The organism is Streptomyces sp. NPDC032126, assembly GCF_055580085.1.
Genome location: NZ_JBVIMA010000005.1, coordinates 449,726 through 647,615, shown reverse-complemented (window position 1 = coordinate 647,615; position 197,890 = coordinate 449,726). Strand labels below are relative to the sequence as shown.

165 protein-coding genes and 3 pseudogenes (1 of these 168 only partly in view) are annotated in these 197,890 nt (G+C 72.4%); 97 read left to right on the top strand and 71 right to left on the bottom strand.

The features are described 5' to 3' along the window. Nucleotides 1-182 precede the first annotated feature (182 nt). The 4 genes from ACZ5NW_RS22340 to ACZ5NW_RS22325 form a co-directional block, all read right to left on the bottom strand. The gene (locus tag ACZ5NW_RS22340) at nucleotides 183-872 is read right to left on the bottom strand and encodes an HAD family hydrolase (RefSeq protein ID WP_468745623.1); all 690 of its coding nucleotides are present in this window, start codon (nucleotides 870-872) and stop codon (nucleotides 183-185) included. 47 nt (nucleotides 873-919) lie between these two features. Then, on the bottom strand, nucleotides 920-1,591 hold the full coding sequence (locus ACZ5NW_RS22335) for a phosphatase PAP2 family protein (protein WP_468745622.1): 672 nt from the start codon (nucleotides 1,589-1,591) through the stop codon (nucleotides 920-922). Nucleotides 1,592-1,823: 232 nt separating this feature from the next. Beyond that, nucleotides 1,824-2,759, bottom strand: a complete 936-nt coding sequence (locus ACZ5NW_RS22330; RefSeq protein ID WP_468745621.1) for a M56 family metallopeptidase — start codon at nucleotides 2,757-2,759, stop codon at nucleotides 1,824-1,826. Between the two features lie 88 nt (nucleotides 2,760-2,847). Next, nucleotides 2,848-3,399: a DUF5134 domain-containing protein gene (locus ACZ5NW_RS22325; RefSeq protein ID WP_468745620.1), complete on the bottom strand. Its 552-nt coding sequence runs from the start codon at nucleotides 3,397-3,399 to the stop codon at nucleotides 2,848-2,850. Nucleotides 3,400-3,625: 226 nt separating this feature from the next. On the opposite strand from ACZ5NW_RS22325, the gene ACZ5NW_RS22320 reads away from it, so the two are divergent. Continuing rightward, complete coding sequence (locus ACZ5NW_RS22320; RefSeq protein WP_468745619.1) at nucleotides 3,626-6,184, top strand: cellulosome protein; 2,559 nt, start codon at nucleotides 3,626-3,628, stop codon at nucleotides 6,182-6,184. On the opposite strand, the gene ACZ5NW_RS22315 is transcribed toward ACZ5NW_RS22320, so the two are convergent. The 3 genes from ACZ5NW_RS22315 to ACZ5NW_RS22305 all read right to left on the bottom strand — a co-directional run bounded on the left by ACZ5NW_RS22315 (nucleotide 6,154) and on the right by ACZ5NW_RS22305 (nucleotide 8,581). Next, nucleotides 6,154-7,206, bottom strand: a complete 1,053-nt coding sequence (locus ACZ5NW_RS22315; RefSeq protein WP_468745618.1) for an aldo/keto reductase — start codon at nucleotides 7,204-7,206, stop codon at nucleotides 6,154-6,156. The two genes, ACZ5NW_RS22320 and ACZ5NW_RS22315, sit on opposite strands and share 31 nt — an antisense overlap. 94 nt (nucleotides 7,207-7,300) lie before the next feature. Further along, nucleotides 7,301-8,065, bottom strand: a complete 765-nt coding sequence (locus ACZ5NW_RS22310; RefSeq protein WP_468745617.1) for a VOC family protein — start codon at nucleotides 8,063-8,065, stop codon at nucleotides 7,301-7,303. A 123-nt stretch (nucleotides 8,066-8,188) separates the two neighbouring features. Continuing rightward, nucleotides 8,189-8,581 (bottom strand): VOC family protein, encoded by a 393-nt coding sequence (locus ACZ5NW_RS22305; protein ID WP_468745616.1) that lies wholly within the window; start codon nucleotides 8,579-8,581, stop codon nucleotides 8,189-8,191. Between the two features lie 71 nt (nucleotides 8,582-8,652). Here ACZ5NW_RS22305 and ACZ5NW_RS22300 point away from each other — a divergent pair, with 71 nt between their 5' ends. Continuing rightward, nucleotides 8,653-9,204 carry a GNAT family N-acetyltransferase gene (locus ACZ5NW_RS22300; protein WP_468745615.1) on the top strand — a complete coding sequence of 184 codons (552 nt, stop codon included), beginning with the start codon at nucleotides 8,653-8,655 and terminating at the stop codon, nucleotides 9,202-9,204. A gap of 39 nt (nucleotides 9,205-9,243) precedes the next feature. Here ACZ5NW_RS22300 and ACZ5NW_RS22295 read toward each other — a convergent pair whose 3' ends face one another. Next, on the bottom strand, nucleotides 9,244-9,927 hold the full coding sequence (locus tag ACZ5NW_RS22295) for a glycerophosphodiester phosphodiesterase (protein WP_468745614.1): 684 nt from the start codon (nucleotides 9,925-9,927) through the stop codon (nucleotides 9,244-9,246). Between the two features lie 254 nt (nucleotides 9,928-10,181). Here ACZ5NW_RS22295 and ACZ5NW_RS22290 point away from each other — a divergent pair, with 254 nt between their 5' ends. The 4 genes from ACZ5NW_RS22290 to ACZ5NW_RS22275 all read left to right on the top strand — a co-directional run bounded on the left by ACZ5NW_RS22290 (nucleotide 10,182) and on the right by ACZ5NW_RS22275 (nucleotide 14,118). Then, nucleotides 10,182-11,579, top strand: a complete 1,398-nt coding sequence (locus ACZ5NW_RS22290; protein ID WP_468745613.1) for a DUF6421 family protein — start codon at nucleotides 10,182-10,184, stop codon at nucleotides 11,577-11,579. Nucleotides 11,580-11,620: 41 nt separating this feature from the next. After that, the gene (locus tag ACZ5NW_RS22285; RefSeq protein WP_468745650.1) at nucleotides 11,621-12,367 is read left to right on the top strand and encodes an SDR family NAD(P)-dependent oxidoreductase; all 747 of its coding nucleotides are present in this window, start codon (nucleotides 11,621-11,623) and stop codon (nucleotides 12,365-12,367) included. Beyond that, entirely contained in the window at nucleotides 12,364-13,434 is a 1,071-nt protein-coding gene (locus tag ACZ5NW_RS22280; RefSeq protein ID WP_468745612.1) for a threonine aldolase family protein, read from the top strand. Before ACZ5NW_RS22285 ends, ACZ5NW_RS22280 begins: the two co-directional genes overlap by 4 nt. Nucleotides 13,435-13,524: 90 nt before the next feature. After that, a complete protein-coding gene (locus ACZ5NW_RS22275; protein WP_468745611.1) occupies nucleotides 13,525-14,118 on the top strand; it encodes a transglutaminase-like domain-containing protein in 594 nt (197 codons plus the stop codon). Here ACZ5NW_RS22275 and ACZ5NW_RS22270 read toward each other — a convergent pair. Next, on the bottom strand, nucleotides 14,102-14,995 hold the full coding sequence (locus ACZ5NW_RS22270; RefSeq protein ID WP_468745610.1) for a LysR family transcriptional regulator: 894 nt from the start codon (nucleotides 14,993-14,995) through the stop codon (nucleotides 14,102-14,104). The genes ACZ5NW_RS22275 and ACZ5NW_RS22270 overlap by 17 nt on opposite strands. Nucleotides 14,996-15,214: 219 nt before the next feature. Between ACZ5NW_RS22270 and ACZ5NW_RS22265 the strand changes: the two genes are divergently transcribed. Then, a complete protein-coding gene (locus ACZ5NW_RS22265) occupies nucleotides 15,215-16,105 on the top strand; it encodes an SDR family oxidoreductase (protein WP_468745609.1) in 891 nt (296 codons plus the stop codon). A gap of 61 nt (nucleotides 16,106-16,166) precedes the next feature. Here ACZ5NW_RS22265 and ACZ5NW_RS22260 read toward each other — a convergent pair whose 3' ends face one another. Further along, nucleotides 16,167-16,898: a lysophospholipid acyltransferase family protein gene (locus tag ACZ5NW_RS22260; protein ID WP_468745608.1), complete on the bottom strand. Its 732-nt coding sequence runs from the start codon at nucleotides 16,896-16,898 to the stop codon at nucleotides 16,167-16,169. Nucleotides 16,899-17,088: 190 nt separating this feature from the next. Continuing rightward, nucleotides 17,089-17,505 (bottom strand): DUF4395 domain-containing protein, encoded by a 417-nt coding sequence (locus ACZ5NW_RS22255; RefSeq protein WP_468745607.1) that lies wholly within the window; start codon nucleotides 17,503-17,505, stop codon nucleotides 17,089-17,091. Between the two features lie 76 nt (nucleotides 17,506-17,581). Here ACZ5NW_RS22255 and ACZ5NW_RS22250 point away from each other — a divergent pair, with 76 nt between their 5' ends. The 4 genes from ACZ5NW_RS22250 to ACZ5NW_RS22235 all read left to right on the top strand — a co-directional run bounded on the left by ACZ5NW_RS22250 (nucleotide 17,582) and on the right by ACZ5NW_RS22235 (nucleotide 20,743). Next, entirely contained in the window at nucleotides 17,582-17,995 is a 414-nt protein-coding gene (locus ACZ5NW_RS22250) for a TlpA family protein disulfide reductase (protein ID WP_468745606.1), read from the top strand. Between the two features lie 210 nt (nucleotides 17,996-18,205). After that, the gene (locus ACZ5NW_RS22245) at nucleotides 18,206-18,715 is read left to right on the top strand and encodes a flavin reductase family protein (protein WP_468745605.1); all 510 of its coding nucleotides are present in this window, start codon (nucleotides 18,206-18,208) and stop codon (nucleotides 18,713-18,715) included. Between the two features lie 219 nt (nucleotides 18,716-18,934). Beyond that, nucleotides 18,935-19,723, top strand: a complete 789-nt coding sequence (locus ACZ5NW_RS22240) for an electron transfer flavoprotein subunit beta/FixA family protein (RefSeq protein ID WP_468745604.1) — start codon at nucleotides 18,935-18,937, stop codon at nucleotides 19,721-19,723. A gap of 57 nt (nucleotides 19,724-19,780) precedes the next feature. Beyond that, entirely contained in the window at nucleotides 19,781-20,743 is a 963-nt protein-coding gene (locus tag ACZ5NW_RS22235) for an electron transfer flavoprotein subunit alpha/FixB family protein (protein ID WP_468745603.1), read from the top strand. Nucleotides 20,744-20,780: 37 nt separating this feature from the next. Here ACZ5NW_RS22235 and ACZ5NW_RS22230 read toward each other — a convergent pair whose 3' ends face one another. Beyond that, nucleotides 20,781-21,722, bottom strand: a complete 942-nt coding sequence (locus ACZ5NW_RS22230) for an endonuclease/exonuclease/phosphatase family protein (protein WP_468745602.1) — start codon at nucleotides 21,720-21,722, stop codon at nucleotides 20,781-20,783. 181 nt (nucleotides 21,723-21,903) lie between these two features. On the opposite strand from ACZ5NW_RS22230, the gene ACZ5NW_RS22225 reads away from it, so the two are divergent. After that, nucleotides 21,904-23,208 (top strand): DUF6986 family protein, encoded by a 1,305-nt coding sequence (locus tag ACZ5NW_RS22225; RefSeq protein ID WP_468745601.1) that lies wholly within the window; start codon nucleotides 21,904-21,906, stop codon nucleotides 23,206-23,208. A 103-nt stretch (nucleotides 23,209-23,311) separates the two neighbouring features. After that, nucleotides 23,312-23,740, top strand: a pseudogene (locus ACZ5NW_RS22220) (protein kinase domain-containing protein); the annotation flags it as partial. A 134-nt stretch (nucleotides 23,741-23,874) separates the two neighbouring features. Here the strand turns inward: ACZ5NW_RS22220 and ACZ5NW_RS22215 are convergent. Both ACZ5NW_RS22215 and ACZ5NW_RS22210 read right to left on the bottom strand, forming a co-directional pair. Beyond that, nucleotides 23,875-24,624: a S1 domain-containing protein gene (locus ACZ5NW_RS22215; RefSeq protein WP_468745600.1), complete on the bottom strand. Its 750-nt coding sequence runs from the start codon at nucleotides 24,622-24,624 to the stop codon at nucleotides 23,875-23,877. A gap of 7 nt (nucleotides 24,625-24,631) precedes the next feature. After that, nucleotides 24,632-25,693 carry a LacI family DNA-binding transcriptional regulator gene (locus tag ACZ5NW_RS22210; RefSeq protein ID WP_468745599.1) on the bottom strand — a complete coding sequence of 354 codons (1,062 nt, stop codon included), beginning with the start codon at nucleotides 25,691-25,693 and terminating at the stop codon, nucleotides 24,632-24,634. Between the two features lie 246 nt (nucleotides 25,694-25,939). Between ACZ5NW_RS22210 and ACZ5NW_RS22205 the strand changes: the two genes are divergently transcribed. The 3 genes from ACZ5NW_RS22205 to ACZ5NW_RS22195 all read left to right on the top strand — a co-directional run bounded on the left by ACZ5NW_RS22205 (nucleotide 25,940) and on the right by ACZ5NW_RS22195 (nucleotide 28,401). Beyond that, entirely contained in the window at nucleotides 25,940-26,890 is a 951-nt protein-coding gene (locus tag ACZ5NW_RS22205) for an ROK family protein (protein WP_468745598.1), read from the top strand. 123 nt (nucleotides 26,891-27,013) lie between these two features. Further along, the gene (locus ACZ5NW_RS22200; RefSeq protein ID WP_468745597.1) at nucleotides 27,014-27,211 is read left to right on the top strand and encodes a hypothetical protein; all 198 of its coding nucleotides are present in this window, start codon (nucleotides 27,014-27,016) and stop codon (nucleotides 27,209-27,211) included. Between the two features lie 146 nt (nucleotides 27,212-27,357). Next, entirely contained in the window at nucleotides 27,358-28,401 is a 1,044-nt protein-coding gene (locus tag ACZ5NW_RS22195) for an NUDIX hydrolase (protein ID WP_468745596.1), read from the top strand. An 80-nt stretch (nucleotides 28,402-28,481) separates the two neighbouring features. On the opposite strand, the gene ACZ5NW_RS22190 is transcribed toward ACZ5NW_RS22195, so the two are convergent. After that, nucleotides 28,482-29,837 carry a M20/M25/M40 family metallo-hydrolase gene (locus ACZ5NW_RS22190; RefSeq protein WP_468745595.1) on the bottom strand — a complete coding sequence of 452 codons (1,356 nt, stop codon included), beginning with the start codon at nucleotides 29,835-29,837 and terminating at the stop codon, nucleotides 28,482-28,484. A gap of 194 nt (nucleotides 29,838-30,031) precedes the next feature. Here ACZ5NW_RS22190 and ACZ5NW_RS22185 point away from each other — a divergent pair, with 194 nt between their 5' ends. Then, entirely contained in the window at nucleotides 30,032-31,273 is a 1,242-nt protein-coding gene (locus ACZ5NW_RS22185; protein ID WP_468745594.1) for a geranylgeranyl reductase family protein, read from the top strand. A 149-nt stretch (nucleotides 31,274-31,422) separates the two neighbouring features. Here the strand turns inward: ACZ5NW_RS22185 and ACZ5NW_RS22180 are convergent, their stop codons facing one another. Beyond that, nucleotides 31,423-31,872 (bottom strand): nitroreductase family deazaflavin-dependent oxidoreductase, encoded by a 450-nt coding sequence (locus ACZ5NW_RS22180; protein ID WP_468745593.1) that lies wholly within the window; start codon nucleotides 31,870-31,872, stop codon nucleotides 31,423-31,425. A 169-nt stretch (nucleotides 31,873-32,041) separates the two neighbouring features. On the opposite strand from ACZ5NW_RS22180, the gene ACZ5NW_RS22175 reads away from it, so the two are divergent. Then, nucleotides 32,042-32,752 (top strand): TetR/AcrR family transcriptional regulator, encoded by a 711-nt coding sequence (locus ACZ5NW_RS22175; RefSeq protein ID WP_468745592.1) that lies wholly within the window; start codon nucleotides 32,042-32,044, stop codon nucleotides 32,750-32,752. Nucleotides 32,753-32,766: 14 nt separating this feature from the next. Here the strand turns inward: ACZ5NW_RS22175 and ACZ5NW_RS22170 are convergent, their stop codons facing one another. Then, nucleotides 32,767-33,462 carry an SDR family NAD(P)-dependent oxidoreductase gene (locus tag ACZ5NW_RS22170; protein ID WP_468745591.1) on the bottom strand — a complete coding sequence of 232 codons (696 nt, stop codon included), beginning with the start codon at nucleotides 33,460-33,462 and terminating at the stop codon, nucleotides 32,767-32,769. Between the two features lie 124 nt (nucleotides 33,463-33,586). Here ACZ5NW_RS22170 and ACZ5NW_RS22165 point away from each other — a divergent pair, with 124 nt between their 5' ends. From ACZ5NW_RS22165 to ACZ5NW_RS22155, 3 genes are all read left to right on the top strand, one after another. After that, entirely contained in the window at nucleotides 33,587-34,462 is an 876-nt protein-coding gene (locus tag ACZ5NW_RS22165; protein ID WP_468745590.1) for a helix-turn-helix transcriptional regulator, read from the top strand. A gap of 89 nt (nucleotides 34,463-34,551) precedes the next feature. Then, nucleotides 34,552-35,847, top strand: coding sequence for a sensor histidine kinase (locus tag ACZ5NW_RS22160; RefSeq protein WP_468745589.1), 1,296 nt, complete (start codon nucleotides 34,552-34,554; stop codon nucleotides 35,845-35,847). Further along, nucleotides 35,844-36,509, top strand: coding sequence for a response regulator (locus ACZ5NW_RS22155; RefSeq protein ID WP_468745588.1), 666 nt, complete (start codon nucleotides 35,844-35,846; stop codon nucleotides 36,507-36,509). Before ACZ5NW_RS22160 ends, ACZ5NW_RS22155 begins: the two co-directional genes overlap by 4 nt. Nucleotides 36,510-36,629: 120 nt before the next feature. Here the strand turns inward: ACZ5NW_RS22155 and ACZ5NW_RS22150 are convergent, their stop codons facing one another. Beyond that, a complete protein-coding gene (locus ACZ5NW_RS22150; protein WP_468745587.1) occupies nucleotides 36,630-38,123 on the bottom strand; it encodes an MFS transporter in 1,494 nt (497 codons plus the stop codon). Nucleotides 38,124-38,210: 87 nt separating this feature from the next. On the opposite strand from ACZ5NW_RS22150, the gene ACZ5NW_RS22145 reads away from it, so the two are divergent. Then, a complete protein-coding gene (locus ACZ5NW_RS22145) occupies nucleotides 38,211-38,621 on the top strand; it encodes a MarR family winged helix-turn-helix transcriptional regulator (RefSeq protein ID WP_468745586.1) in 411 nt (136 codons plus the stop codon). A 12-nt stretch (nucleotides 38,622-38,633) separates the two neighbouring features. On the opposite strand, the gene ACZ5NW_RS22140 is transcribed toward ACZ5NW_RS22145, so the two are convergent. Together ACZ5NW_RS22140 and ACZ5NW_RS22135 are read right to left on the bottom strand one after the other, a co-directional pair. Beyond that, on the bottom strand, nucleotides 38,634-39,371 hold the full coding sequence (locus ACZ5NW_RS22140) for a maleylpyruvate isomerase family mycothiol-dependent enzyme (protein ID WP_468745585.1): 738 nt from the start codon (nucleotides 39,369-39,371) through the stop codon (nucleotides 38,634-38,636). 169 nt (nucleotides 39,372-39,540) lie between these two features. Further along, entirely contained in the window at nucleotides 39,541-40,980 is a 1,440-nt protein-coding gene (locus ACZ5NW_RS22135) for an MFS transporter (RefSeq protein WP_468745584.1), read from the bottom strand. Between the two features lie 133 nt (nucleotides 40,981-41,113). Between ACZ5NW_RS22135 and htpG the strand changes: the two genes are divergently transcribed. Together htpG and ACZ5NW_RS22125 are read left to right on the top strand one after the other, a co-directional pair. Beyond that, entirely contained in the window at nucleotides 41,114-43,024 is a 1,911-nt protein-coding gene (gene htpG, locus ACZ5NW_RS22130) for a molecular chaperone HtpG (protein WP_468745583.1), read from the top strand. Between the two features lie 167 nt (nucleotides 43,025-43,191). Then, nucleotides 43,192-44,223 carry an MSCRAMM family protein gene (locus ACZ5NW_RS22125; RefSeq protein ID WP_468745582.1) on the top strand — a complete coding sequence of 344 codons (1,032 nt, stop codon included), beginning with the start codon at nucleotides 43,192-43,194 and terminating at the stop codon, nucleotides 44,221-44,223. On the opposite strand, the gene ACZ5NW_RS22120 is transcribed toward ACZ5NW_RS22125, so the two are convergent. Genes ACZ5NW_RS22120 through ACZ5NW_RS22105 form a run of 4 tightly spaced genes read right to left on the bottom strand, consistent with a single transcriptional unit; the run spans nucleotide 44,191 to nucleotide 52,957 of the window. After that, nucleotides 44,191-48,492, bottom strand: coding sequence for an SAV_2336 N-terminal domain-related protein (locus ACZ5NW_RS22120; protein WP_468745581.1), 4,302 nt, complete (start codon nucleotides 48,490-48,492; stop codon nucleotides 44,191-44,193). The genes ACZ5NW_RS22125 and ACZ5NW_RS22120 overlap by 33 nt on opposite strands. Before the next feature lie 3 nt (nucleotides 48,493-48,495). Then, a complete protein-coding gene (locus tag ACZ5NW_RS22115; protein WP_468745580.1) occupies nucleotides 48,496-49,482 on the bottom strand; it encodes an AAA family ATPase in 987 nt (328 codons plus the stop codon). After that, complete coding sequence (locus ACZ5NW_RS22110) at nucleotides 49,482-51,800, bottom strand: VMAP-C domain-containing protein (protein ID WP_468745579.1); 2,319 nt, start codon at nucleotides 51,798-51,800, stop codon at nucleotides 49,482-49,484. Before ACZ5NW_RS22110 ends, ACZ5NW_RS22115 begins: the two co-directional genes overlap by 1 nt. Further along, a complete protein-coding gene (locus ACZ5NW_RS22105) occupies nucleotides 51,788-52,957 on the bottom strand; it encodes a lipase family protein (RefSeq protein WP_468745578.1) in 1,170 nt (389 codons plus the stop codon). The genes ACZ5NW_RS22110 and ACZ5NW_RS22105 overlap by 13 nt, the downstream gene beginning before the upstream one ends. Before the next feature lie 165 nt (nucleotides 52,958-53,122). On the opposite strand from ACZ5NW_RS22105, the gene ACZ5NW_RS22100 reads away from it, so the two are divergent. Continuing rightward, the gene (locus ACZ5NW_RS22100; RefSeq protein ID WP_468745577.1) at nucleotides 53,123-53,932 is read left to right on the top strand and encodes an alpha/beta fold hydrolase; all 810 of its coding nucleotides are present in this window, start codon (nucleotides 53,123-53,125) and stop codon (nucleotides 53,930-53,932) included. A 21-nt stretch (nucleotides 53,933-53,953) separates the two neighbouring features. Here ACZ5NW_RS22100 and ACZ5NW_RS22095 read toward each other — a convergent pair whose 3' ends face one another. Continuing rightward, nucleotides 53,954-54,733: a DeoR/GlpR family DNA-binding transcription regulator gene (locus ACZ5NW_RS22095; RefSeq protein ID WP_468745576.1), complete on the bottom strand. Its 780-nt coding sequence runs from the start codon at nucleotides 54,731-54,733 to the stop codon at nucleotides 53,954-53,956. A 140-nt stretch (nucleotides 54,734-54,873) separates the two neighbouring features. On the opposite strand from ACZ5NW_RS22095, the gene ACZ5NW_RS22090 reads away from it, so the two are divergent. Beyond that, nucleotides 54,874-55,755 (top strand): SIS domain-containing protein, encoded by an 882-nt coding sequence (locus ACZ5NW_RS22090; protein ID WP_468745575.1) that lies wholly within the window; start codon nucleotides 54,874-54,876, stop codon nucleotides 55,753-55,755. 72 nt (nucleotides 55,756-55,827) lie between these two features. After that, a complete protein-coding gene (locus tag ACZ5NW_RS22085) occupies nucleotides 55,828-56,667 on the top strand; it encodes a class II fructose-bisphosphate aldolase (protein WP_468745574.1) in 840 nt (279 codons plus the stop codon). Here the strand turns inward: ACZ5NW_RS22085 and ACZ5NW_RS22080 are convergent. After that, nucleotides 56,654-57,790, bottom strand: a complete 1,137-nt coding sequence (locus ACZ5NW_RS22080) for a methyltransferase (RefSeq protein ID WP_468745649.1) — start codon at nucleotides 57,788-57,790, stop codon at nucleotides 56,654-56,656. The two genes, ACZ5NW_RS22085 and ACZ5NW_RS22080, sit on opposite strands and share 14 nt — an antisense overlap. A 75-nt stretch (nucleotides 57,791-57,865) precedes the next feature. On the opposite strand from ACZ5NW_RS22080, the gene ACZ5NW_RS22075 reads away from it, so the two are divergent. Together ACZ5NW_RS22075 and ACZ5NW_RS22070 are read left to right on the top strand one after the other, a co-directional pair. After that, entirely contained in the window at nucleotides 57,866-58,561 is a 696-nt protein-coding gene (locus ACZ5NW_RS22075; protein ID WP_468745573.1) for an alpha-ketoglutarate-dependent dioxygenase AlkB family protein, read from the top strand. Further along, nucleotides 58,558-59,802, top strand: coding sequence for an ROK family protein (locus tag ACZ5NW_RS22070; protein WP_468745572.1), 1,245 nt, complete (start codon nucleotides 58,558-58,560; stop codon nucleotides 59,800-59,802). Before ACZ5NW_RS22075 ends, ACZ5NW_RS22070 begins: the two co-directional genes overlap by 4 nt. Before the next feature lie 7 nt (nucleotides 59,803-59,809). Here ACZ5NW_RS22070 and ACZ5NW_RS22065 read toward each other — a convergent pair whose 3' ends face one another. The 6 genes from ACZ5NW_RS22065 to ACZ5NW_RS22040 form a co-directional block, all read right to left on the bottom strand. After that, nucleotides 59,810-60,577: an SDR family NAD(P)-dependent oxidoreductase gene (locus ACZ5NW_RS22065; RefSeq protein ID WP_468745571.1), complete on the bottom strand. Its 768-nt coding sequence runs from the start codon at nucleotides 60,575-60,577 to the stop codon at nucleotides 59,810-59,812. Between the two features lie 103 nt (nucleotides 60,578-60,680). Beyond that, complete coding sequence (locus ACZ5NW_RS22060; RefSeq protein ID WP_468745570.1) at nucleotides 60,681-61,265, bottom strand: TetR/AcrR family transcriptional regulator; 585 nt, start codon at nucleotides 61,263-61,265, stop codon at nucleotides 60,681-60,683. A 32-nt stretch (nucleotides 61,266-61,297) separates the two neighbouring features. After that, a complete protein-coding gene (locus ACZ5NW_RS22055) occupies nucleotides 61,298-61,486 on the bottom strand; it encodes a DUF1272 domain-containing protein (RefSeq protein ID WP_468745569.1) in 189 nt (62 codons plus the stop codon). A 102-nt stretch (nucleotides 61,487-61,588) separates the two neighbouring features. Further along, nucleotides 61,589-62,497, bottom strand: coding sequence for a phosphotriesterase family protein (locus ACZ5NW_RS22050; RefSeq protein WP_468745568.1), 909 nt, complete (start codon nucleotides 62,495-62,497; stop codon nucleotides 61,589-61,591). After that, nucleotides 62,494-63,078: a DUF4865 family protein gene (locus ACZ5NW_RS22045; RefSeq protein ID WP_468745567.1), complete on the bottom strand. Its 585-nt coding sequence runs from the start codon at nucleotides 63,076-63,078 to the stop codon at nucleotides 62,494-62,496. The genes ACZ5NW_RS22050 and ACZ5NW_RS22045 overlap by 4 nt, the downstream gene beginning before the upstream one ends. Nucleotides 63,079-63,093: 15 nt before the next feature. Then, nucleotides 63,094-63,663: a TetR/AcrR family transcriptional regulator gene (locus ACZ5NW_RS22040; RefSeq protein WP_468745566.1), complete on the bottom strand. Its 570-nt coding sequence runs from the start codon at nucleotides 63,661-63,663 to the stop codon at nucleotides 63,094-63,096. Between the two features lie 178 nt (nucleotides 63,664-63,841). Here ACZ5NW_RS22040 and ACZ5NW_RS22035 point away from each other — a divergent pair, with 178 nt between their 5' ends. From ACZ5NW_RS22035 to ACZ5NW_RS22025, 3 genes are read left to right on the top strand one after another with little or no spacing between them, the layout of a single operon-like run. Further along, nucleotides 63,842-64,132: an SHOCT domain-containing protein gene (locus tag ACZ5NW_RS22035; RefSeq protein WP_468745565.1), complete on the top strand. Its 291-nt coding sequence runs from the start codon at nucleotides 63,842-63,844 to the stop codon at nucleotides 64,130-64,132. Then, complete coding sequence (locus ACZ5NW_RS22030; RefSeq protein ID WP_468745564.1) at nucleotides 64,129-64,887, top strand: ABC transporter ATP-binding protein; 759 nt, start codon at nucleotides 64,129-64,131, stop codon at nucleotides 64,885-64,887. The genes ACZ5NW_RS22035 and ACZ5NW_RS22030 overlap by 4 nt, the downstream gene beginning before the upstream one ends. Continuing rightward, nucleotides 64,884-67,454 carry an ABC transporter permease gene (locus ACZ5NW_RS22025; protein ID WP_468745563.1) on the top strand — a complete coding sequence of 857 codons (2,571 nt, stop codon included), beginning with the start codon at nucleotides 64,884-64,886 and terminating at the stop codon, nucleotides 67,452-67,454. The genes ACZ5NW_RS22030 and ACZ5NW_RS22025 overlap by 4 nt, the downstream gene beginning before the upstream one ends. 138 nt (nucleotides 67,455-67,592) lie before the next feature. Here ACZ5NW_RS22025 and ACZ5NW_RS22020 read toward each other — a convergent pair whose 3' ends face one another. Both ACZ5NW_RS22020 and ACZ5NW_RS22015 read right to left on the bottom strand, forming a co-directional pair. Next, the gene (locus ACZ5NW_RS22020) at nucleotides 67,593-68,189 is read right to left on the bottom strand and encodes an ATP-binding protein (RefSeq protein WP_468745562.1); all 597 of its coding nucleotides are present in this window, start codon (nucleotides 68,187-68,189) and stop codon (nucleotides 67,593-67,595) included. Between the two features lie 252 nt (nucleotides 68,190-68,441). Then, a complete protein-coding gene (locus tag ACZ5NW_RS22015) occupies nucleotides 68,442-68,765 on the bottom strand; it encodes a hypothetical protein (protein WP_468745561.1) in 324 nt (107 codons plus the stop codon). Between the two features lie 337 nt (nucleotides 68,766-69,102). Between ACZ5NW_RS22015 and cds1 the strand changes: the two genes are divergently transcribed. Further along, the gene (cds1, locus tag ACZ5NW_RS22010) at nucleotides 69,103-70,227 is read left to right on the top strand and encodes an L-cysteine desulfhydrase Cds1 (protein WP_468745560.1); all 1,125 of its coding nucleotides are present in this window, start codon (nucleotides 69,103-69,105) and stop codon (nucleotides 70,225-70,227) included. 52 nt (nucleotides 70,228-70,279) lie between these two features. Here cds1 and ACZ5NW_RS22005 read toward each other — a convergent pair whose 3' ends face one another. Together ACZ5NW_RS22005 and ACZ5NW_RS22000 are read right to left on the bottom strand one after the other, a co-directional pair. Continuing rightward, the gene (locus ACZ5NW_RS22005; RefSeq protein WP_468745559.1) at nucleotides 70,280-70,750 is read right to left on the bottom strand and encodes an SRPBCC family protein; all 471 of its coding nucleotides are present in this window, start codon (nucleotides 70,748-70,750) and stop codon (nucleotides 70,280-70,282) included. Nucleotides 70,751-70,802: 52 nt separating this feature from the next. Beyond that, nucleotides 70,803-71,633, bottom strand: a complete 831-nt coding sequence (locus tag ACZ5NW_RS22000) for a DeoR/GlpR family DNA-binding transcription regulator (protein ID WP_468745558.1) — start codon at nucleotides 71,631-71,633, stop codon at nucleotides 70,803-70,805. 436 nt (nucleotides 71,634-72,069) lie between these two features. Between ACZ5NW_RS22000 and ACZ5NW_RS21995 the strand changes: the two genes are divergently transcribed. Continuing rightward, complete coding sequence (locus tag ACZ5NW_RS21995; RefSeq protein ID WP_468745648.1) at nucleotides 72,070-74,352, top strand: hypothetical protein; 2,283 nt, start codon at nucleotides 72,070-72,072, stop codon at nucleotides 74,350-74,352. A 31-nt stretch (nucleotides 74,353-74,383) separates the two neighbouring features. Here ACZ5NW_RS21995 and ACZ5NW_RS21990 read toward each other — a convergent pair whose 3' ends face one another. From ACZ5NW_RS21990 to ACZ5NW_RS21975, 4 genes are all read right to left on the bottom strand, one after another. Next, nucleotides 74,384-76,822, bottom strand: a complete 2,439-nt coding sequence (locus ACZ5NW_RS21990; RefSeq protein ID WP_468745557.1) for a right-handed parallel beta-helix repeat-containing protein — start codon at nucleotides 76,820-76,822, stop codon at nucleotides 74,384-74,386. 156 nt (nucleotides 76,823-76,978) lie between these two features. Beyond that, a complete protein-coding gene (locus ACZ5NW_RS21985; protein WP_468745556.1) occupies nucleotides 76,979-77,584 on the bottom strand; it encodes an Rv1733c family protein in 606 nt (201 codons plus the stop codon). A gap of 125 nt (nucleotides 77,585-77,709) precedes the next feature. Beyond that, the gene (locus ACZ5NW_RS21980) at nucleotides 77,710-78,534 is read right to left on the bottom strand and encodes an MOSC domain-containing protein (RefSeq protein WP_468745555.1); all 825 of its coding nucleotides are present in this window, start codon (nucleotides 78,532-78,534) and stop codon (nucleotides 77,710-77,712) included. Nucleotides 78,535-78,578: 44 nt separating this feature from the next. After that, a complete protein-coding gene (locus ACZ5NW_RS21975) occupies nucleotides 78,579-79,016 on the bottom strand; it encodes a DUF6643 family protein (protein ID WP_468745554.1) in 438 nt (145 codons plus the stop codon). Between the two features lie 266 nt (nucleotides 79,017-79,282). On the opposite strand from ACZ5NW_RS21975, the gene ACZ5NW_RS21970 reads away from it, so the two are divergent. Continuing rightward, nucleotides 79,283-80,620 carry a TerD family protein gene (locus ACZ5NW_RS21970; protein ID WP_468745647.1) on the top strand — a complete coding sequence of 446 codons (1,338 nt, stop codon included), beginning with the start codon at nucleotides 79,283-79,285 and terminating at the stop codon, nucleotides 80,618-80,620. Between the two features lie 2 nt (nucleotides 80,621-80,622). Here the strand turns inward: ACZ5NW_RS21970 and ACZ5NW_RS21965 are convergent, their stop codons facing one another. Next, nucleotides 80,623-81,819, bottom strand: coding sequence for a glycosyltransferase (locus ACZ5NW_RS21965; protein ID WP_468745553.1), 1,197 nt, complete (start codon nucleotides 81,817-81,819; stop codon nucleotides 80,623-80,625). A gap of 39 nt (nucleotides 81,820-81,858) precedes the next feature. On the opposite strand from ACZ5NW_RS21965, the gene ACZ5NW_RS21960 reads away from it, so the two are divergent. Both ACZ5NW_RS21960 and ACZ5NW_RS21955 read left to right on the top strand, forming a co-directional pair. Further along, nucleotides 81,859-82,644, top strand: a complete 786-nt coding sequence (locus ACZ5NW_RS21960; RefSeq protein ID WP_468745552.1) for a glutamate racemase — start codon at nucleotides 81,859-81,861, stop codon at nucleotides 82,642-82,644. A 103-nt stretch (nucleotides 82,645-82,747) separates the two neighbouring features. Then, nucleotides 82,748-83,299, top strand: a complete 552-nt coding sequence (locus ACZ5NW_RS21955) for a hypothetical protein (RefSeq protein ID WP_468745551.1) — start codon at nucleotides 82,748-82,750, stop codon at nucleotides 83,297-83,299. A gap of 498 nt (nucleotides 83,300-83,797) precedes the next feature. Here the strand turns inward: ACZ5NW_RS21955 and ACZ5NW_RS21950 are convergent, their stop codons facing one another. Further along, the gene (locus tag ACZ5NW_RS21950; protein ID WP_468745550.1) at nucleotides 83,798-84,814 is read right to left on the bottom strand and encodes an O-antigen ligase family protein; all 1,017 of its coding nucleotides are present in this window, start codon (nucleotides 84,812-84,814) and stop codon (nucleotides 83,798-83,800) included. A gap of 295 nt (nucleotides 84,815-85,109) precedes the next feature. Here ACZ5NW_RS21950 and lnt point away from each other — a divergent pair, with 295 nt between their 5' ends. From lnt to ACZ5NW_RS21930, 4 genes are all read left to right on the top strand, one after another. Then, nucleotides 85,110-86,723, top strand: a complete 1,614-nt coding sequence (gene lnt / locus ACZ5NW_RS21945) for an apolipoprotein N-acyltransferase (protein WP_468745549.1) — start codon at nucleotides 85,110-85,112, stop codon at nucleotides 86,721-86,723. A 67-nt stretch (nucleotides 86,724-86,790) separates the two neighbouring features. Then, nucleotides 86,791-87,270 carry an NUDIX hydrolase gene (locus ACZ5NW_RS21940; protein ID WP_468745548.1) on the top strand — a complete coding sequence of 160 codons (480 nt, stop codon included), beginning with the start codon at nucleotides 86,791-86,793 and terminating at the stop codon, nucleotides 87,268-87,270. A 54-nt stretch (nucleotides 87,271-87,324) separates the two neighbouring features. Then, a complete protein-coding gene (locus ACZ5NW_RS21935; RefSeq protein ID WP_468745547.1) occupies nucleotides 87,325-88,125 on the top strand; it encodes a 3-hydroxybutyrate dehydrogenase in 801 nt (266 codons plus the stop codon). 75 nt (nucleotides 88,126-88,200) lie between these two features. Then, on the top strand, nucleotides 88,201-90,147 hold the full coding sequence (locus tag ACZ5NW_RS21930) for a helix-turn-helix domain-containing protein (protein ID WP_468745546.1): 1,947 nt from the start codon (nucleotides 88,201-88,203) through the stop codon (nucleotides 90,145-90,147). Nucleotides 90,148-90,188: 41 nt separating this feature from the next. Here ACZ5NW_RS21930 and ACZ5NW_RS21925 read toward each other — a convergent pair whose 3' ends face one another. Together ACZ5NW_RS21925 and ACZ5NW_RS21920 are read right to left on the bottom strand one after the other, a co-directional pair. After that, complete coding sequence (locus ACZ5NW_RS21925; RefSeq protein WP_468745545.1) at nucleotides 90,189-91,577, bottom strand: MFS transporter; 1,389 nt, start codon at nucleotides 91,575-91,577, stop codon at nucleotides 90,189-90,191. Nucleotides 91,578-91,720: 143 nt separating this feature from the next. Continuing rightward, on the bottom strand, nucleotides 91,721-92,461 hold the full coding sequence (locus tag ACZ5NW_RS21920; RefSeq protein ID WP_468745544.1) for a class I SAM-dependent methyltransferase: 741 nt from the start codon (nucleotides 92,459-92,461) through the stop codon (nucleotides 91,721-91,723). Nucleotides 92,462-92,746: 285 nt separating this feature from the next. On the opposite strand from ACZ5NW_RS21920, the gene ACZ5NW_RS21915 reads away from it, so the two are divergent. The 20 genes from ACZ5NW_RS21915 to ACZ5NW_RS21820 all read left to right on the top strand — a co-directional run bounded on the left by ACZ5NW_RS21915 (nucleotide 92,747) and on the right by ACZ5NW_RS21820 (nucleotide 117,187). Continuing rightward, nucleotides 92,747-94,171, top strand: a complete 1,425-nt coding sequence (locus ACZ5NW_RS21915) for a non-reducing end alpha-L-arabinofuranosidase family hydrolase (RefSeq protein ID WP_468745543.1) — start codon at nucleotides 92,747-92,749, stop codon at nucleotides 94,169-94,171. Between the two features lie 105 nt (nucleotides 94,172-94,276). Further along, nucleotides 94,277-95,485, top strand: coding sequence for a low temperature requirement protein A (locus ACZ5NW_RS21910; RefSeq protein ID WP_468745542.1), 1,209 nt, complete (start codon nucleotides 94,277-94,279; stop codon nucleotides 95,483-95,485). Nucleotides 95,486-95,843: 358 nt separating this feature from the next. Further along, nucleotides 95,844-96,914, top strand: coding sequence for a type III polyketide synthase (locus tag ACZ5NW_RS21905; protein ID WP_468745541.1), 1,071 nt, complete (start codon nucleotides 95,844-95,846; stop codon nucleotides 96,912-96,914). Nucleotides 96,915-96,944: 30 nt separating this feature from the next. After that, nucleotides 96,945-97,514: a cupin domain-containing protein gene (locus tag ACZ5NW_RS21900; RefSeq protein ID WP_468745540.1), complete on the top strand. Its 570-nt coding sequence runs from the start codon at nucleotides 96,945-96,947 to the stop codon at nucleotides 97,512-97,514. A gap of 5 nt (nucleotides 97,515-97,519) precedes the next feature. Next, entirely contained in the window at nucleotides 97,520-98,677 is a 1,158-nt protein-coding gene (locus ACZ5NW_RS21895; protein ID WP_468745539.1) for a DegT/DnrJ/EryC1/StrS family aminotransferase, read from the top strand. Continuing rightward, nucleotides 98,674-99,669 carry a class I SAM-dependent methyltransferase gene (locus tag ACZ5NW_RS21890; RefSeq protein ID WP_468745538.1) on the top strand — a complete coding sequence of 332 codons (996 nt, stop codon included), beginning with the start codon at nucleotides 98,674-98,676 and terminating at the stop codon, nucleotides 99,667-99,669. Before ACZ5NW_RS21895 ends, ACZ5NW_RS21890 begins: the two co-directional genes overlap by 4 nt. An 81-nt stretch (nucleotides 99,670-99,750) precedes the next feature. Continuing rightward, complete coding sequence (locus ACZ5NW_RS21885) at nucleotides 99,751-101,337, top strand: class I adenylate-forming enzyme family protein (RefSeq protein WP_468745537.1); 1,587 nt, start codon at nucleotides 99,751-99,753, stop codon at nucleotides 101,335-101,337. A gap of 60 nt (nucleotides 101,338-101,397) precedes the next feature. Next, on the top strand, nucleotides 101,398-102,471 hold the full coding sequence (locus tag ACZ5NW_RS21880) for a methyltransferase (protein ID WP_468745536.1): 1,074 nt from the start codon (nucleotides 101,398-101,400) through the stop codon (nucleotides 102,469-102,471). A gap of 96 nt (nucleotides 102,472-102,567) precedes the next feature. Beyond that, nucleotides 102,568-103,773 (top strand): methionine adenosyltransferase, encoded by a 1,206-nt coding sequence (metK, locus tag ACZ5NW_RS21875; protein WP_468745535.1) that lies wholly within the window; start codon nucleotides 102,568-102,570, stop codon nucleotides 103,771-103,773. A gap of 34 nt (nucleotides 103,774-103,807) precedes the next feature. Next, nucleotides 103,808-104,728 (top strand): aromatic prenyltransferase, encoded by a 921-nt coding sequence (locus tag ACZ5NW_RS21870; RefSeq protein WP_468745534.1) that lies wholly within the window; start codon nucleotides 103,808-103,810, stop codon nucleotides 104,726-104,728. Between the two features lie 195 nt (nucleotides 104,729-104,923). After that, nucleotides 104,924-106,159 carry a cytochrome P450 gene (locus ACZ5NW_RS21865; RefSeq protein WP_468745533.1) on the top strand — a complete coding sequence of 412 codons (1,236 nt, stop codon included), beginning with the start codon at nucleotides 104,924-104,926 and terminating at the stop codon, nucleotides 106,157-106,159. A gap of 21 nt (nucleotides 106,160-106,180) precedes the next feature. Then, nucleotides 106,181-107,188, top strand: coding sequence for a mevalonate kinase (gene mvk / locus ACZ5NW_RS21860; RefSeq protein ID WP_468745532.1), 1,008 nt, complete (start codon nucleotides 106,181-106,183; stop codon nucleotides 107,186-107,188). Next, on the top strand, nucleotides 107,178-108,272 hold the full coding sequence (mvaD, locus tag ACZ5NW_RS21855) for a diphosphomevalonate decarboxylase (protein ID WP_468745531.1): 1,095 nt from the start codon (nucleotides 107,178-107,180) through the stop codon (nucleotides 108,270-108,272). Before mvk ends, mvaD begins: the two co-directional genes overlap by 11 nt. Then, complete coding sequence (locus ACZ5NW_RS21850; RefSeq protein ID WP_468745530.1) at nucleotides 108,269-109,396, top strand: phosphomevalonate kinase; 1,128 nt, start codon at nucleotides 108,269-108,271, stop codon at nucleotides 109,394-109,396. The genes mvaD and ACZ5NW_RS21850 overlap by 4 nt, the downstream gene beginning before the upstream one ends. Then, complete coding sequence (gene fni / locus ACZ5NW_RS21845) at nucleotides 109,393-110,484, top strand: type 2 isopentenyl-diphosphate Delta-isomerase (protein WP_468745529.1); 1,092 nt, start codon at nucleotides 109,393-109,395, stop codon at nucleotides 110,482-110,484. Before ACZ5NW_RS21850 ends, fni begins: the two co-directional genes overlap by 4 nt. Further along, a complete protein-coding gene (locus ACZ5NW_RS21840) occupies nucleotides 110,481-111,539 on the top strand; it encodes a hydroxymethylglutaryl-CoA reductase (RefSeq protein ID WP_468745528.1) in 1,059 nt (352 codons plus the stop codon). Before fni ends, ACZ5NW_RS21840 begins: the two co-directional genes overlap by 4 nt. Nucleotides 111,540-111,544: 5 nt before the next feature. Further along, nucleotides 111,545-112,720: a hydroxymethylglutaryl-CoA synthase gene (locus tag ACZ5NW_RS21835; protein WP_468745527.1), complete on the top strand. Its 1,176-nt coding sequence runs from the start codon at nucleotides 111,545-111,547 to the stop codon at nucleotides 112,718-112,720. Nucleotides 112,721-112,752: 32 nt separating this feature from the next. Next, nucleotides 112,753-113,727 carry a 3-oxoacyl-ACP synthase III family protein gene (locus ACZ5NW_RS21830; protein WP_468745526.1) on the top strand — a complete coding sequence of 325 codons (975 nt, stop codon included), beginning with the start codon at nucleotides 112,753-112,755 and terminating at the stop codon, nucleotides 113,725-113,727. A gap of 51 nt (nucleotides 113,728-113,778) precedes the next feature. Continuing rightward, nucleotides 113,779-115,755 (top strand): FAD/NAD(P)-binding protein, encoded by a 1,977-nt coding sequence (locus ACZ5NW_RS21825; RefSeq protein ID WP_468745525.1) that lies wholly within the window; start codon nucleotides 113,779-113,781, stop codon nucleotides 115,753-115,755. Continuing rightward, entirely contained in the window at nucleotides 115,745-117,187 is a 1,443-nt protein-coding gene (locus ACZ5NW_RS21820) for a nitrosuccinate lyase (protein WP_468745524.1), read from the top strand. Before ACZ5NW_RS21825 ends, ACZ5NW_RS21820 begins: the two co-directional genes overlap by 11 nt. Here ACZ5NW_RS21820 and ACZ5NW_RS21815 read toward each other — a convergent pair. Then, a complete protein-coding gene (locus ACZ5NW_RS21815; protein WP_468745523.1) occupies nucleotides 117,161-117,388 on the bottom strand; it encodes a hypothetical protein in 228 nt (75 codons plus the stop codon). The two genes, ACZ5NW_RS21820 and ACZ5NW_RS21815, sit on opposite strands and share 27 nt — an antisense overlap. After that, entirely contained in the window at nucleotides 117,385-117,972 is a 588-nt protein-coding gene (locus ACZ5NW_RS21810) for a hypothetical protein (RefSeq protein ID WP_468745522.1), read from the bottom strand. The genes ACZ5NW_RS21815 and ACZ5NW_RS21810 overlap by 4 nt, the downstream gene beginning before the upstream one ends. A gap of 250 nt (nucleotides 117,973-118,222) precedes the next feature. On the opposite strand from ACZ5NW_RS21810, the gene ACZ5NW_RS21805 reads away from it, so the two are divergent. Next, the gene (locus tag ACZ5NW_RS21805) at nucleotides 118,223-119,290 is read left to right on the top strand and encodes a polyprenyl synthetase family protein (RefSeq protein ID WP_468745521.1); all 1,068 of its coding nucleotides are present in this window, start codon (nucleotides 118,223-118,225) and stop codon (nucleotides 119,288-119,290) included. Nucleotides 119,291-119,366: 76 nt separating this feature from the next. Here ACZ5NW_RS21805 and ACZ5NW_RS21800 read toward each other — a convergent pair whose 3' ends face one another. Continuing rightward, nucleotides 119,367-119,567, bottom strand: coding sequence for a DUF6059 family protein (locus ACZ5NW_RS21800; RefSeq protein WP_468745520.1), 201 nt, complete (start codon nucleotides 119,565-119,567; stop codon nucleotides 119,367-119,369). Between the two features lie 199 nt (nucleotides 119,568-119,766). Between ACZ5NW_RS21800 and ACZ5NW_RS21795 the strand changes: the two genes are divergently transcribed. Both ACZ5NW_RS21795 and ACZ5NW_RS21790 read left to right on the top strand, forming a co-directional pair. Then, entirely contained in the window at nucleotides 119,767-120,537 is a 771-nt protein-coding gene (locus tag ACZ5NW_RS21795; protein WP_468745646.1) for an isoprenyl transferase, read from the top strand. Between the two features lie 134 nt (nucleotides 120,538-120,671). Then, a complete protein-coding gene (locus ACZ5NW_RS21790; RefSeq protein WP_468745519.1) occupies nucleotides 120,672-121,748 on the top strand; it encodes an SAM-dependent methyltransferase in 1,077 nt (358 codons plus the stop codon). 55 nt (nucleotides 121,749-121,803) lie between these two features. Here ACZ5NW_RS21790 and ACZ5NW_RS21785 read toward each other — a convergent pair whose 3' ends face one another. From ACZ5NW_RS21785 to ACZ5NW_RS21765, 5 genes are all read right to left on the bottom strand, one after another. Beyond that, nucleotides 121,804-122,625, bottom strand: coding sequence for an AfsR/SARP family transcriptional regulator (locus ACZ5NW_RS21785; RefSeq protein ID WP_468745518.1), 822 nt, complete (start codon nucleotides 122,623-122,625; stop codon nucleotides 121,804-121,806). Between the two features lie 454 nt (nucleotides 122,626-123,079). Next, complete coding sequence (locus ACZ5NW_RS21780; RefSeq protein ID WP_468745517.1) at nucleotides 123,080-125,083, bottom strand: BTAD domain-containing putative transcriptional regulator; 2,004 nt, start codon at nucleotides 125,081-125,083, stop codon at nucleotides 123,080-123,082. Nucleotides 125,084-125,642: 559 nt separating this feature from the next. Continuing rightward, the gene (locus ACZ5NW_RS21775; protein ID WP_468745516.1) at nucleotides 125,643-126,506 is read right to left on the bottom strand and encodes a LuxR family transcriptional regulator; all 864 of its coding nucleotides are present in this window, start codon (nucleotides 126,504-126,506) and stop codon (nucleotides 125,643-125,645) included. A gap of 643 nt (nucleotides 126,507-127,149) precedes the next feature. Beyond that, nucleotides 127,150-127,365, bottom strand: coding sequence for a tautomerase family protein (locus ACZ5NW_RS21770; protein WP_468745515.1), 216 nt, complete (start codon nucleotides 127,363-127,365; stop codon nucleotides 127,150-127,152). After that, a complete protein-coding gene (locus ACZ5NW_RS21765; protein WP_468745514.1) occupies nucleotides 127,362-131,312 on the bottom strand; it encodes an amino acid adenylation domain-containing protein in 3,951 nt (1,316 codons plus the stop codon). Before ACZ5NW_RS21765 ends, ACZ5NW_RS21770 begins: the two co-directional genes overlap by 4 nt. 191 nt (nucleotides 131,313-131,503) lie before the next feature. Between ACZ5NW_RS21765 and ACZ5NW_RS21760 the strand changes: the two genes are divergently transcribed. From ACZ5NW_RS21760 to ACZ5NW_RS21740, 5 genes are read left to right on the top strand one after another with little or no spacing between them, the layout of a single operon-like run. Further along, on the top strand, nucleotides 131,504-132,502 hold the full coding sequence (locus tag ACZ5NW_RS21760; protein ID WP_468745513.1) for a PLP-dependent cysteine synthase family protein: 999 nt from the start codon (nucleotides 131,504-131,506) through the stop codon (nucleotides 132,500-132,502). Continuing rightward, the gene (locus ACZ5NW_RS21755) at nucleotides 132,492-133,793 is read left to right on the top strand and encodes an ATP-grasp domain-containing protein (RefSeq protein WP_468745512.1); all 1,302 of its coding nucleotides are present in this window, start codon (nucleotides 132,492-132,494) and stop codon (nucleotides 133,791-133,793) included. The genes ACZ5NW_RS21760 and ACZ5NW_RS21755 overlap by 11 nt, the downstream gene beginning before the upstream one ends. Beyond that, nucleotides 133,790-135,088, top strand: coding sequence for an ATP-grasp domain-containing protein (locus tag ACZ5NW_RS21750; RefSeq protein WP_468745511.1), 1,299 nt, complete (start codon nucleotides 133,790-133,792; stop codon nucleotides 135,086-135,088). The genes ACZ5NW_RS21755 and ACZ5NW_RS21750 overlap by 4 nt, the downstream gene beginning before the upstream one ends. Further along, nucleotides 135,085-136,350, top strand: a complete 1,266-nt coding sequence (locus ACZ5NW_RS21745; RefSeq protein ID WP_468745510.1) for an MFS transporter — start codon at nucleotides 135,085-135,087, stop codon at nucleotides 136,348-136,350. Before ACZ5NW_RS21750 ends, ACZ5NW_RS21745 begins: the two co-directional genes overlap by 4 nt. 5 nt (nucleotides 136,351-136,355) lie before the next feature. Beyond that, on the top strand, nucleotides 136,356-137,027 hold the full coding sequence (locus ACZ5NW_RS21740) for a TRM11 family SAM-dependent methyltransferase (protein WP_468745509.1): 672 nt from the start codon (nucleotides 136,356-136,358) through the stop codon (nucleotides 137,025-137,027). Nucleotides 137,028-137,084: 57 nt separating this feature from the next. On the opposite strand, the gene sigJ is transcribed toward ACZ5NW_RS21740, so the two are convergent. Further along, the gene (sigJ, locus tag ACZ5NW_RS21735) at nucleotides 137,085-138,023 is read right to left on the bottom strand and encodes an RNA polymerase sigma factor SigJ (RefSeq protein WP_468745508.1); all 939 of its coding nucleotides are present in this window, start codon (nucleotides 138,021-138,023) and stop codon (nucleotides 137,085-137,087) included. A gap of 156 nt (nucleotides 138,024-138,179) precedes the next feature. On the opposite strand from sigJ, the gene wrbA reads away from it, so the two are divergent. Beyond that, on the top strand, nucleotides 138,180-138,791 hold the full coding sequence (gene wrbA, locus ACZ5NW_RS21730; protein ID WP_468745507.1) for an NAD(P)H:quinone oxidoreductase: 612 nt from the start codon (nucleotides 138,180-138,182) through the stop codon (nucleotides 138,789-138,791). 138 nt (nucleotides 138,792-138,929) lie between these two features. On the opposite strand, the gene absR1 is transcribed toward wrbA, so the two are convergent. Continuing rightward, nucleotides 138,930-140,015: a beta-glucuronidase AbsR1 gene (gene absR1 / locus ACZ5NW_RS21725; protein ID WP_468745506.1), complete on the bottom strand. Its 1,086-nt coding sequence runs from the start codon at nucleotides 140,013-140,015 to the stop codon at nucleotides 138,930-138,932. Nucleotides 140,016-140,092: 77 nt separating this feature from the next. Between absR1 and ACZ5NW_RS21720 the strand changes: the two genes are divergently transcribed. Beyond that, entirely contained in the window at nucleotides 140,093-141,964 is a 1,872-nt protein-coding gene (locus ACZ5NW_RS21720; protein ID WP_468745505.1) for a LuxR family transcriptional regulator AbsR2, read from the top strand. 12 nt (nucleotides 141,965-141,976) lie between these two features. Here ACZ5NW_RS21720 and ACZ5NW_RS21715 read toward each other — a convergent pair whose 3' ends face one another. Continuing rightward, nucleotides 141,977-144,580, bottom strand: a complete 2,604-nt coding sequence (locus tag ACZ5NW_RS21715; RefSeq protein WP_468745504.1) for a CHAT domain-containing protein — start codon at nucleotides 144,578-144,580, stop codon at nucleotides 141,977-141,979. A 199-nt stretch (nucleotides 144,581-144,779) separates the two neighbouring features. Between ACZ5NW_RS21715 and ACZ5NW_RS21710 the strand changes: the two genes are divergently transcribed. Genes ACZ5NW_RS21710 through ACZ5NW_RS21700 form a run of 3 tightly spaced genes read left to right on the top strand, consistent with a single transcriptional unit; the run spans nucleotide 144,780 to nucleotide 147,402 of the window. Beyond that, entirely contained in the window at nucleotides 144,780-146,204 is a 1,425-nt protein-coding gene (locus ACZ5NW_RS21710) for a S8/S53 family peptidase (protein ID WP_468745503.1), read from the top strand. Beyond that, the gene (locus tag ACZ5NW_RS21705; RefSeq protein ID WP_468745502.1) at nucleotides 146,201-146,839 is read left to right on the top strand and encodes an RNA polymerase sigma factor; all 639 of its coding nucleotides are present in this window, start codon (nucleotides 146,201-146,203) and stop codon (nucleotides 146,837-146,839) included. The genes ACZ5NW_RS21710 and ACZ5NW_RS21705 overlap by 4 nt, the downstream gene beginning before the upstream one ends. Next, complete coding sequence (locus tag ACZ5NW_RS21700) at nucleotides 146,836-147,402, top strand: hypothetical protein (protein ID WP_468745501.1); 567 nt, start codon at nucleotides 146,836-146,838, stop codon at nucleotides 147,400-147,402. Before ACZ5NW_RS21705 ends, ACZ5NW_RS21700 begins: the two co-directional genes overlap by 4 nt. A 12-nt stretch (nucleotides 147,403-147,414) precedes the next feature. Here the strand turns inward: ACZ5NW_RS21700 and ACZ5NW_RS21695 are convergent, their stop codons facing one another. Both ACZ5NW_RS21695 and ACZ5NW_RS21690 read right to left on the bottom strand, forming a co-directional pair. Next, nucleotides 147,415-148,200 carry an N-formylglutamate amidohydrolase gene (locus ACZ5NW_RS21695; protein WP_468745500.1) on the bottom strand — a complete coding sequence of 262 codons (786 nt, stop codon included), beginning with the start codon at nucleotides 148,198-148,200 and terminating at the stop codon, nucleotides 147,415-147,417. 482 nt (nucleotides 148,201-148,682) lie between these two features. After that, nucleotides 148,683-150,905, bottom strand: coding sequence for an NADP-dependent isocitrate dehydrogenase (locus tag ACZ5NW_RS21690; protein WP_468745499.1), 2,223 nt, complete (start codon nucleotides 150,903-150,905; stop codon nucleotides 148,683-148,685). A gap of 202 nt (nucleotides 150,906-151,107) precedes the next feature. Between ACZ5NW_RS21690 and ACZ5NW_RS21685 the strand changes: the two genes are divergently transcribed. Then, on the top strand, nucleotides 151,108-152,685 hold the full coding sequence (locus ACZ5NW_RS21685) for a M1 family metallopeptidase (protein ID WP_468745498.1): 1,578 nt from the start codon (nucleotides 151,108-151,110) through the stop codon (nucleotides 152,683-152,685). Nucleotides 152,686-152,688: 3 nt separating this feature from the next. On the opposite strand, the gene ACZ5NW_RS21680 is transcribed toward ACZ5NW_RS21685, so the two are convergent. From ACZ5NW_RS21680 to ACZ5NW_RS21670, 3 genes are all read right to left on the bottom strand, one after another. Next, complete coding sequence (locus tag ACZ5NW_RS21680; protein ID WP_468745497.1) at nucleotides 152,689-153,789, bottom strand: mechanosensitive ion channel family protein; 1,101 nt, start codon at nucleotides 153,787-153,789, stop codon at nucleotides 152,689-152,691. Nucleotides 153,790-153,966: 177 nt separating this feature from the next. Continuing rightward, on the bottom strand, nucleotides 153,967-155,493 hold the full coding sequence (locus ACZ5NW_RS21675; protein ID WP_468745496.1) for an amino acid permease: 1,527 nt from the start codon (nucleotides 155,491-155,493) through the stop codon (nucleotides 153,967-153,969). A gap of 47 nt (nucleotides 155,494-155,540) precedes the next feature. Beyond that, nucleotides 155,541-156,527 carry a hypothetical protein gene (locus ACZ5NW_RS21670; RefSeq protein WP_468745495.1) on the bottom strand — a complete coding sequence of 329 codons (987 nt, stop codon included), beginning with the start codon at nucleotides 156,525-156,527 and terminating at the stop codon, nucleotides 155,541-155,543. A gap of 290 nt (nucleotides 156,528-156,817) precedes the next feature. Between ACZ5NW_RS21670 and ACZ5NW_RS21665 the strand changes: the two genes are divergently transcribed. The 3 genes and pseudogenes from ACZ5NW_RS21665 to ACZ5NW_RS21655 all read left to right on the top strand — a co-directional run. Continuing rightward, on the top strand, nucleotides 156,818-158,263 hold the full coding sequence (locus tag ACZ5NW_RS21665; RefSeq protein ID WP_468745494.1) for an FGGY family carbohydrate kinase: 1,446 nt from the start codon (nucleotides 156,818-156,820) through the stop codon (nucleotides 158,261-158,263). 142 nt (nucleotides 158,264-158,405) lie between these two features. Beyond that, entirely contained in the window at nucleotides 158,406-159,779 is a 1,374-nt protein-coding gene (locus ACZ5NW_RS21660; protein ID WP_468745493.1) for an FAD-dependent oxidoreductase, read from the top strand. Continuing rightward, nucleotides 159,776-160,720, top strand: a pseudogene (locus ACZ5NW_RS21655) (NAD(P)/FAD-dependent oxidoreductase); the annotation flags it as partial. The gene ACZ5NW_RS21660 and the pseudogene ACZ5NW_RS21655, both read left to right, overlap by 4 nt. Nucleotides 160,721-160,801: 81 nt before the next feature. Here ACZ5NW_RS21655 and ACZ5NW_RS21650 read toward each other — a convergent pair. Next, complete coding sequence (locus ACZ5NW_RS21650) at nucleotides 160,802-161,557, bottom strand: crotonase/enoyl-CoA hydratase family protein (RefSeq protein WP_468745492.1); 756 nt, start codon at nucleotides 161,555-161,557, stop codon at nucleotides 160,802-160,804. Nucleotides 161,558-161,657: 100 nt separating this feature from the next. Further along, a complete protein-coding gene (locus tag ACZ5NW_RS21645) occupies nucleotides 161,658-162,620 on the bottom strand; it encodes a lysylphosphatidylglycerol synthase transmembrane domain-containing protein (protein WP_468745491.1) in 963 nt (320 codons plus the stop codon). A gap of 120 nt (nucleotides 162,621-162,740) precedes the next feature. Here ACZ5NW_RS21645 and ACZ5NW_RS21640 point away from each other — a divergent pair, with 120 nt between their 5' ends. The 7 genes from ACZ5NW_RS21640 to ACZ5NW_RS21610 all read left to right on the top strand — a co-directional run bounded on the left by ACZ5NW_RS21640 (nucleotide 162,741) and on the right by ACZ5NW_RS21610 (nucleotide 175,364). Continuing rightward, nucleotides 162,741-164,648 carry an ABC transporter ATP-binding protein gene (locus tag ACZ5NW_RS21640; RefSeq protein WP_468745490.1) on the top strand — a complete coding sequence of 636 codons (1,908 nt, stop codon included), beginning with the start codon at nucleotides 162,741-162,743 and terminating at the stop codon, nucleotides 164,646-164,648. 275 nt (nucleotides 164,649-164,923) lie between these two features. Then, nucleotides 164,924-166,510, top strand: a complete 1,587-nt coding sequence (locus ACZ5NW_RS21635; RefSeq protein WP_468745489.1) for an arabinofuranosidase catalytic domain-containing protein — start codon at nucleotides 164,924-164,926, stop codon at nucleotides 166,508-166,510. Between the two features lie 96 nt (nucleotides 166,511-166,606). Further along, nucleotides 166,607-167,734, top strand: a complete 1,128-nt coding sequence (locus ACZ5NW_RS21630; RefSeq protein ID WP_468745488.1) for a ricin-type beta-trefoil lectin domain protein — start codon at nucleotides 166,607-166,609, stop codon at nucleotides 167,732-167,734. A gap of 174 nt (nucleotides 167,735-167,908) precedes the next feature. Next, nucleotides 167,909-169,510: a glycoside hydrolase family 27 protein gene (locus ACZ5NW_RS21625; RefSeq protein ID WP_468745645.1), complete on the top strand. Its 1,602-nt coding sequence runs from the start codon at nucleotides 167,909-167,911 to the stop codon at nucleotides 169,508-169,510. Between the two features lie 41 nt (nucleotides 169,511-169,551). After that, entirely contained in the window at nucleotides 169,552-171,960 is a 2,409-nt protein-coding gene (locus ACZ5NW_RS21620; protein WP_468745487.1) for a ricin-type beta-trefoil lectin domain protein, read from the top strand. 56 nt (nucleotides 171,961-172,016) lie between these two features. Beyond that, nucleotides 172,017-173,999, top strand: coding sequence for an alpha-L-fucosidase (locus tag ACZ5NW_RS21615; RefSeq protein WP_468745486.1), 1,983 nt, complete (start codon nucleotides 172,017-172,019; stop codon nucleotides 173,997-173,999). An 18-nt stretch (nucleotides 174,000-174,017) separates the two neighbouring features. Then, entirely contained in the window at nucleotides 174,018-175,364 is a 1,347-nt protein-coding gene (locus ACZ5NW_RS21610; protein ID WP_468745485.1) for a ricin-type beta-trefoil lectin domain protein, read from the top strand. 65 nt (nucleotides 175,365-175,429) lie between these two features. Here the strand turns inward: ACZ5NW_RS21610 and ACZ5NW_RS21605 are convergent. Continuing rightward, nucleotides 175,430-175,809, bottom strand: a pseudogene (locus ACZ5NW_RS21605) (non-reducing end alpha-L-arabinofuranosidase family hydrolase); the annotation flags it as partial. A 397-nt stretch (nucleotides 175,810-176,206) separates the two neighbouring features. Here ACZ5NW_RS21605 and ACZ5NW_RS21600 point away from each other — a divergent pair. Further along, nucleotides 176,207-177,622: a DEAD/DEAH box helicase gene (locus tag ACZ5NW_RS21600; protein WP_468745484.1), complete on the top strand. Its 1,416-nt coding sequence runs from the start codon at nucleotides 176,207-176,209 to the stop codon at nucleotides 177,620-177,622. Between the two features lie 126 nt (nucleotides 177,623-177,748). Beyond that, nucleotides 177,749-177,991 carry a DUF5302 domain-containing protein gene (locus ACZ5NW_RS21595; protein WP_468745483.1) on the top strand — a complete coding sequence of 81 codons (243 nt, stop codon included), beginning with the start codon at nucleotides 177,749-177,751 and terminating at the stop codon, nucleotides 177,989-177,991. Nucleotides 177,992-178,520: 529 nt separating this feature from the next. Here the strand turns inward: ACZ5NW_RS21595 and ACZ5NW_RS21590 are convergent. Beyond that, complete coding sequence (locus tag ACZ5NW_RS21590) at nucleotides 178,521-180,206, bottom strand: ribonuclease J (protein WP_468745482.1); 1,686 nt, start codon at nucleotides 180,204-180,206, stop codon at nucleotides 178,521-178,523. Between the two features lie 459 nt (nucleotides 180,207-180,665). Between ACZ5NW_RS21590 and ACZ5NW_RS21585 the strand changes: the two genes are divergently transcribed. Further along, nucleotides 180,666-180,869 (top strand): cold-shock protein, encoded by a 204-nt coding sequence (locus tag ACZ5NW_RS21585; protein WP_014670069.1) that lies wholly within the window; start codon nucleotides 180,666-180,668, stop codon nucleotides 180,867-180,869. A 403-nt stretch (nucleotides 180,870-181,272) separates the two neighbouring features. Here the strand turns inward: ACZ5NW_RS21585 and ACZ5NW_RS21580 are convergent, their stop codons facing one another. Further along, entirely contained in the window at nucleotides 181,273-182,394 is a 1,122-nt protein-coding gene (locus ACZ5NW_RS21580) for a hypothetical protein (RefSeq protein WP_468745481.1), read from the bottom strand. A 457-nt stretch (nucleotides 182,395-182,851) separates the two neighbouring features. Here ACZ5NW_RS21580 and panD point away from each other — a divergent pair, with 457 nt between their 5' ends. Continuing rightward, entirely contained in the window at nucleotides 182,852-183,271 is a 420-nt protein-coding gene (gene panD, locus ACZ5NW_RS21575) for an aspartate 1-decarboxylase (RefSeq protein ID WP_468745480.1), read from the top strand. 22 nt (nucleotides 183,272-183,293) lie between these two features. Further along, nucleotides 183,294-183,641: a GNAT family N-acetyltransferase gene (locus ACZ5NW_RS21570; protein ID WP_468745479.1), complete on the top strand. Its 348-nt coding sequence runs from the start codon at nucleotides 183,294-183,296 to the stop codon at nucleotides 183,639-183,641. A 363-nt stretch (nucleotides 183,642-184,004) separates the two neighbouring features. Here the strand turns inward: ACZ5NW_RS21570 and gndA are convergent, their stop codons facing one another. After that, nucleotides 184,005-185,444: an NADP-dependent phosphogluconate dehydrogenase gene (gene gndA, locus ACZ5NW_RS21565; RefSeq protein WP_468745478.1), complete on the bottom strand. Its 1,440-nt coding sequence runs from the start codon at nucleotides 185,442-185,444 to the stop codon at nucleotides 184,005-184,007. A gap of 291 nt (nucleotides 185,445-185,735) precedes the next feature. Here gndA and ACZ5NW_RS21560 point away from each other — a divergent pair, with 291 nt between their 5' ends. Continuing rightward, entirely contained in the window at nucleotides 185,736-186,929 is a 1,194-nt protein-coding gene (locus ACZ5NW_RS21560; protein ID WP_468745477.1) for a transglycosylase family protein, read from the top strand. On the opposite strand, the gene ACZ5NW_RS21555 is transcribed toward ACZ5NW_RS21560, so the two are convergent. Next, complete coding sequence (locus tag ACZ5NW_RS21555; protein WP_468745476.1) at nucleotides 186,919-188,061, bottom strand: DMT family transporter; 1,143 nt, start codon at nucleotides 188,059-188,061, stop codon at nucleotides 186,919-186,921. The genes ACZ5NW_RS21560 and ACZ5NW_RS21555 overlap by 11 nt on opposite strands. A 210-nt stretch (nucleotides 188,062-188,271) precedes the next feature. On the opposite strand from ACZ5NW_RS21555, the gene ACZ5NW_RS21550 reads away from it, so the two are divergent. From ACZ5NW_RS21550 to ACZ5NW_RS21530, 5 genes are all read left to right on the top strand, one after another. Then, nucleotides 188,272-189,009 carry a (2Fe-2S)-binding protein gene (locus ACZ5NW_RS21550; RefSeq protein WP_468745475.1) on the top strand — a complete coding sequence of 246 codons (738 nt, stop codon included), beginning with the start codon at nucleotides 188,272-188,274 and terminating at the stop codon, nucleotides 189,007-189,009. A 38-nt stretch (nucleotides 189,010-189,047) separates the two neighbouring features. After that, nucleotides 189,048-190,211, top strand: a complete 1,164-nt coding sequence (gene glgA / locus ACZ5NW_RS21545) for a glycogen synthase (RefSeq protein ID WP_468745474.1) — start codon at nucleotides 189,048-189,050, stop codon at nucleotides 190,209-190,211. A 76-nt stretch (nucleotides 190,212-190,287) separates the two neighbouring features. Next, nucleotides 190,288-191,508 (top strand): glucose-1-phosphate adenylyltransferase, encoded by a 1,221-nt coding sequence (gene glgC, locus ACZ5NW_RS21540; protein ID WP_468745473.1) that lies wholly within the window; start codon nucleotides 190,288-190,290, stop codon nucleotides 191,506-191,508. Between the two features lie 148 nt (nucleotides 191,509-191,656). Further along, a complete protein-coding gene (locus tag ACZ5NW_RS21535) occupies nucleotides 191,657-193,006 on the top strand; it encodes a wax ester/triacylglycerol synthase family O-acyltransferase (protein ID WP_468745472.1) in 1,350 nt (449 codons plus the stop codon). Nucleotides 193,007-193,109: 103 nt separating this feature from the next. After that, complete coding sequence (locus ACZ5NW_RS21530; protein WP_468745471.1) at nucleotides 193,110-194,615, top strand: SDR family NAD(P)-dependent oxidoreductase; 1,506 nt, start codon at nucleotides 193,110-193,112, stop codon at nucleotides 194,613-194,615. A gap of 25 nt (nucleotides 194,616-194,640) precedes the next feature. Here the strand turns inward: ACZ5NW_RS21530 and ACZ5NW_RS21525 are convergent, their stop codons facing one another. Then, on the bottom strand, nucleotides 194,641-194,814 hold the full coding sequence (locus ACZ5NW_RS21525; RefSeq protein WP_468745470.1) for a hypothetical protein: 174 nt from the start codon (nucleotides 194,812-194,814) through the stop codon (nucleotides 194,641-194,643). 217 nt (nucleotides 194,815-195,031) lie between these two features. Further along, entirely contained in the window at nucleotides 195,032-195,481 is a 450-nt protein-coding gene (locus ACZ5NW_RS21520; protein ID WP_468745469.1) for a hypothetical protein, read from the bottom strand. A 298-nt stretch (nucleotides 195,482-195,779) separates the two neighbouring features. On the opposite strand from ACZ5NW_RS21520, the gene ACZ5NW_RS21515 reads away from it, so the two are divergent. Next, on the top strand, nucleotides 195,780-195,953 hold the full coding sequence (locus ACZ5NW_RS21515) for a hypothetical protein (protein WP_101924606.1): 174 nt from the start codon (nucleotides 195,780-195,782) through the stop codon (nucleotides 195,951-195,953). A 77-nt stretch (nucleotides 195,954-196,030) separates the two neighbouring features. Here the strand turns inward: ACZ5NW_RS21515 and ACZ5NW_RS21510 are convergent, their stop codons facing one another. Beyond that, nucleotides 196,031-197,374, bottom strand: coding sequence for an amidase (locus ACZ5NW_RS21510; protein ID WP_468745468.1), 1,344 nt, complete (start codon nucleotides 197,372-197,374; stop codon nucleotides 196,031-196,033). A 127-nt stretch (nucleotides 197,375-197,501) separates the two neighbouring features. Continuing rightward, a protein-coding gene (locus ACZ5NW_RS21505) for a lipase maturation factor family protein (protein ID WP_468745644.1) crosses the window boundary here: on the bottom strand, nucleotides 197,502-197,890 show its final stretch. 1,033 nt of this gene lie beyond the right edge of the window; only the last 389 of its 1,422 coding nucleotides appear in the window; its start codon lies off the right edge, out of view; its stop codon occupies nucleotides 197,502-197,504.

Genomic DNA, 197,890 nt, shown 5'->3' with positions numbered 1-197,890 from the left:
TCTCCGTGAAATGGCGGAACGGCCGGGATCTCCGCAGGTCAACGAGCACCCAACGAAAAACCTCAGACGACACGGGGGATCGTCCGAGGCGGACTTTTTTTGCGACCGAGAGGTTCGCTCGGGCTACTTTTCTCGGGGCATCCCGTCTTCTCAGGGCCGTGCCGCAGACGCGGATCCGGCTGTCACTCCACGAGATCCAGCACCGGAAGCAGGGCATCCGGTCGGTCCGCAGCCGGCAGATGGTCCACGAAATGCACCGCGCAGCCCAGCGCCGCCGCACCCCCGTCCGCGCGCCGGTCGTCACCGACCATCAGCGTCCGCCCGGGCTCCGCGCCGAGCCTCTCGCAGGCGATCGCGAACAGCTTCGGGTCCGGCTTCTGCACGCCGTGCTCGTACGACAGCACGTAGGCGTCGACATAGTCGTCGAGGCCGTGCGCGCGGAACACCGGGCGCAGATCCCAGCCGATGTTGCTCACCACGCCGACCTTGCACCCCCGCCCGCGCAGGGCGCGCAGTACGTCGGCCGCGTCCGGGTACGGGGTCCAGGCGGCCGGGGTCCGATGGCGGTCGTAGAGCGCGTCGTACAGGGCGGGGTCGGGCAGCGGAACCTGCCGGGCGAGCCCGGTGTAGGCGGCCCGGTGCAGCTCGGCGCTCGCGTCCCGCGTCCGCCACACCTCGCCCAGTTCCACCGGCACCCGCACCGGCCACGCCCCGCCCGGCAGCGCCCCCGCCGCCTCCAGCTCCCGGGCCAGGGCCACCACCTCGCCCTCCGGAAGCGCGACGCCGGCGTCGTCCAGGACCGCGCGCAACCAGGACTCGGTGGACTCGATACGGAAGAGGGTGCCGGAGAAGTCGAACAGAACCGTCGTCATCCTCCCGATCGTAGGAGCCGATGATCGGGAGCAGGGGCGAAGTCCGGTCACGGGTGCCAGCGCTGGTGGGCCGCGATCGCCAGGGCCACCAGCGTCGCGCCCAGCAGCCAGCCGCCCAGGACGTCGGAGGGCCAGTGGACGCCGAGCCAGACGCGGGTCAGGCCGACGCCCGCCACCGAGAGCGCCACCAGCGTCAGCGCCGCGCGCCGGACGGCCCGGCCCGCGCCGTAATGGTGCAGGAGCCACAGCAGAAGGCCGCAGACCACCGTCGCCGTCATCGCGTGTCCGGAGGGGAAGGCCGCGTAGTGGGCGGAGTCGACCGGGTCGGGCCAGACCGGGCGGGGGCGCCCCACCGCTTCCTTGACGCCCTGCTGGACCAGAGTGCCGACGGCCACGAAGAACACCAGCCAGGAGGCCGTCCACCACGCGGCGCGCCGCGCCACCAGCCACACCACCACCGCGAGGCAGAGCAGCCGCATCGTCGACGGATCCCAGACCCAGTCCGTGAGGATGCGGAACGCGTGGGTGAGACCCCGGTCGTCCACGGCCCACCGGTGCGTGGTGCGGGCGACGTCGCCGTCGGCTGAGGTCAGCGGATGCCAGCGGACCGCGACCAGCACGAGCAGCAGCGCGGAGCACCCACCGAGCAGCCCGGCCAGGCGCACGGCGGTGCGGTGCCGCCGCGGCCGGGGCGGAGAGCCGACGGACGAGCTGTGCATACCGCGATCCTCGCCGACGAGGGGGGCGGGAGGCCAATAGGGAGCCGAGGGGGAGGGACGGGAGGCCAGCAGGGAGCCGAGGGGGGAGGGGTGGGAGGCCAGCAGGGCGCCGCGGGGGAGGAGCGGGCGGCCCCAGGTGTCCCGCCGGCGCCGAGCGGAAGGGGCGGGCGGGCCCGAGGTGTCCCGCCGGGCGGCCGCGGAGACACCGGCTACCTCCCCGGCGAGGCCGGCCCTAGCCCAGGGCCCGTAGCGCCGGTACGAGCGTCACCAGCAGCGGGATCGCCGGTACCAGGGTCGCCGCCGCCGTCAGGCGCAGCCGGCGGGCCGCCGTGAGCCGGGTCGGCGGGGCCAGCAGGCGGCGCACCCGCTCGGGAACATAAGCCTGGACGGCGGGGGAGGGGCCGAACACACCCCGGTCCTCGTTGAGTTCGACCAGGGCGAGGGCGGTGGTCAGCCGGCCGAAGCGGCGCGACGCCATGTCGTCGGCGGCGAGTTCGATCAGCCGGTGCATCTCGTCCCGGAACGCCGCGAACACCGGCACCTGCGGAAATCCGCCCGCCAGCGCGCCCGAGCAGTGCAGCAGCCAGTCGTGCCGCGCCCGTGCGTGCCCCTGCTCATGAGCGAGCACGGCATCCAGCTGACGCCCCTTCAGACGCCGCAACGCCCCCGTGGTGACCACCAGTTGGGGCTCGGAACCGGGCAGCCACCAGGCGTCCGGGCGTTCGCCCTCCAGCACGACGAGCCGGTCGCCACGCGGCTCCTCGCCGGGCAACAGCGGGGCCCGCACCAGGAGTTCGGCGTGCCACCGTCGACGCCGCCCCCGCGCGCTCAGCACCTCCCGTACGAGCATCGCGCCGCTCCACAGTCCGGCGCAGGCGAGCGCCACCGCCAACGAGGCCGCCCAAGGGCCGGACGGGCCAAGGGAGTACGCCTCCACGACGGCGGGCGGCGCCGGGGCGAACAGATGCCCGCGCACCGCCTCCCAGGCCGCGGCCGCGCTCAGTGTCATCGACAGCGCGCAGCACAGCAGCACCGCCGCCACCACGCACTGCCACACCCACAGGGCGACCACCGGCTCACGGTCCTGCCAGTCGGCCCGGGCGAGCAGCCGCGGTGCCAGGACGGCGGTCAGCGTGCCGAGCAGCAGGAGGACCGCGGGGACCGTCATGGTCAGCAGACTAGGAGCGGGCCGCTGCTCCGCGGTACGTATCGGTACGGCAAAGTGACGCAGACCACGCAGGGGGGCGCGGGCGTGGTCAGAGTGTCAGCAGCATCGCCAGCATTCCGATCGCCATGGACAGCCGGCAGGCCCGCGCCAGTTCCGGCCGGTCACCCCAGCGCGGCCGTACGTCCCCGCCCCCGCTCACCGCCGCGACCGGCACCAGGCGGACGCCGGAGACGAGCACGTACGCGGCGAAGTAGAGGAGCAGCGCGCCCGTGAGCGGCGGCAGCCCCGCGGCGCTTCCGCCGTGCGCGTGGTGGGGCGTCGTGGCCATGACGGCCGCCATGTAGACCATCGCCGCCGCGCCCATGACATGGTGCAGGTGGTGGGCGCCGCCGCGGGCCGCCCACAGGGCGTGCAGCCCGGCCGCCCCGAACACCGCCGCGTACGCCGACCAGGCCCAGCCCGGCGGCGTGAACACGGCCGCCGGCACGGCCATCACCGCCATCCCGAACCCCATCAGCGCCTCGCCGCCCGCGGCCCTGCGCTGCTCCTCCACGCCGCTGCGCATCCGCAGCAGGCAGTACGCCCCGGTCAGCGCGCACAACGCCACCAACAGCCAGCCGGGCGAAGCCGGTCCGTGCACAGGTGCCTCCCCGCCGCTCGGTCCCGTCCCTGAAGGCGATGCCCCGAGCACGCGGCGCGCACGCGAGCGCAAGGGGGTACACGGGGAGCGTTCCCCGGAGCGCGCGGACCGGGGCTGCGGAAAGGGGACGCGACCGTTGACGCCGGTCGGTGCTCCTCTCTACGTTCGAGCAGGTCGATTCGGTGAACCGACCACCGTTCGATCATTCGAACATGGAGGGTGCGTTGTGACCGTCGAGACGCTCACCGTCGACCTGGCCGCCGGGACGGGCCCCTTCCACGGCGGCGCGAGCGGCACGCTCTACGGCCTCTACGGCGACGGAGTCCCCGGCCGCAACCTCGTCGAGGGCATGGCCCTGCGCACGGTCGCCACCAAGGCCCAGGACGGCGTCCAGCACCCCGGCGCCGACGCCCTGGAGATCCTGCCCTCCTTCGTCGCCGCCGGCGGCCGGGACGTCTACGTCTATCTGACCGACATCTACCGCGGCTTCCCCTACGAATGGCCCGGCGCCACCGGCCCGGAACGCCTCGCCGACTTCGAGCGGCGCGTCCGCCGCCACGTCGAACAGGCCCGCACCCTGGGCGAGTTGCGCTCACACCTCGTGTACGTGCCCTTCAACGAACCCGAGGGCAACATGTTCGGCACGGGGGAGTGGAGCCACGACCGCACCTGCTGGCGCAGCGAGCCCGGCCCCTACTTCGCGGCCTGGCGCCACTTCCACCGTCTGATCAAGGACCTCGACCCGGGCGCCCGCGTCGCCGGACCCAACACCAGCATCCTCTACCCCGAGGTCCGGGCCTTCCTGGAGTACGCCCGGGCCCACGACGTGCTCCCCGACGTCGTCACCTGGCACGAGCTGTCCTCACCGGCCGAGGTCTGCACCAACGTGGCCGCGTACCGCGCGATGGAGCGGGAGTTGGGCATCGGCCCGCTGCCCGTCGACATCAATGAGTACGCGCACAACTATCACCTCTCCGTCCCCGGGCAGATGGTCCAGTGGATCGCCGCGATCGAGGACTCCAAGGTCGACGCCGACATGGCCTACTGGAACATCGCCGGGAACCTCAACGACTCGGCGGTGGGCGCCCATCGGGGCAACGGCCAGTGGTGGCTGTTCCACGTCTACGGCCGCCTCACCGGACACACCGTCCGGGTCACCGCCCCGCACCCGGGCGCGCAGTACACCCTCCAGGGCGTCGCCGCGCTCGACCGGGACAAGCGGCAGGCCCGGGTGCTGTTCGGCGGATCCGGGGGCACCGCACGGGTGGCCGTGGAGCACATCGACCCGGACCTGTTCGGGGCGTCCGTCCACGTCCGCCTCGAGGAGATCGCCTGGACGGGCCAAGTCGGCGCGAGCGCCCAGCCGTTGCGCCTGCGCGACACCGAACTGCCCGTCGTGGACGGCACGGTGACCCTCGACCTCGACGACCTCGACGAGATGTCCGCCTACCACCTGATCCTCTCGCCCGGCGGCCGCGGCGCCGCACTCCTGCCGCCGTCCGTCGGCCGGCGGCGCGGTTACGAGGCGGAGGACGCCGCCTACATCGGCGGCGGCTACGTCAAGCACGGCCCCGAGGGATCCCCGTCCGACGTGGGCCGGTTCGCCACCTCCGGCGGTCATCACGTGGGCGGCCTGCGCACCGGCTCCGACGGCACGCTCGTCTTCACCGTCGACGTCCCACGGGACGGCATGTACGACGTCCGCGTCCACGCCAACTCCCACAACCGGGCCGAGCTGGTGCGGGAGTCGGGCCCCACCAACGTCTTCCTGCGCGTCGACGGGGAGCGCCCCGAGGAGCTGCTGCTGCCCCTCGGCCACCAGTGGGCCGTGTGGGGTCACACCGACACGCGCGTGGCGCTGATCGCCGGCCGGCACACGCTCACGCTGTCGGCCCGCGACCCCGACCTCGGCGTCACCCGGGGCGACGCGGTGATCGACCGGCTGGAACTGGTCGAGCACCTCGGCGGTGAGGACGTGTACGAGGCCGTGTACGCCTGCCTCGCCGGGGCGGCCCGGGTCGAGCACCCGCACGTCGTGCTGGAGCGCGGCGCCGCCGTCACCTTCTGGGTGCACGCCGAGGACGACGGCGAGGCGAGCGTCACCCTCGACCGGGTCGGACCCGGCGAGGGCCGGCTGACCGTCAACGGCGAGGACCTGGGCGGGCTGCCGACGGGCCCCGCACCCCTGTTCCTCGTCGGCGGTGTCAACAAGATCACCGTCACGGCCGGCCCGGAACGGCTCGTCGTGGACCGGCTGCGGGTGGGTCCCGGGCGGGGCCTGCTGCCGACGACGGCGTACCCGGCCGAGGACGGCGTCCTGACCGGCACGGCCCGTGTCACCGGCGCCCACCCCTACGCCACCGGCGGCAAGGCCGTGGACGGCGTCGGCGACGGCCCGGCGAACGCGCTCACCCTCACCGTGACCGCCGAACACCCCGGCCGCCACGCCCTGACCTTGCGCTACTCCAACGGCGAGCAGGCACCCGCCACCCACTACAACCCCGACCCGGTCTGCCGCCACGCCGACCTCGCGGTCAACGGGGCAGCCGCCCAGCGCGTGCTGTTCCCCACCACCTACCACTTCAACAACTTCGCCGAGCTCACCACCGTGGTCACCCTGCGCCGGGGCGCCAACACCCTCACCGTCACCTCCGGCGAACTCCCCGACTTCGACGGCGTCACCCGCAACCCGTACGGCCAGCGTTCCGCGTACGCGCCGGTGCTCGACCGGGTGAGGGTGACACCGCTCGGCGGTCAGAGCACGTCCGTGGCCGTACGCCGGTAGGTGGAGCGCCGGTCGTCGACGGCCGTCCAGCGATCGCCGTAGATGGTGCGGACGACGTCGGGGTCGCGGACGAAGTCGTGCGGGAAGCCCAGCGGCACCGCGCTCACCTCGTCCAGGCGGGCCACCGCGTCGGCGCCGAGCCGGACGTCGACGCAGCCGAGGTTGTCCTTCAGCTGGCCGACCCGGGTGGCACCGATGATCGGGACGACGGTGCCGGGCCGCTGGAGCAGCCAGGCCAGCGCCACCTGGGCGGGGCTCCAGCCGCCCACCTCGGCGATCTCCAGGACGGCCGAGACGACGGCGTCCTCCCGGGGGTCGGCGGCTGTGTCCTGGGCGCTCAGCCGGCCCGACTCGCCCCGGCGGTACTTGCCGGTCAGCTTTCCGCCGGCGAGCGGCGCCCAGGCCAGCACGGCGAGGTCGAACGCCCGCGCCTGCGGCAGCAGTTCCCGCTCCGGAGTGCGCTCCAGCAGGCTGTAGCTCAGCTGCGAGCCCGCGAACGCCGTCCAACCCCTCAGCTCTGCCAGGGTGTTGGCCTGCGCGATCTCCCACGCGGGCCAGTCGGAGACGCCGACGTACAGCACCTTGCCGGAGCGCACGACGTCGTCGAGGCCCCGCATGACCTCCTCGACCGGTGTGAAGTTGTCGCGGGCGTGCACCCACAGGACGTCCAGCCGGTCGGTGCCCAGCCGCTCCAGGCTCGCCTCCACCGAACGGACCAGATTCCGGCGGTGGTTGCCCGCGGAGTTGACGTCGCCCTTGCGGGTCGCGCACGTGAACTTGCTGGCCAGGACGAACTCGTCGCGCCGCCCGTCGAGCAGTTCGCCGAGGATCCGCTCCGAGGCGCCGCCGGTGTAGATGTCCGCGGTGTCCACGAAGTTGCCGCCGGCGTCCGCGTAGGCGTCCAGGATCCGGCCGCCGGCCTCCTTGTCGATGCCCCAGTCGCCGTCCACGCCGAACGTCATGGCGCCGAGGCTCAGCTCGCTGACGCGCAGACCGGTCTTGCCGAACAGTGTGTACCGCACGATCGTTCCCCTTCAGGCAGGTCGTGGGTACGACGCTAGGAGCTGGAGCGCACTTCAGCGCAAGCGTGGCGTGGTCACCGTGCGGTGCGCGCGGTCAGCCCTCGTCGCCGGCCCGGTACACGCCGAACATCGCGCCCTGCGGATCCCGCAGCACCGCGATGCGCGGTCCGTCCGGCACGTCCATGGGCTCCATCAGGACGGTACCGCCCTCGCCGGTCGCGGTGGCCGCGCTGTCGTCGACGTCCGCGACCGCGAAGTACGGCAGCCAGTGCGGCGGCACCTCGGGCGGGAACTTGTCGTCCATCGCGACCATGCCGCCGAAGTCCAGCCCGCCGACGCCCCATTGCAGATAGTTCTCCGAGGTGCTGACCGTCCAGCCGAACACGGTGGTGTAGAAGTTCTCCGACCGGTCGGGATCGCGGGTCAGCAGCTCGACCCAGCCCAGCGAGCCGGGCGCGTTGAACAGCCCGGCGCCGGGAAAGGTCCGGGACTGCCACAGCTGGAAGGCCGCGCCGCCCGTGTCGAGGGCCACCGCGAAGCGGCCCAGGTCGAACACGTCCATCGGACCCACGAGCACCTTGCCGCCCAGCTCGGTGATCAGCCGGCCGGTGACATCGGCGTCCGAGACCGCGAAGGAGACGTTCCAGGCGACCGGCTGTGACTCCTGGTACAGCGGGGTGAGGGCGGCGACGGGGGATTCGCCGAGGTGGGCGACCGAATAGCCGCCGGCCTCCTGCCGGGGGTCGGTCTCGGCCCGCCAGCCGAAGAGCCGCCCGTAGAACCCCTTGGCCGCGGCCAGGTCGCTGGTGCCGAGCTCCACCCAGCAGGGCCCACCGGGCACGGGCTTGTCGAGCTTCATGGCGTTCCTTCCGGGACGGTCCTCGTGCGGGATCCCCCACCGGCGCACCAGAGCCCCCTACGCACCACAGCCTCTACCAGCACGCTAAGCCCGGACATGCGCCCCGGCCATCCGGCGGTCGGCTCAGATGCCCGGCCGGTAGCGGATCGGATGGTCCGCGGGCACCTCCACCAGCACGATGGGCGTGGCGTCCGGATCCTCGATCCACATCTCCACCAGCCCCCACGGCTCCCGCACCGGCGGCCGTACGATCCCGACGCCGTTCGCCCGCAGCTCGGCCTCGGCGGCGGCCGCGTCCGGCACCTGGAGCCACAGCCGTACGGCGGGATCCGGCGGCGCCTCGGCCCGCCCCGACAGCTCCAGGAAGCCCCCGCCGAGGAAATAGACGGTGCCGCGATCCGGTCCGGTCCCGAACTCGCGGTACACGGCGAGGCCCAGCCGCTCCCCGTAGAAGACGCGGGAGCGCTCGGGATCGGTCGGCCGCAACAGAATCCGACTGCTCAGCACATGCACCATGCGTCCGACCCTAGGGCCGGGGTTACCCTCGTCGGTGCCCGCGCCGCGCCCGAGATTCGGAGATCCATCGCATGGACACCGCCGCCACCGCCGCCACCTCCGCGCCGACCTTCCGTGATGCCACCGAGGCCGATGTGGACGTCCTGGTCGCGTTGATCGAGTCGGCGTACCGGGGTGACGCCAGCCGGGTCGGGTGGACGACCGAGGCGGACATCCTCGAAGGGCAGCGCACCGACCCCGAGGGTGTGCGGGAGGTCATCGCGTCGCCCGACAGTCGGCTGCTGACGGTCGAGCGCGACGGCCGGATCGTCGCCTGCTGCCAGCTGGAACACCGCGGCGAGTACGCCTACTTCGGCATGTTCGCGGTCAGCCCGGCGCTCCAGGGCGCGGGCCTCGGCAAGCTGGTCATCGCGGAGGCGGAGCGGCGGGCCCGCGAGACCTGGGGCGTGACCGCGATGCACATGACGGTGATCTCCGTCCGCGAGGACCTGATCGCCTGGTACGAGCGGCGCGGCTACCGCCGTACGGGACAGATGAGCCCCTTCCCCTACGGCGACGAGCGCTTCGGCATCCCGCAGCGCGCCGATCTTCAGTTCGAGCTGCTGGTCAAGCCGCTGGTGTGACCTTCCCGCGGGCGTCCGCGCCGGTGGTCCCGGCGACGCTCACGCGGTGAAGCGGCCGGTGCGCTTGATCTCGGGGTAGTCCGTGGTCGCGCCGTCCAGGCCCAGCGCGCGCACCAGCCGCAGCTGGTCCTGGGTGTTGACCACCCAGCCGATGATCCTCAGGTCGCTCTTCCGCGCCTGTTCGACGATCTCCAGGGTGAGCCGCCGGATGTTGAGACAGACGGTCGCCGCCCCGGCGGCCACGGCCCGCTCGACGACGTCGACGCCGTAGCGGCTGCCGATCAGCGCCGTGCGCACCCCCGGCACCAGGCGGGCGATCTCGGTGATCGCCTCGTCGTGGAAGGACGACACCTCCACCCGCCCCACCAGGCCGCGCGCGTGCATCACCTCGGCCAGCGCCCGCGCCGCCTGGAGGTCCTTGATCTCGGCCTGGAGCGGCGTCTCCACCGCGTCCAGGACCTCCTCGAAGACGGGGACCCGCTCCCCGTGCCCGGCGTCCAGGGCGCGCAGCTCGGCGAGGGTCTGCTCGGCGATCGGGCCGGTGCCGTCGGTCGTGCGGTCCACGTCGGCGTCGTGCATGACGACGAGGGCGCCGTCCTTGCTCAGGTGGAGATCGAGTTCGATGACGTCGAGCCCGGCCTGTGCGGCGGCGACGAAGGAACGGAGCGTGTTCTCGGGCTCCACGCCCATGATCCCGCGGTGACCGATGGTGAGAAAGTTCAAAGTCGCCTCGCTTCTGCGCCGACGGCGGTCGGAGCCGCAGCCTAGTGCTCTTCGCCGGTCATGTACCCGTCTGTAGGCCGGAGTTTGCGCACTGGTCACCATCGCGGGGAAGTGTCCGCCCAGGCCCGCGTGGGCAGAAAAAACTGCGGTGACCATGGGGTTGCGCAGGATAATCTCCCGAGACCCCCCTTGCTGAGGGAAACCGCATATGCATACGGTGTCCTGACGCGAGCTTCTCCCGTGGAGGATGGGACATGACGGAAATTCTTGTGCAGGTGGGTACGGAGGAGACGGTTCCTCCGTCGGGCCGGGTGGTGGATCACCCCGCCTGGAGCCGGCTCAAGGATGCCGTGGAGCGGATCCGGCCGTGGCAGTCCAAGGACGGTTCGATCGACCTCGCCGCCGACGGCGCCCCGCTGCGCGCCGACGCCGAGGCCGCCGTACGCCAGGTCGTCGAGGCCGTCGAGGAGCTCTCCCCGCTGCTCCCGCACGACGTCGCCTACCACGAGGCCCTGGCCAAGGACCTGCGCCGCTGGGCCGACGGCGGCTTCGAGGTGCCCGACTTCCTCGACGCGCTGCTGGCCTTCCAGCCCGCCGCGGACCGCCGCGACGGCCTGCAGCACCTGGTCGTCTTCCCGATGTACACGCAGAACGGCAACCCGGACCGCAACCTCGAAGCGGTCGTGCTGCGCATGGTGTGGCCCGACTGGCTCGCCGAGCTGGAGCGCACCCGCTACGACAACCCGCTGTTCTGTGGCATCACCTTCGAGGACTTCACGGCCGGGTACGACACCAACTCCGCCGTTCTCTTCCCGGAGACCATCGCCGTGCGCGAGGCGCCGGAACGATTCTCCTGGGGTGGCATCTTCTGCGACCGCGAGGCCGCCCGCTTCCGCCGCGTCACCGACGCCGCCGTCGGCATCCTCGGCATGGAGCTGCCCGAGGACATCGCCGCCATGGTCCACGACCAGAAGCGCTGCGAGGAGGCCTTCGTGCTGTGGGACATGGTCCACGACCGCACCCACAGCCACGGCGACCTGCCCTTCGACCCGTTCATGATCAAGCAGCGCCAGCCGTTCTGGATGTACGGCCTGGAGGAGCTGCGCTGCGACCTCACCGCCTTCAAGGAGGCCGTGAAGCTGGAGGCCGACGGCGTTCCGCAGGCCCGTGACGTGCAGTACGCCGTCCTGTTCGACCGGATGTTCCGCTTCCCGGTCACCGGCGACCGCGACCGCAACTACGACGGCCTCGGCGGCCAGCTGCTCTTCGCCTACCTGCACAAGCACGACGTCGTGCGCTGGACCGACAACAAGCTGTTCATCGACTGGCAGCGCGCCCCGCAGGTCACCAACCAGCTGTGCGCCGAGATCGAGAAGCTCTACCGCGACGGCATCGACCGGCCCAAGCTCGTCCACTGGTTCGCCGGCTACGAGCTGGTCTCCTCCTACCTCGCCCCGCACCCGGGCTCCAAGTGGGCCAAGGGCCCGGACGCCCTGGACGTGACCCAGCCCCCGCGCAAGCTCGTCGATGACGTGCTTCCGGACGAGTTTCCGCTGAGCATGTTCTATGAGGCGCTGTCCAAGAAGCTGAAGAGCGTGATTGCCTCGACGCGGGGTATCACCGGGGACAGCCCCGAGCAGGTCGCCGCGTGAGCGACCCGCGTACCGAGAACACTGCTCAGGAGGCGAAGAACATGGGGAACGGGGCTCTCAGCGGTGCGGTGATCGCGGTCGCCGGAGCCGGCGGACCCGCCGGACGGGCGGCGCTGCTCCGGCTGGCCGAGGCCGGAGCGACGGTCGTCGCCGCCGACAACGACCCGGAACGGCTCGCCGAGGCCGTGGACGCGGCGCGCTACGCCTCCGGCGGCGCGACCGTCACCGGCGAGACGGTGGACCTGCTCGACCTGGAGTCGACCCGGGACTGGGCCGCCCGCACCGAGAAGGAGTTCGGGCGGGTCGACGGCCTGGTCCACCTCGTGGGCGGCTGGCGCGGCAGCGAGACCTTCACCAAGACCAGCCTCGACGACTGGGACTTCCTGGAGCTGCTGCTCATCCGCACCGTGCAGCACACCTCGCTCGCCTTCCACGAGGCGATCCAGCGCAGCGACCGCGGCCGCTACGTCCTGATCAGCGCCGCCGGCGCGAGCCAGCCGACCGCCGGCAACGCCGCGTACGCCGCGGGCAAGGCGGCCGCCGAGGCGTGGACGCTCGCCATGGCCGACTACTTCCGCAAGGCCGGGGGCGAGCAGGGCCCCACGTCGGCGGCTGCGATCCTGGTGGTGAAGGCGTTGGTGCACGACGCGATGCGCGCCGAGCGCCCCAACGCGAAGTTCGCGGGCTTCACGGACGTCAACGACCTGGCCGAGGCCATCGTCGGCGTCTGGGACAAGCCCGCCGCGGAAGTGAACGGACAGCGCCTGTGGCTCACCGAGAAGCCGTGAACCCTCCCAGGACCGACGCGCGTCGGCATCACGACCCGGAGATCCGTGGCTTCGCCAGCGACAACTACGCCGGGGGGCATCCGGAGGTGATGGCCGCCCTGGCGCTGGCCAACGGCGGCCATCAGGTGGCGTACGGCGAGGACGAGTACACCGAGAACCTCCAGCGGATCATCCGCAGCCACTTCGGTCCCACGGCCGAGGCGTTCCCGGTCTTCAACGGCACCGGCGCCAACGTCGTCGCGCTCCAGGCGGTCACCGACCGCTGGGGCGCGGTGATCTGCGCCGAGAGCGCCCACATCAACGTGGACGAGGGCGGCGCCCCCGAGCGCATGGGCGGCCTGAAGCTGCTCACCGTGCCCACGCCGGACGGCAAGCTCACTCCGGAGCTGATCGACCGGCAGGCCTGGGGCTGGGAGGACGAGCACCGCGCGATGCCGCAGGTCGTGTCGATCACCCAGAGCACCGAGCTGGGCACCCTCTACACGCCCGACGAGATCCGCGCGATCTGTGAGCACGCCCACGCGCACGGCATGAAGGTGCACCTGGACGGCTCCCGGATAGCCAACGCGGCCGCCTCCCTGGACGTCCCCATGCGGACGTTCACCAACGCGGTCGGCGTCGACATCCTCTCCCTGGGCGGCACCAAGAACGGCGCCCTGTTCGGGGAGGCCGTCGTCGTGCTCAACCAGGACGCCGTGCGCCGGATGAAGCATCTGCGCAAGCTGTCCATGCAGCTGGCCTCCAAGATGCGTTTCGTCTCGGTGCAGTTGGAGGCGCTGCTCGCCAAGGACCTCTGGCTGCGCAACGCCCGCCACGCCAACGAAATGGCCCAGCGCCTCGCCGAGGGCGTCCGCGCGGTGCACGGCGTGGAGATCCTCTACCCGGTGCAGGCCAACGGCGTCTTCGCCCGGCTGCCGAACGACGTGAGCGAGCGGCTTCAGAAGCGCTTCCGCTTCTACTTCTGGGACGAGGCGGCCGGGGTCGTGCGCTGGATGTGCGCGTACGACACGACCGAGGACGACGTGGACGCGTTCGTGGCGGCGCTCAAGGAAGAGATGGCGCGCTAGCCGGACCACCCGGTCGAAGATCTGCATAGGTATGCGGCCACCTGAAAAGTCATTGACGATCGGGTGGTCGCATTCCTATGCTCCGCGGGCATGGAGCTGATCCAGAACACCCCTGACCTGTCCGCTTACTTGGCCGCCGACGAGGCCATCGACCATCACCATCCGGTGGTGCGGCAGACGGCCGCACAGCTGGCGCGCGACGCCGAGGACTCGTATGCCTATGCTCGGCTGGCGTTCGAGTTCGTGCGCGACACCATTCCCCACGCACAGGACTCGGGGGATCCGCGCGTCACCTGGCGCGCCTCCGACGTGCTGGAGCAGCGGACCGGCATCTGTCATGCCAAGGCCCACGCGCTGACCGCGCTGCTGCGGGCCGAGGACATCCCCACCGCGCTGTGCTACCAGCAGTTCGACGTCGTCCACGGACTCGTCGCCGTGCGCTTCCACGGCGCCTGGCACCGCCAGGACCCGCGCGGCAACAAACCCGGTGTCGACGCCCGATTCTCCCTGGACGGCGAGCGGTTGGCCTTCCGGCCCGACCCCGCCGCGGGGGAGCTGGACTACCCGGACCTCTACGCCGCACCGCACCCGGACGTGCTGAGCGCCCTCCGGGCCGCCCCCGACCGGGACCACCTCGCCAGGGCGCTGCCGACGCGGCTGCGCGCCGTCACTCCGGCCCGGTGAGCAGTGCCTGGGCCGACTTGCGGAAGTCGGCCACCAGCCGCCGGCGGTCGTCGGCCCGGGTCGCCAGGACGACATGGCTCGGCTCCACGCCCACCACCGGCACCGTCGTCAGGTCGGGGCGCAGGCTGCGGGTACGGGGGAACGGGACGAGGGCCACCGCCCTGCCGTCGGCGACGAGCTCCAACTTGTCCTCGATGGCGTCCACCAGCGGCCCGTCGGGCGCCCGGCGGCCGTCGGGGCGCGGGTCGACGCGCCAGTAGGCGTTCCACGCGTCGTCCCTGACCCGGGGCATCGGCTCCTCGGCGATGTCGTCGAGCGTGACGTGCTCCCGGCCCGCCAGCCGGTGCCCGAGCGGTACGACCAGCACCCGCGGCTCGGGGTACAGGACCGTGACCCGCAGTCCGTCGGTGGGCAGTGGCAGCCGGGTCACGGCCGCGTCGACGCGGTGCGCGAGCAGCGCCTCCCTCGCCTCGTTCCACTCCAGGTGCACCGCGTGCACCTCGGCATCGGGGTGACGGGCGCGCAGGTCCCGCACCGCCGGGGTCACGATGATGTTCAGCGAGTAGCCGACGGTGATCGCATGGGGCTGCGCCGCGGCCCGGGTGTGCGCGGCGGCCTCTGCGGCCGAGCGCAGCAGCGCCTTCGCGCGCGGCAGGAAGACCTCCCCGGCCGCGGTCAGCCGGCTGCCCTGCGGGGTGCGGTCCAGCAGCCTGGCGCCCAGCTGCCGCTCCAGTCGGCGGATCTGCCGGCTCAGCGACGGCTGGGCGATGCGCAGCGCCTCCGCCGCGCGGCCGAAGTGCCCCTGCTCGGCCACGGCCGTGAAGTAGCGCACGAGACGCAGATCGAGGTCCGCCTCCGGCGGTGGTGTGGACGGCATGCCCCAACCGTAGCCGCCTCGGCCGACAGGCCCGTGTGAGCTGCGGTGATGCCTGGAACGCATTGCCCTGTACGAAACAGGTCTTGGACCGGGGCGCGGCCCCGGTCGCAGGGTGGAGCCATGAGTCGCGGGCCCGGTGCCGAAGCCGTCGGGCCGCGTTCTTCCCCCGATTCCCCCGATTCCCCTGATTCCGCTGATTCCAGCTGAGGAGTGCACCCTGTGCGTGTCTTCGTCACCGGCGCGACCGGCTTCATCGGCTCCGCCGTCGTCCGCGACCTGCTCGACGCCGGGCACGAGGTCGTCGGCCTCGCCCGCTCCGACCGGGGCGAGACGGCCCTGAAGGAGGCCGGCGCCGAGGTGCGGCGCGGGTCCCTGGACGACCTCGACGTCCTGCGCCGGGCGGCCGACGCCGCCGACGGCGTGATCCACCTGGCGTTCATCCACGACTTCGCGGACTACCCGGCCGCGGCGCGGGCCGATCAGCGCGCCATCGAGGCGATGGGCGAGGCCCTGGAGGGGTCCGGTCGGCCCTTCCTCGTCACGTCCGGCACGCTCGTCGTCCCCCCGGGCCGGATCGCCACGGAGGACACCCCGCTCGATCCGGGCGACCACGTGGTGCCGAGGAGGTCGGAACAGACGGGCCTCGCCTTCGCCGAGCGGGGCGTGCGCGCGTCGGTCGTCCGGCTCGCGCCGTCCGTGCACGGCGAGGGCGACCACGGCTTCGTGCCCCGGCTGATCGAGATCGCCCGCGAGAAGGGCGTCTCCGGCCACCCCGCCGAGGGGGACGGCCGCTGGCCCGCCGTGCACCGCCTGGACGCGGCCCGGTTGTACCGGCTGGCCCTGGAGTCGGCGCCCGCGGGCAGCCGGCTGCACGGGGTCGACGAGGAGGGCATTCCCGTACGGGACATCGCCGAGGCCATCGGGCGGCATCTGGGAGTGCCGGTCGTCTCGGTGCCCGCCGACCGGATGGACGACCACTTCGGCTGGCTCGGGCCCTTCTTCGCCCGCAACGCCCCGGCCTCCAGCACCCTGACCCGCGAACGGCTCGGCTGGCACCCCACCCACCCCGGCCTCCTGGCAGACCTGGCCGAGGGCCATTACTTCGCCTGAGCCGCGGGTGCCGTGACCCGGCTGTCGTGCGGTCGGCGCCTCAGCCGCCGCGGTCGGTGTCTCAGCCGCCGACCTCCGCCGCGCGGACCTGCTCCGGGGTGGGTGCCGTGCCGCCCAGGTGGGCCGGCATCCACCAGGTGTCGTCCGGTCCCTTGGGGCGTACCGGGTAGGCGCGCTGAGCGGCCTCCAGAAGCTCCTGGACGCGCTCGCGCAGCTGCCGGGTGATGGCGCCGGCGTACTTGTCCCGGGACGCCTCGATCGCCTCGCCCACCCGGATGGTGATCGGGGTGTGGCTGCGCTTGAAGTTGCGCGGGTGACCCTTGGTCCACAGCCGCTGCGTGCCCCACACCGCCATCGGGATCAGCGGGACACCGGCCTCCTGGGCCAGCCGCGCGGCACCCGACTTGAAGCTCTTCAGACAGAAGGACTGCGAGATCGTGGCCTCCGGGAAGACCCCGACGATCTCACCGGACCGCAGCGAGTCCAGGGCGTGCGCGTAGGCGGCCTCGCCCTGGTCGCGGTCCACGGGGATGTGCTTCATCCCGCGCATCAGCGGCCCGGAGATCCGGTGACGGAAGACGGACTCCTTGGCCATGAACCGCACCAGACGCTTCTGCGGGAGGGCCGCCAGACCGTCGAAGATGAAGTCGAGGTAGCTGATGTGATTGCTCACCAGGACCGCTCCGCCCGAGCGCGGGATGTTCTCCGACCCCTTGCAGTCGATCTTCAGGTCCCAGACCTTGAACATCGTCTTCGCGAGACCGACGACGGGACGGTAGACAAGCTCTGCCATGAGCGGGGCGGACCCTTCTTTCTCACTGCCTGGGAAAGGATCTCCCGGCGGGAAAGTTACGCAGCCGTAGGTTTACGGCATCTCGCAGATCGTGCCCGAAGAACGGCCGGACAGCCAGTCCTGGTGCCCTCCCACGGCGAGATCCTCGTCACGTGGGCTCCATGATCCACCTCGTGCTTTTAAGCGGCCTTTACTCCGCACGAACCGTCAGCCGCCGTACGAGCAGGTACATCTCGCACCCCAGGCAGTAGCCGAACGCGGCGTTGAGGAAGGCCGCCGCCAGCGCGGCCGCGGTCGCCGTGAGCCCCAGCCAGTCGGCGCCCAGCGTGAATCCGGCCAGCCCCACGGCCGCGAAGACCAGCCCGACCGCCTGCGCGAACCGCGGCGGTTCCGGAGCCTCGAACTCGGTCGGCGGGCCGATGCGCGGCCGTACGGCCTTCCGGAACAGCCAGCCGTACGGGGACCGGCCGACCCCGCCCGCCGCGCCCAGCGCGAACGCGAGCGTCTGCCACGCCAGCAGCCAGGCGCTGCCGGTGACCAGGACGACCGCGAGGACTACGGTCGTCACGGCCGCCCCGAAGCGCGGCCCCCTCACATCGATGTCCATGAATCAAGCATTCCGCATGGGTGGCGACCGGGGGAGAAGGGAATCTTTGCAGTCTCGTGAACGCTGGAGCTGGGTGATGACCGGACTGGTGGTGTGCGTGGCGGTGCTCGCGGCGGCGAGCGCCTACGGAGTGCTGCAACGGCGGCGGAGCGGGAGAGTGCGGGTGCGCGGGCGCGACGAGGACAAGCGGCTCGGGGCCGACCGGCTGGGCGGTGAACTGGGCGAGCGGGCCACGCTGGTGCAGTTCTCCAGCGCCTTCTGCGCGCCCTGCCGGGCCACCCGCCGGGTGCTGGGTGAGGTGGCCGGCATGGTCCCCGGGGTCCATCACATCGAGATCGACGCCGAGGACCGGCTGGACCTCGTCCGCGAGCTCGACATCCTCAAGACGCCGACGGTGCTGGTGCTGGACGCCGGCGGACGGGTCGTCCGGCGGGCCACCGGGCAGCCCCGCAAGGCGGACGTCATCGCGGCGCTCGGCGAGGCCGTGTGAGGCAGGGGTCCTGACGGTGAGGCATCTCCCACATCTCGGAACGCACTTGACTGGGCGCGCCACCTATCGTCAGCCTGACCGTATGCCTCAGGAACTCCTTCTCTACGGGCGGGTCCACGTCGACCTGGCCCGTAGCACCGCGAGCGCGCGCTGTCCGGCCCGTTGAGCACCTTCGGACACCCACGCCACTCCTCGCAGAAGGACAACTCCATGACGGCCACGTCCGACCTGGGCGCCGCCCGGCTCGCCTCCCCCGACCTGCTGCGCTCCGTCTTCCGGCGGCACGCGGCCGGAGTCGCCGTGATCACCGCGCCCGGCGTCGCCGGCCCGGTCGGCTTCACCGCCACCTCCCTGACCTCCGTCTCCGCCGAGCCTCCGCTGATCTCCTTCGGCATCGGCACCGGTGCCTCCAGCTGGCCGGCGATATCCCGCGCCGAGCACATCGGCGTCCACCTCCTGGGCGAGCACCAGCAGGACCTGGCCGCCACCTTCGCGCGCAGCGGCGCCGACCGCTTCGGAGCGCCCACCGCCTGGCGCGAGGGCCCCCAGGGCGTCCCCGTGCTGGACGACGTGCTGGCCTGGCTGGTCTGCCGCGTGGTCACCCGGGTGCCCGCGGGCGATCACCGGATCGTGCTGGCCGAGGTGGTCCTCGGTGACCCCACGGGAGCGGGCCGGCCCCTCCTGTACCACCAGGGCCGCTTCACCGCTCTGCGCGATTGATCACTGCCCGGCTCTCCTGCGAAGGCGTCCAGTTCCGGTTACGCTGCGTTGCAAAGGTCACAGTTCAAAGCGCTTGCTTAGCGGGGACGAACTGGGTGTACTGACGAGTAATATTCCGGTCGGAGCGTGGTCCGCCCCGATCCGGGAACGGCCGCTTCAGGCGCCTATGCTGCCTGCAAGTAGGCAGCCGAGAACTGACGATGCAGTAGGAGAGCCGGCGTGAGCTTGAGGATCGTTGTCACTGTGAAGTACGTGCCCGACGCCACTGGCGACCGGCACTTCGCCGATGACCTGACCGTCGACCGGGACGACGTCGACGGTCTGCTCTCCGAGCTGGACGAGTACGCCGTCGAGCAGGCGCTCCAGATCTCGGAGAACTCCGACGACGACGTCGAGGTCACCGTCCTGACGGTGGGCCCGGAGGACGCCAAGGACGCGCTGCGCAAGGCGCTGTCCATGGGCGCCGACAAGGCCATCCACGTCGAGGACGACGACCTGCACGGCACGGACGCCATCGGCACGTCCCTGGTGCTGGCCAAGGCCATCGAGAAGGCCGGTTTCGACCTGGTCGTCTCCGGCATGGCCTCCACCGACGGCACCGGCGGCATCGTCCCGGCGCTCGTGGCCGAGCGGCTGGGCGTCCCGCAGGTCACTCTGCTGTCCGAAGTCTCGGCCGAGGACGGCGTCGTCAAGGGTCGTCGCGACGGCGACACCGCCTCCGAGCAGCTGGAGGCGTCCCTGCCGGCCGTCGTGTCGGTCACCGACCAGTCGGGCGAGGCGCGTTACCCGTCCTTCAAGGGCATCATGGCGGCCAAGAAGAAGCCGGTGGAGTCCTGGGACCTGTCCGACCTCGACATCGAGGCGGAGGAGGTCGGCCTCGACGGCGCCTACACCAAGGTGGAGACCGCGGCCGAGCGTCCGGCGCGCACCGCCGGCACGATCGTCAAGGACGAGGGCGAGGGCGGCAAGCAGCTCGCCGAATTCCTCGCGAGCCAGAAGTTCATCTAAGGGCTCCCGAGCCTGACCGCCCCTCAGACGTCGTAATCCGCAAGGAGATCCATTCCCATGGCTGAAGTCCTCGTCTACGTCGACCACGTGGACGGCGCCGTCCGCAAGCCCACCCTGGAGCTGCTGACCCTGGCCCGCCGCATCGGCGAGCCGGTCGCCGTCGCCCTCGGCGCCGGTGCCGAGAACACCGCCGCCGCGCTCGCCGAGCACGGTGCGACCCGCGTCCTGACCCACGACGCCTCCGAGTACGCCGACTACCTGGTCGTCCCGAAGGTCGACGCGCTCCAGGCCGCCGTCGAGGCCGTCTCCCCGGCCGCCGTGCTCGTCCCCTCCTCCGCCGAGGGCAAGGAGATCGCCGCCCGTCTGGCGCTGCGCATCCACTCCGGCATCATCACCGACGCCGTCGACCTGGAGGCCGGCGACGAGGGCCCGGTGGCCACCCAGTCGGTGTTCGCCGCGTCCTTCACCACCACCTCCCGCGTGATCAAGGGCACCCCGGTCATCACGGTCAAGCCCAACAGCGCCGCCGTCGAGGCCGCCCCGGCCGCCGGCGCGGTCGAGGCGCTCGCTGTCACCTTCTCCGACAAGGCGACCGGCACGAAGATCACGGGCCGTACGCCGCGTGAGTCGACGGGCCGCCCGGAGCTGACCGAGGCCGCGATCGTGGTCTCCGGCGGCCGTGGCGTCAACGGCGCCGAGAACTTCCCGATCATCGAGGCGCTCGCCGACTCCCTCGGCGCGGCCGTCGGCGCCTCGCGCGCCGCGGTGGACGCGGGCTGGTACCCGCACACCAACCAGGTCGGCCAGACCGGCAAGTCGGTCTCGCCGCAGCTGTACATCGCCAACGGCATCTCCGGCGCCATCCAGCACCGCGCCGGTATGCAGACCTCGAAGACCATCGTGGCCGTCAACAAGGACCCCGAGGCCCCGATCTTCGACCTGGTCGACTACGGCGTCGTCGGCGACCTGTTCGACGTCGTCCCGCAGCTGACCGAGGAGATCAAGGCCCGCAAGGGCTGATCCCCGCCCCCGGGCGCCCGAAGGCCCCCGTGACCGCTCAGGTCGCGGGGGTCTTCGCCGTCCCCAGGCGCAGCGAGACGCGCACCGGCAGATGGTCGCTGGGCCACTGTCCGTCGCGCGAGAAGGTGTCGACCGATGCCCGCAGGACGGTCACGTCCGGGGTCGCCAGGATCCAGTCGATGCGGTCGCCGTACGGCTTCGGCGGACGCCAGGCGTGGAAGGTCGCGTACGCCGGTCCGCGCCGGGCCGCCGTGTCCCAGGTGTCCCGCAGACCGGCGCCCAGAAGGGTGGCGTAGACCGGGCTCCGGTGGGCGATGGCGTTGAAGTCGCCGGTGACGACCAGGGGTTGGGTGCGGGCGATGCCGGGGATCCGCTCGGCGATGAGGGCGGCGGCACGCGCGCGTGCGTACATGCTCGCGTTGTCGAGGTGGGTGTTCAGGACGCAGAACCGCCGTCCGCCGGCGCCGAGATCGCTGAACCGCACCCAGGTGACCATGCGGGGGTGGCCGCCGCCCCAGGTGTTGGAGCCGGGCACGGTGGGCGTGTCGGAGAGCCAGAAGTGGCTGTAGCCGACCGGGACGAGCCGGCGGGTGTCGTAGAAGATCGCCATCGACTCGTCCTCGCCGCCGTCACGGCCGGTGCCGATCCAGTCGTAGTGCGGGCCGAGATCGGACTCGATGTCGGCGAGCTGGGGGCCCTGACCCTCCTGGGTGCCGATGACGTGCGGTGCGGCCCGGCGCAGCAGTTCGCGCATCACCGGACGGCGGGCGGCCCAGCTGTTGGGCTCCTCGGTGCTCGCGAAGCGGAGGTTGAAGGACATGACCTCCAGCGGCCCGTCCGGAGGCGGTTCGTCACCCGGCCGTCCCGCCGCGCGCCGGGCGTCGGAAGCGCGCACCGTCATGATCAGGGGTACGGCGACGGCGGCCGCGAGCGCGGTCCGTAACCCCGTGCGCCGCGTCACTCTCCCGGCGTCCGTCATGTGCTCCCCCTCCCCTCGCGAGTCAGGATGGGGGAGCGAACCGTTGTGCGAAAGAGGGCGTGGGGTGCGGGAGGGGCGCGGGTTCAGCTGGCGGACGGGGTGTTGACCCACGGGAAGATCCCCCGTTAGCTTCATTCTACGGATTGTTGATTCCGTAGAGCGGAAAACTGGAGGGTGTGGGATGGGCCAGGGCCAGCAGGAGACGGTGGCGACGAGCCTCGCGGGGGCCGTGAGCGAGGAGATCAGCGCCTCCCTCGCGCCGGTCGACGCCGAACTGGAGCGCCGCTACCCCGGGGACCCCGGCACCCGCCAGCCCGTCCACACCGTCTACGTCCCCGGTGACGTCTTCGCCGCCGACACCATCCGCTCCTGGGGCGACCGGGCCCTCGCCGCCCTCGACGAACACGCCCCGGACGCCGCCTCCTTCGCCGCCGTCCTCGGCCTCTCCGACGACCTCGCCGAACCCGTGTACACGCGCGTGCGGGCCAAGCTGGAGCGCGAGCCCGTCGAAGACCTCCGCGTCGACTTCGAGGACGGCTACGGCCCCCGCCCGGACGCCGAGGAGGACCGGGCCGCCGCCCGCGCGGCACGCGTCGTCGCCGAGGCGTTCCAGAACGGCACGGCGGCCCCGTACATGGGCATCCGCATGAAGTGCATGGAGGCACCGGTACGCGACCGGGGCATCCGCACCCTCGACATCTTCCTCACCGGCCTGATGGAGGCCGGCGGTCTGCCCGAGGGGCTGGCGCTGACCCTGCCGAAGGTGACGTACCCGGAGCAGGTGACCGCCATGGTGCGGCTCCTCGAAGCCTTCGAGAAGGCGCGCGGCCTCGACGCGGGCCGGATCGGCTTCGAGATCCAGATCGAGACCAGCCAGTCCATCCTCGCCGCCGACGGCACCGCCACCGTCGCCCGCATGATCCAGGCCGCCGAGGGCCGCGCCACCGGCCTGCACTACGGCACCTTCGACTACAGCGCCTGCCTCGGCGTCTCCGCCGCCTACCAGGCCAGCGACCACCCGGCCGCCGACCACGCCAAGGCGGTCATGCAGGTCGCCGCGGCGGGAACCGGGGTCAGGGTCTCGGACGGCTCCACCAACGTGCTGCCCGTCGGCCCCACCGAGCAGGTCCACGACGCCTGGCGACTGCACTACGGCCTCACCCGCCGCGCCCTCGCCCGCGCCTACTACCAGGGCTGGGACATGCACCCCGGCCACATCCCCACCCGCTACGCGGCCGTCTTCGCCTTCTACCGTGAGGGCTTCGCCCAGGCCGCCGCCCGCCTCGCCCGCTACGCCAACCGGGCCGGCGGCGACGTCATGGACGAGCCCGCCACGGCCAAGGCGCTCAGCGGCTATCTGCTGCGCGGCCTGGACTGCGGGGCGCTCGACCCGGCCGAGGTGACCCGGGCGACCGGGCTGACCCGGACCGCCCTGGAGGGCTTCGCGGCGCCCCGGCGCGGAGACCTGACGGCCTCGGCGCAGTGACGCCCGCGCCCCTGTCACCCCTGTACGGGCCACTCGCCCGCGCTGTCACTTCCGCCCCGTAGGCTGGACGCCACTCATCGGGTCGGTACAGGACGGGGCGGCGGTGTCTTCGGGGGAGCAGGGGCGGGCGGACAGCCGGACGGAAGGGACCGGCCGGCTGCTGGCCGGGCGCTACAGGGTCACGGCCCGGCTCGGGCGGGGTGGCATGGGCGTCGTCTGGAGAGCCCTCGACGAGGTCCTCGGCCGGGAAGTCGCCGTCAAGGAACTGCGCACCTACACCGACACCGACTCGCCCGAACTCGCCGGTCTGCGGCTGCGGATGCAGCGCGAGGCCCGCGCGGCCGCCCGGGTGCGCCACCCCGGAGTGGTCGCCGTGCACGACATCGCCGAGGTCGACGGGCGCCCGCTGATCGTCATGGAGCTGGTCGACGGTCCGTCCCTGGACGACGTCCTGCGGGCGCGCGGCACCGTGGACCCGCGCGAGGCGGCCCGGATCGGCGCGGAGGTCATGGACGCCCTGGCCGCCGCCCACGAACGTATGGTGGGCGAAGACCGACGACGACACCGGCAACACGGGCGTCTACGTCAGCGACGTGTACATCAAGGGCGGCGCCAACGACGCCCCCGTCCCCGGCCTCCCGCTCTGCTGAGCCTCAAGGACAGGCCTCAACGCGCCCGGCGCAGATGCTCCCATCCCGACGCCGTCACGAGTTTCTCCTCCGCGAACAACCGGGTGCCCCGGGCGCACAGTTCGGCGTCGGCCCGTGCTCGTGCGCAGAACTCCTCGGGGGTGACCCCGAAGAGTCGGCGCAACTCCGCCGAGCCCACGAGGAGTTCGGTGATCAGGGCACGCTGGCCCGGGTGCGTGCGGGGCGCCCCGGTGCCGTTGTGGAGAACGCCGTGGCGATTGACGTAGACGTACGCGCCGGGCAGTGACTCGCCGTCCTCCAAGCGGATCCGCACCTCGGGCGAGGGCAGCCAGACGCGGTCGTAGTTGCCGTCGGCCAAGAACACGCCCTCGCTCGCGTCGATCACCCTCAGCTGCTCGGCGTCCAGCCAGGTCAGGAACAACTCCTGTACGGCGGACGGCGAGTTGACCGGTGACGCGGAGACATAGCCGAGGCGGCTGACGTGCGCCGACACGCCGATCCCGAGCCCCGTCACCAGGGCCTTGACCATCGGGATGGGCGAGACGATCCCCGACTCGGCCATTTTGTGCCGCAGTTGGCCGGGGCAGGCGTTGGAGCCCACCGCGAGGACCGGTGTGCGGTCGGGGTGGATGAGGCGGTCCAGGGGCACTATCCGGTCCCCGGAGAGCAGGCCGGACGCCGCCGGCCAGGCGCCGGGATAGGTCAGGGGATGGTCGCGGGGCGCCCCGGCCAGGCCGAGGGACTCCAGCGTGGCTCCGATGTCCATGAACCTCTCAGTCCGCCGGCGGCAGTTCGCCCGAGCCTCGGGTGATCAGCCGGGTGGGCAGTTCGATGCGCTCGGGGACCACCAGTGAGCCGTCGAGCTGCCGGAAGAGCCGCTCGGCGGCCGTACGGCCCAGCGTCGCCGCGTCCTGGGCGACGACGGTGACCCCCGGCTGGAGCAGGTCGGCGAGTTCGATGTCGTCGAAGCCGACGAGGGCGACCCGGCGGGCATGCTCCGCGAGCACCCGGATCACGGTGACGGTGACGCGGTTGTTGCCCGCGAAGATCGCGGTGACCGGCGCGGGCCCGGACAGCATCTCCTCGGCCGCCCGCCGCACGCGCGCGGGGTCGGTCGCGCCGAGCGACATCCAGGAGTCCTCGGCGGTGATGCCGGCGTCCTCCAGGGCGGTCCGGTAGCCCCGCAGGCGCTCGGCGGCGGTGTGGATACGCGGCATGTCACCGATGAAGCCGATCCGCCGGTGCCCGTGCGCGACGAGGTGGGCGACGCCCTCGCGCGCACCGCCGTAGTTGTCCGACAGGACGCAGTCCGCGTCGATCCGCCCGGCTGGCCGGTCCACGAAGACGGTCGCCACACCCGCTCTGATCTCGGGTTCGAGGTAGCGGTGGTCGTCCCCGGCCGGGATCACCACGAGACCGTCCACCCGCCGCGCGCACAGCGCCAGCGCCAGCTCCTGCTCCCGGTCCGGGTCCTCCGCGCTGGAGCCGTTGATCAGCAGGGCCCCGTGCGCCCGGGCCACCTCCTCGACCGCGCGGCTCAGGGGGCCGTAGAACGGGTCGGCGAGGTCCTCCAGGACCAGTCCTATGCTCGCCGTGCGGCCCTTGCGCAGCACCCGCGCGCTGTCGTTGCGGCGGAAGCCGAGCGCCTCGATGGCCTCCTGGACGCGCCGCTCCGTCTCGGGCGTGACGCCGGGCTCGCCGTTGACCACGCGGGAGACGGTCTTCAGGCCGACTCCGGCACGGGCCGCCACGTCCTTCATGGTGGGACGATTGCCGTAGCGCGTCACCGAGACGCGGTCGGTGAGACGGTCGGTGCGGCGGGGCGTCTCGGGCACGATGCGGTGTCCTGTCCTGTTCGTCCACGGGCCCCGCGGCTCCCGGAGGGCGGTTCCCCTCGGGTCTGTGCTCCCTGGGGATGCGTGAGTCCCTTGGTTTGTATGAGGATGTGGCGTCGAGCATAGGCCCTGGACAACGTTGTCAGATGCGGGAGAGACTGTCCACCGCATTCTCCGGCCCACGTCCCCACCGCTGGACCGGCCAGCCCTTTTCCTGGTTGACGTTGACGGGGAGATCCCAGACTGATGCACACCGACCTCGTGGCCGCGCTCGACATCGGCGGCACCAAGATCGCCGGAGCGCTGGTGGACGGCGACGGCACGATCCTGGTCCGAGCGCAGCGGCCGACGCCCGCGCGGGAGGACGGCGAGACCGTCATGCGGGCCGTCGAGGAGGTGCTCGGCGAGCTCACCGCCTCCCCGCTGTGGGGCCGCGCGCACGCCGTGGGCATCGGCAGCGCCGGCCCCGTGGACGCCTCCACCGGCACGGTGAGCCCCGTGAACGTCCCCGGCTGGCGGGACTATCCGCTGGTCGAGCGGGTGCGGGCGGCGACCGGGAAGCTGCCCGTGGAGCTGATCGGCGACGGGGTGGCCATCACGGCGGCCGAGCACTGGCAGGGCGCCGCGCGCGGGCACGACAACGCGCTGTGCATGGTGGTGTCGACCGGCGTCGGTGGTGGCCTGGTGCTGAACGGGCGGCTGCATCCCGGGCCCACGGGAAACGCGGGGCACATCGGGCACATCAGCGTGGACCTCGACGGGGATCCCTGCCCGTGCGGAGCGCGCGGGTGTGTGGAGCGGATCGCCAGTGGGCCCCATATCGCGCGGCGGGCTCTTGAGGGCGGTTGGCGGCCAGGGGCCGACGGCGACACCTCCGCGGCCGCGGTGGCCGCGGCGGCTCGGGCGGGGGATCCGGTGGCCCTGGCGTCCTTCGAGCGGGCGGCGCAGGCCCTGGCGGCGGGGATCGCGGCGACCGCGACGCTGGTGGAGATCGACATCGCGGTGATCGGTGGGGGTGTGGGGAAGGCCGGGGAGGTGTTGTTCGCGCCGCTGCGGAAGGCGTTGGGGGAGTACGCGACGTTGTCGTTCGTGCGGGGGCTTTCCGTGGTGCCGGCGCAGATGGGGACGGACGCGGGGCTTGTCGGGGCCGCTGCGGCTGTGTTGGTGGGGCGGAACGTTCAGGCGGTTTCGCCGTAGGGCGGGCCGTGTGTTGCGGGGTGCGGGTGGTGTGGGGCCGGTCGCGCCCGCGCGGCGGAGCCGCACTGGGCGTCCGGGTTCCGGTGCGCGTGACCTCGCTGCCGGTTCGGCGTTGAGTTCGGCATGAAGAAGCGCAGCATGCTGGCCATTGCCTCCCTCGCCACCGGATTCGTCGTCGCGGCCATCACGCCCAGCCATGGGCTGGACGGTGGGGACGCCCTCAAGGACCTGAACGTCGGGGACACCCTCAGCACCGTCGACCACGTCGTCGCCCGCGACAGTCTGGCCGTGGACGAGGGCGCGCTGGGTCAGGGCGACTGAAGCGGACCCTCAAGCGGGCCGAGGCGCCGGCGGACCCCGGGAGGGGACGTCGGCGCCTCGGCGTTCCGCGCGCCCTCAACGGGAACTGGTTTCCGTGGCAGGGTGGAGCGGGCAAGCCCCAGGGGGCCAACAGAAGAGGGGGAAAAGTGACCGTCGTCTGGATCAACGGCGCGTTCGGTGCGGGGAAGACCACCACCGCACGGGAACTGATCGACCTGATCCCGAACAGTACGCTCTTCGACCCCGAGGTCATCGGCGCGGCACTGGGGCACCTGCTGCCGCCCAAACGCCTCGCCGACGTCGTTGACTTCCAGGACCTGCCGATCTGGCGCCGCCTCGTGATCGACACGGCGGCCGCGCTGCTCGCCGAGGTGGGCGGCACCCTCGTCGTCCCCATGACCCTGCTGCGCCAGGAGTACCGCGACGAGATCTTCGGTGGCCTCGCCGCCCGCCGCATACCCGTACGGCATGTGCTCCTGGCCCCGGCGGAAACGATCCTGCGCGCACGGATAGCGGGCCGTGAGGTACCAGCCGACCTGCCGGACGGAGAGATACGGATCCGGCAGTGGTCGTACGACCACATCGAGCCGTACCGCGCCGCCCTCGCCACCTGGCTCACGGCGGACGCCCACCTGGTCGACACCAGCGCGCTCAGCCCGTACGAGACCGCCGTGCGGGTCGCCGAGGCCGTGAGCACGGGCGAGGCGGCGGTCTGCGACATCGTGCAGACCCCGGAACCCACCGCGGAGACCCTGGCCGCCGGAGTGCTGCTCTTCGACGAGCACGACCGGGTGCTGCTCGTGGACCCGACCTACAAGCCCGGCTGGGAGTTCCCCGGCGGCGTCGTCGAGCCCGGCGAGGCGCCCGCGCGCGCGGGCATGCGCGAGGTCGAGGAGGAGACGGGCATCCATCTGACCGACGTACCCCGTCTGCTGGTCGTCGACTGGGAACAGCCCCGCCCGCCCGGCTACGGCGGCCTCCGCCTCCTCTTCGACGGCGGCCGCCTCGACCCCACGACCGCCGGCGCCGTCCTCCTCCCGGGCCCCGAACTGCGCGCCTGGCGCTTCGCCACCGAGGAAGAGGCGGCGGCCCTGCTGCCCCCGGTCCGCTACGAACGCCTGCGCTGGGCCCTACGCGCGCGTGAGCGCGGCACGGCGCTGTATCTGGAGGCCGGCGTGCCGGTCGGGTGACCGGCTGGGGCGCCCGCGGACCGACGCCCCTACGCCCTCTTCGGTTCGCCGCGCGGCCGGGCACGACCCCGGCGCCCGGGTCAGTTCGTCGCGTAGCCGCGGAGGAACAGGGCCTCCGCCACCGACAGGCGCTCCAGCTCCTGCGGGGAGACGCTCTCGTCGACCGCGTGGATCTGGGCCTCCGGCTCGCTGAGGCCGATCAGCAGGATCTCCGCGCTCGGGTACAGGGCGGCGAGGGTGTTGCACAGCGGGATGGAGCCGCCCTGCCCGGCGTACTGCATCTCCTGGCCGGGGTAGGCGATCGCCATCGCCTCGGCCATCGCCGCGTAGGCGGGGCTGGTGGTGTCGGCGCTGAACGGCTGGCCCTGGCCGATCTGCTCGGTGCTCACGCGCGCGTGCCACGGCGTGTGCGCCTCGACGTGGGCCTGGAGCAGCTTCGTCGCCTCCGCCGCGTCCACGCCCGGCGGCACCCGCAGGCTGATCAGCGCGCGGGCGCTCGCCTGCACCGACGGGGTGGCGCCCACGACCGGCGGGCAGTCGATACCGAGGACCGTCACCGCCGGGCGGGCCCAGATGCGGTCGGCGACCGTGCCGTCGCCGATCAGGTCGACGCCGTCGAGCACCCTGGCGTCCTGGCGGAACTGCTCGGCGTCGTACTGCAGACCCTCCCACGACGTGTCAGGGGTCAGCCCGTCGACCGTCGTCGAGCCGTCCTCGGCGCGCAGCGAGTCGAGTACGCGGATCAGCGCGGCCAGCGCGTCGGGCGCGGCACCGCCGAACTGGCCGGAGTGCAGGTTGCCCGCCAGCGTGTCGACCTGCACCCGGACCAGGGTCATGCCCCGCAGGGTCGAGGTGACGGTGGGCAGGCCCACCCGGAAGTTGCCCGCGTCGCCGATCACGATGGTGTCGGCGGCCAGCAGCTCCGGGTGCTCCTCGGCGTAGCGCTCCAGACCGCCCGTGCCCTGCTCCTCCGAGCCCTCGACGATGACCTTCACATGCACCGGCACACCGCCGTTGGCCTTCAGGGCGCGCAGCGCGAGCAGGTGCATGATCACGCCGCCCTTGCAGTCGGCGCTGCCGCGCCCGTACCAGCGGCCGTCGCGCTCGGTCAGTTCGAACGGCGGGGTGGTCCAGGCGGCCTCGTCCAGCGGCGGCTGCACGTCGTAGTGCGCGTAGAGCAGGACGGTCTTGGCGCCCTCCGGGCCGGGCAGGTAGCCGTACACCGACTGCGTGCCGTCGGGCGTGTCGAGCACGGCCACGTCCTGGAAGCCCTCGGCGGTCAGCGCGTCCTGGATCCAGCGCGCGGCGGCCTCGCTCTCGCTGCGGGGGAACTGGTCGAAGTCCGCCACCGACTTGAAGGCCACCAGCTCGGTGAGCTCCGCCCTGGCCCTGGGCAGCAGCGAGGCGACGGTCTCGGCGATCGGATTCGACGACATGGGCACGCTCCTTGTGGGTGCGACGTTGTACTGCGTGGGCGCACAGGTGTGCGTCACGACCGTGCGAGCGTACGCGCCTGATGGTGCGCGAGGCATCTCACGGTCGATGCTCCCACGTCGACCTCGGTGATCTCCGCCGTAGGATGCGGGGAGACGTCAGCGGCAGGCGACTGGATCGGGAGCAGCAGACCATCGTGAGCAGCGAGAACTCTTCGGCGGACGACGTACGGCAGGTGTGGGACGTCGTCGTGGTGGGTGCGGGACCCGCGGGGGCTTCGGCCGCGTACGCGGCGGCGGTCGCGGGGCGGCGCGTGCTGTTGCTGGAGAAGGCTGACCTGCCCCGCTACAAGACCTGCGGCGGCGGGATCATCGGCCCCTCCCGTGATGCCCTGCCGCCCGGCTTCGACCTGCCCTTCCGTGACCGGGTGCACGCGGTGACGTTCTCGAACAACGGCCGCTTCACGCGCACCCGCCGCTCCCGCCAGATGCTCTTCGGGCTGATCAACCGGCCCGAGTTCGACCAGCAGTTGGTCGAGCACGCGCAGAAGGCGGGCGCCGAGCTGCGGACGGGCGTCACCGTCACCCGGGTCGAACAGCACGGCTCCGCCGTGCCGGACCGGCGCACGGTCGCGGTCGTCCTCCAGGGCGGCGAGACGCTGCTGGCGCGCGCGGTCGTCGGCGCCGACGGCAGTGCCAGCCGCATAGGGGCGCATGTCGGGGTGAAGCTCGACCAGGTGGATCTCGGTCTGGAGGCGGAGATCCCGGTGCCGGAGACCGTCGCCGAGGACTGGAAGGGCCGGGTGCTCATCGACTGGGGCCCGATGCCGGGGAGTTACGGCTGGGTGTTCCCCAAGGGCGACACGCTGACCGTGGGTGTGATCTCCGCGCGCGGCGAGGGCGCCGCCACGAAGCGGTATCTGGAGGACTTCGTCGGGCGGCTCGGCCTCGCCGGGTTCGAGCCGAGCATCTCCTCCGGTCACCTGACCCGCTGCCGCGCCGACGACTCGCCGCTCTCGCGTGGGCGCGTGCTGGTCTGCGGTGACGCGGCCGGGCTCCTGGAGCCCTGGACCCGTGAGGGCATCTCCTTCGCTCTGCGCTCCGGCCGGCTCGCGGGCGAGTGGGCGGTGCGCGTCGCCGAGGCGCACGACGCGGTGGACGCCCGTCGCCAGGCGCTCAACTACGCCTTCGCGATCAAGGCGGGCCTCGGGGTGGAGATGGCCGTCGGCAAGCGGATGCTGACCCTCTTCGAGCGCCGTCCGGGTCTCTTCCACGCCCTGCTGACCGGCTTCCGTCCGGCCTGGCGGGCGTTCACGGACATCACGCGCGGCAAGTCCTCGCTCGGCGAGATGGTCCGCTCGCATCCCCTCGCCCAGCGCGCGCTCGGCGCAGTGGACCCCAAGCCGGCCGTGGCCGACGAGGCCGGCGCTGAAGCGTGATGGCCGGTCCTGGAGGGTGACGGCCGGTCCTGGAGGGTGACGGCCAGTCCTGGAGGGTGACGGCCGGCCTTCGACTGGTGATGGTCGGCCGCCGTCGACATTTTGGTGGCTCGCCGTCGACGGTGACGGTCGGCCGTCGACGGTGACGGTCAGCTCTCGACGGTGATACGGAAGACGGGGTGGTCCGGCGCGATGCGCAGCAGCTCGGTGTCCGGGGAGTCGGGGCCGACGCCGTTGAAGAAGACGCCGACCTCGGCCTTCCAGCGCTTGAGGTAGGCGCGCAGGAGAGGGACCTTGTCCTCGTCGGCGACCTCGGTCGCGGTGAACACGTCCACCTTCTTGCCGAGGTGCAGCTCGCCGCCGCCCGCGGCCCGCATGTTGTGCGTCCACTGGACGTGACCGCGCGGCGCGACCAGGTACTGCTGCCCGTCGACCGAGAGCAGGTTGACGGGGGTGGTCCGCCACTGTCCGCTCTTGCGGCCGCGGACGGCGAGGACGCGGGATCCCCACACGCTGAGGCCGCGCCGGGTCAGCCAGGCCACGGCCCGGTTGAAGACGTTGACGGTGAACCAGCCGGGCTTCTGGACGTGTGCGGACATGGCTGCTGCCTCCTGGGGCGGACCGGGCGAGCCCGGATGTTGTGAGCGGTGCTCTCGCTTGAGAGCAGTGTGCACGAGATCGGTGCTCCACCGCAAGAGCAGTGCTCTCTTTTTTGATCGGCGCTCACAAAGGTGTGCACTGCTCCGGTCTCATGGGAGACTGGCGTCCATGAGCAGCGCAACGCAGGGAGCCCGCGCCCGGGCCAGGATCGAAGTCACCGCCGCCATCAAGGAGGAGGCGCGCAGACAGCTCGTCGCCGAGGGCGCCGCCAAGCTGTCGCTGCGGGCCGTCGCCCGCGAGCTCGGCATGGTCTCCTCCGCGCTCTACCGCTACTTCCCCAGCCGCGACGACCTGCTCACCGCCCTGATCATCGACGCCTACGACTCCCTCGGCGAGGCCGCCGAGGCCGCCCACGCGGCCGCCGTCGACGCGGACGCCGGACCGGTACGGCGCTGGGTCGCGGTGTGTGAGGCGGTGCGCGGATGGGCGCTCGCCCATCCGCAGGAGTACGCGCTGATCTACGGCTCACCGGTGCCCGGCTACAGCGCACCCGAGACGACCATCACCCCGGCCTCCCGGGTCGGCCTCCTCCTGATCGGCATCGTCCGCGACGCCCAGCGCGGCCCCGGGGTGACCGCGGTCCCGCTCCCGCACGAGCTGCGCACCGAGGCGGAGCGCATGCGGGCCGACCTCGCCCCCGACCTCCTCCCGGACACCGTGGCCGCGCTGGTCGCGGCCTGGGCGCAGCTCTTCGGGCTGGTCGGCTTCGAGCTGTTCGGGCAGTTCCACCGGGTGGTGGAGGACCGCGAGGCGTTCTTCCGCCACGCCGTGACCCGGCTGGCGCTGGGCGTCGGCCTGCGGGACGTCTCCGCCCCGTAGTGCTCAGCGGTGCGTCACCAGCCCATCTCGCCGTGACGGTCGCGGAAGGTTCCGGTCGGTCCGTCCGCCCCGATGGTGGCGAGGTGGACGATGGCGTCGGTCCCCTCGGTCACCGTCTGCGTGCCGCTGTGCCCGTTGAAGTCGGTCGCGGTGTAGCCGGGGTCGGCCGCGTTCACCTTCACGTCCGGCCAGGACTTCGCGTACTGCGTGGTCAGCATGGTCACGGCGGCCTTCGAGGCGGTGTAGAGCGGCGCGATGAACTGTCCCTCGACGCGCGCGGGATCGTGGGTGGCCGCGAACGACCCCATGCCGCTGGACACATTGACGATGACCGGGTTCGCGGACTTCCGCAGCAGGGGCAGGAACGCGTGCGTCACCCGGACGATCCCCACGACGTTGACGCCGAACACCTCGTCGGCGTCAGCGGCCGTGATCTCGTCGGCGGCGCTGTGCGTCCCGAGGACACCGGCGTTGTTGATCAGGACGTCGATGCTCCCCTCGCGAGCGCTGATGTCGGCGGCCGCCGCGGCCACCGACGCGTCGTCGGTCACGTCGATCTGGACGAAACGGGCACCGAGTGCCTCCGCGGCCGCCCGGCCGCGCTGGGGATCACGAGCGCCGACGAGGACGGTGTGGCCGGCCTCGATCAATCGGCGGGCGGTCTCGAACCCGAGGGACCTGTTGGCTCCGGTGATGAATGTCGTGGTCATGCGTTCACTCTCGTCCGGCGGCGAGGGGACAACCAGGGCCCTGGGCGACGGTAGGACCGCCAGTACCAGGCACGAAGGCGCGGGCGATCCGCACGAACGGCCGCGCGGCGGACACAATGGGCGAGTGGACGAGACCCTTGGCACCGCACTGCGCCGCTGGCGCGACCGGCTTTCTCCCCTCGATGTCGGGCGGCCGTCGCGGCCCGGACGCCGTGCGGTGGGGTTGCGACGCGAGGAGCTCGCCGAGCTCGCCGGGCTGTCGGTCGACTATGTGGTGCGACTGGAGCAGGGGCGCGCCACTAGCCCGTCGGCGCAGGTCGTCGCGAGCCTGGCCAGGGCCCTGCAACTGCAACCCGCGGAGCGCGATCACGCCTACCGGCTGGCCGGCCTCCTCCCTCCCCCGGAGGGGACGATCTCCACGCATGTTCCCGTCGGGGTCCAACGGATGCTGGCTCGCCTCGGGGAGTTCCCCGTGGGCGTGTTCAGCGCCGACTGGACCCTGCTGACCTGGACCCCCGCCTGGGCGGCGCTGCTGGGCGATCCCAGCGGGAAGACACACGTCGAGCGGAACCTGGCGCGCGCCGTGTTCGTCGAGGGGCCCCCGGCGCTCGCGTCCTGGCCCGTGGTCCAGCAGGACGCCCTGGGCCCCGCCCTCGTCGCCGACCTGCGCGCGGCTCTCGTCACCTATCCCCGCGACCCTGGACTGACCGACCTTGTCGAGGAACTGTGCTCCAGCAGTGCGGAGTTCAGCCGGCTGTGGGACGAGGGCGCGGTCGGTCCGCACGTCTCGGCGCGCAAGACCGTCGTGCACCCCCAGGTCGGCGAGGTGACGTGCGACTGCGACGTGCTCACCGTCCCGGGCTGCGACGTCCGCCTCGTCGTCTACACGGTGGCCGCGGGTTCGGCCGACGCGGAGAAGCTGGAGTTCCTGCGGGTCACGAACGGTGTCCGCGCCGACGGCCCCTCGCCCGCGGGGCCCGGTCCCATCTCCACGCCGTGAGCCCGCGCGCCCGTACTTCCGGGGGAGTACGGGTGATCACCTCGCCCGGCTGACGTCCGATGCCCGCCCCGGCGTCTAGCGTGGCGGACATGGAGGAACAGCGGGAACGGGCCGGCGGTCCGGGCCGGTGGTGGCGTCACGGGCCGCCGTGGCCGCGCCGCTCGGAGGAGGACGGCGAGGGCGGCTTCACGCACCGGCCGCCGTGGTCGCGCGGTGCGGGCGTGGGCGGCGGGACCGGCCGACCCATGGGCCTGCCCTGGCGGTCGACTCTCGTGATCACCGCCTTCGTGCTCATCGGGTCGAACTTCGCGGCCCACGAGCAGCAGGGCCAGCGCGCCTCGCTCGACGTCTTCGCGCGCGTCCTGCTCCTGCTCGCGTGCGCGCTGCTGCTGTGGCGGTGGCGTCACCCGGTGGCCGTGGTCTTCGGTACGGCCGCCACGGCGGCGCTCTACCTCGGCGCCGGATACCCGTACGGGCCGGTCTTCCTCACGGTCGCGGTGGCCTGCTTCGCCGCCGTCGTCGCCGGCCACCGCCGGGCCGCATGGTCGGCCGTGGGCACACTGTGGGTCGTACACCTGCTGGTCGCGCAGTGGCTGTACCGGTGGCTGCCGCCGTCCGGTGACGAAGCCGCCTCCCTCGGGCAGGAGTTCGTCGTCGCCACCTGGGTCGTGGTCATCGCGGCCGTCTCCGAGCTGGCCCGGACCCGCCGGGAGCAGTGGGCCCGCGAGCGGGCCGAGCGCGCGCAGGCCGCCCGGCGGCGCGCCGACGAGGAGCGGCTGCGGATCGCCCGTGAACTGCACGACGTCCTCGCGCACAGCCTCTCCGTCATCAACGTCCAGGCCGGCGTGGGACTCGCGCTCCTGGACTCCGACCCCGAGCAGGCGCGCACGGCGCTCACCACCATCAAGTCCGCGAGCAAGGAGGCGCTCGGCGACGTACGGCAGGTGCTCGGCTCACTCCGCGCCCCCGGGGACGCCCCGCGCGCGCCCGCGCCCGGCCTGGACCGGCTGCCCGAACTGGTGGAGCAGGCCGCGCGGGCGGGGCTGACCGTGGAGGTGACGGGCGAGCCGCCGCGCCTGGCGCCCGGCACGGACCTCGCCGCCTTCCGGATCGTCCAGGAGGCGCTCACCAATGTCGTACGGCACTCCGGTTCGCGGCACGCGCGCGTGGACCTCGGCCGGGCGGGCGGGGACCTGCGGCTGCGGATCGACGACGACGGGCCCGCGACAGGCGCCGACGCGGGCGGCAGCGGCAACGGGCTCGCCGGGATGCGGGAGCGGGCCGCCGTGCTGGGTGGAAGGATCGAGGCGGGGCCGCGCCCGGACGGTGGGTTCCGCGTGCTCGCCGTGCTGCCGCTCACGGGGAAGGCCAGGGAGGACCAGTGATCCGCGTACTGCTCGCCGACGACCAGTCACTGGTCCGGGCAGGCTTCCGGGCGCTGCTCGACGCGCAGTCCGACATCGAGGTGGCCGGGGAGGCCGCCGACGGGGAGGAAGCGGTACGGCTGGTACGCCAACTGCGTCCCGATGTCGTGCTGATGGACATCCGCATGCCGCTGCTGGACGGGCTCGCCGCGACCCGCCGGATCACCGGGCAGGCGGAACTCGCCGAGGTGAGGGTGGTCATGCTCACCACCTTCGAACTCGACGAGTACGTCTTCGAGGCGATCCGCTCCGGCGCCTCCGGCTTCCTCGTGAAGGACACCGAGCCCGACGAACTCCTGCGCGCCGTACGGGCGGTGGTCGCCGGGGACGCCCTGCTGTCGCCGGGGGTGACGCGCCGGCTGATCGCGGAGTTCGCCGCCCGCTCCAAGGAGCCCGCGGCGGCGGACGAACTGGAGCGGCTGACCGAGCGGGAGCGGGAGGTGATGGCCCTGGTCGGCATCGGCCTGTCGAACGAGGAGATCGCCCGCCGCCTCGTCGTCAGCCCCCTCACCGCCAAGACCCACGTCAGCCGCACAATGGTCAAGCTCGGCGTGCGTGACCGGGCCCAACTCGTCGTGCTGGCCTACGAGTCGGGGCTGGTCCGGCCGGGCTGGCTGGGCTGAGGACATCGCCCGTGGGCCCATCCGTCCGTGTGTCGACCGGCGACCCGGGAACGCACAGGCGGGTGCCCGGCGGGGGAAGCGAACCCCGCCGGGCACCCTTGGGGAGGAGGCGCATCCCCCTTAGTCACGGACCGGCACACGGTCCGTCTGCGCCTCCTTCACGGTGGACTGGGCGACCACGACCGACGACGGCGAGGGGCGGCGGGTGCGCAGGCCGGTCAGGGTGATCAGCAGACCGGCCGCGGCGATGCACGTCACCACAACCAGGCCGGGGCGGTAACTGTCCAGGACGGCCTGCGGAGTCGCCCGCTCGGGGGCGCCCGCGGTGACCACCGCCGTCACCACGGCGAGGAAGATCGCGCCGCCCACCTGTACCGAGGTGTTGAGCAGTCCGGAGACCATGCCCTGCTCGTGGTCCTCGACCCCGTTGGTGGCCTGGATGTTGAGCGAGGGGAAGACCAGCGCGCAGGCCGCGCCGATCAGCAGCATCGACGGCAGGATCACCGCCGCGTACACCGGGTCCAGGTCGACGCGGAGGAACAGCGCGTACCCGAGGACCATGAAGGCGAAGCCGGCCGCGATCAGCCGGGGCGTGCCGAACCGGTCGACGATCGCGCCCACCTTCGTGGAGGACACCGCCACCAGCGCGCCCGCCGGCAGGAACGCCAGCGCGGTGTGCAGGGCCGACCAGCCCAGCAGAGTCTGCATGTACAGGGTGGCCAGGAACTGGAAGCCGACGTAGCTGCCGAAGAAGGCCATCGCGCCGAGCTGGGCGCGGATCTGGCTGCCGGAGCGCAGCACGCCGAGCCGGATCAGCGGGCCGGGCGAGCGCCGCTCGACCAGCACGAACACGGTGAGCAGAACGGCGACCGCGAGGAAGGACAGCAGGGTGCGCGCGGATGCCCAGCCGACCTCGGGGGCCTCGACGACGGTGAAGACCAGCAGGAGCATCGACGCGGTGCCGAGGACGGCGCCGGGGATGTCGTAGCCGTTGTGGTTCTTCTCCCGTTCGCTGCGCGGCAGCAGCTTCAGGCCGACCAGCAGGGCGAGCAGCGCGATGGGCGCGGGCAGCAGCATCGTGAAGCGCCAACTGGCCTCGGTCAGCAGGCCGGAGAGCACCAGGCCCATGGAGAAGCCCGTGGCGGCGCAGGTGGTGTAGATGGAGAGCGCGCGGTTGCGCAGCGGGCCCTCCGGGAACGTCGTGGTGATGATCGACAGGCCCGCCGGGGCGGTGAAGGCCGCGCTCAGGCCCTTGATGAAGCGGCTGGCGATGAGCAGCGGACCGGAGTCGACGAGCCCGCCGAGCAGCGAGGCGAGCGCGAAGACACCCAGGGCGACCAGGAAGACCTGGCGCCGGCCCAGCAGGTCGGCGGTCCGGCCGCCGAGGAGCAGCAGACCGCCGTAACCCAGGATGTAGCCGCTGACGATCCACTGGAGCGTCGAGGTGGACAGGTCCAGGTCGGAGCCGATCGACGGCAGGGCCACGCCGACCATCGACACGTCCAGGGCGTCGAGGAACATCGCGGCGCACAGCACCAGCAGGGTGCCCCACAGCCGAGGGGTCCAGCGGACCGCCGACGAGGCGGACACGGGGGAGGGGAGCGGAGTGGTCATGCCGACGAGACTTCCATGCGCGTGCATCGAATGCAAGTGCATTTAATTCGCGTGCAATGAACGCCGCTCTCTGCTACGGTGCCCCGCATGGCGGCGACGGAGGGCGATCGGCAAGAACTCGTGCGGCAGTGGCGGGAGATGCTGGCCCTGCACGCCCGAACCCAGTGCGAACTCGACCGTGCGCTGCACCAACACGGTCTGTGCGCCAGCGACTTCGAGGTGCTCGACGTCCTCGCCGAGTGCGCGGAGTGCATGGGCTACCGCGTCCAGGAGATCGCCGAGCACGTCCACCTCAGCCAGAGCGCGCTGTCGCGCCTCATCGCCCGGCTGGAGAAGGACGGCCTGGTCGAGCGGCGGATGTGTCCGGAGGACCGGCGCGGTGTGCGGGTGGCGCTGACCGAGGACGGGCGCGCGCTGCACGGCGAGGTGCTGCCGGTGCAGCGCGCGGTGCTCGGGCGCATGCTGACGGGCCCCGTGGAACCCGCGTGCTCCGACTGAGGTGACGCTCCGTCAGCCCCAGGTGATCGCGGACGTCTCGCGCCACAGATCGGCCGGCGAGGCGTCCCCGGTGACCGAGGGGAACGGCAGCCGGTTCCACAGGGACAGATACAACTGAGCTACCGGACCCGCCACTTCGCCGTCCGCGGGGCCGTCGCCGTTCCGCTCGGTCACGGGCGGCTCGGGCGACAGGTGTACGGTCCACACCGCGTCGTCGGTGTCCGTCGCCCGGATCCGCAGGACCCGGGGCCGGTCGGTACGGACCCGGCTCTTGGGGCGGGCGTGGAAGGCGCACAGCAGCTCGTCGATGCCGTCGGACGCGAACTCGGCCCCGATCGCGCTCTGTTCGCCGAGCGCCGACTCCGCGTCGACACGGTGCACGGTCGTCTCGTGCGCCTGTCGGCGGGCCCAGAACGCCAGCGGCGACGGGGCGGGCAGGAAGTGCCAGCACGCCACGTCGGGCGGGGCGGCTGAGAGTGCCGCGACGAGCGCGCGATGTCCCTCCCGGAACCAGTCGAGCAGCGCGATGCCGTCGAGGTCGGGCAGCCCGGCGTCGGGGTGGTACGCGGTGCGGGCCTCCGCGACGAACGAGGTGGCCCAGCGGTGCACCATGCCGGTGTGCCGCAGCAGGTCCCGGATCTGCCACTCCGGGCAGGTGGGCACCTTGGCGTCCAGCCCGGCCCGGGCGGCGGCGTCGGCGAGCAGCCGCCCCTCTCGGTCGAGGATCTGGATGAACTCGGGAGTCTCCATACGGGCGAGTCTGCCGGATGAAGCGGGCTCCAGGGGGAGGGCGGCCGGGCTTCCTGGCGTTCACGGGGGAGCGGGGCGGTGACTCGTCCCGCGCACGCGGCGGGGCCGTCCAGCGATGCGGCCCCGCGCCCCCTTCCGGCCCTGCGTCGGCATCCCGCCCCGTCCAGGCTCAGTGCGTCGTCCTCGTCACCGCGACGCCGATCACCGCGGCTGACCCCGCCAGGACCGCCACGCTCGTCAGGGCCGTCGGCAGGGAGAACCACTCCGCCATGAAGCCGATGGCCGGCGGGCCCAGGAGCATGCCGCCGTAGCCGAGGGTGGAGGCGGTCGCCACGCCGCTCGGGCCGGCCAGGGCGCCGGCGCGCTCCACCGCGACGGGGAAGAGGTTGGCCAGGCCGAGGCCGGTGATCGCGAAGCCGATCAGGGCCGCCCAGGCCGTCGGGGCCAGGGCGCCGACCAGCATGCCGGCCGCCGCGAGGGCGCCGCCCGCGACGACCGTACGGCTGTGGCCGAGCCGTTCGAGCAGGGTCGTGCCGGTTAGCCGGCCGGCGGTCATGGCCAGCGCGAAACACGAGTAACCGGCGGCCGCCACCCCGGGCGAGGTGCCCAGGTCCTGTTCGAGGTGCAGTGCGCCCCAGTCGGCCAGGGCACCCTCGCCGTAGGCCGTGCACAAGGCGATCAGCCCGAACACGACGACCAGTCCACGCCCACGGCGACCGGGCCCCGGGGAAGCGCCGGTCCCGGCTGCACGCGGCGTCTCGCCGGGCCTTGATCCGGCCATCCGCAGGCCCTCGCGGGGCCCTGACCTGGCCGTCTGCGGGGCCTCGCCGAGCCCCGATCCCGCCGGCCGCAGGCCCTCGTCGAGCCCTGGTCCGGGCATCTGCGGGCCCTCGCCGAGCCCCAATCCGGCCGTCCGCGGACCCTCGCCGCGCCCCGATCCGGCCGACCGCGGAGGCTCCCCCGCCGCACCCCGCTCCGTCCTCTCCCGTGTCTCCGGTGGGTGCGGTGGCTGCTCGCGCAGGAGTGCGCTGCCGGCCACCGCCGTCACCAGCAGGCTGACCGTCGCGAGGCCGGTCAGGTGTTCCGTGGGGGAGAGGGTGCCCGCGACCAGGCCGCCCAGGCCCGCGCCGAGCATCCCGCCCAGGCTGAAGGCCGCGTGAAAGCTCGGCATGATCGGCCTGCGCAGGGCGGTCACGAGGTCGACGGCGGCGCTGTTGAAGGCGACGTTGATCCCGCCGTACGCCATGCCGAACACGAAGAGCGCGGCGGCGAGTGCGGGCGCGGAACGCGTGAGCGGCGGGAGCGCGACGCTCAGCGACAGCAGGACGGCGCAGACGACCGTCACCGGGTGGCTGCCGTAGCGGCGGCACAGGCGGCCGGTGAGGGGCATGGTGAGGACCGCGCCGGCGGAGACGCCCAGCAGGGCCAGGCCCAGGGTGCCCGCCGAGGCGTTCGTCCGCTCCTTGATCGCGGGGATGCGGACGACCCAGCCGGCGAAGACGAAGCCGTCCAGGGCGAAGAAGGCGGTGAGGATGGCGCGGAGTCGGGTGAGGGGGTTGCCGTTGCCCGGCACGGCACTGTGCGAACGGGTTTTGTTTATTAGCGGCACAAAGTCAGGCTAAAGGCGTTCCGGATCCCCGGCAAGGGACGCGCGAACAACCGCGCCCCCTGGCTGACTTGGTGTTTTACAGTGGCTCTCGGCACAGCCGTCGACATCGGGACCTGTGAGGGACACGCGAAACATGACGACCGAAACGTTTGAGTTCCAGGTAGAGGCCCGTCAGCTGCTCCAGCTGATGATCCACTCGGTCTACTCGAACAAGGATGTCTTCCTGCGCGAGCTCATCTCCAACGCCTCGGACGCACTGGACAAGCTGCGCCTGGCCGCGCTGCGGGACGACAGCCTCGACGCCGACACCTCCGATCCGCACATCACGATCGAGGTCGACAAGGACGCCCGCACGCTCACCGTGCGGGACAACGGCATCGGGATGTCGTACGACGAGGTCGGCCGGCTCATCGGCACGATCGCCAACTCCGGCACCGCGGAGTTCCTGAAGGAGCTGAAGGAGGCCAAGGAGGCCAAGGACGCGGCCGGGGCCGAGGGGCTCATCGGACAGTTCGGCGTGGGCTTCTACTCCGGCTTCATGGTGGCCGACGAGATGACCCTGGTGACGCGCCGGGCCGGCGAGAGCCGCGGCACCCGCTGGAGCTCGCGCGGCGAGGGGACGTACACCCTGGAGCCGGTGGACGACGCCCCGCAGGGCACCGCCGTCACGCTCCACCTCAAGCCGGCCGACCCGGAGAACCAGCTCCACGACTACACCTCCCCCTGGACGATCCGGGAGATCGTCAAGCGCTACTCCGACTTCATCACCTGGCCCATCCGGATGGCGGGCGAGGGGGACGACGAGGGCGGCTCCGGTGCGCCGGAGACGCTCAACTCGATGAAGGCGCTGTGGGCGCGCTCGCGCGACGAGGTGTCCGACGACGAGTACCACGAGCTGTACAAGCACCTGGCCCACGACTGGCGCGACCCGCTGGAGACCGTACGGCTCCAGGCCGAGGGCACCTTCGAGTACCAGGCTCTGCTGTTCGTCCCCGCGCACGCCCCGCACGACCTGTTCACCCAGGGCTATCAGCGCGGCCTCCAGCTCTACGTCAAGCGCGTCCTGATCATGGACGACTGCGAGGCGCTGCTGCCGCCGTACCTGCGTTTCGTCAAGGGCGTCGTCGACGCGCAGGACCTCTCGCTCAACGTCTCGCGCGAGATCCTCCAGCAGGACCGGCACATCCGGATGATCCAGCGCCGCCTCACCAAGAAGCTCCTGTCCACGGTCAAGGACCTGAAGGCGAACGACGCCGAGCGCTACGCCACCTTCTGGCGGGAGTTCGGGGCGGTCCTGAAGGAGGGCCTGGTCACCGACGCCGACAACCGTGCGGCGCTGCTCGCCGTCGCCTCCTTCGCGAGCACGCACGACGCCGACGCGCCGACCACGCTCCAGGAGTACGTCGAGCGGATGAAGGACGGCCAGGACGCCATCTACTACATGACCGGCGAGTCCCGGCAGAGCATCGAGAACTCCCCGCACATGGAGGCGTTCCGCGCCAAGGGGGTCGAGGTCCTCCTGCTCACCGACCCCGTGGACGAGGTGTGGCCCGACGCCGTCGGCGAGTTCGAGGGCCGGAAGCTGCTCTCGGTCACCAAGGGCGAGATCGACCTCGGCGCGGAGGGCGGCGACGAGGCCGCCGAGGGCGAGCGCGAGAAGCGGAACGAGGAGTACGCCGCACTGCTCGGCTGGATGAAGGAGCAGCTCGGCGAGGAGGTGAAGGACGTACGGCTGTCCTCGCGGCTCACCGTGTCCCCGGCCTGTGTCGTCTCCGACGCCCATGACCTGAGCCCCGCGCTGGAGAGCATGTACCGGGCGATGGGGCAGGAGGTGCCGATCGCCAAGCGGATCCTCGAACTCAACCCCGACCACGTGCTCGTGCAGGGCCTCAACCGGGCATACCAGGAGCGCGAGGACCGCTCGGGGCTCGCCGAGACCGCCGAGCTGCTGCACGGGCTCGCCGTGCTCGCCGAGGGCGGGCGGCCGAAGGAGCCGGGGCGGTTCGTGAAGCTGGTGGCGGAGCGGCTGGAGGGCAACCTGTAGCCCACGCGGGGCAGTTGGCTTCGTGGACGCGCTGTCGTCGGCCCGCCGCCGTGGGCACGGAACTTTCACTCCGTGCCCACGGAAAGCCCTGCTTGGTTGAGGTTTAAATGATCTAGGGTGCGGGGGAGTCGTACAGGCCAGCCAACTCCCCCCACGGAGGCCTCCCCATGCCCTCAGCGCACCCCGGGCCCGTCCGATCCCGGCTCCTCGTCGCCCTGGCCTCGCTCACGCACCTGCTGGTGGCCGCCGTGCTTCCGGGGCGGAGGGCGCACAGGCGGGCCGTCGGTGTGGGTGTCGGTGAGGAGGCCGTGGGTGCCGCCGTCGCCGTGCCGTTGGCACGGGCCGTCGCGGAACTGGTCGCCGTGGTGCCCGGACTCGTCGACGACACCGCGGCAGGCGGTGGACGGCCGGTGCGCGGACAGGTGCGCGGCGCCGGGGGCGCCCCGGTCGCGGGAGCCTCGGTGACCCTGATCTCGCTCACCGGGCGGCAGGTCGGCCGCGCGGTCAGCGACTCCGACGGCCGCTACGACACAGCGGCGCCCGGGGAGGCGACGTACATCCTGCTCGTCGCAGCCGACGGCCATCGCCCACAGGCCGTCACCCTCGTCGTGGGCACCACACCGGTCACGCACGACGTGCTGCTCGGCGCGGCGAGCGGGCTGGCCGGTGCGGTGCGCGCGGCGGACGACGGGGCGCCGGTCGCCGGGGCGGTGGTCGTCGTCACCGACGGTCGCGGCGACGTGGTGGCGACCGAACGGACCGACGGGCTCGGCGAGTTCGTGTTCACCGACCTGGTGCCGGGGCCGGTCACCCTGGCGGTCGGCTCGCCCGGGCACCGGCCCCTGGCCCTGCCGGTGGAGATCGCCGGCACCGGCGTCACCCGGATCGACGTCGAACTGCGGCCCGGAGCGCGGGTGCGGGGCACTGTACGGGGGGCGGGTGCGCCGCTGGGGAACGCCCGGGTCACACTGAGGGACGCCGCCGGGAACGTCGTCGCCACGACGACCACCGGGGCGGACGGGGCGTACGCCTTCTCCGACCTGGACGACGGGCAGTACACGATCACGGTCGGTGGCTATCCGCCCCGCGCGAGCGGACTCACCCTCGGCGGCGGGGACATCGACCACCACGACATCGAACTGGCCCACGCCGCCGAACGGTTGGCGTCAGCGGGTGAGGCGGTCGGCGTTCTGCCGTGACCAGGCCGCTTCGGTGAGGGCACCGGCTCGCTCGTACGCCTCGGCCGACCGCTCCCAGGCGACGCGGGCCTGGTACGGATCGATCGCCCGCTCGAACGCGATCGCGAGATGCTGCGAGCGCTCCCCGAACTCGTACCAGGACTCGAACTCACGGCTGATGGCGAGCGCCTTCTGGTACACGTCGATCGCCTCGGCGACGCGGTCCGCCTGCGTCAGCGTCCGCCCGAGGTCGTGCCAGGCGCAGCCCTCCCCGTACCGGTCGCCGACGAGTTGGTGGAGGTCCCGGGCCCGGGTCTGGGCGTCCATCGCCTCCACGAGTCTGCGCAGCCGGAGCAGCACGTTTCCGAGGCCGTTCCACGCCATGGCCTCGCCCTGACGGTCGCCGGTCAGCCGGAACAGGTCGATCGCACGGGTGTGGGCCTTCATGGCGTCACGCAACCCCTCCCTCGGCTGCGAGGAGTGAGCCAGCGCCCTGCCGAGCCCGTACAACGCCGTGGCCTCGCCGTTGGCGTCGCTGCTCAGCCGGAACAGATCACCGGCCCGCCGATGGGCGTCGATCGCCGCGCTCACCTGGTCCAGCGCCAGCCGTGCGGTGCCCAGGTCGGTCCACGCCAGACCCTCGACCTGGGGATGTCCGAGGCGGGCGGCGGCCGCCACGCCCGCCTGGCCGACCGCGATCCCGACGTGGAAGAGCCGTCGCCGATGGAGGTAGAGCGCCAGGTGATGGGCCAGAGAGGCCGTCAGATGGGCCTCGTCCCTCCCTCGTTCCCAGAGCGCGGCGGCCACCAGGCTTGGCCGTTCCGCGTCCAGCCAGGCCCAGGCCTGCGACCGGGTAGCGAAGTCGTGCTGCCTCTCTCCGTCCGGCAGCGGGTGCGTCAGCCAGGACACCGCCCTGCCCGCCGTGGAGTTGTAGTGGATCAGGAGGCGGCCGCGCGCGGCGTCCGCCTCCTGCGCCTCTGCGGGATCGGCGGACGTGATCGCCGTCAGATACGGCCGCATCAGGTCGAACAGACGCCAGCGGTCCTCCTCGTCGGACGGCACCGGAGTGACGAGGTGATGCGCGGCCAGCTCCTCCATCCGCCTTGGCGCGACGAGATCGGCGGCCAGTACGTCAAGGGTCTCCTCCCCGATCTCCGACGTGGGGATCTGAGCCAACAGCCTTAGCAGTCGCCGCTGTTCGGGGTCGAGCCGCTCGTAGGCGTCGTTGAGAAGGGGACGCACGCCGAGTGTCTCCGTACGGTCGGGGGCCGCTCGGAGCTGTTCCACCAGGGAACTGACGGACCGCTCACGCCGTCGGCACAGCAGGGCCGCGGCCGTGTGCAACGCCGGCGGGAAGTGGCCGCAGAGCTCGGCGAGTTCGACGAGGGCGGTCGGCTCGCGGACGGCCCTGTCGTCGCTCTCGTCCGCGTCGGTGAGGCACCGGCCCAGCAGAGTCCAAGAATCGCTGGGCAGGAGTACGTCGAGTTCCATCACACGGATGCCGGCGAGGTCCGGGCGGTTCCGCGTGGTGACGAGGACCCGATGGCCCGCCTCACGCGGTGACAAGTGCAGGAACTGGCCCGGGAGCGTGGCGTCGTCCAGCACCACGAGGGTCGGCTTGAGTCTCGCGAGCGTCTTCCGGTACAGGGCGTACCGCTGCTCCGGGTCCGGAGGTGGTTCGCCCGCGCCGAGCGCGTCGAGGAGGGCGGCGACCGCGTCGTCGGCGGTGACCGGTGTTCCATCGTGCCCGCGCAGATCGAGGAAGAGGATCCCGCCGGGGAACCAGCCCTGGTCGCGTGCCAGGTGGACCGCTTCGAGGGCCAGGGCGGTCTTGCCGACGCCTCCCATACCGGAGACGACGTGGATCGAGGGCCCGTCGACGTCGACAAGTGCGGCGAACAGTTGGCGCACTTCCCGATCGCGGCCGGTGAACCCGTGAAGCCGTGGCGGCAGTACGGCCGTCGCCTTCGGCGAGGGAGGTGTGGGCGGCGGGGAATCGGCGCCCGAAGAGCCGGCGGGTCTCATCGCGCGGAGGACCTTGACGGCGACCGCCGCCGCATGGGCGGCTGTTTCGTCGAGGGGCGTGTCGCCGTCGCGGACCCCTCGGATGACCAATGTGTCGACGCCGATGGGATGGTACGGGGGAATGGCCACCTCCAGACCCGTGGCGGTGAGTACCTCGGCAGACTGGTCGGGATCCCCGACCTTCGACGTGCCCGCGGTGATCGGCCGGAAGGCGACGTGCTGGTCGCCCTGCAGGGCGCTTCGGGCGGCCCGCTCAAGGTCGTTCAAGGGCGGACCGTACGTCAACCCCCTGACGTACGGTTCGGGTCCCTGACGCAGCTGGTACACCCGTCCGCCGACGACGACCTCGGCGGGCGGGAGGACGTCCTCGTCCCGTGGGTCCGTGATGCCGACGGACAGCGCCACCTCGGGCCGGAACCCGGCCACGGCACTGCTGACGAACGGCGTACCTGAGTCCAGCGCCACCACCAGAGCCACGGTCCACACGGAGCCGGGCAGCCGTCCGGAACACAGGGACCACGCCCAGGCGGGCGGCTCGTGCTCCGCCTTGTCGGTCAAGTGGGCCCGCACCGCCTCGTACACGACCAGCATGGACGTGACGATGAGCGCGACCGGGCCCTCGCCGTCCGTGGTCTCGTGCGCCTCGTCGTCCTCCTCCAGCAGCGCCTCGATCTCGTCGAACCCCAGCCTGGTCAGCAGCGACGCGCCGAGCCGGGCGAACGCCCGCATCCCCCCGCCGTCGCCCGCCGGGTCCCCGGACGGCGAGGGAGACAGCAGCCATGTCGGGAAGTCCGGTGACCGGCCCACCAGTTGCTCCAGTCGCTCGCCCACCCGGCGGCTGGAGTCGACGAGTTCGGCCAGCGGCACGGCGTCCAGCAGCAGATCCTTGGCCTCGGGGGTGAAGTCGAACAGCCGCTGCTTCGCGGGTCCTTGGCGACCGGGCCGGGCCACCGGACGCAGCAGCCCGCTGAGGAACACCTCGGCCAGCGCGCTGGTGCCGGCGTACTCGGGCAGACAGGACTGGATCAGCTGCATGACCGGGACCGTGACGGGCGACACCGCCGCGAGATGGGCGGCGAGCCGCACCGCCGTGGGAGACGCGGTGCGCGCGAAGGCGTGGGCGCCGTCGTCGGCGGTGAGGGGGCGGCCCATGGCGGCGGGCCGGGGTTCCCACAGGCGCAGCGGGACCGGGCGGCCGACGGTGGTGATCGCGGCGGTCCAGGCGGCGAGCCCCGGGGCCGTCAACTCGACCACGGGTACGGGGACATGGGTGAACGGCGACACGGCCGGGGGCAGGACGGGGTCGGTGACCTGCCAGACGGCGTTGGGGGAGCCCGCGCGGGGCACGGTGACCTGCCAGGTGTCCGCGGCCACCCCGGTGCCGGACCAGAGGTGGCGGGGCAGGACGTGCAGGACGGCGGTCGGCCCGGCTTTGGCCCACTGCTCCAGCGGGGCCCGCATCCGCCCGTCCCGCCAGGCCGCCGCCGTACCGTCGGTGACCACCAGGACGAGGGTGCGTCCGGAGGGGTCGTTCAACGCGGCCGGCGGCAGGCCGCGGCCCGTACCTCCGCTCCACGGGGAGGTGAGCGTCGGTCCCGCGGTCCCGGACGGCCCGGCACCGTAGGTGAGTTGGTGGACCTCGGTGCGCAGGAAGGCGCCACTGCGTTCCAGGGCGGCCAGGAGTTCGCCGCAGTGCCGCTCCCACAGCACCATCGACGCCTCCCCGTCGATGATCAGGGCGAGCCGCAGCCAGCGTTCGGGCAGGGCCCTGAGGACGACGAGCGGGATCCTCGTCTCGGCCTGCGCGGCGGCCGTGGCCGCCTCGTCGAGTTCGGTGCGGACGGTGCTGGGGACACGGCGTTTCAGGGCGCGCAGGGAGCGGCCGAGCGCGAGCCCGTCGCCGAGGGCCTTGCCGCCGGGCAGCCGGAGCGCGCCCCGGGAGCGGGCCGCCGGGGACGGGGACGCGGTGACCGGAGCCGACGGGCCCGGCGCCGGAGCCCGGGCGACACGCGCACGCGCGCGCGGTGCGTCGGCCGGCGGCTCCGGTCGGGGTACGGCGGTCCGCTCGGCCGGGGTGTCGGCCGGAGGCGGTGCGGGAGCCGCCGGCAGCGCCGGGTCCGCCTCCTCCTGGGCCCGCAGCAGGGCGGACAGCGGCGCGTCGGTGTCCCGGGGCAGCCGTCCGGCCAGCCACAGCGCGTCCAGCAGCTCCTCGTCGCCGAGGTGCAGGCCGGCCCCGTCGAGGACGCTCCGCAGCTCCCTGAACACGGCTCAGTTCCCCGGATTGAGCTGGTGCAGCACCGCCTGGAGCAGCCCCCTGGCGTCGAGCGGGGCACCTCCCTGCCGCAGGAAGACGGCGTTGAGGAGCTGGTCGGTGGCGAGTTCCTTCAGGTCGCGCTGGTCGAGGAACGTCTCGACGAGGTCCGTCACGCCCTCCAGGACATCCGCGCCGAGATGGCTGGTGATGATCTTCTCCAGCTGTTCGCGCCGCGGGTCGGACAGATGCAGCGGCAGACAGCGGCGCCGGAACGCGGGCGGGAAGTCGCGCTCGCCGTTGCTGGTGATGACGACCACCGGGAACTGGGTGCACCGCACGAACCCGCGCCGCACGGTGACCCGTTCGCCCCGGTCCGCCGTGAACACCTCGACCTCGGCCTGGGTCTCGGGCAGCCGCGACAGCTCGGGGATCTCGAAGGCGCCCTCCTCGAACACGGTGAGGAGGTCGTTGGGCAGGTCCACGTCCCCCTTGTCGAGTTCGTCGACGAGGAGCACCCGGGGCCGGTCGGCCGGGACGAGCGCCGTCCCCAGCGGGCCGAGACGGACGTAGTTGCCGATGCCGGGTGCCACCTGCCCGTCGGCGCCGGGCAGGCTGCCCTCCTGGAGGCGGCCGATGGCGTCGTAGCGGTAGAGCGCGTCCTGGAGGGTGGAGCGGCTGTTGACCGGCCAGCGCAGCACCTCGCCCAGATCCAGCTCATGGGCGACGGCCTCGGCCAGCGACGTCTTGCCGACGCCGGGATGGCCGGTGACCAGCAGCGGGCGGCGCAGATGGAGGGCGGCGTTGACCACGTCGACCTGCTCCGCGTCGATCACGTACCGGGGGCGGCGCGGCTCCTGCGCCGCCGGGTCCTGCCCCTCCTGCGGTTCCTCGAAGCGGCGCCACGGGGGTGCCTCGGGGATCTCCGGGGTGCGCCGCTCTCCGTCGCCCCGGAAGATCCTCCACTCGGGGCGGTCCGCGTCGGCTCCCGTCGGGCTGGCCATCAGCAACTCGTTTCTTCCTCGGAGACGGTCGGTCGGGTCATCAGCCACACCGGGGGCAGCGGCCGGTCGTGGTCCTCCAGAAGCAGCGCCGGCCGTACGGGGTGCCGCACGGGGTCGGCCTGCGCCCTGGCCCAGTGGGCGCGGACGCGTTCGGGCAGCCCGTCCACGTCGGCCTCGGGCAGGATCGGGTCGAAGTCGGTCCGGGCGGGGGAGCGCGAGTCCTCGCTGTCCCAGATGACGACGGGATAGCCGGCCACCAGGGCCGTCCGCACCAGCGCGGCTCCGGCCCGCCGCCCGGAGCGCACGAGCACCCGGGCCGCGTCCAGGTCGGTCTTGAGGAGGGCGTAGGCGCGGGTGGCCCGGGGATCCTCGGCGGCGTGCGTCGCGTCGAGGTAGACGACACCGCTCAGGGAACGGCCCGCCCACCGCCGCTTGAGGGAGGCGCGGCGCCGGTTCTCCCGCGCGGGGGACACCATGGGCGCGCAGCGCAGCGCGATCCGCTGCTCCACGCCCAGCATCAGGGGCTCGTCGTCGGGATCGCCGCCGTCCCACGCCTGGACCAGGACGTCGAGCACGTCGTCCTGCTGGAGCACGATCTCCACGAACGGCGGCGCGGTGTCCTCGGCGGTGCGTGACAGCACGGCCCGCTCGATGAGCCGGACCGCCTGGGCGGGGGTCAGCGGCCGTCCGTTGTCCGGGTCGGCGAACTGGGCGAGCTGCCCCGCTCCCGCGTCGACCCACACCACGCACCGGTAGGTGCCGCGGGAGTCCTCGGCGTAGATCTGGACCACGATCCGCGCGGCACCCTCCGAGCGGCTCAGCACCTCGGCCCAGTCGGCGGCCCGGTCGCGGGTGAACTCCAGCTCGGCGCCCGCCACGCCCAGCCGCCCGGCGACCCTGGCGCTCCACTTGTCCAGCTTGCGGCGCAGGGCGGGGCCCGGGGCGCCGGGTCCGGCGTACGCGGCGAGGTGGAGGACGAAGGCCACGACCGCCGGCACCCTGATCCGGTCGTCCGTCAGTCCGACACCGCCCTGGTAGGCCTCGAGCCGGCCCACGTGCGCCATGAGCCGGGACGCGGTGAGCGGCCCGTCCGCCACCACCGTCTCGCGCAGCGCGGTCACGGCGGCCTGTGTGATCGCGTTCACGGCGGCGGCCGACAGGGGCGGCGCGTCGTCGAGCAGCGCCCGCAGATCCGTGTCCTCGCGCGTGGACAGCAGCCCGGGCGCCCCATGGGCCCGGGCCAGGGCGAGGAACACGGAGGCGGCCCGGGCGCGCCCGGCCAGGCCGAGGGTCTCGACGAAGTCCGCCATCGCGCGGGGTGTGCCCAGCAGGATCCGCGCGAGCCGCTCCTCCGCGCCCCGCCCGGGCGCCCGGGGCCCGCCGGGGCCGTCGGTGAACCGGCACAGATACGCGGCCACGGTGCCGTCGTCCTTGGCGAGCACCTTGCGCAGCGCCCGGGCGACCATGTCCACCGCCAGGACGTTCACGCGCGCGTAGGTCGTGCTGAACTCCTGGGCGCCGTCGAGCGAGCGGGAGTAGTACGACGTCGGCGTCTGCCGGGGGCCACCGGCCTCGTGCCGGGCCTGGAAACCGGAGCGCACGGCGTGCTCCAACGCGGGCAGGTCGGGGTGCAGATGGGGAGCGTGCTCCTCCAGCCAGTCGAGGACGGCGTCCGAGAACAGGCCGGTGCCCGCCGCCAGGTCGTGCTCGGCCTCCTGGCCGTCACCGGCCGCGTACAGCACGAACTGGTCCACGTCACGGCGGTCGCGGCGGGGGAAGGGCACGACCACCGGGGGATGGTCGAGCTGGTAGCCCTCCTCGAAGGCGGCACAGGCGTCGAAGAGGAGGACCTGCTGCTCGAAGCCCGGCAGATCGTCCCGGCTCAGCGCGGCCCGCAGGTCGTCGACGCCGACGCACAGCAGGTCCCCGGTGGCCGCGTCGGGGGTGAACAGCAGCCGGCTGCCGGTGTCCTTGCCGAGGACGCCGTGGCCGCCCCAGTAGACGTACAGCAGGCGGCCCGAGACGGTGACCAGCTCGTCGACGAACACCGAGCGGATACCGCCCGCGTCGTCGACGGCCCGCCAGTCGAGGCCCGCCGCCTCGGCCTCGGCGGCGAGCCCGGCCGCGTCGGCGTCCGCCGCCGACAGCAGCAGCGTGATGTTCTCCCGGGGCACGCCGCCCGTACGCAGCCAGCGCGCGAAGCGCAGCGCGTTGCCCGCCGCGCCGGGCAGGCTCATCTCGGCGGCCTTGGGAAAGTGCTCCAGTCCGATGACGACCGCGTGGATGTCCTTCGGGTCGACCTGGTTCAGCCCAGCCATGCGCCGACGGCGTCCCATACCTCGGGGGTGGACCAGTAGGCGCTGTGCGCGAGGGGGAAGGGCTGGCCGCTGGACACCTCCACGTCGTGGGCGCGCCCCGGGAACACGTCCGCCGCCCGGTAGGCCAGCAGGTCCCACCGGTCGTAGATGTTCAGCCAGGCCGGGAAGTGTGCGGGCAGGGGCCCCGGATGCTCCGCGGCGGTGAGGGCGCCGCACTCGTAGAGGAACGGGGCCTGGGAGCCGATGGTGATCAACTGGTCGACACGGTCGAGCCGTTCGATTCCGAGCAGGTCGGCGCAGGCGACTCCGCCGAGGCTGTGGGCGAGCAGGGTGATTCGGTCGCCCGGGGTGTGCTCGACGGTCCGCCGGATCAGCTGTCTGATGCCGTCGCCGCGTGCCTGGTAGCGCACGATGTCCCCGACCTGCGCCAGGATCCCGTCGGTGAGGGAGCCACGGCGCTTCACCAACTGGCGCGTCATCGCCCGTAGAGCCGACGCCTTCATCGCCTCCGCCATCTTGCCCGTCAACCCCCGGCTCTCACCGAACAGTTCGGCACTGAGGTTGGCGAGTAGGCCGTCCCGCTCGGTTCCGCTGACGGCGTTCGCGCCGTGGTCGTGCGCCGCGCCGAGGGTGGCCGCGACGACGGCCCGGGCGACCGCGTGCCGGTGCTGATAGCCGTTGGGGTCGACCGTCGCCGCGGCGGAGCGCAGCTCCGGGGAGGCCGCCACAGTGCGCAGCGCCTCCTCGAACTCGGGCCGCAGGCCGAGCCGTTCGACCCGGCTGAGCAGATACGGCGACGGCTGGAACTCCCGGATGTCGAGGAGGAATTGCCTGGCGGGGGCGACTCCGCGCACCATCCCCGGCGTAGGGGCGCGGCGCAGCCCCAGCAGCCGTAACTCATACCCCGGATCGTCGTGGAGGACGGCCCATTCGGCGATGGACGTATCCTGTTCGCGGCCGCCGCCGGACGCCGTGTAGCCGGGGACCGAGGCACCGTGATGGGTGAACGCGGCGCCCTCGGCCGGTCCCCAGAGGCAGCCGCGGACCTCCCAGCCGGGGCGCAGTCGGCCGAGTTCCGCGCGCACGGTGGAGAACGTCGACCGGTACGACGCCTCACGCACCCCGGTGCCGTGCACGAAGACGACGGATCGCTTCACGTGCCCCCCTGTTCCCCGGGCCGCACCGCTGACGTCCCGTTCCGGCCCGGCCACGATCGTAGCGAGTCGGCGAGCGCCGCGGAGGGCGTACGGACCGTCCCGCGTGACCACCTGACTACGCTGGCTCTGCCTTCCGATCACCGAGAGAGGGGCCCGAGGACTGCCATGCCGAGCGCGGAGATCAACGGAATCCAGCTCCACTACGACGTCCGCGGCGACGGCGACCCCGTCGTCCTGGTCGCGGGCAGGGGCGCGAGCGGCCGCACCTGGCAGCTTCACCAGGTCCCCGCCCTGACGGCGGCGGGCCACCGGGTGGTCACCTTCGACAACCGGGGCATACCGCCGACCGACGAGTGCCCCGAGGGATTCACCGTCGACGACCTCGTCGCGGACACCGCCGGCCTCATCGAACACCTCGGCCTCGGCCCGTGCCGGGTCGTCGGAACCTCGATGGGGGCCTACGTCGTCCAGGAACTGATGCTGGCCCGGCCCGAGTTGGTGCACCAAGGCGTGCTGATGGCCACCCGTGGCCGTACGGACACCATGGAGGCCGCCCGCGGCGAGGCCCACCGCGCCCTGCTCGACGCGGGATTGACGCTCCCGCCCTCCTACTCGGCCTGGGTGCGGGCGCTGTTGAACCTCTCCCCGGCCACCCGGGAGGACGAACGGCGGCTGCGGGACTGGCTGGACATCTTCCAGTTCGCGCCCGAACCCACCGGGCCCGGTGCCCGTGTCCAGGCGGGCCTCGCCGTGCCCGACGGACGCCTCGCGGCCTATCGGGCGATCGATGTGCCCTGCCTGGTGATCGGCTTCACCGACGACGCCGTCCTGCCCGCGCGCCTCGGCCGCGAGGTCGCCGAGGCCATCCCCTCGGCGGTCTACCGGGAGATCGAGGACTGCGGCCACTTCGGCTATCTGGAGCGCCCGGACGCCGTGAACCGCGTCCTCCTGGACTTCTTCCGCACGGCGGCGTGACGACGCGCGTGCCGAAGGGGCTCACGCCACGACGACCCGGATCCCCGCCTCCTCGAAACGCCGCACGGCCTCCTCGTCGGCCGCCGCGTCCGTGACCAGCGTGTCCACCGCGTCGGCCGCGCAGATCCGGGCGAACGCCCGGCGCCCCAGCTTGCTGGAGTCGGCCGCGACCACGACCCGCTCGGCGCGCTCGCACAGCATGCGGTCGACCGCCGCCTCCGCCTCGTCGTGCGCGGCGGCGCCGTGCACGACGTCGAAGGCGACCACCCCGAGCACGGCCACGTCGAGCGTGATCTGCCCCAGCACCCCGTCCGCCAGGGGCCCCACCAGCTCGTACGACTGCGCGCGTGCCACCCCGCCCGTCACCACGATCTTGAACTGGGGGCGTACCGCCAGCTCGTTGGCGATGTTGAGGGCGTTGGTGACGACGGTGAGCGCCGGTGAGCCCGTGCCGAGATCGCCCCGCACGGCCAGGGCGCGGGCGACCTCGGTGGTGGTCGTGCCGCCGGTCAGGCCGACCGCCTCACCGGGTGCGATCAGCTCGGCCACCGCCTTCGCGATCCGCTGTTTCTCCGAGGCGCGGCGGGCCGTCTTGTAGCGCAGCGGCAGTTCGTAGGACACCCCGTGCACCACCGCGCCGCCCCGGGTGCGCACCAGCATCTGCTGCTCGGCGAGCTGGTCGAGGTCGCGCCGGATCGTCGCCGCCGACACCGCCAGCTCGGCGGCCGCCTCCTCGACGTCCAGCCGGCCGCGCTCCACGAGCAGCTCCAGCAGCGCCTTCCACCGGGCGTCCCGCGACATCGACGACCTCCGTTCCGCGTCCTGCGGCGACCCTATCCTCGTCCGTCCTGATGCTTGAAGTTGCGTGAAAGGCGGGCCTATCGTGCAAGAACAAGCATGACAGCTCAGGGAACGTCGAGTCCCCGCCGGGAGGGTGCGTCGTGACGTATGCCGAGGACGAGCTGAGGAGCCAGCCCGAGTGCTGGATCCGGGCCGCGACGGAGGCGCGGCGCCGGGCGCGGGAGCTGCCGGCGCCCGGCGAGCGGGTCGCGATCGTCGGATGCGGCACCTCCTTCTTCATGGCCCAGGCCGCGGCCGCCCTGCGCGAGACCTCCGGCCAGGGGGAGACGGACGCGTTCGCCGCGTCCGAGTTCCCGCACGGCCGGGCCTACGACCGGGTCGTCGCCCTCAGCCGCTCCGGCACCACCACCGAGGTGCTCGACCTGCTGACGCGCCTGCGCGGCCGCGCCCGCACCACCGCGATCACCGCCGATCCGCACACCCCCGTCATGACGGCCGCCGACGACGTCGTCGTCCTCGACCACGCCGACGAGCGCTCCGTCGTCCAGACCCGGTTCGCGACCAGCGCGCTCACCCTGCTGCGCGCCCACCTCGGCCTGCACACCGACGCCGTCGTCGCCGACGCCCGCACCGCCCTCGCGGCCGATCTGCCCGAAGGGCTCGTGGAGTGCGGGCAGTTCACCTTTCTGGGGCGCGGGTGGACGGTGGGTCTGGCGAGCGAGGCCGCGCTGAAGATGCGCGAGGCGTCCCTCGCCTGGGCCGAGGCGTACCCCGCGATGGAGTACCGGCACGGCCCCATCGCCGTCACCACCGGCGGCACGGCGACCTGGATGTTCGGGGAGGCGCCCGACGGACTGGCCGAACAGGTCGGCGCGACCGGCGGGTTGTGGATCCCCGGCACCCTGGACCCCCTCGCCGAACTGGTCCTCGCCCAACGGCTGGCCGTCACCGTCGCCGCGGCCCGCGGCCTGAACCCCGACCGCCCCCGCCACCTCACCCGCTCGGTGATCCTCGCCCCGTGATCGCCGCCTGGCACGTCCTTGCCTCCCAAGCCCCTTGTATCCGAAGGCCCTTGATCCTCCCGAGGAGCAGCCGTGCCGCTCGTCACCACCGGTGGGCTGGTCGCCCGCGCCGCCCGGGTCCGTGGGGCCGTCGCCGCGTTCAACGTCGTCACCCTGGAGCATGTCGAGGCCGTCATCGCCGGCGCCGAGTCCGTCGGAGCGCCCGTCGTCCTCCAGGTCAGCGAGAACGCCGTGAAGTACCGCTACGGCCGGGTCCTCCCGCTCGCCCGCGCCGCGGCCGCCGCGGCCGAACGGGCCGGGGTTCCCGTCGCGCTGCACCTCGACCACGTCCAGAGCGACCACCTGCTGCGCCAGGCCCCCGGCGCCGGATTCAGCTCGGTGATGTACGACGCCTCCCGGCTGCCCTATCAGGAGAACCTCGCCGCGACCCGGGCCGCCGCCGACTGGGCCCACGCCCAAGGGATGTGGATCGAGGCGGAGTTGGGTGAGATCGGCGGCAAGCCGGACGCCCACGCCCCCGGCGCCCACACCCACCCCGGGGAGGCCCGCGCCTTCGTCACCGACTCCGGGGTGGACGCCCTGGCCGTCGCCATCGGCAGCGTCCACGCGATGACCACCCGCACCGCGTCCCTCGACCACGACCTGCTGAAGCGGCTCGACGCCGTCCTGGACGTTCCCCTCGTCCTGCACGGTTCCTCGGGCGTGCCGGACGCCGAGCTGACGGCGGCGGTCGCCGGCGGCATCGCCAAGGTCAACATCGGCACCGCGCTCAACGTCGCCCTGACCCGCGCCGTCCGGGAGCACCTCGCCGCCCACCCCGAGGCGGTCGACTCCCGCAGCTATCTGAGCGTGGGACGAGAGGCGATGGCCCGCGAGGTGGCCCGCATTGCCAGGGTGCTCACCCCCGCTTGACGGCCTTGAGCACCACGAACTTCGGGTCGCCGGCGATCAGTTCGCTGTTCCCGAACAGCCGCCGCAGCTTCACGTGGTACCCCAGGTGACGGTTGCCGACCACCCACAGCTCGCCGCCCGGCCGCAGCGCCCGGCGCGCCCCGCTGAACATGCGCCACGCCGTCGCGTCCGTCGTGGCCTGGTGGGAGTGGAACGGCGGATTGTTCAGCACGAGGTCCACGCTGCCGGCCGCCACGCCCGCCAGCCCGTCCCCGACCCGGAACTCGGCGTGCCCCGGCACCCCGTTGGCCTTGTACGTCGCCTCCGCCGAGGCCACCGCCTGGAACGACTCGTCGATGAACAGCACCTCGGCCTCGGGGTTGGCCAGCGCCACCGCCGTCCCCACGACCCCGTTGCCGCACCCCAGGTCCACCACCCGCCGGTTGCCCCGCGTAGGAGGCAGATGGCCGAGGAAGAACCGGGTCCCGATGTCGAGCCGTTCGGCGCAGAACACGCCCGCGTGGTTGACGACCGGATGCCCGGACAGGTCACCCAGGCCGCCCGGAAGGTCGTAGCGATGCGGCCAGGGGTTGCCGGGGCGGGTGAGCGACGGATCCGGGGTGGTGAAGATCAGCCGTGCCTTCTGCTGTGCGAGCGAGGTGCGGGTCGGGCCGATGATCCGCTCGAACAGCTGGAGCGTCGAGGTGTGGATCTCCTTCACCATGCCGGCGCCGATCACGACCGTGCCCGCGTGCAGCGCCGGCGCCAGCCGCAGCAGCTGGTCCTCCAGGAGCGCCAGGCTCTTCGGCACCCGCACCAGCAGCACGTCGATCCGCCCGGGCGGCGGATCCTGCGTGGTCAGCAGCTGGACCGTGCCGGTCGCGACACCGGCGCGCACGAGGTTCGCGCGGGTCGCCTCCTGGCCGAGGTGGGAGTCGGTGATCTGCGTCGGCCCGTGCGCCGCGAGCGCCGTGACCAGCGCGCCCCACCGGTCGCCGAGCACCACGACCGTGCCCGACAGCGGAACGTCCTGGTCGGCCAGGTGCCGCAGCAGATAGGCGTCGGCGGCGTCCCAGGCGCGCAGCCGGTCGCGCGGATCCTCGGGGAAGCGGGCCAGGTCGAACTCGCCCCACGGCATCGTCATACGGTCGTTCATCGTGCTCAAGGCTAGCCCCTCCGCAGCTCAGGGACGGTGGGGGAGGTGCGCGAGGATGGAGTCATGGACGCCGAGCTGTTTCCCCGGGGGCGTACGGAGGTCGCGCCGGGCGCGGTGCACGTGCCCGACTGGCTGGATCCGGCGCGCCAGCGCGAGCTGCTGACCGCCTGCCGCGCCTGGGCGCGCCCACCGGCCGGACTGCGCACCGTGCGCACCCCGGGCGGCGGCACCATGACCGCCCGCCAGGTCTGCCTCGGCTGGCACTGGTACCCCTACGCCTACGCCCGCACGGTCGTCGACGGCGACGGCTCCCCGGTGAAGCCCTTCCCGGCCTGGCTCGACGATCTCGCCCGCCGCGCGGTGACCGACGCGCTCGGGCCCCGGGCGGCCGGCCAGGCGCCGTACGACATCGCGCTGATCAACTTCTACGACGGTGACGCGCGCATGGGCATGCACCGCGACGCCGACGAGTCCTGCGACGCGCCGGTCGTCTCCCTGAGCCTCGGCGACAGCTGCGTCTTCCGCTTCGGCAACACCGAGACCCGCACCCGGCCCTACACGGACGTCGAGCTGCGCAGCGGCGACCTGTTCGTCTTCGGCGGTCCCTCGCGGCTCGCCTACCACGGGGTGCCCCGGGTGCGGCCGGGCACCGCCCCGGACGGGCTGGGGCTGACCGGGCGGCTGAACATCACCCTGCGGGTCAGCGGCCTGACCGGCGGCGACGCCGTCGAGCGGATCATGGGAGACTCGCCCTCATGAGCGGCAAGGCGGACCCCCGGCCGGCGGGGGAAGGGACGACGTCGAAGACGCGGCTGGACCGGGGGCGCGGCGCGCTCGGTCCCGCGTTGGAGCTCGTGCACACCGGGCGGGCGCCCACCCGCGCCGTCCTCACCGCCGAACTCGGCGTCACCCGCGCCACGGCCGGCGCGGTCGCCGCCGAACTGGAGGCGCTCGGCCTGATCCGGGTCGACGCCCGCCCCGGCGCGGCCGCCGGTTCCCAGGGCCGGCCCTCGCACCGGCTCCAACTCGCCGACGACGGGCCCGTGGTCCTCGCCGCACAGGTCCATGCCGACGGGTACCGGGCCGCGTTGGTCGGCCTCGGCGGGCGGATCGTCGCCACCACGCCGAGCTGCGAGACCGTCGACGCCGACCCGGCCAAGGTGGTCGGCACCGTCGTCGACGCGGGCGCCGATCTGCTACGGGCCACCGGGCGCCGATGCGTCGGCGCCGGTCTCGCCGTCCCGTCCGCGGTCGCCGAACCCGAGGGCCTGGCCCTCAACCCGCTGCACCTGGCCTGGCCGGTGGGTGCGCCGGTCCGGGAGATCTTCGCCGAGCGGGTGCGCGCGGCCGGGGTGACCGGACCCGCGTTCGCCGGCAATGACGTCAATCTCGCCGCCCTCGCCGAACACCGGCACGGCGCCGGACGCGGCGCCCGCGATCTGCTGTGCGTGGCCACCGGGCACCGGGGCGTCGGCGGCGCGCTGGTGCTCGACGGGCGTCTGCACACGGGGAGTTCGGGCCTCGCCCTCGAAGTCGGACATCTCACGGTGAACCCCGAGGGCCGTCCCTGCCACTGCGGCAGCCGGGGCTGTCTCGACGTCGAGGCGGACCCGCTGGCCCTGCTCACCACGGCGGGCCGGGAGCCCGGCCCCGAGGGCTCCCTGCTCCAGCAGGCCAACCAGCTCATCCGCGAGGAGTCCGCCGACCCGGTCGTGCGCACCGCCGTCGAGGCCCTGATCGACCGGCTGGGCCTGGGCCTCGCCGGACTGGTGAACATCCTCAACCCGGACCGGATCATCCTCGGCGGACTGCACCGCACCCTGCTGGACGCGGACCCCGACCGGCTGCGGGCCGTCGTCGCCGACCGCAGCCTGTGGGGGCGCAGCGGGGGCGTGCCGATCCTGGCCTGCTCCCTCGACCACAACAGTCTCGTCGGCGCGGCGGAACTCGCCTGGCAGCCGGTCCTTGACGATCCGCTGGGGGCGCTGAGCGGCGTCTGAGCCCGGCTCAGAGGGACAGGCCGCCGTCGATCACCAGGTCGGTGCCGACGACGGAGCCCGCCTCGTCCGAGGCCAGGTAGAGCACGGCCCGCGCCACCTCGTCCGTCGACGAGACCCGCCCGAGCGGCGACTGCTCCTTCATCCGCACCGCCCGCTCCTCCTCCGTCTCACCGGGCCGCAGCGACATCGACGTGTCCGACGATCCGGGGCTCACGGCGTTGACGCGCACCCCGTCGCCGATGTGGTCCAGTGCCGCCCCACGGGTGAGCGCGGCGACGGCGGCCTTGCTCGCGCCGTAGGCGGCGAAGCCCGGCACCTGCCGGTGCGCGCCCACATTGGACGAGATGTTGACGATCGCGCCGCCGCCGGGCTGGGTGCGCATCTGCCGGATCTCGGCCCGCATGGCGAGGAAGACTCCGGTGACGTTGGTGTCCAGGACCGTCCGCCAGTCGTCCTCGTCCAGCTCCGCGACGGGCCGCCCCGCCCGCAGGACGCCCGCGTTGTTGACGGCGACGTCGAGCGAGCCGAAGCGCTCGACGGCCGCCCGCACGAGCCCGTCCACGTCCTCGGGCCGCGTCACGTCCGCCACCTGCGCGAACGCCGTGCCGCCCGCGGCCGTCACGAGTCCGACGGTCTCCTCCAGCGTCGCGCGGGTACGCCCGGCGACGACGACCCGGGCCCCCTCGGCGGCGAAGGCCAGCGCGAGGGCGCGCCCGATACCGGAGCCGGCACCGGTGACGAGGGCGGTGCGACCGGCGAAACGAGAGTTCGACATGAAGGTGATTCCCCTTCTGGGGTAGGGAGTGGCGCATTCGCATAACAGAACGGTCGGTCAAGAAAGAAGTGCCGAAAAAGCCGCCCCGGGTGGAGCGGGTCGATCAGTCGAGCAAGGCGAGCGCCTGTTCCGCCGCGTCCCGTGCTCGCGCCGGATCCGGGGACGCCTTGCCGACCACCCGCAGCCCCTGCAGCAGCACCAGCAGCATCCGGGCCAGGGCCAGCGGATCGCGATCCGCTCCCAACTCACCCTGCTCCTGGGCGCGTACGAGGGCCGAGTGCAGCAGGGTCTCCAGGTGCTCCCAGCTGAGCTCGACGCGGCGGGCGGCCGCGCCGTCGTGCGGGGAGAGTTCGGCGGCCGTGTTGGTGACGAAGCACCCCCAGGTGCGGCGCGCCCCGTCAGTGGCCTCGGCGGCGAACCGCCGCACCACCGCCCGCACGGCCGGAAGCGCGGGCCCCGGCGCGGACAACTCCCGTACGAGGCGCGGATGACGCTCCTCGCCGTAGCGGTCCAGGGTCTTGAGATAGAGCTCGTGCTTGTTGCCGAAGGTGGCGTAGATGCTGGCCCGGCCGATCCCGAGATGCTCGACGAGATCGGCCATGGAGGTGGCCTCGTAGCCGCGCCGCCAGAACAGCTCCAGCGCTGCCCGCAGGGCGCCGTCCGGATCGAACTCCTTGGTCCTGGCCATGCTCGGACGCTAAGCCATACCAGAACGATCGGTCAAGAAGCGGCGGGTGTCCGTCGAGGTCTCGGCACCAGCTCGCCGCCGCAGTTGGGACAGATGTCCCGCATCTCCTCGCCGCAGGACACGCAGAAGGTGCACTCGTAGGAGCAGATCCGCGCCGGCCCGTCGGGCGGCAGAACGGTCGTCGTGCACCGCTCGCAGCGGTCGCGCATCTCCAGGGCCATGGGGTGTCACTCCTCGGTGTCGGGTTCCGGTGGCCATGCTGCCCTGCGCGCGCCCGCCCGTCAGCGCCCCCGCGGGCCGCGGACCGACATGATCGGGCCAGGTCAGCCCCACTCCACCGCGAACGCCCTGGCCGGATTCTCCGTCATCATGCGCCCCACCAGCTCCTCACCCACCTCCCGCGCCAGCCGTGGCAGCATCCGGCGCAGCAGGTACGGCATCCCGGGGCCGCCGTCGACCGAGCGGGCGGCGGCGGTCGTGGTGTCACCGCCGAGCAGCAGCCGGTCGGCGAAACCGGCCTCGGCGAGGGCCCGTACCGCGTCCGGCATCCGCCAGTCCGTGGCGTGATGCGAGCGTGACGGACCGTCAAAGGCCAGATAACAGCCCGCCTCCGCGACCTGCCGGTGCGCCACGATGTCCGGGGAGCGGTTGAGATGGCCCAGGATCACCCGCCCCGGCGGCACACCCAACTCGCCGCACAGCAGGTCGAGTACGTCCAGCGCGCCCGTGCCCAGCTCCAGGTGGACGGCGATCGGAGCGCCCGTCGCGTGATGGGCCTCGGCCGCGGCGGTCATCGTCCAGCGGGCGTGCGCGTCCAGGGTGTGGAACCCGCCCGCGACCTTGACGAGACCCGCGCGGACGCCCGACGTGCCGATACCGTCGAGGAGTTCGGAGACGAAGACCTGGGCCAGACCGCCGCGCAGTTCCTTGAGCAACTCCGGCGCGTAGTGGGCGGCTTGGTGCAGTCCGGTCGCGCAGACCACCTGCACCCCCGTCGCCCGGGACAGCAGCGGCAGATCCGCTGCCCGCCGCCCCATCCCGTACGGCGTCCACTGCACCACGCTCGCCCCGCCCGCCGCGCGGAACGCGGCCAGCTCGGCCCGCGCCGCGGACGCGTCGTCCAGTTCCTGGGCCGGGAGCTGCGGGCTGCGCAGGAAGAGATGGTCATGGGCGTCGCACACGCCCAGCTCCGCCGGGGCCACGTCCCCGAGAACCGTCCGGACCGCGCTCACCACTGCCGGCCCCGCGGCAGGTCGCCCCGCCCGGGCGCCGACACATGCAGCACCTCGTACACGTCGCCCTCGGCTCCGGGCGGCCGCTCGTCCCACAGGGAGAAGTGGACCAGCTCCCACGCGTGGGTGTCGACGACGGCCGCCGTCAGCACCGCCCCGTCCGTCGCGGCCAACCGCCGTGTCTCCTCCGCCGCGTCGTCCATCCACGCGGCCAACTCCACGCCCTCCGGCACCGGTTGACGTCGTCGTACGGCGAACGCGGCCGGGGAGCCGGCGGACGCCCCCTCCTCGTACGCCACGCCCGTCCACTGCCGCACCCGGGGTCGCCCGAAGTCGTCGACGGGTCGCTGGAAGGCGCCGCCCCAGAGGAAGCTGTTCATGCCCTCCATGGTGTTCCAGAGGTAGAACGGCCCGTACTGGTTCACCGGCGAGCCGTGCACCCCGCGCTCGCGCAGGATGTATGTCTTGACGCCGAGACCGGACCAGTCGTCCAGCAGATGCGCGACCCGGCCGACGCGGTCGCGGATCACGCCCATGTCGTAGTCGGCGGGCAGGGTGAACTCGTACTGCATGGCGTGCATGGACGGCGACTCCCGTCAGGATGCGGTGGGTTGAGGTGCCAGGAGGGCGAGCAGTCCGCGCACTCCCGCGTCGAAGGCGGCCGGGGAGCCCGACGCGCGCGCCAGGATGTATCCGCCCTGCACGGTCGCGACGATCGTCGCGGCGATCTCCTCGCCGTCCAGGCGGGGCCCGAACTGCCCCTGCTCCTTGCCCTCTTCGACGATCGCGGCGAGCCGCCCGCGCAGCCAGTCGATGGTCTCGTCGACCGGGGCGCGCAGCGCGTCGCTGGCGATCACGTCCGGGTCCATGGTCAGCCGTCCGACGGGGCAGCCGCGCAGCACGTCCCGCTCGCGGGTGAGGTACGCCGCGATCCGGTCGTACGGCGTGCCCGGCCCGTCGAGGACCGCGCCGGCGGCCGCCCGCATCTCTTGCGCCGTCCGCCGGATCGCGGCCAGCGCCAGATCGGGCTTGCCCTTGAAGTGGTGGTACATGCTGCCCTGCCCGGCGCCCGCCCGCTCCAGGATCGCCTTGGGGCTGGTGCCCACATAGCCGCGCTCCCAGAGCAGTTCCCGGGTGGACTCGATCAGTCGCTCGGACGTGCTCATGACCACACTGTACATACTAGTAGTTACAGAAGTCGAGCCCCGCCGGAAGCAGCCCGGAACCCCCGGCGTACTCCCCGTGGAGTACGCGCACTGCCGCTGGCCGTACGACGACCCGGACCCCTCCCCGGAGCCAGTCTCGAGGCATCACCGAACGAGACGTCCAGGGAGATGAATCGACATGCTGACCCTCGCGAACTGGGACGGCGGGCCCGGCCCGTGGATCCTGTTCTTCCCGCTGATCTGGGCCGCCGTCGTCGTCGGCGCCGTCACCCTGCTGCGCCGCACCGCGTGGCGCGGCCGCCGCGGCCCCTGGGGCCCGCCCGGCGACCGCCGCCCGGCCGGCGACTCGCCGATCGACGTCCTCGGCCGCCGGTTCGCCTCCGGTGAGATAGACGAGGACGAGTACTGGCGCCGGCTGTCCGTCCTCGACGAGCAGTTCGGACGCGCGGGCAAGGGCGGTGCGGCATGACGACCGCGACCACGGCCACGTCGACACGCACGGCCGCCCGGGTCGTCGACGCCGTCAAGGTGTACGGCAGCGGCGACACCGCCGTACGGGCCCTGGACGGGGTGACCCTCGGCTTCCCGGCCGGACGGTTCACCGCGATCATGGGCCCGTCGGGCTCCGGCAAGTCCACGCTCATGCACTGCGCGGCCGGACTGGACTCCCTCACCTCGGGCACCGCCTACATCGGCGACACCGAGCTGGGCGGCCTCGACGACCGCCGGCTCACCCTGCTGCGCCGCGACCGGATCGGCTTCGTGTTCCAGGCGTTCAACCTGGTGCCCACGCTGACCGTCGCCGAGAACATCAGGCTGCCCCTGGACCTCGCGGGCGAGAGCGGCGACCCGGAGTGGATCGACGCGCTCGTCGACGTCGTCGGACTGCGCGACCGGCTGCACCACCGGCCCTCGGAGCTCTCCGGGGGCCAGCAGCAGCGCGTCGCCGTGGCCCGCGCGTTCGCCGGCCGCCCCGACGTCGTCTTCGCCGACGAGCCCACCGGCAACCTCGACTCCCGCTCCGGGGGAGAGGTGCTCGGGCTGCTCGCCCGCGCCGTACGGCGGACCGACCGCACGGTCGTCATGGTCACCCACGACCCGGTGGCCGCGGCCCACGCCGACGAGGTGGTCTTCCTGGCCGACGGGCGCCTGGTCGACCGCATGGAGGCCCCGACCGCCGAGCGCGTCCTGGACCGCATGAAAGCCTTCGAGGTGCCGTCATGACCACGACGACCGCATCCGTCCGGCTGAGCCTCACCTCGCTGCGCGCCCACAAGCGGCGGTTCGCCGGGACCTTCCTCGCCGTCTTCCTCGGGGTGGCCTTCCTGGCCGGCACCCTCGTCATGGGCGACACCCTGCGCGCGAGCTTCGACTCCATGTTCGGCGACGCCACCGCCGGCACCGACGCCGTCGTGCGCAGCGCCGACGCCATCACCGCGCCGGGCCAGAGCCAGGGCGTACGGGAGCCCGTCGAGACCTCCCTGGTCACGTGGATCGAGGACGTCCCCGGTGTCGCGGCCGCCGCCCCCGACATCCGCGGCGCCGGCCAGCTCGTCGGCAGGAACGGCAAGCCCATCGGCGGCCAGGGCCCGCCCACCCTCGCCGGGAACTGGATCACCGACGAACAGCTGAACCCGTACCGGCTCGCGGACGGCCACGCCCCGCGCGCATCCGGCGAGGTCGTCGTCAACCGCGGCGCCGCGAAGAAGGGCCACCTCCGCATCGGCGACACCACCACCCTGCGCACCCCCGACCCCGTGCGCGTCACGATCGTCGGTCTCGCGACCTTCGGCGGCGAGGACGGCATGGGCCAGGTGACGTTCACCGGCATGACCCGCGCCGACGCCGAGAAGTACCTCACCGCCCGTCCCGGCCGGGCCGCGAGCATCGCCGTGCGGGCCGACTCCGGGGTGAGCCAGCGGGAACTGGTCGACCGGCTGACTCCCGTACTGCCCAAGGGAGTCGAGGCCATCACCGGCCAGGAGTCGGCGCAGGAGAACACCGACATGGTCTCCAGTCAGTTCCTGACCCTGTTCACCACGTTCCTGCTGGTGTTCTCCGGCATCGCCCTGCTGGTCGCCACCTTCTCCATCCACAACACCTTCGCGATCGTCGTCGCTCAACGCACCCGTGAGAACGCCCTGTTGCGGGCTCTGGGCGCCTCCCGCCGCCAGGTCACCGCGGCCACCCTCGTCGAGGCGACGATCGTCGCCGTGACCGCCTGCGCCGCCGGACTCGCGGGCGGCATCGGCATCGCGGCCGGGCTCCAGGCACTGTTCCCGGCCATCGGATTTCCCTTCCCCGACGGCGCGTTGGTGATCGGCCCGCTCTCCCTGCTGCTCCCGCCGGCCGTCGGCCTCGTGGTCTGTCTCGGTTCCGCGCTGCTGCCCGCCGTACGGGCCGGGCGCACCGCCCCGCTGGCCGCGCTGCGCGAGACGGCCGTCGACACCGCCGGCGCCTCCCGGACACGCGCCGTCACCGGCGCCGGAATGATCGCCCTCGCCGTGGCCGTCACGCTCACCGGCGTCCTCGTCGCGCCGTCGCTGTGGCTGGCCGGCTTCGGCGCCCTGCTGGCCCTGGCCGCCTTCGTCGTCCTCGGCCCGGTCGCCGTCGGCGTCGCCGTACGGATCCTCGGCGGCCCCCTCGACCGGCTGCGCGGCGTCACCGGCGGGCTTGCCCGGCGCAACGCCCTGCGCAGTCCGAAGCGGACGGCCGCCACCGCCGGGGCGCTGATGATCGGCGTCGCCGTGGTCTGCCTGTTCACGGTCTTCGGCGCCTCGCTCAAGGCCACCATGGACCAGACCGTCTCCCGGTCCTTCGCGGGCGATGTCGCCGTCAGCACCCCGTCCTTCGGCGCGGGCGGCAGCGGACTGAGCCCCCGTCTGGCCCCCGCGATCGACGCGCTGCCCGAGGTCGACACGGCCGTCGGACTCGGCCGGGGTGTCGCCGAAGTCGACGGCGAGGGACGGGCGTTGACCGTCACCGACCCGGTCGCCCTGGAACGCACCTTCGACCTCGGCACCGTCGACGGCTCCCTGCGGGCCCTCGGCACCGACGGCATCGCCATCACGAGGAAGGAGGCCGAACGGCGGCACCTCACCACCGGCGACCAGGCCGAACTCGCCTTCACCGACGGCGGGAAGCAGCGGTTCACGGTCCGCGCGGTCTACGGCCGGTCCGAACTCGCCGGCGACTACGTCATCACCCGAGCCGCCTGGGCCCCCCATCGCACCCAGGACACCGACAGCCTCGTCGCCGTCTCCTTCAAGGACGGCGTGAGCGCGGCGGACGGCAAGGCGGCCGTCGAACGGGTCGCCGCGCGGTACGGCAACCCCGATGTGCAGACCCGTGGTGAGTACGCGCGGTCCTCGGCCGCCGGCATCGACATGATGCTGACCCTCGTCTACGCGCTGCTCGCCCTCGCGGTGCTCATCGCGCTCCTCGGCATCGCCAACACCCTGACGCTCGCCATCCACGAACGCACCCGGGAACTGGGGCTGTTGCGGGCGGTCGGACAGACCCGGGGACAGCTGCGGGCCATGGTGCGCTGGGAGTCCGTCCTGGTTGCCGCGTTCGGCACGGCGGGCGGGCTGGCCCTCGGCGCCTTCCTCGGCTGGGTGCTGGTGCGGGCCTCCGACGGGGCGAGCGACAGCGCCTTCGCCTTCGCGGTGCCGCCCGTGCGGCTCGCCGTGGTCGCCCTGGTGGGGGTCACGGCCGGGGCCCTCGCGGGCCTGCGCCCGGCGCGGCGCGCGGCACGCCTGGACGTCCTGCGGGCCATCGCCACCGAGTGACGCGAGGCCATCGCCATCGCGTGGGGCGAGGCCGCCGGCACCGAGTGACGCGTGCGGCGCGGCCGTCGCCACCGCGTGGGGCGGAGCCATCGCCATCGCGTGGGGCGGGCCGTGCCCGGAGGGGGTCTCACCGCCCGGTCAGCCGACAACGGCGGACCGGGCGGGAGCATGGGCCGGAGTACGGACGTCGACGTGCTCGACGTGCTCGACGTCCGGGAACCGGAGCGGGCTGCGGTCCGCGACCGCGCGGAGCGGCGGCCGAGCGGCCCGACCGCGGACCGACGGAGCGGGCAGCGTGAACCAGACGACCTTGCCGGACTCGCCGTCCGGCCGCGCGCCCCAGCTCTCGCTGACCGCGGCCACCATGGCGAGCCCGCGCCCGCGGGTGGCGAGCGCCTCGACGTCCTGGAGGCCGTTCAGGCCCTTGAGGTCGAGCTGCTTCAGACCGTTGAGGTCCCCGAGGTCCTCGACCACCGGAAGGCGGGGATCGTGGTCGTGCACGGAGACGGTGAGCCGGTCGAGCAGCAGCTCCATCTCCACGGTGCATGTCTTGTCGGGCTGGGCGTGCCGGTGGACGTTGCTCAACAGCTCCGTCACACCGAGCGCGGCCCGGTCTATCAGAGGGTCCAGATGCCAGTAGCGCAACTGCGCCGATACGATTCTGCGGACCTGGCCGATCCGCGACGGCAGGGCTTGGAGCTCCACCGCGCAGTGCCTGCTTGGGTTGCTGATCACGGCTGCGACTCCCCGACGTGAGGTCCGGAAGAACACGGAGTTCGGATCGATCCAGCGGGCGTCTGCGCCAGGCGGCCGCCTGCTGTCAAGGCCGGCGGGCTGGTTCGCAGCGTTATCGCCGGTAAACCCAGAGTGACGTGAGAACAGCGTGGCGCAGGGTACGGGGAAGCGCAACTCGCGGGCCGGCTCCGCCGGTCGCCCACGCGGGCGCCGCCACCTGCGTCAGATACCGCCGACCGCGGGTGCGGCGCTTCAGCCCTGACGTCCCGCGGCCCGTCGTACCGCCTCGATGAACCGGCGTGCCGCGGGCGGCCCCGACTCGCCCGGCGCCGGGTCGTGCTCGCCGAGGGTCAGCAGATACCGGTTGCCGTTGAGATCGGCCAGGGCCCGGTCCTCCGCGGCGAACCAGGGCCGGGAAGCGCGCACCGCCTGCACCGGGGCGCTGTCGATCTCGCTGCCGTAGCTGTTGAGCAACTGCACCCTGCCGCCGCTGATCCGGACCTGCCCGGCCCGGGTGAGCGAGCGCAGCCGTCGCCCGATCCGCACGCCCGTCGCCGTGAACTCCGGCTCCGCCATGCCTCCCCGCCCCCTTGCGCGTGGATGTGCCGGTCCGGGCTCCCGAAGGGTCGGAAACCGGCTCGTGTCGTGATCCAGTGTGCGCCCCCGTCCGGTGCAGTCTGCCCCGGCGCGGCGTCGAGCACCAGTGCGTACGAGGCCCCGGCCAGGGATGGCCGAAGCACTCGCGCGAATGCGCCCCCGGTACGCCGGGCCCTCACCCGGACGGCTCCCCAGGGCTCTCTTTGGGCCGCTCAAAGACGTGTTTATGCAGGTGGGAAGCGTGCGCAAGGGTGCTTATGATCGGAGGGCCGGCCCCGCCGGGCCGTCGTCGAAGCACAGTGTGAGGAGCCGTGCCGTGAGCACTCATCAGCGGATCCGGACCGGCGCCACCCTCGATGTGGACCACACGGATCCCGTCTACCGCGACTGGCTGAAAGAAGCCGTCCGCAAGGTCCAGGCCGATGCCAACCGCTCGGCCGACACGCACCTGCTGCGCTTCCCGCTGCCCGAGCACTGGGGCATCGACCTGTACCTCAAGGACGAGTCGACGCACCCGACCGGCAGCCTCAAGCACCGCCTCGCCCGCTCCCTCTTCCTCTACGGCCTGTGCAACGGCTGGATCCGGCCGGACCGCCCGGTGATCGAGGCGTCCAGCGGGTCCACGGCCGTCTCGGAGGCGTACTTCGCGAAGCTGATCGGCGTGCCGTTCATCGCCGTCATGCCGCGCACCACGAGCGCCGAGAAGTGCCGTCTGATCGAATTCCACGGCGGGCAGTGCCACTTCGTGGACGACTCGCGCCGGATGTACGAGGAGTCCGCCCGCCTCGCGGCGGAGACCGGCGGCCACTACATGGACCAGTTCACCTACGCGGAGCGGGCCACGGACTGGCGCGGCAACAACAACATCGCCGAATCCATCTTCCGGCAGCTGGAGTTGGAGCGGTTCCCGGAGCCCGCGTGGATCGTCGCCACCGCCGGTACCGGCGGCACCTCGGCGACCATCGCTCGCTACGTCCACTACATGCAGCACGACACCCGGATCTGTGTCGCCGACCCGGAGAACTCCTGTTTCTTCGAGGGCTGGACCACCGGCGACGCGGACGTCACCTGCGACTGCGGCTCCCGTATCGAGGGCATCGGCCGCCCCCGTATGGAGCCGAGCTTCGTGCCCGGCGCGATCGACCGGATGATGAAGGTGCCGGACGCGGCCAGCGTCGCCGCCGTACGGGCCCTGGAGCGGGCCATCGGCCGCAAGGCGGGCGGCTCGACGGGGACCGGCCTGTGGAGCGCGCTGAAGATCGTCGCGGAGATGGTGGCCGCCGGCCGCCGGGGCAGCGTGGTCACCCTGCTGTGCGACCCGGGCGACCGCTACCTCGACAAGTACTACTCCGACGACTGGCTCACCGAACAGGGCCTGGACATCGCCCCGTACACCGCCGAGATCGAGACACTCCTGGCGACCGGGGTGTGGCCGGAGTAGCCCGCGACGCGGGCGGCGGTCGGGTCGTGCGCGCTGCCGGCGTCTGCCCGGCTCAGTCGCTCAGCCTGCGGTCCAGGGCCCCGACCGCCTGGCGGAACGCCCGGGCCAGACCGGGGCGGGCTGGGCGCAGTGCCGCCCGGAACAGGGCGGTGCCGTCGGCGGCGAACGTCCACCGTACGCGCGTACCGCCCCCGGCCGGGGCGAGCAGCCACTCCTCGGCGAGCGCCCGCGCCCCCGGCGCGTTGGTGACGTCCACGCGATAGGCGTACACCTCGCGCTCCTTGGCCACGAGGATCGTCTCCTCGAACCATGTGCCGCCGCGCAGCCGCACCTCACGCCCCGCGCCGCCGTCCGTCGGCCGGGCCCGGCGGACCGCGGAGAACCACTCGGCCCAGCCGGACACGTCCTCGGCGAGCGCGCGGAAGACCGCCTCGGGCGGCGGCGAGATCTCCCGCGCGAACACCAGCCGCACGGGAGCGGCCTGGACGAAGTCGATGCCTACGGGACGCAGCCGGTGAGCCATGGACGACCCCTTCGTGCCGACGGGCGGTCGCACCAGCCTAATTGACGCTCCGTCAGATGTCTTCGGCGGCGTCGGACTCGCCCGCCACCACCAGCCGCCGCAGATGCTCGGAGATCTCCCCCCGCGCCTCCGCCGGCAGCCCCGCGTCCGTCACCAGCGTGTCGACCTGCTCCAGCGTCGCGAACGAACTCAAGCCCACCACACCCCACTTGGTGTGGTCCGCGACCACCACGACCCGCCGCGCCGAGTGCACCAGCCGCCGGTTGGTCTCGGCCTCGGCGAGATTCGGCGTGGACAGCCCGGCCTCCGCCGATATGCCGTGCACCCCGAGGAACAGCACGTCGAAGTGGAGCGCCGCGATGGCCTGGTCGGCGACCGGCCCCACCAGCGAGTCGGACGGCGTGCGCACACCGCCGGTCAGCACGACCGTCGCCGCGCCCTGCCGGGGACCCGAGGTGCGCTGCGCCACGTGGAAGACGTCGGCGACCCGCACCGAGTTGGTGACGACGGTCAGGTCCGCCACCTCCACCAGGAGGTGCGCCAGCGCGTACGTCGTCGTACCGCCCGACAGGGCGATCGCGCTGCCCGGCGCCACCAGTTCGGCGGCCGCGCGCGCGATCTCCTCCTTGGCGGTCTGCTCCAGGCCCGACTTGGCCTCGAAGCCCGGCTCGTGGGTGCTCGCCTCCACGACCGGCACCGCGCCGCCGTGCACCTTCTCCAGGACGCCCTGCCGGGCCAGCGCGTCGAGATCGCGGCGGACCGTCATGTCCGACACGCCGAGCTTGCGGGTCAGCTCGTTGACGCGGACGCCTCCGCGCCGCCGTACTTCGTCCAGGATCAGGGCGCGGCGCTGCTCCGCGAGGAGGTTCTGATTCTCACTCACGTACGCTCCGGTCCTCTCGCCTCAAGCCGATCCACTCCGTGCGAAACACCCGCGCACCTGCCGCGACGAGGACATACCCCGGTCGGGCGGGTGCGGGCGTCCCATCCTCGCACGAGGGGGCGCCGGTCGCGCCACCACCCACCGGGCGCGAGCATGTCACCTCTGTGGCTCCCGTGTCTTCTGTGGCGCCTGTGCCGGGCGGTGTCCCGGTCGTCACCCGGATCGGAGGAGATTCGGTGACAACGGGTGTGCGCCGGGCGTCCGGAGGACATCCTTGTGCCCGCACAGGACAAACCGATGGTGCGTCACGGGGGAAGTGCGAACAGTGGAACGTGTCCTCGCCGTGGGGGCCACGGGCGGCCCCACCCGGCCCGCCGGGGCCGGAGCGGCCCTCGAATTACTCGTCCACGGGGTGGGCGGAGCGACACCCGAGAAGATGCTGGGCGATCCGCGGACCGTGCGGATCACCGGCGACGGCACGGCGGCGGTGTACCGGCGCGCCGACGACGCCGAGGCGGAGACCGCCGCCGGGCGGGCTGGAGACGGCCGGCCGGACCGGCCGGTGCCCGAGGCGTACGTCTGGTCCAACCTCACCTCCGGCAACGGCACCCGCGCCCTGTGGCTGTTGCTGCTGCCGTTCATGGTGGTCAACCTCGCCCACTGGATGCGCCCCGCCTCCCGGGACCGCGTGCGGCTGATCCGCCTGTACGGCCTCCTGGTCCGCCTCACCGGGCTCACCCTCACCGTCCTGCTGGTCGCCGCCGCCTGCGAGGTCGCCCTGGACCTCACCGCCTGGCAGTGCGCGGGCACCCAGGCGTGCGCCGAGCGGCACACCTGGCTGGGCTTTCTGTCGCCCGCCGCCTCCGACGACGGCTGGTGGAGCCACCCGGGCCGCCGCCTCGCCCTCGCCGCGCTCGTGCCCACCGCCCTGACCGGCCTGCTCTGGTACCTCTCCCACCGCACCTGGCGGGCCTACGAGTCCCAGGAACCCCTCGCCCGCCCGGCCGAGCCCCCGGAGCGCACCGGGCCGACCGCGCTCAGCCGCCCCGGCTTCTGGTACGGCCGCCGCCTGGTCGCCCGGCTGCGCGCCGCGCACACCGCGGCCGGCCTGCTCACCGTCGCCGCCGCGGTCGGTTCGGCGGCCGCCCGCCAGGACCATCGCCCCGGCGGCCCCGCCGCGCTCGACCTGATCGGGCGCCTGCTGGAGATCGCCCTGACGGCCGGCGGGCTCGCCGTCGTCTGGGTGGTCTGCCGGCGCGGCCGCAGCGAACACCGGCTGGACCGCGCCCTCGACGCCCACCTGGTACGCCGTCTGCCGCTGACCGCCCTGGTCCTGCTCGCCGCGACTCTCCTGTACGCGGGCTGGCCCCGCCCGGGCTGGCACTCGACGGGCCGCCTCCCCGGCGACCCGGCGTTCGGCACCATCGCCCTGATCCAAGGCCTGCTCGTCCTCGCGCTGGGCGCGGTGGCGCATGTGTTGCATCGGGGGCCCGGGCCCGGCTCTGGGTCTGCGTCGGGTGAGGCCGACGGCGACGGCACGAGCGGCCGGGATCGTGGGCGGGTCGTCCTTCGAGGGCTCGGGGGGCCCGCGGTCGCCATGCTGGCCTGTGCCCTCGGCGGGGTGATGTCCGGCGGCGTGGCCCAGCGGATGGGCGACTGGCTCGACGGGACCAGGAGTTCCCTCGCCGGTCCGCCCGTGGTGCTGACCTGGCAGGCCTCCGTGATTCCCCTCGTCCTGGTCGTCCTGCTGGCCCTGGGCGCGCTGCTCGGCCGGCGGACCTGGCGGCTGTCCCGCGCCGAGCGTGCCGTCGTCGCCCGCGACTACGGCGTCGAGCACGGCGATCCGGGCCGCACCCGGCTCATCGCCCGCGCCCGCGCCATGGCCGGCCTCACCGACCGCGCCCCGCTCATCGTCGCCGTCACCGCCGTGAGCACTCTCCTGCTGGGCGCGGGAGCGCTGGCCGGTGCCCTGGCGAGCGGCAGGACCCCGAGCCGGGCCACCGAGGGGACGGGCCCCCTCGTCCACGGTGCCGCCCAGACCGCGCAGGCCCTCGGCTCCTGGCTGATCGGCGTCGGCTTCCTCCTCCTCGTCACCTGGGGCCGCCGCGCCTACAAGGACGCCTCCGCCCGCCGCACCATCGGCATCCTGTGGGACGTCGGCACCTTCTGGCCGCGCGCCGCCCACCCCTTCGCCCCGCCCTGCTACGCCGAGCGCGCCGTACCGGACCTGACCTGGCGGATGGCCACCTGGACGCGCGAGACCGGCGGACGCCTGGTGATCTCCGGCCATTCCCAGGGCAGCGTCCTCGCGGCGGCCGCGGCCTGGCAGCTGGAGCCCGCCGACCGGGGACGCGTCGCCCTGCTCACCTATGGCTCCCCGATCGAGCGCCTCTACGGCCGCTGGTTCCCGGCGCACTTCGGCCCGGCGGCGCTCGCCGCCCTGCACGAGGACGTCGACTGCTGGCGCAACCTCTACCGGTCCACCGACCCCATCGGCGGCCCGGTCCGGCTGCCCGGCGACTGCGGGCCCGCGGTCGACAGCGGACCCCTGAAGGACCCCCTGGCCTACGGCCGCACCGCCCGGCACCCGCTGCCCGCACCCCTCCTGGGCCACTCCGACTACCAGGCCGACCCGGCCTTCGCCCGCGAACGCGGACGACTCCTGTCCCGGCTCCACCCGGACCTGCCGCCACCCTGCGCCGAGGCGGCGAGCGGCTAGCTGCCGGAACCGCCGACCTGCCAAAGTCGCCCTACGGCAGTTCCGGCAGGTCCTCCGCGTACAGCAGGGTGAGGTCGTCCGTGCTCGGCTCGGCCAGCTGGGCGACCCGGCTCGCGTGGCGCTCCACCATCGCCTCGAAGGTCTGGCGCGCGGTGCGGCCGTTGCCGAAGGCAGGACCCTTCGGGAGCTCCGTGAAGTACTTCAGAAGGGCCTCCGGGGCGCCGGACGCCAGCCGGTACTCGTGCTCCTCCGCCTGCTGCTCCACGATGCGCAGCAGCTCCTCGGGACCGTAGTCACCGAAGGTGATGGTGCGGGAGAAGCGGGACGCCACCCCCGGGTTGACGGACAGGAAGCGCTCCATCTCGGCGGTGTAGCCCGCGACGATCACCACGACCGCGTCGCGGTGGTCCTCCATCAGCTTCACCAGCGTGTCGATGGCCTCTTTGCCGAAGTCCCGCCCGGCGTCCTCCGGCGACAGCGCGTACGCCTCGTCGATGAACAGCACGCCCCCGCGCGCCCGTTCGAACGCCTCCTGGGTGCGGATCGCGGTGGAGCCGATGTGCTCGCCGACCAGGTCGACGCGGGACACCTCGACCAGATGCCCCTTCTCCAGCACGTCGAGGGCGGCGAGGATCTCGCCGTAGAGCCGCGCGACGGTCGTCTTGCCGGTGCCGGGGGAGCCGGTGAAGACGAGGTGCCGCTTGACGGAGGCGGCCTTCAGGCCGGCCCGCTGCCGACGCCGGCCGACCTCGATCATGTCCGTCAGCGCCCGCACCTCGCGCTTGACGCTCTCCAGGCCCACCAGCGCGTCGAGCTCCCCGAGGACGTCCCCCGAGGTCCGCGCGGGCTGCTCCGGCTCGGCCGGCCGCGGTTCCGGCACCAGGGCGCGCTGCTCCGGCACTCCGCCGAGCAGGCCCGGCGAGGCGGTCGCCGTCTGCACGGCCGTCTCGGGCGCGGCGGGCGCCGGATCCCGCAGGCCCGCGCTCTCGTCGCTCGTGCAGTCCTCGACCACCGGTCCGGAGCCGGGCGCCGGGTCGGCTCCGCCGTCCGCGAACTCGTACCCGCCGCGCGCGCAGCGCTCGGTCCGGCAGCGCCTCAGCGTCGTACGGCAGCCGTCTATCACATGGAAGCCGTAGCCGCCGCTGCCCGTCACCCGGCAGTGCAGGAAGCTGCCGCGGCCGCCCGCCGAGACGTAGAACCCGGCCTCGGCGGGGGAGTCCACCGTGCACCGCTCGACGGTGGGGTCGGCGCCCTTGGTGACGATCACGCCGGTCTGGGTGCCCGACATGGTGCAGTTGTTGAGGGTGCCGCCGCTGCCGTGGTCGCGGAACCACGCGCCCGTCGCCGCGCCTCGGATGCGGCAGTCGTCGAGCTGGGCGGTCGCCCCGTCGCTCACCGACACGGCCGTGTTGCGCACCTGCGACAGGTCGCTGTCGACGACGTCGGCGCGCGAGCCGCGGTCCAGGACGAACAGCGCGTCCGGGACGTCGTGCACCCGGCAGGAGTCCAGCACGGCCGTCGCGCCGTCGCTGACCCAGACGGCCGGATAGTCGCCGGTGCTGTCGAAGATCTCGCACTGGTTGGCGTCCACGCGCGTGCCCGGGTCCCACACCGACAGGCCGTTGCGCCCGAACTGACGCACCGTCGTCCGCGTCAGCGTCAGCACCGAACGCGAGCGCAGGTCGATCGCGTTCTCCGGGATGTCGTGGATCCGGCAGTCGGCCAGCGTGAGCACCGCGTCCGTGTCGAGGGTGACGCCGTCGGAGTCGGTGCGGTGCACATCGCAGTCGGTGAGATGGGCGGCGGCCCGGCCGGTCACCTGCACCCCGCTGCCCCGCACCTCGTAGACCTCGCACCCCACGGCTTCCAGCGCGGAGTTCTCCCCGGTCGCGCTCAGCCCCGTGCCGGAGGCGTGGTGCACCCGGCAGCGCTCCAGCCGGGGGTGGGCGCCCCCGCGCACCGCGACCCCGGACTGCCCGGCCGCGACGACCTCGCACTCCTCGAACACCCCGCCGCCGCCGTCGACCACGGCGATGCCGATGCCCGCCGGGTTGTCGACCGTGCACCGCCGCACCGTCGGCCGCGCGCTGCCGCGCACCTCCACACCGGCCGCGGAGCGGGTGACGATCCGCAGGTCCAGCAGTTCGGGCGTGCCCTCCTCGACGAGCAGCGCGGGCGCGGCCGCGTCCTGCCCCTCGATGTGCAGGTCCTGGACGACGGCCGAGGCCCGCACGGTCAACGGCACGCCGTCCACGGGCGCGATGCGCACGGAGCCGGGGGAGCCCTCGGGGCCGCGCAGGGTCACCGCCCGCTGCACCACGAGGTTCTCCCGGTAGGTTCCGGGAGCGATGGTGAGGACGTCGCCGTCCGCCGCGGCCTCCAGGGCGGCGGCGAGCGATGCGTACTCACCCGTGCGGCGACGCCACCGCGATGTGCCGGTGTGCGTCACCTGGACCGTGCCCTGTGCCATGGCGCTGCTGTGCCCCCACCTCGTCGTACATGTCGGCTCGTTCGCCTTCGGGGCGCACCCCTACGGCTGACGCGCACGCAGGTCGATGCCGATGAAGCTCGGCCGGTCCACCGTAGCGTGCGCGCGGGCGGTGGGTTGACCAGAGGCGGAAGGCGGTCAGCTGCCGGTGCCGGTCCGGCCCCAGTCCGGGCCCGCCCGGTCCCATGCCTGGTCCCAACGCGCGTACCGGCGGCGGACCATGCGCCATACGACGACGCGCCGGGCCGCCTCGACCGTCCCCGCGGTCAGGAGCGCCGCACCGATCCCGGCGAGGACGGCGTGGGTGGTGGCCGTCGTGGAGTCGAGCGGGCGGGCCGCCACATGACCGCGCGGGTCGGTCCATATCAGGAAGTGGTCGCCGGGGTGCGGGGTGGAGAGGTCCGCCAGCACGGTGCCGCTGCGCGCGGAGCCGTCCGGGGCGGACCACCGGGCGAGGACCCGGCTGTGGGTGCTGCGCCCGGAACCGGTCTCGGGATCCGAGTCGAACGGGGACACCTTGGCCTTGCGCACGACCGTGGCGGTCACCTCATGGCGTGCCGCGCGCTGGTCGCGCACCGATTCCTGGAGGGCGCCCTGCGCCGCGCCGCCGACGAGACAGCCGACGAGCGGTGCGAGAAGGAGGATCAGCAGCAGGGCCGTCAGCGCGACCCATGCCTCGACCAGGTCCGTCGTACGGCGCAGCGGATTGTGCCGCCACCGCCAGAGACCGCCGATCGCCCGCACGTGTCCCGCACCCCCTTCCCGCTCCCGTGCCCTCTCATGAACGCTTCATGAGAGGCCAACGAGCAGAGGTGGTGGGAGGGTTCCCCGCCGCGCTTCCCGCCATGAGGCACGACGGCGACTTCCGGTCAGCCGACGATCTGGACCGGGTCGCCGACCCGGATCGTCCCGCGCGACAGCGGGACCAGGTTCTGCCCGAAGACCAGCTTGCCACCGATGCGGCGGTGCCGTCCCAGCGTGCGCAGGGGTTCCGCGCCCCGCTGGGCGGTCGCCTGGTCGGTCGTGGTCACCAGGCATCGCCCGCACGGCTTGGCGACCCGGAAGGGGACGTCGCCGATCGTCACCCGCGACCAGGTGTCCTCGGCCCACGCCTCGGTGCCGTCCACTACCACGTTCGGCCGGAAGCGGTTCATGGGCAGGGGGCCCTCCGTCGCGTGGTCGCCGGTCGCGATCAGGGAGTTGAGGGCGTCGAGGGAGGCGGTGGTGGTGACCAGCAGGGGATAGCCGTCGGCGAAGGAGACGGTCTCGCCGGGCAGCGCGAACTCGGGGTCCACGGGACGGCGCGTCGCGGGGTCGTCCATGTGCACCAGGCGCACGTCGTCCCCGAGATGGGCGCTGCACCAGGCATGGGCGGCGGCATCGGCGAGGACCGCGTCCACCTTGTCGCTGAAGACCTCCGCCACCACCGTGCCGACGGGCTCCGGCACCGCCACGTCCAGCGGCGCCGCTCCGGGTGCGGACAGCCGTATACCGCCGCCGGGCAGAGGCTCGGCGGCGGCAAGGGCGATGCGGGGATGCCGGCGTTGGGTGACGACCTTTCCCCCGTCGTCGATCAGGGCCCAACGCCGGTCTCCGGCCAGGCCCCAGGGCTCCACCGCGGCCTCCAGGGGTGCCACCCCCCGGAACGCCTTGACCGGATGAACGTGAATCGACAGCAACCGCGCCTCAGTCATGACGTCATCGTGCCAGGCGGCACCGACAACGCGCGATCAGAGGCTCAGTAACCGCGGTACTGCTGATTGTTGTAGGGGTCCTGGTAGGCCGCGGGGCCGGGTCGCGGGGCCGCGGGGCGCATCGCCTCGTAGCCCATGCCGGGCGCCATCGGGCGCTGCGGCTGCGGCTGGGCCTGCGGGCCCGGATAGCCGCGTGGCGCGGTGGCCTGCTGCGGGATGTACGCCGCCGGCGCGTGTTGCAGCGGAGCGGGCTGCTGCGCCTGCGGGTAACCGTAGGAGGGCTGGGAGGGGGCCGCCGGGAGGGCGGGCAGCGCCGAGGGGAGCGCGGGCAGACTGCTGCCCGTGTCGTACGCGGCGGGGACCCGGATCGGGGCGATCTGCGGGGTGCCCCGCTCGGCCACGAGCGAGTCGTAGATCGGGGTGTCCGGGAAGGAGGCGGAGGAGTAATAGCCGCCGCCATAGGTGGAGCGGGGGGAGGTCATGGCACATAAGTTAAGCCCACGATGTGCTGGTTGGGGAGACCGATAAGAGGGTTGTTTTCCGTGTCGGCTGGGGCTCGGGATCCCCAATGCGAGCGAACCCGGGAAAAAGGGGCGGCGCGCCGGGTTGAAATCGTGTAAAGGCCGAGTTCTGGGCGGGTTACCGGCGGTCCACCGTGCGTGTTCTCGCACCGCTGATGGGTGTTCGGTGCTCCTGCCCCCTAGGTTGAGTGCGTAACAACCCGACAGGTGAGGGGGCGGACATGTCCATGTCGAAGGGGTCGAACACGCCGGTGCCGACCACGGCCCTGCGCGTGGAAGTGGGCTGGCGGTCCGGACCCGGCGTGCCCGACGCCGACGCGTCGGCGCTGCTGCTGGCCGGCCGCAAGGTCCGATCCGACGCGGACTTCGTCTTCTACAACCAGCCGACGCACTCCTCCGGCGCGGTCCGCCACGAGGGCAAGCGCGACGCCGGCGGCCGGGTGACCGACACCCTGCTCGTCGACCTCGCGCGCGTGGAGGGCACGATCGAGACCGTCGTGCTGGCCGCCTCGGTCGACGGCGGGACCTTCGGCCAGGTGCCCGACCTGTACATCGAGGTGCGCGACGCGGCCCAGGGCGGCGTGGTCGCCCGGTTCGACAGCACCGGGGCGAGTGTCGAGACCGCGTTCGTGCTCGGCGAGTTCTACCGGCGCCAGGGCGCGTGGAAGTTCCGGGCTGTCGGCCAGGGCTACGACAGCGGACTCGAAGGGCTCGCCACCGACTTCGGCATCACGGTCGACGAACCCCAGCACGCCGCATCGGCCCCGCCACCCCCGCCGACCCCTGTGACCCCGCCCCGGCCCACCGCGATGACTCCGCCGCCCCCGCCCCCGCCCGCCCCGTATCCCGCGCCCCCCGTCACCGTGCCGCCGCCGACCTTCGGCGCCCCGCCGCCCCCGCCTCCGCCCGCGCCGCCCGCCACCCCCGTCCGACTCACCAAGGTCACGCTCACCAAGGCCGCCCCCTCGGTGTCCCTGGCCAAGCAGGGAGCAACCTCCGGCGCCATGCGCGTGAACCTCAACTGGGAGGTGCGCAAGCAGTTCTCGGGGTGGGGCAGCAAGCGGGGCCGGGCGGTCGCGCTCCACAACGACCTCGACCTCGACCTGTGCGCCCTGTTCGAGCTGGCCGACGGCCGCAAGGGCGTCGTACAGGCACTCGGCAACGCCTTCGGGGCGCTGCACCAACCGCCGTACATCCACCTCGACGGCGACGACCGCACCGGCGCCGTGGCCGCCGGCGAGAACCTCACGATCAATCTGGACCACCGCGCCGACTTCCGCCGCATCCTCGTCTTCGTCACCATCTACGAGGGCGCGCGCTCCTTCGCCGACCTGCACGCCACCGTCACCCTCCAGCCGCAGCACGGCGCGGCGATCGACTTCTCGCTGGACGAGTGCACCGTCCCGTCGACCGTGTGCGCGCTCGCCCTGATCACCAACCAGGGCGGCGACCTGGTCGTCCAGCGCGAGGCCCGCTACCTGGTGCCCGAGCGTGGGGTCAGCCCCCAGCGGACCGTCGACTACGCCTACGGGTGGGGCATGAACTGGACCCCCGGCCGCAAATAGCGTCAGCCCTCGTCGGTCACCGCGTCCGGACGCGCGTAGGTGCGGCCCTTCCAGGCCGCGCCCCGCCCGCGGTAGTGCTGCACCGCGGAGTCGACCGTCATCAGGAGATAGAGGAACGCGGTGAACGGCAGCAGCGGGGCGAGCCACAGCGGCTGGCGGTAGTAGCGGAGCATCGGCACGTACGTCCCCGTCATCACCAGCCACGCCAGAGCGCCGAGCACCGTCGTGGCCGGGTCGCCGAGGGCGGCCCCGGCGACCAGGGCGAGCGGCGGCACCAGGTACACCAGGGCGAGGCCCAGGACCGTACCGGCCAGCAGGAGCGGCTGGTGCCGCAGCTGGGCGTAGGCGCTGCGCGACACCATGCGCCACAGGTCGTGCAGCCGGGGGTACGGGCGCACGCTGTCCACGCCCTCGGCCAGGCCCAGCCAGATGTGGCCGCCGCCGCCCTTCACGGCCCGGGCGAGCGCCACGTCGTCGATGACGGCGTGCCGGATGGCGTCCGGGATCCGGGCCCGCTCGGCGGCCTCGGCGCGGATCAGGACACAGCCGCCCGCCGCGGCCGCCGTGCGTCCGCCCCTGCGGCCGATCCGCCGGAACGGGTACAGCTGCGCGAAGAAGTAGACGAAGGCCGGCACGACCAGCCGCTCCCACAGGCTCTCCACCCGCAGCCGCGCCATCTGCGAGACGACGTCGTAGCCGCCCCCGCGCGCGGCCGCGACCAGCGCGCGCAGACTGTCCGGCGCGTGCGCGATGTCCGCGTCCGTGAGCAGCAGGTACTCCGGCTCACGCGCGCGTGCCAGTGCGATGCCGTGGCGCACCGCCCACAGCTTGCCGGTCCAGCCGTCCGGCGGCTCGCCCGGCGAGTCCACGGTCAGCGGCAGACCGCCGTGCCGGTCCGCCAGCGCGCGGGCGAGCTCGCCGGTGCCGTCGGAGCTGCCGTCGTCGACGAGGAAGATCTCCGCCGGCCCGGGATAGTCCTGCGCCAGCAGCGACGGCAGGCTCGCGGGCAGCACCGCCGCCTCGTCGCGCGCGGGGACGACCACGCACACCCGTGGCCACGTCCCCGGCGGCTCCGCGCGCGGGGGGAGCCGGACGTCCGTGCGCCAGAAGAAGCCCTGGCAGAGCAGCAGCCACAGCCAGGCGGCGAGGGACACGGCGGCGATCCACACGAAGGCGCTCACGCGCGCAGTCTGCCCCACCCGGCCGGTCCGCAGGCGCCCATCGTCTATCGTGGCCGGGTGAAGATCGCGCTCATGGACTCCGGAATCGGGCTGCTGGCGGCCACCGCCGCGGTACGGCGCCTGCGACCCGACGCCGATCTGGTCCTCTCCCTCGACCCCGACGGCATGCCCTGGGGACCGCGTACCCCGCAGGACCTCACCGAGCGTGCCGTCGCCGTCGCCGAGGCGGCCGCCGCGCGGCGGCCCGAGGCCCTCATCGTCGGCTGCAACACCGCCACGGTGCACGCGCTGCCCGCCCTGCGCGCCCGCCTGGAGCCGGGCATCCCGGTCATCGGCACCGTCCCCGCGATCAAGCCTGCGGCGGCCGGCGGCGGCCCCGTCGCCATCTGGGCCACCCCCGCCACCACCGGCAGCCCGTACCAGCGCGGCCTCATCGAGGACTTCGCCGACGGCGTCACCGTCACCGAGGTGCCCTGCTGGGGGCTCGCGGAGGCGGTGGAGCACGCGGACCAGGCGGCCATCGACGCCGCCGTAGCCGCGGCCGCCGCGCTGACCCCCGACGACGTGACCACCGTCGTCCTCGGCTGCACCCACTACGAACTCGTCGCCGACCGCATCCGCGCCGCCGTGCACCGGCCCGGCATGCCGCCGCTGGTGCTGCACGGCTCGGCCGGTGCGGTGGCCGCGCAGGCGCTGCGCCGCATCGGCGCCCAGCCGGCCCCCGAGGCGCCCGCGTCCGGCACCGTGACGGTCCTCCTCAGCGGCCGCGAGGGAGCCCTTCCCGCGCCCGCCCTGGCCTACGCCGAGGGGCGGCTGCTGCGGACGGTGAGTCCCGCCTCGTAACCGGGAGCGAGCGCACGGACGGGCCGGAACCCCGCCCCCACACGGCACGGTGACTCTCCGCGACGCGGTACGCGCGCACCGAATCCTGAGTAACCTCATAGGCATGAGGGAGCACCCCCGCGGCGAGCAACCCCCCTACTCCGATGTCTGGACCGGTCGAGCCACCAACCGGTTCCAGTGGCTGCTGGCCCTCGCCGGGGCCGCCTTCCTGGCCCTGGGCATCGAACTCGCCGTGGACTCCGCGTGGACGTCCGGGAGCGCCGCCCTCGTGATGGCCGTCGTCGGCTGCATCGCCGCCGGGCTGCTCGTCCTCTTCGGCACCCTCGCCTTCGTGCACGTCGACCTGCGGCTCACCAAGGAGTCGCTGGAGGTGCGCTGCGGGCACATGGGGCTGCCGCGCCGCCGGATCCCGCTGGCACATGTCGCCGACGCCGACTTCGACCCGCATGTCACGCCACGCCACTGGGGCGGCTGGGGCTACCGCTGGCGCCCGGAACAGGGCACCGCCGTCGTCGTCCGGCGCGGCGAGGGCGTGGTGCTGCGGCTGTGGGACGGCCACACGTTCACGATCACGGTGGACAACGCGGAAGCCGCCGTCAGGGCCATCAGAGACCGCCTCCGCCCGACCACACCCACCACCCCGGGCGCCGCGTAACCCGAAGCCGCCGGTGCGCCGCCCCGCCGGTCGCGGCGCGCTAATTCCGCCCCGTGGGTGTCCCGTCACGCTGGCCGTCGCGGATTGCCCCAGAGCCGCCGCCCCGCCGGTCGCGGCGCACTGACTCCGCCCCGTGGGTGTCCCGTCACGCTGACCGTCGCGGATTGACCCGGAACCGCCGGTGCGCCGCCCCGCCGGTCGCGGCGCGCTGACTCCGCCCCGTTGGCGCCCCGTCACACCGGTCGCCGGGCATTGACCCGGAGCCGCCGGTGTCCCCTCACACCGGTCGCCGCGCATTGACCCGGAGCCTCCGGTGCCCCGTCACACCGGTCGCCACACATTGACCCGGAGCCGCCGGGTGCCCCCCACGCCGTTCGCGGCGCACTGACTCCGAGTCGCCGGTGCCCCGTCACACGGGTCGCCGCGCACCGACCCCGAGCCGCCGGTGCCCCACCACGCCGGGCACGCGCGTAGCGAGCCGTCGGGAGGCGATGGCTCTCATACCGTCGGCCCCTGCGGCACCCCTCTTCCCCGGCGCGCGATCGTCTCCTCCGGCACCGGGGGCGGCTCCGTCAGTGGGCGGGCGGTGGCCAGTCCCGCCAGCAGGCCCGCGCCGACCGACACGGTGGTGAAGCTCAGCGCGTTGCCGACGGCCGCGATCGCCGCCACCGCCGTCAGGGCCGCGCCCGCGGTGAGCACGATCGGTGTCGCGCGCGGCGAGCGCCACAGGGCGAACAGCATCCAGCAGAAGGCCGCCGCCAGCAGCGCGACACCCACGATCCCCTGCTCGGCGGCCGCCTGAAGGGGTGCCGAGTGCGGCTTGCCGTCCGACAGCGTGGTGTCGGCGGCCGTCGCGCTCAGTTCTCCGAAGCGCCCCGGCCCCACGCCCACGGCTGCCTGCCGACGCGCCAGGTGCGCCGCGTCGCGCCACAGGTCGACGCGATGGGGCGTCAACTGCTCCGTGAGCCACTCGCCGAGCCCGCCGGGCAGCACGCCACCGGCGACCGCCCAGGTCAGACCCGTCACCGCCGCCGCGACCAGCGTCAGCCCGATGACGCCGAGCGTCCGGTGGCGCATCCGGCCCGCGGCGAGGGAGGCCAGCAGCACGGCGGCGCAGGCGACCAGCGCGGTGGTCGAGCCCAGCAGCGCCCCCGTCACACCGGCCGCGCCGGCCAGGGAGTGCAGGGCGAGCCGCAGGGCCGGTGCGGTGGTGGCCCAGGCGGCGCAGCACGCGGCCCCGGCCGCCAGCGCCAGGACGGCGGCCGTCGCCCCGGCATGGCCGAGGGGCGCGCCGATCTGCGGTCCGGGCGCGAGCCGGGGCATGGCCACCGGCAGGACTAGCCCGGCCAGCGCCGCCGCACAGGGCGCGGCCACCGGCAGCAGCACGCCGAAGATCCGTCCGGCCGCGTAACCGGCCGCGACCGCCAGCACCGCGAGCAGCACGCCCTCAGGGCGGCCACCGTGCACGGCCGAGGTGATCAGTGGCCAGGCGGCGCAGGCCCCGAGGACCGTCACGCCGAGCGCGTCAGAAACGTTTCGTCTCTCTCCGTCCGCGTCGAGCGCGGACGCCGTCCCCGTGGACCCCACCCGTCCCCCTGCACCGGTCGCCCCCCGACCTGCCTCGGACCCCGCCGCCCGGCTGAGAACGGCCGTACGACAAGGGCTCGGGCACACCGTAACGGCTGATGGGCGGTTTGTGGATGAGTTGGACCAGGATGTGAGGGAAGCGCGGGCATCGAGAGCGGAGGGTGAGGATCCGGTGATCGGACGGTCCTGTCGATGGCGCGCCCACCCGCCGTACACTCCCGGAGTGACCGTCACCGCAACGCCCCTGGGCGAGTCCTCTGACCAGCGGGAACCGCGGAACGCGCGCGTGGCGCGCGGCGCCCGGCTCCAGCGCCTGGTCCCGGCCGCCACCGCGGCGCTCTCCGGAGTGCTCCTCTACGTCAGCTTCCCGCCGCGCACCCTGTGGTGGCTGGCGCTGCCCGCCTTCGCCGTCTTCGGCTGGGTGCTGCGCGGACGCGGTTGGAAGGCGGGATTCGGCCTCGGCTACGTCTTCGGCCTGGGCTTCCTGCTGCCGCTGCTGGTGTGGACCGGCGTCGAGGTCGGTCCCGGCCCCTGGCTCGCCCTGGTGGTCGTCGAGGCGCTCTTCGTCGGCCTGGTCGGCGCGGGCGTCGCCACCGTGTCGAAGCTGCCGGCCTGGCCGGTGTGGGCGGCCGCGCTGTGGATCGCCGGAGAGGCGGCACGCGCGCGTTTCCCCGTCCGCGGCTTCCCGTGGGGCAAGATCGCGTTCGGTCAGGCCGACGGCGTCTTCCTGCCGCTCGCGGCGGTGGGCGGCACGCCCGTGCTCGGCTTCGCGGTGGTCCTGTGCGGCTTCGGCCTCTACGAGGTCGTCCACCTGGTCCTGGACAAGCGCCACGCGCGCGAGGTGCGCCGGTCCGCGGCCGCCGTGGCCCTGCTGAGCGTGGCCGTGCCCGTGGCCGCCGCCGTGGCCGCCCGTCCGCTGGTGAGCGACAAGGCCGAGGACGGCTACGCCACCGTCGCCGTCATCCAGGGCAACGTGCCGCGGCTCGGCCTGGACTTCAACGCCCAGCGGCGCGCCGTGCTCGACTACCACGCGCGCGAGACCGAGCGCCTGGCCGCCGAGGTGAAGGCGGGCAAGGTACCGCGGCCCGACTTCGTGCTGTGGCCGGAGAACTCCTCCGACATCGACCCCTTCGCCAACGACGACGCGGCCGACGTCATCGACCACGCCGCCAAGGCGGTCGGCGCGCCGGTCTCCGTCGGCGGAGTCGTCGAGCGCGACGGCAAGCTGTACAACGAGCAGATCCTGTGGGACCCGGCCAAGGGCGCCACCCAGACCTACGACAAGCGGCAGATCCAGCCCTTCGGCGAGTACCTCCCGATGCGCTCCCTCGTCGGGGCGATCAACAAGAACTGGACCTCGATGGTCCGCCAGGACTTCAGCCGCGGCACCAAGCCGGGCGTGTTCGCCGTCGACGACACCAAGATCGGGCTCGCCACCTGCTACGAGGCCGCCTTCGACTGGGCCGTGCGCGACACCGTCACCCACGGCGCCCAGCTGATCTCCGTGCCCAGCAACAACGCCACCTTCGACCGCAGCGAGATGACCTACCAGCAGCTCGCCATGTCCCGCGTTCGCGCCGTCGAGCACAGCCGGACCGTCACCGTGCCGGTCACCAGCGGCGTCAGCGCGATCATCATGCCCGACGGGAAGATCACCCAGAAGACCGGCATGTTCGTCGCCGACCACCTGGTCCAGAAGATCCCGCTGCGCTCCACCGAGACCCCCGCCACCCGCCTCGGCATCCTGCCCGAGATCGCCCTGCTGCTCGTCGCCGCGGGCGGCCTGGGCTGGGCGATCGGCGCGGCCGTGCGCGGGCGGCGCGCCGGTGACGTGTAGCCGTACGCCCGTCGTACACCTGCGACGTCGGCCCGGCGGGAGGGGACCGGCCCACTAGGGTCGGTCCATGGCAACTCCAGAGTTCATCCGCACCCTCAGGGCCTCAGCCGGCCACCAGTTGCTCTGGCTCCCCGGAGTCACCGCCATCGTCTTCGACGACGAGGGCAGAGTGCTCCTGGGCCGCCGCTCCGACACCCGCAAGTGGTCGGTGATCGGCGGCATCCCGGAACCGGGCGAGCAGCCGGCGGTCTGTGCGGTCCGGGAGGTCCTGGAGGAGACGGCCGTGGAGTGCGTCGTCGAACGGGTGGTGCTGGTGCAGGCCCTGGACCCCGTCGCCTACGACAACGGCGACGTCTGCCAGTACATGGACATCACCTTCCGCTGCCGGGCCGTCGGCGGCGAGGCCCGCGTCAACGACGACGAGTCGCTGGAGGTGGGCTGGTTCGAGGTGGACGCGCTGCCGGACCTCAACGAGTTCGGCGTGTTCCGGATCAAGCAGGCCCTGTCCGACGCACCGACATGGTTCGACCCTATGACCTCCGGCTGAAGTATGGGTGGTGACCACATGGGAGAGGGGGAGTGGGCTGCCTAGGGTCGATCCATGACCGCGCCCCGCCCCCTTCCGGGTCCCCCTGCCTCCCCGCTCGACCTCGGCGGCCGCACCGCGCTCGTCACCGGCGCCGCCGGCGGCATCGGCCGCGCCTGCGCGCTCCGGCTCGCGGCCGCCGGGGCCAAGGTCAGAGCGGTCGACCGCGACGCCGCGGGACTGGACGCGCTCGTCGACGCCGCCACCGGCCTGCCGGGCACCGTCGAACCCCGTGTCCTGGACCTGACGGACCTGGACGCCGCCGAACTCTCCGCCGCCGGCACCGACGTCCTGGTCAACAACGCCGGACTGCAACTGGTCCGCCCCATCGAGGAGTTCCCGCCGGACGTCTTCCACACGGTCCTCACCGTGATGCTGGAGGCCCCGTTCCGGCTCATCCGCGGCGCCCTGCCCCACATGTACGGGCAGGGCTGGGGCCGGATCGTCAACATCTCCTCCGTCCACGGGCTGCGCGCCTCCGCCTACAAGGCGGCCTACGTCGCCGCCAAACACGGACTGGAGGGCCTGTCCAAGACCGCCGCCCTCGAAGGTGCCCCCCACGGCGTCACCTCCAACTGCGTGAACCCCGGCTACGTCCGCACGCCCCTGGTCGAGAAGCAGCTCGCCGACCAGGCCCGGGCGCACGGCATTCCCGAAGAGCGCGTCCTGACCGAGGTGCTGCTCCAGGACAGCGCCGTCAAGCGGCTCATCACACCGGAGGAGGTCGCCGAGGCCGTGGCCTATCTGTGCGGCCCCCACGCCTCCTTCGTGACCGGCACCTCGCTCGTCCTCGACGGCGGCTGGACCGCCCACTGAGCCGCCGCACACCATGCGATCCGGAGTTTTCCACAGGGCTGACGGGACGGCCCGGTCATGGGTGATCCTGTGAGCATGCCCCGCGATCACGTGCAGTCCGCCGAGCGCCCCACCGACGACGGTGCGGCGCTCCCCGGCGGTACCGAGGCGCCGTTCCTGGAGCTGCTGGCCCGCGGCGCGGCCCCCGACGCCTACGAGCAGCCGGTGCTGCGCGCCCGCGCCGAGGGCCTCGCCCCCGAGCGGATCGCCGCGCTGGAACACGCCAAGCTACTCGCGCTGCGCGTGCGTGCCGAGCTGGAGGGCCGGCGCCGGCGGGAGGCCGAGCTGTCGGCGCTCTTCGAGACCGCCCACGACCTCGCGGGCCTGCGGGACGTCGACGCCGTCCTCCAGGCGATCGTGCAGCGCGCCCGTTCCCTGCTGGGCACCGACGTCGCCTACCTCAGCCTGAACGACCCGGCGCGCGGCGACACGTACATGCGCGTGACCGAGGGCTCCGTCGCCGCCCGCTTCCAGCAGCTGCGCCTCGGCATGGGGGAGGGGCTCGGTGGCCTCGTCGCCCAGACGGCCAGCCCGTACGTCACCGACGACTACTTCAGCGACGACCGCTTCCGCCACACCGCCGCGATCGACGCCGGCGTGCGCGACGAGGGCCTGGTCGCGATCCTCGGCGTCCCCCTGATGCTCGGGCCGAGCGTGATCGGGGTGCTGTTCGCCGCCGACCGGCGCGCCCGGGTGTTCGAGCGGGAGCAGATCGCGCTGCTCGGCTCCTTCGCCGCACTCGCCGCGGCCGCCATCGACACCGCCAACCTGCTCACCGAGACCCGCTCCGCCCTCGCCGACCTGGAGCGCGCCAACGAGATCATCAAGGACCGCAGCGGCGTCATCGAGCGCGCCTCCGACGTCCACGACCGGCTCGCGGAACTCGTCCTGCGCGGCGGCGGGGTGCACGACGTGGCCGCGGCCGTCGCCGAAGTCCTCGACGGCACCGTCGAGTTCACCGAGGCGGCCACCGTACCGGCCGACGCCCTGGAGGCATCCCGCGCCGAGGGCCACGCCGTGCGCCACGAGGACGACTGGATCGCCGCGGTCGCCGCCGGCGGCGAACTGCTCGGCGCCCTGGTGCTGCGCGGCCACCCCGGCCTCGATCCGGTCGACCAGCGCACCCTGGAGCGGGCCGCCATGGTCACCTCGCTGCTCCTGCTGGCCCGCCGCTCCGCCGCCGAGGCCGAACAGCGCGTGCGCGGCGAACTCCTGGACGACCTCCTCGACGCCCGCGACCGCGACCCCCGCCTGCTGCGCGAGCGCGCCGCCCGGCTGCACGCCGACCTCGACGCCACGCACGTCGTGCTGGCCGCCCGTCTCGACGCCACCGCCGCCGACGCCGACCAGGAGGCGGAGACCCGCCGCCGGCTGTGGGCCGCCGCCTTCCACCTCGCCGCGACCCGGCACGGGCTGGCCGCCGCGCGGGACGGCGGCACGGTCCTGTTGCTGCCCCTCGGCCGCGGCGACACCGCCACCGGCCTCGCCCGCCGCACCGCCCGCGACCTGGGCACCGCCGTCCACGAGCCGGTCACCGTCGGGGCGTCGGCCCCCGTCGACCGGCCCGCCGCGAGACCGGAGGCGGTGGTCGCCGCGTACGAGGAGGGCCGCCGCTGCCTCGACGCGCTACGCCTGCTCGGCCGCTCCGGGGACGGCGCGGCGGCGGAGGACTTCGGGTTCCTCGGGCTGCTGCTGGCCGGCGACCGGGACGTCGCGGGCTTCGTCGACCGGACCATCGGCCAGGTCGTCACCTACGACGAACGACGCGGCACCGACCTGCTGCGCACCCTCGACGCCTATTTCGCCTGCGGCATGAGCCCGGCCCGCACCAAGGACGAACTGCACGTCCACGTCAACACCGTCGCCCAGCGACTGGAGCGGATCGGCCGCCTCCTCGGCGACGACTGGCACAGCCCGGCCCGCGCCCTGGAGATCCAACTCGCCCTGCGTCTGCACCGGTTGGCGGCTCCGGCACGGCACTGACCCCGTACGCGCGAGGCGTACGGGGTCGCGGTGGCGGGGTGTCAGACGGTGTGCGCGTCCGCTCCGGCCGGGGCCGGCGTGGGGGCGGCGTCCGCCGAGGGCTCGATGGCGGCGAGGTCGCGGTGCCGGGTCTCCTTCGCCAGACCGACGGCCAGGAGGGTGAGCAGCGCGGCGGCGATGACGTAGAGGGCGATCGGTGTGGAGCTGTCGTAGTCGTCCAGCAGGGCGGTGGCGATCAGCGGGGCGGGCGCGCCGGCGGCGACCGAGGCGAACTGGGCGCCCATGGACGCGCCGGAGTAGCGCATCCGCGTGCCGAACATCTCGGAGAAGAAGGCGGCCTGCGGCGCGTACATCGCCCCGTGCAGGACCAGGCCGACGGTCACGGCGAGGACGAGATTGCCGAAGCTGCCGGTGTCGATGAGCGCGAAGAAGGGGAACATCCACAGCCCGACCCCGGCCGCGCCGACGAGATAGACGGGCCGCCGACCCACCCGGTCCGACAGGGCGCCCCAGGCGGGGATGACCGCGAAGTGCACGGCCGAGGCGATGAGCACCGCGTTGAGCGCGGTCTGCTTGGAGACGTCGGCCGCCGTGGTGGCGTAGACGAGGATGAACGCGGTGATGACGTAGTAGGAGATGTTCTCCGCCATGCGCGCGCCCATCGCGACGAGGACGTCCCGCCAGTGGTGGCGCAGCACGGCGACGATCGGCAGCTTCTCGACGGCGTCGGCGTCGGCCGCCTTGCGGGCCTCCGCGGCGCGCAACGCCTGCTGGAACACGGGCGATTCATCGACGGACAGACGAATCCACAGACCGACCATCACCAGCACCCCGGAGAGCAGGAACGGCACCCGCCAGCCCCAGGTGTCGAACGAGTGGTCCGAGAGCACGGCGGTGAGCAGCGACAGCACACCGGTGGCCAGCAGCTGACCCGCCGGAGCGCCGGTCTGCGGCCAGGAGGCCCAGAATCCGCGCCGGCGCGCGTCCCCGTGCTCGGACACCAGCAGGACGGCCCCGCCCCACTCGCCGCCGAGCGCGAAGCCCTGCACGAGCCGCAGCAGCGTAAGCAGCACGGGGGCGGCGGAGCCGACGGTGGCGTGCGTCGGCAGCAGCCCGATCGCGAAGGTCGCCCCGCCCATCAGCAGCAGGCTCAGCACCAGCAGCTTCTTCCGGCCGAGCCGGTCTCCGTAGTGCCCGAAGACCATCGCGCCGATGGGGCGGGCCGCGAATCCGACGGCGTACGTCAGGAAGGAGAGCAGCGTGCCGACGAGCGGGTCGGAGTCGGGGAAGAACAGCTTGTTGAACACGAGTGCGGCGGCGGAGCCGTAGAGGAAGAAGTCGTACCACTCGATGGTCGTGCCGATGAGGCTGGCGGCGACGATGCGCTGGAGACTGGCGGGCGTTGGGGGAGCGGTTGCTGCGGAGGCCATGTGCGCCACTTCCTCGTGTGCGGTGGGGACGGGTACGTGTCGGCACACCGTAGAAACAGCCAGGTCAGGGGCACATGTGGTGGGCCACCATAGTTCGGGGCGTGGCTATGCGTGCAGCCACCATGCCGGGTGCGCGGTGGGACCTACGCTTTGTGGGTCACCCAGAGCAGTTCCGCCGGCCAGCGGTGTGCCCAGTCCGGTGGGTCGGTTTCGTTGTAGCCGTTGGGGGTTCCGGGTTCGGGCCGCGGCTCGATGAGGTCGTCGATGACGAGGCCCGCGCCGCGCAGGACCCTGACCCACTCGCCGTAGGTGAGCTGATAGCTGATCGCGCCGTCGTCTTCGGCGATGGCGTTCAGCCCGAAGTAGTCCTTCTGCAGCGTCGTGGTCACGCGGCGGGCCGCTTCGTCGTAGCAGGCCTCGAACCAGGGGCTGGCGACGTTGAAGACCAGGCGCCCGCCCCGGCTCAAGACGCGGGCGGCCTCCGGGACGGCCAGGTGCGGGGGCGCCCAGCTGAGCCCGCCGAAGTCGCAGAACACCAGGTCGAAGCTGCCGGCGGCGAAGGGGAGTTGTTCGGCGGCGCCTTGCACCAGTGGGTAGCGGGCCGTTCCCATCGCGCGGGCCGCTGCGGCGAGTTGGGCTTCGGACAGGTCGATCCCGACCACGGTGGCGCCCTCGGCGGCGAGCGCCCTGGACCACTGGCCGGCCCCGCAGCCGAGTTCGAGGACGCGCCTGCCGGCGACGTCGCCCAGGGCGTGCAGGTGCGCGTCGGGGATGGAGTACATGCCCCACAGGCGGGGTGCGGCGCCGATGTGCGGGTCGTGCCTGTGCTGGTAGGCGCCACTGATCTGGTTCCAGAGCCGCCGGTTGGCGGGGATGCTGTCCATGCGCCGACCCCAGCACTGTCTGCCGGGGAAGGTCAAACAGCGAACTTCAGGCGCTCCTGTTCCCGCAGGAGCCGCCACGGTGAAACCTCATCCCCGCACTGCTGTCTGCCCCTGACATGAGGGCGCCCGGTTTCAGTCTGCGAATGTTTTCGGCCTGCGGCTCTTGCGAGAGGTATTGACGCCGGTCAGGGGTTCCCTATGATCCGGTTGCTCGACACTTCGACCTGTGTTCGGTATCGCGAACGAATAAGTCCCGCACGGCATCGACAGGATGACGAGGTATCCATGCGTAGAAGACGTTCCAGCCGCAGACATCTGTCCGGGGTGCTCGCCGCCGCGCTCGCGGCCCTGGTGTCGTTGGCGGCGCTGCTCGTCGCCACTCCGGCTCAGGCGGCCAGCAGCGGCGCCTTGCGCGGTACTGGTTCCGGCCGCTGTCTCGATGTGCCGGGCGCCAGCCAGACCGACGGCACGTTCCTGCAGATCTGGGACTGTACGGGCGCCGCCAACCAGCAGTGGACGCTGACGGACAGCAATCTGCTGACCGTGTACGGCAACAAGTGCCTGGACGTCCCGGGTCATGCCACCGCGGCCGGCACCAAGGTGGAGATCTGGGCCTGCCACGGCGGTGCGAACCAGCAGTGGCGGGTGAACTCCGACGGCACGATCGTCGGCGTGGAGTCCGGGTTGTGCCTGGACGTCTCGGGCGGCGCCACGGCCAACGGCACGGCGGTGCAGCTCTGGAACTGCACCGGCGGCAGCAACCAGAAGTGGTCCGGCCTGTCCGGGACGCCCAACTCGTGTTCTCTTCCGTCGACGTACCGGTGGAGCTCGACGGGTCCGCTGGCGCAGCCGGCGAACGGCTGGGTCTCGCTGAAGGACTTCACCAACGTGGTCTACAACGGCAAGCACCTGGTCTACGGCTCGACCGTCAACCAATCCGGGTCGTACGGCTCGATGGGCTTCGCGCCCTTCACGAACTGGTCCGACATGGCGTCGGCCGGCCAGATCGGGATGAACCAGGGCACGGTCGCGCCCACCCTGATCTACTTCGCGCCCAAGAACATCTGGGTACTGGCGTCCCAGTGGGGTCAGTGGCCCTTCTTCTACCGCACCTCCACCGATCCCACCAACCCCAACAGCTGGTCCGCTCCGCAGGCGCTGTTCACCGGCAGTCTCCCGGGCGGTGCCGCCCCGATCGACCAGACGCTGATCGCCGACGGCCAGAACATGTACCTGTTCTTCGCCGGTGACAACGGCAGCATCTACCGGGCGAGCATGCCGATCGGGAACTTCCCGGGCAACTTCGGCTCGTCGTACACGACCGTCATGAGCGACACGGTCAAGAACCTGTTCGAGGCGCCCGAGGTCTACAAGGTCCAGGGACAGAACCAGTACCTGATGATCGTCGAGGCACGCGGTGCGAGCGAGCAGCGCTTCTTCCGCTCCTTCACGGCCACCAGCCTGAGCGGTTCATGGACCCCGCAGGCCGCCACCGAGTCCAACCCCTTCGCCGGCAAGGCCAACAGCGGCGCCACCTGGACCAACGACATCAGCCACGGCGACCTGGTCCGCACCAACCCCGACCAGACCAAGACCATCGACCCCTGCAACCTGCAACTCCTCTACCAGGGGCTGTCCCCCAACACCCCGCCGGGCACCGATTACAACCTGCTGCCGTGGCGGCCGGGCCTGCTCACCCTGCAGCGCTGACCGCCTGATCGACCCACCGACCGAGGAACCCCGGCCGCGCGTCGGCCGGGGTTCCTCAGGCCATCTGCTGGACAGAATCGTGCCGCAGTTGCTGAAGTGGCCGCCATGTCCATGCTCCACGCCGAGGCCGAGCGGCGCGTCACCACGCTCGAGCTGTTCTTCGATCTCGTCTTCGTGTTCACGATCACGCAGCTGACCGTGATGCTCGCGGACGATCTGTCCCTGGCCACCGCGGGCCGCGTGGCGCTGATCTTCATCGTGCTGTTCTGGATGTACGGCGCGTACGCGTACCTCACCAACCAGGTGCCGCCGGACCGTACGTCCAGGAGGCTGCTGCTCCTGCTCGGCATGGCCGGGTTCCTGATGTGCGCCCTGGCCATCCCGCGGACCTTCACCGACACCAGGGCCGGCGTCGCCTTCGGCCTGGGCTTCCTCCTGGTGGTCCTGGTCCACAGCGCCCTCTACACCCGCAGTCATGGACGGGACGTCATCTGGTACGCCATACCCAACTCCGTGGCGGCCCTGCTCGTCACCGCGGCCGGCCCGGCCCGGGGAGCCGCCGCCGACGGTCTGTGGGTGCTGGCCCTGGTGGTGCAGTTCGTGACTCCGTACATCGCCCAGTTCGGGCCCGCCCGCCGCGACGGTCGCACCGCGGACGAACTGCGCAGCCAGCTCGGCGGGCTCGACCCGGCGCACTTCATCGAGCGTCATGGGCTGCTGCTCATCATCGCGTTCGGTGAGTCGGTCATCGCCATCGGCATCGGGGTCGGCGATCTGCGGCTGTCGGCCGGGATGGTGGCCGGCACGTTCCTGGCCCTGGCGCTGGTCGCGGCCCTGTGGTGGACCTACTTCGTCCACGACGAAGGCGCCGCCGAGGAGGCCTTCCGCGACACGGCCGTACCGCGGCGTTTCCGGCTGGCGATGAACGCCTTCTACTACGCCTTCCTGCCGATGCTGCTGGGTATCGCCTGTCTGGCCGCGGGGGTCAAGAAGACGCTCGCGCACCTCGGCGATCCGCTGCACACCGCTCCGGCCGTCGCCCTGGCGGGCGGCGTGGGCCTGTTTCTCGTCGGCGAGCTCGCCTTCCGCTGCGCCCTGCGCCTGGCCTGGCCGACGTATCGGGCGGTGGCGGTGCCGCTGGTCCTGGCCACCGTCCCCCTGGGTCACCGCCTGTCAGGAATCGCCGAACTCGCCGCTCTGGTAGCCGTGTTGGTGGCGATGCTGCTGGCCGAGTACCGCTGGACCCCGGCGTCCGACGAGATCGGCCCGCCCCCATCGGACCGCCGGCCGCAGGAGCAGGAGTCCGCCCACTGACGAAGGCGTCGGTCAACAACCGCCCCTCGTCGGTGTGATCGGGGTCACTTCTTGGTGTTCTTGGCACGGGGGTTCCTCCCGTGTCACGATTTCCGCACGCCTTCCCTGCCCGAAAACAGTGCGCGGCGCCAACCGGCCCCCTCTTCGGAGCAGTTGAAGTCCCTTCCTTTGAAGGACAGGCGCCCATCGCCTGAAGGACAGGCGCACCTCGCCGGCGGCACGCTCCGACCGGCCGTCACCGCGCAATCCCCCCTGAAGCACCCGTCATCGAACTCCAGATGGCGGGCGAATCGACCTGCCATCAGTGCGACGCCCCACTGCCCAAGCTGCCGAGACTCTGAGGAAGTGGATCCCAGATATGCCGAGGCTATGCAAGCCGGCGATGAACGCGCCCGAGCACGTCATCACCGTGGAAGAGACTCTGGAATTCGCCGCGAGAGCCCATGCCGGCAAGCCGCAACTCGCCCTGGCGCTCCGGCTGATCCGGAACACCGGGGTCAAGAAGCGGCACATCGTCCAGCCCATAGAGAAGACGCTCCACCATCCCGGCTTGCAGGAGCGCAACCGCATCTACGAGGTCGAGTCCAAGAAACGCACCCCCCAGGTCATCGAACAGGCCCTGGCCAACGCCGAACTGAAAGCCCGTGACATCGACGCGATCATCTACGTGTCGTGCACGGGCTTTCTGATGCCGTCGCTGACCGCCTGGCTGATCAACACCATGGGCTTCCGCTCCGACACCCGCCAGATACCCATCGCCCAGCTCGGCTGCGCGGCCGGCGGAGCGGCCATCAACCGCGCCCACGACTTCTGCACCGCCCACCCCGGCAGCAACGTCCTGATCGTCTCCTGCGAACTGTGCTCGCTCTGCTACCAGCCCGACGCCGACGACATCGGCTCACTGCTCTCCGACGGCCTGTTCGGCGACGCGGTCGCCGCCGCCGTCGTACGGGGCGAGGGGGGCGTCGGCATCGACCTGGAGCGCAACGCCTCCTACCTCATCCCCGGCACCGAGGACTGGATCTCCTACGCCGTCAAGGACACCGGCTTCCACTTCCAGCTGGACCGCCGCGTGCCCGGCACCATGGAGCCGCTCGCCCCGGTCCTGCGCGAACTGGCCAAGGACCACAGCTGGGACGTCGGCAAGCTCGACTTCTACATCATCCACGCCGGCGGCCCCCGCATCCTCGACGACCTCGCGAAGTTCCTGGAGGTCGACCGCGAGGTGTTCCGGCACAGCTGGGCGACCCTGCACGAGTACGGCAACATCGCCAGCGCCGTCGTACTCGAAGCCGCCCGCAGGATGTTCGAGGAGGACGACCTCGCGCCCGGCGCGACCGGTGTGATCGCGGGTTTCGGTCCCGGCATCACCGCGGAGATGGCGCTCGGCACCTGGGCGGCCGACGGCGTCCCGCAGACCTTCGCCTGAACGCCCGCGCGAACAAAGGAAGCGGAGCAGATGACCGACCTGATCATCCCGGCCGGTGCCGGGCGCAAGCTGATCACCCCGGCACAGGAGGTGACCTTCAAGGCCACCCAGGAGATGGGCTCCTCCGTATCGATCTTCGAGGTGATCGTGCCGCCCGGATTCGACGTCGGGGCGCATGTCCACGCCCGCTCCCAGGAGTTCTTCTACGTCCTGGAGGGTGAGCTGGACCTGCTGTGCTTCGAGCCGACCGAACGCACACCGGACACCTGGCACCACTGGGAGTCCCCCAAGGGCGACCGCGTCGTCCGCGCCGGCGAGGGCAGCTGCATGTTCGTACCCTCCGGCACCCCGCACGCGTTCCGCAACGCCACGGACAAGCCGGTGAAGATGCTCTTCCAGAGCTACCCCTCGCCCGACCACGAGGCCTACTTCGAGGAGATCGCCGAGATCTGGTCCCGCGGCGGCGCGGTCGACCCCGCCGCCGTGGCCGAGATGCGGCAGCGGTACGACGTCGGCCAGCTCACCCCGCTGCGCTTCGAGCCGCCGTCGAGCGCCGCGGCCCCCAGCCAGGACACGCACCCGCAGCGGAACGAGAGGTGACCGCGATGGAACCGATACCCCTGGTCCACGCGAGCCTGGGAGAGCGCGAACTGGCCGCCGTCGCCGAGGTGTTCGCCTCCGGCTGGCCGGCCGGGCAGGGCCCGAGGGGCAAGGCGCTGGAGGCTCAGCTGGCCGAGAAGTACGGCGTCGGCGACGCCGTCGCGGTCAGCAACTGCGGCGCCGCCCTGCACCTGGCCATGCTCGCCCTCGGCGTGAAGCCGGGCGACGAGGTCATCGTCGCCGACTACGGCTTCCCCGCGCCCGCGCAGGCCGCGCTCTACGTCGGCGCCACCCCGGTCTTCGCCGACGTACGCCCCGACACCTACACCATCGACCCGCGGGCGGTCGCCGACCTGGTCACCCCCCGCACCGTCGGGATCGTCGCCGTCGACACCGTCGGTATGCCCGCCGACTACACGGAACTCCAGGCGATCGCCGACCGCCACGGCCTGTTCGTCGTCGAGGACGCCGCCTGCGCCGTCGGCGCCACGTACCAGGGCCGCCAGGCCGGCGCGCTCACCGAGCTGGGCTGTCTCTCCTTCCACGGGCGCAAGGGCGCCTCCAGCGGAGAGGGCGGCGCGCTGCTCGCCCGCGACCCGGAGATCGGCAAGGACGTGCGGCTGCGCTCCTCCTTCGGCATCGGCAGCATCTTCGACATGGGCAACGTCGTCGGCCTGCCCATCCCGACGTTCACCGAGGTCGGCTACAACTTCAAGCTGTCCGACATCGCCGCGGCGATCCTCCAGGTGCAGCTGGGCCGGATCGACGAACTGCTGGCGCGGCGCGACGCCGTCGCCGCGCAGTACGGCGAACTCCTCGCCGACGAGGAGCTGTTGACGCTGCCGACCGTGCCGGCGGACCGCACCCACGCCTGGCAGACCTACATGGTGACGCTGGACGCGAGCGTCGACCGCGCCGCCGTCGCCGCCGAACTGCGCGGCCAGGGCATCGGCTGCGCACACGGCACGTTCGCCGGCCATGTGCAGCCCGTGTTCGAGTCGAAGCAGACGTGCCCGGTCTCGGCGGATCTCTTCCAACGGCAGCTCTCCGTACCGATGCACGCGGAACTCGGCGCTGACCAGGTCGAACGGGTCGTGGCCGCCCTGCGCCGCGCGGTGCGGGCCCACGCGTCCGCCACACGGCTCATCGGAGGGGCAGCATGACGACCAACCAGCCGTCACCGGACGGCGTGCTGCGGCTGATCAACGGCTACTGGGCCACCGGCGTCCTGGCGGCAGCGGCCACCCACTCGCTCTTCACCCACCTGGAGAACGGGGCGGGCACGGCCGCGGAGCTGGCCGAGCGCGCCGGGATCGCCGAGCGCGGCGCCCAAGCCCTCCTCGACGGTCTCGTCAGCGTGGGCCTGGTCGAGCAGCACGAGGGCCGGTACCGCAACACGCCCGAGGCGTCCGCCTACCTGGTCGACGACACGCCCACCTCGCTGAGCAGCTTCGCGAAGCTGAAGCTGAAGCACATGGCCGGCCTGGCCGCCCTGCCGGACGTGGTCCGGGCCGGCGGACCGATCCGGGACGCGACGACCGAGGTGGCCGACAACCCGCACTGGGAGGAGATCGTCCCGGCCATCGCCGCGCAGTCGGTGCCCGCCGCCACGATCGCCGCCGAGGTGCTCGGGCTGGCCGACGCCGGGGCGGTCTCCGTCCTCGACGTGGGCGGCGGTTCGGGCGTCTACTCGGGCATCTGGCTGGAGGCCAACCCGGCCGCCCGCGCCACCCAGCTCGACTGGGAGCCGATCAACGCGATCGCCCGCCGGCTGCTGGCCGAGCGCGGCGTGGCCGACCGGTTCACCACGATCGACGGTGACTTCCACACCACGGACTTCGGTACCGCCCGCTACGACATCGCGCTCTACTCCCACATCGCCCACCAGGAGGGGCCCGAGGACAACGTCGCGGTCTTCTCCCGCCTGCGCGACGCGCTCAAGCCCGGCGGTGCCCTGGTGATCTGCGACTACGTCGTCGACGACGACCGCGGTGGTCCCGCCCTGCCGCTGATGTTCGCTCTGGAAATGCTGCTCAAGAGCAAGCAGGGCGGCACCTGGCGGCGGTCCGACTACCACACCTGGCTCGTCAAGGCCGGCTTCACCAGCGTCTCGTTCCACTCCGCGCCGCCCGCCACCCTGGTCATCGCCCGGTAACCGCCCGCCACACGTGCCCGGTACCCGCATCGAGCCGGTGACAGCCCGAACGTCCGTCGATCACCGCAAAGGAGCAGCCCGATGAAGGGCTCTGTGGCCTATCAATCGATACAGAAACGCGGTCTGCACATCGGCCTGCTGCCGGCCATGGCCGCGGCCGTCAACCCGGCGACGCCGATCACCCTCGACCACGACCTGGACGTCCTTCCCGAGGTGGGCCGGCATCTGACGGTGTCCCGGCTCGCCGAGGTGGTCGACGACCTGGCGGCCCGGCTGTGGGCCGCCGGGGTCCGGCCCGACCAGCACATCGTCCTGCACAAGCGGCCGAACGCCGATGTGTGGGTGCTGGCCTGCGCCGCGTCCCGGATCGGCGCGGTGCCCGTGCTGCTCTCGCCCAGCCTGGACGCGATCACGGTCGGCGCCCTGCTGAAGCGGGTCGACCGGCCGAACCTGCTCGCCGACGAGCACAAGCTCGACGTGCTGGCCGAGCTGCCCCTGGCCGATCTGACCCGGCAGGTGCTCCTCGTGTCCGGGGAGCGGCCCGGAGCCGTGTCGCTGGGCGCGCTCGCCGGGGCGCCGCGGGTCAGCCCCGTGGTGCGGCCCATCGACGAGGCCGCCGTGATCACCCACACCTCCGGCACCACCGGGATACCCAAGCTGGTCGTGCACACGCCCCGCACCCAGGGGCTGCGGCTCAAGCCGCAGTGGCGGCTGCTCTCCCTCATGCGGCAACGGGAGAGGGTCGCCATCCACATCCCGTTCGTGCACTCCCGCAATGTCGCGGCGATGGCCCTGGCCCTCCTGAAGGAGATGCCGGTGCTGCTCATGAACGAGTCGGACACCGACACGGTCGCCGAGCAGTTCCTGGAGAACCGGCCCGGCCTCGTCGAGGCGCTGCCCAACTCGCTGATGGCGTGGGAGGGTCTGGCCGACGATCCGCGCAAGCCGTTCGCCTCGGTCAAGTACTTCAGCAGCACCTTCGACGCCATCCACCCCCGCACCATGAGCCGGCTGCTCAAGTCGTCCGAGCGCAGGGGTGCCCTGTTCTTCCAGATCTACGGGCAGAGCGAGGTCGGACCCGCCGTCGGCCGCGCCTACTTCCGCCACTCCGCCCACAAGGCCAACGGCCGCTGCGTCGGCTGGCAGATGCCCCTGGGCTCGGCGAAGGTACGCGTCGTCAGCCGCGACGGCCGGCGCCCCACGGAACAGAACCCCGGCCGCATCCAGGTCGCCTGGCCCGCGCTGGCCAAGACGTACTTCGGCGAGCAGGAGCGGTACGACAGCAACCGGGACGGCGACTGGTGGAACACCGGGGACGTCGGCTACTTCACCCGGTTCGGCTGCCTGCACATGCTCGACCGCGAGGTCGACATGATCCCCGGGGTCCGCAGCTCCCTGGAGGTCGAGGACCTGGTCCTCGCCGCACTGCCGGAACTCAGCGAGCTGGTCGTGGTCCACGGCCCCGACTCCGAGGCGGTCCCGGTGGTGTGCACCCACGGCGACCGACCGCTGGACCCGGACCGCTGGCGTACGGCCGTCGCCGGCTTCCCCCAGCTGGCCGACCCGGTCCACATCCCCGAGGCCGAACTGCCGCGCACCGGCACCCTCAAGGTGCAGCGCCTCGCGCTGGCCGACCGGCTCAAGGACAGGTTCGACGGCCGGGCCTGACCCGCGCCGCCCCGGCTCTGACAGGGGTGGAAAACCATCTACGCGAAAGAGACGAGTCCCATGACATCGGAAGCCACGCTCGCCCGATTCCGTGAGTACATGGTGGGCCCCTCGCGGTTCATGACCTTGCTGTCCGCCTTCGAACTCGGCCTCGTCGACAGGATCCGGGAGACCCCGGGCCTGACCGCGGCCGAGCTGGGCGAGGCGGTCGGAGCCAAGGCGGATGCCGTGGAGCAGCTCCTTCTCCTGCTGGTCAAGGAGGGCTTCGTCGCCCACGACGAGGAATCCGGCGCCTACACCCTCGACGGCCTCGCCGATGTCGCCGCCGGCGATCTGAAGCGGGCGCTCGCCTATATGAACATGATCAAGGTGGTGGCGCTGCGGCAGCTCTTCTACCTCACCGACAGCGCCCGCACCGGCACACTCGTCGGCCTGAAGGAGCTCTACGGGGTGACGGAGGGCACCCTGTACGGCGCCGTGGCCGAGCACCGGGACCTGCGGGACGCGTGGGCGAACCTGATGAACACGGTCACCGCCAACATCGACCCCTGGTTCTTCGGCAACGTCGACATCCCCGCCGGCGCCAAGGTCCTCGACCTGGCCGGCAACACCGGCCTCGGGGCGATCCACACCGTCGAGCACAAGCGCTCTCCCGGGCTCAAGGTCACCACCTTCGACCTGCCGGAGAAGGAGCGGGAGGCCCTGGAGAACTTCAAGGCCCACGGGGTGGCCGAGCATTGCTCCTTCATCGGCGGCGATGTCTTCGACGGTGTGCCCAAGGGCTTCGACATCGTCCTGATCAAGCACTTCCTGGACATGTTCGACAAGGACGACGTGATCAGGATCCTCCGGGGCGTCAACGAGTCCCTGGAGGTCGGCGGTCAGGTCAACATCATGGTTCCGGTGTATCCGGAGGACATCACCGACACCGACAACTACAACGTCGACTTCTTCCCGGCCTTCTTCATCGGCTGCACGATGGGCCAGGGCGGCCCGCAGAAACTGTCGGTCTATCAGAGCTGGCTGGAGGAGTGCGGGTTCAAGGTGACGAAGGCCATCACCAAGGACGCCTCCGAGATCCCGCCGGACGTCATCCCGGTGCAGGCCATCCTGTCCGCGACCAAGGTGGCGTGACCGGGCGAGTTCTCCGCGACCGCGGGGCGCACGACCTGCGTCCGGGCGCCCCGCACGCGCCGACCAGTGACCATCCATCCGAGCCCTTGGAGCGTTGTGTCCCGTCGCCTGTTCACCTCGGAGTCCGTGACCGAGGGTCACCCCGACAAGATCGCTGACCAGATCAGCGACACCATTCTCGACGCGTTCCTGCGCGAGGACCCGTCCTCCCGGGTCGCCGTCGAGACGCTGATCACCACCGGCCTGGTGCATGTGGCCGGCGAGGTCACGACCAAGACGTACGCGGACATCGCGACGCTGGTCCGCAACAAGATCCTTGAGATCGGTTACGACTCGTCGAAGAAGGGCTTCGACGGGGCGTCGTGCGGTGTGTCTGTGTCGATCGGCGCGCAGTCGCCGGACATCGCGCAGGGCGTGGACACGGCGTACGAGTCGCGGGTGGAGGGCGACGAGGACGAGCTGGACCGGCAGGGCGCGGGCGACCAGGGCCTGATGTTCGGCTACGCGACGGACGAGACGCCGACGCTGATGCCGTTGCCGATCTTCCTGGCGCACCGGTTGTCGCGGCGTCTGTCGGAGGTGCGCAAGAACGGGACGATCCCGTATCTGCGTCCGGACGGCAAGACGCAGGTGACGATCGAGTACGAGGGTGACAAGGCGGTGCGGCTGGACACGGTGGTGGTGTCCTCGCAGCACGCCAGTGACATCGATCTGGAGTCGCTGCTGGCGCCGGACATCCGTGAGTTCGTCGTCGAGCCCGAGCTGAAGGCGCTGCTGGACGAGGGCATCAAGCTGGACACGGAGGACTACCGGCTGCTGGTGAACCCGACGGGGCGTTTTGAGATCGGCGGGCCGATGGGTGACGCGGGTCTGACGGGCCGGAAGATCATCATCGACACCTATGGAGGGATGGCGCGCCACGGTGGTGGGGCGTTCTCGGGCAAGGATCCCTCGAAGGTGGACCGTTCGGCGGCGTACGCGATGCGCTGGGTGGCGAAGAACGTGGTGGCGGCGGGGCTGGCGTCGCGCTGCGAGGTGCAGGTGGCGTACGCGATCGGCAAGGCCGAGCCGGTGGGCCTGTTCGTGGAGACCTTCGGCACGCACACGGTGGAGACCGAGAAGATCGAGAAGGCCATCGACGGGGTCTTCGACCTGCGCCCGGCCGCGATCATCCGCGACCTGGACCTGCTGCGCCCGATCTACGCCCAGACCGCGGCGTACGGCCACTTCGGCCGGGAACTGCCCGACTTCACCTGGGAGCGCACCGACCGCGTCGAGGCGCTGCGCAGGCACGTCAAGTAAGGCAAACACGAACCGAGACAGACTCTTTGGAGCAATGATGTCGGGTGCAGTCGCCGTCGATGTGGCAAGTGTCTACGCAGCCATCGAGAAGTCAGCCGGCCTGCTGGATGTGACCGCTTCACGTGATGTTGTCCTGCCCGTCCTGACCGCGTTCGAGGACGCGCTTCCCGGGGCCGTGATCGCCTTCAGGGTGGCCACCAACGCGCGGCACGAAGGAGAGTTCGACGCGCGTTTCACCCTGCCCAAGGAGATCGATCCGTACGAAGTCGCCCTGTCGCGGGGCCTGATCGCGAAGACGGATCATCCGGTCGGGAGCCTGCTCGCGGACATCCAGCAGCTCTGCCCCATCGACAGCTACGGCGTCGACTTCGGCGTCGTCGCCGGATTCAAGAAGATCTGGCTGTACTTCCCCGGCGGAGAGCACGAGACGCTGGCCCGGCTCACCGGACTGGCGTCGATGCCGCGCAGCGTCGCGGGGAACATCGATTTCTTCACCCGCTACGGCCTGGCCGAGAAGGTGGACGTGATCGGGATCGACTACCGCAGCCGGACGATGAACCTGTACTTCGCGGCACCCCGGGAATGCTTCGAGAAGGAGACCGTCCTCGCGATGCACCGGGACATCGGACTGCCGAATCCGAGTGAGCAGATGTTCGCCTTCTGTGACAAGGCGTTCGGGCTCTACACCACGGTCAACTGGGATTCCGGTGAGATCGAGCGGATCTCCTACGGGGTGAAGACACAGGATCCGATGTCCTTCTTCGCCCGGCTGGGCACCAAGGTCGAGCACTTCGTGAAGAGCGTCCCGTACGGTGTCGACGACCCGAAGATGGTCTACGCCGCCGTGACGTCCAGCGGCGAGGAGTACTACAAGCTCCAGTCCTACTACCGCTGGCGCTCCGTCAGCCGGCTGAACACCGCTTACATCGCCGCTCGCGACAAGGAATCCGCATAGCCGCCCTGGCGTTTCGAGCGCCCTCAGGGAATCCCGCGCACCGCGGGATTCCCTCTTTTTTGCTCTTTTTCCACGCGGAATGGTGTACGAGAGGTGAGTGCGATGGTGAGTCCGCTGGACTCGGCAGCCTTATACTCGGACGATTCGGGGGCAACGAACAGCGGACCCGGCAGTCCCGCATTCCAATTCAGCCGAATGGAGAGCCTCCTCGGAGGGCGCCCGCTGCGCCGCCTGACCGTGGACGGCGTCGACGCCGTGTTCGTCAGGGACCCGGTCCTGGTGCGTACGATTTTGGTGAGCGACAGCAAGAACTACGGAAAAGGCGAACTCTTCCGCAAGGCCAGGAACCTCAGCAGGGTGGGCATGCTCTCGGAGGACGAGACCATGCACCGCCACTACCGGCGGCTGGCGAACCCCTATCTGCGGGCCACCAAGGTCGACGAATACGTGCCCGCCATGCGGGACATCGTTCGCGACATCGTGACCTCCTGGCGCGCCGGGGAGCCCGTGGACATCCAGTCCGAGATGTGCCGGATCACCTGCGCCATCGCGGTGGGAACCCTCATCGCCGGGCTGCCCCCCGAGACGACGCGGGCGCTGAGCGAGCGACTCTCCCGCCTGGCCTGGGAAATGATCAGGAAGCCGCTCTACGGGAAGGCGGCGGCCCGCGCCCAACGCACCGCGGCCTCCCGGCGGTTGGCCCAGGCGCGCACGGAGTTCCGGGAACTGCTCGCGGAATGCATCGCCGATCTCATGGCGTCTCCCGAACCGACCGTCGGCTGGCTCGCGGATCTCCTGACGGACTCCGACGCCGACGGGAACCGGGTCCTGACGGCGGATCAGGTCTGCGAGGAAGCGGTCATGATGCTGACGGCCGCCACCGTCACCACGGCCTCGGTCATGTCCTGGGCGCTGCACGTGCTCTCCACCGATCCGCCCGCCGAGGAGAGACTCCTCAAGGACCAGATGCGGCGGCGCGGCGGGAACGCCGCGCACGACCACGGCGCGTCCAGCTACACCCTCCGCTTCCTGATGGAGGTGCTGCGCCTGTATCCGCCGGTCTGGATCTCCTGCCGGAAGTCCCTCACGGATGTCGTGCTCGGCGATCACGAACTCCCCGCGGGGACCAACGTGGTGTTCAGCTCGTATCTGCTGCACCGGGACCCCGAGCGCTATCCGGATCCCCACCGCTTCGATCCCGACCGCTGGCTCACCCTCGAACTCGGCAAGGTCGACGCCTCCTACATCCCCTTCGGTATCGGGTCGAAGGGATGCATCGGGGAGTCCTTCGCCTGGCAGCAACTCGAAGTCATCCTCGATGTGCTGACGCAGGAATGGAAGCTGAACGCCGGCCCCGATCTCCAGGTCCGTACGGCACCGGAGACCACGCTTCATCCCCGGCGCCTGCACATGGTCCCGCAGCCTCGGTAACGACAAGGGGAGTTGAGTGCTTTGACGCTGTCGACCTCGGCGAAGGGGGTGCCGAAGGACCGCCGGACGCATGACGTCGGCGTCGGCCGCGCCCACGCCAAAGCCATTCTGCTCGGTGAACACTCCGTCGTGTACGGGGCTCCGGCGCTCGCTCTTCCCGTTCCGCAGCTGACGGTCACGGCGAGCGCCCGCCGGTCCCCGTGCCCGGGCGACGGACCGGGCGACGTGTCCTTCACGATGACCGGTTCCCCGTCGCGGCCGATGGTCACCCAGGCATCCGACGGACTGCGCCGGCTGATCACCGAGTTCACGACGACCACCGGCGTGGACGACGACCCGCACCTCGATGTGGTCATCGACGGCGCGATCCCGCACGGGCGGGGCCTCGGCTCCAGCGCGGCCTGCGCCCGCGCCGTCGTCCACGCCCTCGCCGACCTCTACGGCCGCGACCTCACGGAGAGCGAGACGTTCGACCTGGTGCAGACGGCCGAGACCGTGGCGCACGGCCGCTCCAGCGGTGTCGACGCACGGGCCGTCGGCGCCTCCGCCCCGCTGCTGTTCCAGCGGGGCCGGGTCCAGGAACTGGCCATCGGCTGCCACGGCTTGTTCGTCATCGCCGACAGCGGAGTCGTGGGCCGCACCAAGGACGCGGTCGAGCTGCTGCGCGAGGGATTCCAGCGGCACGAGGGGGCACAGGAGCGCTTCCTGCAACGCGCCTCGCGGCTGACCGAGCGGGCCCGGCACGCCCTCGCCGACGGCAGGCCGGAGGAGCTGGGAGCGCGGCTGACGGACTACCACGATCTGCTGCGGGCGCACGGACTGAGCACCAAGGGCATCGACGCCCTCGTCGACGCCGCGCTCACGGCCGGCGGCCTCGGCGCGAAGATCACCGGCGGCGGCCTGGGCGGCTGCGCCATCGCCCTGACCCGGGTGGAGCAGGCCGGAGAGGTCATCCAGCAGCTTCACGCGGCAGGCGCCGTACAGACCTGGGTCGTGCCGCTGAGAGGGCCTGCCGATCATGCGCACTGACCGTCCGACCGGCCTCGTCGACCACCCGACCACGCCCGAGCGGGCCGGCGCCGGTGACGCCACCGCCGTCGCCCACCCGAACATCGCGCTGATCAAGTACTGGGGCAAGCGCGACGAACACCTCGTGCTGCCCCGCGTCGACAGCCTGTCGATGACCCTGGACGTCTTCCCCACGACCACCCGCGTCCGCCTCGCCCCCGAGGCCGCACAGGACACGGTGACCCTCGACGGCCGGCCCGCCGAGAGCGAGGCACGGCGCCGCGTCGTGGCCTTCCTGGACCTGGTGCGCGAACGGGCCGGGCTCACCCACCGGGCCGTCGTGGACAGCGAGAACACCGTCCCCACCGGGGCGGGCCTCGCCTCCTCCGCGAGCGGGTTCGCCGCCCTCGCCACCGCCGCGGCCGCCGCGTACGGGCTCCGCCTCGACGCCACCGCCCTGTCCCGGCTGGCCCGGCGCGGCTCCGGGTCGGCGTCCCGGTCGGTCTTCGGCGGGTTCGCCGTGTGGCACGCGGGCCTGGACTGCGCCACCCCGACGGAGGCCGACCTCAGGTCCCACGCCGAACCCGTGCCCTCGAAAGACCTCGACCCGGCCCTCGTCATCGCCGTCGTCAACGCCGGACCGAAGGCCGTGTCCAGCCGGACGGCCATGCGGCGGACCGTCGACACCTCCCCGCTGTACGAGCCGTGGGCCGTCTCCAGCGCGGTCGACCTGACCGAGATGCGGGCGGCGCTGCTCGCCGGTGACATCGAGGCGGTCGGCGAGATCGCGGAGCGCAACGCGCTCGGCATGCACGCGACGATGCTGGCGGCCCGCCCGGCCGTGCGCTACCTGTCGCCGGCCTCGCTCACCGTCCTGGACAGCGTCCTGCGGCTCCGGCAGGACGGCGTCCCGGCCTACGCCACCATGGACGCCGGACCCAACGTCAAGGTGCTGTGCCGCCGCACGGACGCCGAGAGGATCGCCGAGACGCTCCGCGCGGCCGTCCCGGACGGCTCGGTCCTGGTGGCCGGACCGGGCCCCGGCGCCCGTCTGCTGACCAACGCGGGCGACGCCGCCGGTGGGACGTACGGGGACGGTCGGTGACCCGCCCGCGTACCGTCGTCCGCCGCGCGCCGGGCAAGCTGTTCGTCGCGGGGGAGTACGCCGTGGTGGACCCCGGCACCCCGGCGATCCTCGTCGCGGTGGACCGCCATGTCACCGTCACCGTGACCGGCCCCGCCGAGACGGGCGTGGAGATCTCCTCCGATCTCGGTCCACGCGGTGTGCGTCTGCGCTGGCGGGACGGCCGGCTCGTCCCGTACGGCACCGACGACGAGCCGGGGACGCGCGCGGGACTCTCCCATGTGCTGTCCGCGATCGAGACCGTGGCCCGGCTGGCGGCCGAACGCGGCCTGCCCGCACCGGTGTTCGCTCTGTCGGTGGTCAGCGACCTGCACGACAACGGCACCAAGTACGGCCTCGGCTCCAGCGGCGCCGTCACCGTGGCGACCGTGGCCGCCGTCGCCGCGTACTGCGGCCTCACGCTCTCCGACGAGGAGCGCTTCCGGCTGGCCCTGCTCGCCGGCGCCGCGCTCGACCCCAAGGGCTCGGGCGGTGACCTCGCCGCCGCCACCTGGGGCGGCTGGCTCGCCTACCGGGCCCCCGACCGGGCCGCCGTCCTGGCCCTCGCCCGCGCCCGCGGCGTCGCGGAAGCCCTCCGCGCGCCCTGGCCCGGCTTCGACGTACGTCGCCTGCCGGCGCCCGAGGGCCTCGCGCTGGAGGTCGGCTGGACCGGAACCCCGGCCTCCACCGCCGCCCTCGTGGCCGATCTGCACCGGCGGCCCTGGCGCGGCACCGACGCCCACCGGCGGTTCGTCCGCACCACCACCGACTGTGTACGCACGGCGATCACCGCGCTGGAACGAGGCGACGGCCAGGGCCTGCTGGACCAGATCCGGCGGGCCCGGCGGGAGCTGGCCCGGCTCGACGACGAGGTCGCCCTCGGCGTCTTCACACCCCGGCTGACGGCCCTGTGCGAGACCGCCGAAGCCGTCGGCGGCGCGGCCAAGCCCTCCGGCGCGGGCGGCGGCGACTGCGGCATCGCGCTGCTGGACGCCGGGTCCCCGCGGGACATCGCGCGACTGCGCGAACGGTGGGCCGCGGCCGGGGTGATACCCCTGCCGATCCGCGCCGCCGCGGAAGGGAACGCGGAAGGGAACGAGGAATGATCGCTCAACGCAAGGACGACCACGTCAGGCTCGCTGTCGAGCAACAGGAGCAGCACAGCGGACGCAACCAGTTCGACGAGGTGTCGTTCGTCCACCACGCCCTGGCCGGCATCGACCGGCCGGACGTCTCCCTGGCCACCGCCTTCGCCGGCATCTCCTGGCCCGTGCCCCTGTACATCAACGCGATGACCGGGGGCAGCGAGCGCACCGGCGCCATCAACCGCGACCTCGGCATCGCCGCCCGCGAGACCGGCGTGCCCATCGCCTCCGGGTCCATGAGCGCCTACTTCAAGGACCCCGACTGCGCCGGCACGTTCAGCGTGCTGCGCGAGGAGAACCCCGACGGGTTCGTCATCGCCAACGTCAACGCGACGGCCTCCGTGGACCGGGCGCGGCGGGCCGTCGACCTGCTCCGGGCCGACGCCCTCCAGATCCATGTGAACACCGTGCAGGAGACGGTGATGCCGGAGGGCGACCGCTCGTTCTCCTCCTGGATCCCGCAGATCGGGAAGATCGCGGCCGGCGTCGACGTGCCCGTGATCGTCAAGGAGGTCGGCTTCGGGCTGAGCCGTGAGTCCGTGCGCCTGCTGGACGACCTCGGCGTGCGGGTCGCCGACCTCGGCGGCCGGGGCGGCACCGACTTCGCCCGCATCGAGAACGGCCGGCGCGAACTCGCCGACTACGCCTACCTCACCGGCTGGGGGCAGTCCACCGCCGCCTGCCTCCTGGACGCCCAGGACGCCCCGATCCCCGTCCTCGCCTCCGGCGGTGTGCGCAACCCGCTCGACGTGGCCCGTGCGCTGGCGCTCGGCGCGTCCGGCGTCGGAGCCTCCGGCACCTTCCTGCGCACCCTCCTCGACGGCGGCGTGGACGCGCTGATCGCGCGCATAGCGACCTGGCTCGACCAGCTGGCCGCGCTCCTGACCCTGCTCGGCGCGCGCACCCCCGCCGACCTGACCCGCTGCGACCTGCTGATCCACGGCGAGCTCCGCGACTTCTGTACCGACCGGGGCATCGACACGAGGCCGTTGGCCCGCCGTTCCCAACGCCTTGACGTGCCCCACGAGAGGACGGGAAACACACGATGACCGACAACGCGATCGCCGGGGTTCCGATGAGGTGGGTGGGCCCCCTGCGCATCTCGGGGAACGTGGCCACCACCGAGACCCAGGTCCCCCTCGCCACCTACGAGTCGCCGCTGTGGCCCTCCGTGGGCCGGGGCGCGAAGGTCTCCATGCTGTCCGAGCGGGGCATCGTCGCCACCCTCGTCGACGAGCGGATGACCCGGTCGGTGCTCGTGGAGGCGCTGGACGCGCAGACCGCGCTGACGGCCGCGCGGACCATCGACGCGCGCGTCGGCGAGCTGCGCGAAGTGGTGCGCTCCTGCAGCCGGTACGCCGAACTGATCGGCGTCCGCCACGAGATCAACGCCAACCTGCTGTTCATCCGGTTCGAGTTCAGCACCGGCGACGCCTCCGGCCACAACATGGCCACGCTGGCCTCCGACGCCCTCCTCGGGCACCTGCTGAAGACCATCCCGGGCATCTCCTACGGATCGATCTCCGGCAACTACTGCACCGACAAGAAGGCGACCGCGATCAACGGCATCCTCGGCCGCGGCAAGAACGTCGTCACCGAGCTGCTCGTGCCGCGCGCCGTGGTCGAGGACGTCCTGCACACCACGGCCGCCCGCATCGTCGAGCTGAACATCCGCAAGAACATGCTCGGCACCCTGCTCGCCGGCGGCATCCGCTCGGCGAACGCCCACTTCGCCAACATGCTGCTCGGCTTCTACCTGGCCACCGGCCAGGACGCGGCCAACATCGTCGAGGGCTCCCAGGGCGTCGTCATGGCTGAGGACCGCGACGGGGACCTCTACTTCGCCTGCACTCTGCCCAACCTGATCGTGGGCTCCGTCGGCAACGGCAAGGGACTCGCCTTCGTGGAGTCGAACCTGACCCGGCTCGGCTGCCGCACCGAGCGCGCCCCCGGCGAGAACGCCCGCCGGCTCGCCGTCATCGCGGCGGCGACGGTGCTGTGCGGCGAACTCTCCCTCCTCGCGGCCCAGACGAACCCGGGCGAACTCATGCGCGCACACGTCCTGCTGGAACGCGACAACACGACAGCGAAGGCTGGTGTCTAGGGAACATGGCCAACGATCTCGCCGTAGGAATCCAGGATCTGTCGTTCGCGACGACCGAGTTCGTCCTGCCGCACACGGTCCTCGCCGAGCACAACGGCACCCCCATCGGCAAATACCACCAGGGCATCGGCCAGCGGTCGATGAGCGTGCCCGCCGCCGACGAGGACATCGTGACCATGGCCGCGGCCGCCGCCGCACCGCTCGTCGAACGGCACGGCAGCGACGGGATCCGGACGATCATCTTCGCCACCGAGTCCTCGATCGACCAGGCGAAGTCGGCCGGCATCTACGTCCACTCCCTCCTCGGCCTCCCCTCGGCCACCCGGGTCGTCGAACTCAAGCAGGCCTGCTACGGAGCCACGGCCGCCCTGCAGTTCGCCATCGGCCTGGTGCGCCGCGACCCGGCGCAGCGCGTCCTCGTGATCGCCTCCGACGTCTCCAAGTACGAACTGGACAGCCCCGGCGAGGCCACCCAGGGCGCCGCCGCCGTGGCCATGCTGGTCGGCGCCGACCCCGCGCTGCTGCGCATCGAGGAACCGTCGGGCGTGTTCACCGCCGACGTCATGGACTTCTGGCGGCCCAACTACCGTGAGGCCGCCCTGGTCGACGGCCAGGAGTCCATCGGCGCGTATCTGCTCGCGGTGGAGGGAAGCTGGAAAGACTACACCGAACAGGGCGGGCGCGCGCTCGACGAGTTCGCCGCGTTCTGTTACCACCAGCCGTTCACGAAGATGGCCTACAAGGCCCACCGGCAGCTGCTGAACTACTGCGGGTGCGACATCGACGAGGACCGTATCGCCCGAGACCTCGGACCGACCACGGCCTACAACAACGTCATCGGCAACAGCTACACCGCCTCGGTCTACCTGGCGCTCGCCGCCCTGCTCGACGGGCCGGACGACCTGACCGGCCGGCCCGTCGGCTTCCTCAGCTACGGCTCCGGCAGCGTCGCCGAGTTCTTCGCCGGCACCGTCGTCCCCGGCTACCGGGACCACCTGCGCACCGCTGCGCACCGCGCGGCGATCGACCGGCGCGTGCCCGTCGACTACGCCCGCTACCGCGAGCTGCACGAGCGCTCCTTCCCGGCCGACGGCGGCGACCACCGCACCCCGGCCGAGACCACCGGCCCCTTCCGGCTGGCGGCCCTGCGCGACCACAAACGCGTCTACGAGACGCGCTAGCCCATCCACGACCACCTGAGGGGAAACGGCGCATGACCGAAGTCGGGATCCTCGGTACGGGCGCTCATGTGCCGGATCGGGTCGTCTCCAACGACGAGGCGGGAGCCGCGGCCGGGGTCGACGACGCCTGGATCGTCCGCAAGACCGCGATCCGGGAGCGCCGCTGGGCCGCCCCCGAGCAGGCCACCTCGGACCTGGCCGCGGCCGCGGGCCGGGCCGCGCTGCGATCGGCCGGCATCACCGCCGACCAACTGTCCGTGATCGTCGTCGCCACTTCCACACCCGACCGGCCCCAGCCGCCCACCGCCGCCTATGTGCAGCATCTGCTCGGCGCCGTCGACGCGGCCGCGTTCGACATCAACGCCGTCTGCTCCGGCGAGGTGTTCGCGCTCGCCGCGGCCGAGGGAATCATGACCAAGCGCGGCGGACACGCGCTGGTCATCGGCGCCGACGTGTACTCGCGCATCCTGAACCCGGCCGACCGCAGAACCGTCGTCCTGTTCGGCGACGGGGCCGGCGCGATGGTCCTGGGCCTCGGACGAGGAGCGCGCATCCGCAACATCACCGCGCACACCTTCGGCGAACTGGCGGGCCTGATCGAGGTGCCCGCCGGGGGCAGCCGGCTCCCCGCCGACCGGGCCGCCCTGGACGCGGGCCTGCAGTACTTCACGATGGACGGCCGGGCGGTGCGCGCCTTCGTGGAGGACCGACTGCCGCTGCTGACCAAGCAGTTCCTCCACGAGAGCGGTGTCGGCCCCGACGACATCGGCCACTTCGTCCCGCACCAGGCCAACGGCGTCATGCTCGACACCGTCTTCACGGAACTGGCCCTGCCCCGCGCCACCCTGCACCTCACCCTGACGCACTACGGCAACACCGGAGCCGCCTCCATCCCGATCACCCTGGCGGAGGCCGCCCGCGCGGGCGCCTTCCACCGGGGCGACCTGATCCTCCTGGCCGGTTTCGGCGGAGGCATGGCGGCGGGGTTCGCACTGGTCGAGTGGTGACGTCCAGGCATCGGCAGAAACGGGAACCATGACTCGGCAGAAACGGCAACCATGACAGCGAGACACTGCACCGTGGGCCTGATAGGCAGCGGCCCGCGCGGGCTCTCGGTGCTCGAACGGCTCTGCGCCAACGCCCGCTCGCAGCCCGAGGGCAGCACGGTCCACGTCCATGTCGTCGACCCCTACCCGCCCGGCTCCGGCAAGGTGTGGCGCACCGACCAGTCCCGTCACCTGCTGATGAACACCGTGGCCGGACAGATATCGGTGTTCACCGACGCCTCCGTGGACCTCACCGGCCCGCTGGAACCGGGGCCGAGTCTGTACGAGTGGGCCGCGGCGCTCGTCGGGGGCGAGTCCGGCGACGGCCTTCCGGCCCATGTCCTCGACGAGGCCCGCACGCTGGGCCCCGACACCTACCCGACCCGGGCCTTCTACGGCCGGTACCTCCAGTGGGCGTACCGGCGCGTCATCGACCGCGGGCCCGCGGGGCTGACGGTCACCGCGCACGCCGCCCTCGCCGTGTCCCTCGACGACGATCCGGACGCGGAGGACGGATCCGCGCAGCGGGTGGTGCTCGACGACGGAACCGTCCTCGCGGGCCTGCACGCCGTGATCCTCTGCCAGGGCCACCTGCCGGCCCGCCCCGACCCGGCCGAGCGGGAGTTCGCCGCCCGGGTCCGCACGGCGGGACTGGTCCGAATCCCACCGGCCAACCCGGCGGACGTCGACCTCGACGTGCTGTCCCCGGGCATGAAGGTGCTGCTGCGCGGACTCGGGCTGAACTTCTTCGACCACATGGCCGAGCTCACCGTCGGCCGCGGCGGCTCCTTCACCCGGGCCGCCGGGCGGCTCGTCTACGAGCCCTGCGGACGGGAGCCACGCCTGTACGCGGGGTCCCGGCGCGGCATCCCGTACCAGGCCCGCGGCGAGAACGAGAAGGGCCCGCACGGCCGGCACGAGCCGCTGCTGCTCACCGCCGACCGCGTCGCGCGACTGCGCCGCACCCACGAGCGGTCCGGCCTCGACTTCCGGACGGACCTGTGGCCGCTGATCGCCCGGGAGGTCGAGACCGTCTACTACCGGACGCTGTTGGCCTCCCTCGGGCACACCGCCCGGGCGGAGCGGTTCCAGGAGGACTTCCTGGCGGCCGGACCGGGGGAGCGGGAGAGGGACGCCGTGCTCGCGGCGTACGGCGTCGGCGAGAAGTACCGCTGGGACTGGGAACGGCTCGCCCGCCCTTACCGGGACCGGGAGTTCGCGGGCCCCGGGGACTTCACGGACTGGCTCCTCGACCACCTGCGCAAGGACGTCTCGGAGGCCAGGTCCGGCAACGTCAGCGGGCCGCTCAAGGCCGCCCTGGACGTCCTGCGGGACCTGCGCAACGAGGTCCGTCTCGCGGTCGACCACGGGGGCCTGCACGGTGATTCGTACCGCCGCGACCTGGACGCCTGGTACACACCGCTCAACGCGTTCCTGTCGATCGGACCGCCCGCGCGGCGCGTCGAGGAGATGATCGCCCTCATCGAGGCCGGGGTGCTGACCGTGGTCGGGCCCGACCTGCGGGTCACCGTCGACGACGCCGGCTACCTCGCCCGCTCGCCGCTCGTGCCCGGCTCCGGGGTCCGCGTGGACGCCCTGGTCGAGGCCCGCCTGCCCGACATCACCCTCAGCCGGACCGAGGATCCGCTGCTGCGCCATCTGCTCGCCACCGGGCAGTGCACCGCCTACCGCATCCGCACGCGCTCCGGCGGCGCCTACGAGAGCGACGGACTGGCCGTCACCGGGCGGCCGTTCCACCTGGTCGACGCGGCGGGACGAGCCCATCCGCGCCGGTTCGCCTTCGGCGTGCCCACGGAGTCCGTGCACTGGGTGACGGCGGCGGGCATCCGCCCCGGCGTCAACTCGGTGACCCTCACCGACTCCGACGCCATCGCCCGCGCGGCCCTCGCCTGCGGCGCCGTCACGGAACACGGTGGACAGGGCGGACAGGAAGCGCACACAGGACAGGGACTCATCCATGCCCACTGACACCACCCTCACCGCCGACGCGGGAGCCGGCCCCGCGACGCTGTACGCGGACCCCGGTCTGCTGTCCCCGGTCTGGGCCGGCACGCCCGTCGCCGCCGCCGTGTCCGACGGGGCGTGGCTGCAGGCGATGCTGGACGCCGAGGCGGCGCTGAGCCGGGCGCAGGCCCGGCTCGGCACGGTGCCCTCGGCCGCCGCCCGGATCATCACCGAGGCCGCCCGGGCCGACCGCCTCGACCTGGTCGCCCTGGCCCGCCAGGCACGCGAGTCCGCCAACCCCGTCGTCGCGCTGGTGCGGGAGTTCACCGCGCTGGTGGCGGCCCGGGACCCGGAGGCGGCCCGGTATGTGCACCGGGGGTCGACCAGCCAGGACATCCTCGACACGGCGACCGTCCTGGTCACCGGTCGCGCCCTGCGGATGGTCCGCGCCGATCTCCGACGCGTCGAGGAGGCGCTTGCCGTCCTCGCCCGCGACCACCGGGACACCCTGATCGCGGGCCGGACCCTGGCCCTGCACGCGGTGCCCACGACCTTCGGGCTGAAAGCGGCGGGCTGGCGCCATCTCGTGCTGGACGCCGCACACAAGCTCGACGCGCTGACCAACGGCGGCCTTCCGGTCCAACTCGGCGGCGCCGCAGGCACGTTGGCCGGCTATCTCGCCCACGCGCCGGAGGCCGACCCGGCCGGCTACGTCGAGGAGCTGACGGAGGCGTTCGCCGCCGAACTCGGGCTCTCCGCCCCGCTCGTGCCCTGGCATGTGCTGCGTACGCCCGTGGTGGACGCGGCCACGTCCGCCGCGTTCCTGTGCGGAGCCCTCGGCAAGATCGCCGTCGATGTGCTGTCCCTGGCCCGGACCGAGGTCGCCGAGGTCCACGAGCCGGCGCCGGGCGGCCGGGGCGCGTCCTCGGCGATGCCGCACAAGCGCAACCCCGTGCTGGCGACCGCCATCCGGTCGGCCGCGCTGCAGGCGCCGCCGCTCGCCGCGACGGTGCTGGCCTGTCTGCCGAGCGAGGACGAGCGGTCGGCCGGCGCCTGGCACGCCGAGTGGGAGCCCCTGCGCACCCTGCTGCGGCTGGCCGGGGGAGCGGCGCACCAGGCGGTGGAACTCGTCTCCCAGCTGGCGGTGGATCCGGCGCGGATGCGGGCCAACACCCGGATCACCGGCGGACAGATCGTCTCGGAGCGGATCGCCGTCGTCCTCGCCCCGCTGCTCGGCAAGGCACAGGCGCGCGATCTGCTGAACGAGGCGTCCGCCCGCGCGGCGCGCACCGGGGAGCCGCTCGCCGAGGTCCTGCGGCGGGACGGCCGGGCGTCGGCTCTCCTCGCCGACGCCCGACTGGCCGACCTGTTCGAGCCGGAGGCCTACACGGGGGCCGCCGGCCCGCTGACGGACCGTGCGCTGTCGCGGTCACTGCCCGCCACGGGCGGACGGTGAGCCGGGCGCGCCGGGTGCCGTCGTCCGCCGTCGCAGGGCGATCTGGGTGAGCTCGTCGATGTCGAACTCGGCCCGGCCCGGTGTGCCGTAGCGGGTGATCTTCCCCCGGCTCACCCACTTGCGGATCGTCGCCTCGGACACCCCCACGGCGAGTGCGGCCACATGGGTGGGCAACAGCCGGTGACGCGGGGGCCTGCTCATGCGCCGACGGCCTTCCGCCGCCGCTCCATGAGCGGGCGCAGAGTGATCCATTCACGCATGTCCCAGGTGTGCCCCGAGGAGCAGCGGATGCTGCGCGCGTCCGAGGTCCCGGAGTGCTGCGGGGACGAGGTGATCCTTCCGGCGCAGTCGGCCACCACGCACTCCCAGGTGAGCACAGGAGCGTCCCCGGGCTCCGGGTCGATGGTGCGCAGCAGTTCCATCCGAAGACCGTCGATTTCATCCGCGAAATCCGCCGCCGGCGGTTGTCCGGTCAGCCAATCGAGATGGCGCAGCAGGAAATGTGCCAAGTGCTGGACGGATCCCGTGGGGGCGGCCGATCCCAGCTCGTCGGCGACGAACTCGGCCCATGACTCCAGAATGGCGAGGATGTTGTGCCGGGCGTCCAGCGCGGTCATGTTCAGGGGATCCCTGCTCCGGCTCCCGGACACCCGTGTCTGGTGCACACGTCTGGCAATGGGCGCGATGTGATGCAGACTTTCCTGGTAGAGACCGGGGAGTGCGCGCAGGTTGCCCTCCAACTGCCGGATGCGCGAGGCGGAGAGGGCGGATTCGGGTAACTCCATTCGATCTCCTTGTCCGAACTAACCATGAGAAATTCACGGTTTCGTGGCAGTACCGATGGTCCGTGTAAGAGTCCGTGGGAAGAGTCGTGGGAAGAGGAAGAAGTCGCGGTAAAAGTAAATCGAGGTTTCCACGGGCCAGTTCAGGGTGTCAACGTTCCCCCTTCGTGGTCGACCGCCCCTAAAGGGGAACTCCAGATTCGAAGCGCTTCCGCTCCAGCGCCGCTCCATCCGAACCCGAGGAGAGAGACCTGTGACGTCGTACGTGACCACCGACACCGGCCGGGACGACGCCGGCCCGGCCCGTCGTACCAGCGCCGAACTGCTGCGCCGCGTCGAGGACAAGCTGCGCTCGCTCCTCGACGCCGAGCGCGAGGCGTGGGCCGGGGTGCACGAGCAGGCGGTCGTTCCCGTCGAGGCGCTGGCCGAGTTGATCGCGTCGGGCGGCAAGCGCATCCGGCCCGCCTTCTGCGTCACCGGCTATCTCGCCGCCGGCGGCGACCCCGACGACCCCGGCATCGTGGCGGCCGGCGCGGCGCTGGAGATGCTGCACCTGTCCGCCCTCGTCCACGACGACGTCCTGGACGACTCCGACCAGCGGCGCGGTCTGCCGACCGTCCACACCACCTACGCGGCGCTGCACGGCAGTCGGGGGTGGCAGGGCGAGTCACGCCGTTACGGCGAGGGCGTGGCGATCCTCGTCGGTGACCTCGCGCTCGTCTACTCCGGGGAGTTGATGGCGCAGGCGCCGAGGGCGGTGATCCCGGAGTGGAACAAGCTGCGCTCCGAGGTGATGATCGGCCAGTACATGGACGTCCACGCGGCCGCCGAGTTCTCCGTCGACCCCCGTGGCTCCCGTCTGATCGCCCGGATCAAGTCCGGCCGGTACACCATCCACCGCCCCCTGGTGGTGGGCGCGAACGCGGCGGGCCGCGGCGATCTGGCGCCCGCCTTCGAGGAGTACGGCGAGGCGGTGGGTGAGGCGTTCCAGCTCCGGGACGACCTGCTGGACGCCTTCGGCGACTCCGCCGACACCGGCAAGCCCACCGGCCTGGACTTCGCCCAGCACAAGATGACGCTGCTGCTGGGCTGGGCGATGCAGCGCGACGACCGCATCCACCGCCTGATCACCGAGCCGGGCCACACCCCGGACGAGGTGCGGCGCCGCCTCGTGGACACGGGCGTTCCCGACGACGTCGAGAAGCACATCGCCTCCCTCGTCGAGCGGGGCTGCAAGGCCATCGCCGACGCGCCCGTGGACCAGGTCTGGCGCACGGAACTGGCCGACATGGCCACCCGGGTCGCCTACCGCAAGGCCTGAGCCGGCCCCGGCGCCCCGCCGTGCCGCACGGGCAAGCGGGTGAAGCGGGGGGGCTACCCGGCCTCCAGCTCCCGGACTAGCCGGCCTCCAGCTCCCGGACCAGCCGGCGCTCCAGCGGTGTCAGCGGCACATGGGCACACACCCGCTCCGGATGGCCGGGGGCCGGCCCCGCCAGCGGTTCGGCCTCGATGAACGGCCCGACGTACAGCATCCCGTACTCCGACAGGGCGCGGCAGATCGCCAGAGCGATCTGGCGGGGGCGCGGCAGGCGCCACATGGCGGGCCTCCTTCGGTGAACGGGGCGACGGGCGACCGGCGGACGGGGCACAGCACGGTCCCCCCACTCTCCGGCGCCCGGCCCGAGAACCACCCCAGCTCCACTGGAGCGACCGGCCTCGATGGCTGAAGCTCCGTGCCGGGCGATACGGTGGCCCCCGCTAGCCGTTGGTGGGGACGAAGGGACATGGCACGTGGCACTGAGGGCGCTTCGCTCGGCATTGGAAGCCCTGTACGTCAGGCGGCTGGCGCGCAAACTGGACGGCAAGCCCCGGCCCCGGCATGTCGCCATCATGCTGGACGGCAACCGCCGGTGGGCCCGCGGAGCCGGGCACGACGACGTCCGTGAGGGCTACCGCGTCGGCGGGGCGAAGGTCGGCGACTTCCTGCGCTGGTGCGACGCCGCCGACATCGAGCACGTCACCCTGTGGATGCTGTCCGACGACAACCTCCACCGGCCGGCCGACCAGCTGGAGCCGCTGCTCGACATCATCGAGGAGACCGTCGAGAGCATCTGCGCGGCCGACGAGGACTGGCAGATCCAGGTCATCGGCGCCCTGGACCTGCTGCCGGGGGAGACCGCGCGGTCCCTGAAGGACGCCGTCTCGCGCACCTCCGGCCGGACCGGCCTGAAGGTGGACGTGGCGGTCGGCTACGGCGGGCGCCGCGAGATCATCGACGCGGTCAGGTCCGCCTTCGACAAGCACATCTCCGGCGGCGGCGACCCGCGCGAACTGGCCGAGAACTTCGACCTCCAGCACATCTCCGACAACCTCTACTCGACCGCCGGTCACGACACCGACTTCATCATCCGCACCTCCGGCGAGCAGCGGCTGTCCGGCTTCCTGCTCTGGCAGTCCGCCTACGCGGAGGTTCACTTCGTCGAGGTCCTGTGGCCGGCCTTCCGTGAGATAGACCTGCTGCGCGCGCTGCGCTCGTACGCCGCGCGGGAACGGCGTTACGGCAGGTAGAGACGCGGAATCCGGTATCCCGAGCCGCGCCGGAGTACCGCTCCACCGGCGCTCCAGTACCCCTGCCGATACTCGGTGGGCCGGGAGCGCCGGGGCGGGACCCCCTCCCGGACTGTCGATCGGAAGGGATACCTGTGTCCAACCCCGAAGCCGTACTCGCCCGGATGCGCGAGTACATGGTCGGACCCACGCGGTTCATGAACCTCTACGCCTGTTTCGAGCTCGGCATCGTCGAGGCGCTGCGCAAGGAGGCCGGGCTGACCGCGGCCGAACTCGGCGCCGCCGTCGGCGCCAAGCCCGACGCCGTGGAGCAGTTGCTGTACCTGCTGGTGAAGGAGGGCTTCGTCGCCCGGGACGAGTCCACCGGCGGCTACGCCCTCGACGGTCTCGCGAGCGTCGCCGACGCGGACCTCCAGCGGGTCCTCACCTTCATGGGCATGATCAAGACGGGCATGCTGCGCCAGCTGTACTTCCTCTCCGACAGCGTCCGCACCGGCACGGTGGTCGGCCTGAAGGAGTTCTACGGCTTCGAGGGGACGCTGTTCGAGGCCGCGGCCCAGGTACCGGACGTACGCGCGGCTTGGGGCCCGCTGGCCCAGAACGAGACCGCGAGCGTCTATCCCTGGTTCTTCCGCAGCTTCGACGTCCCGGACGGGGCGCGGGTGCTCGACGTGCTGGGCGGCATGGGGCTCGGGGCCGTCATGACCTGCCAGCTGAAGGGGTCGCCCGGTCTGCGGGTGACGTCCTTCGACCGGCCCGTCATGGAGGCCGAGTGCCTGCGCACCTTCGAGGCGCAGGGGGTGGCGGAGCAGTGCGCGTTCGTGGGCGGTGACGTCCTGGAGTCCTTCCCGGGCGGCGGCTTCGACGTGGTGCTGCTCAAGCACTTCGTGGACATGTACGACAAGGACGACGTCCTGACCATCTTCAGGAACGCCCACGCCGCGCTGAAGCCCGGCGGGCAGGTCGTCGTGCTCGCGCCCGTCTACCCCGAGGACATCACGGACCCCGGCGACTACCAGGCCGACTTCTTCCCGTCGTACATCCTGGGCTGTGTGATGGGCCGCGGCGGCCTTCAGACGGTGTCCACCTACCGGAGCTGGCTGGAGGAGTGCGGGTTCGAGGTCACCGGCGTGACCGCCAAGGACCCCGCCGACATCCCGGCGGACGCCATCATCAACCGCGTCGTCATCCGCGCGACGAAGCGGGGCTGAGCCGCCCGGGAACCGCGGCCGGTCGCGCGTCCGGCCGCGGTCCCGTTCCGGGGCGTCAGGCGGCGTAGAGGTCGAACGTCGAGCTGCGGCGCGGTCCGGCGACGATGTCCAGTTGGGGGTCGACGACGAGCATCGCCTGGTGCAGGCGCTGCACCTGCGGCGAGGGCTCGACGCCCAGCTCCTCGATCAGCCGGATGCGCAGTCTGCGGTAGACCTCCAGCGCCGACGCCTGCCGCCCCGACCGGTACAGCGCCACCATGGCCTGTGAGTGCAGCCCCTCGTGCTGCGGGTGACGCGCCGTCAACTCGGTGAGTTCCGGAATGAGTTCGGTGTGACGGCTGAGCCGCAGATCGGCGTCGATGCGCCGCTCGACGGTGCCGAGGCGGCTCTCCTCCAGGCGCATGACCTCGATCTTGAGGACCGGCCCGAGCCGCACGTCCACCAGCGCCGGTCCCTGCCACAGGGTGAGCGCCTGCCGGAAGCGGTCGGCCGCGACGGCGTCGTTGCCGGCCTCGAAGGCCGACCGGCCCTCCGCGACCATGCGTTCGTAGGTGTGCACGTCGACGCTCTCGGCGGGGATCTCCATCACGTAGCCGCCGTGCCGGGTGGCGAGCACCTCCTTGGCCGTGCCGGGGGCGTCGGGCCCCATGGCGCTGCCGAGGTGCCGGCGCAGCTGGAGGATGTAGGTCTGCAGGGTGGCGAGCGCGCTCTGCGGCGGCTTGCTTCCCCACAGCTCCTCCATGAGTGTGGAGACGGGCACCACCCGCCCGGGATAGAGGGCGAGCAGGGACAGTATCTGCCGGGGTTTACCGGCCGTTGGGACAATCGATTCCCCGTTGACCTCGGCGCACAGCGTGCCCAAGACCTGAATCTTCACGTTTTCCCCCGTATCTCGTCGAGTCCCTCTCAATGGTCGATTCCGTTGCCGCGAACCCGGTGGCCGCGAATGCGGGCCAGCGTCGTGAGGGAGGGAAGCCCCGGGCAGGGGAGTGGTCACTCGGTTCGCGGGAACATGTCGCTCTTCGGCATATGCCTCAGTCCCCCGTGCCGTGCGAAGGCAACGAATTGGTCGGCCGGGCCGCGTGGTTCGGAAGATCTGCCGACCTGGTCGTCTCCGACATCGATCCTCCATGTGCTCCGCGCCGGCACCTGTCCGGCTTGACCTGGATCGTTCCTTTGGTGCGTACGCCTATCAGTGTTGTCCATGGGACTTGAGCCGGACTGTTCGGCGGCTTGGCGTCGGCTTGGTACGGACCGGCGACGCCGGAGCTCTCACCGCGTACGGCGAGGGCTCCGGCGTCGGATTCCGGCCGGTGCGCGCGACTTGACGCTCACTTGGCGGCGCTGAAGATGATGCCCCGGCGGGGTCGCAGGGCCGCGGTGCGGATCCGGCGCAGCAGATGCACCCGGCGCAGCCGCCCCATGGTCTGATACAGCACCTCGGCGGTCAGGGCGTGGGTGAAGGAGTACCAGCCGAGCCGCTGCTGGTCCTCGCCGATCAGCCCTGCCGTGGCGATCGTGTCGACGACCTTCAGCGCCTCGCCGATCTCGATCGAGGAGGCCTCGGCGACGACGTCGATGGCGAAGCTGCGGCCGGCGATGGAGGCCACGGACAGCAACTCGACGGCGGTCGGGCCGAGTCGGGCGACGCGGCCCAGCACCACCTCGCGCACCGGTGCCGGAACCGGTGGCACCGGTGCCGTGCGGGCCCGGCCAGGACGCTCCTCGCTCTCCATCGCCTTGATCAGTTCACGCAGGTAGAACGGATTGCCCCCGGTGCGGAACCGCAGTTCCTCGGCGGTGGCCCCGCTCACCTCCCGCTGGAGCATCGTGCTCGCCAGGGCCCGGGTCTCGGTGACGTTCAGGCCGGTGAGCTCTACCCGCGTCATCTCCGTGCGGGCCAGCGCGGCCGAGGTCTCGGCCAGGGTCGCCGCCTCGTCGGACCGGTAGGACACGGCCACCAGCAGCCGGCTCGCCTGCACCGACTCGGCCAGATGGGCCAGCAGCCGCAGGGAATCCGGGTCCGCCTGGTGCAGGTGGTCGAGCACGATCACCAGCGGTGTGGCGTGGGACGCGCCGGTCAGATAGTGGACGATCGCCTCGAACTGCCGCAGGGTCGCCGCGTCCGCGTCGGCGCCGGCCGGCGCCTGCCGGGTCTCCCCGTTGAGCACCTCGGCCACCGGGCCGGGCACCGGACGGTGCGGGCAGTGGGTACTCGCCATGCCCAGGACCTGCCGCCAGGGCCACAGCGGCGGTGTGGCGACATGCCCGGGGCAGGCACCCCACAACACCGGTACACCCGGCGCCAGTTCGGCGAACCTCCGCAGCAGACTGGTCTTGCCGATGCCCGGCTCCCCGGACACCGTCAGCAGCCGCCCCCGGCCGACCGCCGCCGCGCCGGACACCGCGGCCAGCTGGCGCAGGGCCACCTCGCGGCCGACGAAGGTCTCCGTGTCCGCGGCCGGGCCCGAGCGCGGCGGGGCGGGCACCCGGACCTGCGGCGCCACCGCCGGCCTGCCCGGCGCCGGCACGGCCGGGGCGACCGGCGCCGGACGCCAGTCGAGCGCCGGGGCGTGGCTCAGGATCTCGCGTTCGAGATGCTGGAGCGCGGGTCGCGGGTCGATGCCCAGTTCCTCGCCCAGCCGCCGCTGGTTGGTCCGCAGCACCGCCAGGGCGTCGGCCTGCCGGCCGGCCCGGTACAGCGCCAGGCTCAGGAGCTCGCAACCGTATTCGCGCAGTGGATGGGCCTGCATGAAGGCCTCCAGCTCGGCGACCGCCATCTCGTGGGCCCCCACGGCGAGCAGCGCCGCGCAGCGCCCCTCGACGGCCGACAGCCGCAACTCCTCCAGCCGCGCCACCTCCGCCGCCACATGCACCGAGGGGGACACCTCCGTGTAGGCCTCGCCCCGCCACAACGCCAACCCGGCCTCGAACTCGCTCAGCGCCTCGTGCGGATCACCCCGGTTCCACGCCTGCCATCCCGCCTTGGCGCGCCGCTCGAACCGCTGGACGTCCACCTCGACGACATGGCCGTCCAGCAGGTAGCCCCGGTCGCTGGTCCGTAACACCTTCGTCGGGGTGCGTGGCGCCCTGTCCGGTTCCAGCACCCTGCGCAGATTGGCCACGTAGGCCTGGAGCGAGGTCACCGCCGAGGGCGGCGGGCCCTCCGCCCACAGGGCCTCCAGCAGTACGTCCACCGGCACCGGCTGGCCGACCCGGCTGACGAGCAGCGCCAGGAGCCTGCGCTGCTTGGGCGCGCCCAGATCCACCGGCCGGCCGGCGACCACGGCCTCCAGGGGGCCCAGCGCGCGGAATTCCACCAAGGGCGGTGTCATTTCCTGCATTGTTGGTGACGGTACTTCGGTCCACCGGATGAATTCCGACGGTGCGTCGAACGATGTCGCGGCGAATTCCACGTCAGTCATGGCGTTGATTCTTCCGACTCGGCAGCGGGGAAGGTATGGCGATGATTCACGTGAACATTGGTGATGCGAATACGCGGCATGCCGAAGCGGGTGAAGATGAGGAAATGGCATCGCGGTGCGACAGAGTGGTGACACCGACGGGATCCGTGAACTCCCGGGTGGGCAGAGCGAGGGCGGATGGGTTTCGGCGCTGAAACCATGTCCCCGGCACCGGCTAAATGAGGACGGCCATCACGCTTCACGAATATCCCCCCGACGGTGCGATGGCAACCGCGAACCCCCCGACGGCCCCCACGCATGCTTGATTATGTGAGTATGTTAATCGGACAGATCGCTGTCAAGGCTGGGCTGCGGCGTGGCGGCCATGCACAATTCCCGATCACGTCATGCCGAAGAGGGACCGAAGAGGGGCCGAAGAGGGACCGGTGAGCGGCGCCGGAGGGACGCCGGAGGGGCTGCGAAATCAGGTTTAAGGGGAGACCTCTTCATCGGTGGGCGCCGTGTGCGTGATGGCGTACTCCCCGCGGGCCATCCGGTAGCCGAGCTGAAAGCGGTGCTGGGCGCCGTACTGCTCGCGCAGGGAGGCGATGTGCCCCTGCACGGACCGCAGACTCATCCCGAGGCGGCGCGCGATCGCCTTGTCGGAGCGGCCCTCGATCAGCAGCCCCTTGATGGCCTGCCGCACATCCGGTACGACCTCCCGGGCGGCGTCCGCCGCGCGCACCGGACGGAAGGGGAACCGCTCGGCCCGCACCCACGCCTTCTCGAAGACGTCCCCGAGGAACGCCACGACGGCGGCGTCCCGGATCAGCGCCGCGCTGTGGGGATGTTCGGTGCCGGGGATGAGGGCGACCTCGCCGTCGACGACGATCAGCCGGTCGAAGAACTCCGGGAGCGTGCGCACCTCCACGCCGCCGTGCGCCGTGACGTTCTGGACGTACTTCTTGGTGGGTTCGGAGAACCGGGCACTGTGCTGGAAGAGCGTCCGCAGGGCGACTCCCCGGGTCAGGGGGTCGTGGACCGCCGAGTAGACCCCGTCCAGCGCCGCTAACGGGCCCGGTACGTCCGGCTGGGCCGTGAGGATCTCGCGCCGCGCTCCCCACAGGACGTCACCGATCGCCTCCTGCACGGCTCCCTGCCCCTCGATGTACCGGATCCGGCCCGGGGTCCCGGCGGCCTCGGTGTCGGCGCCCTCGGCGAGAATCAACTGGCCCGCGGTCTCGGTGGCGTAGCGCTTGAGGCTGCTGAGCGCGTCGGCGATCCGCAGCAGGGACTCCAGCGGGGAGTCGGCGGGGGACAGGGCGTCCCGCGTCTGTCTGCTGCCTGCACTCATGACGTCATCCTTTCCGTGGACTGCGTTCTTCCGGCCCGCGTGGGGTGGCCGGATCGGCAGAGGGGCCGGAGCGGGGCCGTGCCCGGGGCGGCGAGGCACAGGGGTTGTGAGGGGGGCGTGGAAGCCTGCCGGGGGAGGAACGAGGAGGGTGGGAAGGGCTTGCCCCGACACCGTCACTGACCCGAGCGGGGGAGCGGTGCGGAGAGCGAGCCGCCTCCGGGAGGGCCTTCCCCCGGACTTCCCTCGGACGCCGCTGGACGGCGACGACAGGCTCGACGACGATCCGGCCGCCGCGATGCGTACCGGGCGGGTGGTCATCTGGCCGGGGCCCACGGCGGGGTCATGGGCCGGGCCGGGCGGAGGATCGCCCGGTCAGCCGATCCCGCTCCCGTGGCGTCTGCTGCCCGGGTCGTCGGGTTCCGGATGCCTTGCCCGAAGCCTCGGTGCCGGCCGACAGCGGCGCACGCGCATATGGTTCCCCCGTTTCTCGAACCCCGGCCCCTGATGACCGACGCCTGCTTACCGGCCGGTCATATGCGGTCCCGTCGCACCGTACCAGCAGTGCGACCCCCGACGGCGATCATCAAGTGATCCTGGCCCGGAACTCCAGCCGCGCTGCGGCAGAACGCGCGCGCGAGGCCGCTCAGTAGCCCGGCTCCTTCGCCAACTGCTCGCGGTGCGCGGCGATTTCGGGCTGATAGACCTGCTCGTCCCAGTCCTCCGGCGCCACCGGGACCAGGTTGATCGAGATCACCCGCTCCTCCACCTCGTACGCCTCCCGCACGGCGGCCGTCAGCCGCTCCACCAGGCGGGCCCGCTGCTCCGGGGTGAGGGACTTCGGGAAGTGCTGAATGGTCACGTGAGGCATGGGAGCGTCCTTGTCCTTGAGGCTGTCGTGAGGGGGGTCGGCCGTGGTGTGGCGCGCTGGAGTGCCTTGACCAGCTCGCCGACGCCCGGCTCGCGCAGCGCCCCGTAGTGGTCGGTCTCCAACGGGACCACAGCGGGCGGCCGCGCGGTGCGGCCGGGGGTGCGCTCGATGAAGGAGGGCTCGTCGTCACGGGCCCGGAACACGGTGACGGGCGCCGAGACCCGCCGGTCGCCCACGTCGCCCTGGTCGTAGGTGAATCCATAGGTACGGCGGACCACGGCCACCACGCGGCGGATCAGCCCGGGATCGAGCTGCGGGAACCGGCCCTCGACGAACCGCGCGAAGCTCTCCGCGTCGGCGGACCGGCGCAGGCACTCGTCGAGTGCCGGGTCGTGGATGGTGCCGGCGAAGACGGAGAAGAGGAGGGTGGTGAAGACGGGATCGCCGAAGTCGGCCACGACCGTGCCGGTGTCCGGGCGCGGGGTTCCGGCCGCCCCGGCCGCCCCCGACGACCCCGCAGCCGTCCGCCGGGTGTCGGTCACCCGTGGTGAGCCCGGGGCCAGCAGGAACAGCTGCTCCACTCGCTCGCCCGACCGCTCCAGCTGCCATGCCGCCTCGAACGCGACCCGCGCGCCGAAGGAGTAGCCCCACAGCGTGTAGGGCCCCTCCGGCTGGACGCGTCGCAGCGCCGTGACATCGGCGGCCGCCATCTCCTCGATCGACGCGTAGGGCGTCTCGCCCTCGTTGACGCCGTACGACTGGATGCCGTGGACCGGCCGGTCCCCGGGCGCCCGGGCGGCGAGCAGCCGCAGGTTCATCGTGACACCGCCGAGCCCCGGCCAGCAGAAGACGGGCGGTCCGCTGCCCTCGGAGCGCAGCGGGGTGATCCGGGAGGCGGCGACGGCGGCCCTGGCATTCACCGCCTCGGCCAGCTTCGCCACCGTGGTCGCCTCGAAGAGCAGTTGCAGCGGCAGGTTGCAGCCGAACGCCTCATTGATCCGCTTGACCAGGGCCACCGCGATCAGCGAATTCCCGCCGAGCTGGAAGAAGTCGTCGTGCACGGAGACGAAGTCCCGCTTCATGGCCGACTTCCACAGACCGCACAGCCGCGCCTCGACCCGGTCGCGCGGCTCCACCACCGGACGGGCCCGGGCCACGGCCTCGTCGACCTGCCCGGCGAGGGCCCTGGTGTCGAGCTTGCCGTTGGGGGTGTGGGGCAGCGCGGGCAGGACCAGGATCCGGCTGGGCAGCATGTACTCCGGCAGTGACGCGACCAGATCGTCCCTGATCAGCTCCTCCGGCCCCTTCATGTGCACCTGGTCCTCGTGCATGCCCTCGTGGCGGAGCTGCTCCTCGCTGACCGTCCCGCCGACGCAGAAGTACGAAGGCCCGGTGGGGAGTCCGGCGTCCCGCAGGATCGCCGCCATGCGCCGGGCGGCGGGCAGGTCGTCCCCGCCGCGCGAGCTGTAACCCGCGGGCATGAAGCCCAGGCCGGCGGTGTTCATCATCAGATGCTGGAGCTCGCGGCCCAGGTCCAGATAGCCCCGTCGCTCGTCGCCCCCCTCGGCGCGGCTGACGAGGGTGATGCCGAACCCGGAGCGGTCGTACACGGCCTGGTTGATGGCGATCACATGCCGCTTGAGGACCAGCTCGTCACCGGTGCGGTGCAGCCGGCCGTCGCGGTAGAGGTACTGGCCGCCGGGGAGTCCGGCACCGCTGCCGGGGTGGAACTGCACATGAATGTCGAGGGAGCGCTGCGCGGGCGGCCGCGCGTGCGCCGCCGTCCAGGGCACCAGCTCGAAGGAGCCCAGGTGGTGGTCGTCCTCGCCACAGCCCAGCAGCCGGGGGAGACCGTCGTCGTACGTCGCCTCGGCGAGGGCGAGGCCATGAGCGGGAAGCACCTCGTCGAACAGGCCCGCCATGTGCCCGGCCTCGATCTCCAGGACCTCCTGGATGTTCTTCTTGTACACCGGCTCGATGGCCGACCTCCGGCCGATGAAGTGGGCCCGCGCCCCCGGGCGGGCGGCCGCTCCGGCAGGGCGGATCAGCACCAGCTCGTGCCGGACCGGATGGTAGTAGTAGCAGCCCGCCGCCAGGCCGGCGATCCCGGCGAGCTCCACGTAGAGCTGGGCCGCGTAGAGGGATCCGGGGGAGGCGTACGCGTACTTCGGCAGCAGCCGTTCCTCGCTGAGGTGCTGACCGAAGTCGCGCAGAATCACTCCGAGTCGATGCAGGGTCAGTTCTTCGGGGCGGCGTGAACCGATTCCCTCGGTGCGCCGCTCGATCGCCGCCAGCACGGCGTCGACCGTCAGTGGTCCGCCCTCGTAGAAACGGTACGTCTTGCGGGCGAAGGCCCGGCGCCGCTGCTCGGGGGTCGCGGTGGCGCCGGGCAGACATAACGTGGGCCGCCCGGCGAGATCGGCCGCGTCCCGCAGTCCCGGATTCGACAGCTGGGCCCTGACCTGGAGCTTGGACGCCTTCGACACATGGTGCTCACCGAACTCGCCCTGGTCCATCAACGCGGCCTCGCGGGGGCTGAGTTCGACGCACGCCACCAGGCTCTGGGCGTCGGTGAGGGGATCGGTGCGCAGCAGCACGGCCGCGTTCCGCACCCAGTCGTGGGCCTCGACGGCCAGGCGTATCTCGTCCAGCTCGATCCGGAAGCCGCGCAGCTTGACCTGGTTGTCGGCCCGGCCCGCGAACTGGGCGGTGCCGTCGGGGTTCCAGCGGGCCAGGTCACCGGTGCGGTACAGCCGGTCGTGGCCGGGCTCACCGCCCGCCGGATCGGTCCGGAAGCGCTCGGCGGTGAGCTCCGGCTGGTGCAGATAGCCGCGCGCCAACTGGACGCCGCTGATGTGCAGTTCGCCCGTCTCACCGGCGGCCACCGGACGGCCGTCGGAGTCCAGGATGTGATAGCGCAGGCCGGTCACGGGCCGGCCGATCGGCAGGATCTCGGGGCCCTCGTCGAGGGCGGCGGGGTCGACGGTGTGGGCCGAGGTGTTGATGGTGCACTCGGTGGGGCCGTAGAGGTTGACCAGGGCGGTCCCGGGCAGGGCGCGGGTCAGTTTCCGCGCGAGCGTCCGGGAGAGGGCCTCGCCGCCGCTGAAGAGGTGGGTGAGCGAGGTGCAGCGGTCGAGTTCGTCGGTGTCGACGAGGGCCTGGAGGAGGGTCGGCACGCACTGCAGGGTCGTCACGGCATGGCGGGTGACGGCCTCGACGACGCGCACGGGATCGCGGTGGATGCCCCCGGACCCCACCACGACCCGGCTCCCGCAGGCGGCGGCCAGGATCTCCCACTGGGCGGCGTCGAAACTGATCGGGGTCTTCTGCAGCACGGTCTTGTCCGCGTCGAGCGCGAAGGCATCGGCGAGCCAGCGCATCTGGTGCGCGAGCGAGCGGTGCTCGATGGCCACGCCCTTGGGTCTGCCGGTGCTGCCGGAGGTGTAGATGACGTACGCCAGGTCGGCGGGGCCCGGGCCGTCGGGCAGCTCGGGCGGATGCTCGCCCGACCGGGCCTTCACGAACTCCACGACGTCGTCGAGGGTGATGACGACGGTGTCCGCCGCGAGGAACCGGTCGAGCGAGGTCCGCAGGGACTCCTGGGTGAGGACCACGCCCACGCGGGCGTCCCGCGCGATGTGCCGGATGCGTTCCTCGGGATAGTCGGGAGAGAGCGGGAGATAGGCCCCGCCGGCGCGCAGCACGCCCCACGCGCCGATCACCAGATCGAGCGAGGGTTCGACGAAGAGCCCCACGCAGACATCCGGGCCCACACCGAGATGGTGCAGGTGGCGCGCCACGTCCCCGGCCCGGTCGGCCAGTTCGCGGAAGGTGAGCGACTCGCCCTCGTGGACCACGGCGATGTCATGGGGACGGGCCAGAGCCTGAGCGTCCAGCAGATCGGGCAGGCATGTCGCGGCGGCGTCCTGACTCTTCATCACGTACCCCCGTACTCAAATGGTCTTCGACCTCCCGTTCGAACGTACGGATTCCGGTCAGCGTCGGAGCGCCGGGCGACCCCCGCAATCACCGCAGTGCGGCAACCCGAACCATGGGCCGCGTGGTCATCACTCGCGGGGACAGGCAGATTCGGGACGTGCATGTGCCCGTACGGATCCGGAGGGCTCCCATGACCGAAACATCCACCGGCAGCGTCGTCGGCTCACTGGAAGAACTCGTGGGCAACACCCCGATGCTGCGGCTGAGCCTGCCCGGACTGCCGTCCGACGCCCATGTGCTGGCCAAACTGGAGGCGGCGAACCCGCTGTCCAGCGTCAAGGACCGGGCCGCCCTGTTCATGCTGCGCGCCGCCGAGGAGGCCGGGGCGCTGCGGCCAGGCGGGACCGTCATCGAGTCCACCTCGGGCAACACCGGCATCGCGCTGGCCGCACTGGCCGCCGCCCGTGGCTACGGCTGCCGGATCGTCCTTCCCGACAACGCCTCGCAGGAGCGCCTGCTGACCCTGCGCATGCTGGGTGCCGAGATCGAGCTCACCGACCACACCCTCGGCTTCGCCGGTTGCGTGGAGGTCGCCGAGAAGCTGCACGCCGCGACCCCCGGGTCCTGGTACGCCGCCCAGCATCGGAACGCCGACAACGTACGCGCCCACTACGAGACGACGGGCCCCGAGATCTGGCGGGACACCGGCGGCCGCGTCGACCACCTGGTGTGCAGCGTGGGGACCGGCGGCACCCTGACCGGCATCGCCCGCTTCCTGCGCGAGCGCAATCCCGGGCTGAACGTGGTGGCCGTCGAGCCCGCGGGCTCGCCCCTGCTGTCCGGAGGTGAGCCGGGACCGCACCGCATCCCCGGTCTCAACGGTGGATTCACCAGCCCGGTCACCGACGTCACCCTCATCGACGAGGTGATCGCCGTCGCGGACGAGGACGCCGCGGCCACCACCCACGCCATCGCCGCCGCCAGCGGACTGCTGGTCGGCGTCTCCTCGGGCGCCGCCGCGTACGGCTGCGTGGAACTCGCCCGCCGGCACGACCTCACCGGCGCCACGGTCGTCACCCTCTTCCCGGACACCGGAGAGCGCTACCTCAGCTGGTGGCCCGAGGCCCAGTCCGCCCAGTCCGCCCAGCCCGCACAGAGGAACGGAGCACAATCCCCCCATGAATCCTGAGCGTTCACTGCTGCTCGTCGGCGCCACCGACGAGACAGTGGCCAAGGCGAAGCAGCTGGGCCTGTGTGTCCTGCTGCTGCAGCACCCCACCAAGGTCACGGCCGAGCAGGAGCGCCTCGCCGACCACGTGGAGGTCGTCGACTACACCCGCTGGGACCTGGTCGAGCCGATCGCCCGACGCCTCCGCGACTCCCCGGGCTTCGCCGCCGCCACCTCCATCACCGAGCCCGGCCTGGAGAACGCGGCCCGCGTCAACGACCTCTTCGGCCTGGGCGGCACCGGCTTCGAGGTGACCCGCCGCCTGCGCGACAAGGCCGTCATGCGCGAGCACCTCGCCGGGCTCGACCCCGACGCGGTGCGCGCCCGGCCCCTGCGCGCCCGCGCGGACCTGGACGCCTTCGGGGAGCGGCACGGCTACCCCTTCATCGTGAAGCCCGTCGACGCGACCGCCGGCATCGGCGTGCACCGCCTGGACGGGCCCGCCGACGCCGACCGGGTCTGGGCCGAGGTGCGACGGCTGTCGGGCACCCGGACGGACCGGGTCTCGACGCTGCTGCTGCTCCAGGACTTCCTGATGGAGGAGTACCTCGACGGCCCGGAGTACAGCGTGGAGTCCTTCAGCTCCGCCGGGCGCCATGTGGTCATCGCCGTCACCGAGAAGTTCACCGACCCCGCCCACTTCGCCGAGCTGGGCCACGCGGTCCCCGCCCGGCTCGGCACCACGGTCGAGGAACGGGTCCGTACGGCCGTCGTCGCCTTCCTGGACCGGATCGGCATCAGGGACGGCGTCTGCCACACCGAGATACGGATCGGCGCCCACGGCCCCCGCGTCATCGAGAGCCACAACCGGATCGCCGGTGACGGCATCACCGACCTGGTGCACAGCGTCTACGGCATCGACACGATCAAGCTCGCCCTCGGCGCGCCCTTCGGCCTGGCCGGCGAACTCCCCGACCGGCCCGAGGCCCACGGCGGCGCGGCCGTGCGCTCGGTGGTGGGCCGGGCCGGCGACGTCGTGGAGGCGGTGGAGGGCGTGGCCGAGGCGCAGGCGCTGGCCGACGTCCTCGCGGTGCGCGTCAGCGCGCGGCCCGGCGAGACGGTACGCCCCCTGCGGGACAACTGGGACCGCCTCGGCCTGGTCGCCGTCACCGGCGAGGACACCACCGCCGCGATCCGGCGCGGCGCCGAACTCATCGGCGACATCGTGAAGATACGGGTCAAGGACCCCTACGGGCGGCCCGGCCTGGCCGAGGCGGCGCCGGTGAGCGACCGGACGGTGATCCCGGCATGAGCGTCCTCGTCCTGCACCGCAACCCCCTGGCCCCCTTCCCGTACCGCCGCTGGCTGGACGGCGACGCCCCCGGCCTCGACGGCGGCACACCGTACGCCGGGGACATCGTCGTCCTCGCCGCCCGCGACAAGATCGCGTCGGCCGGTGAGCCGCTCCCGGGCGACGCCGGCCACGACTTCACCCACCTCGAACTCTTCGACACCCTCGACGACGAGCGCGTGCCGGACCGCGCGCTCGCCCTCGCCGAGAAGTACCGGATCACCCACGTCGTCGCCCACCACGAGGCGGACGTCGTGGCGGCCGCCCGGCTGCGCGAGCACCTCGGACTCGACGGGGCGTGGAGCGCGGACATCGAGCCGTTCCGCGACAAGGCCCTGATGAAACGGCTGGCCCGGCGGGCCGGCATCGAGGTCGCCCCGCACACCGTGCCGGGCACCCCCGCGCAGGCCCGCGACTTCGCCGCGGCGCACGGCTTCCCCGTGGTGCTCAAGAACCGGTCGGGCTACAACTCCATCGGGCTGAGCATCATCGCCGACCAGGACGCACTGGACACGGCGCTCGACCGGGCGTACCGGGACGGCGAACGGGACGACCTGCTGATCGAGGCCTTCGTGCCCGGCCGGATGTGCCACGTCGACGGGCTGGTCGTGGACGGCCGCACCGTGGCGGCCTGGCCGTCCCAGTACCAGTACGACCTGGCCTCGTTCGGTACCGACCCGGGCCCCCGCGTCGACCTGACCCTGGACGTCGACGACCCGCTCACCCCCCGCCTGCTCCAGCTGATCGAGCACACCCTCGCGGCCCTGAAGCCGGAAGGCTCCCGGCTGCGCACCCACGCCTTCCACGCGGAGGTCTTCCACACGCCCGACGACCGCCTGGTGCTGTGCGAGATCGCGGCCCGGTCGGGCGGTGCCAAGATCCGGGAGGTCTTCGAGGTCCTGTTCGGGATCCAGCTCGCCGTCCAGGTGACACGCGCGGAGGCGGGCCTCCCGCTGCCCGCGATCGAGGGCGCCGTGGACGACCGGGGACTGCTGCGGCCCCGCTGCATGTCGGGGCAGGTCCTCACGATGAAGCGGCCCGGGCTGGTGCGCTCGCTGCCCGCCGTCCCCGACGAGGAGTGGGTGAGGGGCTTCTGGCTCTTCGCCGAGGAAGGCCAGGTGATCCCCCCGGCCTCGGGCTCCGCGGACTTCCTCACCGCGGCGGTGGGTTCGGCCCCGACCCGCGCCGAGTGCGAGCGCAGGCTGCGCGCCCTCGGCGACCGCATCCACGCGCGGACGCGGATCGAGGCGTCATGACGGGGAGACTGAGGTCCGTCCGCTTCACGTACATGCTGGGCATGGTCGTCGACGCGACCGGCAGCGGCATGTACGTGCCGCTGTCGCTGCTCTACTTCCACCATGTCACCGGGCTGCCGCTCACCCAGGTCGGCGCCATCGTGACGACCGCCTCCGTGATCGGCCTGGTCAGCAACCCGGTCGCCGGCGTCCTCATCGACCGCTTCAGCGCCCGCTCCGTGCTGGTGGGCGGATATGTGCTGCGCGCGGCCGCGTTCTGCGTCTACCCGTTCGTCGACAACGGCGTGGCCATGTTCGCGGTGGTGCTGCCGGTCGCCCTCGGCGACACTTCGTATCCGCCGGCCATCCAGTCCTTCGTGGCGGAGATCGTGTCGGGTGCCGACCGGGACAAGCTGCTCGCCCTGCAACGCAGCCTGCGCAACGCCGGAATGGGCGTCGGCGGTCTCCTCGCGGGCGCGGCCCTCGCCCTCGGCGACTCCGGTTTCTACGTCGTCGTACTCGGCGCGGCCGCCGGCTATCTGATCGCGGCATCGCTGCTCGGCACCATCCGCCCCGGCGCGTCCGCGCCGCCGCCGGGCGGCCGGGTCTCCCGCAAGGGCGGCTACCGGATGGTGGCGCGCAACCGTCCCTTCCTCGGCCTGACGCTCCTGAACATCCCGACGGCGTTCGTGTACATGGTGCTCTCCGTGGCCCTGCCGGTGTACGTCACCCGTGAACTGGACGCGCCCGTCTCGCTGGTGGGCATCGTGTACGCGGTCAACACGGTCGGCATCGCGGTGCTCCAGATCCCGGTCACCCGTCTGCTGGTCAAATACCGTAGGACGCGTGCCGTGGCGCTCGGCGCGGGTGTCTTCGCGCTGTCCTTCGTCACCTTCGCGGTGCTCGGCGGCCTGTCGACCGGGGCGGCGCTGATCGCCGGTGTGTTCGCCGCGACCGCCCTGTTCACCGTGGGCGAGCTGCTGCACGGAGCCACCGCCTCCGCGCTCGTGGCCCAGGCCGCGCCGGAGGAGACACGCGGCCGCCATCTCGCGGTCTACCAGCTGTCGTGGGCGGTGCCCATCGCGCTCGCGCCGACGGTGCTCACCGCCCTGCTGTCGGTGTCGGCCACCGGGATGTGGCTGCTCCTGGCGACGGGCGCGACGGGCTCCGCGCTGGGCGTGCTGCGCCTGGAGCGCGCGCTGCCGCCTGCCGCGGTGCATCCGGTGCCGCCCGAGGCCGAACCGGCCGTGTCCGATTCCGGCTCCACCAGAAAGGTTGCGTGACCCCCATGGGGATCTCCAGTTGGCGTGTGCTCGGCGAGGAAGACCCGGAGTTCGCCGGGGAGGAGGTCGCGGCGCAGGGCGGGCTCGTCAGTCAACTGCGCCCGTTGATCGTGGAATTGACCAAGCCCGGCGACCTGGTGTTCGACCCCTTCGCCGGGTGGGGCACCACCCTGGTGGCCTGCGCGGCCGAGGGGCGGCTCGGGGTCGGTCTGGAGATCAACCCGTCCCGCGCGCGGGAGGCACAGCAACGCCTCGCACGCCATCCCGAGCAGCGCATGCTGTGCGGTGACGCCCGCACGCCCCCGCTCGACCCCGACAGCGTGGACCTGGTCCTGTGCGACCTGCCGTACTTCGGCACGAACCTGGACCTCGAAGCACCCGACCCGGGCCAGCTGTACGCGCTGCGCGACTACGACGTCTATCTGGCGGCGCTGGACGAGGTCTTCGCGGCCGTCGCGCGGGTGATGCGACCGGGCGCCCACGCGGTCGTCGCCGTCCAGAACCGGCGCATCGCGGACCGGTTCGTCCCGCTGGCCTGGGACGCCGCGCGGGTGCTCGGCCGCCATCTGACGCTGGGCGACGAGCGCGTCCACCTGTACGACTGGCCGGTCAAGGACGAGGGCGACCCGATGCGGACGAACCGCTCGCACGAGTATCTGCTGATGGCCCGGAAGTGAGGCGGGGCCGGCCGACCTCGATCGGCGTCGGCCGGCCCCGTCCTCGACGTACGCGGGTCACGCCCGCCAGGGCCGCAGCTTGTCGGGGTTGAGCACCGCCCAGATCCGCTTGACGCGGTCGCCCTCCACGTCGAACGCCAGCACCGACACGGAGACGCCGTCCACCTGCGCGACCAGGCCGGGCTGACCGTTGACCGTGCTCTCCAGGAGCGTCACATCGGACACCGCGTCCATCCGGCCGGCGAAGAACCGCGCGACTTCCTCGGCGCCCTCGACCGGGTGCAGGGCCGCCGGCACGAGTCCGCCGCCGTCGCCCGTCGCGGTGGCGCCGGGGGCCAGCAGCCCGATGAGGGCGTCGATGTCCTTGGCCTCCCACGCCTGCTTGAAGGCCCGGACGGTGGCGGCGCGCCGCGCCGCCGGGGCCGCGGCGGACTGCGAGGCACGGATACGGCGCCGGGCCGACGAGGCCAGCTGCCGGCAGGCCGTCGGCGTCCGGCCGACGATCTCGGCCACCTCGGCGAACGAGTAGCGGAAGACGTCGTGCAGGATGAACGCCACGCGCTCGGCCGGGGTCATCAGATCGAGCACGACCAGGAACGCCATGTTGATCGACTCGTCGAGGGTGACCCGGTCGGCCGGGTCGGCCGTCGTACCGCCGACCCCCCAGCGCCCGCTGATCCACTCCGTGTCGGCGGGCAGCGGCTCGGGGACCCACTCCCCGACGTAGCGCTCCCGGCGCGCCCGCGCCGAACCGAGCAGGTCGAGGCAGATACGGCTGGCGACGGTCGTCAGCCAGCCACCGGGCGACTCGATGGCCTCCCGCTGCTCCGCGGACAGGGCGTACCAGCGGGTGTACGTCTCCTGCACCACGTCCTCGGCCTCGGTCAGTGAGCCCAGGAGGCGGTACGTGAGACTGATCAGCTGGTGCCGCTCGCTCATGATCGCGCTCAGGTCCGGGTCGGGCCGGCTGTGCTCGGCCCCGGATGGGTTGGTCATGGTGGTCGCCGACTCCCTCGGTCGCTCTGCCCCCGTTCGGTACGACGGGACAGCGGGCGGAACTGTGACGTGGAGCACGTCACCTCACATCGCGCGGGGCTGCGTCGTCGTACCTGATGAACGGAACACTATCCCGGTGATGAAGGAAGGCAACCGATGTCGGAATCCGTGAACGTATCGATCATTTACTACAGCTCCACGGGCAATGTGCACGCCTTGGCACAGGCGGCGGTGGAGGGCGCGGAGAAGGCGGGCGCCCAGGTGCGCCTGCGCAAGGTCGCGGAGACGGCCCCGCCGGAGGCGGTGAACTCCCGGGCGGAGTGGGCCCAGCACCTTCAGGACACCGCCGATGTCGAACTGGCGAGCCACGACGACCTGACGTGGGCCGATGTCGTGCTGTTCGGCACGCCGACCCGTTTCGGCAACCCGGCCAGCCAGCTGCGGGCCTTCATCGAGACCACCGGTCCCCTGTGGTTCCAGGGCCTCTTGGCGGGCAAGGTGTACTCGGCCTTCACCGCGTCCAACACCGCGCACGGCGGCCAGGAATCGACCGTCCTGGCGCTGGCGAACACGTTCTACCACTGGGGCGGCATCATCGTGCCCCCCGGCTACACCGACCCCATCCAGTTCCAGTCGGGCAACCCCTACGGCACGTCCCACGTGGCCGGCGAGGGCGCCCCGGGTGATGTGGTCCTCCAGGCGGCTCGCTACCAGGCCCGCCGCGCCGTGGAGATCGCCGCCGCGCTGAAGGCCGGCCGCAGCGCCTGACTGGGCGTCAACCGGCTTGCTCGGTAGGCCCCGTGCGGCAGAGCCGGAGCGACGTCTCCCTCCCCCGAAGGCGACGTCGCTCCGGCCCGTCCCCCGGCGCCGGACTGTGGCTGCCGTACCCGCCGCGGCCCCTCCCGGTCACCAGCACATGACCGCGGTCTCGCCCGAACCCCAGCCGGAGTACAGGCGGACGCGGACGACGTAGCGGCGGCCCTTGACGAGGCGGGCCCTGATCGTGGCGTTGCACGGGGTGCCCCCGTCGTCCCGGCCGGCGAGGAAACGGGGCTCGTCGTCCCGCTCCTCGAAGACCACGACGACGCTGTCGCCGTCCCCGAACGTGCCGATCGTGTACTCACGGGTCTCCGGCGGCTCGACGGTGAAGTCGGCCTGTTCGCCCGGCCCCAGCGACAGCGGCACCGAGCGGAACGGCACCAGCGCCGCAGGCCGCGGCGCGGCGAGCGGCGGATACCAGCGCAGCACGAACTCCTTGTCCAGCGGCGAGAGCCCGCCCGGCGGATGCACACCCCCGCGGTACTGCTCCGGCTCCAGGATCAGCCCCGCGTCGAAGGGGTACTCCATCACCGACTGCGGATCCCACACCGTCCCGTTGACCTCGGCCGGATCCAGCTCGCGCAGGATGTTGAAGTACGTGCGGTCGCGGCTCCAGAAGTTCGGCGGGCCCGCCAGATCGGCGTACACGGCCTCGTCGTCCCAGTGGATCCCGGCCAGCGGGCTCTGGTGCTCGTGCTGCATCCCGAGCGCGTGCCCGATCTGGTGCAGCGCCGTCGCCCGCTCCGCCGGCGGGGTCAGGTCCCAGCCGAAGTTCATCGTCCGCTCGTTCAGCCCGGCGAGCAGCGCGTCCCGGCCGATCGCCGACCAGGCCCCGTCACCCCGCTGGAAACCGATGCGCAGCTCCGCCTCCGAGCGGTCGCCGACCTCGGTGAACGTCAGCCCGACACCGAGATCCTGCCAGGCGTGGAAACACTCGCGCACCGCGTCCCGCTGCTCCTCGCCGCCGGCCCAGGACACCCAGCGGGTGCCGCCCGACCCCGGCACGGCGAGCACCGAGCCGTCGCTGTCGCCGTCGAAGAAGTAGTAGTGCAGAACCGTCCCGTTGACCCACATGCGGCGCCCGCTCATCAGCGCGCCGAGCCGCTCGGCGGCCAGCCCCGGCGCGAACGCGGGGACGGGCTGCTGCGGCAGCGAGCAGTAACGGGCGGTCATGGGCCAAGGATCGCCGTCCGCCGCCGCCGGGCGCCTGAGTCGGGGGCTACTCAAGTCGCCCTGTATCAGACCTGAGTATGCCCGCTCTTCTCCATGTGACGACTTTCGCGCGGGACGCCAAGACCCTGGAGCCGCCCTGGCCGTTCACCGGCCGTGAGGAGGAACGGGACCTCGTCCGGCGCGCGTTGACGGCCGGGCGGCCCGGCATCGTGGTCACCGGACCGGCGGGCTGCGGCCGCACCCGCCTCGCGGCGGAGGCCGTCCGCGGCACGGACTGCGCGCGCGTGGCCGCGACCGCCGAGACCTCCGGCATCGCCTTCGCCGCGTTCGCCCATCTCCTCCCCGAGCGGGTCACCCTGCACCGCGCCGTGCGACTCCTCTCCGGAGTACGGCTGTTGTGGGTCGACGACGCGCATCTGCTCGACGACGCCTCCGCCGCCCTCGTCCACCACCTGGCCGTCCAGGGGCGCACCCGCCTGCTGGTGACGGCGGCCGACGACGCACCCGCTCCCGGCGCGGTCTCCCGCCTGTGGGCGGGCGAGCTGCTGCCCCGTCTCGCGCTGGAACCCCTGCCCCGCGAGGACGTCACCCACCTGCTCACGACCGTCGCGGACGGCCCCCTGGAGGCGCTCACCGTCCATCGTCTGCACCGCCTGTGCCGCGGCGACCTCCGTCTTCTGCGGGACCTGTGCGGGGCGCTGCGCGACCAGGGGCTGCTCACCCGCGTCACGGACACCGATGAGTGGACCTGGCGGGGCCCGGTCCCGGTGACACCCACCGTCCGCGTCCGCACCGCCGCCGTCCTCGCCCGCACCGACCCCGACGAGCGGGAGACCCTCGACCGCCTGGCCTTCGCCGAGCCGCTCGCCCTGCCCGCCGACGCTCTCCCTCTGCGCGTCCTGGAGCGGCTGGAGGCCGACGGCCTGATCGACGTGGACGACGACACGGCCGTGCGCCTCGCCCACCCCCTGCACGGCCCGGTGCTGCGCGCGGCGGCGGGCCGTCTGCGCGCCCGGCGCCTGACCGCGACCCGGCGGCCGTACGGCCCGGCCCTGGAGGCCGAACGGGCCGCCCTGGCCGAGCGCATGGCGCGGGCCGACGTGCGGGCCGTGCCGACGCCCGTGGGGGAGTGGCTGGTCGCCGAGGGCGCTCCGGTCCCGGCCGGTTACGCGGCCGTCCGCGCGCGGTTCTCACGGCTGCGGGGAGAACTGCGGGAGGCGGCGGCCTGGGCGCGAGAGGGGCTGACCACCACCCCGGGGGATCCGGCGTGCGGCACCGAACTCGCCCTGGCCGCCGCCCAGTCGGGAGATGCGACCACCGCCCAGGAGACCCCGCTCCCGCACCCGCCCACGCCCGCCGTGACGACCTGGCTGGCGGCGGCCAGGGGCGACCTGGACACGGCCCTCGCGACCCTCGACGGCGGGGAGGAGGGGAACGCGCGGCTCGGCACCCCGGCCGCCTACGACGCCGTACGCCTCGGAGCCCCGGAGAAGGTCGAGCCCCTGCTCTGCGCCGACGACCTCTTCGCCCGTCACGCGCGTGCCCTGATCCTCGCCGACGGACCCGCCCTCGACGACGTGGCCGAGGAGTGGGAGGAGCGGGGGTTCCTGCTGTTCGCGGCGGAGGCCCACGCGCAGGCCGTACGGGCCCACCGCGACCCCCGCGCGGCCCGTACCGCCCGCACGCGCGCCGTGGCCCTCGCCCGCCGCTGCCAGGGCGCCCGCACCCCCGCCCTCTCCGGCCTGGTCCTCGGCGAACTCACCGCCCGCCAGCGGCAGATCGTCACCCTCGCCGCCGCCGGCCTGAGCAACCGCGAGATCGCCGAACGCCTGACGCTCTCCGTCCGGACCGTCGGCAACCACCTCTACGGCGCCTACGCCCGCCTCGGGGCGAGCGACCGGGGAGCCCTGCCCTGGCTGGTCGAACTCCCCGAGACGCGTTCGGCGTAGCGGCGGCGCCGACTACGCCGCGCCGAACGCCGTGAACGCCCAGCCCGTCGCCTGGTGCACCGCGTCGCCCGGTACGGCGGCCCGCGCACCCCGCAGCGCCTCCGCCAGCGACAGCCCGTCGCCGAGTCCCTGGTGCAGGGCCAGCATCAGCGGAACCACCGCCTCGTCGTTCACGGGCGCGCTGCTCGCCACCACGCCCGCCGTACCCAGCGGCAGCAACGCCGTCACCAGGCCGAGGAGTTCGTCCGCGCCGACCGAGGCGAGGCGGGCCGTGTCACAGCTGGAGAAGATGATGCGGTACGGGCTGCGGGCGAGCCGCTCGAAGTCGTGCACGATGAGCGGCCCGTCGACCATCCGCAGCGACGAGAACAGCGGACTGTCGGCCCGGAAGGCGCCGTGCGCGGCGATGTGCGCCAGCGCGGCCCCGTCCAGCTCCTCCAGAACCCGCGGCACGCGCGCGTCCGCGTCCTCCAGCACCGTCGCCCGTCCGTACCGGCCCGCGACCTCCGGCACCTCCGCCCCGCCCGTCGCCAGCCCCGGCCCCCGCACGAGGACACGCCGGCCGCCCGGCGGCGGCTCGGTCTCCCGGGCCCGCAGCCAGCTGCTCGCCGACGGCGACACACTGACCACCCGCTCGCGCAGCGACGGCAGCACCGCCCACGGCACCCGGTGCAGCCGCGCGGGCGGCACGATCACCACCGGGCCCGTGCCGAGCCGGTCCACGGCCTCGCCCAGCAGCAGCCGCTCCAGCCGGGCGCCCGCCGCCTCCACCATCGGCAGCCGCCCCTCCGCGCCCGGGTGGGCCAGCCGCCGCAGCCCGGCCTGGATGTGCTCGGCCTCGCGCTCGGCGTCGGCGATGAGCCCGCCGGCGAACCGCCGCACCCGCCCGCCCCCGCACAGCAGCACCTGCACCCGGCCGTCCAGGACCGCCAGCTCCACCAGCCGCCCGTCCCCGAGCCGCCGCAGCAGCCGGCCCGCGTCGAACCGGTCGCCGTCCCCGGGCGCGTCCCCGCGCATGTGCAGCGTGCGCGAGCGGATCTCCCGCTCCAGGCGCCGCTGTTCGCGCTCCAGCGCCGGCACCGGACGGCCGTCCATCCGGGCCTCCTCCGCGCGCGCCGCGATCACCCGGAACGACGTCAGCCCGCTCAGCAGCGCCGGATCCGCCGGCGGCCGGGTGGGTGGCGCCGACAGCACCGTCGCCCGCCAGCGCTCGCTCCACTCCAGCAGCCGCCGCGGCCCGCCCCCGGCGAGGCTCGCCTGCTGGGCCAGCGCCGCGAGCTCCGCGCCCTGCGCGGTGGCCCGGGCGCGCAGCTCCGACGCGCCGAGCGTCATCCGGTGGTCGTCCAGCACGTCCAGGCCGCGCCGGCACGCCTCCAACACACCCCGCCCGGACCCGGCCGCGCGCGCCCGCAGCGCCTGCGCCGCCCAACCCGTGATCCGCGCCAGCGGCGGCCCGCTGCGGCGGCTGCGCGCGGCCACCGCCAGATACCGCTCCGCGTCCGCCGTCCAGTCCAGGCCCAGCGCGATCCGGCCCGCGAGCAGCCAGGCCTCGGGCGCGGCCGGAGCGCCGAAGGAGTCCAGCCGCTCGGCGAGCCGCGCCGCGTCCGCGACCAGCCGCCCCGACCCCCGCCCGGCCGCCACCCGCGCCTCGGTCAGCACCAGCCGGGCGTGCGTCTCCCACCAGGTGCGCCGCTGCCCCGCGAACAGCCGCGCGGCCACCGCGGCACGGGCGATCGCCGTCCCCGGATCGCCCGCCAGCCGGGCCGCCCTGGCCGCGCCCAGCAGCAGCTCCGCCTTGCGGGTCGACTGTCCGCCGATGCCGTCCAGCACCCCGATCGCCGCGTCCGCCTCCGCGAGCGCCTCCGGCGCCAGCCCCGCCGCCATCAGCACCTCGCAGCGCCGGATGCTCAACATGAACGTGGGCGTGCCCAGCTTCGCGTACCGCTCCTCGGCCTCGTCCAGCAGCCGCAGCGCCACCGGGATGTCCCCGGAGCGGAACGCGGCCAGGCCGCGGCTCTCCACCGCGTCGGCCTTGTCGTGCTCCTGGCCCGTGGTGTCCCACAGCGCCTCCGCGGCCGTGAAGTCGGCGTCGGCCCGGTCGGCGGCCCCGAGCGCCAGATGGACCGTGGCGCGCAGGGTGAGGGCGCGCGCCGTCCAGATGGTGTCGCCCGCCTGCCGCAGCACGGGGATGGCCCGGCGCACGTCGTCGAGGGCCTCGCGGTGATGGCCCAGCACCCACCAGGAGTAGGCCCTGCGGTACAGCACGCGCGCGCGTGTATGACCCGTGCCGCGCCGCACACCCTGCTCGAACGCGGCCAGGCCCTGCCGGGTGCGGCCCGCGTGCACCAGCGCCACGCCGAGCGTGGCCAGCACGTCCGCCTCCCGCTCGGCCGACTCCGAGCGGGCCGCCAGATCGCGGGCGCGGCGCAGATGCTCCAGGGCGAGACGCATGTCGCCCCAGTCCCGCTGCCAGATGCCGATCACCTGATGGGCGACCGAGGCGTGCGACGGCGACGGATCGGTGTCGAGCAGTCCCTCCGCGCGCGCCAGCGCTTCGTTCGGAGCGGCGAACACCATCGGCAGCAGTCCGAGAACCGGGTCGTTTCCCGCTGTCACCCCACGGATGGTAGTGGCAGGCGGAGCGCGCCACACCGGTTGGAGCCCGAACCGACACCCATCATGTGACCTTCCGGCGCCGGGAGTTGGGGGGCGCGCGCCGGGAACCGCACCACCCGCACCTGCCGTCGCACCACCTGTATCAAAGGAAGGTCCCGCGGCTCTGACTGACGAACACCGCCCAGGGGGAGGACACGCCATGGCACCTCAGCGATTCCACGAGCAGTTCGAGCAGATCCAGCGCGCCCTGCCGGACGTCCCCCTGGCGATGGGGCCGGACGACTCCGCCGAGTTCATCTACGAGAAGGGTGTGGTGCTCGCCCGTGACGGCGAGGAGGCCGCCCTCGTCGAGGACACCGTGCGCACCCACTTCACCGAGACCACCGGTCTGGTCGCCGACCATGTGCGCCGCGCGAGCCCGCGGACCAACCGCTCCGGCATCACCCGCATCCAGGTCGGCGACCCCGGCCACGGAGACCGGCACGCCGACCGCGCCGTCGCGGGCGCCCTGCGCTCCCTGCGCGAGGCCGAGGGACGCGCCGGACGCCGGCTGGTCAGCCGCAACCACGTGGTGTCGATCGCCGTCAACGCCTGCCCCGGCGACGAGCCCGTGCCCGCGCCGATCACCCAGCCGCCCAACCCGGCCGCCGCGGAGGCCGGTTACGACGGCGACAGCGCCGTGGGCGTCCTCGTCGTCGACACCGGCCTGATGCACGACTACCGCTCCTACCCGCTGCTCGCCCACACCGACGGCGACGCCCAGATCAGGGAGACCGACGAGCACGGCGTGCTCCAGCAGTACGTCGGACACGGCACGTTCATCGCCGGACTCGTCGCCGCCGTCGCCCCCAACACCGACGTCACCGTGCGCAACACCCTCAACGACGCGGGCGCGATCCTGGAGTCGGAGCTCGGCGAGAAGCTCTTCGACGCCGTCGAGGAGGGCGGCTGGCCGGACATCCTCAGCCTCTCCGCCGGCACCTCCAACGGCCGCGTCGACGGACTGCTCGGCCTCGACGGCTTCCTGCGGGCCCTGCGCGAGCAGCGCACCCTGCTGGTCGCCGCCGCCGGCAACAACGCCAGCGCCACGCCCTTCTGGCCCGCCGCCTACGCCTCCCTGCCGGAGTACGCCGACGTGGTGCTCTCGGTCGGCGCCCTGCGCGGCGACGGCGAGTTCGGCGCCTGCTTCAGCAACCACGGCGGCTGGGTGCGGGTCTACGCCCCCGGTGAGCGCCTCACCGGCGCCCTCACCGGCTTCGACGCGCCCGTGCCGTACGTGTACCAGCACTCCACCTACGACGCCTGCCGCTACGGCTTCGGCTATGTCTGCACCTGCCAGTCGCCGCGCCACGCGGGCGCGTTGAGCGGCGCGTCCGGCAAGCCGGACCAGGTGATGTTCGAGGGCTTCGCCTCCTGGAGCGGCACGTCCTTCGCGACGCCCGTCGTCGCCGGACTGGTCGCCGCCCACATGACGGCGCACAAGGAGAGCGACCCGCGCGCGGCGGCGCGTCAACTGCTCGCGGAGAACACCGGGTTCGCGGAGGTGCGCGGGGCGCACGTTCCGGCGCTGCGGCCTCCCACATGGCGTCCGGTGCCGGTCGTACAGCTCGCTCCCGGCGCATGACGTCCGAAGCCGCCCCCTCCACGGCGTACGATGACAGGCCGTACACGAGGGGTGGGGCCGTGGACCGAAGTGATGTCGGCGCGCTCGTCCTGTCCGCCGCCGACGGCGACGCGGCGGCCTGGAAGGCGCTGGTGGAAGGGCTGAGCCCGCTGGTGTGGTCGGTGGTGCGCGCCCACCGGCTCTCCGACGCCGACGGCCACGAGGTCTACCAGACGGCCTGGTTCCGCTTCGCCCAGCACCTCGGGCGCATCCGCGAACCCGACAAGGCCGGATCCTGGCTCGCGAGCACCGCGCGCAACGAGTGCCTGAAGGTGATCAAGAGCCTGCGGCGGCTGACCCCGACCGACGATCCCCAGCTGCTCGACCGCGTCAGCGAGGACCGTACGCCGGAGCAGTCCGTGCTGGACTCGGAGGAGGCGGCCGCGCAGAGCGAGCGCGTCCGCTTCCTCTGGCAGGAGTTCGAGGCGCTGGGCGAGCGCTGCCGGCAGTTGCTGCGCGTGCTCATCGCCTCGCCGCCGCCCAGCTATCAGGAGGTGTCCGCCGCCCTCGGCATCGCGGTGGGCAGCATCGGGCCGATGCGCCAGCGCTGCCTGCGACGCCTGAGGGCCCGACTCATCGCACGGGGAGCCTTGTGAACGACATCAGGGACGACGGCGTCTTCGACGAGGGCCACGGCGCCTTCGACGGGGACGAGTACGGGGACGAGTACAGCGACGGCTACGGGGACGAGCAGGGCGACGGGCGCGGGGCCGGCCACGGGGACGCGTTCGAGGACGCCCGGCTGGAGGACGAACTCCGCCAGGCCGCGGCCATCCTGGATCCGGTGCCGCCCGAGCTGCGCCGGGTGGCCGTCGAGGCGTTCGCGCTGCACGACCTGGACGCCCGGATCGCCGAGCTGACCTTCGACTCGCTGACCGACGCCATCCCGGTCAGGGGAGTGACGGACCCGCCGCGGATGCTCACCTTCCACACCGGGGGCCTGACCGTCGACGTGGAGGTCACCGCGCACGGCCTGCTGGGCCAGCTGCTGCCGCCGCAGGAGGCTTCCATCGAGGTCCTCAGCGGACCGCAGGCCGGCGCCCGGCTCACGGCCGACGACATGGGCCGCTTCATGGGCGACCCGCCGCCCGCCGGCCCGTTCGCGCTGCGCCTGCGCACCGGCGGGGACGTCGTCGTCACGGAGTGGCTGCGCGCCTGAGCCGCACCGTGCTCAGCGCGGTACGCGGTCCACCAGCCGGGCCAGGGCCGTCGCGAGCCGGGTGAGCCCCGGCCCGGCCGGACCGCCCGGCTCCGTCATGTACGTGTCCCGGCGGATCTCCACCATCAGCGCGGCGACCCGGGGATCGCGCCCGTAGAACTCCAGCGGTACGTACGTCCCGGCGAAGGGGCTGTCCAGTCCCGTCTCCCCGACCTCCGCGAACGCCTCCCGCGCCGCCGCGAGCAGCTCCGGCGGCGTGTGGAAGGGGTCGGTGCCCAGGCACACCGGCGGCCGGGGACCCACGCCGTGCAGCTCGTAGGGCAGCGCCTCGGCCGGGTAGGAGTGCACGTCGACGATCACGGCCCGCCCGGTCGCCGCCAGCCGGTCGGCCACCGCGTCCGTCATGGCGCGGGCGTACGGCCGGAAGTACCGCTCGATCAGCGGCTCGGGATCGATGTCGTCGCCGCGCAGCACCTCCCGGTGGGTGGTCCGGGTGTACACGGCGCCCATCCCGACCGCCCGCATCTCCTCCCGCTCGTCGGGGAACCGCTCCGGATCGACGACCAGCCGCGACAGCCGGTTGACGAACCGCCAGGGCGTCGCACCGGCCAGCAGGGCCGCCCGCTCGGCGATCTCCTCCGTGTGCGCGTCGGTGATGTGGTCCAGCTCCCGCTCCAGAGCGGCGTCGTCCAGCCCGATGTCCGCCCGCACGGAGGCCGGTATCTCCCGCGCCGAGTGCGGCACATGCAGGATCACCGGCGAGTCTGCCGCACCGGGCAGCAACGCGAAGGACGACATGGGACAACTCCTGACGGGCCGACGGTCGACGTGTGATCAAGGTGCCACACCTCACCGCCGCCCCGCCCGCGCCGCCGACGTGCCGCCGCCCCGCCCGCGAGCCCCCGCACGCCACCGCCCCGACCGAGCCCCCGCACGCCGCCGCCCGGGCTTCGCCCCTGCAGGGCCGCCGCCCCGACCGGACCCCCGGCACACCGCCGCCCCAACCGGGCCCCCGCACGCCACCACCCGGGCCCCCGCACGCCACCGCCCGGGCTTCGCCCCCGCACGCCGCCGCCCCGACCGGGCCCCCGGCACACCGCCGCCCCGACCACGCCGCCGCCCCGACCACGCCGCCGCCCCGACCGGGCCCCCGGCACACCGCCGCCCCGACCGAGCCCCCCGCCCCGCCGCCGGGCCTCGCCCCGACACGACGAAGCCCCGCCCGGGCGGTCGGCCCGGGCGGGGCGTTCATGCGGTGGGGGACCCTCAGGTCACCGGTGTCAGCTCAGCGAGGCCAGGGCCTCGTTCCAGGTCGCCGACGGGCGCATGACCGCGGCCGCCTTCGCCGGGTCGGGCTGGTAGTAGCCGCCGATGTCGGCCGGCTTGCCCTGGACGGCGTTCAGCTCGTCGACGATCTTCTGCTCGTTGGCGGCGAGCGTCTCGGCGAGCGGCGCGAAGGCCTTCGCCAGGTCGGCGTCCTCGGTCTGGGCCGCCAGCTCCTGCGCCCAGTACAGGGACAGGTAGAAGTGGCTGCCGCGGTTGTCGATGCCGCCGACGCGACGGGTCGGGGACTTGTCCTCGTTGAGGAAGGTCGCCGTGGCGCGGTCCAGGGTGTCGGCGAGGACCTTGGCCTTGGCGTTGTTCGTGGCCGTCGCGTACTGCTCCAGGGACGGGACCAGCGCGAAGAACTCACCGAGGGAGTCCCAGCGCAGGTAGTTCTCCTTGACCAGCTGCTGGACGTGCTTCGGCGCGGAACCGCCGGCGCCGGTCTCGAACAGACCGCCGCCCGCCATCAGCGGGACGACCGACAGCATCTTGGCGCTGGTGCCCAGCTCCAGGATCGGGAAGAGGTCGGTCAGGTAGTCGCGGAGCACGTTGCCGGTGACGGAGATGGTGTCCTCGCCGCGGCGGATGCGCTCGACCGAGAGCTTGGTGGCCTCGACCGGGGCGAGGATGCGGATGTCCAGGCCCTCGGTGTCGTGCTCCGCCAGGTACGCGTTGACCTTGGCGATCAGGTTGGCGTCGTGCGCGCGGGTCTCGTCCAGCCAGAACACGGCCGGGTTGCCGGTGGCACGGGCGCGGGCGACGGCCAGCTTCACCCAGTCCTTGATCGGCGCGTCCTTGGTCTGGCAGGCGCGGAAGATGTCGCCCTCGGCGACCGGCTGCTCGATGAGGACGTTGCCGGCCTGGTCGACCAGACGGACCGTACCGGCCGCCTTGATCTCGAAGGTCTTGTCGTGCGAGCCGTACTCCTCGGCCTTCTGCGCCATGAGGCCGACGTTCGGCACGGAGCCCATGGTCGACGGGTCGTAGGCGCCGTTGGCACGGCAGTCCTCGATCACGGCCTGGTAGACACCGGCGTACGAGGAGTCCGGGAGCACCGCGAGGGTGTCGGCCTCCTGGCCGTCCGGGCCCCACATGTGGCCGGAGGTGCGGATCATGGCCGGCATCGAGGCGTCGACGATGACGTCGGACGGCACGTGCAGGTTGGTGATGCCCTTGTCGGAGTCGACCATCGCCAGGGCCGGGCCCTCGGCGAGCTCGGCGTCGAAGGAGGCCTTGATCTCCTCGCCGAAGTGCGGGAGCGTCTCCAGGCCCTTGAAGATGCCGCCCAGACCGTCGTTCGGGGACAGACCGGCACCGGCGAGGACCTCGCCGTACTTCGCGAACGTCTTCGGGAAGAACGCGCGCACCACGTGACCGAAGATGATCGGGTCGGAGACCTTCATCATCGTGGCCTTCAGGTGCACGGAGAACAGCACGCCCTGCGCCTTGGCCTCGGCGATCTGCGCGGTGAGGAACTCGCGCAGCGCGGCCACGTGCAGCACGGACGCGTCGACGACCTCGCCCTCGAGGACCGGTACGGACTCGCGCAGGACCGTGGTGGTGCCGTCCTCGGCGACCAGCTCGATCTTCACCGCGCCGGCCTCGGAGATCACGACGGACTTCTCGGTGGAGCGGAAGTCGTTCTGCCCCATGGTCGCGACGTTGGTCTTGGAGTCCGCGGACCAGGCGCCCATGCGGTGCGGGTGGGTCTTGGCGTAGTTCTTGACCGAGGCGGGGGCGCGGCGGTCGGAGTTGCCCTCGCGCAGGACCGGGTTCACCGCGGAGCCCTTGACCTTGTCGTAGCGGGCCTGGATGTCCCGCTCCTCGTCGGTCTTCGGGTCGTCCGGGTAGTTGGGCAGCGAGTAGCCCTGCGCCTGCAGCTCGGCGATCGCGGCCTTGAGCTGCGGGATCGACGCCGAGATGTTCGGCAGCTTGATGATGTTGGCCTCGGGCGTCTTCGCCAGCTCGCCCAGCTCGTGCAGGGCGTCCGGGATGCGCTGGTCCTCGGTCAGGTACTCCGGGAACACCGCGATGATGCGCCCGGCCAGCGAGATGTCCCGCGTCTCCACGGCGACACCCGCCTGCGAGGCGTACGCCTGGACCACCGGCAGGAAGGAATACGTCGCCAGGGCCGGGGCCTCGTCAGTGTGCGTATAGATGATGGTCGAGTCAGTCACCGGGTGCTCCGCTCCACGTCTGCAACATTGCTCGACATCAAGATATCTCGTGATCGGGGTCCGCTCGACAGGGGTGGGGGTGCAAGCCGAGCGGCTTCTCCGGGGGTGCAACCTCAGCGGCCTCTCCCGCCGTCATGGAGGTAGATCGTCTTCCGATCGCGCGGCCGGACCGACCACCCGGCCGCCCTGGCGAAAGCGGACCATGAGATATCGCACCCGAGTGACGGCCCCGGTGGCCGCCCTCATCGGCACGGCCGCGGCGCTCGCCGCGGGCACCACCGCCCACGCGGACACCGCTACGGACGGTAACGGCACGGCGAACGGGGGAACGGGCAACGGCGGGCAGCCCGGCGCCGAGACCCTCGCCGACCCCGTCTTCCCCACCCTCGGCAACGACGGCTACCACGTCACCGCCTACTGCCTCGACTTCTCCTACGACGCCACGACGACCCTCGTCGACGCCAAGGCGACCCTGGAGATCCGCGCCACCCAGGCGCTGAGCCGGCTCTCCCTGGACGCCCTCGGCCTGGACGTGCACGCCGTCAGCGTGGGCGGCCGACCGGCCGTCTTCGAGCAGGCGGAGGAGAAGCTGCGGATCACTCCCGCGCGGACCCTGCCCGCCCACTCCTGCACCACCGTCTGCGTCACCTACACGGCCGATCCCCGGCGCGCCCTGCCGCACACCGGCTGGGTCCCCACCCCGGACGGCTTCGCGGTGGCCTGCCAGCCGGACTCCGCGCACACCGTGTTCCCGTGCAACGACCACCCCTCCGACAAGGCGGACTTCACCTTCCGCATCACGGTCCCCCGGGCCCTGCGGGCCGTCGCCAGCGGCTCGCTGGTCCGCACCGAGGACCTCTCCGGCGACCGGACCGCGTACACCTACCGCTCCCGCTCGCCCATGGCCACCGAACTCGTGCAGATCACGGTCGGCGACTATGTGATCAAGGAGCGCCAGGGCCCGCACGGGCTGCCGCTGCGCGATGTCGTCCCCGTCGCCCGGGCCGCCGCGCTGGAACCGGCGCTGGCGCTCACCCCCGGCCTGGTGGAGTGGGTCGAGGCGCGGCTCGGCGCGTTCCCCTTCGAGACGTACGGCCTGCTGCCCTGCAACTCCGACGACCCGCACGCCTTCGACTTCACGGGCCTGGAGACCCAGACCCTGACGCTCTACAAGCCGAACTACCTCCTCCAGGAGGAGAAGAAGATCGGCTCGCACATGATGCACGAGCTGGTCCACTCCTACTTCGGCAACAGCGTCAGCCCCGCCACCTGGGCCGACCTCTGGCTGAACGAGGGCCACGCCGACTTCTACGGGCTGCTGTACCGCTACGAGCGCGGCTGGGCGGACTCCCTGGGCCTGACCAGCCTCGAAGCCCGTATGAAGGACACCTACGCGCGCGGCGACCAGTGGCGGCACGACTGGGGCCCGGTCGCCGCGCCGAACGCCGTCAACCTCTTCGAGAGCCAGCGCTACCTGGGCGGCGTCCTCGTCCTGTACGCGCTGCGGCAGCTCGTGGGCGAGGACGCCTTCCAGGCGATCGAGCGCGGCTTCCTCGACCGCCACCGGAACTCCTCGGCGTCCACCGAGGACTACATCTCCCTGGCCTGCGCGGTCTCCGGCCAGGACGTCTCCGGCTTCCTGCGCGAATGGCTCTACGGCACCACGACGCCGCGGATGCCCGGCCACCCGGACTGGACCGTCACCCCGGTCAAGCAGGCGCTCGCCCAGCCGCACAACCGCGCGGCCGCGCGGTACCACGACGCCTCGGCGACGCTGTAGGCCTCAGTCGAGCCGGGTGACGGGCAGGTCGCCCGGCTCGACGCCGCTGCCGCCGCGCTGCTGCGGGATGGCCACGGACCCCTGCTGGAGCGTCACATTGCGCGCCGGGGCCGGGATCCGGATGCCCTCCGCGCGGAACCGCCGGTGCAGCCGCTTGATGAACTCGTGCTTGATCCGGTACTGGTCGCTGAACTCGCCCACGCCGAGGATCACCGTGAAGTTGATGCGCGAGTCGCCGAACGTGTGGAAGCGCACCGCCGGTTCATGGTCGGGCACCGCCCCGGTGATCTCGCTCATCACCTCGGCGACGACGTCCGTGGTCACCTTCTCCACGTGCTCCAGATCGCTGTCGTAGGCGACCCCCACCTGTACGAGGATCGTCAACTGCTGCTCGGGGCGCATGAAGTTGGTCATGTTCGCCTTGGCGAGCTGACCGTTGGGGATGACGATGAGGTTGTTGGACAGCGCCCGGACCGTGGTCTGACGCCAGTTGATGTCCTCGACGTAGCCCTCCTCGCCGCTGCTCAGCCGGATGTAGTCGCCGGGCTGCACGGTCCTGGAGGCGAGGATGTGGATGCCCGCGAAGAGGTTGGCGAGGGTGTCCTGAAGCGCCAGCGCCACCGCCAGACCACCGACGCCCAGGGCGGTCAGCAGCGGCGCTATGGAGATGCCGAGGGTCTGCAGCACCACCAGGAAGCCGATCGCGAGGACCAGGATCCGGGTGATGTTGACGAAGATCGTGGCCGATCCGGCGACCCCCGAGCGCGACTGGGTCAGGGAGCGGACGGTCTCGGCGACCACCCGGGCCGCCGACACCGTCACCACGAAGATGAGCAGCACCGTCAGGGACTGGTTGACGGTCCGCTGCCAGGTGTGGGTGAGCGGCAGCACCGCGCCCGCGGCGGCCGCCCCGCCCGCGATCGCGCCCCACGGCACAACCGTGCGCAGCGCGTCCACGATGACGTCGTCGCCGCTCCACTTGGTGCGCTTGGCGTGCTTGGCGAGCCAGCGCAGCAGCGTGCGCGACATGAACGCCACCAGGAAACCGGCGGCCACGGCGACGCCGGCGAGGATCAGGTCGTCCAGGGTGAGCGAGCGGGTCATCATCGGTCACCTCCGGGGAGACGATCCGCGGCACGAGGGGCCGCCGACGGCCGGATGTGAAGTGTCGTCACGTTGTCCACCTGCTGGGTTCCGGAAGTTGCGGTCGCATGGCTTCGAGCACCATGCGACCGCTCATCCTGCCGTATCCGGAACGCCAGTTCGCACCCGGTGGGCCGGTCAGACGATGCCCTCGGCCAGTTCGGCCTGGTCGCGGTCCGAACCGTAGGCCGCCGTGGTGGGCGTTCCGTACGAACGGCGGGCGACGAACCACCACACGGTGGCCAGCACGAGTACGACGGCCAGCGCGACGGAGGCGTAGTTCATCGTGTCCACCGTCACCGGCGACGACTGCGGCAGGCAGAACAGCACCGTCACCCCGGCCACCCACACCACCGCGATCCAGCCGACGGGCCTGCTCCACTTCCCCAGGCTCCACGGCCCCGGCCGGAACCGGTCGCCGGCCCGCAGCCGCAGCAGCACCGGGATGGCGTACGCGGGCGTGATGCCGATGACGTTGATGGCGGTCACCGCGCCGTACGCGGTCGCCGAGTAGAGCGACGGCAGGGCCAGCAGACCGGCGACCACGACCGCCAGCCACACCGCGGCCACCGGCGTCTGGGTGCGCCCGCTCACCTTGCGCCACAGGTGCGAGCCGGGCAGCGCCCGGTCCCGGCTGAACGCGAACACCATCCGGCTGGCCGCCGCCACCTCGGCGTTGCCGCAGAACAGCTGGGCGACGATCACCGCGACCAGCAGGGCGCTCGCCCCGTCCGTGCCGAGCCCGTCCAGCAGGATCTGCGCGGGCGGCACCCCGGTGTCGGTCGCCCGGGTCGCGGCGTAGTCCTGGATGGCGAAGGTCAGGCCCGCCAGCAGCACGAAGCCCGCGAGCCACGACACCCAGATGGAGCGCACGATGCCGCGCGCCGCCGTCACCGAGGCGTGCGCGGTCTCCTCGGACAGATGCGCCGAGGCGTCGTAGCCGGAGAACGTGTACTGGGCGAGCAGCAGGCCGATCGCGGCCACATAGACCGGGTTGTCCCAGCCCGTCTCGTTCACGAACTTGGTGAAGACGAAGGACGGCGACTGGTGGTGGTCGGGCACGATCCACAACGCGCCGACGATGACCCCCACACCGGCCAGATGCCACCACACGGAGATCGAGTTCAGGACGCTGACCAGCCGGACGCCGAACAGATTGAGCACGGCGTGCAGCAGCAGGATCGCCACGAAGATCAGCATCGTCTTCTCGGGCGTCGGCTCGAAGCCCCACTGGAGATTGGCGAACGCGCCCGCGAACAGCGCCGCCCCGTAGTCGATGCCGGCGATCGCGCCGAGCAGACCGAGCAGATTCAGCCAGCCCGTGTACCAGCCCCAGCGGCGCCCGCCCAGCCGGTCGGCCATGTAGTACAGCGCGCCGGACGTCGGATAGGCGCTGGTGACCTCCGCCAGCGCCAGCCCCACGCACAGCACGAAGACACCGACACCGGCCCAGCCCCACAGCATCACCGCGGGACCGCCGGCGCCCATGCCGAAGCCGTACAGGGTCATACAGCCGGACAGGATCGAGATGACGGAGAAGCTGATCGCGAAGTTGCCGAAGCCGCCCATGCGGCGGGCCAGCACCGGACGGTAGCCGAGTTCGCGCAGCCGCTGCTCCTCGTCGGGCCCGGGAACGGTGAGGGGAGCGGATGGCTCGGGGGACATGGGATGACCTCCGTGGGGGAAGGGAGTTGGGGGTAGGTGAGGGGGAATCAGATCCCGGCCGCAGACCGGCTCCTCGCGCGGGCCTGCATGAACACCTCGACGGCCAGGGCGGGTTCGTCGGGCCGGGTGGCGCGGAAGGACCACGGCAGTGGCGTGTAGTACGGGCCGATCGCCTCGAACACCCGTGAGGCGTCGGCGAACCGGAGCGCCCCCCACAGCGCGTGCGCGAGATGGTTGAGGTCGAGCGGGGAGCGCTCGGCGGGCTCGGCCAGGTCGAACCAGGCGGCGCGGGCGTCCACCGCCTCACGGTGCGCGTCCTCGGCCACCCAGTGCAGATCGAGCGCCGCGTCCCGGCCGCCGACGCGCCGGTAGCGCTCGACCCGCACATACAGCGGCAGCAGATGCAGCGGCGAGGCGGGCGGCGCCGCCCGGGTGGCCCGCTGCGCGAACGCCGTCGCCTCCGGGAGCCGCTGCGAGGAGGCGTGCGCGTAGAGGAACTGCAGCATGCGGTGGTGGGCCTCGCGGTTGTACGGGTCGCGCGCGTCGGCCTCGGCCAGCAGGCCCCAGGGGCCCGGCGGCAGCGTCGGCTCGGGCGGCGGCGCCCGGTGCTCGTCCCACAGCCGCTGCCGGTCCAGCTGCGCCAGCGCCAGCAGACACACCCAGGGCACCGGATCCCCCGGGGCGGCCCGGGAGGCGCCCTGGCTCATGTCCCAGGCCTCGATCCACAGTTCATGGGTCCGGCGGTGCCGCTCGCGGTGCGCCCGCAGGGCCCGCTCCACTGCGACCCGGGAGCGCATCACCGTGGCTGGCACACTGTCCGGCTCCTCGGCGAGCCAGGCCTGCACCACGTCGGTGCCCGCGGCCGCGGCGGCCAGTACTTGGGTGCGCCGGGTCCACGGGCCCCAGTCCGTGGTGCCCTCCAGCAGGGCGCGCATCGACATCCAGCGGCCGGTGCGCACCTCTTGCAGCGCGGCCCGCAGGCCGTCGTCCGGCCCGGCTGGATCGTAGGTGGGTCGTGCTCCGTCTCTGGCCATCAGCCGGCCGCCCGGGGACGCGGGCAGGGCAGGACGGCAGGGTGGAGTAACAACAGCCCTCCTCTGGGCGGTTGGTGAGGAGATCGCGCGTCGGTCGGCGGTCACTATAGAGGGGGTCGTTGTGCGGGGCACAATGTTCGAAGATCAACGACAAGTAGCGTCGATTTCAAGCAAGTTGACCGACGATCAGCTCTGCGGGAACGGCGTGCCCGCCAGTGTCCGGCGACGCTTGACGCGACCCGGGCCACGACGGCAGGCTGGCGCCCTGTGATCACCGAGGGAGGGGCGTGATGACGGGTCCGGTGCTCGCCGTCGACCAGGGCACGTCCGGCACCAAGGCCCTCGTGATCTGCCCCGAACGCGGAGTCCTCGGCTCGGGCTTCGCCGAGGTCCGGCCGCGCCCGCTGCCCGGCGGCCGCGTCGAGGTCGATCCCGCGGAGCTCTACGACTCGGTGGTCGAGGCCGGCCGCAGCGCGCTCGCCGAGGCACGCGAACCCGTCGTCGCCCTCGGCCTCGCCAACCAGGGCGAGACCGTCCTCGCCTGGGACCCCGCCACCGGTCGCCCGCTCACCGACGCCCTGGTGTGGCAGGACCGCCGTGCCGCGAGCCTCTGCGACGAACTCGCCCCGCACGCCGAGGAGCTGCGCCGGCTCACCGGGCTGCCCGTCGACCCCTACTTCGCCGCGCCCAAGATGGCCTGGATCCGCCGCCACCTCACCACCGAGGGTGTCGTCACCACCAGCGACGCCTGGCTGATCCACCGGCTCACCGGCGCCTACGCCACCGATGTCGCCACCGCCGGCCGCACCCAGCTGCTCGACCTCGACCGCGCCACCTGGTCACCGCGCGCCCTCGACCTGTTCGGACTGTCCGGCGAACGGCTCCCCGAGCTCGTCGGCAACGCCCAACCCATCGCCACGACACGGGCGTTCGGCCCGGAGATCCCGCTCACCGGCCTGGCCGTCGACCAGCAGGCGGCGCTGCTCGCCCAGCGCGTCACCGCGCCCGGAACCGCCAAGTGCACCTACGGCACCGGCGCGTTCCTCCTCGCCCACACCGGTGACACGCCCGCGCGCGGCACCTCGGGGCTGGTCTCCTGCGTCGCCTGGCGGCTCGACGACCGCACCAGCTACTGCCTCGACGGCCAGGTGTACACCGCCGCCTCCGCCGTGCGCTGGCTCACCGACCTCGGTGTCATCCGGGGCGCCGCCGACCTCGACACGGTCGGCGCGCGCGTGCCCGACAGCGGCGGTGTCACCTTCGTCCCCGCCCTCGCCGGGCTCGCCGCCCCCTGGTGGCGCGGCGACGTGCGCGGCTCGCTCACCGGACTCGGCCTCGACACCACCCCCGGGCACCTCGTGCGCGCCCTGTGCGAGGGCCTGGCCGCCCAGGTCGTCGCCCTCGCCGACGCGGTGGCGACGGACCTCGGCACCGAACTGACGGGGCTGCGCGTCGACGGCGGCCTCACCCGCTCGGCCCTCCTCATGCAGACCCAGGCCGACCTGCTGCAACGCCCCGTCGAGGTGTCCGCCCTGCCCGACGCGACGGCCCTGGGCGCGGCCGCCCTGGCCCGCCTCGGCGCGGACCCGGCCGCGACGACCACCGAGGTCCTCCCGGAGGCCGCCCCGGCCGCCGTGTACGAGCCACGCGTCACACCCGACGAGGCCGAGGAACGCCTGACGCGGTTCCGGGCGGCGGTGGGGGTGTTGGTGGAGGGACGGGGGACGGGCAAGTGAGCGCGGTGGGGGCGGCGGGGATGCAGGCGCGCGGCGTGTCCGGAGCGGTGGTGGTTGGCGTTTCGTGGCCGTCGGGCTTGGTACGGGTACGCGTGTGCGGGGTGGTCGGAGCGGGCGGCGTCGGTGTGTCCGGGGTGTTCCGATGCCCGTGACCACCGGGGGGCCGCTGTCCGCCGTGCCGTACGACGTCACCGTCGTCGGCGCCGGTGTCGTCGGCACCGCCCTCGCCCGTGAGCTCGCCCGCCACCCCCGTCTGCGCGTCGCCCTCGTCGAGGCGCAGGACGACATCGGGCAGGGCACCTCGAAGGCCAACACCGCGATCCTGCACACCGGTTTCGACGCCGTCCCCGGCTCCCTGGAGGCCCGCCTGGTCCGCGAGGGCCACGCCCTGCTCACCGCGTACGCCGCCGAGTCGGGCATCCCGCTCGAACCCGTCGGCGCCCTGCTGGTCGCCTGGGACGAGACCCAGCTGGCGGCTCTCCCCGCGCTCGCCGAGAAGGCCAAACGCAACGCGTACGACGCGGCCCGGCTGCTCGGCCCCGCCGAACTCTACGACCGCGAGCCGGAGTTGGGCCCCGGCGCACGGGGCGCCCTCTACGTCCCCGGCGAAAGCGTCATCTGCCCCTGGACCACCCCGCTCGCCTACGCCACGCAGGCGGTCTCGCACGGCGTGGACCTGCACCTCAACTGCCGTGTGGAGCAGGTGGGTCGACACGACGACGGCCATGCCCTCACCACCTCGCGCGGCCCCCTGCACACCCGCTGGCTGGTCAACGCGGCGGGACTGCACGCCGACACCCTCGACCGGCGGCTCGGCCACAAGGACTTCACCGTCACCCCGCGCCGGGGCCAGCTCATCGTCTTCGACACCTTCGCCCGCGCCCTCGTCCGGCACATCCTCCTGCCGGTCCCGGCGGCCCTCGGCAAGGGCGTCCTGGTCGCCCCCACGGTCCACGGCAACGTCCTGCTCGGACCGACCGCCGAGGACCTGGACGACAAGCGGGCCACCCAGACCACCGTCGCCGGCCTCACCGCCCTGCGCGAGCAGGGCCGCCGCATCCTGCCCGCCCTGCTCGACGAGGAGGTCACCGCCGTCTACGCCGGCCTGCGCGCGGCCACCGAGCACGACGACTACCGCGTCACCGCCCACCCCGGGCAGCGGTACGTCACGGTCGGCGGCATCCGTTCCACCGGTCTGACCGCGTCCCTGGCGATCGCCGCGCACGTGACGGAGCTGCTGGCCGACAGCGGCCTCGACCTCGGCCCGGCCCGGGAGCTCGCGCCCGTCTCGCTGCCCCGCCGCCCGGATCCGGAACACATCGCCGCCGACCCGGAGTACGGCGTCCTCGTCTGCCACTGCGAGCGCGTCTCGCGCGGCGAGATCCGCGACGCCCTCGCCAGTACGATCCCGCCGCGCACCCTCGACGGCCTGCGCCGCCGCACCCGCGCCCGGGCGGGCCGCTGCCAGGGCTTCTCCTGCGGCGCGGCGGTACGGGCACTGCTGGAGGGCGCGTGAGCGTGCGCGAGGTCGACGTGCTGGTCGTCGGGGCCGGGCCCGCCGGACTCGCGGCCGCCGCCCGGCTCGCCGCCGCGGGCGCGGGCCGGGTCGAGGTCCTGGACCGGGAGCAGACCGCCGGGGGAGTGCCGCGCTACTGCGCCCACGGCGGCTACGGCACCTGGCTGCACCCGCTCACCGGACGGGCGTACGCGGGTCTGCTCGTCACGGCGGCCGAGCGGGCCGGGGCGACGGTCCGCACCGGCGTGACCGCCCTGGACTGGGCGGGCCCGCTCGCCCTGCACACCACCGGCGCGCACGGCCCGGGGGCAGTCACCGCCCGCGCGATCGTCCTGGCCACCGGCGCCCGTGAACGTCCCCGCGCCGCCCGTCTGATCCCCGGCACCCGCCCCGCCGGCGTGTACACCACCGGCGAACTCCTCCAGACGGTCCACCTGTTCGGCCTTCCCGTCGGCACGCGTGCGGTGATCGTGGGCGCCGAGGGCGTCTCGTACACGGCGGCCGACACCGTACGGGCCTCCGGGGCCACGGTGGTCGCGATGGTCACGGACCGGTCCCGCCCGCGCACCACCCCCGCCCGGGCCGCCAACGCCCGTCTGCGGCACGGCATTCCCCTCCTCACGGGCACCTCGGTCGCCGAACTCCTCGGCCACGGCAGGCTGTCGGGCGTCCGGGTCCGTCACCGCGACGGCCGTACGGCGGTCCTGCCCTGCGACACGGTCGTCCTCACCGGCGACTTCGTCCCCGACAACGAGCTCGCCTGGCGCGGCGGCCTCACCCTCGATCCCGGCACCCGGGGCCCGGACGTCGACGACGCGCTGCGCACGTCCCGCCCGGGCGTCTTCGCGGCGGGCGGCCTGCCCCATCCGGCCGACGACGCGGCGGCGGCGGTCCGGGACGGCACGCGTGCCGCCCGCGCGGTGCTGGCCCACCTCGCCGGAGACGGCCGTCCACGCGTCACGGACGGCGACTGACCGGGGGCTCCGGCCCGCCCGGTGGACCCGGTGGAGCGGACCCGTCGGTCAGAAGGATCCGTGCCGTCCGGCGCCCGCCGCGAACCGGGCCGCCCCCTCCAGGCTCTCCTCCAACACGCCCGTACCGTGCCGGACTTCACCGAGCAGCGCCTCCGTCTCGCCGAGCCCCTCCTGCTCCAGCACCGACGCCCGGTCCGAGCGCAGACACGCCTGGGGGAAGCGGGCGATCTCCGCGGCGAGCCGTTCCGCCTCGGCGCGGGCGGTGCCCGTGGGCACGATCCGGTTCGCCAGGCCCATCTCGTACGCCTCGCGGGCCGACACCGGCCGCCCGGTCAGGATCAGGTCCAGCGCGCGGCTCGTACCGATGAGCCGGGGCAGCCGTACCGTACCGCCGTCGACGAGGGGCACGCCCCAGCGGCGGCAGAACACCCCGAACACCGCGTCCTCCTCGGCGACCCGCAGATCGCACCAGAGGGCCAGCTCCAGGCCCCCGGCGACGGCGTGTCCGGCCACCGCCGCGATGACCGGCTTGGTCAGCCGCATACGGGTCGGGCCCATCGGCCCGTCGCCGTCCTCCGCGACCCGGTTGCCGCGCCCGGTGCCGATCGCCTTGAGGTCCGCTCCCGCGCAGAACGTGCCGCCCTCGCCCCACAGCACCGCCACCCGTGCCTCGGCGTCGGCCTCGAACGACCGGAACGCGGCGGCGAGTTCGGCGGCCGTCGGACCGTCAACCGCGTTGCGGGCCGCCGGGCGGGAGAGGATCACCGTGGTGACGTGGCCTTGGCGCTCGGTACGGACGGACATGGCGTCGACCTCCTGACGGGCGGCGGATGCCGACGAGGCTACTCCCAAGTAGCGGGCGCTCCTCAGCAGGAGCCGACTACGCAGACGCAGCGGGCGCTCCTCAGATCACCTTGAACCGCACCAGTGCCCCCAGCGTCACCGCCCCCGGCACCAGCGGCAGCCACACCGTGATGATCCGGTAGGCCAGCACCACCGCCGTTGCGACCGCGACCGGGCCGCCCGCCGCCACCAGCGCCACGACCAGCGCCGCCTCCACCGAGCCGATCCCGCCCGGCGTGGGGACCAGCGCGACCGCCGCCGTCGCCGCGAGATACGCGACCGCCATGTGCGCGGGCGGCACCGGCATCCCGAGTGCCCGCCCCACCAGCGCCAGCCCGGCCGCCTGGAGCGCGGGGAAGGCGAACGACCCGCCCCACAGGGCCAGCGCCCGGGCCGGCCGGGAGTGCACCGAACGGGCCTCGTCGAGAGCGGTCCGCAGGAAGGACAGCACGGCCGTCCGCAGCCGCCGTACGAGGACGAGCGCGCCCGCCGCCATGACCAGTACCCCCCCGATCCCGGCCAGCAGCGGCCCCAGCGCACTCTCCGGCAGCAGCGCCCCGAGCCGCAGCGCGTCCGGGAAGGCGATCGCCAGCGCCGCCAGCAGCCCCACCCGGGCCACGCACTCCGCCAGCAGATACAGCGCCAGCGCCGCGGACGAGCGGGCCAGCGGCACCCCGCACACCGTCATGAAGCGCAGATTGACCGCGCTCGCGCCGAGCCCCGTCGGCAGCAGATGGTTGGCCGCGCCCGCCGCGAACTGGGTGGCGAGCAGCCGCCGTCTGGGCAGCCGCTGGAGCACCGCGCCCTGCCGGGTGACGGCGGCCGCGACCCAGGTCAGACAGGTCGCCCCGGCCGCGGCCAGCAGCCACGGCCACTCGGCCGTGCGCAGTTGCCCGAACCCCTCGACGAGGACGTCCCGGCGCCGCACCGCGACGACACCGACCAGGGCGAGCGGCAGCAGGCACAGCACGTGCCGGAGCCACCGGACCGAGAAGCGCGAGCGGGGAAGCTGTACGGCGGTCACATCGGGGGAGGTTTCCCCGCCCACCTCAACGGCGGATGGCCGGAACGGGACCGGAGGCTTGCGCGCGGACACCGACCGAGCCTTGACCTCAACAAAACCTGAGGTTCTACGGTGAACCCCATGAGCATGGAGACCACCGCCTGGATGCAGCTGCACAGCGTCCTCAACGCCCAGCAGGACCGCCGCCCCTTCGACCGGACGACACTGCGCCGCATCGCCGCGTTCGCCCGCCCGCACCGCCGCCGGATCGCGGTCTTCGTGGTGCTCGGGGTGCTGACGGCACTGCTCGCCGTCGCCACGCCCGTACTCGCCGGGCGGGTCGTCAACGCGATCGTGTCGCACGGCGAGGAGGGGACGGTCGTCGGACTGGCCCTGCTCATCGCCCTCATCGCGGTCCTGGAGGCGGCGCTCGGCATCCTCGCCAGGAGGCTGTCGGCGACGCTCGGCGAGGGACTCATCCTCGATCTGCGGACGGCCGTGTTCGATCATGTGCAGCGCATGCCGGTCGCGTTCTTCACGCGTACCCGTACGGGCGCGCTGGTCTCCCGTCTCAACAACGACGTCATCGGCGCCCAGCGCGCCTTCAGCAACACCCTGTCCGGAGTGGTCAGCAATATCGTCACCCTGTTGCTCACCCTCGCCGTAATGCTCACCCTGTCCTGGCAGGTCACCCTGCTCGCGCTGGCCCTGCTCCCGGTGTTCGTGGTGCCCGCGCGCCGCATGGGCAGCCGGATGGCCCGTATGCAGCGCGAGGCGGCCACCCTCAACGCCGCGATGGGCACCCGGATGACCGAGCGCTTCTCCGCGCCCGGCGCCACCCTCGTCAAACTCTTCGGCCGTCCCGAGGAGGAGTCCGCCGAGTTCGCGGAGCGCGCCGCCCGGGTCCGGGACATCGGCGTGCGCACGGCCACCGCCCAGTCGGTCTTCATCACCTCGCTCACCCTGGTCTCCGCGCTCGCCCTCGCCCTCGTCTACGGCCTCGGCGGCCACCTCGCGCTCCACGGCACCCTCGACCCGGGCGCCGTCGTCGCCCTCGCCCTGCTCCTCACCCGCCTCTACGCACCCCTCACCGCCCTCGCCGGGGCCCGCGTCGAGGTGATGAGCGCCCTGGTCAGCTTCGAGCGCGTCTTCGAGGTGCTCGACCTCAAGCCGCTGATCGAGGAGCGACCGGACGCCGTCGACCTGCCCGACGGCCCGGTGTCCGTCGAGTTCGACGACGTCCGCTTCGCCTACCCGTCCGCCGACAAGGTCTCCCTCGCCTCCCTGGAGGAGGTCGCCGCCCTCGACACCCGGGGCGGCGAGGAGGTCCTGCACGGCATCACCTTCCGCGCCGAACCCGGCCAGACCGTCGCGCTCGTCGGCTCCTCCGGCGCCGGCAAGTCGACCATCGCCCAGCTCCTGCCGCGTCTGTACGACACCGACGCGGGCGCCGTCCGTATCGGCGGCGTCGACGTCCGTGACCTCTCCGCCCGCTCGCTGCGCGCCACCCTGGGCATGGTCACCCAGGACGGCCACCTCTTCCACGACACCGTCCGCGCCAACCTGCTGCTCGCCCGCCCCGACGCCGGCGACGACGACCTGTGGGACGCCCTGCGCCGGGCGCGCCTCGCCGACCTGGTCCGCTCCCTGCCCGACGGCCTCGACACCGTCGTCGGCGAGCGCGGCTACCGCCTCTCCGGCGGTGAACGCCAGCGCATGACCATCGCCCGGCTGCTGCTGGCCCGCCAGCGCGTGGTCATCCTCGACGAGGCGACCGCCCACCTCGACAACACCTCCGAGGCCGCGGTCCAGGAGGCCCTCGCGGAGGCCCTGGCCGGCCGCACCGCGGTGGTCATCGCCCACCGCCTGTCCACGGTGCGGGCCGCCGACCGGATCCTCGTCGTGGAGGCGGGCCGGATCGTCGAGGAGGGCACGCACGAGGAACTGCTGCTCGCCGGCGGTCGCTACGCGGAGCTGCACCGGACGCAGTTCGAGGAGCCGGCGGCGGAGGCGATGGAGATCGCCCCGGCCGGGGAGGCCGTGGCGTAGGACGGACACGGACCCCGAGCGTCGCAGCGCGCCGCTCGGGGCACCGTTGAGCCTCCGTAGAAGCGAATCGGTGGGACGTAAGCGCTTCGACAAATACCCGCACAGTCGGGCCGACAGCGGAAATCGGCTATCGAATCGGTTCCGCGACAAGCTTCGCGGCCTGCGCTCCCAACCCTTGACATCTCTGGGAAACCAGGAGCACCGTCTCCCCGAAACATCCCTTCAATCCCACGACAGGACGACGCGTTCAAGCGCTTCGCCGGTAGGGAGATCAGATGGGAACCACACGCACAGCGCGCCACCCGCTGTCCGGGCGCGGCGGTATCGACCGGTTACGCGCGGCGGTACGACACCTCCGCCGGCCGCACCGCACGCCACCCCCGGCTCATGTCCCCGTGGCAGCCCGCTCCCGGTGGGGGACGTTCGCCCGGGCGGGGGCCGCGGCCGCGCTCGTCGCCGGAACCCTGGCCGGCGCGACCGCCACGGCCGGCCCGGCCCGGGCCGCCACCTCCGGGCCCTGCGACCTCTACGCGGCGGGCAATACGCCCTGCGTGGCGGCCCACAGCACCACGCGCGCGCTCTACGCCTCGTACAACGGCCCGCTCTATCAGGTCCGGCGCGCCTCGGACAACACCACCCGGAACATCGGCGTCCTGGAGGCGGGCGGGTACGCCGACGCCGCCGCCCAGGACGCGTTCTGCTCGGGGACGACCTGTCTGATCACGATCATCTACGACCAGTCGGGGCGCGGGAACAACCTCACCCAGGCACCCGGCGGCGGTGCCGCGGGCGGCCCCGACAATCTCGCGAACGCGACCGCCGCGCCCACGACGGTGGCCGGTCACAAGGCCTACGGCGTCTTCGTGGCACCCGGCACCGGCTACCGCAACGACCACACCAACGGCATCGCGACCGGCGACAACCCCGAAGGCATGTACGCCATCTTCGACGGCACGCACTACAACGGCGGCTGTTGCTTCGACTACGGCAACGCCGAGACCGACAACAACGACGACGGCAACGGCACCATGGAGGCCATCTACTTCGGCAACATCAAGGTCTGGGGCTACGGCAGCGGCAACGGCCCGTGGATCATGGCCGACCTGGAGAACGGCCTGTTCTCCGGGGTGAATCAGCACTACAACGCGAACGACCCGACCATCAACTACCGCTACACGACCGCCATCGTCAAGGGCGGCCCGAACCACTGGGCGATCCGCGGCGGCAACGCGCAGTCGGGCGGCCTGTCCACGTTCTACGACGGCGTGCGCCCCAACGTCGCGGGCTACAACCCGATGCGCAAGCAGGGAGCGATCATCCTGGGCATCGGCGGCGACAACAGCAAGGGCGCCCAAGGGACCTTCTACGAAGGCGTGATGACCTCGGGCTATCCGTCGGACGCCACCGAGAACGCGGTGCAGGCCAACATCACCGCGGCCGGATACAGCAGTTCCTCCGGCGGAACCGGCACCGGCGCGCTGCACGCGGTGGGCGCGGGCAAGTGCCTGGACGTGCCGAACTCGTCCACCACGCCCGGTGCGCAGGTGCAGATCTGGGACTGCAGCGGCGGCGCCAACCAGACCTGGACCCGCACGTCCGCCGACCAGCTGACCGTATACAGCGGCAGCAGCCAGATGTGCCTGGACGCGTACAACAACCAGACGTCCGCCGGGACCAAGGTGGTGACCTGGACCTGCAACGGCGGCGCCAATCAGCAATGGAGAGTCAACTCCGACGGCACGGTCACCGGCACCCAGTCCGGGCTGTGCCTCGACGTCACCGGCGCCTCCACGGCCAACGGCGCACTGGCGGAACTCTGGCCGTGCAACGGCGGATCCAACCAGCAGTGGCGCCTCGGCTGACCTCTTCTGATTGGCAGGTGCATGATCAGTTGTGCCCGGGCTGACGCGTGCGCTCGCTCCCTCCCCCCACCTGTCCCGCACCCGTGAGGAACGCTCATGAAGACGTGCTCGGCACTCCTGACCGCGGCGCTGGCCGCCGCGCTCGGCGTCTGCACCGCCTCCCCCGCGCCGGCCGCGACCGGCGACGGGCCGACGCCCGTCGCCGCATCGGCCGCCGCGCCCGCCGCCCTGCGGCTGATGCCCTTGGGCGACTCGATCACCTGGGGCGTCGGAAGCCCGTCCGGGAACAGCTACCGGGACTTTCTGCGGGGCCGGCTCACGGCGGAGGGGCACGCGGTGGACTTCGTCGGCTCGGGCCGCAACGGCACCATGGCCGACCCGGACAACGAGGGCCACTCCGGCTGGCGGATCGACCAGATCGACGGTATCGCGGACTCCGTGCTCGGCCGTTACCGCCCGAACGTGATCACCCTGGAGATCGGCACCAACGACCTGAACGGCAACTACCAGATCCCGACCGCACCCGACCGGATGCGCGCCCTCATCGACCGGATCACCCGCGACGCGCCCGACGCGACCGTACTCGTCGGCACCGTCATCGTCTCCACCAGTGCCACCGAGGAGGCCAACCGAGCCGCTTTCAACGCCACGCTGCCCGGAATCGTCCAGGCCCAGCAGAACGCCGGAAAGCACGTACGCCTGGTGGACATGAGCGCGCTGACCGGCGCGGACCTGTCCGACGCCCTGCACCCCAACGACAACGGCTTCCGCAAGATGGCCGACGCCTTCAACACGGCGGTGCAGGCGGCGGACGCGGCGGGCTGGATCAAGCCGCCGGTTTCGACGGGCGGACAGGTGCGCTCCGGAATCGCCGGCAAGTGCCTGGCCGTGAGCGGGGGAAGCGGCGCCGACGGCACCGCCGCGGCCATCGCGACGTGCGACGGCTCCGCCGCCCAGCAGTGGACCGCGCCGTCCGACGGCACCCTGAGGGCGCTCGGCAAATGCCTCGACGCCACCGGTCGCGGCACCGCCAACGGCACCAAGATCGTGATCTGGGACTGCAACGGCGGCAGCAACCAGCAATGGCAGGCGTACAACGGCGGTTACCGCAACCCCGTCTCCGGCCGCTGCCTCGACGACCCCGGCTCGTCCACCACCGACGGAACACAACTCGTGCTGTGGGACTGCCACGGCGGCGCCAACCAGCAGTGGAACCTCGGATGAGACCACCGACGCCCGCCGCCCGCTGATCCCCTGACGAACACCCGCGCCCGGCACGGCGGCCATGGCCGGACGCGGGGTCCCGCCACGCGGTCGAACTCAGCCGTCAGCCCCCCAACCCCGCCCAGGAGTCGATGACTTATGCCCACGATCACTGTCACAGCCGTGCGCTTACGGATGCCGGCCGTGCGCAGAGCCCTGGCGCTCGCCTTCTCCGCCCTGCTGCTCGCGGTGGCCGCCCCCCTCATCTCCCTCGGCGCGGCGCAACCCGCCGCCGCGCTCGGCAACGGACTCGCCCTGACCCCGCAGATGGGCTTCAACGACTGGAACGCCTACGGCTGCAACGTCTCCGAGTCCCTGATCAAGTCCACCGCCCAGGCGATGCACACCAACGGCATGCAGGCGGCGGGCTATTCCTACGTCAACATCGACGACTGCTGGATGACGCACAACCGCGACTCCGCCGGCCGACTGGTGCCGGACCCGGCCAAGTTCCCCGACGGCATCAAGGGCACCGCCGACTACGTGCACTCGCTGGGCCTCAAGCTCGGGATCTACGAGGACGCGGGCACCGCCACCTGCGCGGGATACCCCGGCAGCCTCGGGCACGAGACCACGGACGCACAGTCCTTCGCCGCGTGGGGCGTGGACTACCTGAAGTACGACAACTGCAACAACACCGGCGCCCCGGCGCGCACCCGGTACACCGCGATGCGGGACGCCCTGGCCGCCACCGGCCGGCCGATCCTGTTCAGCCTGTGCAACTGGGGCCAGGAGAACGTGTGGACCTGGGGCGCGGACGTCGGCAACAGCTGGCGTACGACCGGGGACATCAGCCCCACCTACTCCAGCATGCTGTCCATCTTCCACAGCAACGTCGGCCTCGCCTCGTACGCCGGACCCGGCCACTGGAACGACCCCGACATGCTGGAGATCGGCAACGGCTCGCTGACAGCCACCGAGAACCGCACCGAGTTCAGCCTCTGGGCGCAGATGGCCGCGCCGCTCATCGCGGGCACCGACATCCCCCACGCCAGTGCGGACACCCTGTCCATGCTGACCAACTCCCGGGTGATCGCGGTCGACCAGGACCCGCTCGGCAAGCAGGGCACCATGGTCTCCTCCTCGAACGGCCTGGACGTCCTGGCCAAGCCGCTGGCCAACGGGGACGTCTCGGTCGTCCTCTTCAACGAGACGGGCTCCACGGCGACCATCAGCACCACCGCCGGCGCCATCGGGAAGACCGGGGCGTCCAGCTACACCCTCACCGACCTGTGGTCGGGCGCCACCTCGACCACCACCGGCACCATCAGCGCCTCGGTACCGGCGCACGGCACGGTGATGTACCGGGTCGCGGGCGGCACGGGCGGCGGTTCCACGACCGTGACCGGCCCCCTGCACGCCGTCGGGTCGGGCAAGTGCCTGGACGTACCGAACTCGACGACGACCGCGGGCACCCAGGTCGTGATCTGGACCTGCCACGGCAGCGCCAACCAGACCTGGACGCACACCACGACCGACCAGCTCACCGTGTACTCCGGCAGCGACCGGCAGTGCCTGGACGCGTACGACAACCAGACGACACCGGGGACGAAGGTGGAGATCTGGGCGTGCAACGGCCAGCGGAACCAGCAGTGGTCGCTGCAGGCCGACGGCACGGTCACCGGCGTCCAGTCCGGCCTGTGCCTGGGCGTCAAGGGAGGGGCCACGGCTGACGGGGCCCTCGTCGAGCTGCAGACCTGCAACGGCGCGGCCGGCCAGCGATGGACGCTGGGATGACGGCCGCGGGCACACCGGCGTTCGCCGGAAGGGAATCCACCATGTCGGCATTCGGACGGCTGCTGCGGCGCCTGCGCGCCTCGACGGCCGTGCTCGCGGGCCTCGCCCTGGCCGTCGGCGGCCTCCTGGGCACGGCCGCCGCCCCGGCTCAGGCCGCCACCTCCATCAGCATCAACGGCGCCTCCGGCGGCCGGACTTTCGACGGCGTCGGCGCGATCAGCGGCGGAGGCGGCAACAGCAGACTCCTGATCGACTACCCCGACCCGCAACGCGGCCAGATCCTCGACTACCTCTTCCGGCCCGGCTACGGAGCCTCCCTCCAGATCCTCAAGGCCGAGATCGGCGGAGACACCAACTCCACCTCCGGTGCCGAGCCGAGCCACCAGCACACCCGCTCCGACCTGAACTGCGGCCGGGGCTACGAATGGTGGCTGATGGAGCAGGCCAAGGCACGCAACCCGGACATCAAGCTGTACGGGCTCGCCTGGGGCGCCCCGGGCTGGATCGGCAACGGGAACTTCTGGTCCACCGACACGGTCAACTACCTGGTCTCCTGGCTGGGTTGCGCCAAGCAGCACGGGCTGAGCATCGACTACCTCGGCGGGTGGAACGAGCGCGGCTACAACGTCTCCTGGTACCAGCAGCTGCGCGGCGCGCTCAACAGCAACGGCTACGGCAACGTCAAGATCGTCGCGGCCGACTCGGACTGGGGAGTGGCCAACGACATCAACTCCAACCCGTCGTTCGCCTCCGCGGTGAGCGCCATCGGCACGCACTATCCCTGCGGCTACCGGTCCTCCCAGTCCACCTGCACGGTGCCGGCGGCCGCCCTGAACTCCGGCAAGCCCCTGTGGGCGAGCGAGAACGGCTCGGACGACTACAACGGGGGAGCGCAGGCCGTGGCCCGCGGCATCAACCGCGGATACATCGACGGACGGATGACCGCCTACCTCAACTGGCCGGTGGTCGCCGCCCTCACCCCCAACCTGCCGTACCCCACGATGGGTCTCGCCCTGGCCTCGCAGCCGTGGTCCGGCGCCTACTCGGTCGGCAAGAACACCTGGGTGATGGCGCACACCAGCCAGTTCACCGCCCCGGGGTGGCACTACCTCGACTCCTCCAGCGGCTACATCGGCGGCAACCGCAACAACGGAAGCTATGTCTCGCTGAAGTCCACGAACAACTCCGACTACTCCACGGTCATCGAGACCATGGACGCCGGCGGAGCCCAGACGCTGGACTTCAACGTCACCGGCGGGCTGTCCACCGGGACCGTCCACGTCTGGTCCACCGACGTCAGGTCCAACAACCCGGCCGACCACTTCGTGCACACCAGCGACATCGCCCCGTCCGGCGGCACCTTCAGCCTGACCGTGCAGCCCGGCCGCGTGTACACCCTGACCACCACGACCGGACAGGGCAAGGGCACCGCCACCGGCCCGGCCAAGAGCGCGATGAAGCTGCCGTACAGCGACTCCTTCGACGCCAACGCGGCCGGTACCGAGGCGAAATACCTCATGGACTGGCAGGGCGCCTTCGAGACGGTGGGCTGCGGCGGCGGCCGTAGCGGAAAGTGCGTGCGCCAGATGAGCCCGCAGAAGCCGATCACCTGGGACACGCTGACCGATCCGCACGCCCTGCTCGGTGACGTGGGCTGGGGCAACTACACGGTCTCGTCGGACGTGCTGCTCGAACAGCCCGGATACGTCGAACTGATCGGCCGCGCGGGCGGGCACGACTACGACCGTACCGGAGGGCAGAACGCCTACCGTCTGCGGGTGAGCGACACCGGGGCCTGGTCGATCCTCAACTCGAACACCAACGGCACCGTCTCCACCCTGGCCCGTGGCACGACCGCCGCGCTGGGCACCAACCGGTGGCACACCCTCGGCCTCACCTTCTCCGGCACCACGATCACCGCGGTCGTCGACGGCGCCACGGTCGGTTCCACGAACGACAGCACCTGGGCGACCGGGCAGATCGGCTACGGGACCAGCCAGGGCGAGACCGCTCAGTTCGACAACCTGTCCATCACCCCCGGCAGCGGCGGCAGCGACGGCGGGACGACCGGCGCGATCGTCGGGGCCGCCTCCGGCCGGTGCGTGGACGTGCCGAACCAGTCGCACACCGCCGGCACCCAGGTGGCGCTGTGGGACTGCAACGGCGGCAGCAACCAGCAGTGGACGAACACCTCGGCCGGTGAGCTGCGGGTCTACGGCAGTGACTGCCTGGACGCGGCCGGCCAGGGCACCAGCCCCGGCACCAAGGTGGACATCTGGGACTGCACCGGCGGCGGCAACCAGAAGTGGACGCTCCACGCCGACGGCACCATCACCGGGGTCCAGTCCGGCCTGTGCCTGGACGCCACCGGCGCGGGAACGGCCAACGGCACCCTGCTGCAGCTGTGGACCTGCAACGGCAGCGGCAACCAGAAGTGGACGCGCGACTGAGCCCTGACCGGTGGGCGGACTTCCCGAGCCTCCCCGACCCCTCTGAAAGGCCCCGCATGACTTCCTTCCCCCTGCCGCTCAGCCGGCGCCGACTGCTGGCGGCGGCCGGTGCGTCGGCGGCCGCCGGCCTGCTGCGGTTCGCGCCCGAGGCCGCCGCGACCGATGGTCCTTCGAGCTACACCGCGAGCTGGACCTCCGTGGACCAGCACCCGCCGGCCCCGGCCTGGTTCAAGGACGCCAAGTTCGGCATCTACTACCACTGGGGCGCGTTCAGCGTCCCCGCGTTCGGCAACGAGTGGTATCCGCGCAACATGTACGTCGGCGGTTCGGCCGAGAACAACCATCACAAGGCCACCTACGGCGACCCCTCGGCCTGGCCGTACCACAACTTCATCGACGGCGCCCGCGACAAGGCCGGCACCTTCGTGCAGTTCGCGCCGAAACTCGCCTCCCAGGGCGGCAAGTTCGACCCGGACGCCTGGGCGCGGCTGTTCAAGGCCGCGGGCGCCAGGTTCGCCGGACCGGTCGCCGAGCACCACGACGGCTTCTCCATGTGGAACAGCCGCGCCAACCCGTGGAACTCGGTCCAGCACGGCCCCCGACTCGACCTCGTGGGCTTGCACGCGCAGGCCATCCGCGGGCAGGGGCTGAAGTTCATGGCCTCGCTGCACCACGCCTACCACTTCAACGGCTTCTACGACCAGGTGCCGTCCCAGTCGGACCCGGCCTTGCGCATCCTCTACGGCCAGCAGGGCTCGGCAGCGGAGAACAAGCTCTGGTACGACAAGCTCGTCGAGGTCATCGACGGCTACCAACCGGACCTGGTCTGGCAGGACTTCGACCTGAACCTGGTGCAGGAGTCGTACCGGCTGCAGTTCCTCGCCCACTACTACAACCAGGCCGTCGCCTGGAACAAGGACGTGGTCGCGACCTACAAGGACGGGCTCGACAACAAGGGCGAGGTCTTCGACTTCGAGCGCGGCGGTCCGGCGGGACTGCTCACCCCGTACTGGCTGACCGACGACAGCATCTCCTCCTCCAGCTGGTGCTACACGGTCGGCATCGGCTACTACACGACGCAGGCACTGCTGCACTCGCTGATCGACCGGGTCAGCAAGGGCGGCAACATGCTGCTGAACATCGCCCCGATGGCCGACGGCACCATCCCCGCCGGACAACAGACGATCCTGCTGGAGATGGGGGACTGGCTCGGCCGCTTCGGAGAGGCGATCTACGGCACCCGCTCCTGGACCAGTTACGGCGAGGGCCCCACCAAGATGGGCGGGGGCTCCTTCAGCGGCCCGGTGGCGGGCAAACCACAGGACGTCCGGTTCACCCGCAGCCAGGACAACATGGTTCTCTACGCCACCGCGCTGGGATGGCAGGGCGCGACCCTGACCATCACCACACTGAACTCGAACCAGATCAACCTCAGCAGCCTGACCGGCGCCCAACTGCTCGACAACACCGCCGGCCGGTACATCAACCTGCCCGCCCCGACGCAGGACGCCTCCGGCCTGCACCTGACCATGCCCACGTCCAATCCGCCGTTCAGCGCCCTGGCGTACACGGTCAAGCTCACCTTCTCCGGCGAGATTCCCGTCCTCGGCGCACCGGGCGGCTCCACGACCTGGGTGAAGATCGCCAACGCGACCAGCGGACTGGTGCTCGACGGCGGCGGCAACGTCGCCTCCGGCTCCAACCTCAAGCAGTGGAACTACGACGGCAGCACCAATCTGCAGTGGCAGCTGATCGACCTCGGCAACGGCTACTACCGCCTCATGAACCGCACCAACGGCATGGCGGCCGACAGCTGGGGCAACTCCGCCAACGGCGCTCCCGCCCGGCAGACGGCGTGGAACGGCGGCAACAACCAGCAGTGGTCGCTGGTCAACCTCGGGGGTGGCCGCTACCAGATCGTCAACCGTGGCACCGGCACCGCGCTCGACGGCGCCGGCAGCACCACGGTGGGCTCGACCGCGGTGCTGTGGACGCCCAACTCCAGCACCAACAACGCGTGGACCATCACCGGCGTGTGAACACGGAAGAAGGTGTACATGAAACGCATACCACTCTTAACCGCCATCGCGGCTGCGCTCCTCCTGGTGCTGTCGGCCGCGGGCACATCGTTCGGCAGAGGCCTTGAAGCGCCCGCACCGGCCAGGACCGCCGCCACCGCAGCAGCCCTCCAGGCGTCCGCCGGATGCGGAAAGGCCCCGACGCTGACGAGCGGCACCCACACGATCCAGGCCGGCGGCCTGAACCGCAGCTACATCCTGCGGGTCCCGGCCGGGTACGACAGCAATCACCCGTACCGGCTGATCTTCGGCTTCCACTGGCGGGGCGGCACGGCGAACGACGTCGACTCGGGCGGAACGGACGGCTACAACTGGTCCTACTACGGCCTCAGGCGCCTGGCGGACAGCGCGAACAACGGCACGATCTTCGTGGCCCCGCAGGGCATCGACAACGGCTGGGCCAACTCCGGCGGCCGGGACCTGGCGCTCGTGGACGCCCTGGTCAGCCAGCTCGAATCGGGCCTGTGCGTCGACACCACCCAGCTGTTCGCCGGCGGCTTCAGCTACGGCGGCGGGATGTCCTACGCCCTCGCCTGCTCCCGGGCGACGGTCTTCCGCGCGGTCGCGGTCTACTCCGGTGCGAACCTCAGCGGGTGCAACGGCGGCAGCCAGCCCATCGCCTACATGGGCCTGCACGGCCTCAGGGACAACGTGCTGCCCATCTCGTTGGGACGGGAGCTGCGCGACACCTTCGTCCGGGCGAACGGCTGCACCCCGCAGAACCCGCCCGAGCCGGCCAACGGAAGCCTGACGCACATCATCACCGCCTACTCCGGATGCAAGTCCGGATACCCCGTCGTCTGGGCCGCGTTCGACGGAGCGGGGCACGACCCCGGACCGATCGACGGCTCGACCGGAGACGGCTGGCGCACCTGGACGTCGGCGGCGGTGTGGCAGTTCTTCACACAGTTCGGCTCGAATCAGCCACCGCCGCCCTCCGGCAGCCCGCAGATCGTCGGCCAGCAGTCCGGACGCTGCCTCGACATCCCCAACCTCGCGACGACCAACGGCACGCAGGCCCAACTGTGGGACTGCAACGGCGGATCCAACCAGCGGTGGACCTACACCACGGCAAAGCAGCTGGTCGTCTACGGCACCAAGTGCCTGGGCATCGGCCAGTCCCCGGGCAACGGCACCCCCGCGGCGATCGGGGACTGCGGCGGACAGGCGGACCAGCAATGGAACGTCAACGCCGACGGCACCATCACCGCCGTACAGTCGGGGCTCTGCCTGGACGCCAGCGGTCAGGGGACCGCGAACGGCACGAAGATCCAGGTGTGGAGCTGCTCGGGCGGTGCGAACCAGCGCTGGTCCCTGCGGAACTGACCTGACGAAGGGGCCGGACCGGCACGCGGTGCCGGCCCGGCCCCTTCCTGTGGGAGATGTTCCGGTCAGCGCTGCAGGGTGAGGACGCCCGGCCGCCACGGCAGTTGGTCGTAAGGACCGCTCGCGGAGGGGGACTTGCCCTGGTAGAGGAGTTGCAGGTTGCAGGGGTCGATGGTCTTGGTCTGGTCGGGGTTGGTGCGGACCAGGTCGCCGTGGCTGATGTCGTTGGTCCAGGTGGCGCCGCTGTTGGCCTTGCCGGCGAAGGGGTTGGACTCGGTGGCGGCCTGCGGCGTCCACGGACCGTTCAGGCTGGAGGCGGTGAACGAGCGGAAGAAACGCTGCTCACTGGCACCCCGCGCCTCGACGACTTGACCGTGTCGCTCATGACGGTCGTGTACGACGAGCCGAAGCTGCCCGGGAAGTTCCCGATCGGCATGGTCGCGCGTTTAGGTGTTTCTGCAGGTCAGGGCCCAGATCGCGGCCTCCGGCTCAGCAAAAGGTCAGCATCGGGGCGGACGGTGTCCGCTTGCTGACCTGCGCCGGGGCATTAAGCCTTCCGTGCCGCCCATCGCCGTGCTCGGAAGGCTTAATGCGTGGCTCGACAGCTTGCCCGTGGGGCGGGGCCGTCCTTCAAGGGGAACGGTTGTTCCATGCCGACCCGCTGCCGGCACCCGTACACAGGGGCGATCGGTATCAGCGGCGCGAGGTTATGCCATGTGTTAGTCTGACGCGTTTGCGTGGTCGTCGCGGTGGGCGATTCTGCCTGTTCCGTTCGGCTTGTGCGTGGGCTGTTCAAACCTGCCGGGCCTTCCTCGGTACGTTCCCCTCGCGGAAGGCTGTTTATGAAGCATCCCAATGACTCCGGCATCGCGCACGGCAGTCCCGCCCAGCCTGAGGCAGCGACCCCGGCGTCGCCCCCGGCCGTCACCTTCGCCGGTCTGGAACTGCCGACGGAGGTGCTGCGGACACTGAGTGAATTCGGGGTGCGCGAACCCTTTCCGATCCAGGCCGCCACACTGCCCGATGCCCTGGAGGGGCGCGACATCCTGGGACGCGGGCGCACCGGATCAGGCAAGACGCTCGCCTTCGGCCTGCCGCTGCTGACACGTACTGCCGGGCGGCGCGCTGAGCCGAAGCAGCCCCTCGCTCTGATCCTTGTGCCCACCCGGGAGCTGGCCCAACAGGTCACCCAGGCGCTGGCGCCGTACGCCGAGGCACTGCGGCTGAGGATCGCCACGGTCGTCGGCGGAACGTCGATGGGCCGGCAGGTCGCCGCGCTGCGCCAGGGAGTCGAGGTGGTCGTCGCCACCCCCGGACGCCTGCACGACCTGATCGAGCGCAACGCCTGCCGCCTGGGTCGGGTGAGAATCACCGTGCTGGACGAGGCCGACCAGATGTGCGACTTGGGATTCCTGCCGCAGGTTGCCGACGTGCTCGACCAGGTGCACCCCGACGGTCAGCGGATGCTTTTCTCGGCCACTCTCGATCGCGACGTCGATCAACTGGTCCACCGCTACCTCCACGACCCCATCGTCCACTCGGTCGACCCGGCCGCGGGCACAGTCACGACGATGGAGCACCACGTTCTGGTCGTCCACGGCCCTGACCGCTACGCCGTCATCACGGAAATCGCCGCCCGCGACGGCCGCGTACTGCTCTTCCTCGACACCAAGCACGCCGTCGACCAGCTCACCCGGCATCTGCGGGCCAGCGGGGTGCACGCCGGGGCCCTGCACAGCGGCAAGTCCCAGCCACAGCGCACACGGACCCTGGCGCAGTTCAAGAACAGCCAGATCACCGTTCTGGTGGCGACCAATGTCGCGGCCCGTGGCCTGCACGTCGACGACCTCGATCTCGTGGTCAACGTCGACCCTCCCACCGATGCCAAGGACTATGTGCACCGGGCGGGCCGCACCGCCCGCGCCGGTGAGTCCGGCAGCGTGGTCACGCTCGTGCTGGCGGGCCAGCGCCGCGAGACGAGCCGCATGATGGCCGAGGCCGGCATCGAGCCGACCGTCACCAAGGTGCGCTCTGGCGAGGCGGAGCTGAGCCGGATCACCGGCGCCAAGGCTCCCTCCGGGATCCCGCTCGACGGCGAGCCCGCCGTCCCCCGACCCAAGAACACCAACGCTCCGTTCCGCGGCCTCGGCACCAGCAAGGGCGTCTCCCGCAGCGTCGGCGGCAAGTCCCGAAAGGTCGGCGAGGCCCGCAAGCTCGCCGAGGCCCGCAGGGCCGCCCAGGTGCGTCGCAACGGCTGAGAGCCGTTGCCCTGGCAGCCTGTGTGCCTCACCTGCGAAGGCAACGCCTTTGATGTTGCCGGCGCCTCGCACTGCGCCCGGCATGACAAGCTGTGCTTGCCCACCCCCCGAACCCAGGAGGTCACCATGACCGCAGAGCCCGCATCTACGGAAGGTTCGGAGCCGGCTGCCCCCGAGACGTCCCCTCTGGAGCCGGACAGCGACGGCAACTACGACCTCAAGCGCAAGTTCCGCGAAGCCCTGGCACGCAAGCGCGGGGCGCAGGCGGATACCGCTGATGTTGCCGCCAAGTCCGAGGCGTCGAAAGTGCGTTCGGCGCACGGCCCGAGTGCGAGCCAGCGGTCGTTCAGGCGCAAGAGCGGCGGCTGAGTCGATGAGTCCCGCGCTCTAACCGCTTCACCGGCACTCGCGCTATTCACCCGCGCGTCCCGTGCAGTGGCCCGCGACGTGCGCATGCCCGTGCGCGCGTCGCGGGCGGGGCGTAGCCGGGGACTCGCCTGGGGAATGGCCCAGATGCGGTTGGCTCGGGTCGATGGCGCCGTCGAACTGGAATTCCGGGATGAGGGCGCTGCCTTGTCCGAGGGACACGGCGGGCGTTCCGGCAGCGGTCGCCTTCGTGCCCAGCCACGATGTGCAGGTGCCGGCCTGCCCCGAGCGTACCGCCCCCATGTCCCCCTGCCTCCCGCGGCTTCGGCCGCGAGTTTGCGCAGGCGGCCGTGGAGCGCGACGACAGGGCCGTCGCCCGCAGCACCGACTCCCTCGCGGACCTGCCGGCCGCCCACGGCGAGGCGATCCGCCGCGTTGAGCCCGGCGGCCTCGCCACCCCGTCCGGGCGTGCCCGACCTCGATGCTTGCGGAGCCGTCACCAAAACCGCGGGCCGTGCTGCCGGCCCGCGGCTCAGGCGTCGATGATGACGGGGATGATGAGCGGCTTGCGACGGTGGGTGCGGAACGCCCAGTTCGCCACGGCGCGGGCGAGGAGCTGTTCGAGTTGGCGCGCGTCCCCGACACCTTCCTCGGCCGCGGTGGCCAGGGTCTTCTCGATGACGGGGATGACCGGCTCGAAGGTGGTGTCGTCGTGGACGAAGCCGCGGGCCAGGAAGTCGGGGGCCTCGGCGAGGGCGCCGGTGTCCGCGTCGACGATCGCCACCACCGTGACCACGCCTTCGGCGGCGAGGGTGAGTCGGTCCTTGAGGGACGCTTCGGTGGCGCCGCCGACTTCCATGCCGTCCACGTAGACGTTGCCGGCGGGGACCTTGCCGGTGATGGACGCGCGCCCGTCGACCAGGTCGACGACGACGCCGTCCTCGGCGATCACGACCCGTTCAGAGTCGACACCGGTACGGATGGCGAGGTCGGCGTTGGCCCGCAGGTGGCGCCATTCCCCGTGCACAGGCATGACGTTGCGGGGTTTGACGATGTTGTAGCAGTAGACGAGTTCGCCGGCGCTGGCGTGCCCGGAGACGTGCACCTTGGCGTTGCCCTTGTGGACCACATGGGCGCCCCACCGGGTGAGTCCGTTGATCACCCGGTAGATGGCGTTCTCGTTGCCGGGGATCAGGGAACTGGCGAGCAGGACGGTGTCGCCCTTGCCGATGCGGATCACGTGGTCGCGGTTGGCCATCCGCGACAGCGCGGCCATCGGTTCGCCCTGGGAGCCGGTGCACACCAGAGTGATCTTGTGGTCCGGGAGCTTCTCCAGCTCCTTCGTGCTCACGACCAGACCGGAGGGGACCTTCAGATAGCCCAGGTCACGGGCGATGCCCATGTTGCGGACCATGGAGCGGCCGACGAAGGCGACTTTGCGGCCGTGCTGGTGGGCGGCGTCCAGGACCTGCTGGATGCGGTGCACATGGCTGGCGAAGCTGGAGACGATGACCCGGCGCGGGGCGGTGCGCATCACCTGCTCGATCGCCGGGTTCAGCTCTCGCTCGGAGGTGGTGAAGCCGGGTACTTCGGCGTTGGTGGAGTCGGTGAGAAACAGGTCCACGCCCTCCTCGCCGAGGCGGGCGAAGGCGCGCAGATCGGTGATGCGGTCGTCGAGAGGGAACTGGTCCATCTTGAAGTCGCCGGTGTGCAGCACCATCCCGGCCCGGGTGCGGATCGCGACCGCGAGGCTGTCGGGGATGGAGTGGTTGACCGCCACGAACTCGCAGTCGAAGGGCCCGAAGCCGCGCCGGTCGCCCTCCCGCACCCGCACTGTGCGCGGCCGGATGCCGTGTTCCTTGAGCTTGGCCTCCAGGAACGCCAGCGTCAGCTTGGAGCCGACAAGGGGAATGTCGGACCGCTCGCGCAGCAGGTACGGCACGCCGCCGATGTGGTCCTCGTGGCCGTGGGTGAGTACCACGGCCACGATGTCGTCCAGCCGGTCCCGGATCGAGGTGAAGTCCGGCAGGATCACGTCCACGCCGGGCTGGGTCTCCTCGGGGAACAGCACGCCGCAGTCGACGATGAGCAACTTGCCCGCGTGCTCGAAGACGGTCATGTTGCGGCCGATCTCACCCAGGCCGCCCAGGGCGATGACCCGCAACCCTCCTTCGGGAAGGGGCGGGGCGGCTTTCAACTCGGGGTGCGGATGACTCATACCCTGACGGTACCCGGAGAGTGGGACAGGGAGATCCATTGCCTGTGCGATCTCCTTTTCCCGACGGAGCGGGGCAGCCGCAGCGTGCCTCGGCACGATCGGATCACGCCGGCGACCGGGGACAGGGAGCGGTGTTTTCCGGCGTCCGCTGCCTCCCGGCGGGCCTCGGCACTGGTCACTCGCAGTAGTCGAGACTCGGGTGTCCTCGGCGCCCAGGAGCAAGTGGGCTGAGAGGGCCCCTGGGCAGTCTCCCTTCGTTCCGGGCAGGATGCTGGCGCGTTTTCGCTGGCGGCTTCCGTCCTGGCGTTATAGCGTTGTGATCAGCAGTCGTGGTTCCGAAGCTCCGTTCGCCCGTGATCGCCTCACGGGCGTTCTTGCTGTGCAGCGCCTCTCCGGACCAGGGCGATCACCTCCCGGTCGCGCAGGGTGCGTGCCCGGTTTCCCTCAAAGGAGACAGTCATGGCCAAGGGCACAGTGAAGTGGTTCAACAGCGAGAAGGGCTTCGGCTTCATCGAGCAGGAGGGCGGCGGCCCCGACGTCTTCGCCCACTACTCCAACATCGCCAGCCAGGGCTACCGTGAGCTGCAGGAGGGCCAGAAGGTCGAGTTCGATGTCACGCAGGGCCAGAAGGGCCCGCAGGCTGAGAACATCCGCCCCGCCTGATCGCGGCCTCGGTAAGGGCCCGGCATCCCGGCTTCGGGACGCCGGGCCCTTACCGTCGCACGACGGTTCATCTGACTGCGGGGTGCGGCCGGGCGCCGGCCTGAGACGGGCAAAATGAACGTCCGTTGTTTGACGGACGCGGCATACGCAGGGGAGACAAGCCACAGCGCCGACGCGATGACGATCGCCACCCCAGCCGCCGCGCGCAGCGCGAGCAGGGGCTCCAGCCGGGTCTCCTCGATCGTGAGCCCCGATCGCATGGCCTCCCGGAAGGCTCGCGGCCACGTCACGGGTGTCCGCCTCGCCGAGCTTGTGGCCGTTGCCATGTCCGGCGGGGTGCAGGACGACGGTTGTACTTCTTCACCGGTGCCTGCCTCGTGCCGATGCGCACCTTTGACTGAGGTCACCCGTCAGTGACGTGGTCGTCCTGCAGCGCGCTGCGACGCTCCTGTTCACGCTTGGAGTAGGCGGCCGCCCGGATCGCCTCGTCGCTCTCCAGGCCCGATCCCAGCGCGCCGCCCACCGTGGCGACCGAAGCGACGAACCAGGCCAGCGTCCAGTACTCCGTGGCGTGCAGCGGGGTTCTTGTCATGGAGGCGAACAGCCGGTCGTTGAGGATGAAGAGCGCCCAGACCAGGTTGATGACCGCCAAGCCCGCGTAGCAGACCACGACCCCCATACCCACGGTCACGACCGTCGAGGCGTTGTAGAGAGTCGCCTTCTTCCTCGCCTCCGGCGACACCTCGTCCGTTCGATGCCACAGGCTCGCGTCCACGATCAGCCACCCGATCATCAGCGCGACCGACCCGACCATGGCGATCACCAGGCGTGGCGTGCTCAGGGAGGTGGCAAGGCTCCAGACGGTGGAGTTCACGGTGGCGACCGCCCCCGTGGCGAGCGCGGCCGCCAGGGCCTTCGACAGGCCGGGCACCAAGCGCCAGGGCCGGTTCGCGCGGACCATACCGCCGAGCACCCTCAGGTAACCGCGCGGCCCACTGACGACGTACCGCAGATCGGCGATCTCCTCCTCACCGACCCGGGCCGGACGGATGGGCGCGAGACGACCGGTGAAGGGTCCCCGCAGCGGATGACTTCCCGGCGACTCCTCAACCCCCGTGGTCCACGGGCCCGCCAAGCTGAGCACCGCTTCTTCCACGGCCCGCCGGGCCCTTGTCTGCAGCCGGAAGCCCCCGAGCGTGGGAAGGGACAGCAGCGCCAAGCCGTGTTCGTGACTCAGATCCACCACGAGCTTGACCCCCTGCGAGTGCAGCGGAAGGTCGGTGAGAGCCACGACGATGTCCCAGTTCCCGTCACTTCCGCGGTCCAAGATCCGGTGCATCAAGGTGAGCGGGTCCTCGACCCCTGCGGTGAAGGGCTCGCTGACCACCGTGACGTCGAACCGTCGTCCCTGGTCCGACCTGGCGGCGAGCCGATCAGGAAGCATCCGGGCCATGCGCTGCGCGATCTCCGTCGGCGTATCCGGATCCGCCAGAAGAACCACGACCAAAACGTCCTGTGACGACATGGCTCCTCCTCGTCGGATGCCCCCGCGAGTGCCCACAGGATGCCCCGAGGTAACGGCAACGCCCCCTGACGTGTGGCCCAGCGGCGCTACTTCGAGGCCGTGCCACCTACGTCCGAAGGCTGTTGCAACACGTCGGCGCACCGCACGTGTAGGAAATCAGACCGCCACCGGTCGTGCCCGGCGGACCCACCTCCACTGCGCACCGCCTGCGACCGGGCCGCCGGGTCAGCCGGGCATGGGGTTGATGGGCCCACCTCTCATAACTGACGTATCGCCAAGCAAGTCAGCGTCTGATCAGCATCAGCCCTGGATCGCACGGAAACGCAGGCAGGGAACCCTATCGTCCGAGTGAAGCGATGTTCCTCACAGTCATCGGCTCCGACGCGTGCCGGTGTACAGTAACGACCGCCCTTGACCTGCACAAAGCCGGCAGGGAGCCACCTTCCAGGAGTCCAACATGCTGCGCACCATGTTCAAGTCCAAGATCCATCGCGCCACGGTCACCCAGGCCGACCTGCACTACGTGGGATCGGTGACCATCGACGCCGATCTGCTGGACGCCGCCGACCTGCTGCCCGGCGAGCTCGTCCACATCGTCGACATCACCAACGGCGCCCGCCTGGAGACGTACGTCATCGAGGGCGAGCGCGGCTCCGGCGTGATCGGGATCAACGGTGCCGCGGCCCACCTCGTCCACCCCGGCGATCTCGTGATCATCATCAGTTACGCTCAGGTCTCCGACGCCGAGGCCCGGTCCCTGGTGCCGAGGGTCGTGCACGTGGACCGCGACAACCGGATCGTGGCCCTGGGGGCCGACCCCTCGGAGCCGGTGCCGGGCTCCGACCAGGAGCGCAGCCCGCAGGCCGTGTCGGCCTGACCTTCCCCCGAGGAGCGTGCCCATGAGCGACATCGAGATCCGCGACGACCGGGCGAACGGACGCCTCGAAGCCGTCGGCGCCGACGGGGACGTCGTCGGCCACATCGAGTACTTCGTCCTGGAGTCCCCCGAGCGGGCGCTCGTCCCCGTGCACACCATCGTGGAACCGGCCCACGAGGGGAAGGGCATCGCCGGCTCCCTGGCCCGCGAGCTGTACACGATCGCGGCCGGCGAGGGCGTCCCGGTCGCACCGCTGTGCCCGTACGTCGTGAAGTGGGCCGCCCGCCACCCCGAGGAGGCCCCGGCCGCCGACCCCGAGCTGCTGCGCGCGGCGAAGGCCTGGCTGGCGGCCCACCCCGGCCGCTTCTGAGGCCACATGGCCGTCGGGGGTGACGCCGAAGGGTGAGTGCGGGCCGGGCCGCGGGGTAGTCGGGGCAGTAGTCCAGAGCCACGGTTCACCGACTGGCGGAGGACGTCATGACGAACCCCTACCCGGACCCGGTCCAGCCCCCACCCACGCCCGGCCCCAACCCTGAGCCCCCACCGCCCCCGGACCCGACCCCCACACCCGCACCACCCCCACAGCCTCCCACCCCGGTCCCGGACCCCAGCCCGTCTCCGATCCCCCCGGGCCCGGAGCCGGTCCCCAACCCGGAACCGGGCCCGCCGCTGAGCTGAAACGACGGTGGGCCCCCGACGAGCGGGGGCCCACCGACGAAAAGGGGCGGGGGGGCTAGGCGGACACCTCCGACCGATCCCCACCCCACAGCGTGTGGAACGAGCCCTCCCGGTCCACCCGCCGGTACGTGTGCGCCCCGAAGAAGTCCCGCTGCCCCTGAGTGAGCGCCGCCGGCAGCCGCTCCGCCCGCAACCCGTCGTAGTAGGCGAGCGCCGCCGAGAACCCGGGCGTGGGCACTCCCTGTCGCGTCGCGGCGATGATCACCTCGCGCCAGTCGTCCTGGGCCGCCGCGATCTCGCGCGCGAACGTCTCGTCGGACAGCAGGCTCGGCAGATCGGCCCGAGCGTCGTACGCCGCACGGATCCGGTCCAGGAACGCCGCGCGGATGATGCACCCGCCCCGCCAGATCGACGACACCGCCCCGAGGTCGATGTCCCAGCCGTACTCCTCGCTGCCCGCGGCGATCTCATGGAATCCCTGCGTGTACGAGACGATCTTCGAGGCGTACAGCGCCTGCTCGACCCGGTCGGCGAACGCGCCCGCCTCCGCCTCGCTCAGCGGGGACGCCGTGGGCCCGGCCAGCCCCCGCGACGCGTCCCGCAGCGCCGCGTGGCCCGAGAGCGACCGCGCGAAGACGGCCTCCGCGATCCCGGACACCGGAACGCCCAGGTCGAGGGCGATCTGGACGGTCCAGCGGCCCGTGCCCTTCTGCTCCGCCTGGTCCACCACGACATCCACGAAGGGCTTACCGGTCGCCGCGTCCACATGGGACAGCACCTCGGCCGTGATCTCGATGAGGTACGAGTCGAGCCGCCCGGTGTTCCACGTCCGGAAGATCTCCGCGATCTGCCCGGGGGAGTACCCGCCGACGTCCCGCAGCAGCTGGTACGCCTCACCGATCAGCTGCATGTCGGCGTACTCGATGCCGTTGTGCACCATCTTCACGAAGTGGCCCGCGCCGTCGGGGCCCACGTGCGTCACACAGGGCGCCCCGTCCGCCGCCTTCGCGGAGATCTTCTCCAGCATCGGACCGAGCGAGTCGTACGACTCGGTCGACCCGCCCGGCATGATGCTCGGCCCGTGCAGCGCGCCCTCCTCGCCGCCGGAGATCCCCGTGCCGACGAAGTGGATGCCGTGTTCCCGCAGCTCACGCTCGCGGCGCCGGGTGTCGGCGAAGTGCGCGTTGCCCCCGTCGATGATCATGTCGCCGGGTTCCAGGAGCGGGGCGAACTCCTGGATCACCGCGTCGGTCGGCTCCCCGGCCTTCACCATGATCACAAGTCGGCGGGGACGCTCCAGCGCCGCCACGAACTCCTTGGCGGTCTCGGCCGCGACGAACTCTCCCTCGTGCCCGAACTCCTCCACCAGCGCGCGCGTCCGGGCCGAGGTCCGGTTGTGCACGGCCACGGTGTAGCCGTTGCGCGCGAAGTTCCGGGCGAGGTTGCGGCCCATGACCGCGAGTCCCGTGACGCCGATCTGGGCTGAACTGCTCATACCGCCTGCTCCTCGAAGATTCGTCAATCACGTAGAGGTGGTGCCGGTCGTGCTCGCCAGTATGGTCCTTCGACCATGCTGACGTGCCGGTACGCGGACCGCACACCGGTCCGGCGGGCATGAGTACGCACGGAAGGCGCAGTTCGCCTCACCGTCGGCGCGGGAGATCCGGCCAAAGCACGTCGGTTATGCGCCACTTGCCGGACGGACGCGGCCGATTGCCGCCTTGTCCTGGCCTGTTCACAGCGCGTACTTTTGCCCCTCCTGACGCGCGTCGAGGGGGCTTGAGACATGGCCGTACGCGGCCGGCATCGCCGGTATCAGCCGAACAGGATCAACCGAGCCTCGCTCACCGTGACCGCGGGCGGCGCCGGCATGGCGATCCCCCTCATAGGAGCCGGCGCGGCCCAGGCGGCCGACGTGGACACCTGGAACAAGGTCGCCGCGTGCGAGTCGACCGACGACTGGAACATCAACTCCGGCAACGGCTACTACGGCGGGCTCCAGTTCACCCAGTCCACCTGGGAGGCGTACGGCGGCCTGAAGTACGCGGGACGCGCGGATCTGGCCACCAAGGACCAGCAGATCGCCGTGGCGGAGAAGGTGCTCGACGGCCAGGGGCCGGGCGCCTGGCCGGTCTGCTCGGTACGGGCCGGGCTCAGCCGGGGCGGCGACACCCCGGACATCCACCCCGCCGGCACACGGAGCGGCCCCGCGAAGACCTCGTCCGCCCGGCGTTCCGCGCCGGACGTCCAGCCGCAGACCACGCCCCAGTCGCGGGCCGGGAAGACCGACATGTACACGGTGGTCCGGGGCGACACGCTCTCCGGCATCGCGGCGGAACGCCGCGTCGAGGGCGGCTGGCAGCGGCTCTACGCGGCCAACCGGACGACCATCGGCGCCGACCCCGACCTGATCCTGCCCGGCCAGCGCCTGAGCCTGACGGACCGGGCCAGGGCCAAGGAGGCCGCCGCACCGCCCCGCAGCGCCCCGCCGAAGGCGAAGCCGAAGCCCAGGACCGCGGCCAAGCCCCAGCACCACAAGGCGGCCGAGCGGGCCACCCATGTGGCGTCCGACCGGGCCACGCGCGTGGCACCCGTCACCGCGGCCACCGGGACGCCGTACCACGCCACCGGCTCCTCCTGGTCGAAGGGCTATCACACCGGCGTCGACTTCCCCGTGCCGACCGGCACGTCGGTGCGGGCGGTCGGGGCGGGCGAGGTCGTCGACGCGGGCTGGGGCGGCTCCTTCGGCTACCAGGTCGTCATCCGGCACGCCGACGGCCACTACTCGCAGTACGCCCACCTGTCGGCGATCTCCGTGCGCTCCGGGCAGTCGGTCAACACCGGTCAGCGCATCGGCCGTTCGGGCTCCACGGGCAACAGCACGGGCCCGCATCTGCACTTCGAGGTGCGGACGGGGCCCGGTTTCGGCACGGACATCGACCCGGTGGCCTACCTCCGGGCCGGCGGCGTCAGTATTTGACCCGTATCCGATGCCGGTCGAGGACCGGCATCGGGATGTACGAGGCGTACGGCCAGCTGTAGAAGGGCCCGTACAACGGCGTCGGACCGGCGGCGGGCTCGTTGTCGGCCGCGGGCGCCGACACGCCCTCGCTCAGCGCGGCCAGCGGCTGCTCCGGCACCGCGTCGAGGAGGTCCGGCACCGTGTCGGGCACTACAGGCAGCTCGGGCGCCGGGATCACGACCGGCTCGGCCGGCGCCGGAATCCCCGGCTCGGGCCGGGCGTCCTCGGCCGTCCGCGCCTCGGTGGCCGGCACCTGCTCCGGGCCGCCGATGCGCTCGGTGGTGAGCAGGATCAGCCCGCCCGCCGCCACCACACCGCAGCCCAGCGCGAGCACCGTGCCCGTGGTGCCGTAGCGGAACGTCTCGCCGAACATCGTGATGCCCACGGCGGCCGCGACCACCGGGTTGACCACGGTCAGGGTGGCCAGCGGGGCCGCGAGGCCAGCGCCCCGGTAGGACGCCTGCGACAGCAGCACACCGGCGACGGCGAACACGGCGACCGCGCCGAACGTCGGCAACTCCGTCGCCCGCAGGCCGCCGGTCCAGTCGACCGTGACGGTCTTGGTGAACACCGACGACATGCCGAACGCGATGCCCGACCCGGTCGCCAGCAGCACGCTGCGCACCGCCGGATGCCGGTGGGCCGCCCGGCCCGCGATCATCAGGGCCACGACCGCACCGCCGGTCACCAGTGCCACGCTCGCCCGCTGGGCGCCGCTCAGCGACTGCGCGTCGGAGGAGCCGACCACGGAGAGCAGACCGGCCAGACCGACCGTCGCCATGACGGCGCCGCGCCAGGCGGTGTTGCCGGCCTTGCGGCCCACGAAGAGCGCCGCCATCGGCAGCGCGAACACGATCGTCAGGGCGCCGAGCGGCTGCACCAGGCTGAGGGGGCCGTAGGCGAGGGCCACGACGTGCAGCAGCCCGCCGAGGCCGTTCAGCGCGATCGCCGCCCACCAGCTCGGGCGGCGCATCGGCGCGTACTGCTCGTCGGGGGAGGAGACCGCGACCTGCTCCTGCACGATCGCCCCGGCCGCGTAGGCGACGGCGGAGACGAGCGACAGGACCACGGACAACGCGAGGGCGCTCATGAAGTGCTCCTCTGCGTGGGGCGGGGCCGCGGGGCCCGGCGTGGCGAACGGTCGGCTTCCATAGCCAACACGATCCCCCCTCACGCCATTCCCGTCGTCGTACCTGAGCACTCAATGCGTCCTACTGCCGATGGAGTACGTGGCAACGCCCCTCCTCCCCAGGGCGGGTGTCGGTCTCGGCCACCCCCTAGATGCCGCCCACGGGCGCCCTTGGTACTACTGCACCTCGTGGACCTCGCCCCCGGACTCGCAGCCCTCCGCCCGCTCGGCGGCTTCTTCGTCCTACGCGCGGCCGGAGAGCCGCCCCGGCCGCTGCCGACCCTCGCGGACGCGTACGCGAACCGGACGTCGGATGTTTACGGAGATCCGCTGTCTTTCCGCGTCCGGAAAGTGGCCCTCGGTATCCACGCCCCCGAGCAGCGCGTCGCCGCGTCCGTCGCCCACCAGGCACTCGCGGCCCGGCTGTGGTCCGTCGCCCTGGGCTGCGCCGCGCTCCACGGCCGGCTCCCCGACCTGGACGCCGGCCTGCTGCGCTGGGACCCCGGCGCGAGCGCGCCGGACGACCTGTGGCTGACGGCCGTACGCCCGGCGCCGACGGACGAGTTGGCCGATGTCGTCCTGCGCGGCCACCTCGAACCGCTCGCCGCGGCCCTGCGCGCCGAGCACCGGCTCGCCGAAGGGCTGCTGCGGGGCAACGCGGCCTCCGCGCTGGCCGGCGCCGCCCGGCAGCTGGAGCGGTGGGCACGGGCGCACGGGCGCGCCGACGTCGCCCGCACCGCCCGTGACCTGACCGCGCGCCTGCTCACGCACCCGTACCTGGCGGGAACCCTCGACGGGGCCCGGCGCCGCAGTTGCTGCCTCTACTACCGGGTGCCGGGCGGCGGTGTCTGCGGCGACTGCTGCTTCACCCGGCCCCCGCGCTCTTCCCCACGCGCCGCGTCTGGGTGACCATGGGGGAACCGGCCACGAAGAACGGGGGGTTCCGGGTGCGAGTGGGACTGCTGACCCGGGAATACCCCCCGGACGTGTACGGCGGAGCGGGCGTCCATGTCGAGTTCCTCGCCCGGGAGTTGAGACCCCTGGTCGACCTCGACGTGCACTGCTGGGGCGAGGTCACCCCGCGCGAGAAGGCCGCCGGGGTGCTGCGCCACCGCCCGTGGGCCGCGCTCGACGGGGGCAACGACGCGCTGCGCACCTTCTCCGTGGACCTGGCGATGGCCGCCGCCCTGGAGGGCCGCGAACTCGTCCACTCCCACACCTGGTACGCCAATCTGGCCGGCCATGTCGCCAAGCTCCTGCACGGCGTCCCCCATGTGATGACCGCGCACTCGCTGGAGCCGCTGCGCCCCTGGAAGGCCGAGCAACTCGGCGGCGGATACGCCCTGTCGAGCTGGGCGGAGCGCACCGCGATCGAGTCCGCCGACGCGGTGATCGCCGTCTCCGGCGCCATGCGCGCCGACATCCTCGACTGCTATCCGGCGCTGGACCCGGCCAGGGTCCACGTGGTGCACAACGGCATCGACACCACCCTGTACCGCCCCGACCCCGGCACCGACGCCCTCACCCGGATCGGCCTCGACCCGGACCGTCCGTACGTCCTGTTCGTCGGCCGGATCACCCGCCAGAAGGGCGTGCCCCAGCTGCTGCGCGCCGTGCGGGACATCGACCCGGCGGCGCAGGTCGTGCTGTGCGCGGGCGCGCCCGACACGCCGGAGATCGACCGGGAGTTCCGCGAGCTGTTCGAGCAGCTGAGCCGGGTGCGCGACGGGGTGCACTGGATCCCGCGGATGCTGCCCCGGCCCGAGGTGATCCAGCTGCTCACCCACGCGGCCGTGTTCGTCTGCCCCTCGGTGTACGAACCGCTCGGCATCGTCAACCTGGAGGCGATGGCCTGCGGCACCCCCGTCGTGGCGTCCCGGGTCGGTGGGATACCGGAGGTGGTCGAGGACGGCCGCACCGGGCTGCTCGTCCCGCTGGACGACGCCTTCGAGGCCGGGCTCGCCCGGGCGCTGGACGCGCTGCTCACGAACCCCGAGGCCGCCCGGCGCATGGGCGAGGCCGGGCGGGAACGCGCGGTGGCCGAGTTCGGCTGGGACACGGTCGCCCGCCGCACCGTCCGGCTCTACGAGAAGGTCCGCGCACAGGCGTAAGGCCCGAGATCGTCGGACAGGGTTGTTTCGGGCGGGGTGGGGCAAGACTGGTTCTACCAGGTGAGGGGAGCGGCCCATGCGTCGTGGCGGACCTTCGGTGCTCGGGATCGTACTGGCGGGCGGAGAGGGCAAACGGCTGATGCCCCTGACCGCCGACCGGGCGAAACCCGCGGTCACCTTCGGCGGGACCTACCGGCTCGTCGACTTCGTGCTGTCCAACCTCGTCAACGCCGACATCCTGCGCATCTGTGTGCTGACGCAGTACAAGTCGCACTCGCTGGACCGGCACATCACCACCACCTGGCGGATGTCGAGCCTGCTCGGCAACTACGTCACCCCGGTCCCCGCCCAGCAGCGGCTCGGCCCGCGCTGGTACCTGGGCAGCGCCGACGCCCTGCTCCAGTCGCTGAACCTGGTCTACGACGAGCGGCCGGAGTACGTGGCCGTCTTCGGCGCCGACCACGTCTACCGCATGGACCCGCGCCAGATGCTCGCCCAGCACATCGACAGCGGGGCCGGCGTCACGGTGGCCGGGATCCGGGTGCCGCGCGCCGAGTCGTCGTCCTTCGGTGTGATCACCCCCGGCTCCGACGGACGGACCGTCGACCGCTTCCTGGAGAAGCCCGCCGACCCGCCCGGCCTCGCGGACGACCCGGACTGCGTGTTCGCCTCGATGGGCAACTACATCTTCACCACCAAGGCCCTCATCGAGGCCCTCCAGCGCGACGCCGAGGACGAGGACTCCGTGCACGACATGGGCGGCTCGATCCTGCCCCAGCTCACCGCGCGCGGCGAGGCGCACCTGTACGACTTCAGCGAGAACCACGTCCCCGGCGAGACCAGCCGCGACCAGGGCTACTGGCGTGACGTCGGCACGCTCGACGCGTACTACGAGGCCCACATGGACCTGATCGCCGAGCGCCCCGCCTTCAACCTGTACAACCGCAGCTGGCCCATCTACACCCACTCCAACCAGCTCTCGCCGGCCCGCTTCAACGCGGGCGGCATGGCCAGCGAGTCGATCATCAGCGCCGGCTGTCTGATCCGGGGACAGGTCTCCCGGTCCGTGCTGTCGCCGGGTGTGCTGGTCGACCCGGGCGCCGTCGTGCAGGGCTCGGTGCTGCACGACAATGTGCACATCGGCCGGGGCGCGGTGGTGCGCGGGGCGGTGCTCGACAAGAACGTCGAGGTGCCGCCGGGAGCCACCATCGGGGTGAACCCGGAGCGGGACGCCGAGCTGTACACCGTCTCCGAGTCCGGGGTGATCGCGCTCGGGAAGGGCCAGCGCGTGACGTAGGTGTCGAAGGGGTACCGACGGGGCAAGATGGCCCAAAATGGCGCAGACTTAATCCGCTGTTAACTGTACGTAGCCTGATCGTACTTGACCGTAATCGCCCGCAGGGGATTGACTGCTGCCTCACCCGTCGTCGACGCGAGGCAACCCCTTGACTGAAGATCTGCTGGCACCCCTCGACCTGGCGTTCTGGAACATCGAGTCCCCCGAGCACCCGATGCACCTCGGTGCCCTGGGTATCTTCTCGGCGACCTCGCCCACCGCGGGCGCCCACGCCGCCGATCTGCTCGCGGCCCGCGCCGCCGCCGTACCCGGACTGCGCATGCGGATCCGCGACGTCTGGCAGCCCTTCGGCCCACGGCTCGACCTGCGCCGGCCGCTGGCCGTCGGCGGCGCCGCCCGGGAACCCGACCCCCGCTTCGACCCGCTGAACCACGTGCGGCTGCACGCCCCGACCGCCGACTTCCAGACCGAGGCCGGCCGCCTCATGGAACGCCCCCTGGAGCGCGGCCGCCCGCCGTGGGAGGCGCATGTGCTGCCCGGCGCGGACGGCGTCTCCTTCGCCGTGCTGTTCAAGTTCCACCACGCCCTCGCCGACGGGCTGCGCGCGCTCGGCCTCGCCGCCGCCGTCCTCGACCCGATGGATCTGCCCGCACCCCGGCCCCGCGCCGCGGAGCCGGCCCGGGGACGCCTGCCCGACGTGCGCAGACTGCCCGGCCTGGTGCGCGGCGCCCTGTCCGACGTCGGGCGCGCCCTCGACATCGGTGCCTCGGTCGCCGTGTCGAGCCTGGGCACCCGCCCCGTCCCGGCGCTCACCGCCGAACCCACCGGCACCCGCCGCACCGCCGGCGTCGTCCTCGACCTGGACGACGTGCACCGCGTGCGCAAGACCGTCGGCGGGACCGTCAACGACGTCCTGATCGCCGTCGTCGCCGGAGCCCTGCGCCGCTGGCTCGACGAACGCGGCGACGGCAGCGAGGGCGTCGCGCCGCGCGCCCTCATCCCCGTCTCCAAGCGCCGCCCGCGCACCGCGCACCCCCAGGGCAACCGGCTCTCCGGCTACTTGATACGGCTTCCCGTCGGCGACCCCGACCCGCTCGGCCGCCTCGGCGCGGTCCGCGCGTCCATGGACCGCAACAAGGACGCCGGGCCCGGCCGGGGCGCCGGCGCCGTCGCCCTGCTCGCCGATCACGTCCCCGCCCTCGGCCACCGCCTCGGCGGGCCTCTGGTGAGCCAGGCCGCCCGCCTGTGGTTCGACATCCTCGTCACCAGCGTGCCGCTGCCCAGCTTCGGCCTGAAGCTCGGCGGCAACCCGGTCACCCAGGTCTTCCCGTTCGCCCCGCTGGCCCGCGGCCAGTCCCTGGCGATCGCCGTCTCGACGTATCGCGGCCATGTCCACTACGGCCTCGTCGCCGACGCGGAGGCGGTACCGGACCTGGACGTCCTGGCCCGGGCCCTCACCGACGAGGTGGAGACGCTCATCACCGCCTGCGAGGCTTGACCCTCCCGATTTTTGGAGGACCGGCCCGGCGCTCCGTAGAATTCACCGTTCGAAAGCGGACGCGGTCGGAGCGCCGCACGGGGCAGCAGGGAACGGCAGCGCGATGACGGTGACAGAGGACGGCTCGGCGATCACGGAAGAGGCCGTGGACGAGGTCGTGTACGGCCCCGGGATCGACCCCGAGCGGCTGGCCGTCTGCCTCAGCGTGCTCGACGAGCTCGACAAGCTGGAGGTCGACCACCCCGACGCCATCGCCGTGCGCCGGGCCACCGCCGGCATCTACCGCACCGTCAAGCAGCGCCGCCGCCAGGAGCGCCGGGCCGCCAAGACCGCCCACGACAAGGCGGTCACCGAGGCCACCGCCACGGGCTCCGCGCAGCGCATCGACGACGAGACCGAGGGCATCCTGCCGTCGTCCGTCACCGAGGCCGGCAAGATCGCGGGGATACTCCAGCGCCCCCGCTCCTGCTACACCTGCAAGACGCGGTACGTGGAAGTCGACTACTTCTACCACCAGCTCTGTCCGGACTGCGCCGCGCTGAACCGCGCCAAGCGCGACGCCCGCGCCGACCTCACCGGCAAGCGCGCCCTGCTCACCGGCGGCCGCGCCAAGATCGGCATGTACATCGCGCTGCGGCTGCTGCGCGACGGCGCCCACACGACCATCACCACGCGCTTCCCCAAGGACGCCATCCGCCGCTTCAAGGCCATGGACGACTCCGGGGACTGGATGCACCGCCTGGAGGTCGTCGGCATCGACCTGCGCGACCCGGCCCAGGCGGTCGCCCTCGCCGACCAGGTCGCCGAGGCCGGTCCCCTAGACATCCTCGTCAACAACGCGACCCAGACCGTACGGCGTCTGCCGTCCGCGTACGCCGCCCTGGTCGAGGGCGAGAGCGCCCCGCTGCCCGCCGGTGAGCTGCCCGCCCACCACGTCATCGGCGCCTTCGGCTCCGGCGCCGTCGACGGCCTCGCCTCGCTGCCCGCCGGGATCTCCGGCATCGACGCCCAGCAGGTCGCCGACCTCGCGCTCGTCGCGGGCAACGCCAGCGTCGCCAAGCACCTCGACGGCACCGCCATCGACGCGGGTGGCCTCGTCCCCGACGTCGTCGACACCAACACCTGGGTGCAGACCATCGAGCAGATCTCCCCGGTGGAGCTCCTTGAGACCCAGCTGTGCAACTACACGGCGCCGTTCATCCTGATCAGCAAGCTCCGCCCGAGCATGGCCGAGGCCGCGAAGAAGGCGGCGAGCGGCCGGGCGTACGTCGTGAACGTCTCCGCGATGGAGGGCGTCTTCGGCCGCGGCTACAAGGGTGCGGGCCACCCCAACACCAACGCCGCCAAGGCCGCCATGAACATGGTCACGCGGACCAGCGGCCAGGAGATGTTCCAGACCGACGGCATCCTCATGACCTCCGTCGACACCGGCTGGATCACCGACGAGCGCCCCCACTTCGACAAGCTGCGACTGGCCGAGGAGGGTTTCCACGCCCCCCTCGACCTCGTCGACGGCGCGGCCCGCGTCTACGACCCGATCGTGCGCGGCGAGGCCGGCGAGGACGTCTACGGGGTCTTCTTGAAGGACTACGCGCCCGGCAAGTGGTAGGTCCCCGCCGCCGTCTCCCGGGCCGTCAGAAGGGGTGGGCGCTGTCGGCGATGTCCGACCAGGCGATCCCGAACAGCAGCGCGGCCACCCCGGCGAGGACCGCGGCCAGGGCGAGCGCGTAGAAGAGAACGATCCGGGAGAGGGCATGGTGCTCCGCCACGGTGCGCGGGCGGCGCGGGGGAGGCTCCGTCTGGCTCATGTCCGCCACCTTCCTCGGCGGCGACCGGCCGGGAGCGTCCCGTCCTGTGCGCCGAGACGTGCCGCCCGGCGGTCCCACCTCCATGATCGCACCGCGCGCAGGGGCTGTCCTCAGCGGCGATGGCCGGGGTCTGCCCCGAGCGGCGACGGCCGGGCTCTTCGCGGGCTGCGACTGCAGGGCCTGCCCTGAGTGCGACGGCCGGGGCCCTTCGCACGGCTCAGTCGACCGCGCCCAGGCGTGCGTGTCGTTCGGCGACCAGCTCCAGTACCGTCCGCCAGTCCTCCAGGACACCGGCGTCGAAGCCCGCGGTCCGGGCCTCCTCGTCGGCCTGGCGCAGACGCTGCAGATCGTCGTCGGCCAAGGTGTCCTGCCAGGGGTGGCGGCGCATCAGGCCGGCCACCCGCTCGCCGAGCAGGGGGCGCACGGCGTCGGCGGTGAGCTCGGCGCGGACCGCGGCGTCGGTCGGGCACAGCAGCCGGCCGACGGGGTGGATCAGCCCCGTGAGCTGGAGCTCCTTGTCGGCCGGGCGGCCTCGGCGCAGCAGGGCGGCGGTCTGCAGCGCGTGATCGTGCAGGTCCACCGCGGGGCCGCCGCGCGCCGGGGCGTCCCACACCCCCCGGCAGGCGTACAGCAGGTCCATCAGCTCCTCGACGCTGCGCAGCTCCATGCGTCAGTCCTCCCGCGAGACAGCCGTTGCGGCACACCAGCAGATCAGGGTGAGCTTGCGCCCGCACCAACGGCGTCTGAACTGACCGGCCGACTCGCCGTGGGGCTCGCCCTCCGTAGGCCGAAGGAGTGAGCTACTAAGGGTGAATTACCGGGCATTCAGGTCAATTCACCTGGGACGACACATGGGTGACTTGCCATGGTTACCCCAAATTTTCAGCGCTATCGAGCAGGGCTCTGCTCATTTGGTTAATCTGTAGCACGACCAGCGGGGTGACCCGACACATAAGGAGTGCGCGGTGACACCGGAGAAGACGAATCGAGAACAACGCCCCAAGGAACGTCCGGAGCGAGCCGGCCGTAGGCCGGGACAGCTCGGCAGCCTCGATGTGTGGGCGCGCTCCGCCCCGATCCGCTTGGCCGGCTACGAGGACGACCTCGCCGAACCGCACATCCTGCCCAGCGTGGACTGACCGGCGGGATCGATCCACCGAGAAGCCGCGGCCACCGACCGGCCGCGGCTTCGGCCTGGGCACCGGTCCGCGGCAGATCAGTCGAGCGGTGCCGTCCGCCGCCAGGGACGCAGGTCCTCCAGCTGTTCCGCCAGGTCCAGCAGCCGCGCCTCCGAACCGGGTCGGCCCACCAGCTGGACCGCGCAGGGAGCCCCGGACGGCAGCGTGCCGAGCGGGACCGACATCGCGGGCCAGCCGGTGAGGTTCCACGGCGGAGTGAACGGCGAGTAGGCCGAGTTGACGGCGAGGTTGCGCAGCCAGCCCCGCTCGTGCCAGGGCGCCGCCCGGGGGGACCGGCGGGCGAGCGCCGGCGTGAGCAGGACGTCGTACTCGGCGAAGAACGGCTCCAGGCGTTGGCGCAGTTCCTCGCGGCTCCCACCGCTGCGCACCCGCCCCAGGAACCGGCGTCCGATCGCCGCGTGGACCCGGGTCCGTCGGGTCAGCAGCGTCGCGTCGAGGTTCCGCGCGTCCACGGCCGTCCCCGCCGTCCAGTGCGCGAGCGAGACGAGGTTCAGCGACAGCGGATACGGCGGATCGGCGCGGCGCACCTGGTGACCGGCCTTGATGAGCAGTCCGGCGGCCTCCCGGACGGCGGCCGCGTAGGGCCGGCTGACGGTGACCCCGGTGACGGGGCTGCGCAGCGATACGGCGACCGAGCGGGCCGTGGGCGCCTCCCGCCGTGGGACCTCGGCGTCGGCGAGGAGCGACAGCATCAGCCGCGCGTCCTCCACCGTCGTCGCGAGCGGGCCGTTCTCCGACATGCCGAACCAGTCGCCGTCGCCGATACCGGCCGGCACCACGCCGAAGCCGGGTTTGATCGTGACCAGACCGCAGTTGGCCGCGGGGATGCGCAGTGAGCCCATGCCGTCGTTGCCGAGGGCGATCGGCACCATGCCCGCGGCGACCGCGGCCGCGCTGCCGCCGGACGAGCCGCCCGCCGTGCGCGTGGTGTCCCACGGATTGCGCGACGTGCCGTGGACGCCCTCGGTGGTCCCGAAGATGCACAGCTCGGGCACGTTCGTCAGCCCCACGACCACGGCTCCCGCGGCCCGCAGCCGGGCCACGGTCACATGGTCCTCGCGCGCGGGGGTGTCCGGGGTCGCGGCGGAGCCGACCCGGGTGGACTCGCCGCGCACGGCGAGATTGTCCTTGACCGCCACGGGCACGCCCGCCAGGGGCAGTTCGGCCAGGTCGGGGCGGGAGCCCACCTCGTCGGCCTCGGCGAGCGCGGCCTCCGTCCGGACGACCCGGAAGGCGCCGATCCGGTCGTCGAGCCGTGTGATCCGGGCGAGATGCTCGGCCACCACCTCACGAGGGGTGACCTGCTTCTCGCGGACGGCGGCGGCGATCTCGGCGGCGGTGCGGCCGACCCAACTGGTCACGGGCGCTCCTCGGGATGGGCGGGAACCGTGAGCTTACCGGCGAGTGAAGGTGCCTGACAGCTATCGGACGGCTGCTCGACGAAGGCCGTAGGAGCACCCTGTGGCCCCCTGCGGCGGATGCTCGCCGCTACGACCTCTGGGCCACCCTCGCCAGTCGCGTCGGCGGCATGAACTCCCGGACGTACGTCCGGTCCCAGCACGCGCCCGTCTCCCGCAGCTCGCGCCAGGTCGTGTAGCGGTAGCGGAAGAGGCGGGCGCGGACGTAGCGGGGCGGGGCGTCCGGCGGGAAGGGGGAGCGGCGCAGCAGCCTCAGGGTGTCGCGGTCGTTCTCCAGCAGCCGCTCCACCAGCGCGCCGAACCACGACCCGGCGTACGCGGGGGACAGCGCCGCGAACCACATCAGCCAGTCGAGCCGCAGATGGTAGGGCGCGAACTGCCGCGGCCAGTGGCGTGGATCGCCGGGTTTGCCCTTGAACTCGTACTCCCGCCAGTCGGAGTCCTCGCGCGGCACGTCGT

Coding starts and splice junctions, on each gene's coding strand:
- ACZ5NW_RS22340 (WP_468745623.1), bottom strand. CDS start 872: ATGACGACGGTTCTGTTCGACTTCTCCGGCACCCTCTTCCGTATCGAG.
- ACZ5NW_RS22335 (WP_468745622.1), bottom strand. CDS start 1,591: ATGCACAGCTCGTCCGTCGGCTCTCCGCCCCGGCCGCGGCGGCACCGC.
- ACZ5NW_RS22330 (WP_468745621.1), bottom strand. CDS start 2,759: ATGACGGTCCCCGCGGTCCTCCTGCTGCTCGGCACGCTGACCGCCGTC.
- ACZ5NW_RS22310 (WP_468745617.1), bottom strand. CDS start 8,065: ATGAAGCTCGACAAGCCCGTGCCCGGTGGGCCCTGCTGGGTGGAGCTC.
- ACZ5NW_RS22305 (WP_468745616.1), bottom strand. CDS start 8,581: ATGGTGCATGTGCTGAGCAGTCGGATTCTGTTGCGGCCGACCGATCCC.
- ACZ5NW_RS22300 (WP_468745615.1), top strand. CDS start 8,653: ATGGACACCGCCGCCACCGCCGCCACCTCCGCGCCGACCTTCCGTGAT.
- ACZ5NW_RS22290 (WP_468745613.1), top strand. CDS start 10,182: ATGACGGAAATTCTTGTGCAGGTGGGTACGGAGGAGACGGTTCCTCCG.
- ACZ5NW_RS22285 (WP_468745650.1), top strand. CDS start 11,621: ATGGGGAACGGGGCTCTCAGCGGTGCGGTGATCGCGGTCGCCGGAGCC.
- ACZ5NW_RS22275 (WP_468745611.1), top strand. CDS start 13,525: ATGGAGCTGATCCAGAACACCCCTGACCTGTCCGCTTACTTGGCCGCC.
- ACZ5NW_RS22270 (WP_468745610.1), bottom strand. CDS start 14,995: ATGCCGTCCACACCACCGCCGGAGGCGGACCTCGATCTGCGTCTCGTG.
- ACZ5NW_RS22260 (WP_468745608.1), bottom strand. CDS start 16,898: ATGGCAGAGCTTGTCTACCGTCCCGTCGTCGGTCTCGCGAAGACGATG.
- ACZ5NW_RS22255 (WP_468745607.1), bottom strand. CDS start 17,505: ATGGACATCGATGTGAGGGGGCCGCGCTTCGGGGCGGCCGTGACGACC.
- ACZ5NW_RS22250 (WP_468745606.1), top strand. CDS start 17,582: ATGACCGGACTGGTGGTGTGCGTGGCGGTGCTCGCGGCGGCGAGCGCC.
- ACZ5NW_RS22245 (WP_468745605.1), top strand. CDS start 18,206: ATGACGGCCACGTCCGACCTGGGCGCCGCCCGGCTCGCCTCCCCCGAC.
- ACZ5NW_RS22235 (WP_468745603.1), top strand. CDS start 19,781: ATGGCTGAAGTCCTCGTCTACGTCGACCACGTGGACGGCGCCGTCCGC.
- ACZ5NW_RS22230 (WP_468745602.1), bottom strand. CDS start 21,722: ATGACGGACGCCGGGAGAGTGACGCGGCGCACGGGGTTACGGACCGCG.
- ACZ5NW_RS22225 (WP_468745601.1), top strand. CDS start 21,904: ATGGGCCAGGGCCAGCAGGAGACGGTGGCGACGAGCCTCGCGGGGGCC.
- ACZ5NW_RS22215 (WP_468745600.1), bottom strand. CDS start 24,624: ATGGACATCGGAGCCACGCTGGAGTCCCTCGGCCTGGCCGGGGCGCCC.
- ACZ5NW_RS22205 (WP_468745598.1), top strand. CDS start 25,940: ATGCACACCGACCTCGTGGCCGCGCTCGACATCGGCGGCACCAAGATC.
- ACZ5NW_RS22200 (WP_468745597.1), top strand. CDS start 27,014: ATGAAGAAGCGCAGCATGCTGGCCATTGCCTCCCTCGCCACCGGATTC.
- ACZ5NW_RS22190 (WP_468745595.1), bottom strand. CDS start 29,837: ATGTCGTCGAATCCGATCGCCGAGACCGTCGCCTCGCTGCTGCCCAGG.
- ACZ5NW_RS22180 (WP_468745593.1), bottom strand. CDS start 31,872: ATGTCCGCACACGTCCAGAAGCCCGGCTGGTTCACCGTCAACGTCTTC.
- ACZ5NW_RS22175 (WP_468745592.1), top strand. CDS start 32,042: ATGAGCAGCGCAACGCAGGGAGCCCGCGCCCGGGCCAGGATCGAAGTC.
- ACZ5NW_RS22170 (WP_468745591.1), bottom strand. CDS start 33,462: ATGACCACGACATTCATCACCGGAGCCAACAGGTCCCTCGGGTTCGAG.
- ACZ5NW_RS22160 (WP_468745589.1), top strand. CDS start 34,552: ATGGAGGAACAGCGGGAACGGGCCGGCGGTCCGGGCCGGTGGTGGCGT.
- ACZ5NW_RS22150 (WP_468745587.1), bottom strand. CDS start 38,123: ATGACCACTCCGCTCCCCTCCCCCGTGTCCGCCTCGTCGGCGGTCCGC.
- ACZ5NW_RS22145 (WP_468745586.1), top strand. CDS start 38,211: ATGGCGGCGACGGAGGGCGATCGGCAAGAACTCGTGCGGCAGTGGCGG.
- ACZ5NW_RS22140 (WP_468745585.1), bottom strand. CDS start 39,371: ATGGAGACTCCCGAGTTCATCCAGATCCTCGACCGAGAGGGGCGGCTG.
- htpG (WP_468745583.1), top strand. CDS start 41,114: ATGACGACCGAAACGTTTGAGTTCCAGGTAGAGGCCCGTCAGCTGCTC.
- ACZ5NW_RS22125 (WP_468745582.1), top strand. CDS start 43,192: ATGCCCTCAGCGCACCCCGGGCCCGTCCGATCCCGGCTCCTCGTCGCC.
- ACZ5NW_RS22115 (WP_468745580.1), bottom strand. CDS start 49,482: ATGGCCAGCCCGACGGGAGCCGACGCGGACCGCCCCGAGTGGAGGATC.
- ACZ5NW_RS22110 (WP_468745579.1), bottom strand. CDS start 51,800: ATGGCTGGGCTGAACCAGGTCGACCCGAAGGACATCCACGCGGTCGTC.
- ACZ5NW_RS22100 (WP_468745577.1), top strand. CDS start 53,123: ATGCCGAGCGCGGAGATCAACGGAATCCAGCTCCACTACGACGTCCGC.
- ACZ5NW_RS22095 (WP_468745576.1), bottom strand. CDS start 54,733: ATGTCGCGGGACGCCCGGTGGAAGGCGCTGCTGGAGCTGCTCGTGGAG.
- ACZ5NW_RS22080 (WP_468745649.1), bottom strand. CDS start 57,790: ATGACGATGCCGTGGGGCGAGTTCGACCTGGCCCGCTTCCCCGAGGAT.
- ACZ5NW_RS22075 (WP_468745573.1), top strand. CDS start 57,866: ATGGACGCCGAGCTGTTTCCCCGGGGGCGTACGGAGGTCGCGCCGGGC.
- ACZ5NW_RS22070 (WP_468745572.1), top strand. CDS start 58,558: ATGAGCGGCAAGGCGGACCCCCGGCCGGCGGGGGAAGGGACGACGTCG.
- ACZ5NW_RS22065 (WP_468745571.1), bottom strand. CDS start 60,577: ATGTCGAACTCTCGTTTCGCCGGTCGCACCGCCCTCGTCACCGGTGCC.
- ACZ5NW_RS22060 (WP_468745570.1), bottom strand. CDS start 61,265: ATGGCCAGGACCAAGGAGTTCGATCCGGACGGCGCCCTGCGGGCAGCG.
- ACZ5NW_RS22055 (WP_468745569.1), bottom strand. CDS start 61,486: ATGGCCCTGGAGATGCGCGACCGCTGCGAGCGGTGCACGACGACCGTT.
- ACZ5NW_RS22045 (WP_468745567.1), bottom strand. CDS start 63,078: ATGCACGCCATGCAGTACGAGTTCACCCTGCCCGCCGACTACGACATG.
- ACZ5NW_RS22040 (WP_468745566.1), bottom strand. CDS start 63,663: ATGAGCACGTCCGAGCGACTGATCGAGTCCACCCGGGAACTGCTCTGG.
- ACZ5NW_RS22035 (WP_468745565.1), top strand. CDS start 63,842: ATGCTGACCCTCGCGAACTGGGACGGCGGGCCCGGCCCGTGGATCCTG.
- ACZ5NW_RS22030 (WP_468745564.1), top strand. CDS start 64,129: ATGACGACCGCGACCACGGCCACGTCGACACGCACGGCCGCCCGGGTC.
- ACZ5NW_RS22025 (WP_468745563.1), top strand. CDS start 64,884: ATGACCACGACGACCGCATCCGTCCGGCTGAGCCTCACCTCGCTGCGC.
- ACZ5NW_RS22015 (WP_468745561.1), bottom strand. CDS start 68,765: ATGGCGGAGCCGGAGTTCACGGCGACGGGCGTGCGGATCGGGCGACGG.
- ACZ5NW_RS22005 (WP_468745559.1), bottom strand. CDS start 70,750: ATGGCTCACCGGCTGCGTCCCGTAGGCATCGACTTCGTCCAGGCCGCT.
- ACZ5NW_RS21995 (WP_468745648.1), top strand. CDS start 72,070: ATGCTGGGCGATCCGCGGACCGTGCGGATCACCGGCGACGGCACGGCG.
- ACZ5NW_RS21990 (WP_468745557.1), bottom strand. CDS start 76,822: ATGGCACAGGGCACGGTCCAGGTGACGCACACCGGCACATCGCGGTGG.
- ACZ5NW_RS21980 (WP_468745555.1), bottom strand. CDS start 78,534: ATGACTGAGGCGCGGTTGCTGTCGATTCACGTTCATCCGGTCAAGGCG.
- ACZ5NW_RS21975 (WP_468745554.1), bottom strand. CDS start 79,016: ATGACCTCCCCCCGCTCCACCTATGGCGGCGGCTATTACTCCTCCGCC.
- ACZ5NW_RS21970 (WP_468745647.1), top strand. CDS start 79,283: ATGTCGAAGGGGTCGAACACGCCGGTGCCGACCACGGCCCTGCGCGTG.
- ACZ5NW_RS21955 (WP_468745551.1), top strand. CDS start 82,748: ATGAGGGAGCACCCCCGCGGCGAGCAACCCCCCTACTCCGATGTCTGG.
- ACZ5NW_RS21940 (WP_468745548.1), top strand. CDS start 86,791: ATGGCAACTCCAGAGTTCATCCGCACCCTCAGGGCCTCAGCCGGCCAC.
- ACZ5NW_RS21935 (WP_468745547.1), top strand. CDS start 87,325: ATGACCGCGCCCCGCCCCCTTCCGGGTCCCCCTGCCTCCCCGCTCGAC.
- ACZ5NW_RS21930 (WP_468745546.1), top strand. CDS start 88,201: ATGCCCCGCGATCACGTGCAGTCCGCCGAGCGCCCCACCGACGACGGT.
- ACZ5NW_RS21925 (WP_468745545.1), bottom strand. CDS start 91,577: ATGGCCTCCGCAGCAACCGCTCCCCCAACGCCCGCCAGTCTCCAGCGC.
- ACZ5NW_RS21920 (WP_468745544.1), bottom strand. CDS start 92,461: ATGGACAGCATCCCCGCCAACCGGCGGCTCTGGAACCAGATCAGTGGC.
- ACZ5NW_RS21915 (WP_468745543.1), top strand. CDS start 92,747: ATGCGTAGAAGACGTTCCAGCCGCAGACATCTGTCCGGGGTGCTCGCC.
- ACZ5NW_RS21910 (WP_468745542.1), top strand. CDS start 94,277: ATGTCCATGCTCCACGCCGAGGCCGAGCGGCGCGTCACCACGCTCGAG.
- ACZ5NW_RS21905 (WP_468745541.1), top strand. CDS start 95,844: ATGCCGAGGCTATGCAAGCCGGCGATGAACGCGCCCGAGCACGTCATC.
- ACZ5NW_RS21900 (WP_468745540.1), top strand. CDS start 96,945: ATGACCGACCTGATCATCCCGGCCGGTGCCGGGCGCAAGCTGATCACC.
- ACZ5NW_RS21895 (WP_468745539.1), top strand. CDS start 97,520: ATGGAACCGATACCCCTGGTCCACGCGAGCCTGGGAGAGCGCGAACTG.
- ACZ5NW_RS21890 (WP_468745538.1), top strand. CDS start 98,674: ATGACGACCAACCAGCCGTCACCGGACGGCGTGCTGCGGCTGATCAAC.
- ACZ5NW_RS21885 (WP_468745537.1), top strand. CDS start 99,751: ATGAAGGGCTCTGTGGCCTATCAATCGATACAGAAACGCGGTCTGCAC.
- ACZ5NW_RS21880 (WP_468745536.1), top strand. CDS start 101,398: ATGACATCGGAAGCCACGCTCGCCCGATTCCGTGAGTACATGGTGGGC.
- ACZ5NW_RS21870 (WP_468745534.1), top strand. CDS start 103,808: ATGATGTCGGGTGCAGTCGCCGTCGATGTGGCAAGTGTCTACGCAGCC.
- ACZ5NW_RS21865 (WP_468745533.1), top strand. CDS start 104,924: ATGGAGAGCCTCCTCGGAGGGCGCCCGCTGCGCCGCCTGACCGTGGAC.
- mvaD (WP_468745531.1), top strand. CDS start 107,178: ATGCGCACTGACCGTCCGACCGGCCTCGTCGACCACCCGACCACGCCC.
- fni (WP_468745529.1), top strand. CDS start 109,393: ATGATCGCTCAACGCAAGGACGACCACGTCAGGCTCGCTGTCGAGCAA.
- ACZ5NW_RS21840 (WP_468745528.1), top strand. CDS start 110,481: ATGACCGACAACGCGATCGCCGGGGTTCCGATGAGGTGGGTGGGCCCC.
- ACZ5NW_RS21835 (WP_468745527.1), top strand. CDS start 111,545: ATGGCCAACGATCTCGCCGTAGGAATCCAGGATCTGTCGTTCGCGACG.
- ACZ5NW_RS21830 (WP_468745526.1), top strand. CDS start 112,753: ATGACCGAAGTCGGGATCCTCGGTACGGGCGCTCATGTGCCGGATCGG.
- ACZ5NW_RS21825 (WP_468745525.1), top strand. CDS start 113,779: ATGACAGCGAGACACTGCACCGTGGGCCTGATAGGCAGCGGCCCGCGC.
- ACZ5NW_RS21820 (WP_468745524.1), top strand. CDS start 115,745: ATGCCCACTGACACCACCCTCACCGCCGACGCGGGAGCCGGCCCCGCG.
- ACZ5NW_RS21815 (WP_468745523.1), bottom strand. CDS start 117,388: ATGAGCAGGCCCCCGCGTCACCGGCTGTTGCCCACCCATGTGGCCGCA.
- ACZ5NW_RS21810 (WP_468745522.1), bottom strand. CDS start 117,972: ATGGAGTTACCCGAATCCGCCCTCTCCGCCTCGCGCATCCGGCAGTTG.
- ACZ5NW_RS21800 (WP_468745520.1), bottom strand. CDS start 119,567: ATGTGGCGCCTGCCGCGCCCCCGCCAGATCGCTCTGGCGATCTGCCGC.
- ACZ5NW_RS21780 (WP_468745517.1), bottom strand. CDS start 125,083: ATGACACCGCCCTTGGTGGAATTCCGCGCGCTGGGCCCCCTGGAGGCC.
- ACZ5NW_RS21775 (WP_468745516.1), bottom strand. CDS start 126,506: ATGAGTGCAGGCAGCAGACAGACGCGGGACGCCCTGTCCCCCGCCGAC.
- ACZ5NW_RS21765 (WP_468745514.1), bottom strand. CDS start 131,312: ATGAAGAGTCAGGACGCCGCCGCGACATGCCTGCCCGATCTGCTGGAC.
- ACZ5NW_RS21760 (WP_468745513.1), top strand. CDS start 131,504: ATGACCGAAACATCCACCGGCAGCGTCGTCGGCTCACTGGAAGAACTC.
- ACZ5NW_RS21755 (WP_468745512.1), top strand. CDS start 132,492: ATGAATCCTGAGCGTTCACTGCTGCTCGTCGGCGCCACCGACGAGACA.
- ACZ5NW_RS21750 (WP_468745511.1), top strand. CDS start 133,790: ATGAGCGTCCTCGTCCTGCACCGCAACCCCCTGGCCCCCTTCCCGTAC.
- ACZ5NW_RS21745 (WP_468745510.1), top strand. CDS start 135,085: ATGACGGGGAGACTGAGGTCCGTCCGCTTCACGTACATGCTGGGCATG.
- ACZ5NW_RS21740 (WP_468745509.1), top strand. CDS start 136,356: ATGGGGATCTCCAGTTGGCGTGTGCTCGGCGAGGAAGACCCGGAGTTC.
- sigJ (WP_468745508.1), bottom strand. CDS start 138,023: ATGACCAACCCATCCGGGGCCGAGCACAGCCGGCCCGACCCGGACCTG.
- wrbA (WP_468745507.1), top strand. CDS start 138,180: ATGTCGGAATCCGTGAACGTATCGATCATTTACTACAGCTCCACGGGC.
- absR1 (WP_468745506.1), bottom strand. CDS start 140,015: ATGACCGCCCGTTACTGCTCGCTGCCGCAGCAGCCCGTCCCCGCGTTC.
- ACZ5NW_RS21720 (WP_468745505.1), top strand. CDS start 140,093: ATGCCCGCTCTTCTCCATGTGACGACTTTCGCGCGGGACGCCAAGACC.
- ACZ5NW_RS21710 (WP_468745503.1), top strand. CDS start 144,780: ATGGCACCTCAGCGATTCCACGAGCAGTTCGAGCAGATCCAGCGCGCC.
- ACZ5NW_RS21705 (WP_468745502.1), top strand. CDS start 146,201: ATGACGTCCGAAGCCGCCCCCTCCACGGCGTACGATGACAGGCCGTAC.
- ACZ5NW_RS21695 (WP_468745500.1), bottom strand. CDS start 148,200: ATGTCGTCCTTCGCGTTGCTGCCCGGTGCGGCAGACTCGCCGGTGATC.
- ACZ5NW_RS21685 (WP_468745498.1), top strand. CDS start 151,108: ATGAGATATCGCACCCGAGTGACGGCCCCGGTGGCCGCCCTCATCGGC.
- ACZ5NW_RS21680 (WP_468745497.1), bottom strand. CDS start 153,789: ATGACCCGCTCGCTCACCCTGGACGACCTGATCCTCGCCGGCGTCGCC.
- ACZ5NW_RS21675 (WP_468745496.1), bottom strand. CDS start 155,493: ATGTCCCCCGAGCCATCCGCTCCCCTCACCGTTCCCGGGCCCGACGAG.
- ACZ5NW_RS21670 (WP_468745495.1), bottom strand. CDS start 156,527: ATGGCCAGAGACGGAGCACGACCCACCTACGATCCAGCCGGGCCGGAC.
- ACZ5NW_RS21665 (WP_468745494.1), top strand. CDS start 156,818: ATGACGGGTCCGGTGCTCGCCGTCGACCAGGGCACGTCCGGCACCAAG.
- ACZ5NW_RS21660 (WP_468745493.1), top strand. CDS start 158,406: ATGCCCGTGACCACCGGGGGGCCGCTGTCCGCCGTGCCGTACGACGTC.
- ACZ5NW_RS21650 (WP_468745492.1), bottom strand. CDS start 161,557: ATGTCCGTCCGTACCGAGCGCCAAGGCCACGTCACCACGGTGATCCTC.
- ACZ5NW_RS21640 (WP_468745490.1), top strand. CDS start 162,741: ATGAGCATGGAGACCACCGCCTGGATGCAGCTGCACAGCGTCCTCAAC.
- ACZ5NW_RS21635 (WP_468745489.1), top strand. CDS start 164,924: ATGGGAACCACACGCACAGCGCGCCACCCGCTGTCCGGGCGCGGCGGT.
- ACZ5NW_RS21630 (WP_468745488.1), top strand. CDS start 166,607: ATGAAGACGTGCTCGGCACTCCTGACCGCGGCGCTGGCCGCCGCGCTC.
- ACZ5NW_RS21625 (WP_468745645.1), top strand. CDS start 167,909: ATGCCGGCCGTGCGCAGAGCCCTGGCGCTCGCCTTCTCCGCCCTGCTG.
- ACZ5NW_RS21620 (WP_468745487.1), top strand. CDS start 169,552: ATGTCGGCATTCGGACGGCTGCTGCGGCGCCTGCGCGCCTCGACGGCC.
- ACZ5NW_RS21615 (WP_468745486.1), top strand. CDS start 172,017: ATGACTTCCTTCCCCCTGCCGCTCAGCCGGCGCCGACTGCTGGCGGCG.
- ACZ5NW_RS21610 (WP_468745485.1), top strand. CDS start 174,018: ATGAAACGCATACCACTCTTAACCGCCATCGCGGCTGCGCTCCTCCTG.
- ACZ5NW_RS21600 (WP_468745484.1), top strand. CDS start 176,207: ATGAAGCATCCCAATGACTCCGGCATCGCGCACGGCAGTCCCGCCCAG.
- ACZ5NW_RS21595 (WP_468745483.1), top strand. CDS start 177,749: ATGACCGCAGAGCCCGCATCTACGGAAGGTTCGGAGCCGGCTGCCCCC.
- ACZ5NW_RS21590 (WP_468745482.1), bottom strand. CDS start 180,206: ATGAGTCATCCGCACCCCGAGTTGAAAGCCGCCCCGCCCCTTCCCGAA.
- ACZ5NW_RS21585 (WP_014670069.1), top strand. CDS start 180,666: ATGGCCAAGGGCACAGTGAAGTGGTTCAACAGCGAGAAGGGCTTCGGC.
- ACZ5NW_RS21580 (WP_468745481.1), bottom strand. CDS start 182,394: ATGTCGTCACAGGACGTTTTGGTCGTGGTTCTTCTGGCGGATCCGGAT.
- panD (WP_468745480.1), top strand. CDS start 182,852: ATGCTGCGCACCATGTTCAAGTCCAAGATCCATCGCGCCACGGTCACC.
- ACZ5NW_RS21570 (WP_468745479.1), top strand. CDS start 183,294: ATGAGCGACATCGAGATCCGCGACGACCGGGCGAACGGACGCCTCGAA.
- gndA (WP_468745478.1), bottom strand. CDS start 185,444: ATGAGCAGTTCAGCCCAGATCGGCGTCACGGGACTCGCGGTCATGGGC.
- ACZ5NW_RS21560 (WP_468745477.1), top strand. CDS start 185,736: ATGGCCGTACGCGGCCGGCATCGCCGGTATCAGCCGAACAGGATCAAC.
- ACZ5NW_RS21555 (WP_468745476.1), bottom strand. CDS start 188,061: ATGAGCGCCCTCGCGTTGTCCGTGGTCCTGTCGCTCGTCTCCGCCGTC.
- glgC (WP_468745473.1), top strand. CDS start 190,288: ATGCGTCGTGGCGGACCTTCGGTGCTCGGGATCGTACTGGCGGGCGGA.
- ACZ5NW_RS21530 (WP_468745471.1), top strand. CDS start 193,110: ATGACGGTGACAGAGGACGGCTCGGCGATCACGGAAGAGGCCGTGGAC.
- ACZ5NW_RS21525 (WP_468745470.1), bottom strand. CDS start 194,814: ATGAGCCAGACGGAGCCTCCCCCGCGCCGCCCGCGCACCGTGGCGGAG.
- ACZ5NW_RS21520 (WP_468745469.1), bottom strand. CDS start 195,481: ATGGAGCTGCGCAGCGTCGAGGAGCTGATGGACCTGCTGTACGCCTGC.